Source organism: Streptomyces sp. G45, assembly GCF_049542095.1.
Lineage (GTDB): Bacteria > Actinomycetota > Actinomycetes > Streptomycetales > Streptomycetaceae > Streptomyces.
In genome coordinates this window covers 1,256,567-1,487,252 of sequence record NZ_JBMUZU010000001.1, presented here as the reverse complement: position 1 = coordinate 1,487,252, position 230,686 = coordinate 1,256,567, and the positions used below count along the sequence as shown (strand labels likewise).

The window sequence follows — 230,686 nt, the reverse complement described above, 5'->3', positions numbered from 1 at the left end:
CAGGCCCACGCAGGCGGCGGCCTCGGCGCGGCGGCAGCCCGCCGCGGCGGCCGCGCGCAGCGCCCGCTGGTGGTGGTCGAGGGCGCCGGGCGCGTCGTCCAGGAGCAGCAGCACCGAGCCGATCGTGTTCAGCGCCTCCGGTTCCACCAGGCGGCGGTGGGTGCGGTGGGTGACGCTGAGCGCGTCCAGGGCGTACTTCAGGGCGAGCCGGGGGTCGCCGGTGTCCCGGCACACCAGCGCCAGGGTGTTCAGCGCGCCTTCCGCGGCGTACGTGGTGAGCAGCCTGCCGTCCGCCGCGAGGGCCCGGGACAGCAGGTGCTGCGCCTCCTCCGGCGCGCCGAGCGCGTGCCGTACCGAGCCCAGGCCCCACAGCGCCAGCATCACGGTGTGCTGGTCCTGCGACGCCTCCGCCCGCTCAAGGGCGGCGCTGAAGTGCTGGTGGGCGGCGTCGAGGCGGCCCTGGTCCTGCCGGGCGGCGCCGAGCAGGAACAGCGCCCAGGCCTCGCCCGCGGGCTGGTCGCCCTCGCGGTACAGGGCCAGGGCCCGCTCGGCGTCCCGCGCGGCCACGTCGAGCGCGCCCTGCTCACGGTGCGAGGCGGCGAGCCCGAGGACCGCGCCCGCCTGCTCCATGGGCACCCCGGCCCGCGCGAACAGGGCGTCGGCGCGGGCGCTGTGCCGCAGCGCCTCGCCGTGCCGGGCCAGCTCCCACAGCACGTAGCACAGGCTCCAGTGCATCACCGCGCGCGCGTGGTCGTCGTGTTCGGCGTCGGCGGCCCTGAGGCCCGCGTGCGCCGCCCGCAGCCAGTCGGTGCGCCGCCCGTGCTCCATCAGATGCCCGTGCACGGCCAGCGCCGACTTCCAGGCGAAGGAGCGGGGCCCGTGCCGCACGGCGTGCTGGGCGCAGGCGAGCAGCGCGGGCCGCTCGTCGTCGAGCCAGGCCAGCGCGGCGGCGGTGCCGGTGAAGGCCAGCGGCGCCGTCGGCGAGCCGTCCGGCTCCGGCGGCTTGGCCGCGTACCAGGAGTAGAACGTGCCGTACAGCAGGTGCGCGGCCTGCTCGGCGGTGGCCAGGTACCAGGTGAGCAGGCGGTCGACGGCCGCGCGGCGCGCCTCGGGGCCGTCCTCCTCCTCGGCCCGCTCCCGCGCGAAGAGCCGCACCAGGGCGTGCAGGTGGAAGCGGCCCGGCTGGCGGGTCTGGAGGAGGCTGCGGGTGACGAGCCGGTCGAGGAGGCGGGCCGTGGCGGGCGCGGGGGCGTCGGCGAGGGCGGCGGCGGCCGGGACGGTCAGCTCGGGGCCCGGCACGAGGGCGAGGAGTCTGAGGAGTTCCCGCTCGGGGGCGGGCAGTGAGCGGTAGGACAGGGCGAGGGCGCTGCGGACGCCGGTGTGCTGCTCCTCGCCGAGCGTCAGCTCCTCCAGGCGGTCGGCGCCGCGCAGCCCCCGGACGACCTCGGCGACGGACACGTGTCTGCTGCCGATGAGGTGGGCGGCGACGATCCGCACGGCCAGGGGGAGCAGCCCGCACAGCCGGACGGCCTCGGCCGCCGCGTCCGGCTCGTGGCGCACCCGGTCGGCGCCGATGACGCGGGTCAGCAGCGCCAGCGCCTCCTCCTCGCCGAACGCGGACAGGCCCACGCGGTGGGCGTCGTGGAACGCGGTGAGGCCGCGCAGGTCGTTGCGGCTGGTGACGACGACGAAGCAGGACGGCGAGCCGGGCAGCAGCGGGCGCACCTGTTCGAGTCCGGCCGCGTCGTCGAGGAGGATCAGCATGCGCTTGCCCGCGAGCAGCGAGCGGTACAGCGCGGCCTTCTCGTCGGTGCTCTCCGGCAGGTGCCCGGTGCCGACGCCGAGGGCCCGCAGCAACTGCCCGAGGGCCTCGTCGGCGGTGGTCGGGGGTTCGGGGCTGTGGCCGCGCAGATTGGTGTAGAGCTGCCCGTCGGGGAAGCGGTCGGCGACGCGGTGCATCCAGTGCACGGCGAGCGCGGTCTTGCCGACGCCCGCCATGCCGGACACCGAGGAGATCACCAGGGTCTGCCCCGGGCCCGCGTCGTAGCGGTGCAGCAGGGCGTCCAGCTCCCGCAGGTACTCCGTACGGCCGGTGAAGCTCGCGATGTCGGGCGGTAGTTGGCGGGGGACCGGCGTCGAGGCGGGCGCGGGCGGCGCGGGCTCCGGGGCCGGGGCGGCGGGGCCCGGCAGCAGGGCGGTGTCACCGGTGAGGACCCGCTGGTGCAGCTCCTTGAGCTGGTGGCCCGGCTCGATGCCCACCTCGTCGTCGAGGAGTTGGTAGAAGTCGCGGTAGGCGGCGAGCGCGTCGGCCTGGCGCCCCGCGCGGTACAGGGCCAGCATCAGCTGGCAGCGCAGCCGCTCGCGCAGGGGAACTCCCGCACCAGCGAGGTGAGTTCGGCCAGGGACTCCTCGTAGCGGCCGAGGTCGATGAGCGCGTCGAGGCGGTCCTCGCGGGCGACCAGGCGCAGCTCTTCGAGCCGGTCGGCCTCGGCCAGCGCGAAGCGGCGGTCGCTGACGCCCTCCAGGGCGGGGCCCGTCCACAGGGCGAGCGCCTCGTCGAGCAGCGCGACGACGGCCGCCGCGTCGTTGTCGGCGGCGGCCTTGCGGGCCTGGTCGGTGAGGTGGACGAAGCGCAGCGCGTCGACCTGGTCGTCGCTGACCTGGAGGGTGTAGCTGGTGTTGCTGCGGGCGCCCGCGCTGACCAGGACCTCGAAGCCGGAGGTGGCCCGGCGGCCCGGTTCCAGGATGCGGCGCAGGTGCAGGACGTGGGTGCGCAGGGCGCTGACGGCGCCGTCCGGCGCGTCGCCCTCCCACAGCAGCTCGGCGAGCCGGGACGTGCTCACCGGGCGGCCCCGGGCGAGCGCGAGCACCGCGAGGAGCGCGCGCTGCTGCGGCCCGAGACCGACGTGGCGGCCCTGGACGTCCACGCTGACCGGGCCGAGGAGACGGATCCGCACCGACTCCTTCGGCGCCGGTTCCTCGTCGGGCCCCGAGGTGCGGCTCACTCCATGCCCTCTGCTTCCCTGGTCCAGCGCCCCGCTCTGCCTGTGGCTCTGCTTCCCCTCGCGGTGCGCGCTCAGCCGGGGCCGGTGACGAAGCCCCGGATCACGCCGTCGGTGACGGTGAACTCCCAGGCGGTGTCGATGTCGCCCCAGATGTCGTTGTGGAACCGGGCGGTGAGGGACAGGCCACCGGACGACTCCCGCACGACCTCCATGCGTGCGTGGGAGGAGAACAGCTCCCTCTCCACCCACGCGTGCAGGTCCCGTTTGGTTCCGACGTCGACGACGGTGGCGTCCTTGGCGAGTACGGCCCACAGGGCGTCCCGGTCCTGGCTGTTGACGGCGTCGACGAAGGCGCGTACGGCCGGGTGGGACGGCATGCCACGGGGGGTCATCAGTCGTGCCTCTCCTGGTGGGTGCGGTGCGGCCCGTGCGGGCGGCGCCGCGTCAGCTCTCGGTCACGGCGCGGTGGAGGGCATGGGTGTCCTCGAACAGGTGGTAGCGCGCCACCTGGCCGTCGACGACGGTGAGATGGGCGGCGAACGGCGTGGTCAGCGGCTTTCCGGAGGCTTTGACGGTGTCCCGCAGATGCCCGAGGATCACCCCTTGCTCGCCGTCGACCACGATGTGCGTGACGGTGAACTCCTCCGGCTGCAGGTATTCGTGGAGCGTGGCGAAGAACGCCCTGACGCCGTCCCGGCCCGACCTCGGCCCCGACCACGGCACCTGGGGGAGCCCGGCGCGATCCACTCCACGGTTTCGGAGAACAGCTCGATCGCTCCTTGGAGGTCCCCGCGCGCGAGCCGGTCGAGGTAGGCGTCGATCACACCCCTGGTGGTCTGCGCGGCTTCCGCGGGGGACTGCGTGGACATCTCACCAACTCCTCGTCGCTGGAGGGCCCTCGGCCGTGGAGTCCCAGTCTGGTGCGCCTGTGGCGGCGAGCGTAGGCCAGTCGACGCATTCCCGCCACGGGTTGGCCCGCCCGGGAGCGGCCCGGGCGACCGCACGGGGGAGGAATGGCGGGTTCGCTTCCCTGTAGGTGCCCGGTATCCGACCTTCCGGCGCCCCTAGTGCCCCATACATTCACATATGGCGTGATGTATCGCGTACGGCGTTGGCCACGTCCCGGCGCCGGGACGGTGTGCGGTCCGTCGTACGACATCCGTGGGACACCGGTGCGACATCCGTGTGACCCCGGTACGACGCCCGGGAACCGCCGCGCGGCGGGGGCGCCGCCCGGCGCGCGCGGACGGGGTTTGAGATCAACTGCCGTCGCGCATGACTCACATGGCGTCAAGATTCCGTCATCGGACGGCAATTCCGGGGCGGAGCGCGCGTCAACCGGCCGTCAGGCCGGTGCGGATCACTGGGACACGGCTGTGCGCACCCGGGCGCGGAGCCGTGCCACGACCCCCACAGGAGGAGACCCCCATGCGCCGTCGACTCGCATCCCTGGCCGTGACCGCCGCGGCCCTCACGGTCGGCACCGGCCTCGCCGCCGCCCCGGCCTCCGCCGTCCCCGCGGACAAGGCCCAGGTCCTCAGCCGCTGGACGCAGACGGACGCGGGCAGCTACAACGCCTGGGCCGCGGCCCGCGCCAACCAGGGCGCGTGGAGCGCCTACAAGTTCAACTGGTCCACGGACTACTGCTCCTCGTCCCCGGACAACCCCTTCGGCTTCCCGTTCCAGACGGCCTGCGCCCGGCACGACTTCGGCTACCGCAACTACAAGGAGATGGGCACCTTCCCGGCCAACAAGGCCCGCGTCGACAGCGCTTTCTACGCGGACCTGAAGAGAGTCTGTGCCGCCTACAGCGGCGCGAAGAAGACCGCGTGCGACGCGACGGCCTGGACGTACTACCAGGCCGTCGACAAGTTCGGCAGCGTCGCGCCGCGCGCCGTCCAGGCCGCGGCCTGACGCAGGGGGTGAGGGGGCGGGGCGCCCCCGGCGGGATACGGGTCCCCGAGGGCTCGCGCGCTCTCGGCGGGCCCCCGGCGGGCTTCCGCCCCGGTCGTGGGCGCCCGCCCCTCACCCTTCGGGCCCGAGCGGAAGGCCCGCCTCGTGGGCCAGGATCGCGGCCTGCACGCGGTTGGCCACGCCCAGCTTCGCCAGGACGCGGCTCACATGGGCCTTCACCGTCGCCTCGCTGAGGAACAGCGCGCGCCCCACCTCCGCGTTGGACAGGCCGCGGGCCAGGGCCCGCAGCACCTCCGCCTCGCGCGCGGTGAGCCCGCAGGCGGCGACCCGGCCCCGGGCCGCCTCCGCCCCCGAGGGCTCGCGCTCGGCGAAGTGGCGGATCAGGCGCCGCGTCACGGTCGGCGCGAGCATCGCGTTCCCGGCGGCGACCGCGCCGACGGCCGCGATCAGGTCCCGCGGCGGGGTGTCCTTCAGGAGGAAGCCGACGGCCCCGGCGCGCAGCGCCTCGTGGACGTAGGCGTCCAGGTCGAAGGTGGTCAGCATGACGACCTTCGGCGCGCCCGGCCCCGCCGCCGTGCGGGCGGCGGCGGTCAGCCCGTCCGTGCCGGGCATCCGCACGTCCATCAGGACCACGTCGGGCCGGTGGCGCGCGGCGGCCCGCACGGCCTCGTCGCCGTCCGCGGCCTCGGCGACCACGGTCAGGCCCGGCGCCGACTCGACGATGCGGCGCAGCCCGGCCCGCACCAACCGCTCGTCGTCGGCGATCAGTACGCGGATCACCGCGGCCCCCACTCCACCGCCACGGGCACCCGCGCCCGCACCGTGAACCCGCCGTCCGGGTCCGGCCCCGCCCGCAGCGAGCCGCCCATCAGCTCCAGGCGCTCCCGCAGACCCACCAGGCCGAGGCCGCTCCTCGGCAGCGCCGGGCCCGCCGAACGCCCCTCCGGAGCGGCGGAGTTGCGGACCACCACCTCCAGCGCCCCCGGAAGGTGACGCACCGTCACCTCGACGGACGCCCCGTCGGCGTGCTTGTGCACATTGGTGAGGGACTCCTGGACGACGCGGTGGGCGGCCCGCTCCACGGCGGCGGGCAGCGCCCGTGCCGTGCCCGCCGTGCCCGCCGTGCCCGCCGCGCCCGCCGTGCCCTTTTCGGGCCGTGTGACGCGCAGGCCGAGGGCGCGGGAGGCGTCCAGGAGGCGGTCGAGGTCGGCCAGGCCGGGCGCCGGGGCGCGCGGGTCCGGGGGCGGGGAGTGCGGGGAGCGGAGCACGCCGAGGACCTCCCTGAGGTCGGTGAGGGCGGTACGGCCCGTGGTGCGGATCAGCTCGGCCGTGCGCGCGGTGTCGTCGTCGGGCCCGGCCACCTCGAGGGCCCCGGCGTGCAGCACCATCAGGGTCACCTTGTGGGCCACCACGTCGTGCATCTCCCGTGCGATGCGGGCCCGTTCGGCCGTGCGGGCCTGGTCGGCGCGGGCGGCCTGCTCCCGCGTGAGGGCCGCGTGCTCGCGGGCCAGGGCGGCGTGCGCGCGCTCCAGCTGCTGGGCGTGCTCGGCGAGCGCGGCGAGGACCTGGCGGCGCGCGCCCACCCACAGGCCCACCAGCAGCGGCGTACCGATGAGCACCAGCACGGAGAACGCCCGCTCCGTGGGGGTGATGGCGTCGTCGGGCCCGAGCGGGAAGCCGCCGCCCAGGACGTGGTACAGCGCGGGCACGCCCAGCAGGGCCGCGCCGCCCGCGGCCGTGAACACCGCGACGTGGCCCGTGCGCCGCAGCGTCGTCCCCGCGTAGTAGGAGGCGACGACCCACCCCGGCCAGGACGAGAACAGCAGCGCGCCTACGGCGGTCGCCGCGAACAGGGGCCAGCGGCGCCACCGGGCCACGGCCGCCGTCAGCGCGGACACCACCGCGCACACCATGATCGCGCTGCCCTTGCTCTCGGCCTCGGGCTCCGCCGTGTAGTCGACCAGCGTCACGACCAGCACCGCCGTGCCGAGCACCCATGGCACCACGCCGTCCGCGGCGCGCACGGCCCGCGCGGCGACGCGCCGCCGCCATGGCTCCGCCCGGCCGTAGCGCACGGCCGCCTGGCTGTAGCTGCTCACGCCCCGCAGCCTAGGAGGCGCCCGGGGCCCGCGCATCGGCCGATCGTCGCGGTACGTGCTACCTGAGGATGAGCCGCGGCGGCGACGAGCCGCCGATGCGCCCCGCCCGCCCCGCCCGCCAGCGTGGAGCCCGCCACTCGACGGCACCGGACGCCGCCGGGACGAGAAGGGAGACACGTGTGGTGACGCATGCGCTGAGCAGGCCCTGGCCGAGCGGGCGGCGTGGCGGGGCAGGTGCCGCGCACCGGCGGCCCGGGCGCCCGGGCCCGGCGGCGGTCGTGGCGGCCGCCCTCGCGGTGGGCCTCCTGGCGGGCGCCGCCCCACCCACCGGGCCGCGCCCCGCCAGTGGCACTGCCCCCGAGCAGCTGTACGTCGCGCCCTGGGGCCGCGACTCCTGGCCCGGCACGAAGGCGCGGCCGTTCGCGACCCTGCCGCGCGCCCAGCGCGCCGTCCGCGCACGCACCCCGCACCTCGCGTCGGACCTGGTGGTGAACCTGCGCGGCGGCACCTACCGGCTGCGGGACACCCTGCGCCTGTCGGGCACGGCGGGCGACTCGGGCCGCGACGGCCACCGCGTGACCTACCAGGCGTACGGCTACGGCACCGCCCGCCAGGAGCGTGTCACGCTCAGCGGCGGCCGACGCGTCCTCGGCTGGCGGGCCCCGCGGCGCCCGGGCGGGGCGTGGCGCGCCGACGTCGGTGACCTGACCACCCGTCAACTGTACGTGGACGGGCGGCGCGTACCGCGTGCCGCGCTCGGCGGTGGCCTTCCCGGGCGCGTCCGCACGACCGCGACCGGCTATGTGACCGACAGCCCCGCGCCCCGCGGCTGGCGCAACCCCCGCGACATCGAGTTCGCGTACACGCTGCCGTTCTGGGTGGACGCCCGCTGCGGCGTCGCGGACATCACCGGCGCCCGCGGGCACACCGTGATCACCATGGACCAGCCGTGCTGGCGTCTGGCACGTGCGCTGTACGAGGACGACGGCGAGCCGCTGACGGGGCCCACGGACGTCCTCGCGAGCCCCAGCTTCCTGCGACGGCCCGGCAGTTGGTACCTGGACCGGTCGCGCCCGGGCCACCACGTCCTGCACTACCTGCCGCGGCCGGGGCAGGACCCGCGCCGCACGGAGGTGGTCGCCCCGGTCCTGGAGACCCTGGTGAGCGGCACCGGGCGGCCGGGCGCGCCGCTGCGCGACGTCACGCTGCGCGGGCTGACCTTCGCGCACGCCACCTGGCGGGCGCCCGACGAGCCCGCCGGGTTCGTGTCGGCGTGGGCGCTGTACAAGCGGCCGGGGGTGCGGACCTGGCTGACCGTGCCCGGCAACGTCGCCTTCCGCGGCGCCGACGGCGTACGCGTCGAAGGCAACCGCTTCACCCACCTGGGCGCCCAGGCCCTGGAGCTGTCCCGGGCACCTCCCGCACCACCGTGCGGCACAACGAGTTCACCGACGTGTCCGGCGGCGGGATCGTCCTGGGCCGCCAGGCACCCGACGCCCGCAGCGTCAGCCGCGGCAACCGGGTCACCGACAACCACGTCCACCACGTCGGCGCGGAGTACCGGGGTGCCGCGGGCATCCGCAGCACCGCCACCGACGGCACCGTCCTCGCCCACAACCAGGTCAACGACGTGCCGTACAGCGGCATCCTGGCCGGGCCCGACACCGACGTGCCGGGCGTCTCCCGCCGCACCCGCGTCGTCGGCAACCGCGTGTTCCGCACGAACCGCGTCCTGGGCGACGGCGGCGGCATCTACCTGCGCGGCGAGCAGGGCACCTCGTACGCCGACGGGGCCCTCGTCCAGGGCAACGCGGTGACCGACGCGCGGCGCGGCGGCTTCACCATCGGCCTCTACACGGACGACGCGACCCGGTACGTGACGGCGCGCGACAACGTCGTCCACTCCTATCTGGCGTCGCTCGGCGGCTGCGACGAACCCGGGCGGCCCGTGCGGCACCTGCGCTACGCGGGCAACTTCTGGGACGACGCGGTGCCCGACGGCATCGCCCGCCGCCCCTACCCGGGCGCCTGGCCGACCGCCGCCGACGGCTGCGGCGACCCGAAGGACCTGACGTTCACCGGCGACACCCGCCTCGACCCCGCCGCCCCGGCCCGCGCCTGCGCCGCCCTCCCGGCCTGCGCCGACATCGTGGACCGGGCGGGGCCGAGGCCCCGGCGGCGCCCCTGACGCCGGAGCGGAACCCGCGCGGCCGGATGGCGCTGCCGCGTTCGGGGAACCCGTCAGGGCCGAATCGGCGTGGTCGGGGAGGAGTGGCCGGAAGCCGGGGTACTAGTGCCCGGGACAGCAGTGCCGGGGTGCGCGCGGCCACCGCGCCCCGGCCCGCGCGGACCAGGCCGCGCGGGCCGCACACGACGGACAACGGGAGGAACACCCATGCCGCTCACGTTCCGCAAGTCGTTCCGGATCCTGCCCGGCGTACGGGTGAACATCAACCGCCGGTCGTGGTCGGTCACGGTCGGCGGGCGGCACGGCCCCCGCCACACGTTCGGCTCCGGCGGGCGCCGCACGACCTCCGTCGACCTGCCCGGGCCCTTCGGCTGGCGCTCCGAGCGCCGCCGCTGAGGCCCGGACGGGTCGGCGCTCAGGCCGCCGTGCCGCGCCGCGCGGTCTTCGTGAGGACGAACTCGCGCAGCCTGCCGAGGGTGCGGAAGTGATCGAGGTCGAGGTCGTCGACACCGACCTCGATCCCGTACCGGCCCTCGACGAAGTTCACCAGCTCCAACGCGAACAGGGAGGTGGCGAGACCGAGCGCGAAGTAGTCGTCGTCCAGGCCGAGTTCCCGGCCCAGGCTGCTGGTCAGGAAGGTGCGCAGGTCCCGCGTCACGGCCGCCACGGTGGGCGCCGGTGCCGGATTCGGTGTGTCCATGGGGCGCTCGGCCTCTCGTGGTGTCTGACGGCGGCTCATGCGTGGTCCGGGCCCGCCGGTGCGGCGGCGAGTTCGACGTACGCCTCGACCAGGTGGTCGGCGAGGGACTCCATGTCCGCGGCGGCCACCGACCCCCGGTGCACCACGCCCAGGTGGAGCGCCCCGCCCACGACGTGGGACTCGACCACGACCGGCACCTGCGTGAGCATCGAGTCCGGCAGGGTCACCAGGCTCATCGGCCGGGGCCGCACGTGGGCGCCGCCCAGCCGGGTCAGGCCGTCGTTGCCGCTCGGCACGTGCTCGACCAGCAGGGACGGCTCCCGCAGCGCCCGCACCCGGGCGACCGCCGGGGTCTCGGGGCTGAGGTGGCGCAGGACCCCGTACCCGATGCCGTCGTGGGGCACCGACCGCAGTGTGGCCGCGACCCCGGGCAGCGCGTCCGCGACCGCCGCCCCGGCGGGGACGCGGACATGCGCCGGGAACAGGTGCGTGAACCAGCCCACCGAAGCGGTCCGGTCCCCGGGCCACAGCGCGTTCGGCGCCGTCCCGATGCCCACGGTGCTCAGGAACGCGTCCGGCTCGCCCCGCCACCGCGACCACGCCACGGCGGCCGCCGCGAGCGCCGCGTGCTGGCCCGTCGGACCGCTCTCGGCGAGCCGCGCCGCGACCCGGTCGGCGGCGACGCTGCGGTGGACCAGCCCGGCGGGCGCACCGCCCGGACCGTTCTCGGCGACCGGAGAGGTCGCGGCACCAGCCGTCAACACGCCCTCCCAGTAGGGGAGGTCCCCGGCGACCTCGTCCGATGTGGCCATGGCGCGCAGCAGCCGCGTCCACGCCCGCCAGCCCGCCGGGCGCGGCACGGCCTGACCGGCGAACGCCGCGTTGAGGTCCTCCGTCAGCGGGACGAACGACGTGGAGTCGTACACGAAGTGGTGGATCGCGAGGACGATCACGCCGGGCAGGTCGGCGCCCCGGTCGTAGAACCTGGCCCGCAGCAGCGGCCCCCGGCCCAGGTCGACGTCCGCGAGCAGCTCGCCCAGGTCGGCCTCCAGATACGCGTGCAGCTCGTCCTCGCCCACCGGCGGCAGCCGCCGCGCGTCGACGAACCGGGTGGTTTCCCGCTCGGCGCACTCGATGCGCCAGCCGAGGCTGTTGTGCCGGAACCGGTAGCGCAGCGGCTCCTGCACCTCCACGAGCCGTTCGAACGCCGCGCGCACCGCGTCCGCGCCGATGCCCGGGGCCGTTTCCAGCAGCACCGGCGTGATGAAGTCCCGCGCCCCGTCGGGCGCCGCGGTGAGCAGGGCCCGCACCAGCGGCGCCGGGGGACGGGCTCGTGCGGCACCTCGGGCGCGGGCGGCGGCGGGGCCGCGACGGCTCGGGGCCCGGGGGGCCGGGACGTGGGGGCGGCGGCCCGCGCGGCGACGGTGGCGAGGTCCCGCAGCGTCGGATGGCTCAGCACGTCGTGCGGCGTCAGGGGCAGCCCGGCGCGGGTGGCCCGCGAGGCGATGCCGACGCTCAGCAGCGAGTCGCCGCCGACGCGGAAGAAGTGGTCGCCCGGTGCCACGTGGCCGACGTTGAGGAGGTCGGTCCAGATCCCGGCGAGGACGCGCTCGGCCTCGCGCACGGTGTCGTCGAGGGCGGCGCCGGGGGTGACGGCCGTGGTGACCGCGGCGAGGCCGCTCGCCGCGCTTGGCCCGCCTGTCGTCGCGTACGTCACGCCCGCCGCGTCCGCCGCGTCCGCCGCGTCCGCCGCGTCCGCCGCGTCCGCCGCGTCCGCTGTGCCCGTCACGCCCGCCGCGTGCGCCGCTTCCGTCCCGTCCACGCTCGCCCCCTCCGCCGCCTCCGCCGTCCCCATGGCCCTGGTGCTCGTGCTGGTGGTGCTGGTCGCGCTGGTGGGCGTCGAGGTCACCGCCGCCCGGTCGGGCTTCCCGCTGCCGGTCCTCGGCAGTGCCGCGTGCCGCAGGACACGGCCCGGCACCATGTACTGCGGCAGCGCCCCGGCCACGTACGCCGTCAGCGCCTCCTCGTCCGGCAGCGCGTCGCCCGCCACGTGGGCCACGAGGAGCGGGGCACCGGACGGCTGCCGCTCGGCGACGACCAGCGCCTCGCGGACGCCCGGGCAGGCGAGGAGCGCCCGCTCGACCTCGGCGGGCTCCACGCGATGGCCGCGCAGTTCGAGCTGGTCGTCGGCGCGCCCCTGGAAGTCCAGGGTGCCGTCCGGCCGCAGCCGGGCCAGGTCGCCCGTGCGGTACATCCGGGCTCCGGGCCCCTCCGCGAACGGGTCGGCGACGAACCGGGACGCGGTCAGGCCCGGCCTGCCGTGGTAGCCCCGGCCGACGGGGGCGCCGCCCAGGTACACCTCGCCCCGCTCGCCCCGCGGCACCGGCCGCCCCCGCGCGTCCAGGAGGTAGACGCGGGCGCCCGGCAGGGGCCGCCCGATGTCCGGCAGCCCGCCGCGCCCGGACCCGGCCGCCGCGACCGGGCCGCCGGTCGCGCAGACCGCGCACTCCGTCGGCCCGTACAGGTTGACCACCGTGAACGGCGCCCCCTCGGGCGGGCGCGCCCGCAGCACGTCACCGCCGGTCACCAGGTGCCGCAGGGCCAGGCCCGGCACGTCGGGCAGCTCGGCGAGGGCCGCGTCCGCGAGCGGCGTCGGCAGGCAGGCCACGGTGACGCGGAGCGCGGCCAGCTCCCCGAGCAGCCGCCGCGGGGTCTGGAGCGGATCGCGTACGAAGCACACCGCCGCCCCGTGGTGGAGGGCCGCCATGACGTCGAGCACCGTCATGTCGAAGCCGGGCGCGGCCAGTTGGGCCACACGGTCCCCGGCGCCCAGGCCGGTCGTGTCGCCGTACCAGCGCAGCAGGTTGAGCAGCGCGCGGTGCTCGACCTCGCAGCCGTGGGGGTGGCCGGTGGAGCCGGAGGTGTGGGCGACGTACGCCAGCTGGGCCGGGCCCGCGCGCCCCGGCAGCGGCGGGCCGTCGTCCGCGTCCGCCGCGGCCTCAGCGATCCGTACGACCGGGGGCCCGCCGGGGCCGCCGTCGGTGCCGGGGGCCGTCAGGCCCTCGCCCACGAGCAGGGCGGCGGCGCTGACCCCGGCGAGGATGTCGCGCACGCGCCGCTCGGGCACCGCCGGGTCGAGCGGGGCGAAGGCGGCGCCCGCCTTGTGCGCGGCGAGCCAGCCGACGACCAGCTCGGCGCCGCGCCCGGCAAGCACCGGTACGACGTCGTCCGGCCGCACGCCCAGCTCCACCAGCCGCCGGGCCACCCGGTCCGCGCGCCGGTCGATCTCGCGGAAGGTGTGCTCGCCCGCGCCGTCGACCACGGCGGTTTCGCCGGGCCGCCGCGCGGCGTGCGCCCGGAACGCCTCGCACACCAGAACCGCCTCCGGCGGGGTACCGGACTCCTCGGGCTCCTCGGGCTCCTCGGGGGCCTCGTAGTCCTCGTGGGCCTCCCGGGTCTCGCCGACGAGAATCGACGGCCCGTCACCCGCGCCCCCCGCCCCGAATATCCGTGTGACGTCGGCGAGTTCGGCGAGCGGGCGGTCCGGGTCGCTCATCGCGGCTGCCGCGACCTCCTGGAACAGGGCCACGAGCCGACGCCCCGTGGCCTCCTCGAACAGGTCGACCGCGTACTCCAGATAGCCGTCCATCGGGCCCCCGTCCTGGTCGTACAGGCCGAAGGTCAGGTCGAACTTCGAGGTGCCCGGGGGGATTCCGGCGACCCCGGCGAGGTCGCCGTCCAGGGGCTCGACGGTGAGGCCCGCCAGGTCCAGTTCGGCCGCCGCGGTGTTCTGGTGGGTGTAGCAGACCGTGAACACCGGGTGCCGTGCCGGGTCGCGGTGGCCGCGGTCGGCGACGATCCGCGCGAACGGGACCTCCTCGTGGTCCAGGACGCCGGTGGCGGTGGTCGCGCACCGGGCCACCAGCTCGCGGAAGCTCAGGCGGGGTTCGACGCGCGTGCGGAACGGCAGCAGGTTGTTGAAGTAGCCGAGCAGGTCGTGGGTCGCCGGGTTGTACCGGCCCGTGGTGGCCGCGCCGACCACCACGTCCCGGTGGCCCGCCCACAGGTGCAGGACGGTGTCGACCACCGCGAGCAGCGTCACGAACGTCGTGGTGCTCGCGTCCCGGCTGAACGCGCGCAGCCGCAGCGCGAGTTCGGGGTGGAACGCGAACGTCACCGCGCCGCCGCGATAGGACGGCGTGGCCGGGCGCGGCCGGTCCAGGGGCAGCTCCGGAGCGTCCAGGCCGCGCAGGCACTCCCGCCAGTACGTGAGGCCCCGCTCCAGGCGCCGCGGGGTCAGCCACTGCCGCTGCCAGGCCGCGAAGTCCGCGTACTGGACGGGCAGTTCGGGCAGCGCGACGGCGGCGCCGGTGCGGCGGGCGGTGTAGCGGGCGGACAGGTCGCGGGAGAAGACCGCCGGGGCCCAGCCGTCGAGGACGATGTGGTGCCAGGTGTGCGCCACCACGTGCTCCCGCGCGGCGACCCGGATCACCACCGTGCGGAACAGCGGGCCCCGGGCGAGGTCGAAGGGCGCTGTCGCCTCCGCCGCGAGCACCCGCGCCAGCTCCGCGGCGCGCTCCGCCGCGCCGAGCCCGGCCAGGTCGAGGAACGTCACCTGGGGCCCGGGCACGTCGGCGACCGCGTACGGCCTGCCGTCGTCGTCCGGCAGCCGGGTGCGCAGCACCTCGTGCCGGTCCACGACGTCGGCGACCGCGCCGCGGAACGCGTCGACGTCGAAGTCCCCGACGTAGCGGGTGCTGATGGGGATGTTGTACAGCGGGCTGTTCGGGTGCAGCCGGTCGAGGTACCAGAGCTGCTCCTGGTTGTACGACAGCGGCAGCCGCCCCGGGCGGGGCAGCGGAGTGATCGTCCAGTCGTCCCGCGCCGCCGTCCGCCCGGCGCCCTCGCCGTGCACCTCGTCGGGGCGCGCGGCGCCCGCCCGGGCGGCGTCGACGTGCGCGGCCAGGGCGCGCAGCGTCGGGTACCGGTGCAGGTCGGCGAAGGTGAGCCGCACCCCGAAGCGCCGCTCGGCCTCCCGCAGGACGGTGATGCCCGCGATCGACGTGCCGCCGAGCGCGAAGTAGTTGGAGTCGGGCCCGACCGCGTCCGCCTTGAGGACGTGCCGCCACAGCTGAGCCAATTCCCGCTCTGTGTCCACGTGTTCGACCCCGCGTACGGGTACGTCGGCCCGCCCGCGCCGCGCGGCCGTGCCGCCGGGCGGCACGCACCAGCAGGACACCTCGTCGGCGTCGAAGGGGTAGGTCGGCGCCTCGATGCGGCGCACCGCCGTGTCGGCGTAGTACCGGCCCCAGTCGATCTCCACGCCGAGCGCGTACAGCTCCGCGAGCGCGCGGAGCACGCCCTCGCGGGAGGGCTCGGCGAAGAGGCGCACGACGGGCAGCTCCGGCGCGGCCTCGGCGACCGCCCGCGCGAGCGCCCCGTCCGCGGCCAGCTCGACCAGGACGGCGCCCTCGTCGGCGAGGCTGCGCACGGCGTGCCGCAGCCCGTCCGCGTCGACGTGGCCGGTGACCGCGGCGCCCACCGCGGCCCGCCGGGCCTCCCGCTCGGCCGCCGGGTCCTGGAGGGACCGCACGGCGAGGTTCCCGACGCCGGACCCGACGAGACGGGCCGCCGACAGGCCGAGCGACCGCACGAGGCGGTGGGCGGCGAGCTGCCGGTGCAGCAGCCGCGCACCAGGCGACTCCGACCCGCCTGTGCCTGCCGACCCGCCCGTGCCTGCCGACCCGCCCGTGCCTGCCGGTCCGCCCCCGCCCGCCGCCTCCTCCCCGGCCTCCCGGCCACTCCCGGCCTCCGTGGCTCGGGTCGCCTCCCCGGCCTTCGTGGCTCGGGTCGCCTCCCCGGCCTTCGTGGCTCGGGTCGCCTCCCCGGCCTTCGTGGCTCGGGTCGCTTCCCCGGCCTCCGTACCCCGCCTCGCCTCCCCACCCGTGACCGGCTTCCCGGCGTCCGGTTCCCTCCCGGCGGCGTCCAGTCCGGGAAACGCCGCGCACAGCCCCGTCCAGGTGCCGTCGCCCAGGTCTCCGTCGCCGGACAGCAGCAGGACCAGTGGCGCCTCGGGGGCGGCTCCCGGTCGCCGGGGCGGGCCGTGCGGAGCTGGGCGGCCAGGTCGGGGAGGTCGCGGGCGACCGCGGCCCAGCGGTACGGGTGGTCGTCGCGGCCCCGGTTCAACGCGTGGGCCACGGCGGTCAGGTCGTGGCCGGTGGCGGCGGCGAAGTCGGCGACGCGGCGGGCGTAGGCGGCGAGGGCGCGCGGCGACTTCGCGGACAGCGTCACGAGTTCGGCCCTGCCCGCCGGGGCGGGCGTGTCGGCGGGCGGGGGCGCCTCCTCGACGACGGCGTGGACGTTGGTGCCGGTCAGGCCGAAGGAGCTGAGGCCCGCTCGGCGCCGCCTGCCCGGCGCGGGCCGCCAGTCCGTGGCGTGCGCGTCGACGCGGAACGGGCCGTCGAAGTCGATGAGCGGGTTGGGGGCGGTGAAGTTCGGGTTGGGGTAGCGGACGCCGTGCCGCAGGCCCGCGAGGACCTTGAGGAGCCCGGCGATGCCCGCCGCGTGGTTGAGGTGCCCGATGTTGCCCTTGACGCCGCTGATCCCGAACGGCCCGGCCAGGCCCGTCTCCGCGCAGGCCCGCCGCAGCCCCTCCGCTTCGATGACGTCGCCGAGCCGGGTGCCCGAGCCGTGGCACTCGACGTAGTCGACCGGGCCGGGGCCCGCCTGCCGCCAGGCCGCGACGATCACGTCGGCCTGCCCGCGGGCGCTGGGCGCGCTCAGGCCGCTGGCGCGGGAGCCGTTCTGGTTGACGGCGACACCCCGCACCACGGCGTGCACGTGGTCGCCGTCGGCGAGCGCGTCGGCGAGCCGCTTCAGCAGCACCAGGCCGCCGCCCTCCCCGCCGGTCGAGCCGTCCGCGGCGGCGTCGAAGGGGCGGCACACCGCGTCCGGCGACTCCAGGCCCAGCATCGGCACGTGGTCGTGCGCGGTCAGGAGCACCGAGCACAGGCTGAGCCCGCCCGCGAGCGCCAGGTCCGCCTGCCCGTGGCGCAGCTGGTCCACGGCGACGGCGAGCGCCGTCAGGCTGCTGCTGCACGCGGTGTCGACGACCAGGGCCGGACCGGCGAGGTCGAAGAGGTACGCGATGCGCGCGGCCGCCGCCGACGGGTGCGCCCCGAGGAGCTGCTGCGGATCGTCCCCCTCGTACAGGTCCCGGTAGTCGGGTTCGGGGGCGCTGAGCACCACCGCCGTCGGGGAGCCGCGCAGGTCGCCGGGCGCGTAGCAGGCGTTCTCGATCGCCCGGTGGGCGAGCTGGGCGAGTATGCGCTGGTGCGGGTCCATCAACTCCGCCTCGCGCCGCGACAGTTCGAAGAACCGGTGGTCGAACAGGTCGACGCGGTCCAGATAGCCGAGCTTCAGGTAGGCGGTGTCCGTGGCGGCCCCGGCGTGGTGGACCCGCTCCTTGCCGGGCTCGCGCACGCTGGTGCGGCCGTCGCGCAGGTTCCGGTGCAGGGCGTCCAGGTCGTCGGCGTCGGGCAGGGCCAGGGCCACCCCGACGACGGCGACGGCGTCCGGGCCTGCGGGGCTCGGGTGCGTCATGGTCGGTACCCCTTCATAGTTGGTACCCCTTCTCGGCAGGGGTGGCGCGGGTGGGCCGGTTGGCGATCAGGCGGGCCATCGCCTCGACCGTGGAGTGCTCGAACAGCGCGCTCAGCGGCACCTCGCGCGGGCCGAGCCGGGCCAGCCGGTTGCTCAGCGCGAGCAGTGTCAGGGAGGTCCCGCCGACGTCGAAGAACTTCTCGTGTACGCCGATGTCGTCCCGCCCGAGCAACTCCGTCCAGATCGCGGCGACGGCCCGCTCGGTGGCGGTGCGCGGTCGCACGAGGCCGCGCCGCACGGGAGCTTCGGAGCCCCCTGGCCGGGTGCGATCGCTGGCCCCGGCCCGGTGCTTGAGGCGCAGTCGGCCGTCGCGGGTCCAGCACACCACGTCCCCGGTCCGGTACATGCGGGTGCCGGGCGGGCCGGACGGGCAGGCCACGAACCGCTCCGCCGTGAGCCGGGGCCGGTGGACGTAGCCGCGGGCGAGGCCCGGGCCCGCCAGGTACAGCTCGCCGTCGACGCCGGGCGGCACCGGCCGCAGCCGGTCGTCGAGGACGTGGACGCGCGTGCCGTCCAGCGGCCGTCCCAGCGACAGCGGCCCACCGGGCGAGTCGGGGGAGGGTCGGCGGAGGTGAGGCGGTGGGAGGTGGCGAAGGCGGCGGCCTCCCAGGGCCCGTACACGGGGACGACGGTGGTGTCCGGGCAGGCCCGCAGTACGCGCGCCACCGCGCCCGGCGGCACCGGTTCGCCGCCCGTCAGCACCTCCCGCACCCCGGCGAAGACCTCCGGCCGGGCGTCGGCGATCTCGGCGAACAGGCCCGCCGACAGGCACAGCGCGCTCACCCCGCCCTCGCGGACGGCGGCGGGGTCCAGCCGCCCGGGCGGCGCCACCACGACGGTGCCGCCGTTGAGGAGCGGCACCCACATCTCGTACGCGGACACGGCGGACGTCTGTGCTGTGTGCAGCAGCACCCGCGCGTGGGCGCCGCCCGCCCAGGCCCGGTCGGACGCGAGGCGCACCACGGCGCGGTGGCTGACCCCGGGCGCCCCTGGGGCCCCGGAGGCGTGCAGGACATACGCCAGCCGGTCCGGCCGCCCGGCGTCCGGCAGGTCGCCGTCCGGCGCGGCGGCGACGGCCGCCGTGGTGCCGGGGGAGTCGAGGAGCAGCAAGGGGCAGGCGTTGCCGGGCAGGTGTTCCGCCACGTCGGCGGTGGTCACGAGCAGTGCAGGACGCGCCCGCCGCAGCAGCGCCGCGAGATGCCGCGCCGGGGCGTCGGCGGCCAGCGGCACATAGGCGCCCCCGGCCTTCAGCACCGCGAGCACCGTCTCGACGTACGCCGCCGAGCGCGGCAGCGCCACCGCCACGGCGGACTCCGCGCCGACCCCGCGCCGCACCAGCTCGTGCGCGAGCCGGTTGGTGCGCGCGTGCAGGTCGCCGTACGACAGCGTGTCCGCGCCGCACGCCAGGGCCACGGCGTCCGGGGTGGCGGCGGCCCGGCGCGCGAACAGCGCGGGAACGGTCAGGTTGGGGGCGGGCACGGCGGTGTCGTCGACGTGCCGCTGCAGGTCCCGTTCGGCGGGCGTCCGCGCGTCGAGCGCGGCCAGCCGCAGGTGCGGTCGCGTCACCACCTCCTGTACGAGGAGTACGTACCGCTCCGCGAGGGCTTCGACGGTGGCGCGGTCGAACAGGTCGGTGGCGTACTCGACGAGCCCGGTGAGGCCGCGCGTGCCGCGCCCGGCCGCCTCGTCGCCCTGGTCGCCCTGATCGACCTGAACGAGCAGGTCGAACTTGGCGGTGCCGGTCGTGACCGGCTCCGGGACGGCCGTCAGACCCGGCAGGGCCAGGCCGCCGACGCCCTGCTGCCAGGCGAACGCCACCTGGAACAGCGGGTGCCGGGCGGCGGACCGCTCCGGGTTGACCTCCTCGACGAGCCGTTCGAACGGCACGTCCTGCCGGTCGTACGCGGCCACGGCCTTGCCCCGCACCTGCCGCACGACGTCGTCGAACGACGGGTGGCCCGACAGGTCGGCCCGCAGCACCCAGGTGTTGACGAAGAACCCCACCAGGTCCGTCAGGGCCTCGTCCGTGCGCCCCGCGATGGACGACCCGAGGGTGACGTCGTCGCCGCAGCCCATGAGGTGCAGCAGCACCACCAGGGCGGACTGGAGGACCATCGGCACGGTGGCGCCGTGCGCCCGGGCCAGGTCTTCGACGGCGGCCCGTCCGGCGGGTTCGAGGACGAAGCCGACGGTGTCGCCCCGATGGCTGGCCACACGGGGCCGGGGCCGGTCGAGCGGCAGGCTCAACGCGCGGGGCGCGTCGGCCAGTTCGCGGCGCCAGTAGCGCAGCTGCGCCGCCAGCGGGCTCCCGGTGGCGTCGGCGGTACGGAGGAGGTCGTGCTGCCAGAGGGCGAAGTCGGCGTACTGCACGGGGAGTTCGCCCCAGTCGGGTGGCGCGCCGCCGAGGCGTGCGGTGTAGGCGGCGGCCAGGTCGCGGGTGAGGGGGCGCATGGATTCGCCGTCGGCGGCGATGTGGTGCAGGAGCAGCAGCAGGACGTGTTCGTCGGGGCGGCAGCGCAGCAGGCGGGCCCGCACCGGCAGGTCCGCCGCCAGGTCGAAGCGGCGGCCCACCTCCCGGGACACCTCGGCGGCCACCGCGCCCGGCGCGACCTCCCGCACCGGCACGTCGACGACGACGTCGTCCGCCGCCACGACGACCTGCGCGGCGTCCCCCTCGTCGCCGGTGACGAACAGCGTGCGCAGACTCTCGTGCCGCACCACCACGTCCCGCAGCGCCGCCGCGAGGGCGGCCGCGTCCAGCGGCCCGTACAGCCGTACGGCCAGCGGCAGATGGTACGTCGGCAGCGGCTCCAGCGCGTCCAGGAACCGCAGGCGCCGCTGGGCGGGGGACAGGGGGATGCGCTCGGGCCGCCGCGCCGCCTGCCGCAGGGCCGGGCGGGCGGCCGTGGCGCCGTGCCCGGCCTCCGCGTCCAGGTGGCGTGCCAGGCGCGCGACCGTCGGATGCTCGAACACCGCCCGGACCGGAACCTCCGCGCCGAGCACCGGCCGCGCCCGGTTCACGAGGCGCAGCGCGAGCAGGGAGTGCCCGCCGAGGGCGAAGAAGTCGTCGTGGATGCCGACGCCCGCCGCGCCCTCTCCGTCCGTGCCGCGTCCGAGTACGTCGGCGAACAGCGCGCACAGGGCCCTCTCCCGGGCGGTGCGGGGCTCGCGCGGGGAAGTGGCGGCGGGCGGGGGAGCGGACTGTTCTCGCGGCGCCCGGTCCCGTCCTCGCGGTCCCGGTCGCGCGACCTCGCCGACCAACTGGCCGGGATGGTCCGCGATGTGACGGAGGAGGTGCCGGAACTGGTCGGCGACGTCCCGCACCGCCTCGTGGGTGAGCGTGTTCCGCCGGTGCTGGAGCGTCAGGCGCAGCTGGGGGTCGGCGGAGGCCACGAGGGTCAGCGGGTAGTGCGTGCCGGAGAGCGCGCGGATGCCGGTGACCTCGATGCCCGCCGCCGCGTTCGCCTCGCCGAAGCCGGTCCGGTCCACCGGGTACGACTCGAAGGCGACGAGCGTGTCGAAGAGCACGCTGGTGCCGGTGGCCCGGTGGATCTCGGTCAGCCCGGCGTGGTGGTGGTCGAGCAGCGCGGCCTGCCGGTCCTGGAGGTCGCCGAGAATCCGGGTGACGCTGCTGGTGGTGGGGCAGCGCACCCGCACCGGCAGCGTGTTGATGAACAGGCCGACCATCGCGCCGACCTCGGGCACCACCGCCGGGCGGCCGGACACGGTCGCGCCGAACACCACGTCGTCCCGCCCGGTGAGGCGGCGGAGCAGCAGGGCCCAGGCGCCCTGGACCACGGTGTTCACGGTGACCCCCGTGTCGGCGGCCACGGCCGCGACGCGATGGGCGAGTTCACCGGAGAGGGGCACCTCCACCTCGCCGAAGCCCTCGGCTTCGGGGTCGGCGTCGGTCGCGGCCAGCGCGGGGGCGAGCAGCGTGGGCTCGGTGACGCCCGCCAGTTCCTTGGCCCATGCCTGGGCCGCCGCTTCCTGGTCCTGCCCGGCCAGCCAGGTCAGGAAGTCCCGGTACCGGGGTGCCTTAGGCAGCGCGGCGGCGTTGCCCCGCGCCCCGTACAGCCGTAGCAGGTCCTGGACGAGGATCGGCAGCGACCAGCCGTCGAACAGCAGGTGATGGGCCGTCAGAACCAGTTCGTGGCGCTGCGGGTGGAGCTTGACGAGGGTCATGCGCAGCAGCGGCGCCGCCGCCAGGTCGAAGGGGCGGCGCGCGTCGTCGGCGAGAAGGTCCTCGAAGGCCGCGTCCGCCGTTTCCTCTGCCGTGGTCAGGTCGGCTTCGCGCCACGGCAGGTGGACTCCGTCCGTCACGACTTGTACGAAGCGTCCGTCGTCGGCGGCGACGAAGGCTGCCCGCAGGCTCGCGTGCCGGTCGAGGAGCGCTTGGGCGGCGGCTCGCATGCGTGCGGCTGCGACGGGGCCGTGCAGGTGCAGGGTGAACTGGACGAGGTAGGCGTCGTGTCCGGCGTCGGCGTAGAGGGTGTGGAAGAGCAGGCCGGACTGGAGCGGGGTCAGCGGCCAGACGTCCACGAGCCCCGGGTAGCGGCGCTCCCAGGCCTCGATCTCCTGCTGCCGCACCCGCGCCAGCGGCACGTCGGAGGGGGTGAGCCCGCCCGCGTCGGGGGCGGTGGCGTGGCGGGCGAGGCCGTCGAGCGCGGCGGCCCACAGGTCCACGAGGCGCCGCACCCGGTCGCGGGGCACCGCGCCGGTGGCGTACTCGAACTCGGCGTCCAGGCACGGCCCGTGCGCGCTGTCGACGACCATCGACGTGATCTGCACCTCGGCGAGCGCGGGCATGTCCGCGCCCCACTGGGCGGTGGGCCCGCCCAGCTCCGGGACGCGGGTGAAGCCGAGTCCGCGCAGGTGTTCCGGCGTGTCGGTGGGGAGAAGCGGCCCAGGTAGTTGAAGCCGATCTGGCCGGTGGGGTGGGCGCGCAGGGCGGGGGCGGTGTGCGGGTTGAGTTCGCGCAGCAGGCCGTAGCCGATGCCGTCGTCGGGCACGGAGAGGAGTTGTTCCTTGACGGCCTTGACCGCGCTGCCCGCTGCCGGGCCGCCGTCGAAGGCCTCGTCGAGTACGCAGCCGGACACGTCCAGGCGTATGGGGTGGACGCTGGTGAACCAGCCCACTGTGCGTGACAGATCGGCCCCAGGTGTCACGTTCTCCGCGCGCCCGTGTCCTTCCAGGGTGAGAAGGAGCGAGGACGGGGCGACGCCCTGCTCACGCCGGAGGCGGGCGACGGCGAGGGCGAGGCCGGTGAGGAGCCCGTCGTGGACGCCGCAGCGGAAGGCGGCGGGCAGAGCCGTCAGAAGGGCCTCGGTGACCGACGGGGACAGCCGGAGGCGCACGGTGTCCACAGTGGAGCGCACGTCCACCGCGGGGTCGAAGCGGCGGGCGCCGAGCGCCGGGTCCGGCCCGTCCACGATGGCGAGCCACCGGGGCAGTTCGGCTGTTCTGTGCTGGCTGTGGGCTTCGGTGGTCAGGGCGTGGGTCCAGCGCCGGTAGGAGGTGCCGACCTCGGGCAGGACAGGGGTGCGGCCCGTGCTGAGGGCGCTCCAGGCCGCCGCGAGGTCGGGGAGCAGGATGCGCCAGGACACGCCGTCGACCACCAGGTGGTGCAGCACGATCAGGAGCCGTCCGGGGCCCCCGGCCGGGCCCGGGTCGAACCAGACGAAACGGGCCATCACCCCGGCCGCCGGGTCGAGCCGCCGCGCGGCGGCCGCGCGCTCGGCCACCACCACTCGCTGCCATGCGCCACCCCGAGCCGGGACATCGGTTCCTGTCACCCGGTGCAGCAGTTGGCCCGTGTCCACGGAACCCGGGGGTTCGACCAGCAGTCCTGAGCCGTCCATCGCGAGGCGTGCCCGCAGGACGTCGTGGTGGTCGATGACCGCGTCCAGGGTGGCCAGGAGTCCGGCCCGGTCGATGCCCTCGGGCAACTCGACGACGACGGCCATGGCGAAGTGGTCGGTATCCCCGCCGCGTTCACGCACGAAGCGCGCGACGGGCGGCAGCGGCAGCGTGCCCACACCACCACCGGCGAGTTCGCCCAGGGCCGGGGTGCCTGCTCCCTCGCGCTGCCCGGTGTGCGCGTGCCGGGCCAGTTCCGCCACCGTCCGGTACTGGAAGACCTGCCGCGCACTGACCTCCACCCCCCGCCCCCGGGCCCGCGAGACCACCTGAAGCGAGCGGATGCTGTCTCCGCCCACGGCGAAGAAGTCATCATCGACGCCGACTTGGTCCACGCCCAGCACCTCGGCGTACACGTCCGTGAGGATCCGCTCCTGCGGGGACCGGGGCGCCCGATAGGTGCCGCCAGCGGTTTCCGGCTCGGGCAGCGCGGCCCGGTCCACCTTCCCCTGAGCCGTCAACGGCAACGCGTCCACCAGCACAAACGCCGCCGGGACCATGAACTGCGGCAACCGCTCCGCTACAAACCGCCGCAACTCCCCAGCCGAGACCCCCACATGGAAGTCGATGTCCCCGCCCCCCGCGATACCGCCCTCACCCACCCGCACCACATACGCCACCAACCGCCTGCCCCCCACCCCCTCCCGCGCCACCACCACCGCCTGCGCCACCCCCGGATGCCCGGTCAGGACCGCCTCCACCTCACCCGGCTCGATCCGAAACCCCCGGATCTTCACCTGCTCATCCGCACGCCCCTGAAAGACCAGCCCCCCATCCCCCGTCCACGCCACGACATCCCCCGTGCGGTACATCCGCTCGCCCGCTCCCGCGAACGGACAGGCCACGAACCGCTCCGCACTCAGCCCCGCACGCCCCACATACCCCCGCGCCAGCCGGTCCCCGGCCACATACAACTCCCCGGCCACCCCCACCGGCACCGGCCGCAACACCCCATCCAGCACGAACAGCCGCACCCCGCCCAACGGCCCCCCAACCGGCACCACCGCACCGACCTCACCCGCCTCCCGCACCGGATGCACCGCCACCGCCACCGTCGCCTCCGTCGGCCCATAGGCGTTCACCACCACCACACCCGGACACGCCGTCAGCACCCTCCGCACCGCCCCCGCAGGCACCACATCACCCCCGACCACACCTCACGCACCCCGCGAAACACCTCGGGCCGCTCGTCGGCGACGACCCGGAAGAGCCCCGCCGTCACCAGCAGCCCCGTCACCCGGTGCTCGGCGATGACGGCGGCCAGCGCGGCCAGGTCCAGCGGGTCGGCGGGGGCGACGACGATCGTGCCGCCGCGCAGCAGCGGCACCCACACCTCGTACGTCGACGCGTCGAAGGCCTGCGTGGAGTGCATCAGCACCCGCTCGTGACTGCCACCCGCGAAGCACCGGTCGAGCGCGAACCGCACCACGCCCTGGTGTGTCACCCCCACGCCCTTCGGCGTCCCCGTGGACCCGGAAGTGTGCATCACATAGGCCAGGTCCAGCGGCGACAGAGCAGCCGGGCGGCCCGCGCCCGGCGCACTGCCGTCGCCGCTCCCGGCGGCCCGGTCCCACAGCACCACCCGGTCACCCAGCCATCCGGGCAGCACGCCCCGCGCCTGCGTGTCCGTCACCACGAGGCACGGGTCGGCGTCCCTGAGGACACGCTCGACGCGGGCGCTCGGATACCTGGGGTCGAGGGGCACATAGGCCCCTCCGGCCTTGAGGACACCCAGAAGGACGACGACAAGGTCCACTGAGCGCGGCAGGGCCACTGCCACCAGGGACCCGGGCGCGACACCCCGCCGCGCGAGCGCCCGGGCGAACTGGTCAGCACGCGCGCTGAGTTGACGGTAGGTCAGGGATGTGTCGCCGTGTACGAGGGCGACCGCGCCCGGCGTGGCGGCCGCGTGCCGCTCGAAGAGCGCGGGGACGGTGAGGTCCGGCAGGGGCACGTCCGTGTCGTTGAAGCCCCGCAGGACGGTCTCCCGCTCCTCAGGCTCCAGGACGTCCACGGCGTCGAGCCGCCTCCCCGGCGCGGCGGTCAGCTCCCGTACGAGCCGTACGTAGCGCCGGGCCAGGGCCTCGGCGGTGGTCCGGTCGAACAGGTCGGTGGCGTACTCGACACCGCCCACGACCCCCTCGGGGGTGTCGGCCAGCGTGAACGCGAGGTCGAACTTCGCGGTCTGCGTCGCCACCAGGCGGAACACCGACCGCAGCCCCGGCGCGTCGAAGACCTGACGGTCCGTTGCGTGCCAGCCGAACATCACCTGGAACAACGGGTGGTAGGCCGTGGACCGCTCCGGGTTCAACTCCTCGACCAGCCGCTCGAAGGGCACGTCCTGGTGGTCGTAGGCAGCCACGGCCTTGTCCCGCACCTGCCGCACCACCTCCTCGAACGACGGATCGCCCGACAGGTCCGCCCGCAGCACCCAGGTGTTCACGAAGAACCCCACCAGATCCGTGAGCGCGTCGTCCGTGCGCCCCGCGACGGGCACGCCCAGCGTCACGTCATCGCCGCCGCCCAGGAGGTGGAGCAGCACCAGCAGGGCGGACTGGAGGACCATCGGGGTGGTGGCGCCCTGCGCCCGGGCCAGTTCCTCGACGGAGCTCAGCAGGCCGGGATCGAGTACGAAGCCGACGGTGTCGCCCCGGTGGCTGGCCACGGGCGGCCGGGGCCGGTCCCAAGGGAGCCGGATCGGCTGCGGCACGGCGGCCAACTCCCGCCGCCAGTAGTCCACCTGGGCCGACAGAGGGCCTTCGGCGTCCAGGAGTGCGCGCTGCCAGAGGGCGTAGTCGGCGTACTGGACGGGAAGTTCGCCCCACTGCGGTGGCTCGCCGTCGAGGCGGGCGGTGTAGGCGGTGGTCAGGTCGCGGGCCAGCGGGCGCATCGACTCGCCATCCGCCGCGATGTGGTGCAGGAGCAGCACCAGGACGTGATCCTCGGGCCCCCGGCGCAACAGGCGGGCGCGTACGGGCAGCTCGGCTGACAGGTCGAACCGGTACGCGGCCTCCTCCGCGACAGCGGCCGCCACCGCCTCCGGCGCCACCTCCCGCACCGGCACCTCCAGCCCGACCTCACCCCCCGCCACGACGACCTGCGCCGCGACACCCCGGCCATCGGCCACATACAGCGTGCGCAGACTCTCGTGCCGCACCACGACGTCCCGCACCGCCGCCGCCAGCGCGGACACCTCCAACCGGCCGCCCAACTCCAGCGTGTACACCAGGTTGTACGTCGCCGAAGGACCCTCATACCCGTACAAGAACCACAACCGCTGCTGAGCGAACGACAACGGCACCCGCCCCGGCCGCACCCCCGCACGCCGCAGCGCCGGACGCGCCGGAGCGGACCGGGTGGCGACGTACTCGGCGAGACCCGCCACCGTCGGCGCCTCGAACACCGCCCGGACCGGCAGGTCCACGCCCAGGACCGACCGCACCCGGTTCACCAGGCGCGTGACGAGCAGGGAGTGGCCGCCCAGGTCGAAGAAGCCGTCGTCGACGCCGACGTCCGCGACACCGAGGACATCGGCGAACAGGGCGCACAGCGCCTCCTCCCGGGCCGTGCGCGGGGCCCGGTGCGGTGCCGCCGTCGCGGCGGCGTAGTCGGGCGGGGGCAGCGCGCGGCGGTCCAGCTTGCCGTTCGGGGCGAGCGGCACGTCCGCGAGCAGCGTCACCGCCGACGGGACCAGGGCCGACGGCAGCCGCTCGGCGAGGAAGGCGCGCAGCTCCGCCGGGGTCGGCGGGGCGCCGCCCGCGACGGGCACCGCGTAGCCGACCAGGCGCCGGTCCCCGTCGTGCTCGGCCGTGACCACGACCGCCCGCGCCACCCGGGGATGGGCGCTCAACACGGCCTGCACCTCACCCGGTTCGACCCGCACCCCGCGGATCTGCACCTGGTCGTCGGACCGCCCGTGGAAGACCAGCTGCCCGTCCGGGCCCCGGGTGACGATGTCCCCCGTGCGGTACATGCGGCGGCCCGGCTCCCCGTACGGGCAGGCGACGAAGCGAGCGGCGGTCAGGCCCGGGCGGCCCAGGTAGCCGCGCGCCAGCGAGTCGCCCGCCAGGTACAGCTCGCCCGCCACCCCCGGCGGCACCGGGCGCAGCGCGGCGTCGAGGACGTGGGCGCGGGTGCGGGCGACGGGGCGGCCGATGGGCGGGGTGCGGCCGTCGGCGGCCAGCGGGTCGCTGAACGTCACGATCGCGGTGGTCTCGGTCGGCCCGTAGGCGTTGACCAGGTCCCGGCCGTCGGCCCAGGCCGCGACCAGGTCGGGCGTCGCCGCGTCACCGCCGACGGCGAGGCAGGACACGGTCGGCAGGGAGCCGGGCGGCAGCGCGCCGAGCACCGCGGGCGGCAGGAACAGATGGGTGACGCGGCACGCGGTGACCGTGCCGGTCAGCGGGGCGCCCGGTGCCAGCTCGCGCTGCGGGGCGAGGACGAGGGTCGCGTCGGTGAGCAGCCCCATGCACACCTCGTACACCGACACGTCGAAGCCCGGCGAGGCGAACTGGAGCACCCGGCTCGCCGCCGTGAGCCCGAGCCGCGCCCGCTGCGAGGCGACCAGCGCGGCCACACCGGAGTGGGTGACGGCCACGCCCTTCGGCCGCCCGGTCGACCCCGACGTGTAGATGACGTACGCGGCCCGCGCGACGGACGGCCGTCCGCCCCGCTCCGCGTCCGTCACCGGCCCGCCCGCGAGCCGCGCCCGCTCGGCGACGGCCGCCGGGTCGTCGAGGCGCAGCAACGGCACGCCCACGTCGGGCAGTTCGGGCGCGGTCGTGGCGTCCGTGAGGACGAGCCGGGCACCGGAGTCCGCGAGCAGGTACGCGATCCGGTCGGCCGGATGGGCCGGGTCGAGCGGCAGATAGGTGCCGCCCGCCTTCAGGACGGCGAGCAGCGCCACCACCAGGTCGGCCGACCGGGGCAGCGCCACCGCCACCACCGTCTCGGCGGCCACGCCGCGCCGCAGCAGGGCCCGCGCCAGCCGGTTGGCGCGGCCGTCGACGTCCGCGTACGTCAGTGTGGTGTCGCCGCATTCGAGGGTCACGGCGTCGGGTGTGAGGGCGGCCCGCCGCTCGAACAGGGCGGGCAGGGTGTCGGCGGGGGCGTCGTCGGCGCTGAGGTGGGGGAGGAGCGTGGCGCTCTCGGCGGGGGTGAGGAGGCCGAGGCGGGCGACCGTCGTGCCGGGGGCGTCGACGAGTTGCCGCAGGACGTTGGCGTAGCGCGCGGCGAGGGTCCGGGCGGCGGCGTCGTCGACGAGGTCGCGGCGGTACTGGAGCGCGATCCGCGGTGGCGGCCCGGCGGAGACGGTGACCGTCAGCGGATAGTGGGTGCCGGTCAGCGCGCGCACCCCGGTGACCTCGAAGCCCGCGCCCGCCGGGTCGCCGCCCATCGGGTACCCGCCCACCGGGTCGCCGCTCTCCACGGCGTACGGCTCCGCCGTGACCAGCGTGTCGAACAGGGCGCCCGTGCCCCTCACGGAGTGGAGGTCGGCGAGAGCGCAGTAGTGGCCGTCGAGCCGCTCCCGCTGCTCCCGGACGCCCCGCAGGACGTCCGCGAAGGTGGCCGTGGGGGGCAGGCGCACCCGCACCGGGCGGGCCGTCACGAACAGGCCCACCATCGCGTCGGCCCCGGGCACCTCCCGCGGGCGGCCCGGCACGGTCGCGCCGAACACCACGTCGTCCCGGCCGGTCAGGCCCCCGAGCAGCAGCGCCCAGGCGCCCTGTGCCAGCGTCTCCCACGGGACGGCGAGCGCGGACGCGCGGCGCGCGGGGCCCGCCGGGAGGGGCACCTCGGCCTCGCCGAACCCGGCGGCGCCCGAAGGCCCCGCCCCTGCCGCGCCCGGCGGCGGACCCACGACCGGAGCCAGCAGCGTCGGCTCCGCCACCCCGTCCAGCTCCGCGGCCCACGCCCGCGCCGCCGCCCGCCGGTCCTGCCCCGCGAGCCACACCAGGAAGTCCCGGAACTCCGGCCGCGGCGGCACCGCCGAGACGTCCCCCGAAGCCGCGTACAGCCGGAGCAGATCACGGACCAGCAGAGGCAACGACAGGCCGTCGAACAGGACATGATGGGCCGTCAGTACCAGGGCGTGCCGCCGTGCGCCGAGCCGCGCCAGGGTCATCCGCAGCAGCGGCGGCACCGCCGGGTCGAAAGGGGCGCGCGCCTCGTCGTCGAGGAGCCGCGCCAGCGCCTGCTCGCCGTACGGCACCCCCGTCCCGTGCGTGTCGTCCGACAGGTCGACGGCGTGCCACGGCAGCGCCACCCCCGCCACCACCACCTGCCGCAGGGCCCCGTCGGCACCCGCCGCGAACGCCACGCGCAAGTTGGCGTACCGGTCGAGGAGGGCCTGACCGGCGGCGCGTAGGCGCGCGCCGTCCACCGGCCCGCGCAGACGCAGGACGAACCGCATCTGATAGGTGGCGTGCGGGGCGTCGCCCCACAGCGCGTGGAAGAGCAGGCCCGCCTGGAGCGGCGTCGGCGGCCACACCTCCACGAGGCCCGGATACCGGCGCCGCCACGCCTCGGCCTCCGGCGCGCCCAGGAGTGTCGGGACGGGTTCCGGTTCGCTGGACGACAACGGGATCACCTGGATCTGCTCCTGTTCGGCGCGCCTCCGGAACGCAGCGGACGGATCTGTTCCGGCCCTGCGTTTCCAGGTGCGGCCTGCGGTCGGCGTGCTGTCCTGTGCACCGTCCCGGGAGGCGGGGGAGGGGCGACCCACCTCAACAGGCGTCGAGGTCCCCTACCCCGGGCGGTGCCGGTCGATCCGGTGGGGCAGGCGTCTCGCCGACATGACACTAGCGCGCCCCCGACGCCACGGGGCCGATGTCCGGATGTGACAGGGAATCGTCATTGCGGCCACGTGGGGCCGGAGGTGAGCATGGGGTCATGCCCCTTACGCACCGGGTCGTCATCGCGGTCTTCCCCGACGTCGACCTCCTCGACGTCACCGGCCCGGCCGAGGTCTTCGCGCTCGCCAACCGCGAGAGCGCGGGCCGCACCGGGTACGAGGTCCGCCTCGCCGGACCGGCCGCCGGACCCGTCACCACGTCGGCGGGCGTGCGGCTGCTCACCGACGTGGCGTTCGCCGACGTCGGCGGTCAGGTGGACACGCTGCTCGTGCCCGGGGCGGTCGACATGACCGACGCCGGGCCGCGGGCCCGCATCGACGCGGACGTCGTGGCGTGGGTGCGGGACACCGCCCCGCACGCCCGGCGGGTGGCGTCGGTGTGCGTCGGCGCGCACGTGCTGGCCGCGGCCGGGCTCCTCGACGGCAAGACGGCGACCACCCACTGGTCGACCGCCGACCAGCTCGCCGCCGACCACCCGGACGTGACGGTCGACCCCGACCCGATCTTCGTCCGCACCGACCGGGGGCGGCTGTGGACGGGGGCCGGGATCAGCGCCTGCCTCGACCTGGCCCTCGCCCTGGTCGCCGAGGACCACGGCGAGCAGACCGCGCTCACCGTGGCCCGCCAGCTCGTGGTCTACCTCAAACGGCAGGGCGGCCAGAGCCAGTTCTCCGTGCCGCTGCGCCGCTCCGGCACCACCCGCCGGGACATCGACGAGCTGCGCCTGTGGATCGCCGAGCACCTGGACGGCGACCTGTCCACGGCGGCCCTGGCCGCCCGGATGTGCCTGAGCGAGCGGCAGTTCGCCCGCGTCTTCGCCCAGGAGACCGGCACCAGCCCCGCGAGCTATGTGGAGGCCGCCCGGATCGAGGTCGCCCGGCGGCTCCTGGAGACCACCGACAGCCCGCTGGGCGAGGTCGCGGCGGCCGCCGGGCTCGGCTCCGTCGAGACCCTGCACCGGGCGTTCCGGCGGCAGCTCGCCACCACCCCCGCGGCCTACCGCCGCCGCTTCCGCACCCAGACCGCCTGACCCACCCCCCTTCCACCACCGGCCACCACCGGCTCGCGGGCCGCGTGCGCCCGAACTCCGGCCTGCCCGCGCCTGCCCACGAACTCCCCTCCCGTACGAGGGAGTTCGCCTCACACCCATGCCCCGACGAAGAAAGGCACCCAGATGACCACCACGCCCTCCCGCACCCTCCGCGACGTCGTCGGCCTCGACAGCGAGCCGCCCCGGCTGAGCGAGTCCGCCCTCGTCCTGATCGACTACCAGAACACCTACCTGACCGGCGTCATGGCCCTGGAGGGCGCCGACGCGGCCGTCAAGGCGGGCGCCCGCCTCCTCGCCCGCGCCCGCGCGGCGGGCATCCCGGTCGTGCACATCGTCAACGACGGCGGCGAGAACACCCCGTACGACATCCGCGCGCACATCGGCGCTCTCATCGACGAGGTCGCCCCGGTGGACGGCGAGCCGGTCGTGGTGAAGCAGTTCCCCGACGCCTTCCACGCCACCACGCTGGAGCAGACACTGCGCGACCTCGGCGTGCGGCCCGACGGCCACCTGGTCCTCGCCGGGTTCATGACGCACATGTGCGTGGCCTTCACCGCCCAGGGCGCCTTCCGGCACGGCTACCGTCCCACCGTCGTCGCCGAGACCGCCGCCACCCGGCCGCTGGCCGCCCCGGACGGCACGGTCCTGCCCGCCGCCGACCTCCACGCGGCGGCCCTCACCACGGTCACGGACCTGTTCGGCACGGTCGTCGCGACCGTCGACGCCCTGCGCGACTGAGCGCGTCCGCCGAGGAGTACGTCGGCCGCGGACCGCGTCAGTCGCGTACGGCCGCTGAACGCGTGGCCGGGCGGTGCGGTGTCGTGCCCCGGGTGTCGTCCCCGGGGTGTACCGCCCGGCCGCGATTGTCACCCTGGGCGGATTGGGGGCGGGGCCCGGGATTCCTAGCGTGGAGCGCATGAGACGCAGACTCCCGGCCGTCGCGGCGCTGGCCGCCGCCCTGCTCGGCCCCCTGGCCGCCACGCCCGCCCACGCGGCCCCCGCGCAAGCGCCCCCGCCCCCGGCCTCCGTGACACCGAGGCTGCCCGCGCCCGGCGGCCCCCACCCGGTCGGCCTGACCACCCTGCACCTTCAGGACCAGGGCCGCCCGGACCCCTGGGTGCCCGGCGAGCGAAGGGAGTTGATGGTCTCCCTCTGGTACCCCGCGGCGAAGCCCTCCGGCACCCGCGCGCCCTACATGACCGCCGCCGAGTCCACCGCCTACCTGACGGCCAATGAGATACCGTTGCCACCCGACACGTTGACCACCGTGGTCACCCACTCCACCGTCGACGCCCCACCCGCGCGCACCCGCGCCAAGTTCCCGCTGGTGGTGCTCTCGCCCGGCTTCGGCATGCCGCGCGCCACCCTGACCGGCCTCGCCGAGGAACTCGCCAGCCGCGGCTACGCCGTCGCCGCCGTCGGCCACAACCACGAGGCCGACGGCATCACCTTCCCCGACGGGCACACCACCGGCTGCGCGGTGTGCGACGACCCCGACTACCCGAAGGTGGGGGACGTGCGGGCCGCCGACGTGTCGTTCGTACTCGACGAGCTGACCGGCGCGCGCCCGGCGTGGCGGCACGGCCGCCTCGTCGACGGCGGGCGTGTCGCCATGGTCGGCCACTCCGCCGGAGGGTTCAGCACGATCCCCGCGCTGCTGCGGGACCCGCGCGTCAAGGCGGGCGTCAACATGGACGGCAACTTCCGCTACCCCAACGACAAGCCCGTGCCCCGGCCGGTCCTGATGCTGGGCAAGCCCAGCCACGTACCCGGCGGGCCCGACCCCACCTGGGACCGCACCTGGAAGCAACTCACCGGCTGGAAGCGGTGGTTGAGCGTCGACGGTACCGAACACGGCTCCTTCACCGACACCGCCCCCCTGGGCGGCCAGGTGGGGATACCCGGCCAGGACCTCGACGGCGAGCGCTGCGCCGCGCTCACCCGCGCGTACGTCACCGCGTTCGCCGACCGGCACCTGCGCGGCCGGAGCGCGCCGCTGCTCGACGGCCCGTCGGCGCGCTACCCGGAGGTGCGGTTCCACCAGCCCGCACCGGAACGCGGGGACCAGCCCGTAGCGGAACGCGGGGACCGGCCCGCGCCGGACGCGCGCGAGCCGGTCCCCGGCGGTCTCGTGACCGGTGTCAGACGTTGACGCCGTAGTTGGATGCGATGCCGCGCAGGCCGCTGGCGTAGCCCTGGCCGACGGCGCGGAACTTCCATTCGGTGCCGTGGCGGTAGAGCTCGCCGAAGACCATGGCGGTTTCGGTGGAGGCGTCTTCGGAGAGGTCGTAGCGGGCGATTTCCTGGTTGTCGGCCTGGTTGACGACGCGGATGAACGCGTTGCGGACCTGGCCGAAGGACTGGCCGCGGGTTTCGGCGTCGTGGATGGAGACGGGGAAGACGATTGTGGTGATGGTGGCGGGGACGGTGGCGAGGTTGACCTTGATGGCCTCGTCGTCGCCTTCGCCTTCGCCGGTGAGGTTGTCTCCGGTGTGTTCGACGGAGCCGTCGGGGCTGGTGAGGTTGTTGTAGAAGACGAAGTGCTGGTCGGATGCGACCTTGCCGGTGTCGTCGCAGAGCAGGGCGGAGGCGTCGAGGTCGTAGTCGGTGCCGGTGGTGGTGCGTACGTCCCAGCCCAGGCCGATGAGTACGGCGGTCAGGCCCGGGGCCTCCTTGCTCAGCGAAACGTTGCCGCCCTTGGCCAGGGAAACACCCACTGCTCATCCTCCATCGTCGGTCGCGTCGCGCCCGTCAGCGTGCTGCTCGCGCGCGTGGTCTCCGGCTAGGACGCGTGCGGTTCCCCGGGGGTTGCGCCCGCACCGGGAACGCGCCGACCCGCGGCCGGGGCGCGCGGGGTGTGGCACGAGCCGCCGCACCCTCGACGCGCCGCCCCAGGGGCCGCCCCCAGGCGCGAGGCCACCCCGAGGCATGGCGTCCACCACCACAGTCCCGGCGCCGAGTGTGGTGCCGGAACCCATGGGCGGCGCCCCTCGCTGACCCTATGTTTCCCGCCATGACCAGCGCACTCCCCTCCCTCCCCGGCGCCGTCGACCTGAGCGGGCGCACCGCCCTCGTCACCGGCGGCGGCAGCGGCATCGGCCGGGCCTGCGCCGTCGCGCTCGCGGCGGCGGGCGCGAAGACCCACGTCGTGGACGTCGACGCGGCCGCCGCCGAAGCCGTCGCCGACACCGTCGGCGGCCACGCCCACCACGTCGACCTCGCCGACGCCGACGCCATCGCGCACCTCCCCAGGGACGTCGACGTCCTCGTCAACAGCGCCGGGCTCCAGCACGTCGCGCCCCTCACCGACTTCCCGCCCGAACGGTTCACGCTCATCCAACAGGTCATGGTCACCGCGCCGTTCCTGCTGCTGCGCCAGACCCTTCCGCACATGTACGCGCGCGGCTGGGGCCGCGTCATCAACATCTCCAGCGTCCACGGACTGCGCGCCAGCGCCTTCAAATCCGCGTACGTCGCCGCCAAGCACGCCCTCGAAGGCCTCAGCAAGGTCACCGCCGTGGAGGCCGCCGGGCACGGCGTCACCAGCAACTGCCTCAGCCCCGGCTACGTCCGCACCCCCCTGGTCGAGCGGCAGATCCACGACCAGGCCACCGCCCACGGCATCCCCGACGACGCCGTCCTCGCCGACGTCCTCCTCGCCCGCTCCCCGCTCAAGCGGCTCGCCGAACCCGAGGAGGTCGCCGCGGCCGCCCTGTGGCTGTGCGGCCCCCACTCCGGCCACCTCACGGGCGTCTCCCTGCCCATCGACGGCGGCTGGACCGCGACCTGACCCCCCGTCAACCTCCGAGCAGAACACGGTGATCCCCATGGCGCGTCCCCGCAGCAGCATCGTCAGGATCGTCGGTGCCAGCCTGATCGGCACCACCGTCGAGTGGTACGACTTCTTCCTCTACGGCTCCGCCGCCGCGCTCGTCTTCAACGACCTGTTCTTCCCCACCGCCGACCCCCTCACCGGCACCCTCATCGCCTTCATCACCTACGCCATCGGCTTCCTCGCCCGGCCGCTGGGCGGTGTCGTCTTCGGGCACTTCGGCGACCGGGTGGGCCGCAAGAAGCTCCTCGTGGTCAGCCTCCTGATGATGGGCGGCGCGACCTTCGCCATGGGCCTGCTGCCCACGTACGACGCCGTCGGCGTGGCCGCACCCGTCCTGCTGACCGTGCTGCGCCTGGTGCAGGGCTTCGCGCTCGGCGGCGAGTGGGGCGGCGCCGTCCTCATCGTGTCCGAGCACGGCGGCGCCCGGCACCGCGGCTTCTGGGCGTCCTGGCCGCAGTCCGGCGCGCCCGGCGGCAACCTGCTCGCCACCGGCGTGCTCGCGCTGCTCGCGGCCGTCCAGTCCGACGCCGCCTTCGAAGCCTGGGGCTGGCGCGTGCCCTTCCTGCTGTCCGGCGTCCTGGTGGTGGTCGGCCTGTGGATCCGCGTCTCCGTCACCGAGTCGCCGCTGTTCCTCGAAGCCCGCGCCAAGGCCGAGGCCGCCGCCGCGCGGGGCGCCACGGAGGAGGCGCCCGTCGTGGAGGTGTTCCGCAAGAGCTGGCGCCAGGTGCTCACCGCCGTCGGCACCCGCTTCGGCGAGAACATCTCGTACTACGTCCTCACCTCCTTCGTCCTCGTGTACGTCACCACGCACCTGGACCTGCCCAAGAGCACCGCCCTGAACGCCGTCCTCATCGGCTCCGCCGTGCACTTCGCGGCCATCCCCGCCTGGGGCGCCCTCTCGGACCGGCTCGGGCGGCGCCCGGTGACGCTCATCGGCTCGGTGGGCATGGCGCTGTGGGCGTACGCGTTCTTCGCGCTCGTCGACACCGAGTCGTTCGCCGTCATCACCGTGGCCGTGACCGTGGGGCTGCTCCTGCACGGCGCCATGTACGGGCCGCAGGCCGCGTTCATCTCCGAGATGTTCGACACGAAGGTCCGCTACTCCGGCGCCTCCATGGGCTCCCAGCTCGCGTCCATCGTCGCGGGCGCCCTCGCCCCGATCATCGCCGTGGAACTTCTCAAGGAGTACGACTCGTCCGTCCCCGTCTCGCTGTACCTGTGCCTGGCCGCCGTGGTGACCACGGTGACGGTGGCCCTCGCCCGCGAGACCCGCGGGCGTGACCTGCGCGACACCGACCCGGAGCCCGAGGCGGGCCTGGTCGGCGGCGCGCCCGCGCCCGTACGCTCCGGCGAACCGTCCTGAGCCCGGCGCGCACCACCCCGCGCGCCCCGTCGGAAGGCACCGCCACCATGCCGCCCGCCCACCCCCGCACCGCACCCGACACCGCGGGCGGCACCGCCGCCGCGACACTGCGGGACCTGCTCGGCCTGCTCGCCCGGCAGGCCCCGGCCGAGGACTTCGCCCGCCCCGCCGCCCGCGCCCGCGAGGCCGGGGCGAGCCCCGGGGAACTCGCCCTCGTCGACGAGGCCACAGAGACCGCGCTCGCCGTGCGCCGCACCCTCGACCAGCACCGCCGCCGCGAGGCCGAGCTGTCCGCGCTGTTCGACACCGCGAGCGACCTGGCGGCGCTCACCGACCTCGACGCGGTGCTGCGCGCCATCGTGCGCCGCGCCAGGCTGCTCCTCGGCACCGACGTCGCCTACCTGACCCTCAACGACCCGGCGGCGGGCGACACGTTCATGCGCGTCACCGACGGCTGCACGTCCGCCCGTTTCCAGCAGCTGCGGCTCGGCATGGGCGAGGGCCTCGGCGGCCTGGTCGCGCAGACCGCCCGCCCCTACGCCAGCGCCGACTACCGCGCCGACGGCCGCTTCGAGCACACCGTCACCATCGACACCGCCGTCGGCGAGGAGGGCCTGCGCGGCATCCTCGGCGTGCCGCTGCGCGTCGGCAGCCGCGTCATCGGCGTGCTGTACGCCGCCGACCGCCGCCCCCGCGACTTCGCCCCCGACCAGATCGCGCTGCTCGCCTCCCTCGCCGACCACGCCGCCGTCGCCATCGACAGCGCCCGCCTCCTGGAGGAGACCCGCGCCGCCCTGGTCGAGCTGAACGCCGCCACGGCCACCGCCCGCGCGCAGAGCGCCGCCATGGCCCGCGCCGCCGAGACCCACGACCGGCTCACCGACATCGTGCTGCGCGGCGGCGACGTCGCCGACGTCGCCGCCGAGATCGCCGTGCTCCTCGACGGCGGCCTCGTCGTCCAGGACGCCGACGGCACCGAACTCGCCCGCGTCGGCGCCGACGCGCCCCGCGCCCCCGCGCACGGCGTCACCGCCTCGCGCTCCGGCGGCCGGGCCGTGTCCGTCGACGGCGTCTGGGTCTCCGCCGTACTGGCCGGGCCCGAACTGCTCGGCAGCATCGCGCTCGGCGGCCGCCCCGACCTCACCGACAGCGACCGGCGCCTGTTCGAACGGGCCAGCCTCGACACCGCGCTCCTGCTGCTCCTGCGCCGCTCCGTGGCCGAGGCCGAGGACCGCGTGCGCGGGGAACTCCTCGACGACCTGCTCACCGCCGCCCACGCCACCGACCCGCGCCGCCTGGGCAGCCTCACCCTGCGCGCCCGCCGCCTCGGCGTCGACCTCACCGAGCCGACCTCCGTCCTCGTCCTGCACGGCGAACCGGACCTCCGCACCCGCCTCACCGCCCAGGCCACCCGGCGCGCCCGCGCCCTGCACGGCCTCGCGGGCCCCCTCGGCGGCCATGTCGTGCTGCTCGCCAGGGCCGCCGACCCCGGCCCGCTCGCCGCCGCCCTCGCCGTCGAACTCGGCGACGCGCTCGGCACCCCGGTGACCGTCGGCGCGGCCGGTCCCGCCAGCGGCCCGGACCGCCTGCACGCCGTGCACGCCGAAGCGCTGCGCTGCCTCCAGGCCCTGACCGTCCTCGGCCGCACCGGGCAGGGCGCGAGCCTGCCGGACCTCGGCTTCGTCGGCGTACTCCTCGGCGACCGCGCGGACGTCGCCGGATACGTGGAGCGGGTGCTCGGGCCCGTCCTCGCCTACGACACCGCGCGCGGCACCGACCTCGTCCGCACCCTGGAGGCCTACTTCGACCAGGGCGCGAGCCTGTCCCGCGCCAAGGACGTGCTGCACGTCCACGTCAACACGGTCGTCCAGCGCCTCGACCGCGCCGCCCGCCTCCTCGGCGCCGACTGGAACACGCCCGACCGGGCCCTTGAGCTGCAACTGGCGCTGCGGCTGCACCGGTTGAGCGGTGGCGCCCCCGGGGCCGGGCAGCCCTGACGCCTCGCCTGGCGTCTCACCTGCCGCCTGTGCCGCCGTCGGCGCTCTTGCCGCCCTCGGCGCCCGTGAAGCCGTCGGCGCCCGTGAAGCCCTCGGCCTCCGGCGCGCCGTCCGGCACCAGCACCACCTTGCCCGCCACCGTGCCCGACTCCGCGAGCCGCAGCGCCTCGGCCGTCCGCGACAGCGGGACGCACGCGGCCACCTGCGCCGTCAGGCGGCCCTCGGCGAGCAGTGCGAACACCGCGCCGAGGTCGCCGCGCAGCCGCTCGCGGAACGCGTCCGCGCGGCGCCGCCCGGCCCAGATGTTGTAGAAGTGCGCGCTCCGGGAGTTGGGCAGCGCGTTCCACAGCGCGAGGCGCGCGAACAGCTTCAGGACCGGCGCCTTCGACGACCCCGCCACGTCGCGGGTGGCGGCCGTCCCGTACGACACCAGCGTGCCGCCCGGCGCCAGCAGCCGGAACGACTCCACGACGCCCTCGCCGCCCACGTGGTCGAAGACCGCCCGCACCCCGTCGGGCGCGAGGCCCCGCAGGCGCCCGTACAGGTCCGGGTCGCGGTAGTCCACCGGCGTCACGCCGAGGTCCCGGAGCCGGTCGTGGTGGCGCGGGGACGCCGTGCCGATGACGCGGACGCCCGCGACGCGGGCGAGCTGGACGAGCGCGGAGCCGACGCCGCCGTTGGCGCCGAGCACGACGACGGTGTCGCCCGCCTCGGCCTTGGCGGTGCGGTGCAGCATCTGCCAGGCGGTGACGCCGTTCACGACGAGCGTCTCCGCGTCCACGGAGCGGACGGACTCCGGCACCTCGACGAGATCGGCGGCGGGCACCGCCACGTGGGTGGCCCACGCGCCGGTCTTGGTGAGCGCGGCGAACCGGCGCCCGACGATGCCGGGCGCCACGCCCGCCCCGACGGCGGCGACCCGCCCCACCAGGTCGTACCCCGGCACGAACGGGAACGGCGGCTGGTCGAAGTACTTGCCGCGCCGCATCTGCTGCTCGGCGAAGGACACGCCGGTGGCCTCCATGACGAGCAGCGCCTCGCCAGGGCCGGGGGCGGGTGCCGGGCGTCGCCGGATGCCGAGGCCTTCGGGGGCGACGATGCCGGGGAGGACGATCTCGGTGGCGGTGGCGGTGGCGGTGGCGGTGGCGGTGGCGGTGGCGATCCCGGTGGCGGCGGGGGAGTGGGGGGCGGCCGGGAGCGGAGCCTGACGCATGGCAAGAGCCTCTCATTATGGGGAGTGGTGCATGCTGGAGTTATAACCTCTAACCAAAGCGTGCGCCTCTATCCACAGCCCTGTCAAGCGGCTTCTCACCAGAGTTAGAGTCACTAGCCAAGGTGATGACCACTCAACGAGGTAAGAGGCCCTTGCCATGGCAACTGACAACGCCCCCGCCGCCCCCGCCGCGGCTCCCACCCCCCGCCAGCGCTACCGCGACCAGGTCCGCGCCGAGATCAAGGCGGCCGCCCTGGAGCAGATCCGCGCGGGCGGCGCCCCCGCCCTCAGCCTCAACGCCGTAGCGAAGCAGCTCGGCCTCACCGGCCCCGCCCTGTACAAGTACTTCCGCAAGCGCGACGACCTGCTCACAGAGCTGATCTGCGACGGCTACGACGCCGCGGCCGCCGCCCTGCGCGCCGCCGCCGACCGCGTCGGCGACGCCCCGCCCCGCCGTCAACTCCTCGCCCTCGGCGAGGCGTTCCGCGCCTGGGCCGTCGAGCACCCGCACGTCTACCAGCTCCTGGCCGGTACGCCCTCGCCCGGCTACCAGGCGCCGCCCGAGACCGTCGACCGGGCCCGGGCCGTGCTCGGGCCGCTGCTCGCCGTCCTCGGACAGGGCACCCCCCGCGGGGCGGCGCTGGACCTGCGCGCCGAGATGCGGTTCTGGCTGAACAGCGACCCGGCCGTGGAGCGGTGGGTCAAGGGCTGGGCCCCGGGCGTCGACGCGGCCACCGCGCTCGCGGCCACCGTGACCGCCTGGGCCCGGCTGCACGGCGTGGTGAGCCTGGAGGTGCAGGGCCTGTTCACCGGCATGGGCCACCGTCCGGGCACCCTGCTCACCGCCGAACTCGAAGCGCTCGCCGACCAGCTGGGACTCGCGGGCCCCAAGCGTTGACCGGGGCACGGCGGGCAGGATGAGGTGGCGGCGCCCGACCGCGCCGCCGGGGCACCCGCCCCACCCCGTCAAGGCGTTCACGGCACCAGGGCTTCAAGGAAGGTACGACGATGGCGAACACGGCCCCCGGGCGGCTCACCCTGACCACCGCGACCCGCGACGACTGGAGCGCGGTCACCGCCTGGGCGGCGGACGAGGGCTGGAACCCGGGGCTGCGGGACGCCGAGTCGTTCTTCGCGCAGGACCCCGGCGGGTTCTTCATCGGCCGCGTCGACGGCGAGCCGGTGTCCGCGATCTCCGTGGTCAACTACGACGCCGCGTACGCGTTCCTCGGCTTCTACCTGGTCCGCCCCGACCTGCGCGGCCAGGGCCACGGCATCGCCACCTGGCGCGCCGCGCTCGCGCACGCCGGGGACCGCACCGTGGGCCTGGACGGCGTCCCCGCGCAGCAGCCCAACTACCGCCGCTCGGGCTTCGCGCACCAGCACGACTCCCTGCGCTACGTGGGACCCGCGGGCGACTCCGGCGCGCCCCGGGCACACATCCGTCCGGTCGCCGCACTCGACGCGGCGGCCGTCGCCGCGTACGACGACGCCTGCTACCCGGCCGACCGGCCCCGCTTTCGCGCGCGGTGGCTCACCACGCCCGGCCACCGCGCGCTGGCGAGCGTCACCGACGGGCGCGTCACCGGGTACGGGGTACTGCGCCCGGCCCGCGACGGCGCGCGCGTCGGGCCGCTGTTCGCCGACACCCGCGCGGACGCCGAAGCCCTTCTGGACGCCCTGACCGAGGGTCTCGGCGAGACGCCCGTCGCCGTCGACGTGCCCCAGACGAACGCGGCGGCGGTCGCGCTCGCCGAGGGCCGCGGCATGAAGCCGTCGTTCGCGACGGCCCGGATGTACACCGGCCCGGTACGGGACTTCGCACAGGACCGGGTGTTCGGCATCACCACGCTGGAACTGGGCTGAGCCGGGCGGCGGGTCACGTCACCGTGAGCCGCCGCTTGCTCTCGGCCGTCGAGCTGTTGCCCACGTACACGTCGAACGCGCCCTCCTCGACGCGGAACTCGCCGCGCGGGTCATTGGTCCAGAAGCCCAGGTCCCGCGCGCCGAGCCGGAAGCGGACGACCGTGGACTCGCCCGCGCCGAGCGTCACCCGGCGAAAGCCGCGCAGCTTGCGCACCGGCTGGGTGACACTGGCGACGACGTCGTGGACGTACAGCTGCACGACCTCGTCGCCTTCGCGCCGACCGGTGTTGGACACCGTGACGGACACGCCGACGGTGTCACCGTCGCGCAGCGCGGAGGCCGGGACGCTCGCGCGGCTCAGGCGGGGCTCGCCGATCTCGAAGGCCGTGTAACTCAGGCCGTGGCCGAACGGGAACTGCGGGCCGGGCGGCAGGTCCAGGTACTTGGAGGTGTACTTGTTGTCGGCGGCGTACGGGCGGCCCGTCGACTCGTGGTTGTAGTGGACGGGAATCTGGCCGACGCTCCGCGGGAACGAGACGGGCAGCTTGCCGCCCGGGTTGACCTTCCCGAACAGCACGTCGGCGATGGCGTTCCCGGCCTCCACGCCCGGGTGCCAGGCCTCCAGGACGGCGGGCGCGGAGCCGAGCCAGCCGCCGACGGTCAGGGGCGGCCGCCCACGAGGACCACCACGAACGGCCTGCCGGTCGCCGCGACCGCCTCGATCAGCTCCTCCTGCGCGCCGGGCAGGCCGATGTCGCTGCGCGCCGCCGCCTCGCCGCTCAGCGCCGGGGGCTCGCCCACGACGACGACCGTGACGTCGGCGGCCCGCGCGGCGGCGACCGCCTCCGGGATGCCGCCGGTGTCCTCGCCTTCGGGGGCCACGCCGCGCGCGTACGTCACCTTCGCGCCCGGCACGGCCCGCCGCACCGCGTCGAGGACCGTCACCGACGGGTACTTCTTCGCGGCGGCGGGGACCACCCAGGTGCCGAGCAGGTCGTCGGAGTCCGCGAACGGGCCGACGAGGGCGAGGGAACCCACGGACCTCCGCAGCGGCAGCGCGGCCCCCTCGTTCTTCAGGAGCACCATGGAGCGGGCGGCGGTGGCGCGGGCGGCCTTCCGCGCCGCGGGCGTCGGCCCGTCGACGGCGGCGCCCTCGTCGACGTACGGATCGTCGAACAGGCCGAGGGCGAACTTCAGGCGCAGGATCCGCGCGACGGCGTCGTCCAGGCGGCGCTCGCTGATCTTCCCCGCGCGCAGCAGCGCGGCGCCGTGCTCGCGGAGGTTGGTGCTGACCATCTCCATGTCGACGCCCGCGTTCAGGGCGAGCCGGGCCGCCGCCGCGCCGTCCTCGGCGAAGCCGTGCGCGATCAGCTCCTGTACGCCGGTCCAGTCGCTGACGACGAAGCCGTCGAAGCCCCACTCCTCGCGGAGGATGTCCGTGAGGGTGTGCGGGTTGCCGTGCGCGGGGACGCCGCTGACGGTGTTGAAGGACGCCATGACGGTGGCGGCGCCCGCGTCCAGGGCGGCCTTGAACGGCGGCAGGTACAGGTTGCGCAGGCGGGACTCGGACACGTCGACGGTGTTGTAGTCGCGGCCGCCCTCGGCGCCTCCGTACGCCACGAAGTGCTTGGCGCAGGCGGCGAGGCGGTCCTTCGCGGCGAGGCCCGTCGCGCCGTCCCCCTTGGCGCCGGGGCCGCTGTCGCCGCCGGGGCCGCCGTCGCCGCCGGGGCCGCTGTCACCGCCGTCCCGCTGCGCGCCGTACCCCGTGCCCTGGTAGCCCCTGACCTTGGCGGCGGCGAACTCCGCCGTCAGATACGGGTCTTCGCCGCAGCTCTCGGCCACGCGGCCCCAGCGCGGCTCGTGCGTGACGTCCATCATCGGCGAGAACGTCCAGTGCACGCCGTTGGAGCGGGCCTCCCTCGCGGAGACCTCCGCGTCGGTGCGGGTCACCTCGGGGTCGAAGCTCGCCGCCTGCGCGAGCGGGATCGGGAACGTCGTCCAGAAGCCGTGGATGACGTCCAGGCCGAACAGCAGCGGAACGCCGAGCCGGGACTCCTCGACGGCGATGCGCTGGAGCGCGTTGGTGGTCTTCGCGCCGAAGACCGAGAGCACCGAGCCGAGCCGCCCGGCCCGCGCGGCCTCCTCCACGTCCTTGGTCTCACCGCCGCCCGGCCCCGTGTCCCAGGCCCAGGCGAGCTGCTGGAGCTGCCCCAGCTTCTCTTCGAGAGTCATACGGTGAAGCAGTCGCTCGACCTTGTGGTCAAAGCGGTGGCCATAGCGCGGGTGAGAGGGTCTCGCTTCGGCTACACCCGCTCCAAGGGCGCCACCCGCGACCGCGGCACCGCCCATCGCCGACAGACCGGACAGCAGAGTACGCCTTCGCAGCTCGCGCATGCGTTCGCCTTCTCACGTCAGAGCGGAATCAACGGGGAGAGTGGCCACAAGAATTGAAGCGAAAGTACGTGGCCGATACAGGAGGGTCAAGGGATGCGACAGGGGCAGTCGAGTGGATCGGCGCGCCCGTGGCGTCAGCCTTGACCTCAATAATGATTGAGGTTCTACGGTTCACGGCATGAGCATGGAAACCACGGCGTGGACGCAGATGTACAGCGTCATGAACGCCCAGCAGGAACGCCGCCCCTTCGCCCGCGCCACGGTCCGCCGCATCGCCGCCTTCGCCCGCCCGCACCGCCGCCGCATCACCCAGTTCGTGCTGCTCAGCGTCGTGACCGCGCTGCTCGCCGTGGCGACCCCGGTCCTCGCCGGGCGCGTCGTGGACGCGATCGTCACCGGCGCCGACTCCTCCCTCGTCGTCCGCTACGCCGTGCTCATCGCCGTCATCGCGGTGGCCGAGGCCGGGCTCGGACTGCTCAGCCGCTGGCTGTCGGCGAACCTGGGCGAGAGCCTGATCCTCGACCTGCGCACCGCCGTCTTCGACCACGTCCAGCGCATGCCGGTGGCCTTCTTCACCCGCACCCGCACCGGCGCCCTCGTCAGCCGCCTCAACAACGACGTGATCGGCGCGCAGCGCGCCTTCAGCAACACCCTGTCCGGCGTCGTCTCCAACATCGTCACGCTGCTGCTCACCCTCGGCGTGATGCTCGCCCTGTCCTGGCAGATCACGCTGCTCGCGCTGGTGCTGCTGCCGGTGTTCGTGGTGCCCGCGCGCCGCATGGGCACCCGGATGGCCCGGCTCCAGCGGGAGGCCGCGCAGCACAACGCGGCCATGAGCACCCGTATGACCGAGCGCTTCTCGGCTCCCGGCGCGACGCTCATCAAGCTCTTCGGGCGGCCCGCCGACGAGTCGGAGGAGTTCGCGGCGCGGGCCCGCCGCGTCCGGGACATCGGGGTGCGCACCGCCATGGCGCAGTCGGCGTTCGTCACCGCGCTCACCCTCGTGTCGGCCCTGGCGCTCGCCCTGGTCTACGGCCTCGGCGGGTACTTCGCCCTGGAGGGCTCCCTCGAAGCGGGCGCCGTCGTCGCGCTGGCGCTGCTGCTCACCCGCCTGTACGCGCCGCTGACCGCCCTCGCGGGGGCGCGGGTCGAGGTGATGAGCGCGCTGGTGAGCTTCGAGCGGGTCTTCGAGGTCCTCGACCTGAAGCCGCTGATCGAGGAGAAGCCGGACGCACGCGCGGTCCCGGAGGGCCCGGTCGCCGTCGAGTTCGAGGACGTCCGCTTCGGCTACCCGGCCGCCGACAAGGTCTCCCTCGCCTCCCTCGAGGAGGTCGCCGCGCTCGACGGCCGGGGCGGCGCGGAGGTGCTGCACGGCCTCACGTTCCGGGCCGAGCCCGGCCAGACCGTGGCGCTCGTCGGCTCCTCCGGCGCGGGCAAGTCGACCATCGCGCAACTGCTGCCGCGCCTGTACGACGCCGACGCGGGCACCGTGCGGATCGGCGGCGAGGACGTGCGCGACCTGTCGGCGGACTCGCTGCGCGACACCATCGGCATGGTCACCCAGGACGGGCACCTCTTCCACGAGTCGGTCCGCGCCAACCTGCTGCTCGCCCGGCCCGACGCCACCGAGGACGACCTCTGGGACGTGCTGCGGCGCGCCCGCCTCGACGACCTCGTGCGGTCCCTGCCGGACGGCCTCGACACGGTCGTCGGCGAGCGCGGCTACCGGCTGTCCGGCGGTGAGCGCCAGCGCATGACCATCGCCCGGCTGCTGCTCGCCCGCCAGCGCGTGGTGATCCTCGACGAGGCCACCGCCCACCTGGACAACACCTCGGAGGCGGCCGTGCAGGAGGCCCTCACCGAGGCCCTGTCGGGACGCACCGCGGTGGTGATCGCCCACCGCCTGTCGACCGTGCGCTCCGCCGACCAGATCCTCGTCGTGGAGGAGGGCCGCATCGTGGAGCGCGGCACGCACGACGACCTGCTGGCACGCGACGGCCGGTACGCGGAGCTGTACCGGACGCAGTTCGTCAAGGGCGGCGCGGGCGAGCCGGGCGAGGTCGGGATCGCGGCCTAGCCGGACGGCGCGGGCCGGGGGCCGCGGCGCGCGCCGCCGCTGGCCCCCGGCGCCGGTCCGCCGCACGCCAGGTGATGTGCTCCGCAGGTGACGTGCTCCGCTGGGGGATGTGCTCTGCTTACAGTGGTCGACGCGCAGTACTTCACAAGCAGTGGTGTCGACGGCTGGGGCGGCACCGCCACCCGAGCCTCCGGCCGAGCACCCGAGCCCCGGCCAAGGCAGCCCCCGAGAGGACCCGAGAACCCCCATGAGGCAGAACCCCGCCCGCCGCACCGCCCTCCTCGACGCCGCCATCGAGGTGCTCGCGCGCGAGGGCTCGCGCGGCCTCACGCTGCGCGCGCTCGACGCCGAGGCCGAGGTCCCCAAGGGCACGGCGAGCAACTACTTCACCCACCGCGCCGACCTCCTCGCCCAGGTCATGCGCCGCATCCAGGAGCGCCTCACCCCCGAGGAGTCCGCCCTCGCCGACACGATGCGCGAGCAGCCCTCCACCGAACTCGTCGTCACCCTGCTCAAGCAGCTCGTCGAGCGGATGCGCGCCGACCGCAGTGGCCACCTCGCGCTGCTCGAACTGCGCCTCGAAGCGACCCGCCGCCCCGAACTCCACGCCGAACTCACCCGCTTCATGAGCGACCAGCTCGACGCCAACATCACCTTCCACCTCGACGCGGGCCTCCCCGGCGACCGCACCGGCGTCGTCCTGCTCTACCTCGCCATGCTGGGCCTGATCGTCGACGACCTCACGGTGCCGGACCTCCTCACCCCGTACTCGGTGGACAAGCTCATCGAGGAACTCACGGGACGGGTGCTCCGCTGACCCCGGCGGTCCCCGGGCCTTCGCGACGGGCCGTCGGGGCCGCGCAGTAGGCTGACGTGGTCGGCGCGCACCCCGCTCGGGGGCGCGACCCCTTTCACCCCGGGAGCACCAGCCCATGCTGCGCACCATGTTCAAGTCCAAGATCCACCGCGCCACCGTCACCCAGGCCGACCTGCACTACGTCGGGTCCGTCACCATCGACGCCGAGCTGCTCGACGCCGCCGATCTGCTGCCCGGGGAGCTGGTGCACATCGTGGACGTCACCAACGGGGCTCGGCTGGAGACGTACACCATCGAGGGGGAGCGCGGCAGCGGGGTGATCGGGATCAACGGCGCGGCCGCGCACCTCGTGCACCCCGGGGATAAGGTGATCATCATCAGCTACGCCCAGGTCGACGACGCCGAGGCGCGGGCGCTGCGGCCCCGGGTCGTGCACGTCGACGAGGGCAACCGCGTCGTCGAGCTGGGCGCCGACGCCTCCGCGCCGGTGCCGGGCGACGACGACACGACGCGCGCCCCGCACGCGGTCGCGCGCACCTAGGCCCCGCCCGTCGGGCAGGGCCCCGACGGCGCCCGGAGGGGCGCGGTGAGGAGCGGGCATGAGCGACACCCGGACACCCTTCGACCCCGGCGGCATCGCCGACGACCGGCTGCACGGCGTCCTGCGGGCGCGGGAGGACGGCCACACCGTCGGCCAGATCGTGTACTTCACGCTCACCGAGCCGGAGGCGGCCCTCGTGCCCGTGCACACCGAAGTGCCGCCCGCGCACGAGGGCCGCGGCATCGCGGGCGCCCTCGCCACCGAGCTGTACGCCCTGGCGGCGCGCGAGGGCCTCGCCGTGGTGCCGCTGTGCCCGTACGTCGCCCGCTGGGCGGAGCGGCACCCGGAGCAGGCGCCCGCGCCCTCCGCCGCGCTGGTCGCCGCCGCCCGGGCCAAGGTCGAAGCGGACCCCGCCACGTGGTGACGCTCGCCCTGCTGCACACCTCGGCCGCCCATGTGCCGGTCTTCGACGCGCTGCGCGACGCGGACCACCCCGGGCTCACCCTGCGCCACCTGGTCCGCGCGCACCTGCTCGACCGGGCCCGCGCCCACGGGCCGGACGCCGCCGCCGACGGCGTCCGCGCGGCGCTCGCCGACGCTATGGCCGCGGGCGCCGACGCCGTGCTGTGCACCTGCTCGACCATCGGCGGCGTCGCCGAGTCCCACGCCGCCGACGCCGGGGTGCCGGTGCTGCGCGTCGACCGGCCCATGGCGGCGGCGGCCGTGCGGACGGGCCGCAGGGTCACCGTCGTCGCCACCGTCGCCAGCACCCTGGAGCCGACCACCGCCCTCCTCAAGGAGGAGGCCGCACGCCACACCCGCACGGTCGACGTCACGACGGTCCTGGTGGACGGCGCCTGGGAGCGGTTCGAGGCGGGCGACCAGGAGGGGTATCTGCGCCGGGTCACCGACGCCGTGGACCGCGTCGAGGGCGCCGACGCCATCGTGCTCGCCCAGGGCTCCACCGCGCCCGCCGCCGCCCGCGCCACCACCGCCGTGCCCGTTCTCGCCAGCCCCCGCACGGGCCTGCGCGCCGCCGCCGACCTGTGCCAGCGTCGGCGTACGGAACGCGGCAGGACCTGACACGACCGGCCGCCGCGCGCCCTACAGTTCGGGCATGACCTCATCTGACGACATCGTGATCAGCCCGACCGGCTGGGTCGCCGAACAGGCCCGGCTCTACGAGGAGTCCGACGGCACCAAGGGCACCACCGTCATGGGCGCCCCCTGCCTCCTGCTGGACTACCGCGGCCGCCGCACCGCGCAGTGGCGCCGCACCGTCCTCATCTACGGCCGCGACGGCGACGACTACCTCATCGTCGCCTCCAACGGCGGCGCCCCCACCCACCCCCTGTGGTACCTGAACCTGAGGGACGAGCCGGACGTGCGCCTGCGCGTCGGCGGCGAGCGGTTCCCCGCCCGCGCCGAGACCCTCTCGCCCGAGGAGAAGGCCCGCGTCTGGCCCGGCCTGGTGGAGCTGTTCGCCCCGTACGCCGACTACGCCGAGAAGACCACGCGCGACATCCCGGTCGTACGGCTCAGGCGCACCGACACCGCGGAGCGGGACTAGGCCCGGCGGGCGCGGGCACGCGAAGCGGGAGAGAGTGAAGAGCGGTGGCGACGGCCGACCGGCCCGCCCCACGTCCACGGGAGGACTCCATGACCCACCCCTTCCCCGACCCCGTCCCACCCGGCCCGACCCCGGGCCCCCACCCGGATCCCGCGCCGGGACCCGCGCCCGGCCCCCCGCCGGATCCGGGCCCTCCGCCGCCCCCGCGCCCCGTGCCGGAGCCCCCGCCGTCCCCGGTTCCCAAGCCCCCGGGCCCGGACCCCGTGCCCGAGCCTGACCCGTCGACGGAACCGATGCGCGGGTAGCACCGCACAGCCGCCGGACGGGCTGCCCTCAGCCCGTCCAGCGGCCGCGGGCCTCAGGCCCGCACCTCCGAGCGGTCCCCGCCCCACAGCGTGTGGAACGACCCCTCGCGGTCGGTGCGCCGGTAGGTGTGCGCCCCGAAGAAGTCCCGCTGCCCCTGCGTCAGCGCGGCGGGCAGCCGCTCCGCCCGCAGCGCGTCGTAGTAGGCGAGGGCGGCGGCGAAGCCCGGCGCGGGCACGCCCTGCCGGGTCGCGGCGACCAGCACCGCGCGCCAGTCGTCCTGCGCCGCGCCGATCTCCCGCGCGAAGCCCTCGTCGGCCAGCAGGCTCGGCAGGTCCGCGCGCGCGTCGTACGCCGCGCGGATGCGGTCCAGGAACGCGGCGCGGATGATGCAGCCGCCCCGCCAGATCGCCGCGACCTGGCCGAGGTCCACGTCCCAGCCGTACTCCGCGCTGCCCGCCGCGATCTCGTGGAAGCCCTGCGTGTACGACACGATCTTCGACGCGTACAGGGCCTGCTCCACCTGGTCGGCGAAGCGGGCCGCCTCCGCGTCCGACAGCGGCTTGGCCGTGGGGCCCGCGAGGCCGCGGGAGGCCGCGCGCAGGTCCGTGTGGCCCGACAGGGAGCGGGCGAACACCGCCTCCGCGATGCCCGACACCGGCACACCCAGGTCGAGGGCGATCTGCACGGTCCAGCGGCCGGTGCCCTTCTGCTCGGCTTGGTCCGCCACCACGTCCACGAACGGCTTGCTCGTCGCCGCGTCGACGTGCGCCAGGACCTCGGCGGTGATCTCGATCAGATACGAGTCGAGGCGGCCCCGGTTCCAGGTGCGGAAGATGTCCGCGATCTGCGCGGGGGAGTAGCCCGCCACCTCGCGGAGCAGCTGGTAGGCCTCGGCGATGAGCTGCATGTCGGCGTACTCGATGCCGTTGTGCACCATCTTCACGAAGTGGCCCGCGCCGTCGGGGCCGATGTGCGCCGTACAGGGGCTGCCGTCGGCGGCCTTCGCGGAGATCTTCTCCAGCATCGGGCCGAGCGCGGCGTACGACTCCTTGGAGCCGCCCGGCATGATGCTCGGGCCGTTGAGCGCGCCCTCCTCGCCGCCGGAGACCCCCGCGCCGACGAAGTGGATGCCGCGCTCGCGCAGCTCGCGCTCGCGGCGCCGGGTGTCCGCGAAGTGCGCGTTGCCGCCGTCCACGATCATGTCGCCCGGTTCGAGCAGCGGGGCGAACTCCTGGATGACGGCGTCCGTCGGCTCGCCCGCCTTCACCATGACGACCAGGCGGCGCGGCCGCTCCAGGGCCGCGACGAACTCCTTGGCCGTCTCCGTATAGACGAACGCGCCCTCGTCACCGAACTCGTCGACGAGGGCGCGGGCCTTGGCCGCGGTCCGGTTGTGCACCGCCACCGTGAAGCCGTTGCGGGCGAAGTTCCGGGCGAGGTTGCGGCCCATCACCGCGAGGCCCGTGACGCCGATCTGCGCCGAACTGGTCATGCTTCAGCTCCTGAGTTCCTGGGATATCCGAAATACCGCTTCTGTATCTCTCTGGCATAACGCATGTGACGGTGGTAACGCATCCGCTGGCGGATACCACTGCGCCCCGTAACGTGACGTGGGACACCGTGCCCGAAGGAGGAGCCGCCCGTGCCCCATTTCGACCTGCCGCTGCCGGAACTCCAGCGCTACCGCCCCGCCTCGCCGCCGCCGGAGGACTTCGACGCCTTCTGGGAGAAAACCCTCACCGCCGCCCGCGAGCACGACCTGGACGCGCGCTTCGAGCCCGTCGACGCGCCGCTGGCCTCCGTCGAGGTCTTCGACGTGACGTACGCGGGATTCGGCGGGCACCCGGTCAAGGGCTGGCTGCTGCTCCCGGCGGGGACGAGCGAGCCGGTCCCGGCGGTCGTGGAGTACATAGGGTACGGCGGCGGGCGCGGCCTGCCGCACCAGCGGCTGCTGTGGTCGGCGGCGGGGTTCGCGCACTTCATCATGGACACGCGCGGCCAGGGCAGCGGCGGCTCGGTCGGCGACACCCCGGACCCGGTCGGCGCGGGACCGGCGTACGCGGGCTTCATGACCCGAGGCATCGAGGACCCGCACGACTACTTCTACCGAAGGGTGTTCACCGACGCCGTGCGCGCCGTGGAGGCCGTGCGGGCGCACCCCCTGGTGGACGCGGCCCGGGTCGCGGCCCTCGGCGACAGCCAGGGCGGCGGCATCGCGCTCGCCGTCGGCGGACTGGTCCCCGACCTCGCCGCGATCAGCCCCAACGTGCCGTTCCTGTGCGACTTCCCGCGCGCGGTGACGCTGTCGCCCCGGCCCCCGTACCAGGAGGTCGCCCTCTACCTGAGGGCGCATCGGGGCGCGGAGGAACGGGTGCTGCGTACGCTCTCCTACTTCGACGGCGTGCACTTCGCGGCGCGCGGGCGTGCGCCCGCCCTGTTCTCGGCCGCGCTGGAGGACGAGACCTGCCCGCCTTCGACGGTTTTCGCCGCCCACAACTCCTACGCGGGAGCGGAGCGTTCGATGGAGGTGTACCGCTTCAACGACCACGAAGGCGGCGGTGCATTCCTCCAGGATGTGCAACTCCGGTGGCTTCCGGGGCATTTGAGGAACTGACCTGTTCAGGCCGCGTGTCCCGCCCCCGAGGGCCCGGCTCTTGTCACACCCTTGACCGAACCGCTAACTTGCGGGCTTGTCTTGCGGCTTGACGTGTGACTTCGAGTCCGTCGTGTGTCTGAGGGGGCTTTCATGGCCTTACGAGGCCGGCATCGCCGGTACCAGCCGAGCCGGATCAACCGTGCCTCGCTCACCGTCACCGCGGGCGGAGCGGGCCTCGCCCTGCCGCTGGTGACGGCGGGCACGGGGCACGCGGCGGACGTCGACACCTGGAACAAGGTCGCCGCCTGCGAGTCCACCAACAACTGGCACATCAACACGGGCAACGGCTTCTACGGCGGCCTCCAGTTCACCCAGTCCACGTGGGAGGCCTACGGCGGCACGGCGTACGCGCCGCGCGCCGACCTCGCCACCAAGGACCAGCAGATCGCCATCGCCGAGAAGGTCCTGGACGGCCAGGGCCCCGGCGCCTGGCCCGTGTGCTCGGTGCGGGCGGGCCTCACCCGCGGCGGCGACACCCCCGACATCAGGCCCGCGTCGGCCCCACAGGCGAAGAAGGCCACCACCGAGGCGAAGACGGACGGCGCGCCGAAGCCCCGGAAGGCACCGCGGGCACCGCAGCCGCCGAAGCGCACGGTCAAGGACGTCAAGCCCGAGGTCACCCCGCAGTCCACGGCGGGCACCGCCCGGATGTACACGGTGGTGCACGGCGACACCCTCTCCGGCATCGCCGACCAGCGGCACGTCCGGGGCGGCTGGCCGCAGCTGTACGACGCCAACCGCCGTACGATCGGCGAGGACCCGAACTACATCGTCCCTGGACAGCGCCTGTCGCTGCGCGGCTCCGCCCCGGGCAAGCAGCCCCGCGGCCGCCCGAGCGCAGGACGCCCGTCGAGCGCCCCGACCAGGGCGACAAGGGGCCCGTGCGGCACCGGGACAAGACCCCGGAGAAGAAGCCCGACCGGAAGCCGGAGAAGCGCGAGAAGCAGCGCCCCCCGGTCAAGGAGCACAAACCGGCCAAGCAGCACCGGCCCGCGCCGCAGCGGGACACCGCCCCGGCGGGGCGGCAGAAGGCGCAGGCCCCCACGGCGTCGTCCGGCGCCACGCTGCCCGTCAACGGGTCGATCGGCACGCCCTACCGCGCGTCCGGCAGCTCCTGGTCGAAGGGCTACCACACGGGCGTCGACTTCCCCGTGCCCACCGGCACGTCCGTCAAGGCGGTCACCTCGGGCACCGTCGTCCAGTCCGGCTGGGCGGGCTCCTACGGCTATCAGGTCATCATCCGGCACACCGACGGCCGGTACTCGCAGTACGCCCACCTGTCGGCGCTCTCCGTCAGGTCCGGGCAGAAGGTCGTGCCCGGCCAGCGCATCGGCCGCTCCGGCTCGACGGGCAACAGCACGGGCCCGCACCTGCACTTCGAGATCCGTACGGGTCCGGGGTTCGGCGCGGACATCGACCCGCTCGCGTATCTGCGGGCGCGGGGAGTGCGCGTCTGAACCGGGCGCGCCGACCGCGCCCGTGAACCGAACCGTCCGCGCGGGCGGGGCCGTCGCCGTCAGGCGTGGGCCGCGCCCGCGTCGGCGCGGGGGAACGCCTTCACCACGGGTTGCAGCGGTACGGCGGGCAGCGCGCCCGGCACCAGCCGCGTGTCCGGCACCGAGGGGGCGTCGGGTGCCCCTTGCTCGGGGCGCCGCTCCGGTGCGCCTGGTGGGCCCGGTGCGCCCGGTGGCTCGCTGGCGCGCTCCGCGGCCACCGTGGGGCGCTGCTCCTGCTCGTCGTGCGCGGGCGTGCGCTGCTCGGCGACGCGGGCCGTGGAGGGCAGCGCGGGTGCCGGGGCGTCGTCGGTGACGGCGGCGGCCGTCGCCAGGGAGCCCGGCGCCTCCGTCAGGGAGTCCGGCGCCTCGGTTCCGGCGGCGTCCGTGGCGTCCCGCGGGGCCTGACCGGCGGCCTCGGTGCGGCGCGTGGCGCCGATGCGCTCCGTCGTCAGCAGGATCAGCCCGCCCGCGGCGACCACACCGCACGCCAGGGCGACCGTCGTGCCCGTCGCCCCGTAGCGGAAGGATTCTCCGAACAGGGTCAGGCCGACCGCGGCGGCGATCACCGGGTTCACCACCGTCACCGTGGACAGCGGCGCCGCGAGGCCCGCGCCCCGGTACGACGCCTGGGACAGCAGCAGTCCGCTCACCGCCAGGACCGCGATCACGCCGAGGCTCGGCAGCTGCCGCGCCAGCGGCTCGTGCGCGTCCCAGTCCACCGCGACCGTCTTCGTGAACACCGACGAGATGCCGAACGCGATGCCCGCCGCCGTGGCCAGCAGCACGCTGCGGACGGCCGGGTGCCGGTGCGCGGCGTGCGCGAGCAGCATCAGGGCGACGACGGCGCCGCCGGTGCCGAGCGCCAGGACGATCCGCTCCGCGTCGGCCAGGGACTGCGAGTCGGTGGCCCGCGTCAGCGACAGCATGCCCGCGAGGCCCACCGTCGCCATGATGGCGCCGCGCCAGGCCGTGGCCCCGGCCCTGCGGCGCACGAACACGGCCGCCATCGGCAGCGCGAACACGATCGTCAGGGCGCCCAGCGGCTGGACGAGGCTGAGCGGGCCGTAGGCGAGCGCCACGACGTGCAGCAGGCCGCCGAGGCCGTTCAGGACGACCGCGACCCACCAGGCGCCGCGGCGCAGCGGCGCGTACTGCTGCTCCGCGGCGGTCGCCGCCACCCGCTCCTGGATGATCGCCCCGCCCGCGTAGGCCACGGCGGAGACGAGGGAGAGCAGGACGGACAGCGCGAGCGCGCTCATGAGGCGCTCCGCGGGGAGGGCGGCGGACCGGGGCTGAGGGGGTGCTGTCCCGGTGCGTCCGGTGCGTCCGGTGCGGCGAACGGTCGGCTTCCATGTTCACCACGATGTCGCGCGGAGCGCACCGCGTCGTCGTCCCTGAGCAGTCAATCCGTCCTACTCCCGATGGAGTACGACTTCCCATGTGTCCTCCCCAGGTCTGGTTACCCCTGGGCCGGAACGGCCTGCTGTACTTCCACGATGACAGGTTCCTCGGCAGGCATCGACTGGGACGTCGTCGGCTCGGTCGGCGGTTTCTTCGCACTGCGCACGGAAAGGCCCGAGAACGCGGGTCCCGTGCCGTCCGGGGCATCGGTCCCGGTGCCGCTCGCACGCGTCTACGAACCGGTTCCGGGTCCCCGGGAGAGGAAAGCCGGAATCACCCTCCGTGACGGGCGGGGCGGGTCGCGGGACGATGCGCGGGAGGGGCCGCGGGGCGCGCCGGATCCGCTGGGTTTCCGCGTCGCCAAGGTCGCCGACCGCCTCGGTGCCCCCGAGGTCCGCGTCGGCGTCTCCGTGGCGCACCTCGGGCTCGCCGCCCGGCTGTGGTCCCTGGCGCTCGGCCCGGCCGCCCTGTACGGCCTGGTGCCGGACCTCGACCCGGAGCGGCTGCGCTGGGACCCGGACGGCACCTCGCCGGACGACCTGTGGCTCGACGGGGCCCGGACGTTCCCGGCGGACGCCGCGCGCGTCCGCGAGACCGTCCTGGACGGGCACCTGGCGCCGCTCGCGGCCGCCCTGCGCGCCCGCTACCGGATCTCCCCGGCGCTGCTGCGCGGCAACGCGGGCTCCGCGCTCGCGGGCGCCGCCCGCGAACTCCACGCGTGGGCGGCGCGCACGGGACGCCCCGAGGCGGGGGAGCGGGCCCTGGCGCTGGCCGCCGACCTGTTCGCGACGCCCGGCCTCGCCGCCACCGGGACGCTCGACGGCACCGCGTTCCGCCGCCGCAGCTGCTGCCTGTACTACCGCTGCCCGAACGGCGGCCTGTGCGGCGACTGCTGCTTCGACCGGCCGCCGCAGCGGTCTTCCCCCGCGGCCGCCTCCGGGGCGACCATGAGGGGGTCGGCCGACGACGGGGGGCTCCGCTCGTGAAAGTGGGACTGCTCACCCGCGAGTACCCGCCGGACGTCTACGGCGGCGCGGGCGTCCATGTCGAGTTCCTCTCCCGGGAGTTGCGCGCGCTCACCCAGCTCGACGTGCACTGCTGGGGCACCCAGGGCCCGGAGAGCACCGGTGGCCCCGGCGGCTCCGGCAGCCCGGGCGATCCGGACGGCGCCGACGCGGTCGCGCGCCACCGCGCCTGGAGCGCCCTCGACACCGCCAACGACGCGCTGCGCACGCTGTCGGTCGACCTGTCGATGGCCGCCGCGCTCGCGGGCCGCGACCTGGTGCACTCCCACACCTGGTACGCCAACCTCGCGGGCCACGTCGGCAAGCTGCTGCACGGCATCCCGCACGTGCTGACCTCGCACTCCCTGGAGCCGCTGCGCCCCTGGAAGGCCGAGCAGCTCGGCGGCGGCTACGCCGTGTCGTGCTGGGCCGAGCGCACCGCCGTCGAGGCCGCCGACGCGGTCATCGCCGTATCGGGCGCCATGCGCGCCGACATCCTGAGCTGCTACCCGGCCGTCGACCCCGCCCGCGTCCACGTCGTCCACAACGGCATCGACACCGCCCTGTACGAGCCCGACCCCGGCACCGGCGCCCTGCGCCGCCTCGGCATCGACCCGCGGGACCCGTACGTCCTGTTCGTGGGCCGCATCACGCGCCAGAAGGGCGTGCCCCATCTGCTGCGCGCCGCACGGCAGTTGGACCGCGGCGTCCAGCTCGTGCTGTGCGCGGGCGCCCCCGACACCCCCGAGATCGACCAGGAGTTCCGGGCCCTGTTCGAGGAGCTGAGCCGTGCCCGCGGCGGCGTCCACTGGATCCCGCGCATGCTGCCGCGCCCGGAGGTCGTCCAACTCCTCAGCCACGCCACGGTGTTCGTCTGCCCGTCGGTGTACGAGCCGCTGGGCATCGTCAACCTGGAGGCGATGGCCTGCGGCACGGCCGTGGTCGCCTCCCGGGTCGGCGGCATCCCGGAGGTCGTCGCGGACGGCACCACCGGTCTGCTCGTGCCGTACGACCAGCGGGACCCGGAGCGCTTCGAGCACGACCTCGGGCGGGCCTTGAACCGCCTTGCCACCGACCCCGGCAGGGCCGCGGCGATGGGCACGGCGGGCCGGTGCCGCGCGGAGCGGGAGTTCGGCTGGGACGCGGTGGCACGGCGCACGGTCGAGGTGTACGAGGACGTGCTCAAGGCGACATGAGGACGCATGAGGACGCATGAGGACGTCAGGCGGCATGAGCGCGTACGGCGACATGAGGACGTACTGAGGACGTACTGAAGACCCACACGAGGGCCCGGACAGGGCGGTAGAGGGGGCGGCGATGCGCGGCGGACCTTCGGTGCTCGGAATCGTGCTCGCGGGCGGCGCGGGGAAGCGGCTGCTGCCGCTCACCGCCGACCGGGCGAAACCGGCGGTGACCTTCGGCGGCACGTACCGCCTCGTGGACTTCGTCCTGTCGAACCTCGTCAACGGCGATGTCCTGCGCATCTGCGTGCTCACCCAGTACAAGTCGCACTCGCTCGACCGGCACGTCTCCACCACCTGGCGCATGTCGAGCCTGCTCGGCAACTATGTGACGCCGGTCCCCGCCCAGCAGCGCCTCGGCCCGCGCTGGTACCTGGGCAGCGCGGACGCGATCCTGCAGTCCCTGAACCTGGTCCACGACGAACAGCCCGACCACATCGCGGTGTTCGGCGCCGACCACGTCTACCGCATGGACCCCCGGCAGATGCTGAAGCAGCACATCGAGTCCGGCGCGGGCGTCACGGTCGCCGGGATCCGGGTGCCGCGCGCGGACGCCGCCCAGTTCGGGATCATCACGCCCGCCGGTGACGGCACCCGCGTCGAGCGCTTCCTGGAGAAGCCCGCGGACCCGCCGGGCCTGCCCGGCGCCCCGCACCAGGTGTTCGCGTCGATGGGCAACTACGTCTTCACCACGAAGGTGCTCATCGACGCCCTGCGCACCGACGCCGAGGACGAGGCGTCCGCCCACGACATGGGCGGCTCCATCCTGCCCATGCTCACCGAGCGCGGCCTGGCCCAGGTGTACGACTTCGACGACAACCACGTGCCCGGTGAGACCGCCCGGGACCACGGCTACTGGCGCGACGTCGGCACCCTCGACGCGTACTACGAGGCGCACCTGGACCTGATCTCCGACCAGCCCGTCTTCACCCTCGACAACCGCCGCTGGCCCATCTACACGCACCCCGGCCAGCTGCCGCCCGCGAAGTTCTGCGCGGGCGGCATCGCCAGTGAGTCGATCGTCAGCCCCGGCTGCGTGATCCGGGGCCAGGTGACGCGCTCGGTGCTCTCGCCGGGCGTGACGGTCGCCGAGGGCGCGGTCGTCCAGGGCTCGGTGCTGCACGACAACGTCCGTGTGGGCCGGGGCGCGGTGGTGCGCGGCGCCGTCCTGGACAAGAACGTGGACGTCCCGCCGGGCGCCACGATCGGGGTGAACCCGGAGCGCGACGCGGAGCTGTACACGGTGTCCCAGGGCGGCGTGATCGCCCTGGGCAAGGGGCAGCGGGTGGTGTGCCCGTAGCGCCCTGGGGGGAGCGGTGGCGGGCCGTGCCGCCGGAGGGGGCTCGCGGCACGGCGTGCGGGGAGCGTCGCGGGCCGTGACGGGTTTGGCGGCGGGGCCCGGCGCTACGTAAAGTTGCGCTTTTGAAAGCTTCCGCGGTCACCCCAGGACGAGCCGCGGCACGAGTGCGGTGAGGGACGACAGCGGCGATGACCGTGACAGAGGACAGCCACCAGGCAGCTGCGGGCGCCATCGACACCGCGGCGGACGCCGCCGTGGGCGCCACCGCCGCGGACGGTCCGTTCGGCCCCGGTATCGACCCCGAGCGGCTCGCGATCTGCCTCAGCGTGCTCGACGAGCTGGACAGGCTGGAGGTCGACCACCCCGACGCGATCACCGTGCGCCGCGCCACCGCCGGGATCTACCGGACCGTGAAGCAGCGCCGCCGCCAGGAGCGCAGGGCCGCCAAGACCGCGCACGACAAGGCCGTCACCGAGGCCACGGCCACCGGCTCGGCCCAGCGCATCGACGACGAGACCGAGGGCATCCTGCCGTCGTCGGTCACCGAGGCGGGCAAGATCGCGGGGATACTCCAGCGCCCGCGCTCCTGCTACACCTGCAAGACCCGGTACGTCGAGGTCGACTACTTCTACCACCAGCTCTGTCCGCCGTGCGCCGCCGAGAACCGCGCCAAGCGCGAGGCCCGCGCCGACCTGAGCGGCAAGCGCGCGCTGCTCACCGGCGGCCGCGCCAAGATCGGCATGTACATCGCGCTGCGCCTGCTGCGGGACGGCGCGCACACCACCATCACCACGCGGTTCCCCAAGGACGCCATCCGCCGCTTCAAGGCCATGGAGGACTCGGCGGACTGGCTGCACCGCCTGGAGGTCGTCGGCATCGACCTGCGGGACCCGGCGCAGGCGGTCAGCCTGGCCGAGCAGGTCGCCGAGCAGGGTCCCCTCGACATCCTCATCAACAACGCCACGCAGACCGTGCGCCGCCTGCCCTCGGCGTACGCCGCCCTGGTCGACGGCGAGAGCGCCCCGCTGCCCGCCGGTGAGCTGCCCGCCCACCATGTGATCGGCGCCTTCAACTCCGGCGCCGTGGACGGCTTGGCCGCGCTGCCGGTCGGCGTCAGCGGCCTGGACGCGCAGCAGGTCGCCGACCTCGCCCTGGTCGCGGGCAACGCCAGCGTCGAGCGGCACCGCGACGGCAGCGCCATCGACGCGGGCGGCCTCGTGCCGGACGTGGTGGACACCAACACCTGGGTGCAGACCATCGAGCAGATCTCCCCGGTGGAGCTGCTCGAAACCCAGCTGTGCAACTACACCGCGCCGTTCATCCTGATCAGCAAGTTGCGCGCGGTCATGGCCGACGCCGCGCGGAAGGCCGCGAGCGGGCGCGCGTACGTCGTGAACGTCTCGGCGATGGAGGGCGTCTTCAGCCGCGGCTACAAGGGCGCGGGGCACCCCAACACCAACGCCGCGAAGGCCGCGATGAACATGGTGACGCGGACCAGCGGCCAGGAGATGTTCCAGACCGACAAGATCCTGATGACCTCCGTCGACACCGGCTGGATCACCGACGAGCGCCCGCACTTCGACAAGCTGCGCCTCGCGGAGGAGGGCTTCCACGCCCCGCTCGACCTGGTCGACGGCGCCGCCCGCGTCTACGACCCGATCGTGCGCGGCGAGGCGGGCGAGGACCTGTACGGCGTCTTCCTGAAGGACTACGCGCCCGCGAAGTGGTGATCCGGTCCCGGCGGCCATAAGGCGTGTCCGGAATCACCCCCTTCATCTAGCGCTATCGAGCGGACTCGCGCTCATTTGGTTAACCTGGTGCGCACGGGCGGTTACCGGGCTCCCATCAGAGCCCGTACGCCGCCCCGGGACAGGCGCGCGACAACGGCCGCGATCCCGCCCGGACACGGCGCCACCGCGACCGAGAAGGCAGTGCAACCGGTCCTTTCGTTACGCGACCCCGAGGAGTGCGCGGTGACACCAGATCCGACGAAGCAGGAGAAGCGGCAGGCGGAGAGCGGCGGCGAGCGGGCGGGCCGCCCCCAGAAGCTCCGCCCCCTGGAGGCCTGGGCCAAGGCGGCCCCCATCCGTCTCGCCGGGTACGAGGACGACCTCGCGGAGCCGCACATCCTCCCCGGCGTCGACTGACCCCGACCCCGCCGAGTCGACTGACTCTGACCGGTCGAGTCGACCGACCCCGGCCCCGCTGACCTGGCCCGCCCGCCCCCTGCCGGAGCCCCGGCAGGGGGCTGGCGTTTCCGCACTCTCCCAAAAAAATTCTGCAAAAATACTTTGGGAAACCTCTCGGCGCGATCTACGCTGCCGCCATGGCCCCTGACGAGCAGCCGACCCCGTCCCGCGAGCGCCGCGTCCTCGACCCCGAGCAGGACCCGGGCGCCCTGAAGGCGCTGGTGCACCCCCTGCGCATCCGGCTGCTCGGCCTGCTGCGCAGGGACGGCCCCGCCACCGCGAGCGAGCTGGCCGTGCGCACCGGCGAGTCCTCCGCCTCCACCAGCTACCACCTGCGGGTCCTCGCGAAGTACGCGTTCGTCGCCGAGGCCGAGCACCGCGACGGGCGCGAGCGCCGCTGGCGCGCGGTGCACGCCGTCACCTCCTGGGACAACGCGACGATGGACGCCTCGCCCGCGGGCCGCGTCTTCGCCGAGTCCATGGCGCGGCGCCAGATCGAGCACCTGGCGGAGACCCAGACGCAGTACGAACGGGCCCTGGCCGCCGGTCGCGTCGGCCGCGAGTGGCTGGAGCACAGCGGCATGTCCGACATGCTGTCCCGCCTCACCGCCGAGTCCCTGGCCGAGCTGTGGGAGGCCTTCGAGGCGAAGCTCGCGGAGCTGGAGCAGCGTGACGCGGGGGATCCGCGGGCCGAGCGGGTGGTGGTGTTCGCGGCGACCCTGCCGGTGCTGCCGGACGAGACCACCGAGCCCGACCGCACCCGCGACGCCTCCAGCGCCCCCGGCGCCTCCGACACCCCCGACACCCCCAGAGCCGCGCGGGAGGGCACGTCGTGACCCGGACCCCGCTCGACCCGGGCGCCGCGCGGCGCCGCTATGTCGTCGTCAGCGCCCTCTTCTGGCTCCCCATCGGCCTCAGCATCGCCCCGATGGTGCCCCTGTTCAGCGAGCGCGGCCTGTCCCTCGCGGCCATCGCGGGCTGCGTCGCCGCGCACTCCCTGACGGCCGCCGCCCTCGAACTGCCCACGGGCGGCCTCTCCGACGTGCTGGGCCGCCGCGCCGTCCTCGCCGCGGCCGGTCTCTTCGACGTGGCGGCGCTGCTCCTCGCGGCCCTCGCCACCACGGCCTGGGCCCTCGCGCTCGGCATGGCCCTGAAGGGCGTGGGGCGCGCGCTGTCCAGCGGCCCCGCCGAGGCCTGGTACGTGGACACGGTGCACGCGAGCGCCGGACCCGACGCCGAGCTGCGCACCGGCCTGGCCCGCGGGCACGCCGCCGAGGCCGTGGCGCTCGCGGTGGGCGTCCTGGTCGGCGGCGCGCTGCCCTGGCTCAGCGGGCTCGGCCCCGACCTCGGCGACCGCCTGGGCGACGCCACCTCCGGCCTCGTCCTGCCGCTGTCCCTGCCGATGCTGCTCGGCGTCGCCGTCGAGGTCGGCTTCGTCGCGTACGTCCTGACGGCGCTGCCCGAGCCGCCCCGGCCGCGCGCCACTCTCAGCGGGGTGCTGCGCGGCGTGCCCGGCACCGTCGTGAGCGGCCTGCGCCTGAGCGCCGGTGACGCCCTGGTGCGGCGCGTCATGCTCAGCGCCGCCGCGGCGGGCGGCGCGCTGGTGACGGTCGAACTCCTCACCCCGGCGCGGGCGGTGGACCTCACCGGCGCACCCGAGTCGGGCGCGGTCCTCTTCGCGGGCCTCGCCTGCGCCGGGTACGCCTGCTCGGCCGTCGGCAGCCAACTGGCGCCCCGGGTGGCCCGGTTGGCGGGTGACGGCGAACGCGCCGTGCTCGTCAGCCTCGGCGCGGCCGCGGGCGGCCTGCTGCTGATCGGCGCCACGGCTGCCCTGGCGGGCCCGTACGCCCTGCTCCCGCTGGCCGTCGGCTACGTCCTGATCTACGTGGGCCTGGGCGCCGCGGCACCCAGCGAGAACGAGCTGCTGCACCGCCGCGTCGACAGCGCGGGCCGCGCCACCGCCCTCTCCGTGCAGTCCCTGGCCCTCCAACTGGTCGGCGCCCTCACCGGCCTGGCCGCGGGCAACCTCCCGCCCGGCCCGCCCCGCTGGCTCCTCGGCGGTGCCGTGCTCCTCGCGGGCGCCCTGCTGTGGGCGCGGCGCCCGCCCGCCGCTCGGTCCCGGACCTTGGCGGACGGCGTGACGGAACCGGACCGGGGGTCGCGGAAGTCCGTGGCGTGAACGCGGCCACGCGTGGTCCGGCGGTCAAGGAGCGGAACGCCGCACCGCGCCGGTCGAAGGAGATCCACCCCCGCGAGCCGCCTCGGGCGGGGGAGCGGGCCTCTCCGCGCGGCACCCCGCGCGTTCCCTCTCAGCGGCGGCGTACCAGCGCTCAGCCCGACTTGACGATGACGAAGGCGATGAAGGCCAGGGCGCACAGGAGCACCAGGCAGCCGCAGCAGCCGCCCACGGTGTCGAGGTCGGCCGACCCGCTCGCCGACGGCGGCGGCGCGGGGTCCGCCCGGCCGGAGGTCCCGCCCCAGTCGAACGTCGGCTGCGGCGAGCCGGAGGGCCGGTCGGGCGGCGCGCCGAGCGTAGGGTCGAAGCCCCAGAGCGGGCCTTCCTTGGGGGCCTGGGCGGGCGGGCTGCTCTCCCCGGCGTTGCCCCACATGTCCCGTGTGTGCCGCGTCCAGCCGCGCCCGTCGCGCCACCGCTCGACGCCGTTCTCGTCCCGGAACCACCCGCCCATACTCGCCCCCGTCGTACGGCGTGCCGGTCAACTGCCCGTACCCACAGGGTAGATGAGGGGGTGGGTGGTGGCGAGATCATCGGCAGGTGACCGACGCGGTCGCGTTCAAGCACCGCACCGGCACCCCGTGGAGGGGCCTGCTCGAGGATTTCGGGTCGGGGAAGGGGGCCTACAACCGGCTGTGGATGTGAGCCGCCGATGGCACCGGGGAGTAGGTCTTCACGGCCTTGCTCGCCCAGGTCGGTGCCGAGGGCGATCTCGGCTGGGTCGGAATTCGTTGCCCTGCGTTCCTGCCGCGCTCGATCTCACAGTCCTGCCCTTGCTCACCACCGCGCCCGCCGTCCAAGCCGATGACGCACCCACGGCTCCACCGGCATCGTCTGCGGCGCAGACGCTGCCGGTTCTTGAGGCGATCGACTTTTGCTTCAGCATTGGATTGCGAACGCACAAGCCTCTCAGGTGCTTTGCAAGCCAATATGCTGACGCACTCCCAGCCGTCCCATCCCCGTCTTCGCTGCGGCAGAGCAGCAGGGCTTACCAGGTCAGGTCGGCTCTAGGTAGGAATCACTCGCTCCGATGCGACAGTTCACTCATGCACAGGAGATCAACCTCATGACCGATTTCGGCGGGCATGGATAGCAAATTCCCGGGAAGTGGGAGGGGCTTGTGAACGTCCTGTGGCAGCGTGTCCGCCTCCAGCGGCCGCCTTGGTCGCTGTGACGTCTCTTTTCCGTGGGGGAAGTCATGTCCCGACGTGCCGCGGTCACGTCCGTTCGGCGTGCCCGCAGATCCACGTACAGATCACGTTTCGCGGGGGTAGCCGCGGTGGCCGCCCTCTCGCTCGCCGCGTCGGGAACAGGGGCGCTGGCGGCCCCGGAACCCGGCGCGCAGTCGGTGTGGGGCAAGCCCAAGGAGCCCTTCGACATCCCGCCGGTCAAGGTCGGCGCGACCAAGCCGGTGGCACCGGAAGCCGAGGCCAGGCCGACGCGGGAGCAGGCCGCCTGGCGCGCCCACCAGACGGAGCGTGCCCGCACCGGCAAGACGCCGAAGGCACCGCCGCGTGCCCGTGCCGAGACACCCGCCTACGTGCCGCGAAGAACACCGACGGCAGCTACACCCTCACCAGCCGCAAGTCCGGCGTGAAGGACACCTACGACGAGCACGGCACGCTCACCAAGGTCACCGACAAGAACAAGCACACCATCACTGTCGACCAGCACGACCACGGCGGTGAGCACAAGGGCTTCAAGCTTACCGAGACCCGCTCCGGGCGCTGGGTGGACCTGGTCAAGACCTACGGCGACCAGTGGCAGGCCACCGACCACACCGGCCGCACCGCTGTCTTCGACCTGAACAAGGCCGGAGACCTGGCCAGGACCACCGACACCGAGGGCAAGCCGACCCACTTCGGCTACGACCCCTCACGCCGCCTGACCAAGGTCACCACCCCCGAGGGCCGAGTCACCGTCTTCACCTACGACGCCGCCAACCGCGTCACCTCCATGCTGCGCGCCACCGAGACCGGCGGTGATGGCCACACCGGCCCGACCTATACCTACGCCTACTCCGCCAAGGACCCTTCGGCGGCAGGCACGACGACGGTGACCGACCCCGAGCAGCACGCCACGAAGTACGAGCACGACAAGGACGGCAAGGTCACCAAGGTCACCGACGCGCTCGGCCATGCGCGCTCGCGCACCTACGATGCGAACCACAACGTCGAGACGGCCACTGATGCGATGGGGACCGGAGGCGGCGGGAACGTGACCGTCTACGGGTGGGACGCCCGAAACAACCCGACCTCCGCCAAGTTGCCCACCGGCGCCACCGCCTCCCTGTCCGGGTATCAGACCATCGCGGGTACGGACCTGCCGAAGTCCTTCACCAGCGCGGACGACGAGAAGACCGACTTCACCTACGACAGCGTCGGCAACACCACGTCCGTCGCGGTCACCGGCTCCGGTGGCGGCAAGCGCACCTACGCCTACAACGACGCCACCCCCGACTGCGGCGGCTTCGAAGGCCAGCGATGCAAGGCCACCACGAAGATGAGCGACACCAAGTCGGTTTCCACCGCCTTCCGTTACGACGAGAAGGGCAACCTCGTCAAGGCCACCCCGCCGACCCCGCTCAAGCCCACCACCTACACCTACGACGCGCTGGGCCGACCGGAGACGGTCACCGACGGCCGCGGCGTCAAGACGGCGTACGAGTACGACGAGCGTGACCGCATCACCGAGGTGACCTCGTCGTCGAAGGCCACGGTGACCTACTCCTACGACGGCGACGGCAACCTCACCCAGCGCTCGGACGGCACCGGCACGATCAGGTACGCCTTCGACCCGCTGTCGCGGGAGACGGTCCGCACCCTGCAGAACGGTGCACAGACCAAGCTCACCTACACCCCCGCGGGGAACGTGGAGACGTATGAGGACCCGGCCGGGGTCACCGACTACATCTGGAACAAGGTCAACAAGCTCAAACAGCTCAAGGACCCGGCAGGCCGGACCACTACCTACGAATACGACAACAACGACATCCGTACCAAGACCATCTATCCCGGCGGCACGGAACAGACGGTCATCCTGGACAAGTCCAGCCGCCCGGAGAGGATCAAGGCCACTTCGCACAAGGGCGCCCTGGTCGACCTGTCCTACTCCTACTCCAACGCGGGCAAGGACAGCACGAAGATCCGTACCCGCACCGACGCCGTCACCGACACGACGATCAGCTACACCTACGACAGCGCCGGGCGTTTCTCCTACGCCAAGGAGGAAAGGGGCGACGCGGTCACCTACTCCTGGCAGTACTGCTTCGACCAGGCAGGCAACCTCACCTCCCAAGGCACCGGCAAGGGCTGCCCCAGCGACTCGACGTTCACCGTCAACGACGCCCAGCAGATCACCGCGAAGAACGGCGACAGCACCAACTGGTCCTACGACGCGGGCGGGAACGAGACCGCGGGTGCCTCGACGCCGGAGGGCACCCGCACCGACGAGCGGTACTCCGACTTCAGCCAGCTCACCTCGATCACCGTCGGCGGCAAGACGTACGAGGGCCAGTACGGCTCCACCGACCAAAGCGAACGCATCCGCTTCGGGGACACCTTCTTCCACAACGGCCCGCTCGGCCTGTCGGCCAGGAGCACGGGCGGGGTGGACATGGGATTCAACCGGGAACCCGGGGCACCCTGAACTCCATGACGACCGGGGGCAAGGCGTACTACTACCTCACCGACGCGCTGGGCTCCGTCATCGCGCTCACCGACGAAGCAGGCGTGAAGGTCAACACCTACAGCTACAGCCCCCGCGGCGTCGCACGCGCGGCGACCTCGGAGAAGGTCCCCCAGCCCTACCGCTTCGCCGGCGGCTACCAGGACCCCACGGGCCTGTACCACTTCGCGGCCCGCTACTACGACCCGCACTTGACCCGCTTCACCCAGCCCGACCCCTCCGGCCAGGAGAAGAACCCCTACCTCTACGCCGAAGGCGACCCCGTCAACCGCATCGACCCCAAGGGCACCCTTCCCTTCGGGAAAATCGGAGACGCGCTGGGGAAGCTGCCCAGCTACGCCGGGCAAGTGCAGGACGCCTTCGATCTGTACGGAGCGACCAAGGATCTTGTCTCTGGGGACGCAGTGGGCGCGGCCCGTGGTTTCGCATCCTTCACAGCGGGCTTCACCGTAGGCGCCGCCTGCGAGGCCGCGACAGGACCGGGGACCGGCTTCGTGTCCACCGCGGGTTGCGTGGCCGCTGGTGCCAACACCGGAGCGCTCGTCGAGAAATGGCTGTCCTAGAACAGGATGATCAACGATGCATGAGACCCCTGCGCGTCAAGGTCTTCGACAGGCGATGGTCAAGCTGCTCATCGTCCTGCTGGTCCTCTACCTCGTGTGGTTCGTCATCGCCTACCTCACAGGTGGGTCACTCGGGGCGTCGTTGACCGCGCCACTCATGCTCCTGGCGCCCGGAGCGGGGATAGCGCTCGTCCGCTACAGACAGTTCAAACACCGTTGATCTGAAACTCGTGGGGTACTGGCGGCCTGACAAGGCGGTAACGGAGGTGTTGCATGCGGGATCTAGGCCCACCCCTGGCACGCGGCGTCTACGAGGTCAGCAGTACGACCGACGTGGTGGTGCTCATCGTCCTCGCCCTCGTGATTCTGCTCGGCACGGTGTGGTGGGAACGGCGCCGCCGCAACTAGGTCGTTTCCTGCGGGGCATCGGTCGTTGGTTGATGTGTGTCGCTGGCTGATGGCCAGTGGGGCCACCATCGAGCCTTTGTCGCCGGACCTCTGCCACGGGGACGAAGCGCCCTAGCCCTGAGGGGCGGTGGCCTGGGCGGGTGCGGGTAGTTCTCGGGCGAAGCGGCGGATGGCGTCCGTGAAGGCCTCCGGTGCGTCGAAGTTCGCCAGGTGCCGCGCACGCGGGATCAGTTCGACGCGCGCCGCGTGGTGCGCGCGGGCGAAGTCCCGCTCACCGGAGCGGAAGACCGTGTCCTTCTCGCCGTTCAGGATCAGCACGGGAGCCCGCACGGCGCGCATCGCGCTCGCGTCGAAGCGGCCGAGCACCTCGCCCCAGGCGTCCGGCAGCGTGTGGAAGGCGTACCCGGAGCGGATCGTCGCGCCGACCACCTCGGGCGGGTAGAGGCGGCGCAGCAGCCGGTCGTTCCAGCGGGTGAGACGGTCCTCCCGCACACGGGGGACGAGCCCGGCGACCCAGCGGTAGGGCACCGCCCAGGCGCCGCGCGTCGAGACGCTGGCGCCCGCGAGGACCAGGCCGCGCAGCCGCTCCGGGCAGCGCCGGGCGAACTCCAGCGCCGTGTACCCGCCGAGCGAGTGGCCCACGACCAGTGCCGGGCCGCGGCCCAGTCCGTCCACCGCCGACGCGATGACCTCCGACGCGGCGGCCAGGCTCCACGGCTGCGCGGCACGCGTGCCGTGGCCGGGCAGGTCGACGGCCGTCACCGTGAAGTCCTTCTGGAGGGCCGCCAGTTGCGGGCTCCACTGGCTCGCGCTGAACCGCGTGCCGTGGACGAGCACGATGGGCGGTGCGTCCGCCGTGGTCATGTGGTCCCCCTTCTCCTCGGTGTGCGCGGCCCCGCGATCGGTGATCACCTCGGGGTGACGGTAGCGGGGGCGGTCGGCGCCGCGCGCGGGAGGTGCCCCGGGCCGCTCCTCAGGCCCGCGCCGCTCCCGTGCTCTCCCGCTCGATGAGTTCCGGCAGCGGCACCTGCACCGTCGCCGACGGGCCGTCGTCCAGGAGGCCGAGCAGTTCCCGTGCCGCCGTCCGCCCGAAGGACACCGTGTCGCGGGAGAGTGCCGTGAGCCAGGGGTGGACCATCCGGCACAGCGCCGAGTCCTCCCACGCCACCACCGACACGTCGTCGGGCACGGCGAAGCCGAGGGACGCGGCGGCGGCCACCCCGGCGACGGCCATCACGTCGTTGTCGTACACCAGGGCCGTCGGCGGGGACGCCGAGCCCAGCACGCGGCGGGTCACGGCCGCGCCCTCCGCGTCCGAGTAGTCCGTGGTCACCGAGCGGACGCCGCTCAGGCCGCGCCGCTCGGCCTCCGCGCGCAGCGTGCGGATGCGCCGCTCGGTGTGCGCGAGCCCGGGCAGGCCCGCGATGTGCACGATGCTGCGGTGCCCGAGCGCGTGCAGATGGCCGACGACGGACGCCATCGCGCCCGCGTCGTCGGCCCACACCGTGGACAGTCCGGGGCGCGGCGGCCGGTCCGGGTCGGGTACGCCGCCGGTCACCACGGCGGGCAGCCCCAGCTCCTCCAGGAGCGCGGTGCGCGGGTCGTCGGTGCGCGGGTCGACGACCAGGACCCCGTCGACGCGGTGCTCGGCCCACCAGCGGCGGTAGGCCGCGCACTCGGCGTCGACGTCCTCCACCACCTGGAAGAGCAGCCCCAACTGCCGCTCGGCGAGGACCTCCTGGATGCCGGAGATCAGCTGGAGGAAGAACGAGTCGACGCCTAGCGTCGCCGCGGGCCGCGCCACCACCAGGCCGACCGTCGCCGCGCCCTCGCCGGACAGGGCGCGGGCCGCGGTGCTGGGCCGCCAGCCCAACTGCTCGGCGACGCGCCGCACCCGGTCGCGGGTGACGGCGGAGACGCCGGGCCGGTCGTTGAGCGCGAAGGAGACGGCGCTCTCCGAGACCCCGGCGCGCCGCGCGATGTCCTTCATGGTCGGCCGACGCGCCGGTGACCGCTTGCCTTGCACCCGTTGCCCCTTTCCGCCGCGGGTGGCCCGCGGCGCCCCGGCCGCGGCCGTATGGGGCCGCGGCGCCTCGAACTCGCGGCGGCACCCGTCCGCGGCGTCCTGCCCGCGACCGTACGCACGCCGCGGGCGCCCTGTCTGCGGATCACGCGTCCTCGGCCCGCGCGTCCGTGCCGCGCCCGAGCCGTCCGTGCCCGAGCCGTCCCCGGCCTGAGCTGTCCGCGGCCCGCACGCCTGGGGCCCCGCACGCCTGGGGCCCGCACGCCTGAGGCTCGCGCGCCCGAGGCGCGCCGCCGCGGTCGCGCTTCCCGAGGGGCGCCGCCCACCGCCGTACGCGGCCCTGGCGCGCCGCCGGTCGTCGCGCATCGCCACGGCGCACTCTCCGCCGCCGTACTAAAGCGCTTGAGTCAGCACACCCTAAAGCGCATTAGTCGTTACCGGCAAGGTTTTCAACGAACCTCTCTGACCTGCGTGTTCCCCGAGGGATCGGCCTCGGTCGCGGTGAATCGTCACCAATCCATTGACTTTTCGCCGGAACTCCATGCAGGGTCTGCCTCGGCGCGATTCTCCGCGGTCGCCACCACTGTCGGGTGGCCCATGCCGTCATACGCCGGGCCGAGCAAAGGAGCCGTTCACCGTGCGTCATCACCGGATATCCCGCAGTCCCCGCAGGGCGGTCACCGCTGCCGCCGCCGTCGCTTCCCTGCTCGCCCTGAGCGCCTGCGGCGGCGGTGACGACGGCGGCTCGACCGACGCCTCCGGCAAGGTCGAGGGGAAGATCACCTTCCAGACCTGGAACCTCAAGGCCAACTTCAAGTCGTACTTCGAGGGCCTGATCGACGACTTCGAGAAGAAGTACCCGGGCACCGAGGTGAAGTGGGTCGACCAGCCCGGCGAGGGCTACGCCGACAAGATCAGCGCGGACGCGGCCGGAGGCACCCTGCCCGACGTCGTGAACGTCTCGCCCGACCTGGTGGCGCCGCTCGCCAAGGCGGGCATTGCCCTCGACCTGGACAAGGCCGCGGGCAAGTACGAGAAGGAGTACCTGCCGGGCGCCTGGAAGAGCCACCAGGTCCCGGGCCTTGAGGGCACGTACGCCTTCCCCTGGTACCTGAACACCGGGCCGCTGTTCTACAACAAGAAGCTGTTCAAGGACGCGGGCCTGGACGCGGACAAGCCGCCGAAGACGTACGACGAGCTGTTCGCCGACGCCCTGGAGATCTCCAAGAAGAGCGACGGCGACATCGCCACCCTCGCCAACGTCCCCACCATCGAGGACTTCGGCCGCTACGGCGTGCCCCTGATGAACCAGGAGGGCACCGGCTTCACCTTCAACGACCCCAAGGGCGTCGAACTGCTCACCCAGTACAAGAAGCTGTACGACGCCAAGGCCCTCGACCCGCAGGCGCTCACGGCCACGCCCGAGTCGACCGGCAAGAAGTTCCTCACCGAGGCCGTCGCCATGAACCCGGGCAGCGCGCTCGACCTGGAGAAGTTCAAGAAGGACGCCCCGGGCCTGTACAAGAACATCGGGATCACGCCGCAGATCAGCTCCACCGGCAAGGACAACATGTACGTCATGGGCGTGATGGTGAACAAGCGCACCAAGCAGACGCCCGCCGCCGTCGCCTTCGCGCACTTCGTCACCGACGCGCAGCGGCAGATGTCCTTCGCCAAGAAGGTCGCGATCTTCCCCAGCACCAAGGGCTCGCTCGACGACCCGTACTTCACCAAGCAGGACGGCACCGACGAGACGCGCGTGCGGATCGCCGCCGCCAAGTCCCTGAAGACCGCGGTGAACTACACGCCGGTGCTGTTCAGCGAGCAGATGAAGGTGGCCCTTCGCAACTCCGTCGCCAAGGCGCTCCAGGGCAAGGAGAGCCCCAAGGAAGCGCTTGACAACGCTGTCAAGCAGTGTGACCGGCTGCTCCAGCAGAGCTGATCCGGGCACAGCAGGGAACGTCAGCCATGAAGAGTCCGACTCGTCACGATCCCCCCGCCGCCCCGGTGCGGCCCGCCGGAGCCGCCGCCGCGGCCGACCGGCGGACCGCCGCCGGGGAGGCGGGCACCCGCCGCCGCATCCGGCGCCAACTGCCCACCAGCCCCTGGCTGTTCGCCGCTCCCGGCCTGGTGGTCGTCTGCTGGTTCATCCTCTACCCGTTCGTCTCCACCGTCGCCAACGCCTTCACCGACAAACGGCAGTTGGTCGACGGAAAGTACGTGGGCCTCGCGAACTTCCGCGAGCTGCTGCACGACGACATGTTCTGGATCGGCCTGCGCAACAGCACGCTCTACGTCCTCGTGGTCGTGCCCGCCCTGGTGATCCTGCCGCTGCTGCTGGCGCTGCTCGTGCAGAAGCAGATCCCCGGCATCACGTTCTTCCGGTCCGCCTTCTACACCCCCGTCGTCGCCTCCATCGTCGTCGTCGGCCTGATCTGGGTGTGGATGCTCGACGAACGGGGCCTGGTCAACGCCGTGCTGGAGGCGGTCGGCGCGGACAAGGTCGGCTTCCTCAGCGACCAGTGGCTGCTGCTGTTCTCCGCCATGGCCGTCACGGTCTGGAAGGGCCTCGGCTACTACATGATCATTTACCTGGCGGCGCTCGCCAACGTGCCGCGCGAGCTGCACGAGGCCGCCGCCGTCGACGGCGCGGGGCCCGTCCGCCGCTTCGTCAGCGTCACCGTGCCCGCTGTGCGCTCCACCATGGTCCTGGTCGCCGCGCTGTCCTCGGTCGCCGCGTTCAAGGTGTTCTCCGAGGTGTACCTGATGGCCGGTCCGGCCGGTGGGCCCGCGGGCGAGGACACCACGCTCGTCATGCTGGTCCAGCGCACCGGCACCGGCCTCACCGGCCGCGTCGGCTACGCCTCCGCCATCTCCGTCGTCATCTTCGTCGTCACCGTCGCGCTGATGCTGCTCGTGCTGCGCGCCGACCGGAAGGAGGACCGGTGACCCCCGTCCAGGAAGCCTCCGACACCTCCGGCACCCCCGCGCCGCGCACCGGGAAGTGGCACGTCAGGGACGAGAACGGGCGGCGCATGCGGGTGTGGGAGCTGGCGCTGCGCTACGTCCTGCTGCTCGCCGTGCTCGCCCTGATGATCGGCCCGTTCCTGTGGCAGCTGTCGACGTCCCTGAAGGGCCCGCACGAGAACATCTTCAGCTCGCCGCCGAAGTTCCTGCCCTCCGACCCGACCCTGCGCAACTACGAGCGCGTCGCCGACACCATCCCCGTGTGGGACTACGCCCTCAACTCCCTGAAGGTCGCCGCCGCCAACGTCGTCACCAACTGCGTCGGCGCCGCCCTCGCGGGCTACGCCCTGGCCCGGCTCCGCTACCGCGGCCGCAAGGCGGCCACCCTCGTGTTCATCCTCGCCATGCTGGTGCCCGTCGAGGGCATCATCATCGCCCAGTTCACGACCATGCGGGACCTGGGCCTGAACAACACGCTCATCGGCGTGCTGCTGCCGGGCTGCGTCTCCGCCCTGAACGTCCTGCTGATGCGCAACGCCTTCCTCAACGTCCCGTACGAGATCGAGGAGGCCGCGTTCGTCGACGGGGCCAATGTGTGGCAGCGGTTCTTCCGCATCGCGCTTCCCGCCGTCAAGGGCACCCTCGCCGTCGTCGCCATCTTCGCCTTCATGGGCGCCTGGGACGACTTCCTGTGGCCGCTGATCGTCCTGAGCGACCCCGACAAGTTCACCCTCACCATCGGCCTCAACTATCTGCACGGCACCTTCGCCAACGACGAGCGCCTCGTCGCCGCGGGCACCGTCATCGCCGTACTGCCGCTGATCGTGCTCTTCGCCTGCCTCCAGCGGTACTTCTTCCGCGGCGTCGGCGAGGGCGCCGTCAAGGGCTGACCCGCCCCATCCTCGTACGACCTGACCACCCCCGAGAACCAGGATCCGCCTTGACGTCAGACGACCTGCCCGGCCCGGCCCCCGCCCCCGCCGCGCCCCGCTTCGGCGCCAACTACACCCCCAGCGAAGGGTGGTTCCACCACTGGCTCGACTTCGACCTGGACGCCGTACGCCGTGACCTCGACGGCATCGCGGCGCTCGGCCTCGACCACATCCGGGTCTTCCCGATCTGGCCGTACTTCCAGCCCAACCGCACCCTGATCCGGCCGCGCGCCGTGGAGCAGCTCGTCGCGCTCGCCGACGCCGCCGCCGAACGCGGCCTCGACGTCAACGTGGACGGCCTCCAGGGCCATCTGTCCAGCTTCGACTTCCTGCCCGCCTGGACCCAGACCTGGCACCGGCGCAACCTGTTCACCGACGACGACGTCGTCTCCGGGCAGTGCGACTATCTGCGTACGCTCGCCGCCGCGCTCGCCGACCGGCCCAACTTCATCGGCATGACCATCGGCAACGAGATCAACCAGTTCGCCGCGGGCCCCCACCCCGACCCCGACCGCATCACCCAGGAGCAGGCCGAGGCCTGGCTGCGGCGGGTGCTCGCCGCGTGCGAGGAGGGGGCGCCCGGTCGCCTGCACCTGCACGCCGAGTACGACGCCGCCTGGTACCAGGACGACCAGCCCTTCACTCCCGCCCAGGCCGCGCGGCTCGGCGGCGTCACCGCCGTGCACTCCTGGGTGTTCAACGGCACGGCGCAGCGGCACGGGCGCGACGGGGCCGCGACCCGCTCCCACGCGGCCTACCTCATCGAGCTGTCCAAGGCCTGGGCCCTCGACCCGCACCGGCCGGTGTGGCTCCAGGAGGTCGGCGCGCCCGCCCCGCTCATCCCGGCGGCGGACGCCGCCGCGTTCACCGAGGCCACGGTGGTCGCCGCGCTGGACTGCGCGGACGTGTGGGGCGTGACGTGGTGGTGCTCCCACGACGTGTCGCGGTCGCTCGCGGACTTCCCGGACCTTGAGTACAGCCTGGGACTGCTCACCAACGAGGGGCGGGTGAAGCCCGCGGGGGCCGCGTTGGCGCGGCTCGCCAAGGAGCGGTGGGCGGTGCCCGCCGTGCGCCGTACGGCGCTGGTGGTGGACGTCGGCCCCCGCGCCGAGCGGCGGTCCGTGTGCGCGCCGGGCGGCGACGTCTTCGAGGCGTTCGCGCGGATGACGGGGGAGGGGGGCCGTCCCGCGCTGGTGCTGGCGGAGCGGGTGTCCGACGCGGCGTATCTCGCGGGGCGCGGCATCACGGAGGTGGTGCGCCCGTCCGACGTCCTCTGACCGGTTCCCCCCACCCACCCGCCCTTCCCGGCGCTCCGCGCCTCGTCCTCAAACGCCGGACGGGCTGGAAATAGCCCGTCCGGCGTTTGAGGACGAGGCCGCCAGGCCGATTTTCGGGGGTGCCAGGGGGCTGGCCCCCTGGTTCGGGAAGGGGCGGGTCTGGGGCGCTGCCCGCGAGGGCACCACCGTCAGCCACCCACCCACGTGCGACCTACGGAGACAACCCACATGCACGACAACCGCAAGCTCATAGAAGGCCGACTCAAGCGCGTACTGGACGAGCGGATCAGGCCCGCGGTCTATCCGGAGTCCGTCCCCTGGAGGTCGCCGTCTGGAACGCCCCGGGGGAACCGGTCCCCGTGGCGGAGGGCCTCGCCGCCCCGGCGGAGCCCATCGAGGTGGGCGCCCGCTGGGGCGCCCCCTGGGGCACGAGCTGGTTCCATGTGAAGGGCACGGTCCCGGCCGCCTGGGCGGGCCGCACGGTCGAGGCGATCCTCGACCTCGGCTTCGACGAGAACATGCCGGGCTTCCAGTGCGAGGGCCTGGTGTACCGCCCGGACGGCAGCCCGGTGAAGGGCCTCAACCCGCGCAACCAGTGGGTGCGGATCGCCGACCGGGCCGAGGGCGGCGAGGAGGTCGCGCTGAGCGTCGAGGCGGCCTCCAACCCGGTCATCCTGGACTACCACCCGTTCCTGCCCACGCAGCTCGGCGACAAGGAGACCGCGGGCAGCGAGCCCCAGTACCGCCTGGAGCGCATGGACCTCGCCGTCTTCGACGAGACGGTGTGGGGGCTCGTCATGGACCTGGAGGTGCTGGGCGAGCTGATGCAGGAGCTGCCGGAGGACTCCGGGCGGCGGCACGAGATCCTGCGGGCCGTCGAGCGGGCCCTGGACGCGGTCGACCTCCAGGACGTGAACGGCTCGGCGGGCGCCGCCCGCGACCGGCTCGCGGACGTCCTCGCCGCCCCGGCGCACGCCTCCGCGCACCGCGTCAGCGCCGTCGGCCACGCCCACATCGACTCGGCGTGGCTGTGGCCGCTGCGCGAGACGGTCCGCAAGGTGGCCCGCACCACCTCCAACATGACCGCGCTGCTCGACGAGGAGCCCGACTTTGTCTTCGCCATGTCGCAGGCGCAGCAGTGGGCGTGGATCAAGGAGCACCGGCCCGAGGTGTGGGCGCGGGTGAAGAAGGCGGTGGCCGACGGCCGGTTCGTCCCGGCGGGCGGCATGTGGGTGGAGTCCGACACCAACATGCCCGGCTCGGAGGCGATGGCCCGTCAGTTCGTGCACGGCAAGCGGTTCTTCCTGGAGGAGTTCGGCGTCGAGAACGACGAGGCCTGGCTGCCGGACACCTTCGGGTTCGCGGCGGGCCTGCCGCAGATCATCAAGGCCGCGGGCTCCAAGTGGCTGCTCACACAGAAGATCTCCTGGTCGCAGACCAACAAGTTCCCGCACCACACCTTCCAGTGGGAGGGCATCGACGGCACGCGGATCTTCACGCACTTCCCGCCCGTCGACACCTACAACTGCTCCATGAAGGGCTCCGAGATCGCCCATGCGGCGCGGAACTTCAAGGACAAGGCCGTGGCCCGGCACTCGCTGGCGCCCACCGGCTGGGGCGACGGAGGCGGCGGCACCACCCGCGAGATGGTCGCCAAGGCGGCCCGGATGCGGAACCTGGAGGGCTCGCCCACGGTGGAGTGGGAGACCCCGGCCGCGTTCTTCGAGAAGGCCGAGGCCGAGTACCCGAACCCGCCGGTGTGGGTGGGCGAGCTGTACCTGGAGCTGCACCGCGCCACCCTGACCAGCCAGGCGGGCACCAAGCAGGGCAACCGGCGCAGCGAGCACCTGCTGCGGGAGGCCGAGCTGTGGGCCGCCACGGCCGCCGTGCGGGCCGGATTCCCGTACCCGTACGAGCAGTTGGACCGGATCTGGAAGACGGTGCTGCTGCACCAGTTCCACGACATCCTGCCCGGCTCGTCCATCGCCTGGGTGCACCGTGAGGCCCGCGCCACCTACGCGGCGGTCGCCGAGGAGCTGAACGGCGTCATCGACGCCGCCCAGCGGGCCCTCGCGGGCGAGGGCAGCGCCACGGTCGTGTTCAACTCCGCGCCGCACGCCCGCGCCGGAGTCCCCGCGGGCGGCGCCCAGGCGCCCGTCGCCGAGGGCCAGTCCGCGATCGCGGCCCGCGCCGAGGGCGGCTTCGTCCTCGACAACGGCCTGCTGCGCGTGGAGGTCGACGGGCGCGGGCTCGTGGTCTCCGCGTACGACCTCGTCGCGGGCCGCGAGACCGTGGCGCCCGGCCGGGCGGCCAACCTGCCGCAGCTGCACGCCGACTTCCCCAACATGTGGGACGCCTGGGACGTCGACGAGTTCTACCGCAACACGGTCACCGACCTCACCGACGCCGAGGAGGTCACGCCCGGCGAGGGCGCGTCCGTGCGCGTGGTGCGGCGCTTCGGCGACTCCCGCATGACCCAGGTGCTCACCCTCGCGCCCGGGCAGCGCCGCCTCGACATCGACACCGAGGTCGACTGGCACGAGACGGAGAAGTTCCTGAAGCTGGCCTTCCCGCTGGACGTGCACGCCGAGCGGTACGCCTCCGAGACCCAGTTCGGCCACTTCCACCGGCCCACCCACACCAACACCAGCTGGGAGGCCGCCAAGTTCGAGGCCTGCAACCACCGCTTCGTGCACGTCGAGGAGCCCGGCTGGGGCGTCGCCCTGGTCAATGACTCCACGTACGGCCACGACGTGAGCCGCACGGTCCGCGACTCCGACGCCGGGACCACCACCACGGTCCGCGTGTCGCTGCTGCGCGCGCCGCGCTTCCCCGACCCGGAGACCGACCAGGGCGTGCACCGCTTCCGGCACGCCCTCGCGCCCGGCGCGGACATCCTGGACGCGGTCCGCGAGGGCTACCGCGTCAACCTGCCCGAGCGCCGCGTCACGGGCGCCGCGGCGGACGTCGCCCCGCTGGTCTCGGTCGACAACGACGCCGTGGTCGTCACGGCCGTCAAGCTCGCCGACGACGGCAGCGGCGACGTCGTGGTCCGCTTCCACGAGGCCCGCGGCGGCCGCGCCCGCGCCACGCTGCGCTTCGGCTTCCCCGTGGCGGGCGCCGAGACGACCGACCTCCTGGAGCGGGCCCTCGACCGGGCGCCGGAGCGCGACGGCGACACGGTGACGGTGGCGCTGCGGCCGTTCGAGCTGATGACCCTGCGGCTGCGCCGCGCCTGAGCCGCCTACGCGCCCGCCGGGCCGCCGGTTCCTTCCGCCCCGAGCGAAGTCGCGGAGGGAACCGGGCCCTGCGGGCGCCCCGGGCCGAACGGGAGGCGCGGATGGGTCCGACGGCGGCGTACGACGAGATCGCCGACTGGTACGAGACCGAGTTCCCCGCCGGTCAACAGGCCCGGGGCGGCGACCCGTTGGGGCCCGGCTACCGCGACGGTCACGGGAGCAGGGCGTACGGGGCAAGGTCGGTGCCACCCGCCCCGCCCGCCCCGCCTGTCCTCGCGGTCCGGGACCGCCAGGCGGTCACCGGGCGGGCAGCGACCGAAGGAAGTCCTCCAGCAGCGCGTCGAAGGCCTCGGGACGCTCCATGTTCGGGTAGTGGGCCGTGCCCTCGACCGTCGCCGCGCGGCCGTCGGGCACGGTGCGGGCGAGGCGCTCGACCATCGCGATGTGGTCGGCGGAGTCCAGGTCGCCGACGACGGCGAGGACCGGCACGGCCAGGCCCTCGGCGCGCGCCCAGGTGTCCGTGACGGGAACGGGCAGGACCGGCTGCGTTTCGGTGTGCTTGGCGACGGTGCCCTCCGTCATGTCCCGCAGTCGGCGTACGACGTCCGGGTCGACGTCGGCCATCGTGCGGTGCGGGCCCGGCGCGAACCGCAGGGTCGCCTCCACGAAGGCGGCCGCGTCACCGGCGGCGTACGCCCGGTCCCACTCGGCCAGGAGCGCCCTGACCCAGGGGTCGTGGAACTCGGGCTCGCTGGTGCCCACGCCGCAGACCGCCACGGCCCGTACCAGATCGGGGTGTTCGAGGGCGGTGTCGACCGCGATGCCCCCGCCCATCGACAGGCCGACGAGCACCGCCGGGCCGACATCCAAGTGGCGCAGGAGCGCGGCGAGGTCGTCGGTCTGCCGGAACGGCCTGGTCGCGTTCGCCGACCGGCCGTGGCCGCGGGTGTCCGGCGCGATGACGCGGTACCGCTCGGAGAAGGACGCCACCTGGTCGTCCCACATGCGGTGGTCGAGGAAGCCGCCGTGGAGAAGGACCAGCGGGTCGCCCGCGCCGGTGTCGCGGTAGGCGAGGGCGCCGTCCTCGGTGGGGAAGGCGCGTACGTCGGGTGCTTCGGCCCCGTACGCGGAAGACTCGTGCACAGCGAAGGCATCAGTCATGACACCCAAGGTGTCAAGTTTCCCTTGGGGTGGCAACCTGGGTGTCATGATGGTGCCGTGCCCGAGGAGCCGAACCCCACGCCATCCGGTGAGCCGCCGACCGCGGCCGCCCCCTCGCCGCCGACGAGCTGGCCCACCGGCTCACCGAAGTCTTCGACCTGGTGGGCCCGTTGTACCGGCGCGTACAGCGCAAGGTGGAGCAGTCCGAGCCCATCGAGGGGCTGTCCGTCGGTGTACGGGCCGTCCTCGACCTGCTGCGCAGGCACGGCCCGATGACCGTGCCGCAGATGGGCCGCGCCCAGTCGCTCAGCCGCCAGTTCGTGCAGCGCATGGTGCACGACGCGGCGGCCCGCGGCCTGGTCGAGATCACGGCGAACCCCGCCCACCGCAGGTCCTCGCTGATCCGGCTGACGGGGGACGGGGAGGCGGCCATCTCGGCGGCGGCCGCGCGTGAGCACGCCGTGATGCGGCAGGTGCGCGGCGACCTGACCGACGCCGACGTCACGGCGTGCGTGCGCGTCCTGACGAGCATGCTGGAGCTGTTCGACGACGTGGACGTGAACTGACGGGGCGTGTGTCAAGAGGCATGGCGCCGACGCGAAGCCTCACCCCGTGCGCGCGGGCGTCTCAGAGGCCGATCGTGGCCAGCGCAGGGCGGAACGCGGTCGAGGCGCCGCCGATCGTCTGCGGCGGCGTCCACGAGCTGCCGGGGAACCTGCTCCACCAGATGCGCTCGTCGCCGCTGACGCCCTTCCAGGTCAGGTGGACGGAGCCGGAGGACACGGCGAGTGCGGGGCCGACACTGGTGAGGGCGCCCGGGATGACCTGCGGGGACGTCCAGGAGGCCGAGTTGGGGAACAGCCTGCTCCACCAGATCCGCTCGTCGTTGCCCGCGCCCTTCCACGCCATGTGCAGACCGCCCCCGGGCGGCCCGGCGAGCGCCACCCCGGCGCTGCTGAAGGCGCCCGGCACCGGCTGCGCCCCGGTCCAGTTGTTGGCGCCGGTGTCACCGCCCTGGTAGGTGTTCCAGAAGATCCGCTCGTCGCCGCTGACGCCCTTCCACGCCATGCGTGGCACGCCATACGTGCCGATGTGGTCGACGGCCACGGCGGGCGTGAAGCCGGTGAGGGCACCGGGGACGACCTGCGGCCCCGTCCAGCCCCTGAACTGGCTGTTCCAGAAGACGCGTTCGTCGCCCGCGACGCCCTTCCACACCATGAACACGCCCGCGTACGGGGCGAGGGCCGGACCGACGCTCGTCAGGGCGCCGGGCACTGTCTGCGCCCCGGACCAGGATGACCCGTCGAACCGGTTCCACCAGATGCGCTCGTCGCCCTCGACGCCCTTCCACGTCATGTGCAGCGGCCCGCCGGACGGCCCGGCCAGGGCGACCCCACCGCTGCTCAGCGCGCCGGGCACCGTCTGCGGGCCGGACCAGGTGCCGTCCCCCGCAGCCCGCTCCAGAAGACCCGCTGGTCGCCGCCGAGGCCCCGCCACGCCATGAACGTGCTGCCGTCGCTGACGCCGTCCCGGCCGCGGGCCGGGCGCTCCCGCGCGGCCGCGCCCGGTGCGGCGAGCCCCTGGGCCCCCGCCGCCGCGAGGGCCGCCGCGCCCAGTGCGAGCACATGGCGGCGGGTGGGCAGGGCCCCTGTGCGTGTCTGTCTCATCGTTCCTCCTCGGAGAGGGACTCATGACGGAGCCCGCGCGGACCAGGGCGCGGGCTCGTCGAGTGTGTCCAGAGGAGGGGCGAGGGGCCACAGTGCGTTCCGGTGAGCGGAACGGCCCCCGCGGCGAAGGCTAGATTTCCAGCCGCCCCCGCAGCCACTCCTCGACTTCCCCCACATGCGCCGCCGCCGCGGCCCGCGCCGCCTCCGGGTCCCGTGCGGCCAGGGCGCGGTGGATGCGGGCGTGCTCGCGGCGGGTGCGCTCGAAGGCGCCCTCCTGCTGGTAGCCGCGCCACACGCGGGCCCGGAAGGTGCGCGAGGACAGGCCGTCCAGGATGGCCGCCATGGTGTCGTTGCCCGCGGCCAGGGCGATGGCGCGGTGGAAGGCCAAGTCGTGGGAGAGGATCTCCTCGGGGTCGTCGGTGGCGTTCATCGCGTCCAAATGCCCTTTCACCTCCGCCAGTTGGGCCGGGGTGATGCGGGCTGCCGCCAGGCCCGTCGCGGTGGACTCCAGGACGCGCCGCACTTCGAGCAGCTCCACCAGGCGCGGCCCCCGGGACAGGTCGGCGACCACGCCGAACGTCTCCAGGAGGTCGTCGGCCTCCAGGCGCGTGACGTAGATGCCCGAGCCGTGCCGCGCCTGAAGGACGCCGAGGACGGTCAGGGCGCGGATGGCCTCCCGCATGGAGCTGCGGGAGATGCCGAGCTGCGCGGCCAGGTCCCGCTCGGTGGGCAGCCGCTGGCCCGGCTCAAGCAGGCCCTCGGCGATCATCGCCTTGATCCGCTCGATGGCCCGCTGCGTCACGGTGCCCTTCTGTGCGGTGCCCTTCTGTGCGGGGCCCTTCTGTGCGGGGCCCTTCTGTGCGGGGCCCTTTTGCGCGGGCACGGCGCCCTGCGGGGCCTGGTTCACGTGACGCTCCCTCACTAGCCCTTCATCTGCCCCGCACTTGCCGGGTCCGCGCAGTCTAGCCACCGATGTGGTCGGACCACTGCGACCGGAAAGCGGGAAAACTTGGCAACGAGGGGTGTTGTGTGCGCCAAGTGGTCTGATAAATATTCGCCCATCCACCACCGGGAGCGCGATCCGGTCCCTCTGGAAGTCCCTTGATGAGGAGCCGTCAGATGGTCGGCAGCACTGTGCGGAACACTCCAGGAAGGCCACCCAGGACACGCGGTCCAGACGGGGCACGCGGTCCACGCGGGACACACGGTCCACGCCGGGCGCTCGGGGCCGTCGCCGCGGCGGCCTGCGCCGCGCTCGCCCTCGGCGCCTGCGGCAGCACCAAGGACACCGGCGGCCCGGGCGGCGGGGAGAGGGCCGGGTGGGCGTCGTCCTGCCGCTGCTGACCTCGCCGTTCTGGCAGTCGTACAACGACTACGTGCCGAAGATGGCGAAGGCCGAGGACGTGGACGCCCTGAAGGCCGTCAACTCCAACAGCGACCCCTCGCAGCAGATCACCGACATCAACAACCAGCTCAACCAGGGCGTCAGGGGCCTCGTCGTCGCCCCGCTGGACAGCGCCGCCATCTCCGCCGGGCTCGACCAGGCCGAGCGCAAGGGCGTGCCGGTGGTCGCGGTGGACGTCGCCCCCGAGGAGGGCAAGGTGGCGATGGTGGTGCGCGCCGACAACGCCGCGTACGGGCGGAAGGCCTGCGACTACCTCGGCGAGAAGGTCACCAGCGGCAAGGTCGTGCAGATCATGGGCGACCTCGCCTCCGTCAACGGCCGGGACCGGTCGAAGGCCTTCCGCGACTGCGTCAAGGACAAGTACCCGAAGCTGAAGGTCCTGGAGATCCCCGCCAAGTGGGAGTCGGACACCGCCGCCGCCAAGCTGGACACCCTGCTCACCTCCCACCCAGACATCAAGGGCGTCTACCTCCAGGCGGGCGGCGTCTACCTCGCGCCCACCCTCCAGACCCTGAAGTCCAAGGGGCTGCTGAGGAAGGCGGGCGAGAAGGGGCACATCACCGTCGTCTCCAACGACGGCATCCCGCAGGAGTACGAGGCGATCCGCGAGGGCCGGATCGACGCGACTGTCTCCCAGCCCGCCGACGCCTACGCCAAGTACGGCATGTACTACATCAAGGCCGCGATGAACGGAAAGACGTTCAAGCCGGGCCCCACCGACCACGGCTCGACCATCGTGAGGCTGCCCGGCGGCAACCTGGAGGACCAGCTGCCCGCGCCGCTCGTCACGAGGGCCAACGTGGACGACGCCGAGCTGTGGGGCAACGCGGCCCGATGACGACGCCGACCCCGCCCCCGCCGCCCGGCGCCGCCCCGCTCGTCGAGGCCGCCGGGATCGTCAAGCGCTACGGCCCCACCGTCGCCCTCCGCGACGGCCGTCTGACCGTCCGCGCCGGGGAGTCCCACGCCCTCGTCGGCCGCAATGGCGCGGGCAAGTCCACCCTCGTCTCCCTGCTCACCGGCCTCCAGGCGCCCGACGCGGGCACCATCGCCTTCGACGGCGCGCCCGCGCCGCCCCTCACCGACCGCGACGCCTGGCGCCGCCAGGTCGCCTGCGTCTACCAGAAGCCCACCGTCGTCCCCGAACTGACCGTCGCGGAGAACCTGTTCCTCAACCGGCAGCCCCACAGGCGCGGCGGCCTCATCGACTGGCGTCGGCTCCGCGCCGAGGCCGCCGACGTCCTCGGCACCTGGGGCGTGCGCGTCGACCCGGGCGCCCGCACCGCCGACCTCAAGGTCGAGGACCGCCAGCTGGTGGAGATCGCACGGGCGTTGAGCTTCGGGGCCCGCTTCATCGTGCTCGACGAGCCGACCGCGCAGCTCGACAACCGGGAGATCGAGCGGCTCTTCACCCGCATGCGCGCCCTCCAGGACTCCGGTGTCACCTTCCTGTTCATCTCGCACCACCTGCGGGAGGTGTACGAGGTCTGCCAGGCCGTCACCGTGCTGCGCGACGCCCGCTGGATCACCACCGCGCCCGTGGCCGACCTGCCCCGCGCCGCCCTGGTGGAGGCCATGGCGGGCGAGTCGCTGAGCGAGCGCGCGAACGCGGCCCGGCCAGCGGTGCCCCCGAGGCGCCCGTGCTGCTCGACGTGCGCGGCCTGACCGGCGCGTCGTACACGGACGTCGACCTGACCGTGCGGCGCGGCGAGGTCGTGGGGCTCGCCGGGTCCAGCGCCAGCGGCAAGATCCACCTGGCGGAGTCGCTCACGGGCCTGCACACCCCGACCGGCGGCAGCGCCACGCTCGACGGGCGGCCGCTGCCCTTCGGGGACGTGCCCGCCGCGCTGCGCGCCGGGGTGGGCTGCGTGCCGCGCGACCGGCACGGCGAGGGCCTGGTGTTCACCCTGTCCGTCGGCGACAACGCCACCCTGAGCGTCCTTCACCGGCTCGGCCGCCGCGGCTTCGTCGCCCCCCGGCGCAAGCGCGCCCTCGCCCGGCAGCTCATGGACCGGCTCGACATCCACGCCGAGGGCCCCGACCAGCCGGTCTCCGCCCTGTCCGGCGGCAACGCGCAGAAGGTCGTGATGGCCCGCGCCCTCGCGAGCGACCCGCGGCTGCTCGTCCTCATCAACCCCACCGCGGGCGTCGACGTGAAGTCCAAGCAGTCGCTGCTCGCCCGCGTCGACCGGGCCCGCGACGACGGCACCGCCGTCGTGGTCGTCTCCGACGAACTCGACGACCTGCGCCGCTGCGACCGCGTCCTCGTCCTCCTCCACGGCCGCGTCGTCGCCGAACACCCGGCGGGCTGGCACGACCACGAGCTGATCGCCTCCATCGAAGGGGTGGCCCGTGAGCGACACCGCTGACGTGAGCAACACCGCTGATATCAGCAGCACCGCTGACGTGAGCAGCACCGCTGACGTGAGCAGCACCGCTGCTGTGAGCGACACCGCTGACGTGAGCAACACCCCTGACGTGAGCGGCACCACCGAGACGCCCGCGCCCCCGCTCGCCCCGCCCCGCACCCCCGACCGGCGCGCCGCCAAGGCCGCACTCCTCCGCCGGGCCCGCGAACTCGCCCTCGTACCCGCCCTGGTGCTGCTCCTGGTACTCGGCGCGTTCGTCAACGACGCGTTCCTCACCGAGCGGAACCTGATCTCGGTCCTCGGCGCCTCCGCGGCCCTCGCCATGGTCGTGCTCGCCGAGTCCCTCGTCCTGATCACCGGCAGGTTCGACCTGTCCCTGGAGTCGGTCGTCGGCATCGCGCCCGCCCTGGGCGCGCTGCTCGTGCTGCCCGCCGCGCGGGCCGGGTTCGGCACCGAGCTGCCCGCGGCCCTGGGGCTGCTCGCGATCGTCCTGGTGGGCGCGGTGATCGGCGGCTTCAACGGCGTCCTCGTGGTCAAGCTCAAGCTGAACGCCTTCATCGTCACGCTCGCCATGCTGATCGTGCTGCGTGGCGTCCTCGTCGGCGCCACCGAGGGAAAGACCCTCTTCGGCATGCCGGAGTCGTTCTTCACGCTCGCCACGACCACGTTCCTCACCGTGCCGCTGTCGGTGTGGATCGCGGCGGGCGCGTTCGGCCTCGCCGGTCTGGTGCTCCGGTACCACCGGGTGGGCCGCGCCCTGTACGCCATCGGCGGCAACCCGGAGGCGGCACGGGCCGCCGGGATCCGCGTGGAGCGCGTCATGCTCGGCGTGTACGTCACCGCCGGGACCCTCGCCGCCCTCGGCGGCCTGATGCAGACCGGCTACGTCGGCGCCATCAACGCCAACCAGGGCCAGAACATGATCTTCACGGTGTTCGCGGCGGCCGTCATCGGCGGCATCGGCCTCGACGGCGGCAGGGGCACCATGGTCGGCGCGCTCACCGGCGTCCTGCTGCTCGGCGTCGTACAGAACCTGCTCACCCTCGCCCAGGTGCCGTCCTTCTGGATCCAGGCCATCTACGGCGGGATCATCCTGCTCGCCCTGATGATCGCCCGCGTCACCACGGGCCGCGCACAGGACTGACCCGCCGCGCCTCCCCTCCGCCTCCGGAAAGGTCTCCTGTGACCCCAACTCCCTGCCGCGTCACCGCGGTCGACACCTACGACATACGGTTCCCGACCTCGCGGGAGCTGGCCGGGTCCGACGCGATGAACCCGGACCCCGACTACTCCGCCGCGTACGTGGTGCTGCGCACCGACAGCCCCGACGGACTCGAAGGGCACGGCTTCACCTTCACCATCGGCCGCGGCAACGAAGTGCAGGTCGCCGCCGTGCACGCGCTGCGCCCGCACGTGCTCGGCCGCCCCGTCGACGCGCTGTGCGCCGACCCCGGGAGCCTCCACCGCGACCTGGTCGGCGACAGCCAACTGCGCTGGCTGGGGCCCGAGAAGGGCGTGATGCACATGGCGATCGGCGCCGTCGTCAACGCCGTCTGGGACCTGGCCGCCAAGCGGGCCCGCACACCGCTGTGGCGGCTGCTCGCCGACGCCGACCCCGCGTGGCTGGTCTCCCAGGTCGACTTCCGCTACATCGCCGACGCGCTCACCCCCGCCGACGCCCTGACCCTGCTGCGCGACGGCCGGGCCGGGGCCGCCCGGCGCGCGGAGCTGCTGCGCGAGCGCGGCTACCCCGCGTACACCACCTCGCCCGGCTGGCTCGGCTACGGCGACGAGAAGCTGACCCGGCTCGCCCGCCAGGCCGTCGCCGACGGCTTCACGCAGATCAAGCTGAAGGTCGGCGCGGACCTCGACGACGACGTGCGCCGCTGCCGCGCCGCCCGCGCCGCCGTCGGCCCGCACATCCGGCTCGCCGTCGACGCCAACCAGCGGTGGAACGTCGACGAGGCCGTGCGCTGGACCTGCGCCCTCGCCCCCTTCGACCCCTACTGGGTGGAGGAGCCCACCAGCCCCGACGACGTCCTCGCGCACGCCGCGATCCGCGCCGCCGTCGCCCCCGTGAAGGTGGCGACCGGCGAGCACGTGCAGAACCGCGTGGTGTTCAAGCAGCTGCTCCAGGCCGACGCCATCGACGTCCTCCAGCTCGACGCGGCCCGCGTCGGCGGCGTCAACGAGAACCTGGCGATCCTGCTGCTCGCCGCCCGCTTCGGGGTGCCGGTGTGCCCGCACGCGGGCGGCGTCGGCCTGTGCGAACTCGTCCAGCACCTGTCGATGTTCGACTACGTGGCCCTGTCCGGCACCACCGAGGACCGCGTCATCGAGTACGTCGACCACCTGCACGAGCACTTCGTGGACCCCGTCGTGATCCGCGACGGCCACTACACCGCGCCCACCGCGCCGGGGTTCTCGGCGACCATGCGGCCCGAGTCCCTCGCCCGGTTCACCTACCCCGACGGCACGTTCTGGGCCGCCGACCGCGCCCAGCGGACCGAGCGGCCCGAGCAGCCCGAGCGACCCGAACAGACTGAGCAGACCGAGCACCCCCAGCACCCCCGGCAGGACGGAGCAGCGGCATGACGGACTTCGCGGGACTGACCGCCCTGGTCACCGGGGGCGCCTCCGGCATCGGCCGGGCCACGGCGGGCCTCCTCGCCGCGCGCGGCGCCCGGGTCGCCGTACTCGACCTCGACCCCGCTGGCATCGAGAAGCCCCTGCACGGATACGCCGCCGACGTCACCGACGACGTGGCGGTGCGCGGCGCGGTCGCGGCGGCGGTCGCCGACCTCGGCGGCCTCGACGTCCTCGTGAACAACGCGGGCATCGGCGCCCAGGGCACCGTCGAGGACAACGACGACGACCAGTGGCGCGCGGTGCTCGACGTGAACGTCCTCGGCGTGGTCCGCACCACGCGCGCCGCGCTGCCCGCGCTGCGCCGCTCCGCGCACGCCGCGATCGTCAACACCTGCTCCATCGCCGCCACGGCGGGCCTGCCGCGGCGCGCCCTGTACGCGGCGTCGAAGGGCGCGGTCCTGGCGCTGACCCTCGCCATGGCCGCCGACCACGTCCGCGAGGGCATCCGCGTCACCTGCGTGAACCCCGGCACCGTCGACACGCCCTGGGTCGGCCGCCTCCTGGACGCCGCCCCCGACCCGGCCGCCGAACGCGCCGCCCTCGAAGCCCGGCAGCCCACCGGCCGCCTGGTGCGGGCCGAGGAGGTCGCGGAGGCCATCGCCTACTTGGCGAGCCCGCGCTCCGGCGCCACCACCGGCACCGCGCTCGCCGTGGACGGCGGCATGCAGGGCCTCAGGCCGCGCCCGGTGGACCGGTGAGCGGCACACGCGCCCTCGGGCGCAGCGGGGTGCGCGTCAGCGGCCTCTCCCTCGGCGGCGCGGGCCTCGGCAACCTCTACGCGCCGGTCAGCGACGAGGACGCCGCCCGCGCCGTCGACGCGGCCTGGGACGCGGGCATCCGCTACTTCGACACCGCCCCGCACTACGGGCTCGGCCTGTCCGAGCGCAGGATCGGTGCCGCGCTGCGCGGGCGCCCCCGGGCGGCGTACGCGCTCTCCACCAAGGTCGGCCGCCTCCTCGAACCGGTCGCCGGGCCCGTCGCCGGGGACGACCTCGCGGACGGCGGCTTCGCGGTGCCCGCCGCGTACCGGCGCGTCTGGGACTTCAGCGGCGACGGCGTGCGCCGCTGTCTGGAGGCCAGCCTGACCCGGCTCGGCGTCGACCGCGTCGACGCGGTGTACCTGCACGACCCGGACGACCACGGCGAGCAGGCCTTCCGCGAGGGCTACCCGGCCCTGGAGAAGCTGCGCGCCGAGGGCGTCGTCGGCGCGATCGGCGCGGGCATGAACCAGACCGGGATGCTCACCCGGTTCCTGCGCGACACCGACGTGGACGCGGTGCTGTGCGCGGGCCGGTACACGCTCCTCGACCAGGGGGCGCTCACGGAGCTGCTGCCCGTGGCGCGCGCCCGCGGCGCGGCCGTCGTCATCGGCGGCGTCTTCAACTCGGGGCTGCTCGCCGACCCGAGGGACGGGGCGCGCTTCGACTACCGCAGGGCGCCGCGCCACCTGCTCGACCGGGCCCGCGCCCTGCGCGCCCTCGCCGAGCGGCACGGCACCACGCTCAGGGCCGCCGCGCTCGCCTTCCCCTTCGGCCACCCAGCCGTGGCGAGCGTGCTCGTCGGCATCCACGCGCCCGGCCATGTCACCGACGCGGCACGGCAGTTCGCGTCGCCCGTCCCCGCCGCGTTCTGGCGGGAGGCGCGCGCCAGCGGCCTGCTGCCCGCCGACGTCCCCGTCCCCGGAGAGGAGCCCGCGTGACAGCCGCCCCGCACACCAGGGTCCGCGCCGACCGCGTCGAGGGAGCCCCGGGGGACGCGGCGGAACCGGGAGGCCTGGTGGACGCGCACCACCACGTGTGGGACCTCGCCGTGCGCGACCAGGACTGGATCGCCGGGCCCGCGCTGGCGCCGCTCCGCCGCACCTTCGGCCTCGACGACCTCGCCCCGCACGCCCGCGCGCACGGCGTCACCGCCACGGTCCTCGTGCAGACCGTCACCGCCGCCGCGGAGACCCCGGAGCTCCTGGCGCTCGCCGCGGACAGCGACCTGGTCGCCGGGGTCGTCGGCTGGACCGACCTGACCCGCCCCGACGTCGCCGACGCCCTCGCCGCGCTCACCCGGCTGCCCGGCGGCGAGCGCCTGGTGGGCATCCGCCACCAGGTGCAGGGCGAGCCCGACCCCCAGTGGCTGCTGCGGCCGGACGTGCTGCGGGGCCTGGCCGCCGTCGCGGACGCGGGCCTCGCCTACGACCTGGTGGTGCTGCCCCACCAGCTGCCCGCCTGCGTCACGGCGGCCGCCCGCCTGCCCCAGCTGACCTTCGTCCTCGACCACTTGGGCAAGCCGCCCGTCGCCTCCGGCGCCCTGGAGCCCTGGGCGTCGCGGGTGCGGGCCCTCGCGGCGCTGCCGAACACCGTGGGCAAGCTGTCCGGCCTGGTCACCGAGGCCGACTGGGCGGCGTGGACGGTGGCCGACCTGCGGCCATACGCCGACGTGGCCCTGGAGGCGTTCGGGCCCGGGCGGCTGATGTTCGGCTCGGACTGGCCGGTGTGCGGCCTCGCCGCCCCGTACAGTCAAGTCATCGACACGGCAAGGGAGTTGACCGCGTCGCTGAGTCTCGCCGAGCGCGCGGAGGTGTGCGGCGGGACCGCGCGGGGCGTCTACGGGCTGCGGGAGCCGGGGGCGGCGCCCGGGGATGTTCCGTCCAGCGGAACGCGCCGGTGACGGCCGCCGCCCGAAGCCCTACGTTCGAGGTGTGGGCGCGGTCTTCGGGGAACGCGTCCGGCGCGGAAGACAGGGGGCGCCATGCACTGGTACGGGGACGTGCTCAAGAAGTACGCGGTCTTCGAGGGGCGCGCCCGGCGCGCCGAGTACTGGATGTTCACGCTGATCAGCCTCGTCATCAGCGTGGCGCTGATGTTCGCCGACATGGCGCTCGGCCTTGGCTTCGCCCTTGAGGCGGTCTACGCCGTGGCGGTGCTGCTGCCGGGCCTCGCCGTCGGCGTCCGCCGCCTGCACGACACGGGCCGCGGCGGCTGGTGGCTGCTGCTGTCCCTGGTCCCGCTGGTCGGGTGGATCGTCCTGGTCGTCCTGCTCGCCCAGGACAGCGCGCCGCCCAACCAGTACGGGCCCAACCCCAAGGAGGCGGCGCCCGCCTCGGTGTGGTGAGGCCGCCCGTCACGGGTCGGTCCGGGGCGCGGCCGGGGCGTTCGGCGCGAGCGCCGTCGGCGGCAGGAACTCCCGTACGTATGTGCGCTCCCAGCACCGGCCCGTCGCGCGCAGCTCGGCCCAGGTCGTGAAGCGGTAACGGTACAGCGTGGCGCGCACGTGCGTGGGCGGGGCATCGGGGAACGGGCAGTGGCGCAGCAGCCGCAGCGTGTCCCGGTCGCCGTCCAGGAGCCGCTCCACCAGCGGCCCGAACCAGGAGCGGGCGTAGGCGGGGGAGAGCCCGGCGAACCACATCATCCAGTCGAGCCGCAGATGGTACGGCGCGAACTGCCGCGGCCAGCGCCCGGGATCGCCCGGCTTGCCCTTGAAGCCGTACTCCCGCCAGTCGGAGTCCACCCGCGGCACCGCGTCCGCCGTGCCCTCGATCACCACTTCCTGGCGTACGCGGCTGACGCTGCCGAACGCGCCGTAGGCGTTGACCAGGTGCAGCGGGTCGAAGGAGGTGTTCATGACCTGTCGCCGGGACAGCATGTTGCGCACCGGGCGGTGGCTGAGGCCGAGCACCAGCGCGGTCACGGCGACGACGAGGACCTCGTACCAGAGCGGCGGAGCGGCGAGGTCCGCCGGGGGCCCGGCGGCGTCGCCGAGGAACAGGCGGAAGTCGACGGCGGACAGGGCGAGCGCGATGGTCAGCCAGTTCAGCCAGGAGAAGTTGCCGGACAGCACCAGCCACAGCTGGGTGGCGGCCATCAGGCAGGCCGCGCCCGTCGCCACCGGCTGCGGCGTGAACAGCAGGAACGGCACGGCGAGTTGGGTCACGTGGTTGGCGGCCGCCTCCACGCGGTGCAGCGGGCGCGGCAGACGGTGGAAGTACCAGCTCAGCGGGCCCGGCATCGGCTGCGTCTCGTGGTGGAAGTACAGACAGGTGAGCCTGCGCCAGCAGGCGTCCCCGCGCATCTTGATCAGGCCCGCGCCGAACTCCACGCGGAACAGCACCCACCGCAGCAGGAACAGGACCAGCACGGGCGGCCCGACGTCGTCGCCCGCCAGGAACACGGCGAGGAAGCCCACTTCGAGCAGCAGCGACTCCCAGCCGAACGCGTACCAGGTCTGGCCCACGTTCACGACGGACTGGTACAGCAGCCACGGCACCAGCCACAGCGCCATCGCCGCCCCCAGCGGCAGCCACCCGTCGACGCCCGCCAGGAGCGCCGCCGACACCGCGCAGCCCGTCCACGCGCACCCCGCGAACAGCCGGTCCGAGTAGCGCAGCTGGAACAGGCTCGGCGCCCTCCGGAACGGCACCCGCGCCACGTACGCGGGCACCGGCAGCATCCCCCGCTCCCCGATGAGCGCGCGGAACTGCGCCGCGGCGCCGAGGAACGCGACCAGGTAGACCGCGGCGAGGACCCGCTGGAAGACCAGACGGCTCAGCCAGTAGCCGTCCGCCGTGAACCACTCCACCCCTTCATTGTGACGCTGAGTGAGGCACGGTTCCCGTCGGCGGCCGGGCCGTGCGGGTCCCGTCAGCGGGAGCGCGCCACGAGCCCCGTCTCGTACGCGATGATCACGAGCTGCACCCGGTCGCGGGCGCCCAGCTTGGCGAGCAGCCGCGTCACATACGTCTTCGCGGTGGCGACGCTGATGGACAGGCGCTCGGCGATCTCCGTGTTGGTCAGGCCGCCGCCGACCAGGGCGAGCACCTCGCGCTCCCGGCCGGTGATGCCGCCCACCTCCACGGGCGGCGGTGCCACGGGGCGGCCCGCGAACTCCTTGATGAGCCGCCCGGTGACGCTCGGCGCGATCAGCCCGTCCCCGGCGGCGACGACGCGGACCGCGCCCAGGATGTCGTCCAGGGCCATGTCCTTGACGAGGAACCCGGAGGCGCCCGCGCGCAGCGCCCCGTACACGTAGTCATCGTCGTCGAACGTCGTCAGGACCACCACGCGCGGGGTGCTCCCGGCCGCCGTGATCCGGCCGGTGGCCTCGATGCCGTCCATGCCGGGCATGCGGATGTCCATCACGACGACGTCCGGGGCCAGCTGAGCGGCGAGCCGCACCGCCTCCGCCCCGTCCCCGGCCTCACCGGCCACCTCCAGGCCCTCGGCCTCGGCGATGACCATGCTCAGGGCCGTCCGCACCAGCGGCTGGTCGTCGGCGAGCAGCACCCGCACCGTCATCGCGCACCCGCCGGAACCGGCAGGCGGGCCGCGACCCGGAAGCCGCCGCCGGGGCACGGCCGGGCCGAGAACTCGCCGTGCAGCAGGCTCACCCGCTCCCGCATCCCGACAAGCCCGTACCCCGAGCCCTGGCCGCCCGCCGCGCCCGCGCCCCTGCCGTCGTCGACGACCTCGATGCTCAGCTCCTTGCGGCGCCGCGCCACGGTGACCCGGCAGGACGTGGTGCCCGCGTGCCGCACCACGTTGGTGACGGCCTCCTGGATGATCCGGTACGCCGACACGTCGACCTCCGGCGGCAGCGGCCGGGGCGTGCCCAGCCAGCGCACGTCGACGCGGACCCCGGCCGCCGTGGTCCGCGCGGCGAGCCGGTTGACGTCGGCGAGGCCCAGGCTCGGGTCGAGCGGCGCCGCCTGCGCGGCCTCGCCCGGCTCGGCCTGCCGCAGCGCGCCCAGCATCCGGCGCAGGCCCGACAGGGTGTCGCGGCTCGCCGTCTCCACCGCGCCGAGGGCGTCGCGGGCCAGCTCGGGCCGGGTGTCGATGACCCGCCGCGCGGCCCCGGCCTGGAGGGCGACGATGCCGATGGTGTGCGCCACCATGTCGTGCAGCTCCCGGGCGATCCGCAGCCGCTCGGCGGTCACCGCCTGCGCGGCCGCCTGGACGCGCACCTGCTCGGCGTGCGCGCGGGCCTCGTGCGCCGCCCGGCCGAGCAGCCAGGCGATGACGGCGGTGAGGCCCACGGTCAGCTCGGCGGAGGTGCCGACGACCCAGCCGCTCAGCAGCCGCACCGCGAGGTACCCCGCCAGCGTGCCCAACGCCATCGCGAGCGCCACCGCCCCGGTCCGGCGGGGCCGGGACGAGGCGATGAAGTACACCGCGACGTCCACCGCGAGGAACTGCAGCAGCGGGATCTCGGCCACGCTCAGCGGGTTCGCGCCGATGACGGAGCCGAGCAGCAGCAGCGTGAGCGCCGCCAGCGGGCGCCGCGGCAGCAGGGTGCCGCCGCGCACGGTCACGGCCGTGGCGAGGGCGAGGGCCAGCAGACCGTCCCAGCGCAGCAGGAGGACGCCCGGCAGCACGGACGGCGCCGACTCGCCGGGCAGCCGGATCCGGATCAGGAACGTGAGCGCCGTACCCGCGCACCACGCCAGGGCCGTCCAGGCCCCCGGCGGCAGGCGCTTGAGCACGGGCGGACGCGGTGTCGCGGACATGCCCGACAGCGTAGCCAGATGATCGACAACGGTCATCGGACCAGGGGTGTACACCCAGGTCGACACCGCCGCCCCGCCAAGTGTCAGCCCGGGGCCGATGCCGGACGGGCCCCGCCCGCGGCACCGTTGACGCCATGATCGAAGCCACGGCACTGACGAAGCGGTTCGGCGGCACCACGGCCGTCGAGGACCTCACCTTCACCGTGCGGCCCGGCCGCGTCACCGGGTTCCTCGGGCCGAACGGCGCGGGCAAGTCCACCACGCTGCGCCTGATCCTCGGCCTGAACGACCCGACGTCGGGCGCCGTCACCGTAGGCGGCCGCCCGTTCCGCGACCGGCCGCGCGGCCTGCGCCACGTGGGCGCGCTGCTCGACGCCGGGGACGTGCACGGGGGCCGCACCGCCGTCGCGCACCTCGCGGTGCTGGCCCGCGCCAACCGCGTCCCGCGCCGCCGCGTCGACGCCGTCCTCGCCGACGTGGGCCTCACCGGAGCGGCCCGGCGGCGCGTCGGCGGCTTCTCGCTCGGCATGCGGCAGCGCCTGGGCATCGCCGCCGCGCTCCTCGGCGACCCGCCGGTGCTGCTCTTCGACGAGCCGCTCAACGGGCTCGACCCGGAGGGGGTGCTGTGGGTGCGCGGCCTGTTCCGGCGCCTGGCCGACGAGGGCCGCACCGTGTTCGTCTCCAGCCATCTGATGTCCGAGATGGAACACACCGCCGACGACCTGGTCGTCATCGGCCGCGGGCGGCTCATCGCGGCGGAGCCGGTCAGCGCGTTCGCCGCGCGCGGCACGGGCTCCGGCGTCCGGGTGCGCACCCCGCGCCCGGCCGACCTCGCGCGGCTGCTCACCGCCGAGGGCGCCCGCGTGGAGCGCGACGGGCCGCGCCTGACGGTGACCGGCCTGGACGCCGCCCGGATCGGCGACCTCGCCTGCCGTCACTCGCTGCCGCTGCACGAACTCGCCGCCCGCGAGGCCTCCCTGGAGGACGCCTTCATGGAACTGACCGCCGACAGCGCCGAATTCCTCACCGGAGAAGCCCGATGACCGCGCCGCTCACCCTGCCGCCCCAGGACACCGACGGCCGCGGGACGCCCGCCGAGCCCGCCGCCCGCTTCCGCGACCTGCTCGCCGCCGAGTGGCTCAAGCTGTGGTCGCTGCGCTCCACGCCGTGGACGTACGCGGTCGTGTTCCTCGCCGTCGTGGGCTTCAACGCCGGTACGGCGTACGACACCTACCGCTACTGGACGGGCCGGGACGACCGCAGCAGGGTCGACTTCATCCGGGACGGCATGGCGCTCCAGGAGGCCTTCAACGGCAACGCCGCCACCATCCCCGTGCTCGCGGCCGGAGCCTTCGGCGCGGTCACGGTGACCGCCGAGTACGGCACCGGGCTCATCCGCACCACGTTCGCGGCCGTCCCGGCGCGCCGGTCGGTGATGGCGGCCAAGGCGGCCGTCCTCGCCGCCGTCACCACCGCCCTCGGCGCGCTGATCGCGCTGGCCTCCTTCGTCAGCACGCAGGCCATCCTGTCCGGACGCGGCCTCGGCGTCTCCCTCGACCACCCGGGCGCGGCCCGCGTCGTCGCGGCCTCCGCGCTGCTGCTGCCCGTGGGGGCCCTCACCGGCCTGGCGCTCGGCACGCTGGTGCGGCACATGGGCACGGCCATCGTCCTGAGCGTCGCCACGCTCCTGATCCTGCCCCTGGTCTTCAGCTCCGACCGCCACTGGTCGGCCGTCGTGGCGCACGCGATGCCGTACGAGGCCTGGGAGCGCCTGACCCAGCCGGGCACGCTCCAGACCGCGTACCCGTGGTCCGTGGGCGGGGCGTGGACGGTGTACGGGGTGTGGGCGCTGGGGGCCGTGGTGATCACGGTGATGGGGGTGGGGCGGCGGGATCAGTGAGGGGCGCCCCCCGCCAGACAGCCTGGGCCCGGCGACCGCCGGGCCCTGCTCCGTACGGTGTGCCTCGCCGTGGCGTGTCCCTCGCCGTGCGCGCCGCCGCGCGCCCGACCGGACAAGTCGCGCCCCCGCTCGGACAATAAGGGCAAAGTGCCCGGCGATCTGCGGGAGGACCCCGTGGCGGCAGCGATCCGCACGTACGCGAGCGCCTTCGCGATAGCCCTGGCCCTCGCGGCCACCGGCTGCTCCGGCGGCGATGGCGAGGGCGGCACCGAGGCGCGGGACACGACGGGCGGCGGCCGCGAGCTGTTCCTCCAGCCCGTCGCCGCCCAGGGCCCCGACCCGTTCACCGACTCCACCGCGCGGACCGCCGCGAGCCCCCCGCCCGTCACCCGTTCGCCGCAGCCGCCGCCCTCCGGCTCCGCGTCCCCCACCGACCAGGGCCTGCGCTCCCTTGAGGGCGGCACTCCCGGCCTGTACGGCGGCACGCACCGGCTCAGCAGCTGCGACGTCGGCGCACAGATCCGCCATCTGACCGCCGCCCCCGCCAAGGCCCGCGCCTTCGCCGGGGCCGTCGGCATCGCCCAGGGCGCCGTCCCGGCGTACCTGCGCGGCCTCACCCCCGTCGTGCTGCGCGCGGACACCCGCGTCACCAACCACGGCTACCGCGACGGCCGCGCCACCGCCTTCCAGTCCGTGCTCCAGGCGGGCACCGCCGTCCTCGTCGACGACCGGGGCCTGCCCCGGGTGCGGTGCGCCTGCGGCAACCCGCTGAAGCCACCGGTCGCCTTCCGGCAGACGCCCCGCCACCACGGGCAGCCCTGGACCGGCTTCCGGCCGACCCAGGTGATCGTCGTGGTGCCCGCGCCCCGCCCGATCACGGTCATCACGATCGTCAACGTCGTCAACAACACCTGGATCGAGCGGCGGACCGGCGACGAGCACGCCCGGCACGACCGCCCGGCCCCGCCGCCGCGTCCCACCCCGACGGACTCCACCGACCCCGCGGACCCCACGGACCCCACGGACTCCCTGGACCCGACCGGGCCGACCGACACCGCTAGCCCCACCGGCTCGCCGGACTCTCCCGCCTCCCCGGACTCCCTGACCCCCACCGAACCGACGGACCCCGGTGACACCCAGGACCTCCTCGATCCCACAGACCCCCCAGACCCCACTGACCCCACAGCCCCTTCCGACCCCACCGACCCGACCTTCCCCACCGCCCCCGACGAGCAGCAGCAGCCCGACACCCCCGACGGCCCTGACACCCCCGGCGGCGACACCACACCCCCGACTGCCCCACCCTCCTCCCCGGCACGGACGGCGGCCCCGGCGTCCTCCCGCCGCCGCCCGGCTGCCCCACCCCGCCCCGGTGAGCCGCCGTCCACATGCGGGCGCCCGAGGGTGCGCCTAGCGTTGGCCCATGGACGCGGGCACAGACGGTGTCGAGGCGGCGGTACGGCGCTGCTGCGGCACCTCCGCATCCGGCCCGCGCTGCTTCCTCGACCTGTACGGGCCGGGGCTCGGCATGGGCGGCTTCGACTGGGACCTCGACACGCGCGTGCTGCTCCTGGACGCGGAGGCCCTGGCCCTGTTCGACCTGCGCACTGACGAATTCGACAACCGGCCCGAGAGCCTCGCCACGCGCGTCCCGCCCGTCGAGGCGCACCGCCTGGACAGCCAGGTCTCCCGCGCGCTGAAGGACGGCAGCGTGAACTACGGCGCGTACTTCCGCGTGCGCCGCCGCGACGGCACGCTGCGCTGGACCCACACCCAGGGCCACATCCTGCGCGACGGCACCGGCCGCCCCGTACGCATCGTCGGCATCGTTCGCGACGCCACCCGGGAGCTGAGCGAGCGGACCGCCCACCGCGAGCGCGTCGAGGCCGAGGCCGAGCGGCGGCGCCGCACCAGCATCGTGCGGAACACCACCGCCGCCCTCGCCCACGCCCGCACCGTCGACGACGTCATCGACGTACTGAAGGACACCCACGGCCTCGCCAACCTCGGCGCGTCGAACATCGTGATGGGCCTGGTGGAGTCCGGCCGGATCCGGCTCGTCGCCGAAGGGCCCGTCGGCAGCTATGTGCCCGGCACCCGCGTCACCCGCGTCGACGAGCCGTACCCGATGAGCGAGACCGTGCGCACGCTCACCCCGCGCTTCATCGAGTCGCCCGAGGAGTTCGCGGACTCCTACCCGGTCCTGTGGCCGCACATCGAGCACCTCGGCATCACGGCCGCCGCCTACCTGCCGCTGATCGCGCAGGCCCGGCCCATCGGCGCCCTCGGGCTGCTCTACCAGGACCGGACCGGCTTCACCGAGGAGGAGCGCGACGTCATCGTCGCGCTGGGCAGCAGCATCGCGCAGAGCCTCCAGCGGGCCATGCTGTACGAGCAGGAGAAAGACCTCGCCAAGGGCCTCCAGCAGGCCATGCTGCCGCGCACCATCCCCGGCGTCGCGGGCGCCGACATCGCCGTGCGCTACCGCAGCGCCGCCCTCGGCCGGGACATCGGCGGCGACTGGTACGACGTGATCCCGCTGCCCGGCGGCCGCGTCGGCGCCGTCATCGGCGACGTCCAGGGCCACGACACGCACGCCGCCGCCGTCATGGGCCAGCTGCGCATCGTGCTGCGCGCCTACGCCGCCGAGGGCCACCCGCCGTCCACCGTGATGGCCCGCGCCTCCGGCTTCCTGCACGAGCTGGACACCGACCGCTTCGCCACCTGCCTGTACGCCGAGGCCGACCTGTCCACCGGCGTGGTCCAGCTGGTGCGCGCCGGGCACATCGACCCCCTGCTCCGCCTCACCGACGGCACCTGCCGCCGCGTGCCCGTCGACGGCGGCCTGCCGCTCGGCCTGTCCGCCGAGTTCGGGCGGCTCGACTACCCCGTCACCACCGTCGAACTCGACCCGGACCAGGCCCTGCTGCTGTACACCGACGGGCTCGTCGAGGAGCCCGGCGCCGACCTCGACGACGGCACCCGCGCGCTCGCCGAACTCGTCAGCACCGGCCCGCGCGACCTGGAGGACCTCGCCGAGCTGCTGTGCGGCGCCGACGGCGGGCGCGGCGAGGACGACGCGGCGCTGCTCCTGCTGCGCCGCGTCGTCGTGGACGCCCCGCGCTCCGGCGGCCGCCTCCAGCAGCACGTGGCGTCCGGCGACCCCGAGGCGCTCGTCGAGGCCCGGCACATGATCCGCGCCGCCGTGCGCGCCTGGGGTGCCCGCGACCGCGCCGACGAGATCGAACTCGCCGCCGACGAGCTGATCACCAACGCCCTCACCCACACCGACGGGCCCGCCATCGTCACGCTGCGCGTGGTCAGCGGCGCCGACCGGCGGCTGCGCGTGGACGTCGAGGACTCCTCCAGTGCCCTGCCCCGGCTGCGCGAGGCCACCGACGACGGCGTCTCCGGGCGCGGCCTTCTGCTCGTCGACCGGCTCGCGGACGTGTGGGGCGTGGACTCGCGCGGCAGCGGCAAGTGCGTGTGGTGCGAGTTCATCGTGCCCGCGCGCGGTACGGGAAGGTGAGGCGGCGATGCCCGAACTGCCGGAGGTCGAGGCGCTGCGGTCGTTCCTCGCCGGGGAACTGGCCGGGCACGAGATCGTCCGCGTGCTGCCCGTCGCGGTCAGCGTCCTGAAGACGTACGACCCTCCGGTGACCGCCCTCGAAGGGCGCGCGGTCACGGCGGTCGCCCGGTACGGGAAGTTCCTCGCCGTCGACGCGGACGGGCTGTGGCTCGTCACCCACCTGGCCCGCGCGGGCTGGCTGCGCTGGCAGGACCCGCTGCCCAGCGGCGCGCCCCGGCCCGGCAGGGGCCCGCTGGCGCTGCGGGTGGCCGTCGAGACCGGCGCGGGCTTCGACCTCACCGAGGCCGGTACGCAAAAGCGCCTCGCGGTGTACGTGACCCACGCGCCGCGGGCGCTGCCGGGCATCGCGCGCCTGGGCCCCGACCCGCTGGCCGACGACTTCACCGAGGAGCGCCTGGGCAAGCTGCTCGCCGGTGAACACCGCCAGCTCAAGGGCGCGTTGCGGGACCAGAGCCTGATCGCGGGCATCGGCAACGCCTACAGCGACGAGATCCTGCACGCGGCGCGGATGTCCCCCTTCAAACCCGCCGGGCGCCTCACCGGCGAGGAGACCGCCCGGCTGTACGCCGCCCTGCGCGGCACGCTCGCCGACGCCGTGGAGCGGGCGCGGGGGCTCGCCGCCGCCCGGCTGAAGGCGGAGAAGAAGGCCGGGATGCGGGTGCACGGGCGGGCGGGGGAGGCGTGCCCCGTGTGCGGGGACACCATCCGGGAGGTGTCGTTCGCGGACTCCTCGCTCCAGTACTGCCCGACGTGCCAGACGGGCGGCAAGGTCCTGGCGGACCGCCGCCTGTCGCGCCTGCTGAAGTAGGTGCGGGACGCGCGCGCGCCGCCGTGGCGCGGGGTCACCGGGGGCGGAGCGTGAGGAGCCGGGTGCCCCCCGGGGTGCGGATCTCGAAGTGGGACAGGGCGCGCAGCGGCAGCGCGGCCGTCGCGCTCGTCGTCAGGGCGCGGCCCCGCCACGTCGTCACGGCGGTCTCGGCGCCGTCGGCCCCGACGGCCACCAGCACGCACGTGCGCGGCCCCGCCGCGTCCCGCACGCGCAGGTCGACGTCGGTGCCCCAGGTCCGCCCGCGCGCGGTGAGCGCGGCCGACACCTCCCCGCGGGCGCCGCTCGCGGCGGCCCGCTCGCCCCCGCCCGCCCCGAGCAGCGCCACCGACGGCCCGGCCACGGCCAGCGCCACGCCCGCCGCGACCCCGCCGAGCCACCGCCTGCGCCGCGCCCGCCCGGCCGTGTCGACGAGCCGGTCCAGGAGCCGGGGGTCCGGCGCCGCCGGGAGCGCGGGGGAGGGGCCGCAGGCGCGCAGCAGCCGCACCGGCGGGGCGAGTTCGTCGAGGCGGGCCCGGCAGTCGGGGCACCGGGTCAGATGGTCCTCGAAGCGGAACGCGTCCGCGTGGTCGAGGACGCCGAGCGCGTAGGCGCCGGCGTCGCGATGCCGCTCCAGGGACCCCATGGCGTCGTTCCTTGTCGGTGAGGGTGCTCGTGCCCTCCCGTACGGAATCGGCCGCCGGATCACTCAACGGGCCGCGACGCCGGGCGCGGCCCCGGAGCGGGCTCAGAAGAGCTGGATGGCCAGGTGGCCGAGCGGCAGGCCCAGCTGCCAGGCCGCCGTCCAGACCTTCGGGGCGTCGTCCTCACCGGGGCCGGGGCCGCCGCCGGGCACCGCGTCGAGGTCGGGCGCGAGCAGCTCGGTCTCCTTCAGCCAGCGCCAGGCGGCCTCCGCGAGGGCCAGGTCGGGCGCGGGGCCGCGCGCGGCCACGGCGTCGGCGGTGAGGCCGTCCATGCGCTCGTGCACCCAGTCCTGCCACGCCGTGTCGTGGGCCGTCAGCGTCAGCCAGGTCTCCAGCTGGGACACCACGCGGATGCCGGACAGCTCGCCGCGCGTGTCGGACAGGAAGATCGTCAGGGCGAGCGCGTCGCGCCCGGCCCGGTACTCGAAGGACGTGGGCGGCATCAGGTCGCCGGTCCGCAGCAGCTCGTCCGCGATGTACTCGGCGTACAGCCATGCCATCGGCACCGTCAGCTCGTCGCCGCCCGGGCCGCCGGTGCCGTCCGTGCTCTCGTGCAGCATCACACTCCGCCTTCCTGAGTTCCTGGCTTCCGTGTACGCGTCACCGGCTCTGGTCCCCTGCCCGGAACACGGATGAGGACAGCCGATTACCCAACGGGGGTGCTGAGCAAGGCGCTTTACGGAGCCTTGACCCGTGCCGCGGTTTCACAGCAGGTCGGCGGGGTTGTGTTCTTCGGGTCACATCACGCCGCGTTCTGGGCTGTTCAGGCGATGTGCCCGGCCTTGTCGCTTGACTTGGTGGTTGGTTCGTATGTGGATCGCTTTACGTATTTTCGTCCCATACGGAAAGTCCGGTCGATGACACCGCACACCCGCCCCACCAGGCACTTTCGTCCCACACGGCCCGCTCGCCGGGCCCTGGTCCTCCTCGCCGCCGCGCTCGTCGCGGTCACGTCGGCCTGTGCCGCGCAGGACCCGCCCGGGCCGGACTCCCGGGAGGGCGACGGGAGCCGCGAGCGGACGCCGCGGCGGCCCCCCGCCGCCGGGAAGCCCGCACCCGCGCTGTCCGCCGCGGGCGGCAGCGAGGGCGCGCGCCGCACCTTCACGCTCGCCGCCTCCGGCGACGTGCTGCCGCACACCTCGATCATCCGCAAGGCGCAGGCCGACGCGGGCGGCGACGGCTACGACTTCCGGCCGATGCTGGCGGGCGCCCAGCCCGTCATCGCCAAGGCCGACCTGGCGATCTGCCACATGGAGACGGTGTACGGCCCGCCGGGCGACTACTCCGGCTACCCCTCCTTCAAGTCGCCCCCGCACGTGGCCCGCGCGCTCCGGGCCACCGGCTACGACGCCTGCTCCACGGCCTCCAACCACACCCTCGACGACGGCGCCGACGGTGTCGCGCGCACCCTCGCCGCGCTCGACGGGGCCGGGGTGAAGCACGCCGGTTCGGGCCGCACCGCCGCCGAGGGCCGCGCGCCCGCCTGGCTGCGCGCGGGCGGCGCCAAGGTCGCCCAGCTCGCCTACACCTACGGCACGAACGGCATCCCGCTGCCCGCGGGCAAGCCGTGGACGGTCAACCTCATCGACCGCGAGCGCGTCCTCGCCGACGCGCGGGCCGCCCGGACGGCGGGCGCCGACGTGGTGGTGGTCTCGCTGCACTGGGGCACGGAGTGGCAGGACGCTCCGGATCGCCAACAGCTCACACTCGCGCGCCAGTTGACCGCGGCGCGCACGAAGGGGCGCCCCGACGTCGACCTCATCCTCGGCACCCACGCCCACGTCCCGCAGGCGTACGAGAAGGTCAACGGCACCTGGGTCGTCTACGGCATGGGCGACCAGATCGCGGGCGACATGTTCAACCACTCGGGCGCCCACGACCCGCGCGGCAACCAGGGCACCGTCGGCCGCTTCACGTTCGCCGCGCCCGACCGGCCCGGCGGCCGCTGGGAGGTGACGAAGGCGGAGTTCGTCCCCCACTGGTTCGACACCGACGCGGGCCGGGTCGTCAACCTCAACGCCGCCCTCAAGCGCGGCGCCGACGTCCGGGACGTGCGCGACCGCATCCGCCGGGTCGCGCTCAGCCGGGGCGCCGCCAAGGACGGCCTGGTCATGGGGGAGTGAGGCGGAGGCGGACCCCCGCCGGAGAGCCGAGACCTCCGGAGCCCCCCGGAGACCCGCCGGACCCGCGCCGGATACCGGTCGGATACCCGTCGGATCCGGTCGCGCGCGGGCGTTTTGCCGCCAACCCCGGCCGGGGAGCCGTAGCCGCCCTCGGATCGGGCTATCCATCAGGAGCGGGGCGCCCGCCGGGACCGGAGTGCCCACTGCCGTGCCCGAGGGGGGACCTGCGGTGAGTCTGACGATCAACGTGGCGTTTCTGCTGGCCGTCGTCATCGTCCTGCGCATACGGCGGAACGTGCAGGCCCGCAGCCGGTCCAACCAGATGCTCACGGGGCTCATCGTCCTCGTGTTCGGCGTCCTGGTCGCGGGCACCGGCTTCGGCCGGGAGGTCGCCGACACGGTGGGCGACCTCGCCAAGGCCCTGTCAGAGGTCGCCGTCCCCTGACGCCCGCGCCTGGGTCCTCGCCAGCTCCGAGCGCCGGTAGGAGTAGGCGAAGTACACGACCAGGCCGACCGCGAACCACACGGCGAAGCGGACCCAGGTCTGCCACTCCAGGAACGTGATCAGCCAGATCGAGAAGACCACGCCGATCGCGGGCACCACCGGCATGCCCGGGCAGCGGAACGTGCGCGGCAGGTCGGGGCGCTTGTAGCGCAGCACGATCACCGCGACGCACACCACCACGAAGGCCAGCAGGATGCCGATGTTGGTCAGCTCCGCGGCCTCGCCGATCGGCAGGAAACCGGCGATCGCCGCCGAGGCGAACCCGACGATCCAGGTCACCCGCGTCGGCACGTGCCGCGTCGGATGGGTCTTCGCGAACCACTTGGGCAGCAGCCCGTCCCGGCTCATGGAGAACCACACGCGCGTGCAGCCCAGCATGAAGGTGAACATCACGGTGAGGATGCCGATGATCGCGCCGACCGCGATGACGTCCGCGAGGCCGCCGAGGCCCGCCGCCTTGAACGCCGAGGAGAAGCCGCTCTCCGGGTCGATCTCCTTGTAGTCCTGCATGCCCGTCAGGACCAGGCAGGCGAGCACGTACAGCACCATCGAGATCGCCAGCGAGTACAGGATCGCCTTCGGCATGTGGCGCTGCGCGTCCTTGGACTCCTCGGCGGCGGTGGACATCGCGTCGTACCCGAACACGGCGAAGAACACGGTGGCCGCGCCGGTGAACGCGCCGCTGACGCCGAAGGGGAAGAACGGCTCGTAGTTGCCGGTCTCGACGTGGAAGAAGCCGACGCCGATGACGAGCAGGACGACGAGGACCTTCAGGATCACGACGACCATCTCGAAGCGCGCCGCGTTCCTGATGCCGAGGGTGAGCATGTACGCGATGAACAGGCACAGGACGGCCGCGAACAGGTCGACCTTGTGGCCGTCGCCGGTGCCGGGCGCGCCCAGCATCCAGGTGGGCAGCTCCGCGCCCATCTCGCCCAGCAGGAAGTTGAAGTACCCGGAGATGCCGATCGCGACCACCGCCACGATCGCCGTGTACTCAAGGAGCAGGTCCCAGCCGATGAACCAGCCCGCCAGCTCGCCGAGCACCGCGTAGCCGTAGGTGTACGCCGAGCCCGCCTTCGGGATCAGGCCCGCGAACTCGGCGTAGGAGAAGGCGGCCGCCGCGCTCGCCACGCCCGCGATCAGGAACGAGATGAGGACCGCGGGCCCGGCCTTCTCGTTGGCGACGGTGCCCGCGAGGGTGAAGATCCCGGCGCCGATGATGCCGCCGACGCCGATCGCGGTGAGCTGCCACAGGCCGAGGGTGCGGGTGAGGCGTGTGCCCGCGCCGCCCGCCTCGGTCTCCTCGATGTGCTCGATGGGCTTGCGGCGCAGGACGCCCTGCCCCATCCGTAGTCCGGCCATGGGCCTCACCCTTCGCTGAAGGCGGACGGCTGCTGGCGGATCATGATGGCTCAGGCACGGGGCGGCGCGGAAGACGCCACGCGTCACGCGGGTTACGGCACGACCGTGACGGGCCAGCGGCCCGCCTTGACCAGACGCACCGCCACCGAGCCGACGATGCGGTGGCCCGCCTGCTCGGACGCGCCCACGACCACGGCGTCGGCCTTCAGCTCGTCGGCGGCCGCGACCAGGCCGTTGAAGGCGTCGCCGCGGAAGGTGTGGAACTCCCAGCGCACGTCGAATATGCCCTTCACGCGCTCGGTGGCGTCGCGGATCTCGGCGATCAGGCCCTCGGCGATCTCGTCGGTGGTCTCCGCGACCGGCGCCCCGAGCGCGGCGCCCGCCGCCAGCACCGGCTGGACGTACACCACGGCGAGCAGCGCCCGCTGCCGCCGGGCCAGGCCACCGGCGTAGGCCGCGGCACGGAGCGAGGAATCCGAGCCGTCGACCCCGACGACGATCACCTTGGGGCCGTCGGTGCCCCGTTCGAACTGCTGGGACGGCTGCTGCCTGGGCTCTTCGGTCACCCTCCGAGGCTATCGGAGGTCCCGTTCCGGGACCGGGCGGCCTCATCGCGCCGCGGGAAGCGGTGCCCGGCCCTCTCGGACGGCCCGGTCACCACTGGGCGGACGGCCCGGTCACCACTCGGCGGGCGCGCCGCGCGACGGGCGGCGGTGCTCCGCTCGACGGGCGGCCCGCTCCGCCTCTTCTTAGAGTCGTGACCATGAGTGCCAGCGAACGGGAGCCGGGCGAGGCGGGCCACGGGCGCCCCGGCGGCCTGCGCGTCACCGGCCTGCACCGGGTCCCCGAGGCGTTCGCGGCGTTCTTCGGCGCCCTCGGCCTGTTCTGCGCGGTCCTCGCCGTGATCGCGCCGCTGCGGCGGCTGCTGCGGCCCGTCATCCGCTTCCTGGACCAGCTCACGGTGCCGGTCAGCCCGAACCTCGCCTACGCCGTCTTCCTCTTCCTGCTGGCCGCCGCCATCGCGACCCGCAAGAAGGTCGCCTGGTGGCTCGTCGTGGTCTACCTCGGCCTGCTGCTCGCCTTCGACGTGCTCGGCCTGGCCCTCGGCTACTGGGGCGAGTCGCTGCCGTCCTTCGTCGTCTGCGGCGCGTTCCTGGTCGTGCTGGTCCTGGCGCGCGGCGAGTTCTACGCCGACTCGCGCCGCGGCGCCCTGTGGCGGGCCGTGGCCGTGCTCGCCGCCGGGCTCGGCCTCGCCATCCTGCTCGGCTGGGGGCTCGTCGAGCTGTTCCCGGGCACCCTGCCGCGCGGCGAGCGGCTGCTGTGGGCGGCCAACCGGGTGGGCGGCGGGCTCCTCCACGGCCACGACTACTTCGACGGCTCCCCGCCGCGCCCGCTGTACTTCTTCCTCGGCCTGTTCGGCGCCCTCGCGCTGCTGAACGCCGCCGCGACGCTCTTCAGGTCCCAGCGCATGGAAGCCGCCCTGCACGGCGACGAGGAGCCCCGCATCCGCGCCCTGCTGCGCCGGTACGGCGACCAGGACTCGCTCGGCTACTTCGCCACCCGGCGCGACAAGGCCGTCGTCTTCTCGCCCAGCGGCAAGGCCGCCGTGACCTACCGTGTCGAGGCGGGCGTCTGCCTGGCCAGCGGCGACCCCGTCGGCGACCGCGAGGCCTGGCCGCACGCCATCGCCGCCTGGCTGGACGTGGCCCGCCGCTACGCCTGGCAGCCCGCCGTCATGGGCGCCTCCGAGGACGGGGCGACGGCCTACGCCCGCGCCGGGCTCGGCGCCCTCCAGCTCGGCGACGAGGCCATCCTGCACGTACCCGACTTCGACCTCGACGGCCGCGACATGCGCGTCACCCGGCAGGCCGTCAACCGGGTCCGGCGCACCGGCGCCACCGCCCGCGTCCGCCGCCACGCCACCCTCTCCGACGAGGAGATGGAGGAGATCATCGACAAGGCGGACGCCTGGCGGGACACCGAGACCGAGCGGGGCTTCTCCATGGCCCTGGACCGGCTCGGCGACCCCGAGGACGGCGACTGCCTGCTCGTCGAGGCCCTGGACGCCGACGGCAGGCTTCTCGCGCTGCTCTCCTTCGTGCCCTGGGGCAGGGACGGCGTCTCCCTGGACCTGATGCGCCGGGACCGCACCGCGCCCAACGGCGTCATGGAGTTCATGGTCGCCGAGCTGTGCGCCCTCGCGCCGAAGCTGGGCGTCCGGCGGATCTCCCTGAACTTCGCGGTGTTCCGCTCGGTCTTCGAGGAGGGCGCCCGCATCGGCGCGGGCCCCGTCCTCCGGCTGTGGCGCAGGCTGCTGCTGTTCTTCTCCAAGTGGTGGCAGCTGGAGGCCCTGTACCGCTCCAACGCCAAGTACCACCCCGAGTGGTACCCCCGCTTCATCTGCTACGGCGACACCGGCGCCCTCGCCCGGATCAGCCTCGCCTCCGGCATCGCCGAGGGCTTCGTGTCGGTGCCGTCGCTGCGCACGCTGTGGGGTCGCGGGCACAAGCCGCGGGACGTCACCAAGCCCGCCACCACGGAGGGCCTGCCCCGATCGCCGCGCTCGGCCTCGGCGACGAGGACGCCGCCGCCCGCGACCCCGTCGAGGCGCTGCCCGAGCAGATCCGCATCCGGCACCGCGCCCTGGAGCGGCTGCGCGCCGACGGCGTCGACCCCTACCCGGTCGGCATCCCCCGGCGCACCCACCAACTGGCCGACATCACAGCCGACATGATGGGTGCTCAAGTCACCATCGCGGGCCGCCTGATGCTCGTACGCGACTTCGGCGGGATCGTCTTCGCCGTGCTGCGCGACTGGTCGGGCGACCGCCAGCTCGCCCTCACCCGCGCCCACCCCGACGCCCTGGCCGCGTTCACCCGGGACACCGACATCGGCGACCACCTCACCGCCACCGGCCGCGTCGGCCGCAGCGACAAGGGCGAACTCACCGTCTTCGTCACCTCCTGGCAGCTCACCGGCAAGTGCCTGCGCCCCTTGCCCGACAAGCGCCGCGGCCTGACCGACCCCGAGGCCAAGGTCCGCCGCCGCTACCTCGACCTGGTCGCGAGCCCCGGCGCCCGCGACGTGGTGCGCGCCCGCTCCACCGCCGTCCAGGCGCTGCGCCAGGGCCTGCTCGACCGCGGCTACCTGGAAGTCGAGACGCCGATGCTCCAGCAGATCCACGGCGGCGCCAACGCCCGGCCCTTCACCACCCACATCAACGCCTACGACCTCGACCTCTATCTGCGCATCGCGCCCGAGCTGTACCTGAAACGGCTGTGCGTCGGCGGCCTGGAGAAGGTCTTCGAAATGGGCCGCACCTTCCGCAACGAGGGCGTCTCCTACAAGCACAACCCCGAGTTCACGATGCTGGAGGCCTACCAGGCCTTCGCCGACTACGGCGTGATGCTCGACCTCACCCGCGAACTCATCCAGGGCGCCGCCACCGCCGCGTTCGGCACCCCCGTCGCCCGCAAGGACGGCACCGAGTACGACATCTCGGGCCCCTGGCCGGTCAAGACCGTGTACGGGGCGATCTCCGAGGCCCTCGGCGAGGAGATCGACGCCGACACGCCCCTGGAGCGGCTGCTCCGGCTGTGCGACCGGGCGGACGTCCCGTACACCCCCGACGACAGCCGCGGTGACGTCGTCCTGGAGATGTACGAGCGCCTGGTCGAGGAGCGGACCGAGCTGCCCACCTTCTACAAGGACTTCCCGACCGACGTCTCCCCGCTCACCCGCCAGCACCGCGCCGACCCCCGGCTCGCCGAGCGCTGGGACCTGGTCGCCTTCGGTACCGAACTCGGCACCGCCTACAGCGAGTTGACCGACCCCGTGGAGCAGCGCCGCCGCCTCACCGAGCAGTCCCTGCGCGCCGCCGGGGGAGACCCGGAGGCGATGGAGCTGGACGAGGACTTCCTCGACGCCCTGGAGTACGCGATGCCGCCCACCGGCGGCCTCGGCATCGGCGTCGACCGCCTCGTCATGTTCCTCACCGGCCTGACCATCCGCGAGACGCTGCCGTTCCCGCTGGTCCGTCGTCGCTGACCGGGGCCCGCCCGGCCGGTGTGCGTGGCAGGTGCCCGTGGCGGTGCTCCCATCGGGTGCTTTAGGGCGCCGCTCGGGTGCTTTCGGAACGCCGCGCCAGTGTTGCTGAGGCCCCGGGGCCTTCGGCCATGCGAGGCATTAGTCATGAAAGACGATCACCTGCCTTTGGCGCGCCGTGCCCTGCTGCGCGGGTTCTGCGTCGTCGGCCTCGCCACGGCCACCGGCTGCGCGGGCACCGAGCGCGCGAGCACCCCGGGCCGCACCGCCGCCACCGGCGCGCCCGCGGGCGGCCCCCGGCCGTCCGCGCCCAGAAGCCCTCCGCGTACCGGCTCCAGCCCATGGCCGGATACGGGCCCCCGCGCGCCGCCCCGGCCCGCCCGGCGGTGCGCCGCGCCCCGATCCTGCGCCTTCCGGACCGGTCCCGCTCGATGGTCCTGACCTTCGACGACGGGCCCGACCCCCGCTACACCCCGGCCATCCTGCGCACCCTGCGGCGGCACGGCGTCCGCGCGATGTTCTTCGTGTGCGGCGAGATGGCCGCGGTCCACCCGGACCTGCTGCGCGAGATGGCCGACGACGGGCATGTGATCGGCAACCACACCTGGAGCCACCCGCTGCTGCCCCGCCTCACCCGCTCCGCCATCCGCGACCAGATGGAGCGCACCTGCGCGGTCGTCGACGACACCGTCGGCACCCCGCCGCTGTGGTTCCGCGCCCCGTACGGCGCCTGGAACCGGTCGGCCTTCGAACTGGGCGCCGCACTCGGCATGGAGCCGCTCGCCTGGACCGTCGACACCCTGGACTGGCGCACGCCCGGCACCGCCACCATCGTGCGGCGCGTCCTGGACGGGGCGGGCCCCGGCGTCGTCGTGCTCTCCCACGACGCGGGCGGCGACCGCAGCCAGAGCGTCGATGCCCTCAGGCTCTACCTGCCGGAGCTGCTCGCCGCCGGATACCACCTGACGGTGCCGAGCCGCTACCGGCTCTAGCGCCCGGCCCGGTGGCCCGGTGTGACGCCGCGTCAGCGTACGTCGACCAGGCGGGCGAACACCACGACGTTCCCGTCGTACCCGTTCTGCTTCGAGAAGCCGCCGCCGCAGGTGATGACGCGCAGCTCGGGGGTGCCGCCGTTGCCGTACACGCGGTCGCCGGGGAAGTCGTCCTTCGCGAACACCTCGATGCCGTAGACCTCGAAGACGGCGGTGCGCCGGTCCTGGCGCAGCACCTCGACGCGGTTGCCCTTCTTGAGCGAGCCGAGGCCGTAGAAGACGGCGGGCCCCTGCTGGTTGTCCACGTGCCCGACGACGACGGCCGTGCCCTTCTCACCCGGCGACACGGCGCCGGTGAACCAGCCCGCGAGGTTCGGGTCGTCCGGCGGCGGCGCGTCCACCCAGCCCTCCGCGTCCAGGCCCACCGCCATCACGGGGGCGTCCACCCGGATGGCCTTGATGCGCACGCGGTCGGCGGGGAGAACGCCAGGGGCGCCGGGGCGCCCTTCGCGGCGGCGGGCGCCCGGTCCGCGGCCGCCGCCGACGCGGGCTGCGGCGGGCCCACGTCGAACTCGCCGGAGCCGTTGCGGATCAGCGCGAGACCGGTGAGCAGCACCAGCGCCATCACGCCCCACGGCGCGCGCTTGCGCGGCCGCTCCTCCTCGAACGCGTCGAGGCCCCCGGCCTCTCCGGGGCCCGGCTCCGGCGACCGGTCCGCGACCTTGTCGAACTCGCCGGGAGGCGGACCGGACGGGTGGGACGAAGGCATTCTCTATCCCCTCTCCACGCGGCCTGGCGACCGCGTCCGTTGCGCGTACGAGCGACCGCGTCCTCTGCGCGTACCAGCACGCTAAGCGCGGCGCGCGCGGCGTGCGAAAGGGCGGGCGCGAACGGGTGGTGGCCGCGCCCGGCCTGCGCCATCCGAGTCGCCGCCCACGGGATTTTTCTGACGGTCCGTGACCTGCGGCGATATCCGCCCGCGCGCGGGCGGGTCGGCGTGTTGGCTCACCAGGACGGCGGATCGCCGACATGCGGCTTTCCACAGGGCGTCTGAGGGTCTTTCCGAGAGGCGCTCTCGCCGATCGACCGGGGAAAGAGTGACCCCGGGGTGCCTCTCGCGGAGGACAGACCCATGCGCAATTCCCGTGCACTGGCGGCGCTCGTCGCCGCGGGCGCCGTCGTCGGGCTCGCCGCGCCGACCGCCGCCGCCTGGGCCGGACCCAGCAACATCGTCGCCATGCCCAGCGTGATCGCGCGCGGCGGCCAGCTCACCGTCACCGTCGACAACTGCGAGGCGCCCGGCACCGTCGAGTCGCCCGCGTTCCCGAAGACGAACCTGAAGCCGATCACCCCCGGCACCACGTCGAGCGCGACCGTCACGGTCCACCACAACGCCCACCCGGGCGCCTTCGACATCACCGCCAACTGCAACGGCAAGACGCTCACCAGACCGTCCGCCTTCACCGTCATCCACGGCGGCGTCCGCGGCGGCCTCGGCGGCAGCACCACGTCCGGCGCGACGAGCACCGACATGGCCATCGGCGGGACGCTGGTGGGCCTCGCCCTGGTCGGCGGCGGCGTGTTCTGGCTGCGCCGCAGGGCGGAGAGCAAGGCCTGACGCACGAGGGCCCCCGCCCGCGGGCCCCGGCGCGTCCCCTTCCGCGCCGGGCCCGCGGGCGGTGTCACGGCGTCAGACGTGGTCCCCGTCGGCGCGGCGCCGGGTCCAGTAGTACGCCGTGCCGAGCACCCCGGCGATGAGCACGCCGCCCACCGCGATCTGCTGCGCGTCGAAGCCGCCCGCGCTGCCGCCGACGCCCGCCTTCACGCCCCTGCTGTGGTGCGCGGTGGAACCGGAGCCGCCGGTGGCGATGGTGAGGTCCGTCCTGCCCGACTCCTCGCCGCAGGTGAACGTCACCTCGTACATCGCACCGGGCTTGGCGTCCCAGAACACCATCGCCGTCGCCGACGACTGGCCCTTGGGGATGGTGACGTCGTCGAAGACCCCCGAGGTCACCTTGGTGTTGTGCTCGCAGCCGTCCACGCTCAGCGTGACCTGCCCGCCCGCGGCGATCGTGGACGGGGTGACCCGGAAGCCGAACGACGTGATGTCCTCGTCGCCCGCCACCGCGGCGGACGCCGGGGAGGCCGTCAGGGCCAGGGCGGTGGCGGTGAACAGGGCGGCCGAAGCGACGCGTATCGCGCGCATGATGTTTCCTCCGGGTCCCCGAGGAGCATCAGCGGACCTTCTTCCGCTTGCGCCGGATATGCACCTCGATGTCGTGAACGCTAGGTACGGCGCGGGGGCACCGCGATCGCTGTCGTGCGAACGGGGCACGCGTGTGGGCCGTCCAGGGGAACGCGGCGGTGTGGCGCGGCGGCGCGGGCGGGGGGATGTGGCAGGGCGTCAGGCGGCGCGGACCGGTGGTACGGGCCGGTGCCGCGCGGGCCGGGGGTGCGGTGGCGGCGGAGCGGGTGTGCCGCGCGCGGGGGCGGGGCCGCGCGGGTCACACGCCGTGTGCTCGCGGCACCCGCGTTGACCCGGCGCACACACTCCCCAACGGGCGGCGGGGCGGGGTTTCATGACGCATATGCCGCACGGATGGGTACGACGGGGGACGGCGGGGGCATCCGTGCGGCGCGGGCCACCGGTACTTCCCCTGCGCCGGTGGCCCGGTGAACGGCCGGGCGGGATCTTCGTCCATGCCTCCCGTTCGGGCGGTCCCGGCCCGGCCTTCCCCTCACAGGCCGGGAGGCACCCCGCCCGGCCGCACGCACCGCTCTCCACCGCCCCGTCCTCCCGACGCCCCCGGGCCTCGGCTGCCGTACGCCGCGGCGCCGGTGCACCGCGCGGCGGCGTACCGCGTCGCGGTCGGCGCACCGGCGGGAGCGGTACCGCTGACGGCCCGTCCGGGACGTGGCGGCGAGGACCGCCGCACTCGGCGGCCGCGCACCGCCGCAGCCGGTGCGTGCCGCGGCCCACCGGATGGAGCGCGGAGCCCGCGGAGACCGGCGCGCGCAGCAGGCCGCCGGGCGACAGCGCCCCGCCATCACCCGGGCGTGTCCTGGCTCGGCGCGGGCCCGGCCGAGGCCCTCGGGGCCGGTCCGCTCAGCGCGCTGCGCGTCAGCGGGGGCGCACGGGCTGGTACGTCGTGGGCGCGCTGCTCGCCCTCGCGGGGCTCGCCGCGCCGTTCGCGGTCAGAGGGGGTCGGCGTCAGCGGCGCGCGGAGCGGGCGGGAGCGTCAGTTGGCTGACGGGGCATCGGAGTCCGATGCCTTCGTCTCGGGGGCCGGACGCGCCGCAGCGGGGGCCGGGGGCAGCTCCCGCAGCGTCCGGAGTGGCGAGCAGAGCACCGGCAGGAACGCGCCCGCCAGGCACACCGCGCCCGCCCACACCGCCGCGCGCACGCCCCACACCTCACCGACGGCCCCCGCCAGGACCGCGCCGACGGTGAGCGCCCCCGTCAGCAGGAAACGGAAGGTGGCGTTCATCCGGCCGAGCAGCGCGTCCGGCGTCAGATGCTGGCGCAGGGTGACCCCGAGGACGTTGTCCACGCCGGTCTTCGCCATGGTCACCAGCCAGCCCGCGCCCGCCACCCACAGCCACGGCCCGTCCCCGACGAGCGCCACCGCGAGACCGGCCGGGGCCAGCCAGGGCCCCGCGAGCGCGAGCGCCCGCCCGTGGCCGAAACGGCCCGCCAGGCGGCGCGCGCAGGCCGCGCCGAGGAGGAGGCCGACCCCGCCCGCCGCCCAGTACAGGCCGAGCACCCCGGCCGAGAGCCCCAACTCCCGGGTGAACAGGACCGGCAGCATGGCGTTGACCATCTGCGCGCCGAGGTTGGTCAGCGTGGCGGTGACGGCCAGGGCCCGCAGCTCACGGCGGCCGAAGACATGCCGCAGCCCCTCCGCGACCTGCGCCCGCAGCCGCCGCCGCTCGACCGGTGCCGCCCTGGGCGGCTGCCGCCGGGCGACACCGGTGAGCCCCACGGCGGAGGCCAGATAGGCCAGCGCGCCGCCCGCGACCGCCAGGGGAGCGGTGGCCAGCTGGACCAGGAAGCCGCCCGCGCCGCGCCCGGCGATGTTGGCGCCCGCCATCAGGCTCACGATCGCGGTGTTCGCCGGGACGAGCCGCTCCCGGCCCACCAGGTCGGGCAGCACGCTCTGCGAGCCGACGTCGAAGAATACGGTCGCGCAGCCGTTCAGGAGCACCACCGCGTACAGCTGCGGCAGCGACAGCGCGTCGCACCACCACGCCACCGGCACCGAGGCGAACAGGGCGGCGCGCACGGCGTCGGCCACCACGAGCACCCGGCGCCCCGGCAGCCGGTCCACCCACGCGCCCGCCGGAAGCGAGATCAGCAGGAACGCCGCCGTGGACAGCGCGGCGAGCGCCCCCGCCTGCCCGGGGCTCGCGTCCAGGGTCGTGACGGCGAGGAGCGGGATCGCCACCTGGCCGACGTTGCTGCCGAGATGGCTGAGCGCGCTGGCCGCGAACAGCGTGCGGAAGTCGCGCAGCCGCCAGGGGGAGGGGCCGGTCGGTGAGGTCATGCGCGGTACGGTGCGCCATCCCGGCGGCCCGGCCTACTGATTCAGCCTGGGCTGAATGATCGACTCGGCCTAGCCTCGGCTGCATGATCGAGATCGAGTTCACCCTGGAGGACGTGGCGCGCACCCGCTTCGCGCTCTCCCCGCTGTGGGAGGTCGTGGCGAGCGTACGCGTGCTGCGCGGCGCCGACGAGCAGGGGCTGCACCGCGCCTGGGCGGACCAGGTGCGCCCCCGCCTCGCCGCCGCGGGCGTCGACCTGACCCCGCTGTTCGACCTCGTCCCCGTACCGGAGCGCTCGCCCTGGGCGGGCCGGATCCCCGGGTTCCTGGTGCCGCCGCCCACCACGCCGCTGCCCTCGCTCGCGGTGGAGCTGGCGACGCTGCGGGCCACGCCGCCGCCGCTGCTGTGGACCACGGCCGAGGTGCCGCCCGCCCGCATGGCGGCGCTGCGCGCGGACCCGGCGAGGGAGCTGGGGCGCCTCGCCGACGCCATCGAGGCGTACTGGGAGCTGGCCCTCGCCCCGTACTGGTCACGCGTCCTCACCTTCCTGGAGAGCGACATCCGCTACCGCGCGGGCCGCCTCGTCGAGGGCGGCACCCAGCACCTGTTCGCCGACCTCGACCCCCAGGTCGCCTGGGCCGACGGCATGCTGCACCTGGAGCACCGCACCGCGCGCGGATCCCGGCGCCTCGACGGCCGCGGGCTGCTGCTCGTGCCGTCCGCGTTCGTGTGGCCGCGCGTGTTCTCCGCCCTCAACGAGCCGTGGCAGCCGTCCCTGCGCTATCCGCCGCGGGGGGTCGGCACGCTCTGGCAGTCCCGGCCGGTGCCGGTGCCCGAGGCCCTCGCCGGGGTCGTGGGCCGCTCCCGCGCGAGGCTCCTGGCCGAGCTGTCCGTCCCCGCGTCCACCACCGACCTCGCCCACCGCACCGGCCTCACCCCCGGCGGCGTCTCCCAGCACCTCACCGCCCTGCGCACCGCGGGCCTGGTGAGCGCCCACCGCTCCGGCCGCCAGGTGCTGTACGCGCGCACCCGGGCCGGGCAGACGCTGGTGGAGGCGGCGGGAGCCGGGGCACCGGAGCACACCGGGGAGTTGACGCCCCCGCCGCGGCGGGCGGCGCGCTGACCTCGTACGGCCCTCGTACGACCGGAGACCGCCGACCGGCGGCAGACGGCGTACCACCCCCCCCGTACGACCGGGCGCCACCGCCCGGCGGCGGCCGGAATGATCTCCGTGAGCGGCGGCGTTCACCCGCATATGACGAACGACCAGCGCACCATCACCAACCCCAGCACCCTCCACGACCCCACGCCCTTCGGCTACAGCCACGCCGTCTCGGCGCCGGGCGAACTCGTCTTCATCGGCGGCCAGTACGCCTCCGACGCCACCGGCGCGCCCGTGCCCGGTGACTTCGCCGCCCAGGTCGAGCTGGCCTTCGACCGGCTGCGCTCGGCGCTGGAGGGCGTCGGCCTCGGCTACGCGCACGTGGTCCGCCTCGGCACGTACGTCGTCGACCACGACGCCGACAAGCTCGCGGCCCTCGGCGCGGCCGTGCACGCCCGCTTCGGCGACCGGCTGCCCGCCCAGACCCTGACCGGCGTCGCCTCCCTCGCCCTGCCGGGCATGCTCTTCGAGGTCGACGCGGTGGCGGTGCGCCCGTAGGCGGCGGCCCGCCGGTGCTCAGCGCAGGGTCAGCGGCGTCGGGGACGTGAGGCGGGACAGCTTCCGCGGGTTGCGCACGTAGTAGAGGCCGGTGACGCGGCTGTCCGCGACGCCGAGCACCATGACGCCGTCGAGTTCGCCGTCCACGCGGACGGCGAGCGCCGGGCCGCCGTTGACCGCGATCGGCTCGACGGCGAACCGGCCCGCGACCCTGCCCAGGCCCCCGGCGACCACGCGGACCACCCGGTCGGCGCCCGTGACCGGCCGCAGCGCCGCGTACGCGAGGCCGCCGCCGTCGCTCACCAGGACGACCCCGGGGGCGAGCACCTTCAGCAGGGCCCGGGCGTCCCCGGTCTCGACGGCGCGCCGGAACGACTCCAGGACCGCCCGGCCCTCCGCCGACGACACCGCCCGGCGGGGGCGGCGCGCGTCGACGTGCCGACGGGCGCGGTGGGCGATCTGACGCACGGCCGCGGGGCTCTTGGCGACGGCGGCGGCGATGTCGTCGTACCCGAAGCCGAACGCCTCGCGCAGGACGAAGACGACGCGCTCGGTCGGTGACAGCGTCTCCAGGACGAGCATCAGCGCCATCGACACGCTCTCGGCCAGCTCGACGTCCTCGGCCACGTCCGGCGCGGTGAGCAGCGGCTCGGGCAGCCAGGGACCGACGTACGCCTCGCGGCGGCGCCGCACGGCGCGCAGCCGGTTGAGCGCCTGTCGGGTGGTGATCCGCACCAGGAACGCCCGCTGGTCGCGCACCTGCTCCAGGTCGGCCCTGACCCACCGCAGCCAGGTCTCCTGGAGGACGTCCTCGGCGTCGGCCGCCGAGCCGAGCACCTCGTAGGCGACCGTGAAGAGCAGGCCGCGGTGGGCGAGGAACGCCTCGGTGGCGGGATCGCGCGCGCCGCCGCTCACCTGCCGCTCCCCCTCCTCGGGCGCCGTGTGCTTCTCGTGCGCCATGTGCGTCCCGTACTCCGCGCGCCGCTCGCGCTTCTCGTCCCGCGCGGTCGGCTCCGGTGGCCGACCGCGCTCCTTCGCGTCCACAGCGAGATCGTCGCAGCCCACGCCGGTCAGGCCGAGTGGTCGGCGGCGGCCGCGGTCGGGTCGGCGCGGTGGGCGCGGAGCATCCGCTGGCGCTTGCCGACGCCGCCCGGCAGGCGGTGCAGGCGGTACGAACCGGGCTTGCGCGCCTCGCCCGACAGGTGCCCGGGGATGCCGCTGCACACGATCTCCTTGATGCGCGCGCCCATCCCCGCGCCGATGTGCAGCCACACCGCGACGTCGGACCTGTTGGCGAACTGGTAGACGCCCGCGCCGCGACCCAGGCTGACGCACTGGGCGTACATCAACTGGTGGAGTTCGCCCGGCTGTTCACCGGCGATCCGGCTGAGCACCGTGTCGGCGGCCCGCGCGCCCAGCGGCGTCGCGTTGAGGCAGCTCATCCGCAGCGGCAGGCCGGACGGCGCCGCCGAGTCCCCGGCGGCGACGACGCGCTCGTCGTCCACGCTGGTCAGCGTCTCGTCCGTGAGCAGGCGGCCCACGGCGTCGGTGCTCAGGCCGCTGCGGGCGGCCAGGTCGGGGACGCCGAAGCCGACGGTCCAGACCGTGACCGCGCTCGGCAGCTCACGGCCGTCCGCGAGCCGCACGGCGTCGCGGTTCACCGCCGTCACCTTCGTGCCGGGGCCGTCGACGACCCTCACCCCGAGCCTGGCCAGCTCCTTCGCGACCGAGCGTCGGCCCCGCGTGTGCAGGTACGGGCCGAGCACGCCCCCGCAGACCAGCGTCACCGCCCGGCCGGTCTCCGCCAGTTCGGCGGCGGTCTCGATGCCGGTGGGCCCGGCGCCGACCACCGTCACCGGGGCCGACGCGGGCGTGGCGCCGAGGGCCGCGCGCAGCCGCTGGGCCTCCTCCAGGGTGGCGAGCCGGTGGCCGAACTCGGCCGCCCCGGGCACGTCCGTTTCGGCGCTGCCGCTGCCCACGGCGTAGACCAGGTAGTCGTAGTCCAGCGTGCCGCCGCTCGTGAGCGCCAGGCGGCGCTCGGCCGCGTCGATCCGGGTCGCGGTGTCGACGACCAGGCGGACGCGCCCGGCCAGGACGTCCTCGTAGGCGACGACCGCGTCGTGGGACCCGCCCACCAACTGGTGCAGGCGGACCCGGTGGACGAGGTCGGGGCGCGGGTTGACCAGCGTCACGGTCACGTCGTCGCGCAGCGTCAGCCGGTTCGCGGCCATCACGCCCGCGTAGCCGCCGCCGACCACGACCACATGTGCGTTCCCCGTCATGATGTCTCCTCCGGTTTCGGGTGTGCGGCCTTACGTCACCGCGCTTCCGGCCCCTGTGACAGGGTGTGAACCAGATCACGTCGCCGGTCCGCGTACGGAGTGACACGGGCGCCGGGCGGGACAGACGAGAGGACGGCGTCGTGAGCGGCCGGTGGGCCGACGCCGTCCTCTACCAGGGTGATCTTGTGTGCGATGGCGAACTGAGGAGGGGGAGACGCGTGGGGTGAGGGGGTGCGTCCGCTCAGCCGCCGACGCCTGGGAACAGGGCGGTGAAGGGTTCCGCTGTCGAGGCGATGCCGCGGCTGTAGGGCGCGTCGAAGTCCCAGATGAGGAAGAGCAGGAAGGCGATCAGGGCGGAGAAGAGCCCGGCGAGGACGAGTTCGCGGGCGGTGCGGCGGATCTGGAAGGCGAAGACCAGGCCGACGGTGACGAGGCCGCCGGTGATCAGGCCGAACCAGACCACGGCGGGCATGGTGGCCTCGGCGCTGTCGTCGCGGGCGCTGCGGGCGTCGTCGACGAGGGCGACCTGGTCGACGAGGGGCTGGTAGGCCTGCGCCTCGAAGTCGTTCTTCGGCTCGTAGTCGGTGACGTCGTGGCGCAGCGTGGCGAGCAGTGCCTGGCCGCGGGGGGTGAGTTCGCCGGTGTCGGACATCTCGTCCCACTCGGTGTTCACGACATGGCCGACATACGCCCTTACGTCGCCGCGGATCCGGTCGCGCACCTCAGGGGGGTAGACCCGGACCCGCTCGTACACCTCGTGCAGCGCCTGCGCCTCGGCGCGCGGGTGCTCCGCGGCGGCACCGCGGGCCTCCCAGACCCCGGCGATGGCGAGACCGAGGACGATCGCGTAGACCACGCCGATCATCATCGTCATGTACTCCATCACATCCGGAGTGTCCGATGTGTCATCGTCCGTACTGGTTCGCCGGTGCCGCAGGACGGTGATGAGGAGGACGACGCCGCACGCCGCGGCCATCGCGAGGGCGAGAACAAGCCATTCCGACAAGGGTTCCTCCGGCGGTCAGTGCGGTCGCAGCGCGGCGACGGCGAGCACCGCGGGTGCGGTGATGAGCAGTGTCAGGGAGACGAGGGACGGGCCGCCGCGGGGCGGCCGTTTGCGTGGTGGCGCGTGGTAGGCGGGGTACGACACGGGCTCGGCGGACGGGCCGGGCCGCGGAGGCTTGGGCTTGGGGGTGGGCTTGGGGGTGGGTGCGGGCGGGGGCGCGGGGGTGAGGGACGGCGGGGGCGGCGGCGCGGGCGCGATCAGGGGTGGCGAGGGCGCGGGCGGCGGCGGGGGCGCAGGGGGCCGGGGCGGGGTCGGCTCCGGGGGCGGTGTGGGGGCGGGCGGGGTGGGCTTCGGGGGCTTGCTGGGCTTCGGCGGGGTGGGCTTGGGAGGCGTGGGCTTGGGCGGGGTGGGCTTCGGCGGGGTGGGTTTGGGCGGGGTCGGCTTGGGGGGCGTGGGTTTAGGGGGCGTGGGCTTCGGTGGCGTCGGCTTCGGCGGGGTCGGGGACGGTGAGCACCCGTCACCGCCCGCGACCGACGTCACGCCACCACCGACGGAGGCGGACGCGCAGGCGTCGGCTGACGCCGTGCCCGCTCCCGCCGGGGCGGTCGCGAGCAGGGCCAGTGTGAGCAGCGCGAACGCGCGGGTGACGGGGGCGTACCAGCCCCTGGAGGATGCGGGCACGCGCAGATCATGAGGGTGCGCACCCCCGGCGCGCGGGGAGCCGGGGGTATTTCACCCAAAGGTGTGAGCGGGCGCCTCCGGGTTCGCGCGCTGCGGTGCGCCGTGAGCCCCACGGTTCCCGGAGGGCGCGGGCGCCCTCCGGGACACGGGCTTCCCATGGGGCGCGGGGCACCCACGGGGCGCGGGGCACCCGCCGCGCGCGCTGCTCCCACCGCGCCTCGCGACCCCTGCCGGGCCACCCGGCTCCCGTGGTGCTCCCCAGTGCGCGCGGCGCCCACCCGGCTCCTGCGGCGCCCCCGGCCTCAGGGGGGCGCAAAGAATCTTGCCGTCGCGTTGAACGCACCGGCGCGTCACGCCCGTACCTAGGGCCATGTGTGACGCAAGCGGGCGTCGCGACAGTCGACTCGGACAGCGGGAGTGGGACATGCGGCATCTATCAGGAGGGCCCCTCCGGGCCTCGCGGGGCGCCTCGCTCGTGGTGGCGGGCGCGGCCCTGCTGGCACTGACGACCGCGTGCGGCCAGGACGGCGGGGACGGGAACGAGCAGTCCCCGAAGGGGCAGAGCGTGGGCAACGAGGCCCCGGTCAAGGACGGCAAGGGCGACGGGTACGGCTCGGGCGACGGCTACGGCGCGGACAGCGGAGACGGCGCCGACCGCGCGGACGGCGGCGCCCAGGCCAAGTCGGCCGGACAACTGGCCGTCCGGGAGAGCGAGAAGCTCGGCGAAGTCGTCACGGACAGCGCGGGCTTCACCCTCTACCGGTTCGACAAGGACACCGCCCAGCCGCCCAAGTCGAACTGCGCCGACGCCTGCGCGGCCGCCTGGCCCGTGGTGCCCGCCGAGGGCGCGAAGGCCGCGCCCGGCGTCGACGCGTCGCTCCTCGGAGAGGTCACCCGGCCCGACGGCACCAAGCAACTGACCATCGACGGCTGGCCCATGTACCGGTTCGCGAAGGACACCAAGGCCGGGGACGCCAAGGGGCAGGGCGTGGGCGGCACCTGGTTCGCGGCGGCGCCCGACGGCAAGAAGGCCAGGCCCGCGGGCGCGGCCCCCGGCGTCCGGCCCGCGGACCCCGCGGGGCTCTCGACGCGCAAGGACCCGAGGCTCGGCGAGATCGTCGTCGACCGCCGGGGCATGACGGTCTACCGCTTCACCAAGGACTCCGCCTGGCCGATGAAGTCCGCCTGCACCGGCGCCTGCCTGAAGAAGTGGCCCGTCGTGAAGCCGGTCGCCAAGTCCGCCACCAAGGGGATCCTGACCAAGGGGTTCGTCACCTTCGACCGGCCCGACGGGCTGAAGCAGCAGACCATCGACTGCTGGCCGCTGTACACCTTCGCCGGGGACGAGAAGCCCGGCGACACCAACGGGCAGGGCGTGGGCGGCACCTGGTTCGCCGCCGCCCCGAACGGCAAGCCCGTCGGTGCCCCGAAACAGAACGCCCCGAAATAGAACACCGCGCCCCAGGGCCTCGGGGGCGCGCAGCGAGACCGGTCCGTTCCCGCCGTGCGAAACCGGGGGGAATGGGCCGGTTCTTTGGCCTGCTCGTGGCACTTGCCAGCGGCAGTGACTGAGAACGGATGGCCGTTTTCCGTTTTGACTCGCTCCGTTGGCTGACGATCAGTAGCCTCACCTTCGAACACCGGCCCCCCGCCCGCCCGTGCCCCCGAGCCTTGGAGTGTTGATGGAGCGTCCCGCCTGGGCCTCGCCCGGCATCGACATCACGGTGCCGAGCGTGGCCCGGATCCACGACCGCTACCTGGGGGGCTCGCACAACTTCGAGGCGGACCGTCAGGCCGCGCGCAGGGCGATGGAGTTCCTGCCGGGACTGCCCAAGATCGCCCAGGCGAATCGTGCCTTCATGCGCCGAGCAGTGCGGTTCGCCGTCGCCGAGGGCATCACGCAGTTCATGGACATCGGGTGCGGGATCCCGTCCTTCGGCACGGTCCACGAGACGGCCCGGAGCGCGCACCCCGGGGCGCGCGTCGTCTGCGTGGACCACGACCCGGTGGCCGTCGCGCACACCGCGGCGGTGCTCCACCGTGACGATCGGGCCGTCGCAATCTTCGCGGATCTGCGCAAACCCCGCGACATAGTCGCCAGTTCCGAGACGAAGGCGCTGCTCGACCTAAAGCGGCCGGTCGCCCTTTTCCTGATGGCCATACTCCACTTCATCGAGGACGCGTACGATCCGTACGCGGCGATCGGTGTGCTGCGGGACGCGTCCGCGCCCGGCAGTGTGATCGCGCTGACTCATGTCTCGTACGAAGGGATACCGGTCCCGAGGGAGCAGGCCGAAGGGGCCGTGGGCGTGTACAAGGACATCCGCAATCCATTGATCATACGATCGCGTGCCGAGATCGCGCGGTTCTTCGAGGGATACGACATGGTGGAACCCGGCCTCGTGCCGATGCCGCAGTGGCGGGCCGACACGGAGCTCGCGGAGGAGGACCCCTGGTCGTCCTCCGGGTTGGCCGGCGTGGGACGCAAGCGTTGAGCGCGGAACCGGACGGGCCGGAGGACAGACTGCGCAGGTTCGCCACGATCTGGAGCCGCGCGGTCTTCCCGGTGACCGCCACGTCGCTGACCCGGCCGGAGTTCGAGCGCGAACTGGAGCCGCTCGCCCGGCGGTTGCGGGACGCCCTGGAGGAGCGGGCCTTCCACGCCGCCGAGAGCGAGGCCGTCGGCGCCGCCCTCGTCGCCACGCACTGCACCGAGCCGGAGGCGCTCAGCCGCACCCTGGACGTCGTCGACGCCTACCTCGTCCTGTACTGCGGCGGCGTCGAGCAGAGCCCCGGGGACCGCGAGGAGCTGCGCGCCCGCTGCGCCCGCATCCAGCACGCCGTCGCCGCGGGCTTCGCCCGGGCCCTGCGCGAGCGGACCCTCGCCGAGCAGGAGGCCATATCCCGGGCCGCCCTGGACGCCCGCGGCACCGTCGCCGAGGCCCTGCACGCCAGCGAGGCGCGCTTCCGCGCGGTGTTCCACGGCGCCGCCATCGGCATCGGCATCGCCGACCTGCGGGGCACCGTCCTGGAGGTCAACGACGCCCTGGTGCGCATGTTCGGCGGCCTGGAACACCAGCTTCGCGGTCGCAACGTCGGCGAGTGGACGCACCCCGACGACCCGCCGCACGTCTGGAAGCTCTACGAGGAGCTGGTGCGCGGCGAGCGCGAGCACTACCGCGTGGAGAAGGCCTTCTACCGGCCCGACGGCACCGTCCTGTGGACCAATCTGACGGTGTCGCTGCTGCGCGACGCCGACGGCGTGCCGCAGTACCAGCTCGCCCTGGTCGAGGACACCACCGAGCGCCGCCTGCTCAACCTGCGCCTGCGCTACGAGGCGACGCACGACGCGCTCACCGGACTGCCCAACCGCACCCTGTTCTTCGAGCGCCTGGAGAAGGCCCTCGCCGCGGGCGACGGCGCCCGGTTCGGGCTCTGCTACCTGGACCTGGACGGCTTCAAGACCGTCAACGACAGCCTCGGGCACGCCGCGGGCGACCGGCTGCTCGTGGAGGTCGCCGACCGCCTCCAGGCGTGCGCGACCGCGCCCGGCGAGATGGTCGCGCGGCTCGGCGGCGACGAGTTCGTGGCGCTCACCACCGGGCCCGACACCCAGCGCGAGGTCGACGAGCTGGCCGGGCGCATCATGAACGCCCTCGCCACACCCATCCGCGTCGAGGGCCGCGAGCTGACCGTGCGCGGCTCCATCGGCATCGTCGAGGGCCCGGCGGGCGAGCGCGGCGCGGCCGAGGTGCTGCGCAGCGCCGACATCACCATGTACCGGGCCAAGCACGCGGGCGGCAACCGCTACGAGCTGGCCGACCCGGAGGCCGACGCCCGCGCCATCACCCGGCACGGCCTGACCACGGCGCTGCCGCTGGCCCTGGAGCGCGGCGAGTTCTTCATCGAGTACCAGCCGCTGGTGCACCTCGGCGACGGCAGCGTGCGCGGCGCGGAGGCGCTCGTGCGGTGGCTGCACCCGCAGCACGGCGTGATCAGCCCCGACCGCTTCATCCCGCTCGCCGAGCACACCGGCCTGATCGTGCCGCTCGGCCGCTGGGTCCTGGAGGAGTCCGTGCGCCAGGCCCGCACCTGGGAGGCGCGGCACGCCGACGCGGGCCCGCTGCGCGTGAACGTGAACCTGTCGCCGTGCCAGCTCACCCACCCCGGCCTGGTCGCCGACACCGTGGAGATCCTGGAGCGCACGGGGCTCGCGCCGGGGGCGCTCTGCCTGGAGGTCACCGAGTCCGCGCTGATCGGTGCCGACGACGACCTCCTCAAGCCGCTGCGGCGGCTCGCCGAGATGGGCGTGGACATCGCGCTCGACGACTTCGGCACGGGGTACTCGAACCTGGCGAACCTGCGGCGGCTGCCGGTGAGCGTGCTCAAGCTCGACCGGGCCTTCACCCAGGGCATGCAGCACTTCCCCGTCGACCCGGTCGACCTGAAGATCGTCGAGGGGATCGTCTCGCTGGCGCACAGCCTGGACCTGGCGGTCACGGTGGAAGGCGTGGAGACGGGCGCGCAGGCCGATCAGCTGCGGGAGCTGGGGTGCGACACGGCTCAGGGGTGGTACTACGCGCGGCCGGGGCCGCCGGATCGTTTGCACGAGCTGGCGCTGGCTGACGTTCTCTGACGGGGGCGTCCTGGGCGGTTCTTCGGCCTGCGGCCTCGTCCTCAGCGCCGGACGGGCTCCTTCTTCTCCCGCCCGCCCGCCCCTTCGTCGCGCTGCGCGCTCGTCCTCAAACGCCGGACGGGCTTGAGATGTGGCTGTGCGTGTGTCGTCGTCTGCCGCGCCTATGTCGCGCTGCGCGCTTGTCCTCAAACGCCGGACGGGCTTGAGATCGCGCTCTTGGGTTGCGCGCTCGTCCTCAAGCGCCGGGCGGGCTTGAGATCGCGCTCTTGGGGGTGGTGGCTGGTTCTAGGGCGTGTTCGTGCGGGTCAGGAGCATGCGGTGGAGTTCTCTGGCCGCGCGGGGTGGGGCCACGTCGCTTCGGTGGGCTAGGGCGATGGTGCGGCGCAGGCGGGGGCGGGACAGGGGGGTCATCGTGAGGTCGCTGCCCGCTCGTTCGGCGACCATGCGGGGGACGACCGCGACGCCCAGGCCCGCGCGGACGAAGCCCAGGACCGCGTCCATCTCGCCGCCCTCGACCGCGAACTCCGGCTCGAAGCCCTCCGCCCGGCAGGCGGCCACCGTGAGTTCCCGCAGGTCGTAGCCGTGGCGGAACATCACGAGGCGTTCGCCCTGGAGGTCGGCGACGCGGGCCGTGGTGCCCAGGCCCGGCGCCTGGGGCGAGGACACCACGACCAGGTCCTCCGTCAGCAGCTCCACCGTGGTGAGGGCGGGGGAGGGGCTCGGCAGGGGCAGGACCACGAGCGCCAGGTCCAGGGCGCCGCGCGCCAGATGGCGTACCAGGTCGTGGCTGCCGCCCTCCTCGATGAGGAGCTGGATGCCGGGGTGCTGGTCGTGGAAGGCGCGCAGCACCTGCGGCAGCAGGCCCGTGCACAGGCTCGGCGTGGCCCCGAGGCGCACCCGGCCCCGGCGCAGCTGGGCCAGCTCCTGCACCTCGATGCGGGCGGTGTCGGCGTCCGCCAGGATGCGGCGGGCCAGCGGAAGCAGCGCCTCCCCGGCGTCCGTGAGCGTGATGTTGCCCCGCGCCCGGCTGAACAGCTCCGCGCCCAGCTCCCGCTCCAGGGCCCGCACCTGCTGGGACAGCGACGGCTGCGACACGTGCACCCGCTCGGCGGCCCGCGTGAAGTGCCGCGTCTCGGCGACCGCGACGAAGTACAGCAACTGCTGGAACTGCATGGACGGCACGATACGCCATCGATAGGCACAGCCTATGGAGATGAGCCGCAGCATCTCTTGGACTGATCGGGGGCCCCGGTCGTAGCGTTTCGTGACATGGCTCTGGCAACGCGGACGGACCGGCGGCCGTCACTTCCGCGCACGGTATGGGACTCCACCGTCGGCAAGAAGACCGTGATGGCGGTGAGCGGCATCATCATGCTGCTCTACCTGGTCGCCCACATGATCGGCAACCTCAAGATCTTCTTCGGGCCCGACGACTTCAACCACTACGCGCACTGGCTGCGCACCCTCGGCGGGCCCGTGATGCGCTGGGAGTGGACGCTGTGGGTCATCCGCGTCGTGCTCGTCGCCTCGGTCGTCGCGCACGCCGTGTCCGCGTACCAGCTGAGCAGGCGCGACCTCAGGGCGCGCCCCACCCGGTACGTGCACAGCAAGCCGCGCGCCAGCTACGCGACCCGCACCATGCGCTGGGGCGGGATCATCCTCGGCCTGTTCATCGTCTGGCACATCCTGGACCTGACGACGGGCACCGTGCACCCGGGCGAGTACCAGCACCTGCACCCGTACCAGAACGTCATCGACACCTTCTCCACCTGGTACGGCAACGTCATCTACATCGTCGCCGTCGTCGCCGTCGGCTTCCACGTGCGGCACGGCTTCTGGAGCGCCGCGCAGACCCTCGGCGTGGGCAGCGCCCGCCGCGACCGCGCCCTGAAGACCCTCGCCAACGGCCTCGCGCTGCTGCTGACCGTGGGCTTCGTCTCCGTACCCGTCGGCGTCATGACCGGAGTGGTGAGCTGATCCATGAACACCCGTGACTACCTGGCGTACGAGACCGGGGAGCCGGTCGTCGACACCAAGGCCCCCGAGGGGCCGATCGCCGAGCGCTGGGACACCCGGCGCTTCCAGGCGAAGCTGGTCAACCCCGCCAACCGCCGCAAGCACACCGTGATCGTCGTCGGCACCGGCCTCGCGGGCGGCTCCGCCGGGGCCACGCTCGCCGAACAGGGCTACCACGTCGTGCAGTTCTGCTACCAGGACTCGCCGCGCCGCGCCCACTCCATCGCCGCGCAGGGCGGCATCAACGCCGCGAAGAACTACCGCAACGACGGCGACTCCATCCACCGGCTGTTCTACGACACCGTCAAGGGCGGCGACTTCCGCGCCCGCGAGTCCAATGTGCACCGGCTCGCGCAGATCTCCGTCGAGATCATCGACCAGTGCGTGGCCCAGGGCGTGCCGTTCGCCCGCGAGTACGGCGGGCTGCTCGACACGCGGTCCTTCGGCGGCGTACAGGTGTCGCGCACGTTCTACGCCCGCGGTCAGACGGGGCAGCAGCTGCTGCTCGGCGCCTACCAGGCGCTGAGCCGTCAGATCGCCGCCGGGAACGTCGAGATGCACCCGCGCACCGAGATGCTCGACCTGATCGTCGTCGACGGCCGGGCCCGCGGCATCGTCGCCCGCGACCTGATCACGGGGGAGATCTCCAGCTACTTCGCGGACGCCGTCGTCCTCGCGAGCGGCGGCTACGGCAACGTCTTCTACCTGTCGACGAACGCCATGAACTCCAACGCCACCGCCGTGTGGCGGGCCCACCGGCGCGGCGCCTACTTCGCCAACCCCTGCTTCACCCAGATCCACCCCACCTGCATCCCGCGCACCGGCGACCACCAGTCGAAGCTGACCCTGATGAGCGAGTCGCTGCGCAACGACGGCCGCATCTGGGTGCCCAAGGCCAAGGGCGACACCCGCCCCGCCAACGAGATCCCCGAGGACGAGCGCGACTACTACCTGGAGCGCATCTACCCCTCCTTCGGCAACCTCGTGCCGCGCGACATCGCCTCCCGCGCCGCCAAGAACGTCTGCGACGAGGGCAGGGGGGTCGGCCCCGGCGGCCAGGGCGTATACCTGGACTTCGCCGACGCCATCCGGCGCATGGGCCGCAAGGCGGTGGAGGCCAAGTACGGCAACCTCTTCGACATGTACCAGCGGATCACCGACGAGGATCCGTACCAGGTGCCGATGCGGATCTACCCCGCCGTGCACTACACGATGGGCGGCCTGTGGGTCGACTACGACCTCCAGACCACCGTGCCCGGCCTGTTCGCCATCGGCGAGGCCAACTTCTCCGACCACGGCGCGAACCGGCTCGGCGCCTCCGCCCTGATGCAGGGCCTCGCCGACGGCTACTTCGTCCTGCCGTCCACCATCAACGACTACCTCGCCCGCAACCCGCACCACGACGAGGTGGGCGACGACCACCCCGCCGTGCGCGAGGCGGTCGCCGAGACCGAGGACCGGCTTGCCCGGCTCCTCGCCGTCGACGGCGACCGCACCCCGGACTCCTTCCACCGCGAACTCGGCGAGCTGATGTGGGAGTTCTGCGGCATGGCCCGCACCGACGAGGGGCTGCGCAAGGCCCTGGACCGCATCCCGCAGATCCGCGAGGAGTTCTGGCGCCGCATCAAGGTGCCCGGCACCGGCGAGGAGTTCAACCAGTCCCTGGAGAAGGCCAACCGCGTCGTCGACTACCTGGAGCTCGCCGAGCTGATGTGCCTCGACGCGCTGCACCGCTCCGAGTCCTGCGGCGGCCACTTCCGCGAGGAGTCCCAGACCCCCGACGGCGAGGCCGCCCGCAAGGACGAGGAGTTCTCCTACGCCGCCGCCTGGGAGTTCACCGGCACCGGCACCGCCCCCGTCCTGCACCGCGAAGACCTGGTCTTCGAGTACGTCCACCCCACCCAGCGGAGCTACGCATGAAGCTCACCCTGCGCGTCTGGCGCCAGCGGAACGCCGGTGCCGAAGGCGCCATGTCCACCTACGACGTGGACGGGATCTCGCCGGACATGTCCTTCCTGGAGATGCTCGACACCCTCAACGAGGAACTCATCCTCAAGGGCGAGGACCCCGTCGCCTTCGACCACGACTGCCGCGAGGGCATCTGCGGCGCCTGCTCGCTCGTCATCAACGGCGACGCCCACGGGCCCGAGCGCACCACCACCTGCCAACTGCACATGCGGTCCTTCCAGGACGGCGACACCATCGACATCGAGCCGTGGCGCGCCGCGGCCTTCCCGGTCGTCAAGGACCTGGTCGTCGACCGCTCCGCCTTCGACCGCATCATCCAGGCGGGCGGCTACATCAGCGCCCCCACCGGCTCCGCGCCCGAGGCGCACGCCACGCCCGTGCCGAAGCCGGACGCCGACTACGCCTTCGAGCACGCCGAGTGCATCGGCTGCGGCGCCTGCGTGGCGGCCTGCCCGAACGGCTCGGCGATGCTGTTCACCTCCGCCAAGGTCAACCACCTCAACGTGCTGCCGCAGGGCGCCCCCGAGCGCGAGACCCGGGTCCTCGACATGGTCGCGCAGATGGACTCCGAGGGCTTCGGCGGCTGCACCCTCACCGGCGAGTGCGCCACCGCCTGCCCCAAGGGCATCCCGCTGCCGTCGATCGCCGCGATGAACAAGGAGTGGCTGCGGGCGACCCGCAAGGCGCGGCGGTAGCGGCGGCCTACCGGCGGGGCCGCAGGTCCGCCCCGTACACCGTCGCGTAGTCCGGCACCACCAGCCGCGAGCCGGGGCTCACCGCACGGACCTGGGCGAGGAAGTCGTCCAGGTCCGTGCCGTCCTTCCGCGGCGGCTCGCTCAGCGGCCGCTCGAAGTCGTCCCAGTGCACGGGGACGACCACGTCGGGCCGGTCAAGGGCGTCCAGCAGCCGCGGCACATAGCGGTGCGTGGCCGCGGTCGACGCCACCGCGAGCATCGCGATGTCCGGCGCGAGCCCCCGGAAGGACCGCTCGTCGAAGTCGCTCGCCCCCGTGAACAGCGCCGACGGCGCGCCGTCCGGCGTCACCTTGAAGGCCAGCGTGTCGCCCTCCGGCAGGTCGGATATCGTCCGCGGCGCGGTCGCGGGCGGGGCGGTCAGGGTGCCGGGCGCGAAGTAGGAGTACGCGCCGTTGCGGCTGTGCCGCGAGGCGGCGACCTCCACCACGTACCCGTCGAAGGCGAGCACCTCGCCGCCCTTGACGACGGAGATCCGCCCCGGGTCCACGCCGAGGGAGCGCAGCACGTGGTACGTCGTCTCGGTGCCGATCACCCGCGCGCCCGTCGACTTCGCGAGGTACGGCACGTCGTTGAGGTGGTCCCAGTGGGTGTGCGTGACGCAGATGACCTCCGGGGTGCCCGCGTGGCGGCGCACCAGCGCCTGGTCGGTGCGCAGCCGGGTGGCGGGGTCGAAGGCGCCGGTGAACAGACCGGTGGAGAAGCGGGTGACGTACGGGTCGACCAGCACGGTCGCCGTCTCGCCCCGCCGCTGGAGGTCGACGCGCCAGCCGGAGGTGCCGAGCCAGCGGTACGAGACGCCGTGCGCGGCCCGCCCGCCGGGTGCCGCCGCGCGGTCGGCGGCGGTCGCCGGGACCAGCGGGGTCGACGGGACCAGCGGGGCTGCCGCGCCGAGCGCGGCGCCGCGCAGCAGGGTGCGACGGCCGGGACGGAGGTGTCGTTCGTGAGTGCTCATGGCGGCAGCAGACCAGGCGACGCCCCCCGACGTCCAAGATCAATGACCCGTGCGGTCGATAGGCGATCCCATATAACACCAGGTCAGAGCCTGTGTGCGGGTGCGCCTTCCGCCGTACGAAGATGATCGACCGCCAGCCGGGCCGTGCGGCCGATCGCGGCGTCCACAGTGGCGAGGTCCGCGACCACGGCCCGGCTCCTGGCGAACACCGCCACCGCGTACCGCCCGCCGTCCGGGTAGCGCACGACGCCCACCTCGATGTGCAGCCCCGGCAGCGTGCCGGTCTTCGCCGCGATCCGTACGTCGTCCCCGAACCCCGAGGTGAGCCGGTGCCGGAACACCTGCCGCCCCATCAGCTCCCGCACCCGCGCGCAGGCCCGGGGCGAACCGGCGGCGTCCCGCCACACCAGGTCGAGCAGCCGGGTGACGTCGCGCGGGGTGCTGGCGTTGGCGCGGCGCGGATCGAGGACGCTCAGCGACCGCTTCCGCTCGCCCGGCAGCGCCCGGTACAGCGCCGCGAACTCCTCCTCGTCGCGCGCCCCGACGTCGGCGAGCATCGACGCCAGCGCCTCGCGGGGGCCGCCCACGATCCGGGTGCGGGTGAGCCCCAGCTCCTCGGTGAGCAGCCGCACGGTGTCCAGGCCGACGCGGTCGAGCAGCACGTCGGCCGCCGTGTTGTCGCTGACGGTCAGCGCGAAGTACGCCAGGTCGCGCAGGGAGACCTCCACGTCGTCCGCGCAGCCCGCGGTGCCCCACCCGCCGAGCCGGTGGGCGTCCGTCACCCGCACCCGCTCCCGCGGATCGAGCTGCCCCGCGTCGGCCTGCCGGAAGAACTCCAGCACGAGCAGGATCTTGAAGACGGACGAGATCGCCACGGGCTCGTCGGCGGCGACCGCGACCTCGGGACCCAGGGGGCGCCCCGGCGCTGCTTCCGGCTCCTGCCCCGGCCAGGGCAGGTCGCCGATCGGCACCGCGTGCAGGGCGCCCTGAGCCCCCGCTCGCGCGAAGACCTCCCTGACGCGCTCCGCCACGCGCTCCCCGGCACTCTCCGCCACGTTCTCCTCCACCCGCGCGGCCCCGTGGCCCCGCTCATCGCCTACGCTCACCGCGTGGATCTCCTGCGGCACCTGCGTATTTTCGTCGTCACGGCCGAAGAGCTGCACTTCAGCCGGGCCGCGGAGGTCCTCGGCATGGCGCAGCCGCCGCTCAGCCAGGCCGTGCGCCGCCTGGAGAGGGAACTCGGCGCCGCACTCTTCGACCGTACGCAGCGGCAGGTCAGGCTGACCACGGCCGGTGCCGTCCTGTACGACGAGGCACGGGACCTGCTGGTCCGCGAGGAGCGGCTGCGGTCGCTGGTGCGGCGGGCCGTCGACGGCGATGTCGGCACCCTGCGCGCGGGCGTGCCGGAGGACACCGCGGCGCCCGTCCTGCACGCGCTGCTCGCCGCCTGCGCGGAACAGGCGCCCGGCCTGCGCGTGGACCTCCAGGAGGTCTCCACCCAGGAACAGCTGAGGCTGCTCGCCTCCGGCGGCCTGGACGTGGGCCTGCTGCACCAGCCCGTGGACGCCACCGGCCTGGTCATCGGCCCCGAGGTCACCGTCGGCCTCGGTGTCGTCCTGCCCCGCGCCTCCCCCTGGCCCGGCTGCCCGAGGTCGACCTCGCCGCGCTGTCCGGGCACGACCTGGTCCTGTGCCCGCGCGACGCCGCGCCCGGCTGGTACGACGCCACGCTCGACACCTGCCGCGCCGCGGGGTTCGTACCCGGCCGGGTGCGGCACGCCCGGAACCCGGAGTTCCTGCTCGGGCTCGTCGCCGCGGGACAGGGCGTGGCCTTCGAGCGGGGCACGGCGGCGCGCAAGGAGCCCCGGGTGGCGTGGCGCCCGCTGGCGGGGCGGCCCGTGGCGCAGCGCCTTGCCGTGGCGTGGCCCGAGCGGGGGGCCCACGCGGGCGCCGAGCGGTTCGCGGAGCTGGCGGCGACGGTCCTGACGCGGGACGCGGCGACGGTGACCCCGGTGCCGGGGGCCACTCGGGTGCGGCCGTGGGCGGTGATCTACGACGACTGACTGGCGGGGGTGGGGAAAGCCCGTCCGGCGTTTGAGGACGAGGCGCGAAGCGCCGATGAGGGCGGGGTGCCAGGGGCGGCAGCCCCTGGTTGCGGTGAAGGGGCGGGTCTGGGGCGCCCCGCGAGGGCTAACCCCGCAGCGCACGCCCCAGATACGCCCCCGTCCGGCTCCCCTCCGCCCCGGCGACATCCCGTGGCCGCCCCTCAGCCACCACCCGCCCCCCGGCGGCCCCGCCCCCGGGCCCGAGGTCGACCACCCAGTCCGCCCCGGCGACCACCCGCATGTCGTGCTCGACGACCACGACGGAGCTGCCGCCGTCGACCAGCTCGTGCAGCCGCCCGGTGAGGACGTCCACGTCGGCGGGGTGGAGCCCGGTGGTGGGCTCGTCCAGGAGGTAGAGGGTGTGCCCCCGGCGCACCCGCTGCAACTCGCTGGCCAGCTTGATGCGCTGCGCCTCGCCCCCGGACAGCTCCGTCGCGGGCTGCCCGAGCCGCAGATAGCCGAGCCCGACGTCGAGCAGCGTGCGCAGGCTGCGCAGCACGGCGGGGGTGTCGGCGAAGAAGTCCGCGGCGGCCTCCACCGTCAGGTCCAGGACCCCGGCGATGCTGCGCCCGCCGTACGTGACCTGAAGGGTCTCCGGGTTGTAGCGGGCACCCCCGCAGTCGGGGCACGGGGCGTACGTGGACGGCAGGAACAGCAGCTCCACGCTGACGAACCCCTCGCCCTGGCAGGTCTCGCAACGCCCGCCCGCGACGTTGAAGGAGAACCGGCCGACGCCGTAGCCGCGCGCCCGCGCCTCGTCGGTCGCCGCGAAGACCTTCCGTACGACGTCGAACAGGCCGGTGTAGGTGGCGAGGTTGGAGCGCGGGGTGCGGCCGATGGGCCTCTGGTCCACGCGGACGAGGCGGCCCACGCCCGGAAGGTCCTCGGTGATGGCGTCGACCAGCGTGGACTTGCCGGAGCCGGACACGCCGGTGACGGCGGTGAACGCGCCCAGCGGCAGCTCCACCGTCACGTCCCGCAGGTTGTGCCGGGTGACGGGGCCCACCTTCAGCCAGCCGCGCGGCTCGCGCACCGGCCGCACCGGGCGCGGCGCGCGCCCGAACAGATAGCGGGCCGTCGCCGACTCCTCGACGGCCGCGAGGTCGGCCACCGGCCCGCTGTGCAGCACCCGCCCGCCGTGCTCGCCCGCGTGCGGCCCGACGTCGACGATCCAGTCGGCGTGCCGCACCACGTCCAGGTGGTGCTCGACGACGAAGACGGAGTTCCCGGCCGCCTTGAGCCGGTCGAGGACCGTCAGCAGCGCTTCCGTGTCCGCCGGGTGCAGCCCCGCGGACGGCTCGTCGAGGACGTACACCACGCCGAACAGGCCCGAGCGGAGCTGTGTGGCCAGGCGCAGGCGCTGGAGCTCGCCGGGGGAGAGGGTGGGCGTGGCGCGGTCCGGGGAGAGGTAGCCGAGGCCCAGCTCGGTGATCGTCTCGATGCGGGCCAGGAGGTCGGCGGTCAGCACCCGGGCCGTCTCCGTGCCGCCCGCGCCCTCCAGGCGCCGGGCGAGGTCGGACAGGGGCAGCGCGGACAGCTCCGCGATCGTGCCGCCCGCGAACGTGACCGCCAGCGCCTCCGGGCGCAGCCTGCTGCCGCCGCACGCCGGGCACGGCTCGCTGGTCAGGAACCGCTCCGCCTTGGCGCGCAGCGTCTGGCTCTTGGAGTCGGCGAACGTCTTCATGACGTAGCGCCGGGCGCTCATGTACGTGCCCTGGTACGGGCGTTGGATGCGGCCCGCCTCGCGCACCGGGTGCACCGTCACCACCGGCTGCTCGTCCGTGAACAGGATCCAGTCCCGGTCCCGCTGGGGCAGCTCGCGCCACGGCCGGTCCACGTCGTAGCCGAGCGCGTCGAGCACGTCGCGCAGGTTCTTGCCCTGCCAGGCGCCGGGCCAGGCCGCGATCGCGCCGTCGCGGACGGACCGGGACGGGTCGGGGACGAGCAGGTCCTCGGTGGTGCGGTGCACCCGGCCGAGGCCGTGGCACTCGGGGCAGGCGCCCGCCGCCGTGTTCGGCGAGAACGCGTCGGAATCGAGGCGTTCGGCGCCGTCCGGGTAGTCGCCCGCACGGGAGAACAGCATGCGCAGCGAGTTGGACAGGGTGGTGACCGTGCCGACCGACGAGCGGGACGTGGGGGCCGCCCGGCGCTGCTGGAGCGACACCGCGGGCGGAAGCCCCGTGATCTCGCCGACCTTCGGGGCGCCCACCTGGTGGATCAGGCGGCGCGCGTACGGGGCCACCGACTCGAAGTAGCGCCGCTGCGCCTCCGCGTAGATCGTGCCGAAGGCCAGCGACGACTTCCCGGAGCCGGAGACGCCGGTGAACACCGCGAGGACGTCCCGGGGGACGTCCACGTCCACGCCGCGCAGGTTGTGCTCACGGGCACCCCGGACCCGTACGAAGGGATCGTGGTCGTGGGCGCTGTGCATGGGGCGGGCTCCGTACGCGGCGAGGGGGCAAACCCCACGATTCTAGGCCGGGGCCCGGCGCGCACCTCGGGCGGTCAGACCGGGCCCGGAGCCCCGGCGAGGCCCGCCGCGCGCGCCAGGCGCCGGTAGGAGTCGAGCAGCCCCGCCCGGTCGTACGTGCTCGTGGTCACCAGGACCTCCTGGGCGCCGCTGTCCTTGAGGACCGCCTCCAGTCCGTCCGCCACCTGGTCCTCGGTGCCGTGGAGGTGGCCCTGGAGCCCGGACTCGTAGAGCCGCCGCTCCTTGTCGGTCATCGCGCCCGCCGCCGCGCGCTCCTCGACGCGCTCGGCGGGCGGCAGCGGTGGGAACGTGCCGTGCGTGCGCGAGTACGCCATCGACCAGGCCTCCGGGATCAGCAGGCGGCGGGCGGCCTCCTCGCTGTCCGCGACGGCGACCGTGCCCGCCACGATCACATACGGCTCCTCGGCCCAGGGCGAGGGCCGGAACGCCGCGCGGTAGCCGTCGACGGCCCGCAGCAGCTTCTCGCGCCCCCGCAGGTCCCCGATGACCAGCGGAAGCCCCAGGCGGGCGGCGATGGCGGCGCCCTCGCCGGTGGCCAGGACGTACGCCGGGACGTGCGCGCCGTCGGCCGGGTAGGCCCGCACCCCCGTCTCGGAGGTGCCCCGGAACCAGCCCAGCAGTTCGGTGAGCTGCTCCGCGAAGTCCGCCGCCGCGTGCTTGTCGCGGCCGAGGGCCTTGCGCACGCCGTCCGTGAAGCCGACCGAGCGCCCGAGGCCCATGTCGATCCGCCCCGGGAACAGCGCGTCGAGCACCCCGAACTGCTCGGCCACCACCAGCGGCTTGTGGTTCGGCAGCATCACGCCGCCCGTGCCGACCCGGATGGTGCGCGTGGCCGCCGCGACGGCCGCCGCGAGCACCGTCGGCGCGGACCCGGCGACGCCGGGCACGCCGTGGTGCTCCGACACCCAGAAGCGGTGGTACCCGAGCGCCTCGACCTCGCGCGCCAGGCCGACGGTGTCCCGCAGGGCCGCCGGGACGTCGTGCCCCTCACGGGTGCGGGAGCGGTCGAGGACGGAGAAACGGGTGGACGCGATCAGGCTGCTCACATCAGGTGTCAACGCTCAGGGAGCCTCAGGATTCCCGGCGGGCGCGCGGTCGGCGGGGGCGGGCACGAGGTGCAGCCGGGGCCCGTCGGCGGTGGCCGGGCCGAGGGTGAGGCGGTCCTCGCCGAGGGCGGTGAGCAGCAGCTTCCGGCGCCGTCCCGGCTCGCGGGTGGGGTCCCGCGACCAGTCGCGGGCCAGCGCCTCGTCGTGCGCGGGCAGCTTCGCGGGCTGCGGGGCGTACCAGTCGGGGTGCGCGAGCAGGTCCCACAGCGGCAGCCGCGCCGCGTGCAGCTCGGCCTGGTACGCGGCGTACTCGCGGCGTCCGCCGAGGGCCCGCACCGTGCGCCGCCGCTGCTCGCGGAGCGTGCCCCGCAGCTGGTGGCCGAGCTGCAGCAGCGGGAAGTACAGGTCGCTGAACGCGAGGCGCGCGGCCCGCAGCTCTCCGATGTGCCGGGTGCGGCCCCGCTCCGGCCCGGACGTCAGCGCCGCGTACTCGGTGACCAGCTCGACCAGGCGCGTCGCGACGGTGTCCAGGTGCCCGAGACCGGCCTCGACGGCGGCGCGCCCGAACGGCCCGGCCCCCAGGTGAAGGGCGCGCCCGAGCCGGGCGCAGTGCCGCTCGTCGCGCCCCCAGACGAGGACGGCGCGCAGCTGCGCCAGCTCCGCGGTGAGCGCGGCGAGGCGCGCCGACCGCCAGCGCACGATCACGGCCGGGTCCGCGAGGCGGCGCCGGACCAGTTCCCGCAGCTCCTGGTGCACGGTGGTCACGCGTGCCCTGGTGCGCCCGCACTCCGCGCACGCGTAGGCGGCCCCGTGCGGGTCGGCGTACCAGCCCTCGGCGGGCTCGACCGTCAGCCGGGCGCCGCACAGCGCGCACCACAGCAGCCCGTCGGCGAGGTAGGTGACATCGGGAGCGGTGCCGCTTCTGCGCCGAGGCAGCGCCCTGATCACCTCGGTCACCTGATTGAGCGTCAGTTCCGTGTCTCGTGTCATCGCCGACCGCCACCGTTTCCCACGTTCCTCAGGCTCTTCAGGTGCCCCGCGACGGGGCGTGTCCGTGCTCCAGAAGAGTTCCAAGGCTCCGGAAGAGTCCCGGGGAACGTAGCGACGCGGCCGTGGGACCGGTCCCGCGCCGGGGCCTCCCAGGGGTCAGGGGCGTTCGGCGATCCCCACGAGGAACTTCCCCGCCGTGGGGCGCACGCGGGCGGACCAGCCGAGGGAGGCGAGCCGGTCCGTGAGGGCGGTGGCGTCGTGGAAGACCTTCACCACGCGGTACGCGCTGCCGTCGGCGAGCCTGCGCAGCGCGGCGGGGACGGCCCCGTCCGTGAGGACTTCCTCCCCGGCGGCGCCCCCGGGGCCGTCGTCGACGAACACGGCCCGGCCGCCCGGCGCGAGCGCGGCGGCGACCGCGTCCCAGAACGCGGGCAGCCGCGCGGGCGGCACGTGCGAGAGCCAGAACGCGAAGAACACGGTGTCGTAGCGGCGCGACGGCCGCCAGGAGAACAGGTCGGCCCGCACGAACTCGACGTTCGCGGAGGTCACGCGCTTGCGGGCGACGGCGATCGTCTCCGCCGCCGCGTCGACCGCCGTCACCGACCGGGCCCGCGCGGCGAGCAGCGGCGTCCACTGGCCCGTGCCGCAGGCCAGCTCCAGCACGTCCCCGGCGACGGGCAGGCGGTCGGCGACGGTCAGCAGCTCCTGGATGTCCGCGCGCTCCCGGTAGGGCCGGTCGTACTCGGCCGCCCCCGCCCGGTAGTAGGCCAGCTGTTCCGCGAGGAGCACGTCGTCTTCGCCGCCCATGAGGGGACGGTACCTCCAACTCCCGCACACCGGAACACGGATGAGCGCGCGTCAGCCCAGCGCCGCCTCCAACGCGGCGCGGTGCCCGGCCACCCGGCGGCGGCCCTCCCGTCCGCCCCGGCTCGCCCGTCCGCCCCGGCGTGCGCGCGATGGGCCGCGGGCTGCTTACGCTGATGACGTGACCCCCGACAACGGACGAGCCGAGCGGCCCCTGGCCGTGTTCGATCTGGACGGTACCCTCGCCGACACCGCGCACCGGCAGCGGTTCCTGGAGCGGGCGCCGCGCGACTGGGAGGCGTTCTTCGCGGCGGCCGTGGACGACCCGCCGCTGGCCCGGGGCGTCGCGCTCGCCCGGGAGAGCGCCGCGGAGTGCGAGGTCGTCTACCTCACCGGGCGGCCGGAGCGCTGCCGCGCCGACACCGTCGCCTGGCTGGCCGCGCAGGAACTGCCCGAGGGGCGGATCTGGATGCGCCGCGACCACGACCGGCGGCCCGCCCGCCGCACCAAGCTGGAGATCCTGCGCCGCCTGGCGCGCGACCGCGAGGTCCGGGTGCTCGTGGACGACGACGAGTTGGTGTGCGACGACGCGGAGGCGGCCGGGTTCACCGTGGTCCGGGCCCGCTGGGCACAGGCGTCGGCGGCGCTCAGGGACGCGCAGGAGCGGGAAGGGCGCACGTGAGGCGCACGTGAGGCACACGCGACGTGCGTGCGCCTGAGGGTGGCGCGTGCGTGTGGTGTACGGGGGTGGGGCGCGCGCCGGGGCGGCGGGGCTGGCCGGAGGTTTGACTGGGCGCCCTCCGCGCAGCCGGGCACGGGGCGCCGCGGGCGGGCCCCTGCTGCGGCACGCTGCGGGGGCTACCTCGCTGCGGGCTACCCCGCTGTGGGGACATCGCGGTGGGTGACCCCGGTGCGGGGACGCGGCCGGGCGCGGCACCGCTGCGGGCAGCCGTCGTGTGTAACCGTGCCGTGCGTAACCCCGCTGTCGGCGGACCCCGCCGGGGGCCATGCCGCGGTGGTGCATACCGCGGTGGTCCATGCCGCCGTGTGCACCCCCGCCGCAGGCGACGCGGCCGGGCGCGGCACCGCTGCGGGCAGCCGTCGTGTGCAAGCGTGCCGTGCGCAGTCCCGCTGAGGGCCATCCCCTCGTGCGCGGGCCGCCGCGCGGCGCCCTGCCGCGTGTCTCCCCGCCGTGCGCCGGTCGCCGCGTGTGCCGTCACCGCGTACACAGCACCCCGTAGCCGCTGCCCGGGGGGCTCCCGCAGGTGGCGCCGGTCCTCGCCTGGTGAGACGCGCGGTGCGGGGGCGCGCCGACCCCGGCGGGCCCGGCAGCCGCCGGTGACCCGCCCAGGGCCCCGCGGCCCGAGCCGCGGCCCCAGGCGGAGTCCTCAGGCGGAGTCCTCAGGCGGTGTCCTCCAGGCGGAAGCCGACCTTCAGGCCCACCTGGTAGTGCTTGATCTCGCCGTTCTCGATGTGGCCGCGCACCTGTGTGACCTCGAACCAGTCCAGGCCGCGCAGCGTCTGCGCGGCGCGGGTGATGCCGTTGCGGATGGCCTGGTCGACGCCTTCGTGCGAGGTGCCGACGATCTCGGTGACCCGGTAGGTGTGCTCGGACATGAGGGGACTGCTCCTCTCCGCGGCGGTGCCGGTGCCTCCACGGTAGTGCCGCCGGGCCGCCCTGGCCTGTCGGTCTGCTGTGCACCAGCTCTTCACCAATTCCCCGCAAGCCCCTTGACCTCTGTCAAAGTCCATACCAAAATCCCGCATACCCGTTCGAGCACGTGCTCTTCCCCACGTCGGGCCCTACCCCAGTCAGCCCTGTCCGCAGGCAGAAAGTGACCGACGTGAACGCCCGCCACCGCCGCATCGCCCTCTCCCTCACCCTGACCTTCACCGTCACCGCCCTGCTGCCCGGCTGCGGCGTCCTGCCCGGCGGCGACGACAAGAGCACCGTCACCGTCTGGCTGATGAAGGGCAGCGCGTCGGACGAGTTCATCAAGCGGTTCACGGACGAGTTCGAGAAGGAGCACGGCGACTACGACCTGGACGTCCGCATCCAGGAGTGGACCGGCATCGGCCCCAAGGTCCAGCGCGCCCTGAAGAACGACGACGGGCCCGACGTCATCGAGGTCGGCAACACCCAGGTCGCCCAGTACGTCGACCAGGGCCGCCTGGAGGACCTCACCCTGGAGTCCGCGCGCGACCTCGGCATGGACGACTGGCTGCCGGGCCTCGCGGAGCCCGGCAGCTACAACAACGCGCAGTACGGCATCCCCTGGTACGCCGCCAACCGCGTCGTCATCTACAACAAGGACCTCTTCGCCGACGCCGGGATCAAGCAGCCGCCCAAGACCCGGCAGCAGTGGCTGTCCGCCACCGCCCGGCTCAACAACGGCACCAGCCAGGGCATCTACCTCGCCGGACAGGACTGGTACACGCTGTCCGGGTTCATCTGGGACGAGGGCGGCGACCTCGCCAAGGAGAAGAACGGCACCTGGCGCGGCACCCTCGACACCCCGGCCGCGCTGCGCGGCATGGACTTCTACCGCCAGCTCCAGGCGCTCGGCGACGGCCCCCGGGACGCCGACGAGGAACACCCGCCGCAGGCCGGGGTGTTCGCCAAGGGCGACGTCGCGCAGATCATCGCCGTGCCCGGCACGGCACGCGCCATCGAGGAGGCCAACCCCAAGCTGAAGGGCAAGCTCGGCTACTTCCCCATCCCCGGCAAGAGCGCCGACAAGCCGGGCGCGGTCGTCACCGGCGGCTCCGACCTGGTGATCCGCGAGGGCACCGACGAGCGCAAGGGCGCCGTCGAGGTCGTCAAGGCCCTCGCCGGGGAGAAGTGGCAGAAGGACCTGGCCCGCACCATGGACTACGTCCCGAACAAGGCGAAGCTCGCCGACGCGGTGTCCGGCGAGGCCGGGGTCGCCGCGATGGCGAAGGGAGCCGCCCGCGGCCGGGCGACCCCCAAGTCCCCGCAGTGGGCCGCAGTCGAGGCCGACAACCCGATCAAGACGTACATGTCGAAGGTCCTCGGCGGCGCCGACCCGGCCGCCGCGGCCAAGGCCGCGTCCCGCAGGATCACCGAGGAACTCGACAGCCACTGAGCACCGGCCGACGGGCGGGGCGGCGCGCCCCCGCCCGCCCCGGTCAGGCCGCCGTCGCGAGCGACAGCGCGAACCGACCTCGCGCGTCGGTCCACCAGTGCGTCAACTCAAGCCCCGCCACGGCCAGTTCGCGCCGCACCCCCTCCTCGCGGAACTTCGCGGAGATCTCCGTGCGCAGCTCCTCACCGCGCTCGAAGTCCACCGCCAGGTCCAGGGCCTGCACCTTCACGGTCTGCGCCACGCGCGAGCGCAGCCGCATCTCGATCCACTCGTTGTCCCGGTCCCAGACCGCGACGTGCGCGAACGCGTCGGCCTGGAAGTCCGCGCCGAGCTCGCGGTTGATGACGTGCAGCACGTTCTTGTTGAACGCCGCGGTCACGCCCGCCGCGTCGTCGTACGCCGCCACCAGGACCGCCTCGTCCTTCACCAGGTCCGTGCCGAGCAGCAGCGCGTCGCCCGGCGACAGCATGGCGCGGACCGAGGAGAGGAACGCGGCGCGCTCCTGAGGCAGCAGGTTGCCCACCGTGCCGCCGAGGAACGCCACCAGGCGCGGCCCCTGGGTGCCGGGCAGCGCGAGGCCCCCGGTGAAGTCCGCGATCAGCGCGTGCACGCCGAGCGCGGGCCGGTCGGCGAGCAGCGTGTTCGCCGCGCCCCGCAGCGCGGACTCGCTGACGTCGACCGGGACGTACGTCTCCAGGGAGGTGAGCGCGTCGATGAGGTGCCGGGTCTTGTCGGACGAGCCGGAGCCCAGCTCGATCAGCGTGCGCGCGCCGGTGGCCGCGGCGATCTCCGGGGCGCGCGCCAGCAGGATCTCCCGCTCGGCACGCGTCGGGTAGTACTCGGGCAGGGTGGTGATCTCGTCGAACAGGGCGCTGCCGCGCGCGTCGTAGAACCACTTGGGCGGCAGGGACTTGGGCGTACAGGTCAGGCCGTGCAGGACGTCGGCGCGCAGGGCGGCGTCGGTGGCGTCCTCCGGCAGGGTGCGGGTCAGCAGGAACGGGCTCACTCGGGTGGCTCCTTGAGCGGGGTCAGCAGGATGTCGGAGGGACCGGCGGCGAGCAGGGTGCGGTCGGGCACCTCGCGCCAGCGCGGGTCGTCGTCGTACGGCTCGGAGGCCACGACCGTGCGGCGGCCGGGCCCGGACCGGTACCAGAGGGTGTCGCCCCAGGCCGTCGCCGCGATCGTGGCGCCGTCGGTGAGCAGCAGGTTCAGGCGCGATCCCGGCGCGGCGGCGGCCACGTCCGCGACGGTGTCGGCGAGCGCCTCCGGTGCCGGTGCGCCGCGCCGCAGCCGGTCCTGGACGAGCGCCCACACCAGCGCCGAGTCGCAGCGCGCCTCAAGGCCCAGCAGATCGGCGGGCGGCAGCGCGGCGGCCAGCGGCGCCAGCGAGCCCGGCCAGCCGGACACGGCGCCGTTGTGGCTGAACAGCCAGGGGCCCGCGGCGAACGGCGCCGCCGCGGCCTCCCCGTCCGCGCCCGCCACCGTGGCGTCGCGCACCGCCGCGAGCACCGCCGTGGAGCGCACCACGCGGGCCAGGTCGGCGAACGAGGCGTCGGCCCAGATGGGGCCCGCGCGCCGGTAGCGGGCGGGCACCGGGTCGCCGTCGGCGTACCAGCCCACGCCGAAGCCGTCCGCGTTGACCGTCCCGTACCGCTGCCGCCGCGGTGCCCACGACTGCCGGAACAGGCTGTGCGCGGGCTCCACGAGGAGCGCCCCCAGCGCCTCGGCCGGGCCGAGGAAGGCGAGGTGACGGCACATCAGACCAGCTCCGCCAGCTCGGCGGCCGTGGCGTCGCGGGCCGTGCGGAAGCCGGAGAAGATCTGCCGCCGCACCGGATGGTCCCAGTTGCGGAACGTGCCCCGGCACGCCACCGCGTCGACGGAGAACGCGCCGCCGCGCAGCACCTTGTAGTCGCCGCCGAAGAACACCTCCGAGTACTCGCGGTACGGGAACGCGACGAACCCCGGATAGGGCAGGAAGTCGCTGGCCGTCCACTCCCACACGTCACCCATCAACTGGCGTATCCCGAGCGGCGACTGGCCCCGTGGGAAGCTGCCCGCCGGGGCCGGGCGCAGATGCCGCTGGCCCAGGTTGGCGCGCTCGGGCGTCGGGTCCTCGTCGCCCCACGGGTAGCGCAGCGAGCGGTCCGAGCGCGGGTCGTGCCGGGCGGCCTTCTCCCACTCGGCCTCCGTGGGCAGGCGCCGTCCCGCCCAGCGCGCGTAGGCGTCCGCCTCGAACCAGCTCACGTGCAGCACCGGCTCGTCGGCGGGCACCGGCTCGACGCGGCCGAAGCGGCGGCGCAGCCACTGGTCGCCCTCGCGCCGCCAGAACAGCGGCGCGGCCAGGCGCTGCTCGCGCACCATGGCCCAGCCGCGCTCGTGCCACCAGCGGGGCTCGGTGTACCCGCCGTCGTCGATGAAGCGCTGGTACGCGGCGTTCGTCACCGGCGTCGTGTCCAGGAAGAACGGCGCCACCAGGCGCTGGTGCGCGGGGCGTTCGTTGTCCAGCGCCCACGGTTCGGTGGACGTGCCCATCGTGAACGGGCCGCCGGGCACCAGCACTTCGTCCGGCCCGTCGAACGCCTCGGCGGGAACCGGGTCCGGCGCGGTGAGCGCCGGGGCGCCCGCCCTGAGCTGATGGGTGATCAGCATCGTCTCGTCGTGCTGCTGTTCGTGCTGGGCGATCATCCCGAAGGCGAAGCCCGCGTCGGTCAGCGCCGAGCCGTGGAACGGCGTCCGCTCAAGGACGTCGAGGGCGCGTCCGCGCACCTCGGCGGCGTAGCGGCGCGCCTCGTCGGGCGCGAGCAGCGGAAGGGAGGGACGAGTGGCCCGCGGGTGCTCGAACGCGTCGTACAGCGAGTCGATCTCGGGCCGCAGCGCGTCCCGGCCGCCCACCGCGCGCAGCAGCCACTGCTCCTCCTGGTTGCCGATGTGCGCCAGGTCCCACACCAGCGGAGACATCAACGGCGAGTGCTGCGCGGTCAGTTCGGCTTCGTCAACGCAGGAGGTGAGGTGCGCGGTGCGCTCGCGCGCGGCCAGCAGGGCGGCCAGCGCCCGCTCCCGCAGCGCCTCGGGGTCGGCCGTGGAGCCGGGCACGGGCCCGGTCGTCGATCCGGTCATCGGCGTATCTCCTTCCCGGGGGCCGGTGCACCGTTGACGGGTGGTCCCTCCAGCGGCCCGGCGTCGAGCAGGTCGTCGGCGGGGCAGCGGCCCCGCGCCACATACCGGTCGGCGTACGCCGCGACCGCGGCGACGACCTCCGGGGCGGCGCCGAGCCGGGGCAGCGCGTCGAGCGCGGCGGCGAAGCACACCGCCGCCGCCTCCCGCAGCTCCGGATCGGCGAGGCCGTGGCGCGCCGCGTCCAGCCACAGCGGGCTGTGCGGGGCGGGCGTCGGGCCCGCGCGCTCGGCGAGCGGCTTCACCGTGCGGTACGCCGTCTCCGTGGCCTCCGCGTCGTCGAACAGGGCACAGGTCACCGCGAGCGGCACCACCCAGCCGTCCGTGCCGGACTGCGCGTCGATCATCCGCAGCTCCAGGTGCCCGCGCGGTCTGACCGGCGGGAACAGGGTGGTCAGGTGGTAGTCGAGGTCCGCGCGCGTCGGCGGGCGCGGCTGGCCGCCGCGCACCCAGGACCGGAAGCTCAGGCCCTCGGGCACCAGCCAGGGCGCCCCGTCGCCGTCCGCGGTGCGCACGCACATCACCGGCGCGTCGAGCGCGTGCCGCGCCCAGGCCGCGCGCGGCTCCTGGTCGAGCGCGGGCGCGCCCGACCTGCCGGGGTCGATGCCCGCCCACACCGCCTGCCGCGTCGACCGCCAGCCCGTCGAACGGCCCTCCTGGAAGGGAGAGTTGGCGAACGCGGCGACCAGGACCGGGCCGAGCAGGTGCGCCAGCCGCCAGCGCCGCGCGTAACCGAGCGGCCCCGGCTCCTCGTACCCGGCGTCCAGGCACACCTGCACGGACGCCGTGGAGCACATCATGCGGCGGCCCGCGCGGCCGGTGCGGTCGAACCAGCACTCCATCGCCTCGTAGCGCGGCTCGCGCAGCACCCGCGTCGGGGCGCGCCACGGGTCGGCGCCGAGGCCGGTGAGGGTGAGGCCGAGGGGGGCGAGGGTGTCGTGGACGACGGCCAGATCGGCCGTGACGCCGGACACGCACTCCATGAGCGACGCGGCGGGCAGCGAGCTGAGCTCCAGCTGGCCGCCGGGTTCGACGGTGACCACCGAGTGGAGGGGCTTGGTCCGCAGGGCCGCGCGGGCGGTCTCGACGCGGGCGGACGACAGGGGAAGGTGCGGGGAGCGCCGGTCGTGGACGAGCCATTCGAGCTCGACTCCGGTGCTGGTGGGCGGCCCGTTCTTGAAGCAGATGCCGTGCACCAGGGCCTCGACCTCGGCCTCGGTGACGGTGTCGCCTGGGCGCCCGCGAGGTTCCGTACAGTCTCCCTCGGGCATGTCGGGGATCCTCCTGTTCCGGGCTGCCCGCGCCAGGTGCGCGGGCGCAGCGCTCGTAACACCCAAGACCCTTCGGTTATTTCGCACAAGACGGCGACCGGTGGCCGGTAAATGGTGTTGCGGTGAACAGGGGGCGCGCACGACCATCTCTTCCATGCACCACACGGGGGACATGTTCCAGTATGAGGCGGGGGCGCCGAGCGCGCCCGACGTGGCCGAAACGTTTCGTTATGGCGCGGGAGGGCGGCCGTGAGCACCCGGCTGCGCGGCATCGCGCGGGAGACCGTCGCCATCGTCGCCGCGGGCGGCTACCGGACGCCGGGCGGGCGGCGCGTGCCGCTCGCCGACGCGGTGGCCGCCGCGCGCGCCGGGACGCGGCTCTTCGGCCCCGAGCCCGTCGCCGTGCCGTTCCACGAGACGGCCCCGGCCGCCGCCGACGCCGTCGTCGAGGTCACCGGTGAGTCCAGCCTGGAGGCGGCCCGGCGGCTGACCGCCGCCGCGCCCGACCCGGTGGCCGTGCTGAACTTCGCGTCGGCCCGTAACCCCGGCGGCGGCTTCCTGAACGGCGCCCAGGCCCAGGAGGAGGCGCTGTGCCGCGCCTCCGCCCTGTACGCCTGCCTGACCGAGGCCCGCGGGTTCTACGACCACCACCGCGCCGACCGCGACCCGCTCTACAGCGACCGGGTCATCCACACGCCCGCCGTCCCCGTCTTCCGCGACGACCGCGGGGCGCTCCTCGACGCGCCGTTCGCGACCGGCTTCCTCACCTCGGCGGCGCCGAACGCGGGAGTGGTCCGCCGCCGCAGCCCCGACCGGGCCGTCGCCCTGCCCGCGGCCCTCGCGCGCCGCGCCGCCCGCGTCCTGGAGACCGCGGCGGCCTGCGGCTACGACCGCCTGGTCCTGGGCGCCTGGGGCTGCGGCGTCTTCCAGAACGACCCGGCCCAGGTCGCCGCCGCCTTCCACACCCAACTGCACGGCCGCTTCGCGGGCCGCTTCCGGCACGTCACGTTCGCCGTCCTCGACCGCACGCGGGGCGCGACCACACGGGGGGCCTTCGAGGCGGCGTTCGCGGGGGAGCGGACCTGAGCGGACCTTGAGCGGACCAGGGCGGACCTGAGAGAAGCTGAGCGGACCCGAGCGGACCTGAGCGGTGCCGGGCGACCCGGGTGCCGACCGCCGGGCGGGCGTCAGCCCTCGCCGGACCCGCGCTCGACCTCGTACTGCCCCATGAGTTCGTCGAAGGCGTCGCTCGTGGCGTCCTGGAGGGTGGCGGGGTGCGCGCTGCCGACGAACGCCCGTACGCGGTCGGTGACTTCGGCCGCCTTCGCCGCGCTCGCGTAGATGCCGAGGACCAGCGAGCCGTCCTCGCCCAGGGTGAAGCCCCACGGCACCTCGCACGGCCCCTCGTGGTCCTCCACGGGACACAGCAGCCGCGCCAGCGGCTCCTGGAGCGCGAGCGCGGCGTCCATGTCGGCGCATCCGTGGATGTGGATTTCGTAGAGCTGCACGCCGCCGACGGTAGACGCCGACGGGCCGCGCCGCACGGGGATTTCCCGGGTCACGTGCCAGTAGGGCGTGTCGCGCCGCCCTCCGGGGCGCCCCGCGCGTCGGCGGGCGGCTGGGGCCACTGCTCGTACCAGCGGCGGTCGTCCTCCAACTGCGCCGCCAGGGACAGCAGCAGCGGCTCGCTGCCCGCGGGCCCGAGGAACTGGGCGCCCACGGGCAGGCCGCCCGCGACGCGGCCCGCGGGCACGTTCACACCCGGCCAGCCGAGCACGTTCCACGGCCACGCGTACGGGCACGCGGCGATCATCGCCTGGTCGGTGCGCCAGCCGCTCAGCTCGGCCAGGGCGCCCACGCGCGGCGGCGGCGTCGCCGTGGTGGGCGCGAGCACCACGTCGTACGTGTCGAACACCGCCCCCACGCGGCGGTGCAGCGTCGCCTCCGCGCGCCGCGAGAGCCGCAGCGGGGCGCCGCTCAGCAGCCGCCCGAGGCGCGCGGCCTCCTTGGTGCGCGGGTCCAGGAGCGACGGGTCGGGCACCTCGCGCACCCAGTCCGCGATGCCCGCCGTGGCGCGCGGCACGAAGGCGAGCCCGATCTGGCCGTAGCGCGGATCGGCCTCCTCGACGTCGTGCCCGAGCGCGGCCAGGCGGTTGGCGAGGTCCACGACCTTGTTCCGCACCAGCGGGTGCAGCCGCTTGGGCGTGGCCGTGAACGGCGTGCGCAGCGACAGCGCGACGCGCAGCTTCCCCGGCTCGCGCGTCGCGGCCTCGACGGCGCGGATCGCGGGCGGCTGGTGCGGATCGTCCGCGTGGTTGCCGCTCGCCGCGTCGAGGAGCAGCGCGGCGTCGCCGACCGTGCGGGCCAGCGGTCCGTTGACGGTGATGCCGTTGAACGCCTCCGGCCACGGCCAGGTCGAGATGCGGCCGCGCTGCGGCTTGATGCCCACCAGGTGCGTCCACGCCGCGGGGATGCGCACCGAGCCCGCGCCGTCCGAGCCGAGCGCCGCCGGGACCAGGCCCGCGGCGACCGCCGCCGCCGAGCCGCCGGACGAACCGCCCGGCGTGTGGCCGGTGTTCCAGGGGTTGCGGGTCTCGCCGAACGCGGGGCCCTCCGTGAACGGCCACTGCCCCAGCTCGCAGGTGTTCGTCTTGCCGACGATCACCGCGCCCGCGGCCCGCAGTCTGCGCACCGCCTCCGAGTCCCTGGCCTTCGGCGGGAACTCCCCGGGGCAGCCGAACGCCGTCGGCTCGCCCGCGACGTCCGTGTCGTCCTTCACCGCCAGCGGCACGCCCAGCAGGGGCGCGCGCAGGCCCGCGGCCAACTGGCGGTCGGCGGCGTCCGCTTCGGCCAGCGCCGCCTCCGGACGGACCAGGCGGAACGCGTTCACCAGCGGCTGCGCCGCCTCGATCCTGGCCAGCGTCCGCTCGGTCAACTCCCGTGCCGTCACCTCGCCTTCGGCGAGGGCACGGGCGGTCTCGGCGAGGCCTTCGGCACGATCGACGGTCATGACCGAACGGTAACCTCGCGGCCGCGCCCGAAACGCCGGAGGGCCCACGAAGACGCCGCCACCCGAAACGCGACGCGCGGGGGCGGCGTGGGCCCCCACCCTGGCCACCAGGAGGGACGCCGTGCGCGGCCGTGCCCCGGTGCCTGCCCGGCAGCGCCCCCGCGCCCGCCTGGGTGCGCCCCGGGGAAGTCTGCAAGGATTGTCATCGTCATGGTGCAGATACCCCAGCAGCAACCCGCTCCTGAACCGGCGCCGGACACGTCGGGCCCCGCGACCCCCGCGACCCCCGACGTCCCGCCGCACCGCCCGCCGCAGGATCCCCCAAGGACCCGCCGCCCGTCCCGCACGCCGTACCGACCAGTGCCGACGTGGCCCGCCTCGCGGGGGTCTCCCGCGCGACGGTCAGCTACGTCCTGAACAACACCAGCGCCGTCCGGATCAGCGAGCCCACGCGCCGCCGCGTCCACCAGGCGGCCAAGGAACTCGGCTACGTCCCGCACGCCGCGGCCCGCAGCCTGCGCGCCGGGCACACCCGCATGGTGCTCATGCCCACGCCGCAGATCCCGGTGGGCCCGCTGTTCAGCCGCTTCCTGCTCGAACTCCAGTGGGCGCTGAGCCGGTTCGACTACACGGTCGTGCAGTACGGCAGCCTGGGCCTGCGCGGCGAGGAGGCCGCCCGCGCCTGGGCCGAGCTGCGGCCCGTCGCCGTGCTCGCCCCCGACGCCACCGCGCTCGGCGCCCGCGGCGTCGCCGTCCTGAAGCGCTCCGGCGCCAAGGCCGTGTTCACCCTCGGGCCGCAGCGCGCCGAGGGCGCGCACGCCCTGCTGATGGACCAGCGCCTCGTCGGCCGCAGCGCCGCCGAGCACCTGCTGGCGCGCGGGCGGCGGCGCATCGGCGTCGTCGTCCCGGAGGAGCCGGGCCTCGAACCCTTCTCACGGCCCCGCCTGGACGGCGTGCGCGCCGCCGTGCGCGCCGCGGGCGGCGGCGAGGTCACCGCGCTGCCCCTCGCCTACGGGGAGGACTCCGCCGCCCGCCTCGCCGCGCGCTGGCCGGAACTCGGGCTCGACGGGGTCTTCGCGTACAACGACGAGTACGCGATGCTCCTGATGCGCGCCCTCCAGGACCAGGGAGTACGGGTCCCGGGGGACACCGCGGTGGTCGGCGCCGACGACCTGATGCTCGGCCGCCTGCTGCGCCCGCGGCTGAGCAGCATACGGATCGAGCTGCCCTCGGGCCGGGGCCTGGCCGAGCTGGTGGACCGCGCGGTCCGCGAGCCCGGCACACGACCGGAGGTGCACGACGTCCTCGGCACGAGCGTCGTGCACCGCGACTCCAGCTAGCGCTCCGCGCCCGTCACTGGCCCTGGCCGGACTCCTTGGCCTGCTGCTCGGCCACGGACTTGCGGACCTCGTCCATGTCCAGCTTGCGGGCCTGGCCGATGACGTCGGTGAGCGCGGCCTCCGGCAGTGCGCCCGGCTGCGCGAACACCGCGACCTGGTCGCGGACGATCATCAGCGTCGGGATGGACTGGATGCCGAAGGCGGCCGCCAGCTCCGGCTGGGCCTCCGTGTCGACCTTGCCGAACAGCAGGTCGGGGTTGTCCTCGGCGGCCTTCTCGTAGACGGGCGCGAACTGGCGGCACGGACCGCACCAGGACGCCCAGAAGTCGATCAGGACGAAGTCGTTCTCCGTCATCGTCCGGTCGAAGTTTTCCTTCGTGAGCTCCACGGTCGTGCTGCTCATGATGCGTCCCTCTTCCTGATGTGGGGTGAAGCCGTCGTGCACAACGGCCGCGGCGGCGGCCGTATTCCGCGCGCGTACCCGTGTGGCCACGCCGCACACCTGGCACCAGACTGTCCCTATGACGCGATCCCCGCACGCCCCGGGCACCCCCGAGGGCGACACCAGTCCCACCGCCCCCGCCACCGCGGCCGACACCGAGGCAGTTCCGTACGACGTCGTGGTCATCGGCGCCGGACCCGTCGGCGAGAACGTCGCCGACCGGGTGCGCGCGGCCGGGCTGAGCGCGGCGATCGTGGAGAGCGAGCTGGTCGGCGGCGAGTGCTCGTACTGGGCCTGCATGCCCAGCAAGGCCCTGCTGCGCCCGGTCACGGCCCGCGCCGACGCCCGCCGCGTACCGGGCCTCAGGCAGCTGGTCGAGGGCCCGCTGGACGCGCCCGCGGTCCTCGCGCACCGCGACGACTACGCCTCCCACTGGAAGGACGACGGCCAGGTCGGCTGGCTGGACTCCATCGGCGCCGACCTGTACCGCGGCCTCGGCAGGCTCGCGGGCACCCGCCGGGTCACCGTCACCGCCGCCGACGGCACCGTACGGACGCTCACCGCCCGGCACGCCGTGGCCGTCTGCACCGGCAGCCGCGCCGTCGTCCCCGACCTGCCCGGCGTCGCCGACGCCCGGCCCTGGACCAGCAGGGAGGCCACCAGCGCCGACCACGTGCCCGAGCGGCTCGCCGTGGTCGGCGGTGGTGTCGTCGGCGTGGAGATGGCCACGGCCTGGCAGGCCCTGGGCTCCCGGGTGACGCTCCTGGTGCGCGGCGACGGGCCGCTGCCGAAGATGGAGCCGTTCGCGGGCGAGCTGGTCGCCGACGCGCTGCGCGAGGCGGGCGCCGACGTGCGCACGGGCGCGTCGGTGACCGGGGTGCGCCGCGCGGGCGCCACCGTCACCGTCGAGCTGGACGGCGGCGGCACCGTCGAGGCCGACGAGGTGCTCTTCGCCACCGGGCGCGCCCCGCGCACCGACGACGTCGGCCTGGACACGGTCGGCCTCGAACCCGGCCAGTGGCTGCCCGTCGACGACAGCTGCCGCGTCGAGGGCAGCGACTGGCTGTACGCGGTGGGTGATGTGAACCGCCGGGCGCTCCTGACGCACCAGGGCAAGTACCAGGCGCGCGTCGCGGGCGCCGCGATCGCCGCCCGCGCCCAGGGGGTGCCGCTCCTGGAGAGCGACCGCTGGGGCGCCCACGCGGCGACCGCCGACCACGCGGCCGTCCCGCAGGTCGTCTTCACCGACCCCGAGGCCGCCTCCGCGGGCCTCACCCTCGCCGCCGCCGAGGAGGCGGGCCACCGGGTGCGGGCCGTCGACTACGACCTGGCGAACGTCGCCGGAGCGGGCCTGTACGCCGACGGCTACCGCGGCCGCGCCCGCATGATCGTCGACCTCGACCGCGAGATCCTCCTCGGCGCCACCTTCGTCGGCCCCGGCGTCAGCGAACTCCTCCACTCGGCGACGATCGCCATCGCGGGCGAGGTCCCCATCGACCGCCTGTGGCACGCGGTGCCCGCGTACCCGACGATCAGCGAGGTGTGGCTGCGGTTGCTGGAGACGTATCGGGGCTGAAGTCGGGGCTGAAGGAGGACGGGGAGAGGTTTAGGAATCGGCCGAGGTGGGTGCGGTTGAGAGGCCGTGCCCACCTCGGCCGCGAGAAAGGCACCATTTTCTCGCGGCCGAGGTGGGCACGGCCGTACTGTGCCGTCCTTCTCTGCTTCTTCAAGGGGGTGTACGCGACTATTGGCCTCTCTGGAGAGAGGGAAGCCCCGCACTCGCGGGGACCAAGGACGGCTCAGTACGACCGGCGCACCTGGGCCGGGGCCACCCCCGCTGACGCGGGGAGTTCCTTCTTTCCGTGGCTGATGGGGATGCTAGCAAAGACATCTCCGGATAGGGCCTCGGGGCGCCTGCGAGTCAATTTCGTTGCGATGCAAGGGGATTGCGCTATGGCAGGTGCGGGACTTCTGCGATGCCTGTGTGTGGAGGAGGGTGTCCCGGATGGGCTTCTGTGCCCGCGTTGGAGGGACTTGCACGAGGAGGCGGACTGTCAGGTCTGGGAACGCAAGTTCCCGGGACTTCCGACGGAGGCCTTCCTGGCGCGCTGCTGGATGCGGAAAATCCTGTACAGCACACATTTTGTGACCGATGGAGAGTTCGTCGCATACGCAGAGCTAGTCGCGACTGAGCTGTTCGTGAACGCGATTCAGCACACCGCCAGCGGGAGGGAATCCGGCCGTGTTCTTCTGGCGCTCGCGGTGTCAGGCCGAGGGGTTACCGTGTCTGTGACAGATGAAGGGAAAGCAGACGGCCTTCCCCGGCTGAAGAGCTCAACCGGCGTCTCGGAAGGTGGGAGGGGCCTTTTCTTCATCGACTGGCTTGCCCGTCGAATCGTGATTCACCAGGCCGCTTCAGGAGGCTCCACGGTCGCTGCGGATCTCGTGTCGTCTGACATGCCGTCGGAAGCCATGGGCTGAGCCCACGCGCCCCCGTGTGACAGGGCGCCACCCTCCGCGCGGAGGCCGGTGAGCGACGCGATCAAGCCGTGTCATGGCCGAATGCGTGGCGTGGCGGGATCCCGGGGCGGTGGCCTCGCTGATACTGGTGGCTTCCGGCAGGGTGGTGCGGCGGAGGGTGGGGGCAGGGTGGATCCCGTTTCGTTGGCGATGGTCACGGCGACGCTGGGCGCGGTGGGGTCGGGGATGGCCAACGAGGCCGGGAAGCAGCTCTACGCCCTCGTCGGCGGCCTGTTCGGCGCTGACACCCGCGCCCCGGACCGGTCCGAAGGGCTGACCGCGCTCGCCCCCGACCTGCTGGCCGCGGCCCGGCGGGACCCCGTCGTGGCGGGCCGCCTCGCCGAACTCGGCCGCCTCGCCGAGCAGGCCCTGCGCCGCCCCGAGCCGCACACCGCGCCCCAACCCCCCGCTCCCGTACGGACGTTCGTCGACCGCAAGGAGCCCCTGAAGGCCCTGCACCGCGAGGCGACCCGCAAGCACGACGGTCGGCCGCGCCGGGTCCTGCTGTACGGCCCCGAGGGCATCGGCACCACCGGGCTCGCCGTCCAGTTCGCGGCGGGCGCCCAGGACCGGTTCCCCGACCGGTGCCTGTACGTCGACCTCGCCGGGCTCGACGCGGAGGCCGCCCTGCGCGGGGCGCTGCGCGGACTCGGCGTCGGGGACGCCGACATCCCGCCCGGGCCCGCGGAGCGGGGCGCGCTGTACCAGCACCTGCTCACCGGCCGCCGGATGGTCGTCATCCTCGACCACGCCCGCTCCGCCGCGCAGGTCGGCCCGCTGCTTCCGGCCGCGTCCGGTGTCTTCACGCTCGTCGTCGCCCACCGCCGCCTCGCGGGCCTGGACGCCGAACCGGTCGAGGTCACCCCACTGGCCCGCCGCCACGCCAGGGAACTGCTCACCGCGGCCGCGGGCGAGGCCGCCGTGGAGCGGCTCGGCCCCGCCCTGCCCGCCACCCTGGCCCGGTGCGCGGGATCGCCGTACGCGCTGTGGGCCACGGCGGCCCACCTGACCGCCACCGACGGTGACGGTGACGGACCACGGATCTCCGACCCCACCCCCGGGAGGGACCCCGCGCACCCCGACGACGCCGTCCTCGACGGCCTCTACCGCGACCTCGCCCCCGACCTGGCGCGCCTGTACCGGCGCGCCGCCCTGTGGCCCTGGCCCGCGTTCACCGCGGCGCCCGCCGCCGCGGCCGCCGGGCTCGACGAGCGGGTCGCGGCCGGACTCCTGGAACAGCTCGTGGAGCGCCGCCTCCTCGACCAGGCCGCCCCGGGCCGCTACCGCTACCGGCCCGCCGTGCGCGACCACGCCGAACGCGCGGCGGCCCGCGAGGACCGCGTCGCGGGCTGCGCGCGGGCCGTGGAGGCCACCGTGCAGTGGTACCTGCGGTTCGCCGTGCGGGCCGACCTGGACGCGCTGCCGGAGCGCTGGCACGTCAGCCCCGTCTTCGAGGGGGCCGCCCGGGGCACGTACCCGAGCCGGGGCGAGGCCCTGGCCGCGCTCCTCGACGAGCTGGGCAACCTGGTCCAAGCGGTGCTCGCCGCACGGGACTTCGGCTTCGGCGACACCGCCTGCTCGCTGATGGAAGCGCTGTGGACGGTCCAGCTCAAGGCCGGGCGGCACGAGGAGCTGCTGCCCGCGCTGCGCGCGGCGGCCGAGGTCGCCGACGCGGTCCACCCCGGCACGAGGACCGCCGGGCGCATGCACACCTACCTGGCGTCGGCCCTCATCGAGACCCTGGACTTCGACGAGGCCGAGCGCGAGGCCACCGCGGCCCTGACCGCCGAGCGGCTCGCCGGGCACCTGCGCGGCCAGGCCACGGCGGTCGAGACGCTGGGGCGGGTCAAGCTCGCCCGCTGGGCGTTCCGCGAGGCCGACGACCTGTTCGCCGAGTCGGGCCGCATCGCCGACCGCATCGGGCCCGGCGAGGAGGGCCACGCCGACCTGCCGCGCATCCGCGCCCTGCTCCAGCGCTTCCGGGGCCGCGCCCAGCGCGGCATCGCGCTGCGCGAGCACCTGCCCCTGGACGAGGCCGAGGGACGGCTGTGGGAGGCGGTGCGGTTCTTCGACGGCACCGGAGAGGCGTACAACGCGGCCCGCGCCCGCACCGACCTCGCCGAGCTGTACGTCCTCAGCGGGCGCCGCGAGGCCGCGCTGCCCCTGATCGACTGGGCCCTCGCGGCGCTCACCCAGGAGCGGGCCGACTACCACCTGGCGTATCTGCGGGCCCTGCGCGACGGAACGGTCAGCGGCCCCGGCGGCCGGGCGTGAGGGGCACCGGCCCGGCCGGTGGGCAGGCATCCGGCCCGGGGGGTGGGCAGGGCCCTGGTTCGGCGGGCGTCACGGTGAGCGCGTGCCCGGTGCCGCCCGTCCACACCGTCAGCCCGCCCGCCAGCTCCTCGACGCCCTTGCCGGAGGCGAGCCACGCGTACAGCGCGGACGCGCACGCGGCCGGGTCCGCCGCCGACGGGCCGGACACCAGCCGCAGCACCTGACCCGCGCGGGTGCGCACGGTGCACTCGCCGGGCCCGGTCACGTACGCGGCGAGGCCGCAGTGCGGATGCCGGTCGAGGACGTCCGCCGCCCACGCGGCGGGCGGGCCGAGCCGGGGGTCGTCCGCCGCGCCCGCGCGCCAGATCACGTCGGCGACGGTGAGGTCCCGCGGGTCCAGCGTGTCCTCGTGCACCGCCGTGTGCGCCTCGCCCGCCGCGTCGGGGTCGCGACGCGGGTCCGCCCAGCGGGTGACGGCGACCTCGGCCGCGCCGCGCACCTGGGTGACGACGCGGAGCGGGGCGGTGCGCACGGGCGGCTGGTACGCGGGCAGCGGCAGCGGGTCGAGCAGCGCGGGCCCGGCGGGCTCCGCGAGGCCCATCAGGCGGTAGAACGCCCGCCGCAGCAGCTCGGCGGCGCGCCCCGGCGCGGACGAGGTCAGCTCCGCGGGGCCGGGCAGCGGCTCGTGCCGCGCCAGGGCCGCGTCGAGCTGCGGGCGCAGCGGGCGGTGCGGGTCGAGCCGGGGCGCGGCCCGCACGAACGCGGCGACCGGCGAGTCCGCGCCGAGGCCGCGCTCGTCGGCGGCGCCGAGCAGCACCGGCGTGCCGAGGGCCGCGCTGTAGTACGAGACCGAGCCGAAGTCGCCCAGGGTCAGGTCGGCGGCGACGAGCGCCTGCCGCCAGCCGTGCAGCGGGTCGACGAGGGTCAGCCCCGCCCGGCAGGCCCGGTCGAGCCACATCCGCAGCTGGCCCGGGCCGTGGCCGTGCCAGATGTTGGGGTGCAGGACGGCCGCGAGGCGGTACTCGTCGGCGGGCAGCTCGGCGGTGAGCCGGGGCAGCAGCGAGGGCAGCACGTCGTCGCCGCCGTCGCCGAACAGCGACTCCGGGTTCCAGGTCGAGTTCAGCAGGACGAGCCGCTGGCCCGCACGCACACCGAGCGCGCGCCGGAACCGCTCGCGGTGGGGCCGGGCGGCGAGCAGCCGGTCGAAGCACGGGTCGCCGCCGAGGACCGCGGCCGACGCCGCCTCGGGGCAGGCGGCCCGCAGGCGTTCGAGCTGCTCGGGGTGCGAGAGGACCAAGGCGTCCACGTACGGCACGCCGTCCGCGAGCAGCCACTGGGGCGAGAGCCCGAACACCGGCGCCGGACCGCGCTGCGGCTCGGCTCGGCTCGGCTCGGCTCGGCTCGGCTCGGCTCGGCTCGGCTCGGCTCGGCTCGGCTCGGCTCGGCTCGGCTCGGCTCGGCTCGGCTCGGCTCGGCTCGGCCAGCCTCTTATTGTAGCCAACGCCGTGGGACAGGACGGCCAAGTGCCCTGAAAAGGCCGGGAGTTGGCCGCCGAAGCTGGCCGAGAGCGCCAGCTGGACGGGGGTCCGCAGCGCCTGCTCCCACGGCAGCACCGGCACCTCGACGTCCCGCAGCAGTTCGGCGACCCCCGCCTGGTACGGGGAGGAGCCGGTGCAGGTGGCCAGGAGCTGGACGCGCCAGTCGTCGCGGAACAGCGGCAGCACGTCGAGCAGCCGGGTCGCCGACGTGACGTTGTGGACGATCAGCAGCACCTTGTGGCTGCGCCCCCTCGTCGCCCACCGCTCGGCCCCGTCCCCGACCGGCACGCGGATCCACTCCTCCCGCCCCTTGAGCACCACGCCCCCTCTCGGCTCCCTGCGGTTCCCCGCGGACTCGCAACGATATCCGCGGGCGCCGCCCGGCCGAGGGCGCGGTCGCCGGGCTCAGGACCGGGGCCGCACCGCCGCCGGTGCGCCGCGCAGCTCGGCCAGCTCGTGCTCGTCCTTGCCGCCCCACACGCCGGAGGTCTGACCGGACGCGAGCGCGTACGCCAGGCACTCGCGGGCCACCGGGCAGCGGCGGCAGACGCGTTTGGCCTCCTTCTCGTCCCGCAGGGCCGGGCCGGTGGTGCCCACCGGGAAGAACAGCTCGGGATCCTCGTCGGCACACGCGGCCCTAAGGATCCAGTCCTGTCGCAGCGGTACCTCGTCCATGCGGCGGCGGGTGCCCGGTCGATGGGCGGGGCAAACGGTGTGTGATCCGCTCGTCGGCCGGGCCCGCGCGGACCTGGGGGCTTCCCGTAGGGGGTGCGGCGGCCCGATTCGCCTGAGCCCCGCGCCCGGGGCTAGCCTGGGACCGGCGGCGGCCCCCGAGGGCGCCGCGTGGCGGTGGGGCCCGCCGTACCCGAACCGCGGCACGGTCTGCCGCCAACGGTCCCTGCTTGCGACGGGGCGCGCCCGACGGCGGGCGCGCGGCGAGTGGGAGACGCATGCCGATGACAGGTGACGCACGGCCCGGCGCTGGAGCGGACGGCATCGATCCGGGGCCTGAACCAGGGCCCGGCCTCGACGCGGGCCCGCACACCGGCCGGGGGACCGCCCCGGACGCCGACCCGTACGCCCCGCACACCCCGTACACGGCGTACGCCAAGACCGACAGCACCCCGGATACCGACCCGGACATCGACCCCGACGCCGAGCCCCCCGCGCCCGCACCACCCGGCGCGCCCCCGCGCGGCCAGGGCGCCGTCCTCGCGGTGGTGGCCGTCGGCGGCGGGCTCGGCGCCGCCGCCCGCTACGGGGCCGGGCTGCTCTGGCCGGTGCCCGACGGCGCGTTCCCCTGGACGACCCTCGCGGTGAACGCGGTCGGCTGCGCCGTCATCGGCGCGTTCATGGTGCTGCTCACCGACGCGTGGGCGGCGCCCCGCCTGGTCCGACCGTTCTTCGGCACGGGCGTGCTCGGCGGCTTCACGACCTTCTCGACGTACGCCGTGGACGTCCAGCGCCTGGTGGCCGACGGCCGGATCCGCACCGCCCTGGCCTACCTGGCGCTCACCGTCGTCGCGGCCCTCGGGGCCGTGTGGTGCGCCACGGACGTGACGCGCCGCGCCGTGGCGCGGCTCGGCGGCCGGGAGGGGCGCGCGTGAACTGGCTCCTCGTGGTGGCGGGCGCGATGGTCGGCGCGCCGCTGCGCCATCTGACCGACCGGGCGGTGCGGGCCCGGTACGACACGCTCTTCCCCTGGGGCACGTTCACCGTGAACGCCGTGGGGTCCCTCGTGCTCGGCCTGGTCACCGGCGCCGTCGCCGCGGGCGCCGCGTCGTCGGACACCGCGCTGCTCCTCGGCACGGGCCTGTGCGGGGCGCTGACCACGTACTCGACGTTCTCGTACGAGGCCCTGCGCCTCGCCGAGGCGGGTGCGCGCCGCTCCGCCGTCGCCTATGTGGCCGTGAGCGTGGCGGTCGGGCTCGGCGCGGCGTTCGCGGGGGTCGCCGCCGCCGAGGCCCTGTGGACGTGACGCGCCGCCCGGCCGGGCACCGGCGCCCGGCTCAGCCCGCGAGCGCCGACCGCACCTCCGCCGCCCAGCGCCACGGCGCCGCCGCCCCACCCGGCTGCGAGTTGAAGTACTCCCAGCCCATGACGCCGCCCATCTGCGGGTACTTGGCGACCAGGCTCCGCACGGTGGACTTCAGGCGGGTGACGTCCACATAGCCGCTGCCGCCGTTGGACGGGTCGGTGAGGGTGCCCGCGACCACCTTCGACGCGGGGATCAGGCCTCGTCGCACCACCGCGTCGTAGCTGGACGTCGACGCCATGCTGCCCCAGCCGTTGTAGAACTGGGCGTTGAACCAGGCGATGTCGCCGCCCCGGTCGCGGTACAGGCGCTCGTAGTCGAAGCCGGAGAGGTTGCCGCCGCCGCTGAGCGCGCTGCCGACCGGCGCGAGCGTGATGAGGAAGCCGGGGCCGAAGTCGCGGCGCAGGGCGTCGATGACGCGCTCGATGCCCGCGAGGGACATCCGCTCCTCCACGTCCAGGTCAACGCCGTCGAAGCCGTACTGGCGCAGGAAGTCCCGCAGCAGCGGATAGTACGTGTCGAACTCGGTGTCGAGCCGCGTGAAGCTGCCCGGCGCCGCGCCGCCCACCATCGCCAGCATGTGGACGCCCTTGCCCTGCATCGCCCTCAGGTCGCGCCACATCGGGTCGAACTTGGCGGCGTTCGGCGGGTCGTCGTTCAAGTGCACCGGCTTGTAGGGGCCGTTGACGTCGTTGAGGTGCACGGCGGCGACGATGATGTCCGTCAGGCCGGTGCTGTTGTCGGTCAGGCCGAGCGGCGAGACGTAGGCGCCGTTCGCGTACTGCGTCTGGTAGTAGACGACGACGCGCCGGTTCGCGGCGGCGGGGCGCGCGGCCGCCCGGGCCGTGGCGCCCGCCGTCACCGACAGCGCGAGCGCGCCGAACAGCACGGTGCGCCTTCTCATGCTCGTCCTGATGCTCGTCATGCGGAACTCTCCTCCGTGTGGGGCGAAGGCGTCCGTCGTACACGTCCGTCGTCCGGGCACGCCGCACCAAAAGCGGGCACGGCGCACACGAAAGAGGGACGGCCGACGAATTGCCGGTCGAATCCGCCGCAATTCTGTCCACGGAGATCAGGCACGGCTAGAGCACGGAGGCAACTAATACGCTTTAGTTGGCGCTGGCCTTAGCTGGCGCTGGAGGCGGTGCCGGACGTGGCGCCGCTCGCGCTGCCGGACGAGGCGCTGGACGGAGCGCCGCTCGCGGTGGTGGACGTGGCGCCGCCCGCGGCCGGGCCCGCCGCCACCGAAGCGGTCTCCGGCTCGCCGAGCGGGCCCTTGGCGGCGGGAGGGGCCACTGCACGGGCCGGACCGCCTGCCGCCACGGTCCGGCCCTCGCCCCCGGGCGCGGACCGCAGCCGTCGCAGCAGCCGCAGCAGCCCCGGCACCCGCCTGCGGGCCCAGGCGCGCAGCCGGGCGCGGCGGCGCTGGGCGGCGCGCTTGCGGCGGGTGGCGTGCAGCTCGGCGAAGAGCGCCTCGTGGCGTGCGGCGATCGGCGCGGGGTCGTAGCGGTGGGCGCTGGCCAGGGCGGCGGCGCCCATGGCGCGCCGCAGCGGCGCGTCCTCGATCAGCTCGATCAGGGCCTTGGCGAGCGCGTCCGCGTCCCCGGTCGGCACGAGGCGGCCGTTGTGGCCGTCGCGGATGATCTCGGCGGGCCCCAGCGGACAGTCCGTGCTGACCACCGGCACCCCGCAGCGCATGGCCTCGACCAGCGTCATGCCGAACGACTCGGCGTCGGACGCCGACGCCGCGATGGACGCCTTCGCGAACTCCGGCTCGATCGGCGAACGCACCCCCATCAGCTCGACGTTGCCGCCGAGCCCCAGCGCGTCGATCAGCTCCTGCAGCTCCGGCTTCTTCGCACCGCCGCCGTAGATCCTGAGCGTCCAGTCCGGGTGCAGTGCGGCGACCCGGGCGAACGCCCGTACGAGCAGGTCGAAACGCTTGCCGGGCACCAGGCGTCCGGCCGCCGCGACGACCTTCGCGGTGCCGTCGGACGGCGTCACGTCCGGCGGGGGCACCATGTTCGGCACGTCGAGGACGGTCACGCCCGGCAGCGACATCCTCGCCCGGTACACCTCCGCGTCGGCCCGCGTGGTCGTCACGACGGCGTCCAGGGTCCGGTAGTGGCGGGCGAGTTGGGCGCGCAGCTTCTTGGAGTGCGCGTCGTGGCGCAGGTGCTCCTGCGCGATGCGCAGCGCGCCGCGGGGGCCGAAGCGGGCGAGGTAGACGTTGATGCCGGGCCGCGTTCCAATGATCACGTCGGCGTCGCAGCCGCGCAGATACGCCTCGATACGCGCGTCGTGCAGCCGCGTGTACTGGCGGTGGCGCGCCTCGGCGGAGGGGAACGCGCGGGCGGGCTGCCCGTACAGCGGGTCCGCGGTGTCCGTGCTCGACGCGCGCTCGTCCACCAGGGGGACGAGGGTGACGCGCGGGTCGACGGCGAAGCGCGGCGTCTCGCGGTGCCGCATCAGCGAGACGATCGTGACGTCGTGCCGGTCGGCGAGCGCGGACGCGAGATTGAGAGTGGTGCGGATCGTGCCGCCCACGCCGTAGACGTTGTGCAGCAGGAACACGACCTTCAGGGCCTTCATCGCGGAGCTTTCCCCCTGGGCGGAGCTCGGCCGGTGCGCGCGTCGGTCACTACGCGCGGCGCGGGACGCTGACAGAAACGAAAGGCCACTTTCCCGCGCACGGGTAAGCCGGGATTCCGGCCAAGGTGAAAGGAGGGTAAGAACGCGGGCCGGTGCCGGGGAAGAGCGGCGGTTGGCAGACTAGCCGGATGCCTCACCCCGAGCCGTCACGCAACACGCCGACGCGCGGCACGCCGCCGTACACCGTGCTCCTCGCCGAGGACGACCGGGCGATCCGCCACGCCCTGGACCGCGCGCTCACCCTGGAGGGCTATCGCGTCACCGCCGTCCGCGACGGCGTCGAGGCCCTCGCGGCCGTCCACGCCGAACCGCCCGACCTGCTCGTCCTCGACGTGATGATGCCGGGCGTCGACGGCCTTCAGGTGTGTCGCGTACTGCGCGCCCAGGGCGACCGGACACCCATCCTGATGCTCACCGCCCGCGTGGAGACCGCCGACCGCATCGCCGGACTCGACGCGGGCGCCGACGACTACGTGGCCAAGCCGTTCGAGGTCGAGGAGGTCTTCGCCCGGCTGCGGGCGCTGCTGCGCCGCGCCGACGGCGCGGGCGCCGGGCACCTCCAGGCGGCGGGCGAAACGCCGGACGGCCTCGTCACGGCGGCCGACCTGCGCATCGACCCCGGGGCCCGCCGCGCCTGGCGCGCCGCACGCGAAGTCGACCTGACCCGCACGGAGTTCGACCTGCTCGAACTCCTCGCCCGCAACGCGGGCATCGTCCTCGACCACGCCACCATCTACGACCGCATCTGGGGCTACGACTTCGGCCCCAGCTCCAAGAACCTCGCGGTGTACGTCGGCTATCTGCGCCGCAAGATCGACACGCCCGGCTCGGCGCCGCTCATCCACACCGTACGAGGTGTCGGCTACGTCCTGAGGGAGGCCTGAGTGCCCGCGCGGAGCATCCGCCCCGGCGGCAGCCTCAGCACGACCTTCGCCGCCTCGTTCGCGGCGGTCGCGGTGGCCGTGACCCTCCTGGTGGGCTTCCTCAGCTACGACGCCGCCGCCCGCCTGGTCCGCAAGGACCAGCAGACCCAGTTCAGCGAGGCCATCAAGGAGGTCCGCGACCAGGTGCGGCACCGCCGCATGGGCGCCGAGGACTACGTCGTCATCGGCGCCGACCTCGACGGCGACGGATACGACGACGTCTACCGGCCCTCGCGCTCCGACGCGCAGGTGCTGCGCAGCGACGGCCGGGTCGCCGGGCGCGGCAGGCCGCGGCTGCCCGTGACCGGCCAGGAGCGGGCGCTCGCCGCCGCGCGGCGGCCGGGCGACGTGCTGCGCCGCGACATCGAGATCGGCGAGGGCGACTACCGCATGGCCACGGTGTCCCTCGGCGGCGGCCGGGGCGCGGTCCAGATCGCCCAGCGCTTCAGCGACACCGAGGACCTGCTGCGCACCCTCCAGCGGCGCACCCTGCTGCTGGCCTCGCTGGTGATCCTCGCGGCGGCCGTGTCCGGCTGGTGGCTGGCCCGGCGCATCACCCGGCGCCTGGTGCGGCTCGCCTGGGCCGCCGAGGACGTCGCCGCGACCGGCCGCCTGGACCGGGAGGTGCCGGTTGCCGGGCGCGACGAGGTGGGGCGGCTCGGCCGCTCCTTCGACCGCATGCTGGGCCGCCTCGCGCGGGCCGAGGACGACCAGCGCCGCCTCGTCCAGGACGTCGGCCACGAGCTGCGTACGCCGCTGACCTCGCTGCGCACGAACATCGCGCTCCTGGAGCGGATCGACCGGCTGCCGCCGCCCGCCCGCGCGGACCTGGTGGCCGACCTGGCCGACGAGTCCCGCGAACTCACCGACCTCGTCAACGAACTGGTCTCCCTCGCCGCCGGGCGGCACGAGGACGAACAGCCCGCCGAGGTCGTCCTCGCCGACCTCGCCGAGGAGGCCGCCGCGGTCTCCCGCCGCCGCACCGGCCGCACGATCACCCTCCACGTGACGGACCGGGAGGCCGTGGAGGTCAGGCCCGCCGCCGTGCAGCGGGCGATCACCAACCTGCTGGAGAACGCCGCCAAGTTCGACCGCTCCGCCGCCGCTCCCATCGAACTCGCCGTCTCCGGCACGCGGGTGGAGGTGCGCGACCGCGGCCCCGGCGTCGCCGCCGACGACCTCGACCATGTCTTCGACCGCTTCTACCGGGCCGCCGACGCCCGCAGCCGCCCCGGCTCCGGGCTCGGCCTGTCCATCGTCCGGGACGTGGCCACGGCCCACGGCGGCACGGTCTTCGCCGCTGCGCGCCCCGGCGGCGGCGCGGTGGTGGGCTTCACGGTCGCCCCGCGCCGGACCCGCCCCCGTCGGCGCGGAAGGCCGGGCGGCCGGGCCTGCGCGATCTGCGCTGAGGCGCCGCCGCCAGGGGGCGGGTCCGGCACGAGTGGCGGGCCCGGCGCGGGGCCGGGGCATGCGCGTGCGCCGGTGGGCGTACACCTGTGATGGCGTACGCCCACCGGCGCGCGGTGTGGCGGGTGCCACGGAAGCCGGGTGCGACGGCCTCAGGGGCGGGCTTCCTCGGCGGCGGTGAAGTCCCCCGAGAGCGCGGCCGCCATCCGCAGGTGCGGGGCCGCGTCCGCGTCCCGGCCCTGCCGCTCCAGCACGCGGCCGAGCATCAGCCGGGCGTAGTGCTCCACGGGGTCGAGCTCCAGGACGGTCCGCAGCTCGGCCTCGGCGCGCCGCAGCTGGGCCGAGTGGTAATAGGCGCGGGCCAGCAGCAGCCGCGGGGCGACCTGCTCGGGCACCTCGTCGGCCAGCGGGGCGAGGATCCGCGCCGCCGTCGTGTACTCCTTGGCGTCGAAGAACTGCTGGGCACGCTGCCAGCGCTCCGCGGGCGTTCCGTGCTCGTAGTAGGTGAACTCCACTGTTGCCTCCTTGGTCCGTCACAACCAGAGGAAAATGTTGAATATTCCACCACTGATCGGCGGGGCTGAGGCCGACGGACGCTGGCTGAGGCCGATGGACGCCGGTGGAGACCGGCGGATGCTGACGGAGGGTGTGTGACGGGGCTAGGTTGTGCGACATGAGCAATCTTGATCGCGAGGCGGTGCCCGCCCTGTGCGGCGGCCGCGGGTTCGTCGTCGCGGAACCGGTGCGGGAACTCCTCAGCCCTCGACACGTGAAGCTCGGCGAGGCGACCGAGGTGCGGCGCCTCCTCCCGAACCTGGGGCGCCGCATGGTGGGCGCGTGGTGCTTCGTGGATCACTACGGCCCCGACGACATCGCCGACGAGCCCGGCATGCAGGTGCCGCCGCACCCGCACATGGGCCTGCAGACCGTGAGCTGGCTGCACGAGGGCGAGGTGCTCCACCGGGACAGCACCGGCAGCCTCCAGACCATCCGCCCCCGCGAGCTGGGCCTGATGACCTCGGGCCGGGCCATCTCCCACTCCGAGGAGAGCCCGAAGTCCCACGCCCGCTTCCTGCACGGCGCGCAGCTCTGGGTGGCGCTGCCGGACGCCCACCGCCACACCGAGCCGCACTTCGAGCACCACGCGGACCTGCCGCTCGTCACCGCGGCGGGCCTGAGCGCGAAGCTCATCCTGGGCTCGCTCGACGGCGCCACCTCGCCCGGAACGACGTACACGCCGCTCGTCGGCGCGGACCTGGCCCTCACCGAGGGGGCCGACCTGCGCCTTCCCCTGGAACCGGACTTCGAGTACGCCGTCCTGTCCATGGGCGGCGAGGCCCACGTCGACGGCGTCCCCGTCCTCCCCGGCTCCATGCTCTACCTCGGCTGCGGCCGCACCGAACTCCCCCTGCGCGCCACCTCCGACGCCGCCCTCATGCTCCTGGGCGGCGAGCCCTTCGAGGAGGAGCTGATCATGTGGTGGAACTTCATCGGCCGCACCCAGGCGGACATCGAACAGGCCCGCACGGACTGGATGACGGGGACGCGGTTCGGTGAGGTGAAGGGGTACGACGGGGGGCCGCTCCCGGCGCCAGAGCTGCCGCCGGTGCCGCTGAAGCCCCGGGGTCGCGTGCGCTGACCTGCGAGAATGAGGGTGAGCGGCGGTTCGGGGCAATGGGTGAGCGCGACGGGTGAAGCGGTCGCGGGACCCGTGGAGTGACGGCCTTCGGCCGCCCGCTCGTGACCCTGGCGGTGTCGAGCGCGATTCCAGCCTGTGGGCGGGTGCGGTCGGCTTTAGTCGGACTCTTGCTGACCTAATGCTGACTTTGCTGATGACGCGTCAGGTTCTGTTTCGGTCCCGTTCCGGCTGGTCGCAGGCGTACGGGGCGTGCAGGAGTGTGGCCAGGGCTTGGACTCATGCTGACCCGATGGCGTGAGGCGTTCGAGTGCTCTCAGTGAGAGTTGCCGAGTTGTAGAAGGTCGACAACCTGGCTGGGGTGGGAATGGTCGGCCGGTTCTGCTGCGCGTTGCGGCTATGCCAGCAGACTCTTCGTCTGCTGGTAGTACAGCAGCTGTACCCATGCTGACCAGGCACAACAGCAGTCGGCGCGGCTTTCTGGCGAGGGCTGGTCCGGCAATGGTCCGGATCTTGGTGTGTGCGGCCGTGCGGCGGCGAGGGTGGGCCAGGAATGGAAGTTCTGGGAGCAATCGGGAGGGACGAGCCATCCGATTGCCCCGTGCTGTAGACGAGCGGTGCGCGGATGTCGGATGCGGCTGGCGCCAGCGGATGCGAGCGCAGCCAGTGGGGCTGATCGCACAGTGCGTTCTGACGTGATGTGTGCTTTGGGGCCCGGACTCGGGGCGACTTCTGGTGCACCTGCTGAGGCTGGCGGGTCTGCATCTGTGAGAGGTGGGGGACAGTGCCCGCCCCTGCACTTGTCTGCCTACGGTCGGTGGTCATCGCAGTGTCATCCGGCCGTGTAGAAGTGCGCGGCTGCTCCGCATGGACTCACCCCGGCCCCGCACGTGACCGGTACACGACCGATCGTGTCGTCGTCGGCGCCGTCCTCGGTTCTGGCTGCGGCGAGGGGCACCGTGCTGCGTGTGGCGTGTTGTTCGTCTGCTTCCAGTACACGGCTTCATCGCCGTTTGATCTGAGGTAACGGCTCTGGCTGGGCATGGCCAGTTGGGTGGTAGGGCGTTCTTTGAGCGCGGTTCGCTCAGCCTAGTCGTCGGTGCATCCGCTACGAGATACGAGCCTGCACTGTTCGAACTCGTCTGCCCCATGACGAGCTTGGGTCGACTATGTACGACGCGCTGAAACGATCAGTAAGCTCGTGTTGCTGCTGGTCGGTTCGAGTTGCGGGGGTCAGATGCGGGACCTGCTCTACTTCGCACGGGAGAAACTCCGGCATTTCCACGGCGGCCCGGAGGGCTTCCCAGGAGGCCGCTCCCTCGAGGTGGAGGCGACGGCGTTCGGTGTCGGGGGCCGGGTGGCGGTCGGCGAGTTCGGCTCGGCCGGGTCCAGTAAGTCCGAGGGACCGGACCTGGAAACGGTCATCGCCTACCTTGAAAAGACATGCACGGCGCATACTGCGGTCCCGGCCTCGTGCCGATCCGTCGGAGCCTATGAGTGGGTGGAGTTCTCGGGCGCGTTCCACCGAGGGCCCCGCGTGCGGGACTGGGGTCTGCACGACAAGGGTGTGTACACGTTCACTTCTTACGAGAACCCTTTGTTGTGCCCCCAGTTCACAGGAGAATCCGAGTGTTCGGGCGTCGAGGTGCTGCTGTGTGGTTCCGTGCAGCACGTCATCGGAGAGGACGTCCAACCCCATACCCGGATGGGGTCCGGGTCGGACTGGCTGCACGATATGGCTGCTGAGTTGGTCGCCTTGGAGGACCGTGGGGAGACGACTCTCCCTGAATCCCTCGTGCGCACTCCGCGAGAGATGCAGGAGTACGCGGCCAGAGTGGCTTACGACATGATGGTCTCCTGGCGACAAGGACCCGTCCATGTGCACGGACACGCGCGAGTTCTGTGCAACTTCGAAGCCGTGGACGGGCAGCACCGGTTGATCGTGGCGAGCCCGCTGTACGTCGAGACTGCCCCGCCTCCGAGGGAAGGGGCATTGGCTCCGCAACCCACTCGGCGCCGATGGCCCTGGAGGTTCCGGGTCTACCCGCCGGCGCGTTGATTTGGGGCCCTGGGGGGCCAGCCAGGGCGGTGCGGGATAAGACCGTCCAGGCAGGGGCGAGACGACAGAGAACCCACCGTCGCTTGCTCCGGCAGGGTTCTGCAGGCGGCAGCGGGTTGCGGGGTGGGCAGGTGGCACCTCCGTTGCGAAGACTGTGAAGGCGTGCTGGGGCAGGGCGGTACCAGCCTCAGTGGATGATGGGCGCCCATGCTTACCGATGCGAGGAGTACCCGATGGATCGTGATGTTGCGGATTTGGCTTCGTTTCTGAGCGCTCGCCTCGATGACGACGACGCTGCAGTTCGTGTAGAGGGCCAGGGCGAAGGAGGTATGGCTGCACGCGTTCTGGCTGATGTCGCCGCCAAGCGCGGGGTATTGCGTTTGGTGGAGTGTCAGCAGCGGAACGCCAACGCTGAAGATTTCATGGTTCATGGGCCAGCCATGGTCATGCTGGCCGCGCTCAAACCAGTGCTTCGCCACCTCGCCACTGCGTACGTCGATCACCCAGACTTCGATCCCGAATGGGAGCCGAACGAGGAAGAGTACGAGCCCGATGAACGGTTCAACGCCCGCAGTCGGAACTACTTCGCTTGAGCGCTGTGTCATCACTCGGTCACCGGGTGAGTGGCGACGGGAAGTGGGATCGTCTGGTTCTCGACTGACCCGGAGGCGGCTCTTCGGCTGGTGAGGTCGTCGCCAGGCAGGCAGCCTCAACATGTTCCCGATGACCCAGCACGTTGAGTGCGTCGCGATCCTTGAGCCTGCCGAAAAAGCTGGCTGACCTGCTGATCTGGCGAGTGTACGTGATGTGCGTTGTGTGCGTTACGGGCGATATCTTGACGCATATCTGACGCACGTGGGGCTCTTCTGACGCACGTTTGACGCACGTGCTGACGACCCGTCAGTTGATCATTCATTCGCCTGACAAGCCGTCAGGCATTTGTTCACTCGGTTGATGATTTGCCGGGTGCGGCCTGAGGATCTCTGCCTGTGCTGGCTTTGGGGCCGAGGGCGGACCTCGGTTCGCGGGGGGCTTCATGGTGGCGAGGTACGGCTCAAGATCTGCGCGGCCGGGGTGCGGCGGCGTGGGCAGCTTCGGCGCCGAGGTCGCCTTGGTGAGCTGCTGAAGGTGGGCGTCTGCGAACGCGAGCCACTCCTCGATCTCGGCCCGTTCCTGCCCGGGTGGCAGGAATGCGGCGTGGTCGCGTACTGCTGTGACGAATTCGGTCAGGCGATTGGCTTCGTGCCACGCATCTGCCTGCTTTTCGAGGCGCTCGACGCGATAGGCGTGGGCGTATGCGGCGTGGGCTTTGTGCAGGGCGTTTTCCCGGTTCTGTCGTGCCGCTTCCTGGGCTTGTTCGTCTGTGTGCCGACATTGTTCCGCGGCTTCGCCTCGGCGGTCGACTTCCTGCGCGATTTCGGCGAGTTGGTCTTCCAGGAGGCTGCCGTCGAGGTCGGTCCATTCCCTGCCGCGGTGCGGGGTGCCGCCCCGGAGGATGAAACGCAGTCGGTTGGCGGGGGTGTAGTCGTAGCGGGGGATGCGCATCCATGTGTGCTTCTGGGCGTCGGCGCGTTCCGTGTCGGTGGGGATGTGTTTGCTGTGGTCGTGTTCCTGTAGGACGAGGATGTGGACGGATTCGTCTTGGGCGGTGATGGTGAAATGCGGTGGTGCCTGTCGGCGGTGGCGTGGCGGGGGAGTGTCTGGAGTGGGGCCGAGTGCGGTCGTGTGGCCCTTTGATTCGGCGGCGGTAACAAGGGCTTGGGTGAGGCGTAGAGCTCGGTTGTGTACGGATTTGGTCAGCCCCATGCCCTGGGGGCGTTTTTGGAGGGCTGCGTCCACTGCATGGGGTTTGGTGAGCCTGGCGGGCACGGTGATGGGGGTGAGTTCGGTGAGCCGCCAGGCGGGGATGTCGACGAGCTTGATTTCGTAGCCGCTGCAGGTCTGCTTTCCGCGCAGTTCCTGTGAGCGCGGGATCTTGCCGGACTGGCGTGCGGCGCTGATCCGCGATGCCCAGTTCACTGCGTGCGGGCCGGATTCGTTTGCCTTGACGAGGCGGTTGTTGTTGGCTGTCAGTTCTTCGAGGAGCTGGTCGGTGTAGTTCGGGCGGGCCTTCGGCGTGGTTTGGGGGCGTCGTGTCGCCAGATCCTCCGGCGCCTCAGGTGCTTCGGCGTCGTGGTCCCGTGGGCCGATACCGGTATCGGCGACATACTGTCGTCCCTTATCGGTGAGCTCGGCGTTCCAATACCCACGCCGTTTGGTGACCTTGATAAGTCCTCGGCATTGCAGAGCCTGAGCGCTCACCTTGTACGTACTGTCCGGCCAAAACCCGGAGGGGCATCCTTGACTCACCCAGGAGAGTACGGCGTGCTGTCGCTCGTTCAGTTCCCCGCGCACGCGGCCCTCCCACGGTTGTGCCCCTGCGCTGCCCCGCTCACGATGTCCGTTCCCGTTACGAGAATTCAGGCGGGCTGAAGGACAACGCTTCGTTCAGATGACATCTACGGGTGAGGACCCGTGAGTTCGGCCAGTGTCGGGTACGGTGTCGGCGACCGGGGCCGCTCGCCCGTGGAATGGGCGGGGCGGGCCGGCCTGTCACGGACCCTTCGGCGGTCCTCAGCGCGCGGCTTCGCGCACCTAGACAACTCGTTGCCTTTTAGCGGCCCCAATTGGCAAGTGCGATCATGCTGGTATCCAGCACCGGGAGTGCCCTGGTCTTCCCCAACGAACACCAGGGTTACAGTCTCTGCGTTGCCGCGCAGACCCCACTGTGGGATCGCAAATTCCGTGTCGGAATTTCACGGCCGGTGTCGGATGGAATTCGGATCCGACACCATGCTGAGATTCGCAGGTCGCAGTAGGCAAGAGAGAGTGCGGTCTGTGGGTTGCTGCTTTCTACGCTGGTGCCCACGTTCACTCGTTGGGGGACTCCGTTGCCAGCGGGATGCCGCACTGCAGGCAGCCGTTCGCGTGGTCGTCCCGGCAGACGTAGCCGATAGCACCATCCACGCACCATTCGGCGGCCTCCTCGGACAGCAGGTCGGGCCCGGCATGGAGCAGCCGACGAAGTTCCGTGGTGTCCGCAATGTCGACCGGGCGGTTGGTGAACCACTCGTCGAACCAAGGCTTGTCTCGGTGCACGTGCCAGTGCGCATTCTCCCGGTCGTCGACAGCCGTAGTGAACCGATCGACGATGCGCCCCCAACTCGGTGTTCCGAACCAGCCGTTGTCGGACGCGCAGAAGAATTCGATCAGGGTTCGCAGGCCGAACGTCTTCTCGCGAAGGCAGTACGCTCGCCCCCAAGCGATCGCGTCCTGCGCCATCTCCGCGAGTTCTTCGCGCGGATCAGCCTCGTGCGCCGGGTCGTCAGGATTGTGGCAGGCCAGCCCGAGCTCGAGAACAGACTGCCCGGTCGGTAGAACCCGGGACGGGTTGACGATCGCGAGACCGAGACCGATCCAGTCGACATGGTCGAACGACAGCATCGAGCGCACGAGTCGGGTGGTTGCCGTGTTGATCCGCATCATTGTGCCGTCGTGGAGCGGACTCTTCCCGGCATGCCAGTTCTCGACGGGTGTGTTGCGCCACACCGCGAGCGTGATGCGGGTGGCAGCGAGCCACAGCAGGGCGTCGTCGTCGAGATGCCCGAACCGCTTGGCGCACTCCTGGGCGCCGTAGGTGATCAACTCTTCCGGTTTCGGCCACCTGTGGCTGTCGGGCCCTTCAGGCGCGTACTCGTAGTCGTCGGCGTACTCGTCGAGGATCGCGCTCAACTCGGCAGCGCTGTAAGCCTCGCTGTACTCGGAGCTGTCCGGCTCCTCGACGGTGTACATGTCGTGGTCCCAGGAGACGTACACGTCGCGCCAGAGCACTACGTCATCGCACTCGCCGGCGTTGTCCGTCACAACCGGCCTGATGGTGATCGGGGCAGTACGCCCGTCGGTTCGCTCGCCGTCCTTCTCGGCGGCCCATGCGGTGATGACCCCGAGCGGCTTCGGAAGGAGAGGACCGACCTCGGTGATGCTGAACGGCTCGTCGTCGTCATCGGTGTCGAACCGGCTGTTGACGAACGCGACCGCCTCGGAGGGCGTGCCGACGATGGACTGGCTACCACTCTCGTTGTCAACCACTCGCCACAACGGGCTATTCTTCACGATGCTCTCCGATCGCGGTGACTGCACCCGGGGCGGGTGCGATGCGCCGGGTCGCTCGGCGCTGACTCCAATTATGGGCTGATCAACCCATCTGCAGTCCCGAAGAGGCTTGTCGGCGACAACGTTCGGTACGTTCGCGTGCAACCTGCTTTTCGCGACCGCGGCAACACAGCAGAGTCCCACAGCGGAGGAGGCGAAGATGGCGCTGAACAAGAAGGGTCCCGGCGCATAACCGTTGACCGGATTGAGTACCGCTGGCGGATCCGCAGGAAGCCCTCCTACACGCAGGGCCTCTGCTGGACACCGCTGACCTATGCGGTTGAAGCGGCCAGCGGCAGCCAGCCGGGCACGACCTTGATCATCACCAGCGGTCAGGCCCATCCCAGCAACTGGGTGGGCGTCGAGGTGGAGCCCATTCGTCCGGCTCACGTTGTTGCCAGCATTCGAGAGGCACGGGATCAAGGCTGGGATCCAACCCGGGTCGGTTCTCCTTTCCAGCTCGACCGATCCGCAGGATTCATCGCCCAGTCATGAGACAGAGCGGAGTAGGGCGGCGCCTCTGGCCCGGCATCATGGCCTGGTGACCACATGGATGGGCTGCTACTGGCACGAGGAAGACATCTGGTTCTACTTCGAGGTCGACGCCGAAGGATGGGTGATCCGGCAGGTCGAACTCGAAGGGCCAGAGCTGATCCCAATCGCAGCTGCTTCCCTCGCCGAGTGGCAGCGGGCCCGCGACGCAGGCCGCCTCGGTGATGACGACAGCAGATTCGGGATCACCGCCGAGCTGCCCGTCTCGGAATGGGAAGGCCACGACCCCGAACAACTCACCTTCGAGGGGTTCGAGGACGTCTGGGGCCTTGCCCGTCAGCAGATCGCATCCCGGCCCAGCTGACCTCTCGGCGCCGCACTGGCTTCTTGGCATCATCGCGACATGACCCCGACCCTTCCCCGCACCGTCCGAGCCGTCGACACCGCTCAGCTCCTAGACCTGGCACAGGAGGCCGCCATGCATGGCTTCAGCCAGCGCGGCTCCCGGTCGACTGGCTACGAGAGCACCTCGCCGCAGAAGCGACGCACCACCTGTTCCCGACACTCGTGCAGCGGCTCACGCACCGTCCCGAGGTGCCGCTGCAGTGGAGGTGCCAGCAACTGCTGACCGTCAGCACCGGCGAGCAGATCTGGGTCTCCTCGATGTCCTTCCCGACACCTTCGACAAGATCTCGGAGACCTTGGACGCGGCGTCCAAGAAGGACATCGTCAACCGCATCGAGCAAGCAGTGAAGGTGCGGAAGTGGATGGAACGGACAGCCGCCGGTGCAGGCTCATTAGGTCCGGCGCAGCCGGCCGGGCAGTCTGAGGAAATGACATCGATCTGAGACAGCCGCCTGCCGACACGTCGTGAGACTGGAGGGGAACGTCCAAGCCATAGCGCAGGCGCCTGACATCGAAAGTGAGAACCTACACCCACGAAGGCCGACGCCGTACCCCATGGCGTCGGCCTTCTCATGTGTGGGGCGGGTGGGACAAGGGCCGAGATTCAGAGCCGAGTCGCCGGCCCGCGCCGGGACGGTTTGCGCGGTGCGGGCAGTGCAGGCAGCAGCTCCCACAAAGGCCGGCGACCCCGGGCCCACTGCTCCAGCGGGTGCCGGTCGACCAGGTGCAGGCGCTGCTGGCGGGCCAACTGCTGAGCCGGGGCCGAGACCCGGCCGTTGGTCACCAGCACGACGACGTCGCCCTTGTGCGCGGGCCGTCCGGTGCCGTTGAGGGTTTGCAGATCCGGTGTGCCGACTGCCGATCCGGTCAGTCCGTTGCGTCGGTGCTTGCATTGGATCCCCCAGTAGCGGCCTTGCGGGTCGTGCCCCTTCACGTCGGCGCCGAGGTCACCCCGGCCGCCGCAACGCAGAGCGTCGCGTGACCCGTCGCGTGCCAGCAGATCGCTTATGGCGTGCTCGAAGGCACTGTGGTGCATCGCGTCGATCTGGCCGAGCGAGTGGGTCAGGCCCTCTACACGCAGCTGCGCGGAACGGATCTGGTCGATCCTCCGGTAGCACCACGCGGCCAGCGTCGCGGCGGCCACCAGGCCGAGGACTACCAGGACCCACCAGTGCGCCCACACCCACTCGCCGACCTTGACCAGGACCAGACCGACCACGACCAGCACGCCCAGGGCGACCAGCAGTTCCTCATCGCCGCCGCGGCGCTGGCGGCTCACTGCGCCTCCCCCGACCGCTGGCGCTCTCGCGGCAGGCCCCTGCCATCTTCCCGGTGTCCGGGCACAGCTCCCCCTCACTGTCGCAGATCCCCGCTACACCCTCATGAGAGCACCTGGCACTGACAGCCCGGCCCGTCACGAGATCAACCGGCTGATAACAGTCCCACTGCCTCAACCCGCAGTGATTGTGGACGAGTTGGCTGCGACCGGATTGTCAGTGGGCGCCGCTAACGTCGAATGTTGCGCCGAGGAATACCCGGCCCCGCCCGGGGGTTTGACCACCCCCTTCTCACAGCGAGGACTCCTCACCGTGCCCCGTGTCCGTTCATACGTCCGCAAGGACGGCGTCGTCGTCCGCGCCCACAACCGCAAGGCCCGTCCGCGTACAGCCGCGCCGGTTACCACCCCCCGACGTCGCACTACGGCCCCGCGCCATCGCCCCGTCCGGCACATCCCCGACGGCACCCCGACCGCCTACGTCCGTCCCCACTACCGAGCCGACGGGACCCGCGTACGCGGCCACCGCCGGATCATCACGCCCCTGACCGCCGTCGCGGCGGCCGGCGCAGGCACGACGTTCTTCATCATCCTGCTGGTGCTGATAGCCCTCTCCGGCCACCGCTGATCCCACTCAGGTAGGCCAGCAAACTGGTCCCTGCCATTTCTGACAGGGACCAGTTTGCTGGCCTTCAGTGATCGTCGAAGCGAATCGGGTAGGACACCGTCGGCGAGGGCCGCTTCGGTTCTCCCAGGCCGGAAAGTGCACCGGGTAGACACCCGTCTGGTGCGGCTGGGGACGCCCGGCACCAGTACCCGTGGTCCCACCGTTGGGGAGCAGGGAACCGACGCCACCGGCTGCCGCAGAGCGCGGAGCAGCACCTCACGATCGTCGACCGCGGCTGACCTTGGCCCAGCCTATGCCGGGCCGGAGTGTCCCTGCGCGCGCCGCGAGGTGTTCTCTTCTGGCCGTGGGTCGTTCACCGACGCGCGATTCTTCGGCAACACCGTGTGCTTCGAGAACGCGACCGGCTCCGCGCCCCGAGGGCTGCTGACCGCCATCGGTACTTCCATCCCCGATACGGTGGTCCTGCCCCCCATGGCACCACTCGCTTAGCACGGAGTAGTCCACGTTATGCCTCGTTTGGGAGGCTGGTTCGTCTGTCGATCAGAGCGGCCAGGATGGCCTCCGTGGTGTTCGGGCCTATACGGGCCATGCTCTCTCTGGGGGCGCGGAACTCACCGTGCAGGCTCTGTAGTCATACTGCTCTCGGTATTACCGAGTCGGCGCCGACCGAAGGCCGGTCGTCTCTGGCCACGATCCTTCTAGTTCCGGTCGTCTGACGGTCCCTGGGGTTCGGGGTCGGTGATGATCAAGGGCTTTAAGGTGTGGGCAGCGATGCGCATGCCGTGCAGGGTCCGGTCGAGGGTGCCGCTCCAGACAGGGTCTTCGTGTTCGACGGCGATGTCGCCCGTGTATCCGGCTGCGTAAAGGGTGTCGATGATCTGGTTCCAGTCGAGTTGCCCACGGCCGGGGACGCGGTAGCGCCACCAGCCGACGTCGGTGGGGGAGGTGCGTCCGGCGGTCTTGCCGAAGACGCCGTAGCGGGTGCGAGCCCGCTGGTCGATCTGGATGTCCTTGGCCTGGACGTGGCCGACGATGCCGGCGTCCAGGGCGTGATGGAGAGCGTCGAGGGGGTCAATGCCCAGCCAAGGCAGGTGGGAGGGGTCATAGGTGAGGCCGAAGCCCAGGTCGGCCATCCAGTCCCACAGTTCAGGTGAGTAGGCGAGGTTGGCGGGGTAGCCGTCGGGGTGCCAGCCTTCCATCGGGCAATTCTCAGCCAGCAGTGTCACGCCCCGGTCGGTCGCATACCGGACTAGCGGGGGCAGGTGCTGTTCGGCCTGCTTAAGGTTGTCGGCGATCGGGAGGGTGACGTCGCGGCCTATGAAGGTGGTGACCTTCTGGAGCCCCAGGGTCGCGGCCGTGTCGATGCAGGCCCGCAGGTGCCGGTGAATGAGGTCGCGTTCGGCCCGGTCACTGTGCAGGTTGTTGCCGCAGTAGGTCACTGCGGAGATGGTCAGGCCGTGAGCGTTCATCAGTTCGCGCACGCGGGTGGCGTCGTCGGCGGTGAAGTCGGCTACGGCCAGATGGGCGGCCTGGTGGATGTGTTCGCTGCCGACCGGCCAGGCCGCCACCTCCAGCGACTGGTATCCGGCCTGCGGCGCCCAGGCGGCGATCTGTTCCAGCGACATCTGGCCGAGCGCGGCCGTCAGCAGTCCAAGCCTCATAGTTTTACCTCGCTGTCAGTAGTTCCTGTTCGGGCGCCGGTTGAGCGTTGCGCGACCCACCTCCACGGCACCCCGGACGGGGACGGTCCGGACACGGTCCGGGGCGGCCTGATCACAGAGTGGGGAGCGGTTCGCCGAAGCGGTTCGCCTCCTGGACGCGGCGGAGCCAGTTGTGCCATCGGTCTGTGTCGCGGCTCGTGGGATGATCCGGGCCGCGGTGATGGGTCTGGGTGTGCAGGATCTCTTCGAGGTCTTGGATTGCGTCGCCGAGGACACGGTCATTGCGCGGTTCGACCAGCACCTCGGCCACGTGGCGATATTTGAGGGTCTCCAGAGTGTCAGAGTGATGGACCCCCTGGACCCGTGCGCGGACCTCGGGCAGATCCTGCAGGAGGGGGAGCGCCTGTTCTCCTCGTCCGGCGACGACGAGCGCCTTTACTTGGGAGTGTCGCGCGTCGAGGGTGTCGGGATGGTCTTCGCCCAGCGTAGCGGTTCGGCCGATGATGACGCGGGTGTAGGCGCTCACCGACTCGTCCACACGACCCAGCCGTCCAAGCAACCAGCCGTTCCTGCACTGCGCATGCAGCAGCGTGTTGGAGCTTGATGACCGGGCCAGGCGGGCCTCCAGCGCGCCGAACCCTGCCTCGGCCTCATGCAACCGGCCCTGACCGACTAGAGCCCAGTGCAGCAGCAGCGCCGTCCGTGGGGCAGCAGCGCCTAACACCCGGTGCTCGTCCTCGCCCAGCTCCCGCAGTATCCGCTCGGCCCGCTGATACTGGCCGAGTTCGGACAAGGCCTCGGCCCGGGCACGTCGCGCCTCGAACGCGGCCGGGTGCAGACGGCCCAGGCACCTCAGATGCGGGGAAGCATCGCGGACCAGGTCCAGGGCGGTCCGCTCGTCCCGATCCGCGATCAACGCCTCCGCCAGTGTGGCCGTCCTCCCCAAAACTATCGCCGAACCCGCAATACCGAACGCCCCGGCCGGGCACCTGCGCAGCCGTTCCCGCCACTCGGTGACCGCAGTCCGGGTCTCCTGGCGGTCATCAGGGCTCATCGTCCGCAGGTCACCGCCATGAGCCATCAGCGATTCCGAGTCCGCCACAATGCTGGCCGCAGATGGCCTTTGGGCTGGCGGAGCCAGATAACTGCGAAGGTTACGGCGGGCCTTGGCGATGTGGTTCCACACCTTTTGCTGGATGATGCCCAGGTGCTCGGCGATGTCGCCGGTGGGGATGTCGTCCAGGAGCAAGGCCATTACATTGCTGGTGAGGTGGTCCAACCGTTTGAGCGCAGTCACCACGTCGAGGGCCTGGTCGACCAACTCGGCATGCCCCGGCGCCAGCTCGGCATTCCTCGGAGTGAGTTTGGCGCCATCCTCCATCGGGTCGAGCGTCTCGGGGCGGTGGGAGTTCCAATAGTGGTTCAACGCCACCCGGCAGATCCAGGCCCGCGGTTCGCGGATCCGGCCCCCCGGCCCTTCGCCACCTCTTTCCACAGCTGGACGAAGGCGTGCTGGGCGGCGTCCTCCGCCTCGACCCGGCTGGCATCACGGCGCTCCACATACCGCACCACGGTTTCGAACTCGGTGTTGAAAACGTTCAGGCTGACCAGGAAGTTCGGCTGCATCGCCGCCATCCTGGCCGCCGGGTCAACGCTGCCGGTGGTCGGGGTCGTCCTCCCGGTCGGGTCGTCCCGATCCACCCCATTACTTGTCACAGCTGACCCGGCCGACGGCGAGGTGTTCCGTTGTACCCGGTCCCGTAGTCGCTGGTCCGCTACCTCGACCATCACAGCCAGCAGCGGCGTCCAAGAGGCCAGCACCACCATCACCGTCTCCCCGTCCATGATCCGGCATCCCCTGCCTCGGCCAGCCAGGGCCACCTTGGTGGTGCACCGCACAGTGGCGTGCCGTCACAAGTAAGAGCTCACAAACCATGATCACCCGTAAGGGAGTTGTTGTGACCTGAATCACCTAGGATGAGTGTCCGTGTGAGTATGACGAGGGCTACCCGAAGCGGTGCCCTGGGCCTCACATGAACAGAGGCCGCACAGAGAACCCGTCGGATCTCCAGCCACTCGCGTGCCACGCCGAGAATGCGCTGCTGTGCGCGCCGAAGGGCCGCGTCAACCTTGACACCGGCCACTACCGGGACGCGATCTCGGGCAAGGCGCACTGCGGACGCCCACTGAGCGCCCCTTCCCGGTGCCCCTACCGTGCGCGCCTTGTCGCGGTAGAACGCCCTGGCTACGCAGCGGAGCCGTGAGCATTCGATCTGACCCAACTGCCGTGCTGCATCGACCCTTTGGTCGGCCTGGCCTTTGTACTCCCCAGGTAGCGGACGCTGGCTCTGTACGCGATTCACGTCGCCGCCTCGACACGACCCCGGGCGTTGCACGCCCGTGAGGGGAGGCGATATACGCGACTTCGGAGGCACCCAGCTCCCGGGATCGGGGCAGTCGGCAACGGCACAGCCACGTCCGGCTGCCTCTGCCCGTAGGGGTGCTGGTGAGATCCGTGTCATCCCCGCAGCTGTCCGGGCTGGGGCGGGGTAGGAGACGCGCCCGCCCGGGGCGACCACACCGACGGCCATGCTGCCGTCGCGGGCCTCGGCGACGATCGAGTTCGGGTGGGCGGTGGCCGACTCGTCGCTGTCGGGTGCGGGGGGTGGGCTTGGGGACGGCCGGTCCGTTCAGCCCTGGGACGGATCCGGCGTCGGAGGGTGGCCGATGCGCGCACGTCCGAACACCACACCGGCCGCGATCGAGCCCTGCTCGGCGTGATTGCGTACGGTGCCCATCGCCACGCCGCCATCGCCAGCCGACACCCCACCTGCCTGGTCTCGCTCGGCCAGCAGGGTCCGTAGGCCGATGGCGGCCTGCTCGCGCTCGGCCTCGCCCAGCCCCTCCAGCAGTGCCTCGATCCGGGTCTGCCATGCGGCTTCCTGGCGAATGCGCACCCGCTCGTCGGCTGCCGACTCGGCAGCCTCCAACTCGGCCGCAGTCCGGTCCAAGCGCTCGAGTTCCGCCCGTTCCCCCTGTTCATCACCCCGGCCGAACCAACGCGCCAACGCCTGCCGCAGACCCATCCACGCATCACTGCCCGCCGCTTGCACGACGGCCGCCCCGCCCGCTGCCGCCCCCGGCATGCGCCAGCTCTGGCGTCGACCAACGAGTACGTTCGTGCCTCGAAGGCTGCCCCGGTAGTTGGCTCGCTGCACTGATTCGCCGGATCGGCGAGCTTTGGGTTGCCGACCAAGTCCAACTCGATGTGACGCAATCGCTGTGGAACGCCGAGACAGACTAGGTAAGCAACAGGATTGCGGCCGACTGGGAAGCGAACGTAAGAGAGGGTAGGAGGAGAATGGAAGGTTTCTTTGGCGGCTTGGGTGACGCGCTTGACGAACAGAACTGGCATGCGGCATTGGTCATGGCTCTGACTCTGCCGGACATCTGCGGCAAGGCTGACGCGCCGGGTGGGAGATCGGGCCAGCGCTATGCCGCCTGGTTTGACCGCCATGTTGGGTCACGCTACAAACACCGAATCGGTGCGGGTCGAGAAGAGGTTATCTTCCTCAGTGGTAATGACTGCTACGCGCTGCGTTGTGCTCTGCTCCATGAAGGGTCGACGGATACCAGCACACACTCGGCCCGTGAGGCGCTCAGCCGCTTTCACTTCTGCACGCCAGGGCAGTTCAATAATGGCCTGCACTGTATTCAGATCAATGACGCCCTGGTTCTCATGGTGGACGAATTCGCTAGGGATGTCCTGGACGCCGCCCGCGCATGGTGGGCCTCACTCACCCCTGGCGCACGCCAGGCGGCAGCCGACAGGTCGATCGCGCTGCATGATACGGACAACATCAGCATCTGAACGCCCTCGTAGACGAACTGCATCGTCCGGCTCTGGAAGCGACTGCCACGAGCGTTGGCGACACCACTGAGGAACGCGTTGACGCACCGTCAGGTGGGCGGGCAGTGATCTCGCTCGCAACGGGTATCGACCATTCAGGGAGCGCGCTGAGTACCCCTGCTTGTGAACGCCCCTTGGAGTGCGCCCGGTGGTGCCGCGGCGCCCTGCGGTAGCGCGCTGCCGAGGGGACGTGGTCGGCGCGGCCCCGTGACCCTTCGGGGCGCTCCCGTACGCGCTCCGGGAGTTCTCCAGGCACACGTACGATCGTCTGCGGAGCGGGCTTGTGACGGTGGTGCGGACGGTTCTTGGAGGCATGGTGATACGGGTGCTTCTCGCTGACGACGAGCACTTGGTGCGTGGTGCGCTCGTCGAGCTGCTGAGAGGCGAACGCGGCCTGAGCGTGGTCGCGGACACCGGGGAGGGGTGCCAGGTCCTGCCGCTAGCTGTGGAGCACCGCCCGGACGTGGCCGTCCTCGACGTCAACCTCCCGGACGCCAATGGCATCGAGGTCGCGGCGCTCCTGCACGAGCGGCTCCCGCAGTGCCGCACCCTGCTCCTGACGTCCCTCGGCGAGCCCGCCACCGTGCGGCTCGCCATGGAGCACGAGGTCGGCGGCTATCTGATGAAGGACGCCGCCCCCGGTGAACTGGCCGCCGCGATCCGGAAGGTGGCGTCCGGTCAGCGGGTGATCGCCTCGGAGCTGATGCTGGCGGCCTGGGAGAGCAGCCGGACGCCGCTCACGCCGCGCGAGGCGGAGATCCTCAAGTGGGCCGAGGACGGATACCCCGCGCGGGAGATCGCGGCGGCCATGCGCCTGTCCGTGGGCACCGTGCGCAACTACCTCAGCAGCTGCGTCACGAAACTCGGGGCGCGTAGCCGCCTGGACGCGGTGCGCATCGCCCGGCAAGCGGGGTGGCTCCCGCCCGGGGGCGGTCGGGCCCCGTCACAGGACACACCATCGTGAACTGGAACCAGCCGCAGGAGCCGACGCGGGCCGTGCACCGCCCGCCGAACTCGGCGGCCCGCGCCGCGAGGTTGCCCAGGCCGTGCCCGGGGACGATGTCCACGGGGCCGTCCGGCTCGCTCACGCCGTTGTTCGCGACGGTCAGCACGATGGCCTCGTCGTCGTGCCGCTCCACGGTGATGCCGCACAGGTCGGCCTCGCTGTGCCGCAGGACGTTGGTGACCGCCTCGCTCACCGCGACGGTGAAGAGGTTCTCCACGCCGCCCGCCGGTACGTGCGCCTCGTCGCGCACGGTCACCGCGACGCCCAGGTCACCGAGGGCGGCGCGGGCGGTGTCGAGCTGTTCGCGCAGCGTGCGGTCCCCGAAGCCGTGGGCCATGGACCGCATGTCGGCGAGGACGCCGCGGGTCAGCTTCAGCACCCCGCGCAGTTCGCTCCGCGCGCGCTCGTCCTCGACGCCCAGGTAGCGGTTGACCAGTTCGCCGCGCAGGGCGGCGAACGTGAGCCGCGCGGCCAGCACGTCGTGCAGGTCGCGTCCGATGCGGACGCGCTCGTCCTGCAGGGCGCGGTCGATGGCGGTGGCCTCCGCGTGCCGCATCCAGCTCAGTCGGCAGGCGACCCGCATCAGCGCCGCGACGACGAGCCCGATCACGGCGGTCACGGCGACGGCGACGGCGCTGTCGGCGTACGACAGGCCGCTGTGTCTGCTCGTGGCCGCCTCGGCCGCGAGCACGGCGGCGTACCCCGTGATCCCGGCCCAGCCGCGCAGCACGGCGAGGACCGAGCCCGCGGCGAAGCCGCCCATGCCTCGCCACTCGACGCCGAGGAAGAACAACGGCCCGTACGTCAGGAGCACTTGGAGGACGAGCGACCAGGGCAGGAGCGGACGCTGGAGCCGCTTGGTCAACGGGGCGCTGTGCAGCGTCTGCAGCAGCATCAGCACGCCGAGGAGCACGAACCAGGCCACGGCCGGTGTCCCGCTCTGCGCCTGACCGGTGCTCAGGGGGCCGGATGGGTCCTGCAGGGCGACACCGCACTGCAGCGCACAGACGACGAATGTCGTGGTCCAGGCCATCGAAATGTCTCGTTGCTGTTTACCCATTGTGCCCCCGTGGACAATCGGCAACCGGTCGAGCCCCGCATATTGAATCACAAACGAGTCTCTGTATCTATGTGGGTGGATCTACGCAGCCGCATGGTTTTATAAGGACTTGCATGCCGTGTGCAATGCTTTCGTTTCTTGCTCGTCATCGCGTTGTCACATTGATTTGCGGTGTCCATTCGGGTCGCGCTCGGTGACCTCATCATTTCGCGACAACACGAATGATTTCAGCCAGCGCACCCCACCCGCTCCCGAGCCGGACTCAAGCGGGCCGCTGGAGTGTTGCCCCGTCACATCGGCGCAGTGAGGAACCGAAAGGGGCTCGCACCATGGCGAACGGCGCAGGAGGCAGGCAGTGAACCGGCGCGTGGTGATCACGGGAATGGGGGTGCGTACACCGGGCGGCTCCGGAGCGAAGGAGTTCTGGGAACTGCTGACCGCGGGGCGCACCGCCACCCGTGCCATCACGTTCTTCGACGCGGCACCGTTCCGTTCCCGCATCGCGGGAGAAGCCGACTTCGACGGGGCGGCCGAGGGGTTCACTCCGCGGGAACTGCGGAGAATGGACCGGGCCACGCAATTCGCCGTCGCGTGCACCCGGGACGCGGTCGCCGACAGCGGACTCCACTTTCCCGCGCTCGACCCGCACCGCGTCGGCGTGGTCCTCGGCAGCGCCGTCGCCTCGGCGACGAGCCTGGAACGGGAGTACCTGGTGATGTCCGACGCGGGCCGCGAGTGGCTGGTCGACCCCGCGCACTTGTCGCCGTACATGTTCGACTACCTCAGCCCCGGCGTGATGCCCGCGGAGATCGCCTGGGAGGTGGGGGCCGAGGGGCCCGTCACCATGGTGTCCGACGGCTGCACGTCGGGTCTTGACGCGGTGGGGTACGGCGTGCAGCTCATCCGCGAGGGCGCGGCGGACGCCGTGCTCGCGGGGGCCGCGGACACGCCCGTCTCCCCGATCGTGGTGGCGTGCTTCGACGCGATCAAGGCGACGACGCCGCGCAACGACGAGCCGACGACCGCCTCGCGGCCCTTCGACGGCACCCGCAACGGCTTCGTCCTCGCCGAGGGCGCCGCGATGTTCGTCCTAGAGGAGTACGAGGCGGCGCGGGCCCGCGGGGCGTCGGTGTACGCCGAGGTCGGCGGGTACGCCACGCGCAGCAACGCCTACCACATGACCGGTCTGAAGAAGGACGGCCGGGAGATGGCGGAGGCGATCCGGGCCGCGCTCGACGAGGCGCGCCTCGACCGCACGGCCGTGGACTACGTCAACGCCCACGGCTCGGGCACCAAGCAGAACGACCGCCACGAGACGGCCGCGTTCAAGCGGAGCCTGGGCTCGCACGCCTACGACGTCCCGGTCAGCTCCATCAAGTCGATGGTGGGGCACTCCCTGGGAGCGATCGGCTCCATCGAGATCGCCGCGTCCGCGCTGGCGATCAGGCACGGCGTGGTCCCGCCGACGGCGAACCTGACCACCCGGGACCCCGAGTGCGACCTGGACTACGTGCCGCTCACCGCGCGCGAGCAGCGGGTGGACACGGTCCTGAGCGTGGGCAGCGGCTTCGGCGGCTTCCAGAGCGCGATGGTGCTGCACGACCCGGAGGTGGCACCGGCATGAGCGGGGTGCGCACGGTGGTGACCGGGCTCGGCGTGGTGGCGCCGGGCGGCCTCGGCACCGAGGAGTACTGGAAGGCGCTGCTCTCCGGGGAGAACGGCATCACCCGGCTGAGCCGCTTCGACACGAGCGGCTATCCGGCGACGCTGGCGGGCGAGATCCGGGGCTTCGACGCCGCGGAGCACCTGCCGAGCAGGCTGCTGCCGCAGACCGACGTCTCCACGCGCTATGCCCTGGTCGCCGCCGACTGGGCGCTGGCCGACGCGGGCGTCGGTCCCGAAACGGCCCTCGCCGACTACGACATGGGGGTCGTCACCTCCACCGCGCAGGGCGGATTCGACTTCACCCACCGCGAGTTCCGCAAGCTGTGGCACCAGGGGCCCGCGTATGTGAGCGTGTACGAGTCCTTCGCCTGGTTCTACGCGGTCAACACCGGCCAGATCTCCATCCGCAACGGCATGCGCGGCCCCAGCGCCGCGCTCCTGGGCGAGCAGGCGGGCGGTCTGGACGCGGTGGGGCACGCCCGCCGCACGGTGCGGCGCGGCACTCCTCTGGTGCTGAGCGGCGGCGTGGACTCCGCCTTCGACCCGTGGGGCTGGTCGGCCCAGCTGGCCGGGGGCCGGGTGACCACCCGTGACGACCCCGAGCGGGCCTATCTGCCGTTCGACCGCGAGGCCGCGGGACACGTCCCCGGTGAGGGCGGCGCGATGTTCGTGGTCGAGGACCTGGCCGTGGCGCGCCGCCGGGGCGCCGAGCGGATCCACGGCGAGATCGCCGGGTACGCCGCCACCTTCGACCCGCGGCCCGGCTCCGGACGCCCTCCGGGGCTGCGGCGCGCCATCGACCTGGCCCTGGCCGACGCCGGTCTCACGCCGTCCGACGTGGGGGTGGTGTTCGCGGACGCGGCGGCGCTGCCCGCCCTGGACCGGGCGGAGGCGCGGGCGCTGCGCGAGGTGTTCGGCGAGCGCGGGGTGCCGGTGACCGCGCCCAAGACGCTCACCGGGCGCATGTACGCGGGCGGCGGCCCGGCGGACGTCGCCGCCGCGCTCCTGAGCCTGCGCGACCAGGTGGCCCCGGCCACCGCCCACACGGCCGACGTACCGCGGGAGTACGGCCTGGACCTGGTCCTCGGCGAGCCACGCGCCCTGGACACCGGCGCGGCGCTCGTCCTGGCCCGCGGACGGCACGGCTTCAACGCGGCGGTCGTCCTCACCGCCCTGTGACCCTCACGTCCACCCGAGCCCGTTGAGAACCCCGAGGAGAGAACACCTGCCATGGCACAGATGACCCTGGACACCCTGCGTGACACGCTCGTCGCCTGCGCGGGCGAGGACGACACCATCGACCTGAGCGGCGACATCCTCGACACGCCCTTCGACGACCTGGGCTACGACTCGCTGGCGCTGATGGAGAGCGCGGCCCGCATCGAGCGCGAGTACGGCATCACGCTGCCCGAGGAGGCGGTCGCGGAGGCTGGGACGCCCCGGGAACTGCTCGACCTCGTGAACGGCATCACCGCGGCGGCCGCGTGAGCGCCGGACCTGGAGACCCCATGACCCCTGACACTCCGGTGCACCGCACCGAACACGCCTGGACCGCCGACGCGCCCGCCGACACGCTGTACGCGCTCGTCGCGGACGTCACCCGGTGGCCCGCGATCTTCGAACCCACCGTCCACGTACGGCACATCGAGCGCACGCCGCGCTCGGAGCGCTTCGAGATCTGGGCCGTGGTGAACGACGAGGTCGCCCACTGGACCTCGCGCCGCGTCCTCGACGCGCACCGGCGCTGCGTCACCTTCCGCCAGGACCACAGCAGGCCCCCCGTCACCTCGATGTCCGGCAGCTGGCTGTTCCGGGAGCTGCCCGGTGGCCGCACCGAGGTGGTGCTGCGCCACCGGTTCACCGTGGCGGACGACGACCCGGCGGCGGTCGGCTCCGCGTCGGCGGCGCTCGACCGCAACAGCGCGCGCGAGCTGGCCGCGCTGTGCCGGGTCGCCGAGGCCGGGCCCCGTGTGGAGGACCTGGTGTTCGCGTTCACCGACACCGTGGAGCTGGCCGGGACCGCCGAGGAGGCGTACGCGTTCGTGGCGCGCGCCGACCGGTGGCCCGAGCTGCTGCCGCACGTGGACCGGGTGCGGCTGACCGAGAACCCGCGGCATGTGCAGGACCTGGAGATGGACACCGTCACCGCGGACGGCGACCGGCACACCACCCGGTCGCTGCGGATCTGCCGTCCCGGCGAGTGGATCGCGTACAAGCAGCGGGTCACGCCCCGGCTGCTGAGCGGGCACAGCGGCGAGTGGACCTTCGCCGACGGCCCGTCGGGCGCGGTGGCCACCGCGCGGCACGTCGTGGCGCTCGCGCCCGACGCGGTCACGGAGGTGCTCGGCGCGCACGCCTCGCTCGCCGACGCCCGCGCCCACGTCCGCGCGGCCCTTGGCCGCAACAGCCGGGCCACGCTGGAGCACGCGGCGGCGGTCCGGGCCTGAGACCGGACAGAAGGGGTGGGGCGGACCGTCCAGGTCCGCCCCCACCCCTTGGTGTCGTTGTCAGTGCCGTGCGGCGGCGCCCACGGTGCGGTAGGGCGTGCAGGCGGTCAGGTGCGGCCCCGAGCGCAGCCCGGGCAGCGCCCGCAGCTGTCGGCCGAGGGCGGCGCGTTGCTCGTCGGTGGCGAGGAACTCCTGGTAACTGGCCTCGTCGCGCCAGTCGGCGACCAGGACGACGCTGGTGCCGTCGGTGCTCAGGTGGACCGTCGCGCGCACGAAGCCCGCACGGTGGCGCACCCAGCCCTCGGCGCCCTTGAGGAAGAGGTCGGCCACGGCGCGCTGGGTGTCCGGCCCGTCGACGTGCGTGGTGATGACGGCGGTGAACCCGCCGCCCTGCGGGGTCGCTTCGGTCATCGTGTCTCCTGTGCGGCCTGGGCCGCGGCGCCGAAGGCGGTCACGGCCGCGGGGAACCTGAGCGCGGCGTGGGTCGTCGCCGTGGAGACGTCGCGCCAGGCGCGCTGGGCGGGGTGGGACGCGGACTGCCCCCGGGTGCCGAAGGCGCGGAAGAGGCGGCCCGTCGCGGTCGCGAGCAGCTCGGCCGCCACGGCGCAGTCCCGGGTGGCGCGCGCGGTCGGCAGCGCGCCGTGGTCACCGGTGTCGGCGGCGGTGGCCACCCGCTCCAGGAGCAGCTGGGCGGCGTCGATCTCCGCGCCCGCGCGCACCACCTCCGGCCGCGGCGCGTCCCAGTCGGTCCAGGAGCCGAGCAGCCCGCGGGCGGCGCCGAGGACCGGCGCCGCGAAGGACAGGCCGTTGACCGCCTTGTGCGGGACGCGGTAGCAGGCGCCGCCCCGGGCGCCGCCGCGCAGCAGGTCCTCGTACGGGAACGACAGGTGCGCGGGGACGGCGGCGCGCTCGGCCACGAGCGTGTGGCTGCCGGTGGCGCGCATGCCGACGCTGTCCCAGGTCTCCTCGACGCGGAAGGCGCCGCGCGGCAGGGCGAAGAACCGCAGCACGCCGTCCCCGCCGCGGGGGACCCGGCCGCACACCAGCGCCCAGTCCGCGAAGCCGACGCCGCTCACGTACGGCCAGGTGCCGTCAAGGAGCCAGCCGTCGCCGGTCGCGGTGGCCGATCCGGACGGCACGAGGCCGCCGACGAGCAGTGTGTCGGGGCCCTCGCCCCACAGGGCGCGGCGGCCCTCGTCGGGGAGGAACGCGGCCATGCGCGCCACGCCCGCGCTGAGCGAGGCGATCCACGCCGTCGCGGCACAGCCCTCCCCGAGGACGCGGACGGCATCGAGGACATCGGCGAATCCGCCTTCGTGGCCGCCCCACCGCCGCGGGACGAAGTGGCGCGCGAACCCGGCGGTCAGGACGGCCTTCACGGATTCTGGCGGCAGCCGTCCCTCGGTGTCGGCGCGCGCCGCGTGCGCCGCCGCCACCTGGCGTGCCTCGTCGGCCGCGGCGCGCAACGGGGCGTTCGGCAGGGCGTGTTGGTCCAGCACGGGGGCTCTCCTGGTTCAGGTCGGGAGTTCGACGGACTGCCGGTGGCGGAAGGTGTCGCGCGGGTCCCAGCGGGCCTTGACGCGCTGGAGCCGGGGGTAGTTGTCCTTGTGGTACAGGCGGTGCCAGGACACTCCGGAGGTGTTGGCGTCGGGGTCGTCGACGCCGGTGTCGGGGTAGTTGATGTAGCAGCCGTCGGTGGTGCCGTTCGGCACCGGGACGCCGCCGGTCTCGGCGTACACGGCGCGGTAGCAGCCGCTGGTCCAGGCGATGTTCTCGGCGTCGTCCGCGGGGTCCTGCCACATGCTCTGGTAGAGCAGTTTGACGATGGCGTCCCGTTGGGCGACGGCCGTGTCGGCGGGGCGTACGCGGCCGATGGCGCCGCCGACGACGTTGATCACGACCATCGCCATGGGGTTGTCGACGCGGTCGCTGCTGAGCCAGTCGTGGATGCGCCGGATGTGCGTGGCGGGCGGGCTCTTGCGCAGGTAGGCGGAGTGGTGGTCGCTGCGCACCGCCGGGTCGGTGATCATCGGGGAGCTGGTGCCGAGCCGACGGGTCGCCCGCAGCCACGGAAGCCGGGCGGGCTCGGCCAGTTCGGGCAGCGGGCCGAGTTCGCCCAGACCTCTGGTGGCGGCCTCGGGGGTGACGTCGACGCCTTCGGTGATGGCCTCCACGTACTGCCGGAAGAGCCGTTCCGCGTCGGGGACGGTGGCGTCGATCTGGGTGAGCATGCCGACGCCGCCGCTGGCGCGGTGGGTGAGGCTGAAGGAGCCGCTGAGCGCCGCGTAGGGCGAGTCGGGGGCGCTGTTGGCCTCGTACCAGCCGCCGATGTTCTCCAGGAGGCGCTGGAAGCGGCGGGCGTCCAGGCGGTCCCAGGGCAGGGTGACGGCCTGGACGAGGACTTCCTCCGGGGGACGTACGAGGAGCTTGCCGGGGTCGTTGCCGGTGCGCCCCGGGGTGCGGAACCAGTAGCGGGTGATGACGCCGAAGGAGCCGCCGCCTCCGCCCGCGCACGCCCACCACAGGTCCCGGTGGGGGTCGTCGGGCTCGCGGGTGGCGACGACGCTGCGGACGCGCCGGTCGCCGTCGGCCACGACGACCTCCACGGCGTACAGGTGGTCGACGGTCAGGCCGTGCTGGCGCGAGAGCAGTCCGAAGCCGCCGCCGGAGACGTGGCCGCCGACGCCGACGGAGTAGCACAGGCCGCCGGGGAGGGTGACGCCCCACTCCTTGTAGAGGGCGTCGTACACCTCCATCAAGGTGGCACCGGCCTCCACCGCGAAGGCGCCGCGCGCCTCGTCGAAGGACACCTGCTTCATCAGGGACATGTCGAGGACGAGGTCGACGTCCTTGTGGAACACGAAGTCGGCGAGGCAGTGGCCGCCTCCGCGCACGGTGACGCGCAGGCCCTCGCGCACGGCCTCGTCGACGGCGGCCACGACCTGGTCCGTCGAGCGGACCAGGCGGACCTCGCGGGGACGGCCGGTCCAGCGGCGGTTCACGCCCGTGGTGAGCTCGGCGTAGCGGCTGTCCCCGGGCCGCACCGACACCGGTGCGGCGGACCGCTGGTCGGGGGCGGCCTCGGCGGCGGTGGCCGTGGGTCCGGCGGCCACCGCCGCCGAGGCCAGGCCCGCGGCGCCGAGGACGACTCTTCTGCGGCTGACGTCCCGCTTCATGTGGGTGTCCTTCCTCGCCTCGTCGTGGGTGGGCTTGGTGATGGGTGTACGTCACCCGCCGTCGGCCCGCGCCGACTGCGGGACCGGCGCGAGGGCCGAGGAGTCCCGGCCCGCTACCGCGGCCAGCGGCGCGATCACGATGCCCGCCACGCCGACGGCGGTCGCCAGCCAGAACAGGGAGGTGTACGTGGATCCCTCGACCGTGCCGTTGGTGGTCCCGGCGGTGAGGAAGGCGGCCGTGACCTGGCTGCCGACGACACCGCCGACGGTGCGGGCGATGTTGTTGATGCCGTTGGCCGTGCCGATCCGGGTGGGCGGGGCCAGGGCGCCGATGAGTTTGGGCAGCGCGGCCATGACCACGCCCGTGCCGACGCCGACGAGGGCGTAGAAGACCAGGTGCTGCCACATCGCGGTGTGCGCGGCGGCGAGGAGCGCCGAACCCGCGGCGCACACCGCGAAGCCGATCACGAGCGGCGCCTTGTCGCCCGCGCGCCGGGCCAGCCAGCCCACGCCCATGCTGGCGGGCAGCACGGTGAGCGCGCCCGGCAGCATCAGCAGGCCCGCGACGGTGATGGTGGCGCCGAAGCCGTAGCCGCCCGCCTCCTCGGGGGTCTGGGCGAAGCGCGGCAGCGCCACGTAGAAGACGTAGGAGAGCACGCCGAAGGCGAACGCCGACAGATGGGTGAGCAGCATCGGCCGGTGGGTGAACTCCTTGATGTCGACCAGGGCGTTGCTCCGGCCGGACTCCACCACCGCGAGGACGGCGAGGAAGGCCAGGGCCAGGACGAAGAGCCCGAGCACCCGCCAGGAGGTCCAGCCCCAGCTCGGGCCCTCGGTGAGGGCAAGCAGCAGGGCGACCATGCCGAGGCCGAGCAGCCCGGCCCCGGCGAGGTCCAGGCTCCCGCCCTCGGTGTGCCGACTGTCCGGGACCCACCAGGCGACGAGGGCGAGGCTGATCGCGGCGAGCACCGCGCCGAGCACGAACAGCGCCCGCCAGGACAGGTGGTCGGCGAGCAGCCCGCCGATGACCAGGCCGCCGCCCGCGCCGACGCCGACCACGCCCGAGACCATGCCGGTGCCCAGGTGCAGCCGCTTCGGCGGAAGGGTCTCGCGCAGGATGGCGAAGGCCAGCGGCAGCACGGACAGCGCCGAGCCCTGCACCACCCGGGCGGCGATGAGCTGTCCGATGCTCTGGGCGGCGGCCGCGCCCACGGTGCCGAGGCCGTAGACGACGAGCACCCACAGCAGGACCCGGCGCTTGCCGTACTGGTCGCCCATGCGGCTGATGAGCGGTGTGAGGACCGCGCTCGACAGCAGGAACGCGCTGAGGATCCAGGCCGACCACTCGGGGGTGGTGTCCAGTTCGGTCTGGAGCAGTCCGAGGGCCGGTACCAGGAGGGTCTGCATCAGGGCGTAGCCGAAGACGGCGGTGACCAGGGCGGCGAGGACCCGGCCCGATCCGGCCCGTCCCTCCGCCTCGTGCGCGGGGGCGTCGGTGCGCGTGCTCACGCTTCGTCCCCCTTCCGGTTCGGCAGGTCGCGGCCGTCCCTCTCCTGGCTCAGCAGGCGGAGTTCGGCGGCGATGGTCTCGGCGGGCCGGGCGGCGCTGACGGCCCAGCGGCCGTCGACGACCAGCGTGGGGACGCCGGTGACGCCCACCTGGGCGGCGCGGAGCTGGTCCGCGGCCAGTGCGTCGGCGAACTCGTCGCCGTCCAGGACCGCCTGGGCCCGGGCGGGGTCCAGACCGGCCCCGGCGGCGAGGTCGCGCAGGGCCGCCGGGTCGGCGATGGGCAGCCCTTCGGTCCAGTACGCGGTGTACAGCCGCAGGAGCACCTCGGTGGCCCGGCCCTCCTGTGCGGCGAGGTGGACCAGGCGGTGCGCGGCGACGGTGTTGCCGGGCCGGGCGCGGTCGGGGTGGAAGGGCAGGCCGTCGCCCGCGGCGATGGCACCGATGCGCTCCATCGCGGCCCGCCCGGCCGCGCGGCTGCCGTTGAACTGCGCCAGGTAGTCGTACAGGTCGCCGGAGGGCCGCTCCCCGGCGGGGCGCGGGTCGAGCTGGAAGCCACGCCAGCGCACCCGTACCGCGTGCGGGTCGGGCAGCAGGGAGAGGGCCTTGGTGACGCGTCGCGTGCCGTAGTAGCAGTGCCCGCACACGAAGTCGGACCAGACGTCGAGGTCGATCACATGTGTTTCGGAGGTCTGCGTGGGGGTGGGTCGAGGGGTCGCCATACGGCGACCGTAAACACCATGGCTAACTTTCGGTAAGGGCATACCTGGAGGTAAGCTCAGGACGTGAAGGACGGTTTCCAGCTCGCCGCCGACGAGCCCCTCGACCCCTGTGACGCATTCAACAGCGACTGTCCGGGACGTGAGGTGCTCAACCATCTGACCAGCCGCTGGGGTCTGCTGATCCTGGTCGCCCTGCGCGGCGGTCCGCTGCGCTTCCACGAACTGCGCGACCTCGTCGACGGCATCAGCGAGAAGATGCTGTCGCAGACGCTGCGCACGCTGGTGCGCGACGGACTGCTGTCCCGCGAGGTGCTGCCGTCGGTGCCGCCGAGCGTGCGGTACGCGCTCACGCCGCTGGGCGCCGACGCCGCCGTCCCGCTGGAGTCCATGCTGCGCTGGGTGCGCAACAACGCCCTGACGGTGCTCGCCGCCCAGGAGGCCCACGACCGCGCGGCCGGGTGACCGGGGCGGTCGGCCGGGCCGGGGAGCCGTCATCCCGCCGCGCCCGACTTCTCCAGGGCCTCGGCGCACGCCCGCACGATGGCCAGGCGCTCCTCAGGGGGCACCGCGGCGGCGGAGACCATGACGCCGAGCGTGGTGACGCCCGCGTCGGCGTACTTGGCCATCCGCTCCGCGATGCGCGGCACGGGCCCGATGAGCGCGGTCCGGTCGATGAAGTCCACCGGCAGCGCGGCCCCGGCGCCGTCGCGGTCACCGGCGGCGAGGCGCGCCCTCAGCTCGTCGGCCGCCCGGCCGTGGCCGAGGCGCCGGGCCAGCGCGCAGAAGGTGTTGCTCTCCGCGTCCCCCACCCCCATCAGGTACACGTACTGCCCGCGCAGCGCGTCCGCGGCGGCGGCCGGATCGGGGCCGACGGCCGTGGGCAGGCAGGGCAGCACGTCGAAGTCGGCCAGCGTCCGCCCCGCGCGGGCGCGCCCCTCGGCGAGCGCGGCGACGGCGTCGGCCGCCGCGTCGGGCGAGGCGCACACACCGATCCAGCCGTCGGCGACCTCCCCGGCGAGGCGGAGGCTGCGCGGCCCCACGGCCGCGAGGTAGACGGGCAGGTCCGCGGGCGCCGGGGCGGTGAGCAGCCGCACCGGCTCCGGCTCGCCGATCCGGTAGTAACGCCCCTGGTGCGCGACCGGCTCGCCGGACAGGACGCGGCGTACGACCTCCACGTACTCCCGGGTCCGGGCGAGCGGGCGGTCCATGGCGGTGTCGTACCAGCCGCGCGCGACATCGGGGTTGGAGACGCCGAGGCCGAGCCGGAACCGGCCGCCGCTCAGCGCGGCGAGCGTGGCGGCGGTCAGCGCGGTGAGCCCCGGCGGGCGCGCCGGTATCTGCATCACGCCCGAGACCAGGGCGATGCGCCGGGTCCGCCCGGCGACGAGGCCGAGGAGTGCGGCGGCCTCCGAGCGCAGGCCCTCGGGGGCGAGGGCCGCCGCGTATCCGAGGTCCTCCGCGGTGCGGGCGAGGTCCGCCGCGCCCTGGAGGGTGAGGTTGACGGCGAGGCGCATGGCACGGGCCTTCCGGGGGTCGATACGGGGCGTCGGGTGCGGGGACGGGTGCGGGTGCGGGGGCGGGGTGCCGGGCGGCGGCTCACAGCAGGTGCGAGCCGCCGTCGACGTACACGACCTGCCCGGTGGTGTAGGCCGCGTCGAGGAGGTGCCCGACGGCGCGGGCGACGTCTTCGGGGACGCCCACGCGCCGCAGAGGCGCGTGCTGCCGTACGTAGTCGGCGATGGGCGCGAAGAAGGGGTCGTCGGCCGTCCAGGGGGTCTCGATGAGGCTGGGGGCGACGGCGTTGACGCGCACCTGGGGGCCGACCGCCTTCGCGAGCAGGCGGGTCAGGTGCTCCACGGCCGCCTTGCTCACCGCGTACGGGATCGAGCTGCCCGCAGGCCTGCTGCCCGCGATGGAGGAGACGTTGACGACCGCGCCGTCGCCGGTCGCGGCCAGGTGCGGCATCGCGGCCACGGTGGTCTGCCAGGTGCCGATGACGTTCAGGTCGAGGATGTCGCGCCAGACGTCGGGGGTGGCGGCAGCGAGGTCCTGGTGGGGGATCACCTTGGTGCGGCCCGCGCTGTTGACGAGGACGTCCAGGCGGCCGTACCGCTCGACGACCGCGGCCACCAGCCGCTCGGCCTGGGGCGGGTCGGCGACGTCGGCCCGGACGTAGCACGCGTCCGGCAGCGAGGCGGCCACCTTCTCCCCGGCCTCCACCGAGCGGGAGGAGTTCACGGCGACCCGGTATCCGCTCTCGCCCAGGTGCCGTGCGATCGCCTCCCCGATGCCGGAGGACGAGCCGGTCACCAGCGCGACGGGCGCGTCGGCGCCCATCAGTAGTTCCCCAGGCCGCCGCAGACGTTGAGCGCCTGCGCGGTGACGGCCGCGGCGTCGTCGCTCACCAGGTAGGCGACCATCGCGGCGACCTCGCGCGTCTCCACGTACCGCCCCATCGGGACCCGGGCCGTGATGCGGTCGAAGGTCTCCTGCTCGCTGACGCCCCAGATGCCCGCGTAGTGCGTGCGGACGCGCTCGGCCATCGGGGTCTCCACGAACCCCGGGCACACCGCGTTGACGGTGATGCCGGTGCGCGCCAGCTCAAGGCCGAGGGCCTTGGTGAAGCCGACCACGCCGTGCTTGGACGCGGAGTACGGGGCGGCGTGCACCACGCCCTGCTTGCCGCCCGTGGACGCGATGTTGATGATGCGTCCGCGCTGCCGCTCGCCCATCCCGCCGGTGGTGAGGACTTCCTTCGTCATGAGGAAGACGCTGGTGAGGTTGGTGGCGATGACGTCGTTCCACAGGTCGTCGGGGATCTGCGCGGTGGCGCCGCCGCCGCTGCGGCCCGCGTTGTTGACCAGGATGTCCACCGGCCCGTAGCGCTCGACCACGGCCCGGACGTAGCCGCGGATCTGCGCGGGGTCGCTGACGTCGCACACCAGGCCGTCGACGTCGTGTCCCTGCCCCCGCAGTTCCTTGACGGTGGCGGCGAGCCGCCCCTCGTCGCGGGCGCAGAGGTGGACGCGGGCGCCGAGCCCGGCGAGGCGCTTGGCGATGTCGAGGCCGATGCCGCTGGTCGCTCCGGATACCAGGGCCACCGGCGAGGCGGTCGCGGTCATGAACCCTCCGTGGGATCGGGGCCGTTCGTCTCGTCGGGGCCAAGGCTCCGGGCCCGCGGTGGAGCCGCGCTGGAGAACGCGTGGAGGGCCGGAGGGAGCCGGGTCGCGCGTGCCGCCCTCCACCGGGCCTCGAGCGGCCCGGCCGACGCTGTGCCCCCCGGCAGCCGCGGCAGCGGCCACAGGGAGCCGGAGCGAGTCGGAGGAGAGGTCTTCAGATGAGCGAGCACAGCGCCGTCACGGCCGAGCTCTACGCACGCGTTCAGCACTTCTACGCCCACCAGATGCAGGCCCTGGACGCGGGCCGGTTCGAGGACTACGCGGCGACGTTCACCAAGGACGGCGTCTTCCAGCACTCGCCCGGCGCCGAGCCCGCGGTCGGCAGGGACGGGATCGTCGCCGAACTGATCGCGTTCCACCGGAGGTTCGACGGCGACCCGGTGCGGCGCCGCCACTGGTTCAACCACATCGCCCTGGCGCCGCTGGCGGACGGTTCCCTGCGCTCCACGGTCTACGCGCTGGTGGTGACCGTCCGCCCCGGCGGCAGGCCCGAGATCGCGCCGAGCTGCCTGGTGCACGACGAACTGGTCGTCGAGGAAGGCGCGATCGAGCTGCGGTCGCGGCGCATCGAGCACGACCAGATGTTCTGAGCCGTCGCGCACGACCAGTTTTCTGAGCTGTCGCGCACGAGCAGACGCTCTGACCCGTCGCGCACGACCAGATGTTCTGACCCGTCGCCCCCGGCGCCGCGGGCGCTCAACTCGCGTACCGCCACTGCGCGTCGGCGGGCGACTCCAGCGTGGGGTCGCCGTCGAGAATCGCCTGGTGCAGCCGCTGCAGGCGCGGTGTCGGCTCCACGCCGAGTTCCGCGCGCAGCCGGTCGCGCAGCCGCCGGAACTCCTCGAGGGCCCGCCAGGGGCTGCCCGCGCGGTAGAGCGCGGTCATCAGCTGGGCGCGGAGGTTCTCGTTGAGCGGGTGGCGGGCGCTGAGCATGCGCAGCTCGGCGAGCAGCGAACTGTGCCTGCCCAGGCGCAGATCCGCCTCGATGCGCTGTTCCAGGACGGTCAGCCGGGCCTCCTCCATGCCGATGACCTCCAGTTCGAGGACCGGTCCCGTGGGTACGTCGGCCAGGGCCGCCCCGCGCCACAGCCCCAGGGCGGTGTCGAGCAGCGTGGCCGCGGACGAGGCGTCACCGGCCTCCAGGGCGCGGGCGCCGCGCGCGGCCAGGTCCTGGAACTCGGCGAGGTCGTCGCCGTGGGTGGCCGGTACGAGCCGGTAGCCGCCGTAGGACGTGGACAGCACGTCCTTGGGCGTCAGGCCGGGCTCGTCCGCCAGGGCCTCGGTGATGCGGCGGCGCAGCTGCAGGATGTACGTCTGCAGCGTGGTGGTGGCACTGCGGGGCACCGCGTCCCCCACACCTCCTCGATCAGTGTGTCGACGGGGACGCCGCGGCCGCGGCGCAGCGCCAGCAGCGCCAGGATCTGTCTGGGCTTGCGGGCGGTCGGGACGATGGACGTGCCGTTGTAGTCGATGGCGAGCGGACCAAGGACCCGTGTCCTCACAGGTGTCACCCCGTTCTGCGATCGTCGTGCGGCGAACCGCACTCGGATCCTGGCACTCAGTGCCGGGGCTTTCCCAGGGCGTCCGACACGAGTTGCCCCGTGAAGTCCGCACGGCGGGGCGTGTGTTCTTCACACCCCGCCCCGCCGCCCCCCGCCCTGCCTCAACGCGCCCCGCCGCACCGCGCCCACCGGCCCCGGCGCGTCACGCCCGCTCAAGCGGGCCTCCACGCGCGCAGCCGACGATGAGCGAGACCCATGATGTCCAGGAGGAAATCCGTATGACTGTGGAACGCGCAGGACGGCGGCCGGAGCTCCAGGAAGTCGCCGACGGCGTCTTCGCCTACGTCCAGCCGGACGGCGGCTGGTGCCTCAACAACGCCGGGCTCGTCGTCTCGGACGGAGCCGCGGCCCTGGTGGACACGGCCGCCACCGAGGCCCGCGCGCGGGCGCTGCGGGAGGCGGCCCTGACGGCCGCCGGAGTCCCGCCCCGCGTGGTGGTCAACACGCACTCCCATGGCGACCACACGTTCGGCAACGCCTTCTTCCCCGAGGCGGTCGTGGTGGGGACCGAGGGGACGCGGCGGGAGATGGCCGCGGTCGGGCTCCATCTGACGGGGCTGTGGCCACAGGTGGCCTGGGGTGCCATTGAGGTCGTCCTGCCCACGGTCACCTTCCGGGACCGCATGAGCCTGCACATCGGCTCCGTCCGCGCGGAGCTGCTGCACCCGGGCCCCGGGCACACCGCCCACGACACCGTGGTGTGGCTGCCCGAGCGGCGGGTGCTGTTCACCGGTGACCTGGTCATGTCCGGGGTGACGCCGTTCTGCCCGATGGGTTCGGTGGCCGGTTCCCGGCGGGCGATCGCCGACCTGAGGGCGCTGGGCGCGGAGGTCGTGGTGCCCGGCCACGGCCCCGTCGCGGGCCCCGAGGTCCTCGACGCCGCGGACGCCTATCTCCGCCTCGTCCAGCGGATCGCCCGCGAGGGCCGGGCCGCCGGGGTCAGCCCGCTGGAGGCCGCCCGAAGCGCGGACCTCGGGCCGTACGGCGCGTGGATCGACGCGGAGCGCCTGGTGCCCAATCTGCACCGGGCGTACGCCGAGGAACGCGGCCAGGCCGTCGGGGACGCCGCCGACATGCCCGCGCTCTTCGCCGAGATGGTGGAGTTCCACGGCGGTCTGCCGGTCTGTCACGCCTGAACGACCTCCTCGGCGAGGCCGTCCCAGGCCCGGAAGGAGCCGCGCTGGTACAGCACCGGACGGCGGCGGCGCACCCGCGCCGCCTCCATCCGCCCGACGAGCAGCGTGTGGTCCGCCACCTCCACGGCACGCAGCAGGGAGCACTCGGCGTGCGCGAGGACCCCTTCGTCGAGGACCGGCACCCCGGGCACGGCGGTGCCCGGCAGCCAGCTCAGCCCCGCGAACTTGTCCTGCGCGCGTCCGGCGAACGCGCGGGCCGTGGACTCGCCGTCGTCGGAGAGCAGATGCACGGCGAACGCCCGCCGCGCCAGCAGGGACGGCAGGGTGCGCGAGCGGCGGTCCGCGCACACCAGGAGCAGCGGCGGCTCCGGCGAGACGGCCGAGAACGCGTTGCAGGTGAATCCCTGGGGGCGCCCCTCGGGATCCAGCGTGGTCACCACCGCCACCGCGGTGGGTATCGAGCCGAAGAACCCCCGGAACGCCGCGGGATCCACCCGTGTCATGCCGCCTCCGTACCGGCCGAGGCCCGGCCGGGCTGATCCCGGCCGACGCCCCCCGAGCGTCGCCGCCGATGATGGAGGTGCGGTTGAGAGTCGCTGGTGCCCGGCTGTACACGAGCACGGCGATCGTTCCTGGCGCGCGCATGCGGCTGCGGCGTTCCGCTGCGCCCACGCTCGACGTCGTGAAGACTGAGTGAAGTTCCTGTGAGGCGAGCGGTGTTGCCCCTGGGAACTCTCCATGCGCGACGTGACACAGCACCACCACCGTGCCGTTCCGAAGTAGTCCACGAGACGAGGAATTCGCGTCATGAGCATCGGTATCAGAAGCACCGGCAGCAGAAGCAACAGCTTCAGGAGCATCAGCTTCAGGAGCACCGGCATAAGAGCCCTGCGGTCCGCGGGCGCCGCCGTCATCTCCCTGGCCACTGTCAGTGCCCTCACGCTGACCACGGCTGGCAGCGCGTCGGCCGACACCGGCCCCGCGGACAACGTGGCCGTCGACCTGCCCCTCCCGCCCGGCGCCCTGTCGAGCTTCCCCGCCGCGATCAACGACGACGGGGTGATCGTCGGCCACACGAACGACGCCAACCACCGGATGTCCCCGACCCGTTGGAGCCCGGACCTCACCCCCACGACGCTCCCGCTGCTGCCCGGGGACCCGATGGGCTACGTCCAGGCCGTCAGCGACGACGGCACCGCCGCGGGCTGGTCGGGGAGCCACACGGTGCGCTGGGCGCCCGACGGCACGGTCACCCGGCTGCAGCCGCTGCCCGGTGACACCCTCACCATCTTCCGCGCCCTGAGCCGCACCGGTATCGCGGTGGGGGAGTCCGCGCTCGGCGGGAACTATCGCGCGGTGAAGTGGCGCCCCGACGGCCAGGCCGTCCAGCTCGCTCCGCTCAAGGGCGACACCCTCGCCTTCGCCCTCTCCGTCAACAGCTCGGGCACGGTCGCCGGTGTGTCCTTCTCGGACTACGGCGCCTATCACCCCGTGAAGTGGAAGCCGGACGGCACTCCCGTCCCGCTCGACCCGGCCTCGGCCTACTCCACCGCGTGGGTCGTCGAGATCAACGACGCCGGTACCGTGCTGGCGCGGGGGGCCGTGCCGAGCGGCGGCACGACGGGCCAGTCCCGCTCCGCGACCTGGGCCGCCGACGGCACCGTCACGGACCTGGGCCCGCGCTCCAGCGGCAACGCCATCAACGCTTCGGGCACCGTCGTCGGTCAGACGCTCGGAGAGGACGGCATCGACTACACCGCCACGAAGTGGAGCCCCGACGGCACCGCCACGGCGATCGGCTCCGCGTACGAGTACACGACCGCCGTCGACGTCAACGACGCCGGTGTCTCCGTCGGGCACACCGGAGGCATGGTCCCGTCCGATCTGCACCGCTACGCCCTCCGCTACGAGGCCGACGGAAGCCTGACCGACCTGAACGTGACACCGGACGGCGGCAACTCCTACGCCACCTCCCTCAACACAGCAGGCGTCGCCGTCGGCGTCCGGGTCGCCTTCCCGACACCGGGAAGCCCCACGCGCACCGCGGTGATCTGGCGGCCGTAGCCGGTCCAGGAGGACGTCAACGGGGTCCCGCACGGTCGCCTGGCGCGCGCTTCGGCGCGGTGCGGGCTACGACGGTCACGACGGCCGGGGCCGCTGGCGGTGCCGGGAAGGGCTGAGTGCCAGCAGCGGGCAGGGCTGCTGGCACTCGGCGGTCCGGTCAGGTGCGGGCCGCGGATCGGGGCCCGCGTGCGACTACTTCTCCCAGCCCACCGTTTCCGGGAGCGGGTTGTGGAAGATGGTGGCGCCCACGTTCGCCAGGCCCTTCTTGACGCTGTACGTCGACGGGCCGCTGAAGAGGGGGAGCAGGGCGTACTCCCGCAGGACCTTTCGCTCGACCTTGTTCGCCGCCGCGGCCTGCCGCTTCAGGTCGGGGACGTCCGACGTGGCGCGGATCTCCTTGTCCAGGGCCGGGGAACCGGCCCCGGTGAGGTTGGAGTCGCGGTCCGAGCAGTAGACCTCGCACAGGGAGCGGGCGCCGAAGGGGTCCATGGAGCGGTTGCCCGAGAGGATGACGTCGAACTTCCGCTCGTTGAGGATGCTGGCGAAGTCCGAGTCGGGGGCCTTCTTGACGACGAGGCGGATGCCGACGGGCTTCAGCATCGCGGTGAGGGCACCGGCGGTGGCCTTGCCCAGCGCGTCGTCGCCCAGCAGCGTGTAGCCGATCTCGAGCTTCTTGCCGCCCTTCTCCCGGATCCCGTCGTCGCCGGGCTTCCAGCCCGCCGCGTCCAGCTCCTTCTTCGCCTGGTCGGGGTCGTGCTTGAGGACCGCCGCGACGTTGTCCTCGTACTCCTTCTGGAAGCTGTAGAACAGGGCCGAGCCGGGCAGCGGCTCCTTGTAGTCCAGGCCCTGGAACTGGATCCTCGCGATCTGGTCGCGGTCGACGCTCTCCAGGAACGCCTTGCGCACCGCCTTGTCCCCGAGGACGGACGACTTGGTGTTGAGGCGGAGCGAGTACTCGAACGGGCTGCCGCCGCTGCGGATCTCGGTGCCCTTGAGCCCCTTGACCTGCTTCAGGCTCTCCGCGTCGACCGCGGAGACGTAGTCCAGCTGACCGTTCTTGAAGGCGTTGACCGCCGCGGTCGACTCCAGGTTCACATAGACGCGCTTGTCGAGCTTGCCCTTCTTGCCCCACCACTTCGGGTTGCGGACGAAGGTGATGTTGCCCGAGTGGGTGTCCCACTTGCCGACCGTGTACGGGCCCGCGCCCCACTCGGGGTGCGCCTTCTTCACGTATGCCTTGTTGAAGGTGTCGACCTTGGCCGCCTTGGGGTGCAGGAACGTGGAGAACAGGGTCGGCCAGGAGGGGTAGACGCCCTTGAAGGAGAGGACGGCCTGCTTGTCGTCCTTGCCCCGCGTGACCGAGGTGATCTGCTCGTAGCCCTCCGTGGTGGAGGCCGCGTAGGCCTTGTCGGAACCGTTGTTGGCCTTCCACGTGGCCTTGACCGCGGTCCAGTCGATCGGTGTGCCGTCGTTGAAGGTGGCCTTCTTGTTGAGGGTCAGGACGACCTTCTGGTCGCCGCCCTTGACGGACACCTTCACATCGCTGAGGTAGTCCGGGTTGTACCGCACCTCACCGGTCGGCGTGAAGGTGATCACGTTGGCGTTGTACCAGGCCCACACGCGGGTCGCCGTCAGCGTGGAGTTGACGTTGAACGGGTTGCCCTGGTCGTCGAACGTGCCCGCCGTCGTGTAGGTGCCGCCGTCGTTGAGCTTGTCGTACGCCGTGGGGTTGTAGTCGGCGGCGCCCGAAGCGGAGGACGGGGTGTTCCGCGCGTCCGCACCGGCCGCGCCGTCACCGGACGAGGACTGGCAGGCGGTGGCGGTGACCGAGATGGCGGCTATGAGGGCGGTGGACAGGGCCAGTTTGGCACGCATGGGGGTGGATCCTTGAGTTGGTGGTGTGGCTGGGGAGGAGGGGGACTGTGGTGGGCTTGTTGGCCGCCGTCAGAAGGCGGACCGTACGACGCCTCAGGCGGCGTGGCAGGCGTACTCGTGGCCCGGCTGCCCCGGCACCGGCCTGGGCGCGGGGCGCTCCGTGCGGCAGCGCTCCCGGACGCTGTCGTCGGCGTGGCGGTACAGGGGGCAGCGGTCGATGAACACGCAGCCGCGCGGCAGGTTCGCCGCGCCCGGCTGCTCACCGGTCAGGACGATCCGCTCGCGGCTGCGCTCGCGCTCCGGGTCCGGTACGGGGATCGCCGAGATCAGCGCCCGGGTGTAGGGGTGCTTGGGGTGGGCGAAGAGGGCCTCCGTGTCGCCGGTTTCGACGATGTGGCCCAGGTACATGACCGCGATGCGGTCGCAGATGTAGCGGACCACGGCGAGGTCGTGGGCGACCATGAGGTAGGCGAGGCCCAGTTCGCGCTGGAGTCGGCCCAGCAGGTTGATGACTCCGGCCTGCACGGACACGTCGAGCGCGGAGAGCGGTTCGTCGAGGGCGAGCAGCTTGGGGTCCGTGGCCAGGGCGCGGGCGATGCCGACGCGTTGGCGCTGGCCTCCGGAGAGCGCGGCCGGGAAGCGGTCGCCCAGCGAGGCGTCGAGGCCGACGAGCGTGAGCAGTTCGTGGACGCGGGAGCGGATCGCGTCGCGGTCCCGGCCGAGGACTCGCAGGGGCTCCGCGAGGAGTTCGTACACGGGAAGGCGCGGGTCCAGGGCGCCCATCGGGTCCTGCATGACGATCTGCACGTCGTGCCGCGGGGTGCGCCCGCGTCCACCGGAGCGTGCGGCGTCGACCGGGCCCCTGGTACGGGGGGCCGTCGGCGCCCCGACCTCCCGTCCGGCGATCTCGATGCGGCCGCCCTCCGGCCGCCGGAGCCGCAGGATCTCCATCAGCGTCGTCGTCTTGCCGCTGCCGGACTCGCCGACCAGGCCCAGCGTCTCACCGGCGCGCAACTCGAAGCTGACCTGGTTGACCGCGTGCAGCGTGCCGACGCGGCGCTTGACGAACGCGCCCTTGGTGACGGGGAAGGTCTTGACGAGGTCCTCGACGCGCAGCACCACGTCACCGCTCCCGGCGCCCACCGGGCCCGCCTCCCGGGCGGCGGGCGCGGCCGGGTCGAGGGCGGCGACACCACCGGCGGGGTCCAGCGTCCCCTCGGCGATCTCGGCGGCGCGCAGGCAGGCCACGTCGCCGTGACCGGTGACGGGGCGCAGCTCGGGCTCCTCGGAGCCGCACGCGTCGAGCGCGACGGCGCACCGGCTCGCGAAGGGGCAGCCCTCCGGCAGCGCCGACAGGGCGGGCGGCTCGCCGCCGATGGGGACGAGGGGGCGGCGCGCCCCGCCGTCCACGGTCGGCACCGCGGCCAGGAGCCGCGCGGTGTACGGCATCGTCGGGCGGCGGAACAGCGTGTGCACGTCCGTCTTCTCCACGAAGCGCCCCGCGTACATGACGGCGACGTCGTCCGCGTGACCGGCCACCACACCGAGGTCGTGGGTGATCAGGACGAGCCCGGCGCCGGTCTCCCGCTGCGCGAGGCGCAGGACGTCGAGGATCTGCGCCTGCACGGTGACGTCGAGCGCGGTGGTGGGCTCGTCGGCCACCAGGACGCTCGGCCGGTTGGCGATGGCCAGGGCGATGACCACGCGCTGGCGCATGCCGCCGGAGAACTCGTGGGGGAAGGCCGAGGCCCGGTTGCGGGGGTCGGGGATGCCGACGAGGTCGAGCAGTTCGACGGCCTGCTCCCAGGCGGCCTTCCTGGACAGGTCCTGGTGGACCCGCAGCGCGTCGGACAGCAGCCTGCCCACGGAGAAGATGGGGGTGAGCGCGGACAGGGGGTCCTGGAAGACCATGCCGATGGTGTTGCCCCGTACCCGGGACAGGGCCCGGTCGTCGAGGCCCACCAGGTCCTGGCCGTCGAGGATGACCTGGCCGCGCAGGTCGGCGGTGGGCGGCAGCAGGCCCATGACGCCCATCGCGGTGGCCGACTTGCCGGAGCCGGACTCGCCGACGATGCCGAGGGTGCGGCCCGGCAGCAGGTCGAAGCTGACGCCGCGCACCGCTTCGACGGGCCCGGCCTCCGAGGGGAAGGAGATGCGCAGGTCCCGCACGGAGAGCACGGGGGTGGCGCCGGTGGGGGCGGCCCCGTCGCGCAGGGGGGTGGTGAGGGTCATCGTCGGCCTCCCGCAGCGCCGGTCACAGAGGTGGGGTCGAGTGCGTCGCGCAGCCCGTCGCCGATGAAGGTCATCGACACGGTGAGCAGGACGAGGAGGCCCGCGGGGAAGGCGAAGAGCCAGGGGGCGCTGGTCACGGTGGCCGCGCCGTCGGCGAGCATCGTGCCGAGGGAGACGTCCGGGGTCTGCACGCCGAAGCCGAGGAACGACAGCGCGGTCTCGCTGAGCACGGTCGCCACGACGCCGAGCGTCAGGTTGACGATGAGCAGGGAGCCGAGGTGGGGGATGATGTGGCGCACGATGATGCGCAGCGGGCCCACGCCCATGAACTCCGCCGCCGTCACATAGTCCCGTTCGCGCAGCGAGGTCGACACGGACCAGACGACCCGGGCGGTGGACATCCAGCCGAACACGGTCAGCACGAGGATGAGGGCACGCCAGTCACCGGCCAGGCGGTTGGAGACCAGGGCGAGGATGAGGAACGAGGGGACGATCAGCAGGAAGTGGATGACGGCGAGCGTCAGCCGCTCCACCCGGCCGCCGAAGTACGCGGCGCTCGCCCCGATGACCGCGGCGACCACGATCGTCAGGACGGACACGCTCACGGCGATCACCAGCGAGCGCCGCAGCCCGTGCACGGCGCTGGCGTAGATGTCGTTGCCGCCCTGGTTGGTGCCGAACCAGTGCACGTCGCTCGGCGGCTGGGTGAGGGCGGTGAAGTCGGCGTCGGTGTGGTCGTACGCCGTGAACAGGCCGCCGAAGACGCTGAACAGCACGAGCAGCGCGAAGATCACGACGCCGGTGACGGCGAGGCGGTTGCGCAGGAAGCGCCGCAGGTAGAGCCGCCCGCGGCCGAGGCCGCCGGGTGCTTCGACGGTGTGGGTCGCCTCGGCGTGGGGTGCCTCGACGCGGGCTGCCTCAGGGTGAGTTGCCCCGGTGTGGGTGGCCTCCGCCATGTCAGCTCACCCGCACTCTCGGGTCGAGGAAGACCGTGGCGATGTCCGCGAGGATCGCGCCGATCGCGGTGAGCACCGCGGCGAACGCGGCCGTCGCGACCGTGCCGTGTACATCGTTCTTGGCGATGGTCTGGATGACATAGCGGCCCATGCCGTTCCAGCCGAAGACCGTCTCCGTGATGATGGCTCCGGTGAAGACGGCGGGCACGCTGAACGCCACGGAGGCCGCCGTCGGGATCAGCGAGGCGCGCAGCGCGTGCCTGCGGACGGCCTGGGCGCGGGTGAGGCCGGTGGCCTGGGCCGTGCGCACGAAGTCGGCGTTGATCGTGTCGAGCAGCAGCGAACGCTGCGTCAGGTGGTAGCCCACGTAGCCCATCAGCGTCAGCGTGAGCGTCGGCAGGATCAGATGGAGGGCGCGGTCACCGATCGTCGGAAGGAATCCTTCCACGTTGGGTGAGCTCTCCCCGGCGACGTAGAGGAAGTCGAGCCCGGCGTGCTGGTTGAGCCAGATGGCGACGAACACCACGGCGAGCGCGGCCACGGACGCCGGGACGTTGAACAGGGCGATGGACAGGGCCTGCGAGATCCGGTCGGCCGCGCCGTACTGGCGTGCGGCGGTGTGGACGGCGAGCGCGACACCGATCACGACGGACAGGACGGTCGCCGTGATGACCAGCTCGGCGCTGATGAGCGCGCGGTAGCCGACCTCGCCGTTGACGGAGACACCGGTGGGCGAGGTGCCCCAGTCGAAGTGGAGGACCACCGAGGTGAGCCAGTGCCACCACCGCTCGACCAGCGGCACTCCGGGGTCGAGGTTGTACGGGGCGAGGGCCCGGGAGATCTGCTCCTCGCTGGGCGCGGGCCGCAGCTCCCGGTAGTTCGATCGCGGGTCGAGGAACCAACTGGCCAGGAAGTACGTGGCGTTGGTCGCCACCACGATCATCAACAGCCAGCCGCCCGCCTTGCGCGTCACATAGCGCACGGTGCGGACCGCCTCCTCACCGCACAGGTGGGACGCGCCGGGGCGGCGCCGGAGGAACAGGTCGAGTACATGTGCGGTGGAGCTTTCTCTGGACGTGCGGCTGAACGTCCCCCGAGGGGACGAAGATCAGCTTCGCCCCGCGTCCGCCGTCCGCGCCAGGTTCCGGCCCCTAGCGCCATGAGGTCGCAATGTTGCCGTAAGGACTGCAATGTCGCCGTAGCAAAACGATCACTTGAAAGGGGCGAATCGCCACAAGGGCGGCATGGGTGCGGCCGTGAGAGAGGTGACGTGCCCCTACGGGCGGGAACCGGCGCGTGTCCGGGCTGGTTCCCGCCCGTGCCCGGTGGGGGCTCAGTCGGCCAGGGCCGCGAGGGTGGCGTTCAGGTCCGTGGCCGTGGGCCGGTTGTGGGGGAGCCTGGCGAGGATCGCGGCCATGCCGCAGGTGTTGGTGAGGGCGGAGAAGACCAGGCCGCCCGCGACGCCCGCGGACAGCCAGCGGGCCGCGCCCCACCGCTGCCCGGCGAGCAGGCCGGTCAGGACGAGGGACCCGGCGGCGAGGCGGACCTGGCGGTCCATGGCCCAGGGGGCGCGGGCGTCGGCGGGGCGGTGCACGTCGTGGCCGAGCCGCGTCCAGGCGGCGGTGCCGCCGGTGAGGGTGGCCGCGTCGACGTCGTGCTCGGCCAGGCGCTGGCAGGCCGTCGCGGAGCGGGCGCCGGAGGCGCACACGACGAGGAGGTCACCGCGGTCGGCGGCGGCCCTCAGGGCGGGCAGCGCCGTGTCGAGGTGGTCGAGGGGGATGTTGTGGGCGCCGGGCAGGTGGCCGGAGGCGTACTCGCCGGGGCTGCGTACGTCGATGACGGTCAGGTCGCGCAGGCGGGCGGCGGCCTCGTCGGCGGTGAGGGCGGTGGTGTGGGCGGTGGTGTGGTGGGCCATGGGGACTTTCCTTCGCTGGGTTGGGGGCGCCCCTTCGGTACGATACCCATGGGGGTATCGAGAAGGAGTGTGGATCGTGGAGCTCGCGATGGCGGCTGAGGAACTGAAGACGGTGGTCAACCGGCTGCGCCGGGCACAGGGCCAGATCGCCGGGGTGATCAGGATGATCGAGGAGGGGCGGGACTGCGAGGACGTGGTCACGCAACTCGCGGCGGCGTCCCGGGCGTTGGACAGGGCGGGCTTCGCGATCATCGCCACCGGCCTGCAGCACTGCCTGACCGACGGGGACATGGCCGACTCCGGTGACCGCGAGCAGATGCGTGCGCGTCTGGAGAAGCTGTTCCTTTCGTTGGCGTGAGCCGGGGTGGATGGGCCGCGCCCCGGTAGGGGGCTGGGGGGCTCGGCCGCGGTGCCGGGGCGGGTCCTGACCGTGGTGCCGGGGCGGGCGGTCTCCCTCCCGGCCCGTCAGGTGACGGCGTCCCCGAGCATGAGGGCCGCCACCGCCAGCAGGACGACGGCGAAGGCGCGCTGGAGGAAGGTGCCGGTGACCTTCGCGGCCAGGCGCTTGCCGTCCCAGGCGCCGAGGATCGCGGCGCCGGTGAAGGGGGCGACGACCGCCCAGTCGACGCCCGCGGTGGTGGCGCCCCGGGTGGCCAGGGAGGCCAGCGAGTTCGTCGAGATGACCAGCAGGCTGGTGCCGACGGCGGCCCGCATCTCGAACGCCAGCACGGTGACCAGTGCCGGGACGGCGAGGAAGCCCCCGCCGACCCCGAGCAGCCCGGTCAGCGCCCCCAGGCCCGCGCCGGTGCCGACGGCCTTGGCGGGCCGCACCCCGCTGGCCGCCGGGTCGCTTGGCGCCGCGCCGCTGGCGGCTGAGCGGGTGGAGGCCGGGCTGGCGGTGGCCGGGCTTGGCCGCAGCATCCTGGCGGCGGCGAAGGCGGCGACCACCGCGAACGCGGCGGTCAGCACCGGCTGGGGCAGACGGCTGGCGGCGGCCCCGGCCGCGGCGGCGGGCAGGAGCCCGGCCGCGGCGAACAGGGCCCCGGCCTTCCAGCGGACGCCACCGGTACGGGCGTGGGCGTACAGGGCGGTGAGCGAGGTGGCGGTGACGATGATCAGGCTGGCGGTGGTCGCGGCGGCCGGGGTGAAGCCGAGCAGGTAGATCAGGGCGGGCACCGCCAGGACGCTGCCGCCCCCGCCGAGCGCGCCGAGCGCGAGTCCGACCACGGCCCCGGCGACCAGGGCGAGCATCAGGGCACTCACGCCGCGACACCGTCCAGTCGGCCCGTACCGCCCGGATCGCCGCCCGCGCCGGGCGCGTGCCCGTGCGCGTACGGCAGGACAGTCACGCCGCCACGGGTCCGCCGACCCGTCTGCTGATGTGCCTGTCGATGGGTGCGCTGGTGTGCCCGCGGAGAGGCGGGGCGGTCGAATCCGAGGCCGGGGCCGGAACCGGGGGTGGGGCCGGGGTGGGGGAGCGGGAGCATGGAGCGGGAACGCTTTCGTACGGCGGGTGGTGCGGAGGGCGGCGGCTCAGTCGGTGCTCTGGGGCCGGGGGCGGGTGACGGTCAGGCCCGCCTCGACGGCGGCGTCGAAGCCGTCGTCGACGGCGACCACGTCGCGGCCGACCGCGTCGAGCAGGGACGCGGCGATCGCCGCGCGCATCCCGCCCGCGCAGTGCACCCAGACCGTCCCGGCGGGTACGTCGCCGACGCGGCCGGGCAGCTCGTGGACCGGGATGTGGAACGAGCCCTCGACGTGACCGCCCGCGCGCTCGGAGTCCCGGCGCACGTCCAGCACCACCACGCGCTCCCCGCGCTCACGGACGGCGGCGAGGTCGGCGAACCGGGCACGGGGGAAGGAGGCGAGCCGTCCGCCGTCCCGCACCCAGTCGGCCGGGGCGCCGGTGGCGGCGGCGGCCGGGCGGTCGATGCCCACCCGCGCGAGTTCCCGCTGGGCGTCGGAGATCCGCTCCGGGGTGTCGGCGAGCAGGGTGACGGGCTTGCCCCACGGGATCAGCCAGGCCAGATACGTGGCGAGCTGGCCCTCGCCCTCGAAGTTGAGCGAGCCCGCCACGTGCCCCTCGGCGAAGGCCACGCGGCTGCGCAGGTCCACCACCCACTCACCCGCGGCCAGCCGTGAGGCGATCTCCTCGGCGTCCGCGCGGCGGGGCGGCGTGAGGTCGACCGGTGCGGGGCCCGCGGCGTTGGCGGGGCCCATGTGCGCGTAGTACGCGGGGACGTCGTCGAGCCCGGCGAGCGTCCGGGCGACGAAGGTGTCCACGTCCAGGGTCAGCGCCTCGTTGACCTCGCGCTCCCTGCCGATCGTGGTCGCGTCCCCCGCGGCCTGGGACGAGGAGCAGAAGCTGCCGAACCCGTGGGTCGGCAGCACCGGAACCTCGTCGTCCAGCTCGTCGGCGAGGCGGTGGGCGGAGGCGTGCTGGGCGCGGGCCAGCTGCTCGGTCAGCCGCGGCTCGACCAGGTCGGGACGGCCCACGGTGCCGATGAGCAGCGAACCGCCGGTGAACGCCGCCACGCCGCGCCCGTTCTCGGTCAGGGCGTACGACGTGTGGTGCGGGGTGTGCCCGGGGGTGGCGATGGCGCGCAGCTCCAGGCCCTCGTCGACCGTCACGGTGTCCCCGTCGGCGACCGGGGTGCGGGCGAACGACACGTGCGCCCCGGCCGGCACCAGGTACCGGGCCCCGGTGACGCGGGCCAGCTCCAGGCCGCCGGTGACGTAGTCGTTGTGCACGTGCGTCTCGGCCACGAAGGCGATGCGCACCCCGCGCCGGGCCGCCGCGGCGATGACCTGGTCGATGTCCCGCGGCGGGTCGACGACCACGGCGGCCCGGCGCCCACCGGCCAGATAGCTGCGGTTCCCCAGGCCCTCGAGCTCCAGGGTGTCCACGAAGAACACGGTCAGTACTCCTCTCCGACGATTTACCCGGGGGTATCTGTCATCGACTGTAACACCTATACCCAGGGGGGTATTCCTGAGGGGGAGCGCCCCTTCTGGCGGGTGCCCGGCGGGGCGTGGGGGAAGTGGGTGCCCCGTCGGTGACTCGCCGGAAGGCGGAGGCGTCGACGGTGTGGCCGCGGAAGTCGGCGGCTGTCGTGCGGAGCCCGACGGTGCCGTTGAGGGTGCGGTTGTCTGCCCGGCGGTTCGATGCCTGGCAGCTGGTTCGGCCTTGACTTCGAGCTCACTCCAGCTGCCAGCATCGGGCGACGACGGAGGAGGAGTGCCGATGGAGACCCGTCAGCTGGGCAGTTCGGGGCCGGTCGTGTCCCGGTTCGCGTTCGGGGCCATGACGTTCGGTGGCGACACGGACGAGGCGGCGGCCCACGACATGCTCGATGTGTACGTCAACGCGGGCGGCACGCTGATCGATACGGCCGACAACTACGGGAGCGGCGCGTCGGAGCGCGTCGTCGGCCGATGGCTGAGTGCCCGGCCCGGCGTGCGGGAGCGCGTCCTGCTCGCGACCAAGGGCCGCTTCGGGTACCCCGGCGCGAGCCTGACGCCGACGTACCTGCGCACCGCGATCGACGCCAGCCTCGCCCGGCTCGGCGTCGAGCAGGTCGACCTCTATCAGCTGCACGGTCCGGACGACGAGCACCGGGTCGACGAGATCGCCGAGTTCCTCGCCGAGATCGTCACCGCGGGCAAGGCCCGCCACGTCGGGGTGAGCAACTTCGCCGGGTGGCAGGTGGCCAAGCTCGCGCGGCTGCTGGCGGAGCGGGGCGGACCCCGCTGGTCTCCCAGCAGATCCAGTACAACCTGCTGGCCCGGGCGGTCGAGTGGGAGGTCATCCCGGCCGGTGTGGACGCGGGCCTGGGCACGCTGCTGTACGGCCCGCTGGCCCAGGGGTGGCTCACCGGCAAGTACCAGCGCGACCAGCGGCCAGGGGCCGACACACGGGTCGCCCGAGCCGGGGAGCACACGAGTGAGGCGTGGCACCGGCGGAACACCGAAGAGGTGTGGTCGGTCATCGAGGTGCTCCGCGACGTCGCGCACGCGCACGGCGTGACACCTGGCCAGGCGGCCCTGGCCTGGGTCGCCGACCGCCCGGGCGTCACCGCGCCGATCGTTGGCGCGCGTACCACGGCGCAGTTGCGCGAGTCGCTCGCCGCGGCCACGCTGCGCCTTGACGAGAAGGCGTCTGCCCGACTCACCGAAGTCAGCGCGCCGCCGACGCCGAACTACCCGTACCAGATGATCGAACGCATCGCGGGCTGGCACGGCTGATACGGCGATCGCCGTGCGGAGCGCGCCCCGCGGCTGACACCGCGGTCACGTGCGGGGGCGGCGTCCGCCCTTGCCCCCTTGGCCTCGGGGGCGCGGGCCTGGTGGTGAGTCAAGTGAGCTGCTGGGCAGGCGAGGTGAGGGGGAGAGGGGCGGGCCAGGCTCGGGCGTCCACCGTCAGGAAGGGTTCGGTGACCACGGCTGTCGGGGTCGTGCCGGTGAACTCCATGACGTCCCGGTGCAGATGGGACTGGTCGCAGTAGCCGATGTCCGCCGCGACGCGGGCCGTGGCGGACCCGGCGAGCAGGCGGTGCACCGCGTGGTCGAAGCGGACCAGCTTCGCGGCGCGCTTGGGTGGGATGCCGATGTGGGTGGTGAACCGGGTCCACAGCCGCTTGCGGCTCCAGCCGAGTTCGGACGTGAGGCGGTCGACGCGGACGAGGCCCCTGCTGCGGACGATGCGCTGCCAGGCCCAGGCCACCGCCGGGTCCGCCGGGGAGCGCGCGGCGATCCGGCGGGCGAGGAGCGCGTCCGTGAACGCGAAGCGGTCCTCCCAGGAGGGGGTCTGGGCCAGGCGCTCACGGGCCAGGAAGGCCTCCCGGCCCCACAGGTCGTCCAGGGACACCACGGTTGTGGCCAGGTCGGTCGGCGAGGCACCCAGGACCGCGCCCGCGACGGCGGGGGACAGGCGCACCTGTACGCACACGATGTCCTCGCCCCACGCCCGTACCCCGCCTCCGTAGCCGAATCCGGGCCCGGCGACGAGGCTTCCGTGGTGGTGCCGCCCGGTGCCGTCGGCCACGGTGGACGTGCCCGGCCCGAACTCCAGGATCAGCATCACCGCCGGGTGCGGCACCATCCGCAGGCCGCCGACGAGCGTCCCCGGGACCCGGAACCCCGCCATGTCGACGCCGGGCATCCGGCTGGGCCGCCGCGGACGGGCGACGTCCCAGGCGGCGGGGTCGTCACGTTCACTCGGCGCGGGCCCCATCGTTCCATGCTAGGCGCGGGCCCAGGGGAAACATTCGTCCAAGCCGTGGGCGCACCGGGCGCGCCACCGTGGGGCCATGGACCTCTCCGACAAGCACACCCCGGTCACCCATGACGACCCAGCCCCCGGCGGCGCGATGCTCCCGCTGGCCCACGGCGACCTCTACGTACGCCAGGACGGCGCGCCTGGCGCCCCCGTGCTGCTGCTCATCCACGGCTCCGCCACGTCGAGCCGCTCCTGGGACGCGCTGGTTCCGCTGCTGGCCGCGACCCGCCGCGTGGTCCGGGTTGATCTGCCCGGGCACGGGCGTTCGCCCGAACCGGTCGGCCGCGGCTACGGGACCGCCGAGCAGGCCCGCACGGTCGCCGCGGCCCTGGACCGGCTCGGCATCGGGCCCGTCACCGCCGTCGGCCACTCCAGCGGCGGCTATGTCGCGACCGCTCTCGCCGAGGAACGGCCCACGCTGGTGGCCGGGTTGGTGCTCATCAACACCGGGCCCAGCATGGACGCCTTCACCGCACCGGACTCCGCGGGCGCGATCGACCCCGCGCGGTGGCCGCCGAGCGACGAGGAGCTACGGCAGTTCGCGAGCACCGGCTTCCGGGAGGGCTTCCCCGTGCCGCGGGAACTCGTCGACGAGCTGCGCGGCATGCCCTTCCGCGCGGTCGCCGCCGCGATGAGGGGGGCCACCGCCTATCTGACCGAGCGGGCGCTACCGGAGCGCCTGAAGGACCTCGGCAAGCCACTGAGGGTGATCTTCGGTGACCGGGACCGCCGGTGGCGGCCCTCGTCGGCGGCCGACTACCGCGTCGTGCCCGGCGCCGAGGTCACCCTGCTCGCCGGTGCCGGGCACACCCCCATCCTGGAGGAGCCGGGGCGCACCGCCGCGCTCGTCCTGGCCAGCACCTGCTGAGGGGGGGCGCGCCGTGGGCGGACCTGCTCACGGCTGCGGTACGAGGTCCCGTTCCTCCAGCGCGGCCGCCGCCCCCGTGGTGTGGCCCGACGCGTGGCTCTTGGCCAGTGCCCGGTTCAGATGGCGCCGGGCGGCGTCCCGGTCGCCGCGCAGGCGTGCGGCGAGCCCCAGGCCGATCTCGGCGTGGATCTCGCCGCGGGTGTAGGCCCGTTCGGCCGACACGGTCAGCGCGCGCTCGTACAGCTCCGTGGCCCGCCGGGCGTGGCCGCCCGCCAGGGCGGTCCTGCCGAGGCAGGTCAGCGCCTCGACGACCTCGGTCCACAGCCCGAGTTCCTCCGCAGCCAGGAGGGCCGCGCGGTGCAGCCGCTCCGTGCGCGCGCGGTCCCCGTCGCGTTCGGCGGCGAGCGCCAGCGCCCGGGTGGCGCGCAGCTGGCCCCAGCGGTCACCGACCTCGTGGAACAGCGCGGCGCCCAGCTCCGCCCGGGCCGCGTCCCCGTGCCCGGCGAGTTCGACGAGCGCCGCGGCCTCGCCCCAGCGGTCCCGGGCGGCGCGCGCACCGGCGAGGCTCGCCGCCACCCACCGCCGCCCCTCGCCGGTGCGTCCGTGGCCGGTCAGACCCGTGCCGACGAACCACCGCAGCCGGGCCCGCAGCACCGGATCGTCGACCCCGGCCGCCGGGTCGGCGCCCGCCGGTCCGGCCGGGAGCGGGGGCGCGCCGGTCGATGACGTGCGCAGCTCGACGCCGGTCAGCCAGGCCCGCGCCGCGCTCCGCTCCGAGGGGGCCGCGGCGCCGTCGGCGGCCAGCGCCGCCTGGAGCGACCGGCGGGCCTCGGTGAGCCGCCCGCGCAGGAACCAGTACCAGGTGAGCGCGTTCACCAGGCGCAGCGCGTACTCGGCGGCGCCCTCGGCGACCGCGAGGTCCAGGGCGCGGCGCAGGTTGACGGTCTCGGCGTCCAGGCGCTCCAGGCAGCGCCGCTGCTCCGGGCCGCGCAGCCGCTCGCTCTCCCGCTCGGCGAACTCGGTGGAGCAGCGTACGAAACGGGCGCGGACGGCGGCCTCCTCGCCCGCCTCCGCGAGCCGTTCGGCGCAGTACGCGGCGACCGATTCGAGCAGCCGGAACCGGTTCGCCTCGCGGACCACGAGGGAGCGGTCGACCAGGCGGGACAGCACGTCGGCGACCCGGTCGGCGGGCAGGGCCGGGGCGGCTGTCTGGTCCGGGGCGGCGGGCCGGGCCGGGGCGGCCGCCGGGTCGTTGTCGGCGGCCGGGTCGAGGTCGGCGCAGACCGCTTCGGCGGACGGCAGGGTGCAGCCGTCGGCGTGCACGGCCAGGCGCCGCAGCACGGTCCGCTCGTCCGCGGTCAGCAGCCGCCAGCTCCAGTCGAGCATGGCGCGCAGCGTCCGCTGCCGGGCCGGAAGGCCGCGCCCGCGCACGTCGGGCGGGGAGAGCTGGGCGCGCAGGCAGTCGGCCAGCTCGTCGGGGCTGAGCGTGCGCAGCCGGGGCGCCACGAGTTCCAGGGCGAGCGGAATGCCGTCGAGGCGGCGGCAGATGGCGGTCACGGCCGCCGCGTTGTCCGCGTCGAGGGCGAAGCCGGGCACCGCTGCCGCCGCCCGCGCCACGAACAGCTCGACGGCGCTCGACCGGGCGACCGCCTCGGGGTCCGCCCCGGCGGCCGTGCGCTCGGGCAGCGCGAGCGGCGGCACCGGGTGCACCACCTCGCCGGGGATGCCGAGCGGCTCCTGGCTGGTGACCAGCAGGTGCCCCGCGGGCACCGCCGACAGCACCGCCCCGGCGAGCACGGCGACCGGCTCGACCAAGTGCTCGCAGTTGTCGAGGAGGACCAGCAGGCGCTTGCCGGACACCGCCCGGCACAGCCAGCCCACCAGGTCGTCCAGGTCCGGCTCCGTCGCCGCGGTGTCGCACAGGCCGAGCGTCGTGATGACCCGCTCGGCGATGTCGTCGGGGCCCGATGCGGCCCCCAGACCCGCCAGTTCGACCAGCCACACCCCGTCGTCGAAATGCTCGGCCAGGTCGCGCGCCGCGGCGAGCGCGAGGCGTGTCTTGCCGACCCCGCCGAGACCGGTGAGCGTGACCAGACGGGAGCGCGCGCCCGGGCTCAGCCGCGCCCGCACCTGCTCGACCGCTTCCTGACGGCCCATCAGTGGGGTGTGCGGTGCGGGCAGGTTGGTGCGGAGCGACAGGGACGCGACGGCGGGCGTGGCGAGTCGGGGCTCCTGGCGCAGGATCGCCTCGTGCAGGGCGGCGACCGAGGGCCCCGGCGACACCCCCAGCTCCTCGGCGAGTTGGCGCCGCAGCTCCTGGTAGCTCCGCAGCGCCTCGCCCTGCCGTCCCGACCGGTACAGCGCCCGCATATGGGCCATGCGCAGCCGCTCGCGCAGCGGATGCCGCGCCACCAGATCGCCCAACTCGGCTGCCAGCGCCGTGTGGTGACCGAGGGTCAGCCGGACCTCGGCCCGCTCCTCGACGACCGCGAGCCGCAGCTCCTCCAGGCGGTCGATCTCACCGCGGGCGAACAGGAACCCGGCCACGTCGGCGTAGGCGGGGCCCCGCCACAGCGCGAGCGCGTCGGCGAACAGGCCCTCCCGCACCGCCGGTTCCTCCTCGGCGCGGGCCCGCTCGGCCAGCTCCTGGAACCGCGCGGCGTCCACCGCGCCGTCCGCGAACAGCAGCCGGTAGCCCGCGGGTTCGCGCACCACCTGCTCCCGGCCCACGGCGCGGCGCAGCTGGGAGACCTTCGTCTGGAGCGTGTTGACCGAACCGCCCGGCGGGTCGCCCGCCCACAGGTCGTCGATCAGGCGGTCCGCGGGCACCGGCCCGCCGCCGTGGACCAGCAGATCCGCCAGCAGGGCGCGCACCTTCGCTTCGGGGACCCGGACCGGCCGCCCCTCGGCGTCCCACACGGCCAACGGGCCGAGCACCCCGTAACGCATGGTCACAGTCTACGGCCGAGCGACCCTCAGGATTCCGTGCGCGGCGGTCGCCAGAGTGACGGGGCGCGTACGCGGACCCGACCAGTTCCCGAACCCGACCACGTTCCGGAACCCGACCACGTACGCGATCCCGACCACGTTCCCGAACTCGACACACAGGGAGTGCCATGAGCACAACGACCGCAGGCAGGGCCGGGGCCCGGGAGTGGGGCGGCCTCGCCGTCCTGTCGCTGCCGACCGTGCTGCTCGGCCTCGATGTCACCGTGCTGTACCTCGCCCTGCCCTCCCTCGCGGAGGACCTGCGCCCGAGCGGCACCGAAGAGCTGTGGATCATGGACGCGTACGGCTTCCTGATCGCCGGTTTCCTGATCACCATGGGCACGCTCGGCGACCGGATCGGCCGCCGCAGGCTGCTGATGGTCGGTGCCGCCGCGTTCGGCGCCGTCTCCGTGGTCGCCGCGTACTCCAGCAGCGCCGAGATGCTGATCGCCGCGCGCGCGGCGCTCGGTGTCGCCGGTGCCACGCTGATGCCGTCCACCTTGGCCCTGATCAGCACGATGTTCACGGACCAGCGGCAGCGCTCGCTGGCCATCGGCGTCTGGGCGACGAGCTTCGCGCTCGGCATGGCGCTCGGCCCGGTGGTCGGCGGCGCGCTCCTCGATCACTTCTGGTGGGGCTCGGCGTTCCTGGTCGCCGTGCCGGTGGCGCTCGTGCTGCTGGTGGCGGCGCCGCTGCTGATCCCCGAGTACCGGGCGCCGCGCGGCGGCCGGTTCGACCTGCTCAGCGTCGCCCTGTCGCTGACGGCGATCCTGCCGGTGATCTACGCGGTGAAGCGGTTCGCCAAGGACGGCCCGGACGTCCCCACGCTCGCGGCCACGGTGGTCGGCGTGGCCTTCGCGGCGCTGTTCGTGTGGCGCCAGGGCCGTCTCGCCAGCCCGCTGCTCGACGTACGGCTCTTCGCCGACCGCACGTTCAGCGCCGCGCTGAGCGTGCTGCTCGTCGGCCTGGTCGGCGTCGGCGGCTCGATGCTGCTGATCACCCAGCAGCTCCAGCTCGTGGAGGAACTGCCGCCCGTCGAAGCGGGCCTGTGGATGGGGCCGCCCGCGTTGATGATGTTCGCGGCCGCGATCGGGGCGCCGCTGGTCGCGCGCCGCGTGTCGCCCGCCGTCGTGGTGGCCGCGACCCTGGCGCTGTCGACGGTCGGCTATCTGCTGCTCACGCGGGTGGACGCCGAGGGCGGTGTCGCCCTGGTGGTGACCGGCTTCGGCCTGGTCTATCTGGGCCTCGGGGCGATCGCCGCCCTCGGCACGGACCTGGTGGTGGGCGCCGCGCCGCCGCAGAAGGCCGGTTCGGCGTCGGCGATGTCGGAGACCGTGCAGGAGCTGGGCCTCGCGCTGGGCGTGGCGGTCCTGGGCAGCCTGGCCACCGCCGTCTACCGCGACCGCGTCGACGGCGTGATCCCCGCCGGTACGCCCCCCGAGGTGGCCGGCGCGGTGGGCGACAGCCTCGCGGGCGCCGTCTCGCACGCGCACCGGATGCCCGCCGGGTGGCTCGACCAGGCGAAGGCGGCGGCCACCTCCGGGTTGCACACGGCGATGCTCGTCGCCGCCGGGTGCACGCTGGTGCTGTCGTTCCTGTCGGCGGTGGTGCTGCGGCACGTCGGCGTCATCGGCGGCGGCCCGGATGAGAAGGGCGGCACGGACGACGGGGGCGGTGCTGGCGGCGGGCGCGGTGACGAGCCGGAAGCGGACACGGCGGACGCCCCGGTGGTGCCCGCCGGGCCGGAGCGCTGACCGCGGCGACACCTCGCGCCCGCCCCCTGCCTCCCGTCGTACGCCGTCCGACGACCGGAGGCCCGGCGGGGCGGATCATCCGGACCCGCGGCGGATGGTCCGCACGGCGAGCACGGGGTCGAGGGGTTCCACGAGCCGGTCGACCGCGACCGACACCAGAGGCGCCGGGGCGTCGCCCGTCAGCAACGCGTCCACGTACGCGAGTCCCTGGGCCGGGGACAGCGCGGGCAGCCGCTCCCGCAGGGCGCGGGCGGCACGGACGCGCCCGTGGGCGGCGGCGGTCGCGCGGATCTCGTCGTGGAGGTCGTCCACCGCGGTGCGGACCGGCAGCCCCCGGACGCGGGCCCGGTAGTCGTCCTCCCACTCCCCGCTGATCCAGGAGAGCACCCCGATGCTGTGCAGCCCGCCGTCGACGCGGTCGACCAGGTACGGCCCGTTGCCGCCCAGCATCGACGCGGGGTTCCCGGTGCGCGCGTGGTCCTCCGTCTGCCAGGACACGACCCACACCAGCTCGTGCTCCTCGACGTCCACGACCACCATGCGCCCCGCGCCCGGTCCATCGACGGGGGCCTTCGGGTACGCGCGGTCGAGTTCGTCCTGGACGAGGCGGGCCGCGGCTTCACGGTCGGTCACGCGGACAGCGTCTCGTACGGTCCGCGCGGCGGCGAGCCGTTTTCCGCGCCCCGCGCCCCGATGCCGTCTCAGGGGGCCGTGGGCGTGCCCGGCAGGAGCAGGTCGGAGATCTCGCCGATGACGTCGTCGGCGCGGGACGTCAGATAGAAGTGGTTGCCGGGGAAGACCCGCAGCGAGAACGGGCCCTTGGTGTGGTCGCGCCAGCTGTCGGCCTCGTCCAGGGTGGTCAGCGGGTCGTCGTCGCCCACGAAGGCGTGGACCGGGCAGGTGACGTGGGGCAGGCCCGCCGGGCGGTAGGTCTCGATGGCCTGGTAGTCGGCCCGCAGCGTCGGCAGGAACAGGCGGCGCACCTCGGGGTCGGCGAACGCGGCCGGATCGGTGCCGCCGAGCTTCTGCACCGAGGCGAGGAAGTCGTCGTCGCCCTGCTGGTGGACGGTCTCGCCGCGGAAGTGCGACGGGGCCCGCCGCCCGGAGACGATCAGCCCGGCGAGCGGTCGGCCCAGCTCCCGCTCCACCAGCCGGGCCACCTCGAAGGCGACCGCCGCGCCCATGCTGTGGCCGAAGAACCACGTCCGGCCCGGGTCGTCGAGCGGCAGCTCGGGGAAGACGCGCGCGGCCAGGGCCTCGACGTCGTTGACGGCCGGTTCCGTGTGCCGGTCCTGGCGCCCCGGGTACTGGACGGCGAGGACCTCGATCTTCCCGGCGAGCGCCCGGGACACGGGGAAGTAGTAGGTGGCCGCCCCGCCCGCGTGCGGGAAGCAGATCATCCTGGGTGCCGACCGCTGCCCCTGCGGGTCTCCCGTAGGGGCCGACGGGTGGAACGCGCGGATCCAAGTGGAGGAGGCGCGGGGCGACGCGGCAGACGGTGCCGACGGGGCGGGCGATGTGGCAGACATCGATCAGTCCTTGCGTGGGTCCGGGGTCCGGGTTAGGGGTCCGGCCGACCGGTGACGGTGCCGCCGCCCGGCGCTCATCGTCCGAGCGCGGCCCGACGCGCCGCAACCCTTATGACCTCCTATCCCGCCGGGTGTTCCGCGGCGCGGCACGGCGGTCCGCGCACCGGGGGCGGGCGGTCACGGGGTAGGGGCACGTTAGGGGGGTTCAGGGGTTGGGGGTGCCGTTTTGTCCTGCGTAGCGTTCCCCGCAAGCGTGCGTCGTGGTGATCGACGCCTTTGGACTCGGGGTGGCTTTGGTGGGCGATCAGGAGAAACTTCTTGACTACCTCAAGCGCGCGACCACGGATCTGCGTGCCGCCCGCCGACGCATCGCCGACCTGGAGCAGCGCGAGCGGGAGCCGATCGCCATCGTGGGCATGGCGTGCCGCTATCCGGGCGGTGTGACGTCGCCCGAGGGGCTGTGGCGGCTGGTCGACGAGGGCGTCGACGCGGTCAGCCCCTTCCCGGGCGACCGCGGCTGGCCCGTGGACGACCTCTACGACCCCGAGCCGGGCAAGCCCGGCAAGAGCGCCGCCCGCGAGGGCGGGTTCCTCTACGACGCGGGCGACTTCGACGCCGGGCTCTTCGGCATCAGCCCCCGCGAGGCCCTGGAGACCGACCCGCAGCAGCGCCTGCTGCTCGAAGTGTCGTGGGAGGTCCTGGAGCGCGCCGGGATCGACCCCACCGCCCTGAAGGGCACCTCCACCGGCGTGTTCGCCGGGATCATGTACCACGACTACGCGGGCGGCAGCAACGGCGGCAGCCTCGTCTCGGGCCGCATCGCCTACACGCTGGGCCTTGAGGGGCCCGCCGTCACCATGGACACCGCCTGCTCCTCGTCCCTGGTCGCCCTGCACACGGCGATCCGGTCACTGCGCTCCGGGGACTGCACGCTCGCCCTCGCGGGCGGCGTGACGGTGATGTCCACCCCCGAGATGTTCGTCTACTTCAGCGAGCAGCGCGGCATGGCGGCGGACGGCCGCTGCAAGTCCTTCGGCGCCGCCGCCGACGGCATCGGCTGCTCCGAGGGAGCCGGAATGCTCCTGCTGGAGCGCCTGTCCGACGCCCGCCGCAACGGCCACCAGGTCCTCGCCGTCATCCGGGGCACGGCCGTCAACCAGGACGGCGCCAGCAACGGCCTCACCGCGCCCAACGGCCCCGCCCAGCGCCGCGTCATCCAACAGGCCCTGAAGAGCGCCGGGTTGACCACGGCCGACGTCGACTTCGTCGAGGCGCACGGCACGGGCACCCGGCTCGGCGACCCCATCGAGGCGCAGGCCCTGCTCGCCACGTACGGTCAGAAGCGGCCCGCGGACCGGCCGCTGTGGCTCGGCTCGATCAAGTCCAACATCGGGCACACGCAGGCCGCCGCCGGTGTCGCGGGCATCATCAAGGTCGTGGAGGCGATGCGCCACGGCGTCATGCCGCGCACCCTGCACGCCGAGGAGCCGACGCCGCAGGTGGACTGGGAGGCGGGCGAGGTCCGTCTGCTCACCGAGCCCCGCCCCTGGCCCGGCGACGGCGGCCCGCGCCGCGGAGCGGTGTCCTCCTTCGGCATCAGCGGCACCAACGCCCACGTCATCCTCGAAGAGGCCCCGCCCGCCGAGGACGAAACCCCCGTCGAGCGGCGCGAACTGCCGGTCGCCCCCCTGGTCCTTTCGGCGAAGACCCCCACGGCCCTGGACGCCCAGATCAAGCAGTACGCGTCCGTCGAGAGCGACCCGCTGGACGTGGCGTACTCGGCCGCGACCGGCCGCGCCGCCCTGGAGCACCGGGCCGTGGTCGTCGGCACCGAGACCGTCACCGGCTCCGTCGCTGACGGCAAGGTCGCGTTCCTCTTCACGGGCCAGGGCAGTCAGCGCCTGGGCATGGGCCGTGAGTTGTACGAGCACTTCCCCGTGTTCGCGGCGGCTTTTGACGAGGTGTGTGCTGAGCTGGATGTGCGTGAGGTCATGTGGGGTGATGAGGACGCCCTGAACCGGACGGAGTTCACGCAGCCCGCGATCTTCGCGCTTGAGGTGGCGTTGTTCCGGCTGGTGGAGAGCTGGGGCGTGGCACCGGACTTCGTGGCTGGGCACTCGATTGGTGAGTTGGCTGCCGCGCATGTGGCGGGGGTGCTCAGCTTGGCGGATGCGTCGCGGTTGATCGCGGCGCGGGAAGCTGATGCAGGCCCTGCCGGAAGGCGGGGCGATGGTGGCGATCCAAGCGACCGAGGACGAGGTCACCCCGCTGCTGAGCGCAGACGTCAGTATCGCCGCCGTCAACACGCCTACCTCGGTGGTGGTTTCGGGTGCGGAGGACGCTGTTGAGGCAGTCGTCCAGCACTTCGGGGATCGTAAGAAGACGCGTCTGAAGGTGTCGCACGCCTTCCACTCGCCGTTGATGGACCCGATGTTGGAGGACTTCCGGAAGGTCGCGGAGTCGGTCACCTACCATCAGCCGTCGATCCGGTTCGTCAAGGACGTCGCGAACGCCGACTACTGGGTCCGGCACGTCCGCGACGCTGTGCGGTTCGCCGATGACGTACAGAACTTGTACGAGGACGGGGTGACGCGTTTCCTGGAGATCGGGCCCGACGGCGTCCTGACCGGCATGGTCGGGCAGGTGGTGTCGGAGGAGGTCGTCTCCGGTGCCACCCTGCGGCGGGACCGGTCGGAGGTCGAGGGGGTGTTCGCCGGTGTGGGGCGGCTGTACACGGCCGGTGTCCCCGTGGACTGGCGGGCCGTCCTCGACGGGCGCGGGGCGCGACGCGTGGACGTGCCGACGTACCCCTTCCAGCACGAGCGGTACTGGCTGATCGAGCAGCCGAGGACCCCGCCGGTGCCGACGCGGTCGAGCACCCCCTGCTGACGTCGATGGTCGACCTGCCGGACGGCGGCGGGGCCGTGTTCACCGGGCGGCTCAGCGGTGACGCCGGGCCCTGGGCCGAGGGCGACGCGCTCGGTGCCGTGGTGGTGCCGGGGGAGGCGCTTCTGGAACTGGCCCTGTTCGCCGCCGAGTTGACTGGACGGGGCGGGGTCGAGGAGTTCGACGTCCACGCGCCGCTGGTCGTGGCGGACGCCGAGGACGCCGTGACGCTGCGCGTGCTGGTCGACGCGGACGGGGCCGTCAGCGCCTACGCGCGCCGCGACGGCCAGGACGGAGACGAGGGGGACTGGGTCAAGCACGCCACGGGCACGCTGGCCGCGGAAGGCGCCTTCGACGGCGTGACCTGGGCCCGCGACGACGAGACGTACGCCCTGTTCCTCGACGCGGCCGCGCGCGCCGCCGGACCGCGCCCCGACGGCGAGCAGCGGCTCACGCACCACTGGCGCGGAGCGTCCGTGCGCCTCGACGACGAGGGGCGGCCGGTGCTGGCGGCGGAGGCCGTCGACACCCGGGCCGTCACCCTGGAGGAGACGCGCGCCCGCTCCGGCGGCCGTGACGCGCTCTACCACGTCGAGTGGGTCGAGCCGTCAGGGCCCGCCCACGCCGAGGCCGTGCCGCACGTGGTCCACGTGTGCCCGCCCCTGGACGAGGCCGCGCCGGACGGCTTCCGCGCGCTCACGGCACGGCTGCTGCCCGTCCTCCAGCAGTGGGTGACCGACGAACGGCAGGCGTCCGCCAAGCTCGTGGTCGTCACGCGCGGCGCCGTCGACGGCCGTGACCTCGGGCACGCCGCCGTGTGGGGCCTGGTGCGGGCCGCGGAGTCGGAGCACCCGGGTCGGTTCGTCCTGGTGGACCTCGACGCGGACGCGGACGTCGCCGACGCCGCGCTGCCCGAGGAGGCGCTGCGCCTGGGCGAGCCCGAACTCGCCGTACGCGACGGGGTGATACGCGTGCCGAGGCTGGCCCGCGCCACCGCCGCGGACAGCGGCGGCACCCCGACCTGGGCGCCCACGGCACCGTCCTCATCACCGGCGGCCTGAACGGCCTCGGCGCCCTCACCGCCCGCCACCTGGCCGCCGCGCACGGCGCGAAGCGGCTGCTCCTCACCAGCCGCCGCGGCATGGACACGCCGGGCGCCGCCGACCTCGTCGCCGAGCTGACCGGCTCGGGCACCGAGGTGGAGGTCATCGCCTGCGACGTCACCGACCGCGACGCGCTCGCGGCACTGCTCGCCGACCGGCCGTTGACCGGCGTCGTGCACGCCGCCGGTGTCCTCGACGACGGGCTCATCGGCGCGCTGACGCCCGAGCGGCTCGACGCGGTCATGAAGCCGAAGGTGGACGCCGCCTGGCACCTGCACGAGCTGACCCGCGACCACGAGCTGACGGCGTTCGTGATCTACTCGTCCGTCGCGGGCACCCTCGGCGGCGCCGGACAGGCCAACTACGCCGCCGCGAACGCCTGGTTGGACGCCTTCGCCCGGCACCGCACCGCCCAGGGCCTGCCCGCCCTCACGCTGGGCTGGGGCCCGTGGGTGCAGGTCGGCGGCATGGCCGACCGGCTTGACGACGCCGAGCTTGAGCGGCTGCGCCGCACCGGCATGCCGCCGCTGACCCCGGAGGAGGGCCTGGCGCTCCTCGACGCGGCGGCGCTGCCCGGGCGGCCCGCGATGAGCCTCCCGGTGCGGTTCGACGCCGGGGCGATGCGCGCCCAGGCCGAGGCGGGCACGCTGCCCGCCGTGTTCGGCGGCCTGGTCCGCGGCCGGGCCCGCCGCGCCGCCTCCGGCCGGGCCGCGTGGGAGCGGCTCGCCACGCTTCCGGAAGCCGAACGGGAGCCGTTCCTCCTCGAGTTGGTGCGCGGACACGTCGCCCGCGTCCTCGGGCACGGCGGCACCGACGCGGTCCCGCCGGAGCGCGCCCTCAACGAACTCGGCCTCACCTCGCTGGGCGCCGTCGAACTGCGCAACGCCCTCAACGCCGACACCGGGCTCTCGCTGCCCCCGACGCTGGCCTTCGACCACCCGACGTGCCGCGCCATCGCCGCGCTCCTGTACGACGGGCTGCGACCGGAGGACACCGACCGGGCCGCGCCGCTGCTCGCCGAACTCGGCCGCATCGAGGCCGCACTCACCGCGCTGGTGGCGGCCGACGACGCCGCCCACGCCAAGGTCACGGCCCGCCTCGAAGCCGTGTCGCGGCGGGCCCTCGACGCCCGCGGCACCACCACCGAGGAACCCGCCGACGACCTCGTACCCGACTCCGACGACGAGCTGTTCGAGGTGCTGAACAAGGAGCTGGGCCTGTCCTGATGTCCTGACGGAACCTCACCCCTCCCGCGCCCCCGAGGAATCCCGCCCCGTGCGGAACCCGCCGCCCCGGACCCCGGCCCGGACCCCGACCCCACGGACCCCCGCCTCCGCTGTGACCTTCCACGGATAGGTAGATGACGATGTCGAAGGACTCCAACGACGACCGGCTCCGCGAGTACCTGCGGCTCGCCACGGGCGAGCTGCAGCAGACCCGGCGTCGGCTGCGCGAGGCGGAGGCCCGGGACCGGGAACCGATCGCGATCGTGGGCATGGCCTGCCGCTTCCCCGGCGGCGCCACCTCACCGGAGGGCCTGTGGGACCTGGTCGCCGACGGCCGGGACACCGTGGGGGACTTCCCCGCCGACCGGGGCTGGGACCTGGACCGGCTGTACGACCCGGACGGCACCGGCGAGCACACCAGCTACGTCAAGCGGGGCAGCTTCCTGGAAGGCGCGGGCGACTTCGACCCGGAGTTCTTCGGCATCAGCCCCCTTGAGGCGCTCGCCATGGACCCGCAGCAGCGCGTCCTCCTGGAGACCTCCTGGGAGGCCGTGGAGCACGCCGGGATCGACCCCACGACGCTCAAGGGCAGCGCCACCGGCATGTACGCCGGGCTCGTCTACCACGACTACCCGAGCAGCAGCGTCACCGGAGCACTGGTCTCCGGCCGCGTCGCCTACACCATGGGACTCGAAGGGCCCGCGGTGACCGTGGACACCGCCTGCTCGTCGTCCCTCGTCGCCCTCGACCTGGCGGTCAAGGCGCTGCGCGGCCGGGACTGCTCGCTGGCGCTCGCGGGCGGCGTGACGGTCATGTCGACGCCGGTCACCTTCGTGGAGTTCAGCCGCCAGCGCGGCCTGTCGGTGGACGGTCGCTGCAAGGCGTTCGCCGCCGCGGCCGACGGCACCGGCTGGGGCGAGGGCGTGGGCGTCCTCGTCCTGGAGCGCCTGTCCGACGCCCGCCGCAACGGCCACCGGGTCCTCGCCGTCATCCGCGGCACCGCCGTCAACCAGGACGGCGCCAGCAACGGCCTCACCGCCCCCAACGGCCCCTCCCAGCGCCGCGTGATCCAGCAGGCGCTGACCAACGCCGCCCTCTCGGCCGCCGACGTCGACGCGGTCGAGGCCCACGGCACGGGCACCACCCTCGGCGACCCCATCGAAGCGCAGGCGCTGCTCGCCACGTACGGCCAGGAGCGCCCGGCGGACCGGCCGCTGTGGCTCGGCTCCATCAAGTCCAACATCGGGCACACCCAGGCCGCCGCCGGGGTCGCGGGCGTCATCGAGATGGTGCAGGCCATGCGCCACGGCACGCTGCCCCGCACGCTCCACGTGGACGAGCCCACCCCGCAGGTCGACTGGACGGCGGGCAACGTCCGCCTCCTCACCGAGTCCCGCCCCTGGCCCGAGGGCGAGGGGCCCCGCCGCGCGGCCGTCTCGTCGTTCGGCGCCAGTGGCACCAACGCCCACGTCATCCTCGAAGCCGCCCCGCCCGTCGAGGACGGCGCCGAGCCCGAGGAGCGCCGCGACCTCCCCGCCGCGCCGATCGTCGTGTCGGCCCGGACCCCCGAGGCCCTGCACGCCCAGATCGAACAGTTCGCCGCCGTCAAGGAGGACGCCCTCGACGTGGCGTTCACGGCGGCGACCGGCCGGACGGCCTTCGAACACCGCGCGGTCCTCGTCGGCTCCGAAACCGTCACCGACGTCGTCGGAGACGGCAAGGTCGCGTTCCTGTTCACCGGCCAGGGCAGTCAGCGCCTGGGCATGGGCCGTGAGTTGTACGAGCACTTCCCGGTGTTCGCGGCGGCTTTTGATGAGGTGTGTGCTGAGCTGGATGTGCGTGAGGTCATGTGGGGTGATGAGGACGCCCTGAACCGGACGGAGTTCACGCAGCCCGCGATCTTCGCTCTCGAAGTCGCCCTGTTCCGGCTGGTGGAGAGCTGGGGTGTGACGCCGGACTTCGTCGCCGGGCACTCGATCGGTGAGTTGGCTGCCGCGCATGTCGCGGGGGTGCTCAGCTTGTCGGATGCGTCGCGGTTGATCGCGGCGCGGGGGAAGTTGATGCAGGCCCTGCCGGAGGGCGGGGCGATGGTGGCCCTTCAGGCGACTGAGGATGAGGTCGTGCCGCTGCTCACGGACCAGGTGAGCATTGCCGCCGTCAACACGCCTACCTCGGTGGTGGTTTCGGGTGCGGAGGACGCTGTTGAGGCGATCGTTGAGCACTTCGGGGATCGTAGAAGACCCGGTTGAAGGTGTCGCACGCCTTCCATTCGCCGTTGATGGACCCGATGCTGGAGGACTTCCGGAAGGTCGCCGAGTCCGTCACCTACCACCAGCCGTCGATCCGGTTCGTCAAGGACGTGGCGAACGCGGAGTACTGGGTGCGGCATGTGCGCGAGGCCGTGCGGTTCGCTGATGACGTACAGCGTCTGTACGACGACGGGGTGACGCGTTTCCTGGAGATCGGGCCCGACGGCGTCCTCAGCGGCATGGTCGACGGAGGCGTCGCCGCGGCCGGGCTGCGGCGGGAGCGGCCCGAGACGGCGACGCTGCTGGCGGCCGTGGGGAAGCTGTACGCGGCCGGGGTCCCCGTCGACTGGACGGCGGTGCTCGGCGGGCGCGGCGCCCGGATCGTGGAGCTGCCCACCTACCCGTTCCAGCGCAAGCGGTACTGGCTGACCGACGAGACCGCCCACGCCGACCCCGGCGTCCATGGGGCTCGGCGCGGCCCGGCACCCGCTGCTCGGTGCCACGGTCATGGTGGCCGACTCCGACAAGCTGGTGCTCACCGGGCGCCTGTCGGTCGCCGCGCAGCCCTGGCTCGCCGATCACGCGGTGGGCGAGGCCGTCGTCTTCCCCGGCACCGGCTTCGTGGAACTCGCGGTGCGGGCGGGTGACGAGGTCGGACGCGGACGCGTCGAGGAGCTGACCGTCGAGGCGCCGCTGGCCCTGCCCGAGCGCGGCGGCATCGCCGTACAGGTCGTGGTCGAGGCCGAGGACGCGTCCGGCGGCCGCCCCGTGGCGGTGTACGCCCGCGACGAGCAGGCGCTGGACGCGCCGTGGACGCGGCACGCGGCGGGCCTGCTCACCGCGACCGGCGCGACCGGCGTGACGGGCGAGGCCGAGCTGACCCAGTGGCCGCCGGTCGGTGCCGAGCCGGTCGGCCTCGACGACTTCTACGACCGCCTCGGTGCCGCGGGCCTGACCTGCGGTCCGGCGTTCCGGGGGCTGCGGGCCGCCTGGCGGCGCGGCGACGACGTGTACGCCGAGGTCAGCCTCCCCGAGAACGTGGAGTCGGGGGCCTTCGGGCTGCACCCGGCCGCCTTCGACGCGGCGGTGCGGGCCTTCGCGCTGTCCCAGGCATCCGGCGACGAGGTGACCGCGCTGCCCTCCACCTGGCGGGGCGTGGAACTGCACGCGTCCGGCGCCGGTGCGCTGCGGGTGCGGGTCACCCGCGCCCAGGACAGTGGCGTCGCCCTGACGCTGGCCGACGCGACGGGCGAACCCGTCGCCACCGTCGAGGGCCTGGCGCTGCGCCCGCTCTCGGCGCAGGCCACCACCCACACCAACTCGCTCTACCGCATCGCGTGGACCGCGGTGGCGGCGCCCGACACGGCCCCCGAGGTGCCGACTGACGTGGAGGTGCTCCGCGTCGACGCCGCCGACGCGCGGGCCGCCGTGCACCAGGTGCTGGCCGCGCTGCAGTCGACGGCCGCGCGCCTCGCCGTGGTGACGCGCGGCGCGGTGTCGGTGGCGGGGGAGGACGTCACCGACCTGGCGGGCGCCGCCGTGTGGGGTCTGGTGCGCAGCGCCCAGTCGGAGGACCCGGGGCGGGTCGTGCTGGTGGACCTGCCCGACGCCGACGCGGATGGTGCCGAGGGCGTGGCGCGGGCCTTGGCGACCGGTGAGCCGCAGGTCGCCCTGCGGGACGGCACCGCCCACGTTCCCCGCCTTGCCCGGTTCACGGTCACAGGCACGGACACGGACGCGGAGTCCGAGCCGTCGACCGTGTTCGGTGACAGCGTGCTGGTGACGGGTGCGTCCGGTGCGCTCGGCGGGCTGGTCGCCCGCCACCTGGTCACCGCTCACGGCGTGCGGGAGCTGCTGCTGGTGAGCCGTCGTGGCGCGGACGCGCCCGGTGCCGCCGACCTGGTGGGCGAACTCACCGCTCTGGGTGCCCGGGTGGAGCTGGCGGCGTGCGATGTCGCCGACCGTGACGCGCTGGCGGCGCTGCTCGCCGGTCGGCGGCTGACCGGTGTCGTGCACGCCGCCGGTGTCCTCGACGACGGCGTGATCGGTTCGCTGACCCCCGAGCGGGTGGACCGCGTGCTGCGGCCGAAGGCCGACGCGGCGCTGCACCTGCACGAGCTGACGCGCGCCATGGACCTGACCGCCTTCGTCCTCTTCTCGTCCGCCGCCGGAGTCCTGGGCGTGGGCGGCCAGGGCAACTACGCGGCCGCCAACGCCTTCCTCGACGGCCTCGCCGCGCACCGCCGCGCCCACGGCCTCGCCGCCCAGTCCCTGGCCTGGGGCCCGTGGAGCCAGGCCGCCGGAATGGCGGGCGCCCTCGACGAGGCCGACCGGACCCGCATGGAGCGCAGCGGCATCCTGCCGCTGACCAACCGCGACGGCCTCGCCCTGCTCGACGCCGCCGCACGCAGCGCCGAACCCGCCCCGATCCCCCTGAAGCTGAACCTGGCGGCGGTCCGCGCCAGCGGCTCCGTACCGGACGTGCTGCGCGGCCTGGTCCCCGTCGTCACCCGCGGCACCGCCCGCACCCGTACCGACGCGGACGGCATCCGGCGCCGCCTCGCGGGGCTCGCCGCCGACCAGCGCCTCGACCTGCTGCTGACCCTGGTCCGCGCGCAGACGGCCGCCGCGCTCGGCCACTCCGGGCCCGAGGCCATCGGCCCTGACAAGGCGTTCCGCGACCTGGGCGTCGACTCGCTGGGCGCGATGGAACTGCGCAACGGACTGGGCCGGGCCACCGGCCTGGCCCTCCCGGCGACGCTCGTGTTCGACTACCCGACGCCCGCCGACCTCGCCCGCCACCTCCTCGCCGAGACCGCCGAGACCGCCGCGTCCGCCGAGTCCGAGGGCGCCGAGCAGGCCGCCGGGGCGGCCCGGGGCAGGCAGGTCGTGGCCGCGGTCGACGACGACCCGATCGCGATCGTCGGCATGGCGTGCCGCTACCCAGGCGGCGCGGCCTCGCCCGAGGAGCTGTGGCGGCTCGTCGAAGGGGAGACCGACGCCGTGTCCGGCTTCCCCGTCGACCGGGGCTGGGCCGTGGAGCGGCTCTACGACCCCACCGGCACCCGGCCCGACACTAGCTACGTCAACCAGGGCGGGTTCCTGCATGAGGCCGCCGCGTTCGACCCCGGGTTCTTCGGCATCGCGCCCAACGAGGCCCTGGTCATGGACCCCCAGCAGCGCCTCCTCCTGGAGACCTCCTGGGAGGTCCTGGAGCGCGCCGGGATCGACCCGACGACGCTGAAGGGCACCCCCACCGGTGTCTTCACCGGCATGACCTACCACGACTACAGCCGCAACAGCGCCACCGGCGCCATCGCCTCCGGCCGGGTGTCGTACACCCTCGGCCTCGAAGGCCCCGCGGTCACCCTGGACACGGCCTGCTCGTCGTCCCTCGTCGCACTGCACCAGGCGATCCAGGCGCTGCGGTCGGGGGAGTGCACGCTCGCCTTCGCCGGTGGCATCGCCGTGATGGCGACGCCGGAGAACTTCGTCGAGTTCAGCGAGCAGCGCGGCCTCGCCGCCGACGGCCGCTGCAAGGCGTACGCGGCCGCCGCCGACGGCACCAGCTGGGGTGAGGGCGTCGGCATACTGCTCGTGGAGCGCCTGTCCGACGCCCGCCGCAACGGCCACCCGGTGCTCGCCGTGGTGCGGGGCACGGCCGTCAACCAGGACGGCGCCAGCAACGGCCTCACCGCGCCCAACGGGCCCGCCCAGCAGCGCGTCATCCGGCAGGCCCTCGCCAACGCCCGCCTGTCCGCCGACGAGGTCGACGTCGTCGAGGGCCACGGCACGGGCACCACCCTCGGCGACCCCATCGAGGCGCAGGCCCTCCTCGCCACGTACGGCCAGGACCGGCCCGCGGAGCAGCCGCTGTGGCTGGGCTCCATCAAGTCGAACATCGGGCACACCCAGGCCGCCGCCGGTGTCGCGGGCATCATCAAACTCGTCCAGGCGATGCGCCACGGCCTGATGCCGCGCACCCTGCACGTGGACGAGCCGACGCCGCAGGTGGACTGGGAGGCGGGCGAGGTCCGCCTGCTCACCGAGGCCCGGCAGTGGCCGCGCGGCGAGCGTCCGCGCCGGGCCGCCGTGTCGTCGTTCGGCATCAGCGGCACCAACGCCCACGTCATCCTCGAAGAGGCCCCGCAGCTCGACGACGCACCCGTGGAGCGCCGGGAGCTGCCCGTCGTGCCGCTGGTGGTGTCCGCGCGCACCAGCACCGCCCTCCAGGCGCAGACCGAGCGGTTCCTCGCCCTCGACGCGGACCCGCTGGACGTGGCGTACTCGGCCGCGACCGGCCGGGCCGCCCTGGAGCACCGCGCCGTGCGCGTCGGCTCCGAGACCGTCGTCGGCTCGGTCACCGAGGGCAAGGTCGCGTTCCTGTTCACCGGCCAGGGCAGCCAACAGCCCGGCATGGGGCGCGAGTTGTACGAGCACTTCCCGGTGTTCGCGGCGGCCCTCGACGCGGTGTGCGCGGCGACCGGGCTGCCCCTGAAGGACGTCATGTGGGGCGACGAACAGGCCCTGAACCGCACCGAGTTCACCCAGCCCGCCGTCTTCGCCTTCGAAGTCGCCCTGTTCCGCCTCGTGGAATCCTGGGGCGTCCGGCCGGACCTGCTGGCCGGGCACTCCATCGGCGAGCTGGCCGCCGCGCACG

At 73.8% G+C, this 230,686-nt stretch carries 173 protein-coding genes and 20 pseudogenes (2 of these 193 cut by a window edge); 105 read left to right on the top strand and 88 right to left on the bottom strand.

Annotation, left to right across the window (positions count from 1 at the left end; translation table 11 throughout):
• The 4 genes and pseudogenes from ACOBQU_RS05990 to ACOBQU_RS05975 all read right to left on the bottom strand — a co-directional run.
• A pseudogene (locus ACOBQU_RS05990) lies at positions 1-2,705 on the bottom strand (BTAD domain-containing putative transcriptional regulator); it reaches 270 nt to the left of the window's first position.
• A gap of 36 nt (positions 2,706-2,741) precedes the next feature.
• A pseudogene (locus tag ACOBQU_RS05985) lies at positions 2,742-2,927 on the bottom strand (winged helix-turn-helix domain-containing protein); the annotation flags it as partial.
• A 149-nt stretch (positions 2,928-3,076) separates the two neighbouring features.
• Positions 3,077-3,397 (bottom strand): nuclear transport factor 2 family protein, encoded by a 321-nt coding sequence (locus ACOBQU_RS05980; RefSeq protein WP_423624848.1) that lies wholly within the window; start codon positions 3,395-3,397, stop codon positions 3,077-3,079.
• A gap of 52 nt (positions 3,398-3,449) precedes the next feature.
• Complete coding sequence (locus ACOBQU_RS05975; protein ID WP_423624847.1) at positions 3,450-3,752, bottom strand: nuclear transport factor 2 family protein; 303 nt, start codon at positions 3,750-3,752, stop codon at positions 3,450-3,452.
• 681 nt (positions 3,753-4,433) lie between these two features.
• Between ACOBQU_RS05975 and ACOBQU_RS05970 the strand changes: the two genes are divergently transcribed.
• Positions 4,434-4,919: a phospholipase gene (locus ACOBQU_RS05970; RefSeq protein WP_423624846.1), complete on the top strand. Its 486-nt coding sequence runs from the start codon at positions 4,434-4,436 to the stop codon at positions 4,917-4,919.
• Positions 4,920-5,030: 111 nt separating this feature from the next.
• Here the strand turns inward: ACOBQU_RS05970 and ACOBQU_RS05965 are convergent, their stop codons facing one another.
• Positions 5,031-5,699 (bottom strand): response regulator, encoded by a 669-nt coding sequence (locus tag ACOBQU_RS05965; RefSeq protein WP_423624845.1) that lies wholly within the window; start codon positions 5,697-5,699, stop codon positions 5,031-5,033.
• Complete coding sequence (locus tag ACOBQU_RS05960; protein WP_423624844.1) at positions 5,696-7,018, bottom strand: sensor histidine kinase; 1,323 nt, start codon at positions 7,016-7,018, stop codon at positions 5,696-5,698. The genes ACOBQU_RS05965 and ACOBQU_RS05960 overlap by 4 nt, the downstream gene beginning before the upstream one ends.
• Before the next feature lie 179 nt (positions 7,019-7,197).
• On the opposite strand from ACOBQU_RS05960, the gene ACOBQU_RS05955 reads away from it, so the two are divergent.
• The 3 genes from ACOBQU_RS05955 (at position 7,198) to ACOBQU_RS05945 (ending at position 9,602) form a co-directional block, all read left to right on the top strand.
• Positions 7,198-8,835 carry a hypothetical protein gene (locus ACOBQU_RS05955; RefSeq protein WP_423624843.1) on the top strand — a complete coding sequence of 546 codons (1,638 nt, stop codon included), beginning with the start codon at positions 7,198-7,200 and terminating at the stop codon, positions 8,833-8,835.
• On the top strand, positions 8,730-9,206 hold the full coding sequence (locus ACOBQU_RS05950; RefSeq protein ID WP_423624842.1) for a hypothetical protein: 477 nt from the start codon (positions 8,730-8,732) through the stop codon (positions 9,204-9,206). The genes ACOBQU_RS05955 and ACOBQU_RS05950 overlap by 106 nt, the downstream gene beginning before the upstream one ends.
• A 207-nt stretch (positions 9,207-9,413) precedes the next feature.
• Positions 9,414-9,602, top strand: coding sequence for a DUF4236 domain-containing protein (locus ACOBQU_RS05945; RefSeq protein WP_423624841.1), 189 nt, complete (start codon positions 9,414-9,416; stop codon positions 9,600-9,602).
• Positions 9,603-9,621: 19 nt separating this feature from the next.
• Here the strand turns inward: ACOBQU_RS05945 and ACOBQU_RS05940 are convergent, their stop codons facing one another.
• From ACOBQU_RS05940 to ACOBQU_RS05910, 7 genes and pseudogenes are all read right to left on the bottom strand, one after another.
• Positions 9,622-9,906, bottom strand: a complete 285-nt coding sequence (locus ACOBQU_RS05940) for an acyl carrier protein (RefSeq protein ID WP_423624840.1) — start codon at positions 9,904-9,906, stop codon at positions 9,622-9,624.
• A gap of 35 nt (positions 9,907-9,941) precedes the next feature.
• Positions 9,942-11,123 carry a condensation domain-containing protein gene (locus tag ACOBQU_RS05935; RefSeq protein ID WP_423634284.1) on the bottom strand — a complete coding sequence of 394 codons (1,182 nt, stop codon included), beginning with the start codon at positions 11,121-11,123 and terminating at the stop codon, positions 9,942-9,944.
• Between the two features lie 218 nt (positions 11,124-11,341).
• Positions 11,342-15,064 (bottom strand): annotated as a pseudogene (locus ACOBQU_RS05930) (amino acid adenylation domain-containing protein); the annotation flags it as partial.
• A gap of 953 nt (positions 15,065-16,017) precedes the next feature.
• Positions 16,018-17,508 (bottom strand): annotated as a pseudogene (locus ACOBQU_RS05925) (beta-ketoacyl synthase N-terminal-like domain-containing protein); the annotation flags it as partial.
• Positions 17,509-17,521: 13 nt separating this feature from the next.
• Positions 17,522-17,740: a phosphopantetheine-binding protein gene (locus ACOBQU_RS05920; protein WP_423634282.1), complete on the bottom strand. Its 219-nt coding sequence runs from the start codon at positions 17,738-17,740 to the stop codon at positions 17,522-17,524.
• A gap of 440 nt (positions 17,741-18,180) precedes the next feature.
• Positions 18,181-22,110: pseudogene (locus ACOBQU_RS05915) on the bottom strand (condensation domain-containing protein); the annotation flags it as partial.
• A pseudogene (locus ACOBQU_RS05910) lies at positions 22,092-29,977 on the bottom strand (amino acid adenylation domain-containing protein). The pseudogenes ACOBQU_RS05910 and ACOBQU_RS05915, both read right to left, overlap by 19 nt.
• Before the next feature lie 401 nt (positions 29,978-30,378).
• Here ACOBQU_RS05910 and ACOBQU_RS05905 point away from each other — a divergent pair.
• The 3 genes from ACOBQU_RS05905 to ACOBQU_RS05895 all read left to right on the top strand — a co-directional run bounded on the left by ACOBQU_RS05905 (position 30,379) and on the right by ACOBQU_RS05895 (position 33,544).
• Positions 30,379-31,371 carry a GlxA family transcriptional regulator gene (locus tag ACOBQU_RS05905; protein ID WP_423624839.1) on the top strand — a complete coding sequence of 331 codons (993 nt, stop codon included), beginning with the start codon at positions 30,379-30,381 and terminating at the stop codon, positions 31,369-31,371.
• A gap of 144 nt (positions 31,372-31,515) precedes the next feature.
• A complete protein-coding gene (locus tag ACOBQU_RS05900; protein ID WP_423624838.1) occupies positions 31,516-32,130 on the top strand; it encodes an isochorismatase family protein in 615 nt (204 codons plus the stop codon).
• A gap of 178 nt (positions 32,131-32,308) precedes the next feature.
• Positions 32,309-33,544, top strand: coding sequence for an alpha/beta hydrolase family protein (locus ACOBQU_RS05895; RefSeq protein ID WP_423624837.1), 1,236 nt, complete (start codon positions 32,309-32,311; stop codon positions 33,542-33,544).
• Here ACOBQU_RS05895 and ACOBQU_RS05890 read toward each other — a convergent pair.
• The gene (locus ACOBQU_RS05890) at positions 33,534-34,109 is read right to left on the bottom strand and encodes a TerD family protein (protein WP_423624836.1); all 576 of its coding nucleotides are present in this window, start codon (positions 34,107-34,109) and stop codon (positions 33,534-33,536) included. The two genes, ACOBQU_RS05895 and ACOBQU_RS05890, sit on opposite strands and share 11 nt — an antisense overlap.
• A 296-nt stretch (positions 34,110-34,405) precedes the next feature.
• On the opposite strand from ACOBQU_RS05890, the gene ACOBQU_RS05885 reads away from it, so the two are divergent.
• From ACOBQU_RS05885 to ACOBQU_RS05875, 3 genes are read left to right on the top strand one after another with little or no spacing between them, the layout of a single operon-like run.
• Positions 34,406-35,182, top strand: coding sequence for a 3-hydroxybutyrate dehydrogenase (locus tag ACOBQU_RS05885; RefSeq protein ID WP_423624835.1), 777 nt, complete (start codon positions 34,406-34,408; stop codon positions 35,180-35,182).
• Between the two features lie 37 nt (positions 35,183-35,219).
• Positions 35,220-36,590, top strand: a complete 1,371-nt coding sequence (locus ACOBQU_RS05880) for an MFS transporter (RefSeq protein WP_423624834.1) — start codon at positions 35,220-35,222, stop codon at positions 36,588-36,590.
• A 47-nt stretch (positions 36,591-36,637) separates the two neighbouring features.
• On the top strand, positions 36,638-38,587 hold the full coding sequence (locus ACOBQU_RS05875) for a helix-turn-helix domain-containing protein (RefSeq protein WP_423624833.1): 1,950 nt from the start codon (positions 36,638-36,640) through the stop codon (positions 38,585-38,587).
• Positions 38,588-38,603: 16 nt separating this feature from the next.
• Here ACOBQU_RS05875 and ACOBQU_RS05870 read toward each other — a convergent pair whose 3' ends face one another.
• The gene (locus ACOBQU_RS05870; RefSeq protein WP_423624832.1) at positions 38,604-39,800 is read right to left on the bottom strand and encodes a medium chain dehydrogenase/reductase family protein; all 1,197 of its coding nucleotides are present in this window, start codon (positions 39,798-39,800) and stop codon (positions 38,604-38,606) included.
• A 157-nt stretch (positions 39,801-39,957) separates the two neighbouring features.
• Here ACOBQU_RS05870 and ACOBQU_RS05865 point away from each other — a divergent pair, with 157 nt between their 5' ends.
• Positions 39,958-40,698 (top strand): TetR/AcrR family transcriptional regulator, encoded by a 741-nt coding sequence (locus ACOBQU_RS05865; protein ID WP_423624831.1) that lies wholly within the window; start codon positions 39,958-39,960, stop codon positions 40,696-40,698.
• Between the two features lie 110 nt (positions 40,699-40,808).
• On the top strand, positions 40,809-41,666 hold the full coding sequence (locus ACOBQU_RS05860; protein ID WP_423624830.1) for a GNAT family N-acetyltransferase: 858 nt from the start codon (positions 40,809-40,811) through the stop codon (positions 41,664-41,666).
• 13 nt (positions 41,667-41,679) lie between these two features.
• Here ACOBQU_RS05860 and ACOBQU_RS05855 read toward each other — a convergent pair.
• Positions 41,680-43,898, bottom strand: a pseudogene (locus ACOBQU_RS05855) (glycoside hydrolase family 3 N-terminal domain-containing protein).
• A gap of 3 nt (positions 43,899-43,901) precedes the next feature.
• Between ACOBQU_RS05855 and ACOBQU_RS05850 the strand changes: the two are divergent.
• The 7 genes from ACOBQU_RS05850 (at position 43,902) to ACOBQU_RS05820 (ending at position 49,065) form a co-directional block, all read left to right on the top strand.
• Entirely contained in the window at positions 43,902-44,117 is a 216-nt protein-coding gene (locus ACOBQU_RS05850) for a hypothetical protein (RefSeq protein ID WP_423624829.1), read from the top strand.
• Between the two features lie 127 nt (positions 44,118-44,244).
• Positions 44,245-46,137, top strand: coding sequence for an ABC transporter ATP-binding protein (locus ACOBQU_RS05845; RefSeq protein ID WP_423634280.1), 1,893 nt, complete (start codon positions 44,245-44,247; stop codon positions 46,135-46,137).
• Positions 46,138-46,384: 247 nt separating this feature from the next.
• The gene (locus ACOBQU_RS05840; protein WP_423624828.1) at positions 46,385-46,954 is read left to right on the top strand and encodes a TetR/AcrR family transcriptional regulator; all 570 of its coding nucleotides are present in this window, start codon (positions 46,385-46,387) and stop codon (positions 46,952-46,954) included.
• A 115-nt stretch (positions 46,955-47,069) separates the two neighbouring features.
• Complete coding sequence (gene panD / locus ACOBQU_RS05835; protein ID WP_423624827.1) at positions 47,070-47,495, top strand: aspartate 1-decarboxylase; 426 nt, start codon at positions 47,070-47,072, stop codon at positions 47,493-47,495.
• A gap of 58 nt (positions 47,496-47,553) precedes the next feature.
• On the top strand, positions 47,554-47,919 hold the full coding sequence (locus tag ACOBQU_RS05830) for a GNAT family N-acetyltransferase (RefSeq protein WP_423624826.1): 366 nt from the start codon (positions 47,554-47,556) through the stop codon (positions 47,917-47,919).
• The gene (locus ACOBQU_RS05825) at positions 47,916-48,578 is read left to right on the top strand and encodes an aspartate/glutamate racemase family protein (RefSeq protein ID WP_423634278.1); all 663 of its coding nucleotides are present in this window, start codon (positions 47,916-47,918) and stop codon (positions 48,576-48,578) included. Before ACOBQU_RS05830 ends, ACOBQU_RS05825 begins: the two co-directional genes overlap by 4 nt.
• Positions 48,579-48,612: 34 nt before the next feature.
• A complete protein-coding gene (locus ACOBQU_RS05820; protein ID WP_423624825.1) occupies positions 48,613-49,065 on the top strand; it encodes a nitroreductase family deazaflavin-dependent oxidoreductase in 453 nt (150 codons plus the stop codon).
• A gap of 358 nt (positions 49,066-49,423) precedes the next feature.
• Here the strand turns inward: ACOBQU_RS05820 and gndA are convergent, their stop codons facing one another.
• A complete protein-coding gene (gene gndA, locus ACOBQU_RS05815) occupies positions 49,424-50,863 on the bottom strand; it encodes an NADP-dependent phosphogluconate dehydrogenase (protein WP_423624824.1) in 1,440 nt (479 codons plus the stop codon).
• 150 nt (positions 50,864-51,013) lie between these two features.
• Between gndA and ACOBQU_RS05810 the strand changes: the two genes are divergently transcribed.
• On the top strand, positions 51,014-51,985 hold the full coding sequence (locus ACOBQU_RS05810) for an acetylxylan esterase (protein WP_423624823.1): 972 nt from the start codon (positions 51,014-51,016) through the stop codon (positions 51,983-51,985).
• Positions 51,986-52,117: 132 nt separating this feature from the next.
• Positions 52,118-53,484: pseudogene (locus ACOBQU_RS05805) on the top strand (transglycosylase family protein).
• 59 nt (positions 53,485-53,543) lie between these two features.
• Here ACOBQU_RS05805 and ACOBQU_RS05800 read toward each other — a convergent pair.
• Positions 53,544-54,782, bottom strand: a complete 1,239-nt coding sequence (locus ACOBQU_RS05800) for a DMT family transporter (RefSeq protein WP_423624822.1) — start codon at positions 54,780-54,782, stop codon at positions 53,544-53,546.
• 237 nt (positions 54,783-55,019) lie between these two features.
• Between ACOBQU_RS05800 and ACOBQU_RS05795 the strand changes: the two genes are divergently transcribed.
• The 7 genes from ACOBQU_RS05795 (at position 55,020) to ACOBQU_RS05765 (ending at position 62,837) form a co-directional block, all read left to right on the top strand.
• Positions 55,020-55,910, top strand: coding sequence for a (2Fe-2S)-binding protein (locus tag ACOBQU_RS05795; RefSeq protein WP_423624821.1), 891 nt, complete (start codon positions 55,020-55,022; stop codon positions 55,908-55,910).
• Positions 55,907-57,124 (top strand): glycogen synthase, encoded by a 1,218-nt coding sequence (glgA, locus tag ACOBQU_RS05790; protein ID WP_423624820.1) that lies wholly within the window; start codon positions 55,907-55,909, stop codon positions 57,122-57,124. Before ACOBQU_RS05795 ends, glgA begins: the two co-directional genes overlap by 4 nt.
• Positions 57,125-57,245: 121 nt before the next feature.
• Positions 57,246-58,469, top strand: coding sequence for a glucose-1-phosphate adenylyltransferase (gene glgC / locus ACOBQU_RS05785; RefSeq protein ID WP_423624819.1), 1,224 nt, complete (start codon positions 57,246-57,248; stop codon positions 58,467-58,469).
• A 188-nt stretch (positions 58,470-58,657) separates the two neighbouring features.
• Entirely contained in the window at positions 58,658-60,199 is a 1,542-nt protein-coding gene (locus ACOBQU_RS05780) for an SDR family NAD(P)-dependent oxidoreductase (protein WP_423624818.1), read from the top strand.
• A 243-nt stretch (positions 60,200-60,442) separates the two neighbouring features.
• Positions 60,443-60,616, top strand: coding sequence for a hypothetical protein (locus ACOBQU_RS05775; RefSeq protein ID WP_423624817.1), 174 nt, complete (start codon positions 60,443-60,445; stop codon positions 60,614-60,616).
• A gap of 179 nt (positions 60,617-60,795) precedes the next feature.
• Entirely contained in the window at positions 60,796-61,494 is a 699-nt protein-coding gene (locus ACOBQU_RS05770) for an ArsR/SmtB family transcription factor (protein ID WP_423624816.1), read from the top strand.
• On the top strand, positions 61,491-62,837 hold the full coding sequence (locus ACOBQU_RS05765) for an MFS transporter (RefSeq protein WP_423624815.1): 1,347 nt from the start codon (positions 61,491-61,493) through the stop codon (positions 62,835-62,837). Before ACOBQU_RS05770 ends, ACOBQU_RS05765 begins: the two co-directional genes overlap by 4 nt.
• A gap of 151 nt (positions 62,838-62,988) precedes the next feature.
• Here ACOBQU_RS05765 and ACOBQU_RS05760 read toward each other — a convergent pair whose 3' ends face one another.
• Complete coding sequence (locus tag ACOBQU_RS05760) at positions 62,989-63,345, bottom strand: hypothetical protein (RefSeq protein WP_423624814.1); 357 nt, start codon at positions 63,343-63,345, stop codon at positions 62,989-62,991.
• A 77-nt stretch (positions 63,346-63,422) separates the two neighbouring features.
• Here ACOBQU_RS05760 and ACOBQU_RS05755 point away from each other — a divergent pair.
• The 5 genes and pseudogenes from ACOBQU_RS05755 to ACOBQU_RS05735 form a co-directional block, all read left to right on the top strand.
• Positions 63,423-63,536, top strand: a pseudogene (locus ACOBQU_RS05755) (IS5/IS1182 family transposase); the annotation flags it as partial.
• Positions 63,537-64,170: 634 nt separating this feature from the next.
• Positions 64,171-64,488, top strand: coding sequence for a hypothetical protein (locus tag ACOBQU_RS05750; RefSeq protein ID WP_423635014.1), 318 nt, complete (start codon positions 64,171-64,173; stop codon positions 64,486-64,488).
• A pseudogene (locus ACOBQU_RS05745) lies at positions 64,440-67,141 on the top strand (RHS repeat-associated core domain-containing protein); the annotation flags it as partial. The gene ACOBQU_RS05750 and the pseudogene ACOBQU_RS05745, both read left to right, overlap by 49 nt.
• A 55-nt stretch (positions 67,142-67,196) precedes the next feature.
• Complete coding sequence (locus ACOBQU_RS05740; RefSeq protein WP_423624813.1) at positions 67,197-67,361, top strand: hypothetical protein; 165 nt, start codon at positions 67,197-67,199, stop codon at positions 67,359-67,361.
• Between the two features lie 53 nt (positions 67,362-67,414).
• On the top strand, positions 67,415-67,549 hold the full coding sequence (locus ACOBQU_RS05735; protein ID WP_423624812.1) for a hypothetical protein: 135 nt from the start codon (positions 67,415-67,417) through the stop codon (positions 67,547-67,549).
• Positions 67,550-67,660: 111 nt separating this feature from the next.
• On the opposite strand, the gene ACOBQU_RS05730 is transcribed toward ACOBQU_RS05735, so the two are convergent.
• Both ACOBQU_RS05730 and ACOBQU_RS05725 read right to left on the bottom strand, forming a co-directional pair.
• Entirely contained in the window at positions 67,661-68,413 is a 753-nt protein-coding gene (locus tag ACOBQU_RS05730) for an alpha/beta fold hydrolase (protein ID WP_423624811.1), read from the bottom strand.
• A 109-nt stretch (positions 68,414-68,522) separates the two neighbouring features.
• Positions 68,523-69,575 (bottom strand): LacI family DNA-binding transcriptional regulator, encoded by a 1,053-nt coding sequence (locus tag ACOBQU_RS05725; protein WP_423624810.1) that lies wholly within the window; start codon positions 69,573-69,575, stop codon positions 68,523-68,525.
• A gap of 634 nt (positions 69,576-70,209) precedes the next feature.
• Between ACOBQU_RS05725 and ACOBQU_RS05720 the strand changes: the two genes are divergently transcribed.
• The 5 genes and pseudogenes from ACOBQU_RS05720 to ACOBQU_RS05700 all read left to right on the top strand — a co-directional run bounded on the left by ACOBQU_RS05720 (position 70,210) and on the right by ACOBQU_RS05700 (position 77,987).
• Positions 70,210-71,514: an extracellular solute-binding protein gene (locus ACOBQU_RS05720; protein WP_423624809.1), complete on the top strand. Its 1,305-nt coding sequence runs from the start codon at positions 70,210-70,212 to the stop codon at positions 71,512-71,514.
• A 26-nt stretch (positions 71,515-71,540) separates the two neighbouring features.
• Entirely contained in the window at positions 71,541-72,521 is a 981-nt protein-coding gene (locus ACOBQU_RS05715; RefSeq protein ID WP_423624808.1) for a carbohydrate ABC transporter permease, read from the top strand.
• Between the two features lie 86 nt (positions 72,522-72,607).
• On the top strand, positions 72,608-73,429 hold the full coding sequence (locus tag ACOBQU_RS05710; RefSeq protein WP_423634276.1) for a carbohydrate ABC transporter permease: 822 nt from the start codon (positions 72,608-72,610) through the stop codon (positions 73,427-73,429).
• A gap of 50 nt (positions 73,430-73,479) precedes the next feature.
• Positions 73,480-74,748, top strand: a complete 1,269-nt coding sequence (locus tag ACOBQU_RS05705) for a glycoside hydrolase 5 family protein (RefSeq protein ID WP_423624807.1) — start codon at positions 73,480-73,482, stop codon at positions 74,746-74,748.
• A 228-nt stretch (positions 74,749-74,976) separates the two neighbouring features.
• A pseudogene (locus ACOBQU_RS05700) lies at positions 74,977-77,987 on the top strand (alpha-mannosidase).
• Positions 77,988-78,284: 297 nt separating this feature from the next.
• Here ACOBQU_RS05700 and ACOBQU_RS05695 read toward each other — a convergent pair.
• On the bottom strand, positions 78,285-79,148 hold the full coding sequence (locus tag ACOBQU_RS05695) for an alpha/beta fold hydrolase (RefSeq protein WP_423624806.1): 864 nt from the start codon (positions 79,146-79,148) through the stop codon (positions 78,285-78,287).
• A gap of 128 nt (positions 79,149-79,276) precedes the next feature.
• Here ACOBQU_RS05695 and ACOBQU_RS05690 point away from each other — a divergent pair, with 128 nt between their 5' ends.
• Entirely contained in the window at positions 79,277-79,714 is a 438-nt protein-coding gene (locus ACOBQU_RS05690) for a MarR family winged helix-turn-helix transcriptional regulator (RefSeq protein WP_423634274.1), read from the top strand.
• 61 nt (positions 79,715-79,775) lie between these two features.
• Here the strand turns inward: ACOBQU_RS05690 and ACOBQU_RS05685 are convergent, their stop codons facing one another.
• The 3 genes from ACOBQU_RS05685 to ACOBQU_RS05675 form a co-directional block, all read right to left on the bottom strand.
• Positions 79,776-80,567, bottom strand: a complete 792-nt coding sequence (locus ACOBQU_RS05685; RefSeq protein ID WP_423624805.1) for a hypothetical protein — start codon at positions 80,565-80,567, stop codon at positions 79,776-79,778.
• Positions 80,552-80,815, bottom strand: coding sequence for a hypothetical protein (locus ACOBQU_RS05680; protein ID WP_423624804.1), 264 nt, complete (start codon positions 80,813-80,815; stop codon positions 80,552-80,554). The genes ACOBQU_RS05685 and ACOBQU_RS05680 overlap by 16 nt, the downstream gene beginning before the upstream one ends.
• Positions 80,816-80,945: 130 nt before the next feature.
• Positions 80,946-81,617, bottom strand: coding sequence for a FadR/GntR family transcriptional regulator (locus ACOBQU_RS05675; RefSeq protein WP_423634272.1), 672 nt, complete (start codon positions 81,615-81,617; stop codon positions 80,946-80,948).
• 317 nt (positions 81,618-81,934) lie between these two features.
• Between ACOBQU_RS05675 and ACOBQU_RS05670 the strand changes: the two are divergent.
• The 8 genes and pseudogenes from ACOBQU_RS05670 to ACOBQU_RS05635 all read left to right on the top strand — a co-directional run bounded on the left by ACOBQU_RS05670 (position 81,935) and on the right by ACOBQU_RS05635 (position 90,343).
• Positions 81,935-83,058: pseudogene (locus tag ACOBQU_RS05670) on the top strand (sugar ABC transporter substrate-binding protein).
• Positions 83,055-84,589, top strand: a pseudogene (locus ACOBQU_RS05665) (sugar ABC transporter ATP-binding protein). Before ACOBQU_RS05670 ends, ACOBQU_RS05665 begins: the two co-directional pseudogenes overlap by 4 nt.
• Positions 84,590-84,698: 109 nt before the next feature.
• Positions 84,699-85,733: an ABC transporter permease gene (locus tag ACOBQU_RS05660; RefSeq protein WP_423634270.1), complete on the top strand. Its 1,035-nt coding sequence runs from the start codon at positions 84,699-84,701 to the stop codon at positions 85,731-85,733.
• Between the two features lie 38 nt (positions 85,734-85,771).
• On the top strand, positions 85,772-87,184 hold the full coding sequence (locus ACOBQU_RS05655) for an enolase C-terminal domain-like protein (protein WP_423624803.1): 1,413 nt from the start codon (positions 85,772-85,774) through the stop codon (positions 87,182-87,184).
• Positions 87,181-87,936, top strand: a complete 756-nt coding sequence (locus tag ACOBQU_RS05650) for an SDR family NAD(P)-dependent oxidoreductase (protein ID WP_423624802.1) — start codon at positions 87,181-87,183, stop codon at positions 87,934-87,936. The genes ACOBQU_RS05655 and ACOBQU_RS05650 overlap by 4 nt, the downstream gene beginning before the upstream one ends.
• On the top strand, positions 87,933-88,937 hold the full coding sequence (locus ACOBQU_RS05645; protein WP_423624801.1) for an aldo/keto reductase: 1,005 nt from the start codon (positions 87,933-87,935) through the stop codon (positions 88,935-88,937). The genes ACOBQU_RS05650 and ACOBQU_RS05645 overlap by 4 nt, the downstream gene beginning before the upstream one ends.
• 77 nt (positions 88,938-89,014) lie before the next feature.
• Positions 89,015-89,899: an amidohydrolase family protein gene (locus ACOBQU_RS05640; RefSeq protein ID WP_423634268.1), complete on the top strand. Its 885-nt coding sequence runs from the start codon at positions 89,015-89,017 to the stop codon at positions 89,897-89,899.
• An 81-nt stretch (positions 89,900-89,980) separates the two neighbouring features.
• Complete coding sequence (locus ACOBQU_RS05635) at positions 89,981-90,343, top strand: DUF805 domain-containing protein (protein ID WP_423624800.1); 363 nt, start codon at positions 89,981-89,983, stop codon at positions 90,341-90,343.
• A gap of 9 nt (positions 90,344-90,352) precedes the next feature.
• Here the strand turns inward: ACOBQU_RS05635 and ACOBQU_RS05630 are convergent, their stop codons facing one another.
• The 3 genes from ACOBQU_RS05630 to ACOBQU_RS05620 form a co-directional block, all read right to left on the bottom strand.
• A complete protein-coding gene (locus ACOBQU_RS05630; protein WP_423624799.1) occupies positions 90,353-91,807 on the bottom strand; it encodes a lipase maturation factor family protein in 1,455 nt (484 codons plus the stop codon).
• Positions 91,808-91,869: 62 nt separating this feature from the next.
• The gene (locus ACOBQU_RS05625) at positions 91,870-92,523 is read right to left on the bottom strand and encodes a response regulator (RefSeq protein WP_423624798.1); all 654 of its coding nucleotides are present in this window, start codon (positions 92,521-92,523) and stop codon (positions 91,870-91,872) included.
• On the bottom strand, positions 92,520-93,731 hold the full coding sequence (locus tag ACOBQU_RS05620; RefSeq protein ID WP_423624797.1) for a sensor histidine kinase: 1,212 nt from the start codon (positions 93,729-93,731) through the stop codon (positions 92,520-92,522). The genes ACOBQU_RS05625 and ACOBQU_RS05620 overlap by 4 nt, the downstream gene beginning before the upstream one ends.
• A gap of 134 nt (positions 93,732-93,865) precedes the next feature.
• On the opposite strand from ACOBQU_RS05620, the gene ACOBQU_RS05615 reads away from it, so the two are divergent.
• From ACOBQU_RS05615 to ACOBQU_RS05595, 5 genes are all read left to right on the top strand, one after another.
• Complete coding sequence (locus ACOBQU_RS05615; protein WP_423624796.1) at positions 93,866-94,774, top strand: ABC transporter ATP-binding protein; 909 nt, start codon at positions 93,866-93,868, stop codon at positions 94,772-94,774.
• Entirely contained in the window at positions 94,771-95,631 is an 861-nt protein-coding gene (locus ACOBQU_RS05610; protein WP_423624795.1) for an ABC transporter permease, read from the top strand. The genes ACOBQU_RS05615 and ACOBQU_RS05610 overlap by 4 nt, the downstream gene beginning before the upstream one ends.
• Positions 95,632-95,805: 174 nt before the next feature.
• Entirely contained in the window at positions 95,806-97,242 is a 1,437-nt protein-coding gene (locus ACOBQU_RS05605) for a DUF6777 domain-containing protein (RefSeq protein ID WP_423624794.1), read from the top strand.
• Entirely contained in the window at positions 97,139-99,160 is a 2,022-nt protein-coding gene (locus tag ACOBQU_RS05600; RefSeq protein ID WP_423634266.1) for a SpoIIE family protein phosphatase, read from the top strand. Before ACOBQU_RS05605 ends, ACOBQU_RS05600 begins: the two co-directional genes overlap by 104 nt.
• A gap of 7 nt (positions 99,161-99,167) precedes the next feature.
• Complete coding sequence (locus ACOBQU_RS05595) at positions 99,168-100,028, top strand: Fpg/Nei family DNA glycosylase (RefSeq protein ID WP_423624793.1); 861 nt, start codon at positions 99,168-99,170, stop codon at positions 100,026-100,028.
• Positions 100,029-100,062: 34 nt separating this feature from the next.
• On the opposite strand, the gene ACOBQU_RS05590 is transcribed toward ACOBQU_RS05595, so the two are convergent.
• Together ACOBQU_RS05590 and ACOBQU_RS05585 are read right to left on the bottom strand one after the other, a co-directional pair.
• Complete coding sequence (locus ACOBQU_RS05590; protein WP_423624792.1) at positions 100,063-100,671, bottom strand: anti-sigma factor family protein; 609 nt, start codon at positions 100,669-100,671, stop codon at positions 100,063-100,065.
• A gap of 102 nt (positions 100,672-100,773) precedes the next feature.
• The gene (locus tag ACOBQU_RS05585) at positions 100,774-101,289 is read right to left on the bottom strand and encodes a hypothetical protein (RefSeq protein WP_423624791.1); all 516 of its coding nucleotides are present in this window, start codon (positions 101,287-101,289) and stop codon (positions 100,774-100,776) included.
• Positions 101,290-101,586: 297 nt separating this feature from the next.
• Between ACOBQU_RS05585 and ACOBQU_RS05580 the strand changes: the two genes are divergently transcribed.
• Together ACOBQU_RS05580 and ACOBQU_RS05575 are read left to right on the top strand one after the other, a co-directional pair.
• A complete protein-coding gene (locus ACOBQU_RS05580; RefSeq protein ID WP_423624790.1) occupies positions 101,587-102,852 on the top strand; it encodes a CapA family protein in 1,266 nt (421 codons plus the stop codon).
• Between the two features lie 229 nt (positions 102,853-103,081).
• Positions 103,082-103,297 carry a hypothetical protein gene (locus ACOBQU_RS05575; protein WP_423624789.1) on the top strand — a complete coding sequence of 72 codons (216 nt, stop codon included), beginning with the start codon at positions 103,082-103,084 and terminating at the stop codon, positions 103,295-103,297.
• Here ACOBQU_RS05575 and ACOBQU_RS05570 read toward each other — a convergent pair.
• Together ACOBQU_RS05570 and ACOBQU_RS05565 are read right to left on the bottom strand one after the other, a co-directional pair.
• Complete coding sequence (locus ACOBQU_RS05570) at positions 103,277-104,722, bottom strand: amino acid permease (RefSeq protein ID WP_423624788.1); 1,446 nt, start codon at positions 104,720-104,722, stop codon at positions 103,277-103,279. The two genes, ACOBQU_RS05575 and ACOBQU_RS05570, sit on opposite strands and share 21 nt — an antisense overlap.
• Positions 104,723-104,814: 92 nt before the next feature.
• On the bottom strand, positions 104,815-105,288 hold the full coding sequence (locus ACOBQU_RS05565) for a universal stress protein (protein WP_423624787.1): 474 nt from the start codon (positions 105,286-105,288) through the stop codon (positions 104,815-104,817).
• Between the two features lie 197 nt (positions 105,289-105,485).
• Here ACOBQU_RS05565 and lysX point away from each other — a divergent pair.
• Positions 105,486-108,769: pseudogene (gene lysX / locus ACOBQU_RS05560) on the top strand (bifunctional lysylphosphatidylglycerol synthetase/lysine--tRNA ligase LysX).
• 144 nt (positions 108,770-108,913) lie between these two features.
• Positions 108,914-109,758: pseudogene (locus ACOBQU_RS05555) on the top strand (polysaccharide deacetylase family protein).
• Positions 109,759-109,790: 32 nt separating this feature from the next.
• Here ACOBQU_RS05555 and ACOBQU_RS05550 read toward each other — a convergent pair.
• Positions 109,791-110,383 (bottom strand): annotated as a pseudogene (locus tag ACOBQU_RS05550) (class F sortase).
• A gap of 507 nt (positions 110,384-110,890) precedes the next feature.
• Between ACOBQU_RS05550 and ACOBQU_RS05545 the strand changes: the two are divergent.
• Positions 110,891-111,376 (top strand): hypothetical protein, encoded by a 486-nt coding sequence (locus tag ACOBQU_RS05545; RefSeq protein WP_423624786.1) that lies wholly within the window; start codon positions 110,891-110,893, stop codon positions 111,374-111,376.
• Between the two features lie 72 nt (positions 111,377-111,448).
• On the opposite strand, the gene ACOBQU_RS05540 is transcribed toward ACOBQU_RS05545, so the two are convergent.
• Positions 111,449-111,964, bottom strand: a complete 516-nt coding sequence (locus ACOBQU_RS05540; RefSeq protein ID WP_423624785.1) for a hypothetical protein — start codon at positions 111,962-111,964, stop codon at positions 111,449-111,451.
• Positions 111,965-112,997: 1,033 nt separating this feature from the next.
• Positions 112,998-114,302 carry an MFS transporter gene (locus ACOBQU_RS05535; protein WP_423624784.1) on the bottom strand — a complete coding sequence of 435 codons (1,305 nt, stop codon included), beginning with the start codon at positions 114,300-114,302 and terminating at the stop codon, positions 112,998-113,000.
• 83 nt (positions 114,303-114,385) lie between these two features.
• On the opposite strand from ACOBQU_RS05535, the gene ACOBQU_RS05530 reads away from it, so the two are divergent.
• Positions 114,386-115,423, top strand: a complete 1,038-nt coding sequence (locus tag ACOBQU_RS05530) for an ArsR/SmtB family transcription factor (RefSeq protein ID WP_423624783.1) — start codon at positions 114,386-114,388, stop codon at positions 115,421-115,423.
• A 132-nt stretch (positions 115,424-115,555) separates the two neighbouring features.
• Positions 115,556-115,960, top strand: a complete 405-nt coding sequence (locus tag ACOBQU_RS05525) for a RidA family protein (protein WP_423624782.1) — start codon at positions 115,556-115,558, stop codon at positions 115,958-115,960.
• 18 nt (positions 115,961-115,978) lie between these two features.
• On the opposite strand, the gene ACOBQU_RS05520 is transcribed toward ACOBQU_RS05525, so the two are convergent.
• The 4 genes from ACOBQU_RS05520 to ACOBQU_RS05505 form a co-directional block, all read right to left on the bottom strand.
• On the bottom strand, positions 115,979-116,920 hold the full coding sequence (locus ACOBQU_RS05520; RefSeq protein ID WP_423634264.1) for an RNA polymerase sigma-70 factor: 942 nt from the start codon (positions 116,918-116,920) through the stop codon (positions 115,979-115,981).
• Between the two features lie 110 nt (positions 116,921-117,030).
• Positions 117,031-118,242: an NAD(P)/FAD-dependent oxidoreductase gene (locus ACOBQU_RS05515; protein WP_423624781.1), complete on the bottom strand. Its 1,212-nt coding sequence runs from the start codon at positions 118,240-118,242 to the stop codon at positions 117,031-117,033.
• A 241-nt stretch (positions 118,243-118,483) separates the two neighbouring features.
• Positions 118,484-119,248: a hypothetical protein gene (locus ACOBQU_RS05510; protein WP_423624780.1), complete on the bottom strand. Its 765-nt coding sequence runs from the start codon at positions 119,246-119,248 to the stop codon at positions 118,484-118,486.
• Positions 119,249-119,263: 15 nt separating this feature from the next.
• The gene (locus ACOBQU_RS05505) at positions 119,264-119,929 is read right to left on the bottom strand and encodes a hypothetical protein (protein ID WP_423624779.1); all 666 of its coding nucleotides are present in this window, start codon (positions 119,927-119,929) and stop codon (positions 119,264-119,266) included.
• A 424-nt stretch (positions 119,930-120,353) separates the two neighbouring features.
• Here ACOBQU_RS05505 and ACOBQU_RS05500 point away from each other — a divergent pair, with 424 nt between their 5' ends.
• From ACOBQU_RS05500 to ACOBQU_RS05490, 3 genes are all read left to right on the top strand, one after another.
• Positions 120,354-121,379 carry an SCO0930 family lipoprotein gene (locus tag ACOBQU_RS05500; protein WP_423624778.1) on the top strand — a complete coding sequence of 342 codons (1,026 nt, stop codon included), beginning with the start codon at positions 120,354-120,356 and terminating at the stop codon, positions 121,377-121,379.
• Positions 121,380-121,611: 232 nt separating this feature from the next.
• Entirely contained in the window at positions 121,612-122,424 is an 813-nt protein-coding gene (locus tag ACOBQU_RS05495; RefSeq protein ID WP_423624777.1) for an SAM-dependent methyltransferase, read from the top strand.
• Entirely contained in the window at positions 122,421-124,565 is a 2,145-nt protein-coding gene (locus ACOBQU_RS05490) for a putative bifunctional diguanylate cyclase/phosphodiesterase (protein WP_423624776.1), read from the top strand. Before ACOBQU_RS05495 ends, ACOBQU_RS05490 begins: the two co-directional genes overlap by 4 nt.
• A gap of 285 nt (positions 124,566-124,850) precedes the next feature.
• On the opposite strand, the gene ACOBQU_RS05485 is transcribed toward ACOBQU_RS05490, so the two are convergent.
• Positions 124,851-125,738: a LysR family transcriptional regulator gene (locus tag ACOBQU_RS05485; protein ID WP_423624775.1), complete on the bottom strand. Its 888-nt coding sequence runs from the start codon at positions 125,736-125,738 to the stop codon at positions 124,851-124,853.
• 96 nt (positions 125,739-125,834) lie between these two features.
• Between ACOBQU_RS05485 and ACOBQU_RS05480 the strand changes: the two genes are divergently transcribed.
• From ACOBQU_RS05480 to ACOBQU_RS05470, 3 genes are read left to right on the top strand one after another with little or no spacing between them, the layout of a single operon-like run.
• Complete coding sequence (locus ACOBQU_RS05480) at positions 125,835-126,542, top strand: succinate dehydrogenase (RefSeq protein WP_423624774.1); 708 nt, start codon at positions 125,835-125,837, stop codon at positions 126,540-126,542.
• Positions 126,543-126,545: 3 nt separating this feature from the next.
• On the top strand, positions 126,546-128,501 hold the full coding sequence (locus ACOBQU_RS05475) for a fumarate reductase/succinate dehydrogenase flavoprotein subunit (protein WP_423624773.1): 1,956 nt from the start codon (positions 126,546-126,548) through the stop codon (positions 128,499-128,501).
• Entirely contained in the window at positions 128,498-129,244 is a 747-nt protein-coding gene (locus ACOBQU_RS05470) for a succinate dehydrogenase/fumarate reductase iron-sulfur subunit (RefSeq protein WP_423624772.1), read from the top strand. The genes ACOBQU_RS05475 and ACOBQU_RS05470 overlap by 4 nt, the downstream gene beginning before the upstream one ends.
• Before the next feature lie 7 nt (positions 129,245-129,251).
• On the opposite strand, the gene ACOBQU_RS05465 is transcribed toward ACOBQU_RS05470, so the two are convergent.
• On the bottom strand, positions 129,252-130,256 hold the full coding sequence (locus ACOBQU_RS05465) for an MBL fold metallo-hydrolase (protein WP_423624771.1): 1,005 nt from the start codon (positions 130,254-130,256) through the stop codon (positions 129,252-129,254).
• A gap of 83 nt (positions 130,257-130,339) precedes the next feature.
• Positions 130,340-131,287: a serine hydrolase gene (locus ACOBQU_RS05460; RefSeq protein WP_423634262.1), complete on the bottom strand. Its 948-nt coding sequence runs from the start codon at positions 131,285-131,287 to the stop codon at positions 130,340-130,342.
• 87 nt (positions 131,288-131,374) lie between these two features.
• Between ACOBQU_RS05460 and ACOBQU_RS05455 the strand changes: the two are divergent.
• Positions 131,375-132,318 (top strand): annotated as a pseudogene (locus ACOBQU_RS05455) (LysR family transcriptional regulator).
• Positions 132,319-132,445: 127 nt separating this feature from the next.
• On the opposite strand, the gene ACOBQU_RS05450 reads toward ACOBQU_RS05455, so the two are convergent.
• The 4 genes from ACOBQU_RS05450 to ACOBQU_RS05435 all read right to left on the bottom strand — a co-directional run bounded on the left by ACOBQU_RS05450 (position 132,446) and on the right by ACOBQU_RS05435 (position 137,694).
• Positions 132,446-134,791, bottom strand: a complete 2,346-nt coding sequence (locus tag ACOBQU_RS05450; RefSeq protein WP_423624770.1) for an ATP-binding cassette domain-containing protein — start codon at positions 134,789-134,791, stop codon at positions 132,446-132,448.
• Positions 134,792-134,865: 74 nt separating this feature from the next.
• Positions 134,866-135,897 (bottom strand): LLM class flavin-dependent oxidoreductase, encoded by a 1,032-nt coding sequence (locus tag ACOBQU_RS05445; RefSeq protein WP_423624769.1) that lies wholly within the window; start codon positions 135,895-135,897, stop codon positions 134,866-134,868.
• A gap of 15 nt (positions 135,898-135,912) precedes the next feature.
• Positions 135,913-136,887: a hypothetical protein gene (locus tag ACOBQU_RS05440; protein WP_423624768.1), complete on the bottom strand. Its 975-nt coding sequence runs from the start codon at positions 136,885-136,887 to the stop codon at positions 135,913-135,915.
• A gap of 156 nt (positions 136,888-137,043) precedes the next feature.
• On the bottom strand, positions 137,044-137,694 hold the full coding sequence (locus tag ACOBQU_RS05435; RefSeq protein WP_423624767.1) for a class I SAM-dependent methyltransferase: 651 nt from the start codon (positions 137,692-137,694) through the stop codon (positions 137,044-137,046).
• Positions 137,695-137,872: 178 nt separating this feature from the next.
• Here ACOBQU_RS05435 and ACOBQU_RS05430 point away from each other — a divergent pair, with 178 nt between their 5' ends.
• A complete protein-coding gene (locus tag ACOBQU_RS05430) occupies positions 137,873-138,373 on the top strand; it encodes an LNS2 domain-containing protein (RefSeq protein ID WP_423624766.1) in 501 nt (166 codons plus the stop codon).
• A gap of 719 nt (positions 138,374-139,092) precedes the next feature.
• On the opposite strand, the gene ACOBQU_RS05425 is transcribed toward ACOBQU_RS05430, so the two are convergent.
• Complete coding sequence (locus ACOBQU_RS05425) at positions 139,093-139,308, bottom strand: dodecin (protein ID WP_423624765.1); 216 nt, start codon at positions 139,306-139,308, stop codon at positions 139,093-139,095.
• Positions 139,309-139,526: 218 nt separating this feature from the next.
• Between ACOBQU_RS05425 and ACOBQU_RS05420 the strand changes: the two genes are divergently transcribed.
• On the top strand, positions 139,527-140,798 hold the full coding sequence (locus tag ACOBQU_RS05420; protein WP_423624764.1) for an extracellular solute-binding protein: 1,272 nt from the start codon (positions 139,527-139,529) through the stop codon (positions 140,796-140,798).
• Between the two features lie 43 nt (positions 140,799-140,841).
• Here the strand turns inward: ACOBQU_RS05420 and egtD are convergent, their stop codons facing one another.
• From egtD to egtA, 4 genes are read right to left on the bottom strand one after another with little or no spacing between them, the layout of a single operon-like run.
• Positions 140,842-141,804 carry an L-histidine N(alpha)-methyltransferase gene (gene egtD, locus ACOBQU_RS05415; RefSeq protein WP_423624763.1) on the bottom strand — a complete coding sequence of 321 codons (963 nt, stop codon included), beginning with the start codon at positions 141,802-141,804 and terminating at the stop codon, positions 140,842-140,844.
• A complete protein-coding gene (gene egtC, locus ACOBQU_RS05410) occupies positions 141,801-142,556 on the bottom strand; it encodes an ergothioneine biosynthesis protein EgtC (protein ID WP_423624762.1) in 756 nt (251 codons plus the stop codon). The genes egtD and egtC overlap by 4 nt, the downstream gene beginning before the upstream one ends.
• Positions 142,556-143,917, bottom strand: a complete 1,362-nt coding sequence (gene egtB, locus ACOBQU_RS05405; RefSeq protein ID WP_423624761.1) for an ergothioneine biosynthesis protein EgtB — start codon at positions 143,915-143,917, stop codon at positions 142,556-142,558. The genes egtC and egtB overlap by 1 nt, the downstream gene beginning before the upstream one ends.
• Positions 143,914-145,245 carry an ergothioneine biosynthesis glutamate--cysteine ligase EgtA gene (gene egtA / locus ACOBQU_RS05400; protein ID WP_423624760.1) on the bottom strand — a complete coding sequence of 444 codons (1,332 nt, stop codon included), beginning with the start codon at positions 145,243-145,245 and terminating at the stop codon, positions 143,914-143,916. Before egtA ends, egtB begins: the two co-directional genes overlap by 4 nt.
• A 249-nt stretch (positions 145,246-145,494) precedes the next feature.
• Between egtA and ACOBQU_RS05395 the strand changes: the two genes are divergently transcribed.
• Complete coding sequence (locus ACOBQU_RS05395) at positions 145,495-146,331, top strand: TIGR02452 family protein (RefSeq protein ID WP_423624759.1); 837 nt, start codon at positions 145,495-145,497, stop codon at positions 146,329-146,331.
• Positions 146,332-146,432: 101 nt separating this feature from the next.
• Here the strand turns inward: ACOBQU_RS05395 and ACOBQU_RS05390 are convergent, their stop codons facing one another.
• The gene (locus ACOBQU_RS05390) at positions 146,433-146,753 is read right to left on the bottom strand and encodes a hypothetical protein (protein WP_423624758.1); all 321 of its coding nucleotides are present in this window, start codon (positions 146,751-146,753) and stop codon (positions 146,433-146,435) included.
• Between the two features lie 50 nt (positions 146,754-146,803).
• Positions 146,804-148,255 (bottom strand): amidase, encoded by a 1,452-nt coding sequence (locus tag ACOBQU_RS05385; protein WP_423624757.1) that lies wholly within the window; start codon positions 148,253-148,255, stop codon positions 146,804-146,806.
• Between the two features lie 368 nt (positions 148,256-148,623).
• On the opposite strand from ACOBQU_RS05385, the gene ACOBQU_RS05380 reads away from it, so the two are divergent.
• Complete coding sequence (locus ACOBQU_RS05380) at positions 148,624-149,595, top strand: LacI family DNA-binding transcriptional regulator (RefSeq protein ID WP_423624756.1); 972 nt, start codon at positions 148,624-148,626, stop codon at positions 149,593-149,595.
• 13 nt (positions 149,596-149,608) lie between these two features.
• Here ACOBQU_RS05380 and trxA read toward each other — a convergent pair whose 3' ends face one another.
• A complete protein-coding gene (trxA, locus tag ACOBQU_RS05375) occupies positions 149,609-149,998 on the bottom strand; it encodes a thioredoxin (protein WP_423624755.1) in 390 nt (129 codons plus the stop codon).
• Positions 149,999-150,116: 118 nt separating this feature from the next.
• On the opposite strand from trxA, the gene ACOBQU_RS05370 reads away from it, so the two are divergent.
• From ACOBQU_RS05370 to ACOBQU_RS05360, 3 genes are all read left to right on the top strand, one after another.
• Positions 150,117-151,613, top strand: coding sequence for a dihydrolipoyl dehydrogenase family protein (locus tag ACOBQU_RS05370; protein WP_423624754.1), 1,497 nt, complete (start codon positions 150,117-150,119; stop codon positions 151,611-151,613).
• A gap of 410 nt (positions 151,614-152,023) precedes the next feature.
• The gene (locus ACOBQU_RS05365; protein WP_423624753.1) at positions 152,024-152,518 is read left to right on the top strand and encodes an ATP-binding protein; all 495 of its coding nucleotides are present in this window, start codon (positions 152,024-152,026) and stop codon (positions 152,516-152,518) included.
• 168 nt (positions 152,519-152,686) lie between these two features.
• Entirely contained in the window at positions 152,687-154,831 is a 2,145-nt protein-coding gene (locus ACOBQU_RS05360) for a tetratricopeptide repeat protein (RefSeq protein WP_423624752.1), read from the top strand.
• Here ACOBQU_RS05360 and ACOBQU_RS05355 read toward each other — a convergent pair.
• Together ACOBQU_RS05355 and ACOBQU_RS05350 are read right to left on the bottom strand one after the other, a co-directional pair.
• Positions 154,806-156,185 (bottom strand): hypothetical protein, encoded by a 1,380-nt coding sequence (locus tag ACOBQU_RS05355; protein ID WP_423624751.1) that lies wholly within the window; start codon positions 156,183-156,185, stop codon positions 154,806-154,808. The two genes, ACOBQU_RS05360 and ACOBQU_RS05355, sit on opposite strands and share 26 nt — an antisense overlap.
• Positions 156,186-156,774: 589 nt before the next feature.
• Positions 156,775-157,044, bottom strand: coding sequence for a WhiB family transcriptional regulator (locus tag ACOBQU_RS05350; RefSeq protein ID WP_423624750.1), 270 nt, complete (start codon positions 157,042-157,044; stop codon positions 156,775-156,777).
• 467 nt (positions 157,045-157,511) lie between these two features.
• Between ACOBQU_RS05350 and crcB (ACOBQU_RS05345) the strand changes: the two genes are divergently transcribed.
• Entirely contained in the window at positions 157,512-157,976 is a 465-nt protein-coding gene (gene crcB / locus ACOBQU_RS05345; protein WP_423634260.1) for a fluoride efflux transporter CrcB, read from the top strand.
• Complete coding sequence (crcB, locus tag ACOBQU_RS05340; RefSeq protein ID WP_423624749.1) at positions 157,973-158,347, top strand: fluoride efflux transporter CrcB; 375 nt, start codon at positions 157,973-157,975, stop codon at positions 158,345-158,347. The genes crcB (ACOBQU_RS05345) and crcB (ACOBQU_RS05340) overlap by 4 nt, the downstream gene beginning before the upstream one ends.
• 31 nt (positions 158,348-158,378) lie before the next feature.
• On the opposite strand, the gene ACOBQU_RS05335 is transcribed toward crcB (ACOBQU_RS05340), so the two are convergent.
• Positions 158,379-159,329, bottom strand: coding sequence for a glycosyl hydrolase family 18 protein (locus ACOBQU_RS05335; RefSeq protein ID WP_423624748.1), 951 nt, complete (start codon positions 159,327-159,329; stop codon positions 158,379-158,381).
• A gap of 200 nt (positions 159,330-159,529) precedes the next feature.
• The gene (locus ACOBQU_RS05330) at positions 159,530-160,996 is read right to left on the bottom strand and encodes a glycosyltransferase family 4 protein (protein WP_423624747.1); all 1,467 of its coding nucleotides are present in this window, start codon (positions 160,994-160,996) and stop codon (positions 159,530-159,532) included.
• Positions 160,997-161,184: 188 nt separating this feature from the next.
• Here ACOBQU_RS05330 and ACOBQU_RS05325 point away from each other — a divergent pair, with 188 nt between their 5' ends.
• Together ACOBQU_RS05325 and ACOBQU_RS05320 are read left to right on the top strand one after the other, a co-directional pair.
• A complete protein-coding gene (locus ACOBQU_RS05325; protein ID WP_423624746.1) occupies positions 161,185-161,940 on the top strand; it encodes a response regulator transcription factor in 756 nt (251 codons plus the stop codon).
• Entirely contained in the window at positions 161,941-163,479 is a 1,539-nt protein-coding gene (locus ACOBQU_RS05320) for a HAMP domain-containing sensor histidine kinase (RefSeq protein WP_423624745.1), read from the top strand.
• 59 nt (positions 163,480-163,538) lie between these two features.
• On the opposite strand, the gene ACOBQU_RS05315 is transcribed toward ACOBQU_RS05320, so the two are convergent.
• On the bottom strand, positions 163,539-163,901 hold the full coding sequence (locus tag ACOBQU_RS05315; protein ID WP_423624744.1) for a tetratricopeptide repeat protein: 363 nt from the start codon (positions 163,899-163,901) through the stop codon (positions 163,539-163,541).
• A 158-nt stretch (positions 163,902-164,059) separates the two neighbouring features.
• Here ACOBQU_RS05315 and ACOBQU_RS05310 point away from each other — a divergent pair, with 158 nt between their 5' ends.
• The 3 genes from ACOBQU_RS05310 (at position 164,060) to ACOBQU_RS05300 (ending at position 167,674) form a co-directional block, all read left to right on the top strand.
• A complete protein-coding gene (locus ACOBQU_RS05310) occupies positions 164,060-165,025 on the top strand; it encodes a pirin family protein (RefSeq protein WP_423624743.1) in 966 nt (321 codons plus the stop codon).
• Between the two features lie 1,234 nt (positions 165,026-166,259).
• The gene (locus tag ACOBQU_RS05305) at positions 166,260-167,081 is read left to right on the top strand and encodes an SAVMC3_10250 family protein (protein ID WP_423624742.1); all 822 of its coding nucleotides are present in this window, start codon (positions 166,260-166,262) and stop codon (positions 167,079-167,081) included.
• 233 nt (positions 167,082-167,314) lie between these two features.
• Entirely contained in the window at positions 167,315-167,674 is a 360-nt protein-coding gene (locus ACOBQU_RS05300) for a DUF6221 family protein (RefSeq protein ID WP_423624741.1), read from the top strand.
• Between the two features lie 319 nt (positions 167,675-167,993).
• Here the strand turns inward: ACOBQU_RS05300 and ACOBQU_RS05295 are convergent, their stop codons facing one another.
• Both ACOBQU_RS05295 and ACOBQU_RS05290 read right to left on the bottom strand, forming a co-directional pair.
• Positions 167,994-169,382, bottom strand: coding sequence for a hypothetical protein (locus ACOBQU_RS05295; protein WP_423624740.1), 1,389 nt, complete (start codon positions 169,380-169,382; stop codon positions 167,994-167,996).
• A 609-nt stretch (positions 169,383-169,991) separates the two neighbouring features.
• Complete coding sequence (locus tag ACOBQU_RS05290; protein ID WP_423624739.1) at positions 169,992-171,209, bottom strand: hypothetical protein; 1,218 nt, start codon at positions 171,207-171,209, stop codon at positions 169,992-169,994.
• Between the two features lie 162 nt (positions 171,210-171,371).
• Between ACOBQU_RS05290 and ACOBQU_RS05285 the strand changes: the two genes are divergently transcribed.
• From ACOBQU_RS05285 to ACOBQU_RS05275, 3 genes and pseudogenes are all read left to right on the top strand, one after another.
• Positions 171,372-171,767 (top strand): hypothetical protein, encoded by a 396-nt coding sequence (locus ACOBQU_RS05285; protein WP_423624738.1) that lies wholly within the window; start codon positions 171,372-171,374, stop codon positions 171,765-171,767.
• A gap of 46 nt (positions 171,768-171,813) precedes the next feature.
• On the top strand, positions 171,814-172,128 hold the full coding sequence (locus ACOBQU_RS05280) for a hypothetical protein (RefSeq protein WP_423624737.1): 315 nt from the start codon (positions 171,814-171,816) through the stop codon (positions 172,126-172,128).
• A gap of 39 nt (positions 172,129-172,167) precedes the next feature.
• A pseudogene (locus ACOBQU_RS05275) lies at positions 172,168-172,612 on the top strand (hypothetical protein).
• A gap of 161 nt (positions 172,613-172,773) precedes the next feature.
• On the opposite strand, the gene ACOBQU_RS05270 reads toward ACOBQU_RS05275, so the two are convergent.
• Entirely contained in the window at positions 172,774-173,448 is a 675-nt protein-coding gene (locus ACOBQU_RS05270; RefSeq protein ID WP_423624736.1) for a restriction endonuclease, read from the bottom strand.
• A 310-nt stretch (positions 173,449-173,758) separates the two neighbouring features.
• On the opposite strand from ACOBQU_RS05270, the gene ACOBQU_RS05265 reads away from it, so the two are divergent.
• Entirely contained in the window at positions 173,759-174,073 is a 315-nt protein-coding gene (locus tag ACOBQU_RS05265) for a hypothetical protein (protein WP_423624735.1), read from the top strand.
• Between the two features lie 698 nt (positions 174,074-174,771).
• Here ACOBQU_RS05265 and ACOBQU_RS05260 read toward each other — a convergent pair.
• From ACOBQU_RS05260 to ACOBQU_RS05245, 4 genes are all read right to left on the bottom strand, one after another.
• Positions 174,772-175,734 carry a sugar phosphate isomerase/epimerase family protein gene (locus ACOBQU_RS05260; protein ID WP_423624734.1) on the bottom strand — a complete coding sequence of 321 codons (963 nt, stop codon included), beginning with the start codon at positions 175,732-175,734 and terminating at the stop codon, positions 174,772-174,774.
• Between the two features lie 112 nt (positions 175,735-175,846).
• Positions 175,847-177,166 carry a tetratricopeptide repeat protein gene (locus ACOBQU_RS05255; RefSeq protein WP_423624733.1) on the bottom strand — a complete coding sequence of 440 codons (1,320 nt, stop codon included), beginning with the start codon at positions 177,164-177,166 and terminating at the stop codon, positions 175,847-175,849.
• The gene (locus tag ACOBQU_RS05250) at positions 177,157-177,579 is read right to left on the bottom strand and encodes a hypothetical protein (RefSeq protein WP_423624732.1); all 423 of its coding nucleotides are present in this window, start codon (positions 177,577-177,579) and stop codon (positions 177,157-177,159) included. The genes ACOBQU_RS05255 and ACOBQU_RS05250 overlap by 10 nt, the downstream gene beginning before the upstream one ends.
• 845 nt (positions 177,580-178,424) lie before the next feature.
• Complete coding sequence (locus tag ACOBQU_RS05245; protein ID WP_423624731.1) at positions 178,425-178,820, bottom strand: hypothetical protein; 396 nt, start codon at positions 178,818-178,820, stop codon at positions 178,425-178,427.
• Positions 178,821-179,095: 275 nt separating this feature from the next.
• On the opposite strand from ACOBQU_RS05245, the gene ACOBQU_RS05240 reads away from it, so the two are divergent.
• Together ACOBQU_RS05240 and ACOBQU_RS05235 are read left to right on the top strand one after the other, a co-directional pair.
• Positions 179,096-179,605, top strand: coding sequence for a hypothetical protein (locus ACOBQU_RS05240; protein ID WP_423624730.1), 510 nt, complete (start codon positions 179,096-179,098; stop codon positions 179,603-179,605).
• Positions 179,606-179,960: 355 nt separating this feature from the next.
• The gene (locus tag ACOBQU_RS05235; RefSeq protein WP_423634259.1) at positions 179,961-180,608 is read left to right on the top strand and encodes a response regulator transcription factor; all 648 of its coding nucleotides are present in this window, start codon (positions 179,961-179,963) and stop codon (positions 180,606-180,608) included.
• Here ACOBQU_RS05235 and ACOBQU_RS05230 read toward each other — a convergent pair.
• On the bottom strand, positions 180,499-181,575 hold the full coding sequence (locus ACOBQU_RS05230) for a sensor histidine kinase (protein WP_423624729.1): 1,077 nt from the start codon (positions 181,573-181,575) through the stop codon (positions 180,499-180,501). The two genes, ACOBQU_RS05235 and ACOBQU_RS05230, sit on opposite strands and share 110 nt — an antisense overlap.
• Positions 181,576-182,065: 490 nt before the next feature.
• Between ACOBQU_RS05230 and ACOBQU_RS05225 the strand changes: the two genes are divergently transcribed.
• The 4 genes from ACOBQU_RS05225 to ACOBQU_RS05210 are packed head-to-tail and all read left to right on the top strand — an operon-like array spanning position 182,066 to position 185,822.
• Positions 182,066-183,334, top strand: coding sequence for a beta-ketoacyl-[acyl-carrier-protein] synthase family protein (locus tag ACOBQU_RS05225; RefSeq protein ID WP_423624728.1), 1,269 nt, complete (start codon positions 182,066-182,068; stop codon positions 183,332-183,334).
• Complete coding sequence (locus ACOBQU_RS05220) at positions 183,331-184,554, top strand: ketosynthase chain-length factor (protein WP_423624727.1); 1,224 nt, start codon at positions 183,331-183,333, stop codon at positions 184,552-184,554. Before ACOBQU_RS05225 ends, ACOBQU_RS05220 begins: the two co-directional genes overlap by 4 nt.
• A gap of 51 nt (positions 184,555-184,605) precedes the next feature.
• Positions 184,606-184,863 carry an acyl carrier protein gene (locus ACOBQU_RS05215; RefSeq protein WP_423624726.1) on the top strand — a complete coding sequence of 86 codons (258 nt, stop codon included), beginning with the start codon at positions 184,606-184,608 and terminating at the stop codon, positions 184,861-184,863.
• 20 nt (positions 184,864-184,883) lie between these two features.
• A complete protein-coding gene (locus ACOBQU_RS05210) occupies positions 184,884-185,822 on the top strand; it encodes an aromatase/cyclase (protein ID WP_423624725.1) in 939 nt (312 codons plus the stop codon).
• 60 nt (positions 185,823-185,882) lie between these two features.
• Here ACOBQU_RS05210 and ACOBQU_RS05205 read toward each other — a convergent pair whose 3' ends face one another.
• Genes ACOBQU_RS05205 through ACOBQU_RS05185 form a run of 5 tightly spaced genes read right to left on the bottom strand, consistent with a single transcriptional unit; the run spans position 185,883 to position 191,226 of the window.
• Positions 185,883-186,233, bottom strand: a complete 351-nt coding sequence (locus ACOBQU_RS05205) for an antibiotic biosynthesis monooxygenase family protein (RefSeq protein WP_423624724.1) — start codon at positions 186,231-186,233, stop codon at positions 185,883-185,885.
• A complete protein-coding gene (locus ACOBQU_RS05200; protein ID WP_423624723.1) occupies positions 186,230-187,321 on the bottom strand; it encodes an acyl-CoA dehydrogenase family protein in 1,092 nt (363 codons plus the stop codon). The genes ACOBQU_RS05205 and ACOBQU_RS05200 overlap by 4 nt, the downstream gene beginning before the upstream one ends.
• A 15-nt stretch (positions 187,322-187,336) precedes the next feature.
• On the bottom strand, positions 187,337-188,998 hold the full coding sequence (locus tag ACOBQU_RS05195) for an FAD-binding oxidoreductase (RefSeq protein WP_423624722.1): 1,662 nt from the start codon (positions 188,996-188,998) through the stop codon (positions 187,337-187,339).
• Positions 188,999-189,049: 51 nt separating this feature from the next.
• Entirely contained in the window at positions 189,050-190,507 is a 1,458-nt protein-coding gene (locus tag ACOBQU_RS05190) for an MFS transporter (RefSeq protein WP_423624721.1), read from the bottom strand.
• Positions 190,504-191,226, bottom strand: coding sequence for a DsbA family oxidoreductase (locus ACOBQU_RS05185; protein ID WP_423624720.1), 723 nt, complete (start codon positions 191,224-191,226; stop codon positions 190,504-190,506). The genes ACOBQU_RS05190 and ACOBQU_RS05185 overlap by 4 nt, the downstream gene beginning before the upstream one ends.
• Before the next feature lie 63 nt (positions 191,227-191,289).
• Between ACOBQU_RS05185 and ACOBQU_RS05180 the strand changes: the two genes are divergently transcribed.
• The gene (locus ACOBQU_RS05180; protein WP_423624719.1) at positions 191,290-191,688 is read left to right on the top strand and encodes a winged helix-turn-helix transcriptional regulator; all 399 of its coding nucleotides are present in this window, start codon (positions 191,290-191,292) and stop codon (positions 191,686-191,688) included.
• A gap of 29 nt (positions 191,689-191,717) precedes the next feature.
• On the opposite strand, the gene ACOBQU_RS05175 is transcribed toward ACOBQU_RS05180, so the two are convergent.
• The 3 genes from ACOBQU_RS05175 to ACOBQU_RS05165 all read right to left on the bottom strand — a co-directional run bounded on the left by ACOBQU_RS05175 (position 191,718) and on the right by ACOBQU_RS05165 (position 194,348).
• A complete protein-coding gene (locus ACOBQU_RS05175) occupies positions 191,718-192,740 on the bottom strand; it encodes an LLM class flavin-dependent oxidoreductase (RefSeq protein ID WP_423624718.1) in 1,023 nt (340 codons plus the stop codon).
• A gap of 82 nt (positions 192,741-192,822) precedes the next feature.
• The gene (locus tag ACOBQU_RS05170; protein ID WP_423624717.1) at positions 192,823-193,563 is read right to left on the bottom strand and encodes an SDR family NAD(P)-dependent oxidoreductase; all 741 of its coding nucleotides are present in this window, start codon (positions 193,561-193,563) and stop codon (positions 192,823-192,825) included.
• Positions 193,563-194,348, bottom strand: a complete 786-nt coding sequence (locus tag ACOBQU_RS05165; protein ID WP_423624716.1) for an SDR family NAD(P)-dependent oxidoreductase — start codon at positions 194,346-194,348, stop codon at positions 193,563-193,565. The genes ACOBQU_RS05170 and ACOBQU_RS05165 overlap by 1 nt, the downstream gene beginning before the upstream one ends.
• A 215-nt stretch (positions 194,349-194,563) precedes the next feature.
• Here ACOBQU_RS05165 and ACOBQU_RS05160 point away from each other — a divergent pair, with 215 nt between their 5' ends.
• Positions 194,564-194,995, top strand: coding sequence for a nuclear transport factor 2 family protein (locus ACOBQU_RS05160; protein ID WP_423624715.1), 432 nt, complete (start codon positions 194,564-194,566; stop codon positions 194,993-194,995).
• 106 nt (positions 194,996-195,101) lie between these two features.
• Here ACOBQU_RS05160 and ACOBQU_RS05155 read toward each other — a convergent pair.
• A pseudogene (locus ACOBQU_RS05155) lies at positions 195,102-195,907 on the bottom strand (AfsR/SARP family transcriptional regulator).
• A gap of 278 nt (positions 195,908-196,185) precedes the next feature.
• On the opposite strand from ACOBQU_RS05155, the gene ACOBQU_RS05150 reads away from it, so the two are divergent.
• Positions 196,186-197,103 carry an MBL fold metallo-hydrolase gene (locus ACOBQU_RS05150; protein ID WP_423624714.1) on the top strand — a complete coding sequence of 306 codons (918 nt, stop codon included), beginning with the start codon at positions 196,186-196,188 and terminating at the stop codon, positions 197,101-197,103.
• On the opposite strand, the gene ACOBQU_RS05145 is transcribed toward ACOBQU_RS05150, so the two are convergent.
• Entirely contained in the window at positions 197,094-197,606 is a 513-nt protein-coding gene (locus ACOBQU_RS05145) for a flavin reductase family protein (RefSeq protein WP_423624713.1), read from the bottom strand. The two genes, ACOBQU_RS05150 and ACOBQU_RS05145, sit on opposite strands and share 10 nt — an antisense overlap.
• A gap of 304 nt (positions 197,607-197,910) precedes the next feature.
• Here ACOBQU_RS05145 and ACOBQU_RS05140 point away from each other — a divergent pair, with 304 nt between their 5' ends.
• Positions 197,911-199,167, top strand: coding sequence for a hypothetical protein (locus ACOBQU_RS05140; RefSeq protein ID WP_423624712.1), 1,257 nt, complete (start codon positions 197,911-197,913; stop codon positions 199,165-199,167).
• Between the two features lie 192 nt (positions 199,168-199,359).
• Here the strand turns inward: ACOBQU_RS05140 and ACOBQU_RS05135 are convergent, their stop codons facing one another.
• The 5 genes from ACOBQU_RS05135 to ACOBQU_RS05115 all read right to left on the bottom strand — a co-directional run bounded on the left by ACOBQU_RS05135 (position 199,360) and on the right by ACOBQU_RS05115 (position 206,145).
• The gene (locus ACOBQU_RS05135; RefSeq protein WP_423624711.1) at positions 199,360-201,042 is read right to left on the bottom strand and encodes an ABC transporter family substrate-binding protein; all 1,683 of its coding nucleotides are present in this window, start codon (positions 201,040-201,042) and stop codon (positions 199,360-199,362) included.
• Positions 201,043-201,135: 93 nt separating this feature from the next.
• Positions 201,136-203,274 carry a dipeptide ABC transporter ATP-binding protein gene (locus ACOBQU_RS05130; RefSeq protein WP_423624710.1) on the bottom strand — a complete coding sequence of 713 codons (2,139 nt, stop codon included), beginning with the start codon at positions 203,272-203,274 and terminating at the stop codon, positions 201,136-201,138.
• Positions 203,271-204,230: an ABC transporter permease gene (locus ACOBQU_RS05125; protein WP_423624709.1), complete on the bottom strand. Its 960-nt coding sequence runs from the start codon at positions 204,228-204,230 to the stop codon at positions 203,271-203,273. The genes ACOBQU_RS05130 and ACOBQU_RS05125 overlap by 4 nt, the downstream gene beginning before the upstream one ends.
• 1 nt (position 204,231) lies before the next feature.
• Positions 204,232-205,173, bottom strand: coding sequence for an ABC transporter permease (locus tag ACOBQU_RS05120; protein ID WP_423634258.1), 942 nt, complete (start codon positions 205,171-205,173; stop codon positions 204,232-204,234).
• Between the two features lie 390 nt (positions 205,174-205,563).
• Positions 205,564-206,145 carry a rhodanese-like domain-containing protein gene (locus tag ACOBQU_RS05115; protein ID WP_423624708.1) on the bottom strand — a complete coding sequence of 194 codons (582 nt, stop codon included), beginning with the start codon at positions 206,143-206,145 and terminating at the stop codon, positions 205,564-205,566.
• A 76-nt stretch (positions 206,146-206,221) separates the two neighbouring features.
• On the opposite strand from ACOBQU_RS05115, the gene ACOBQU_RS05110 reads away from it, so the two are divergent.
• Entirely contained in the window at positions 206,222-206,503 is a 282-nt protein-coding gene (locus ACOBQU_RS05110) for a metal-sensitive transcriptional regulator (RefSeq protein WP_423624707.1), read from the top strand.
• A gap of 107 nt (positions 206,504-206,610) precedes the next feature.
• On the opposite strand, the gene ACOBQU_RS05105 is transcribed toward ACOBQU_RS05110, so the two are convergent.
• Positions 206,611-207,408 (bottom strand): sulfite exporter TauE/SafE family protein, encoded by a 798-nt coding sequence (locus tag ACOBQU_RS05105; protein WP_423624706.1) that lies wholly within the window; start codon positions 207,406-207,408, stop codon positions 206,611-206,613.
• A gap of 270 nt (positions 207,409-207,678) precedes the next feature.
• Positions 207,679-209,061: an MBL fold metallo-hydrolase gene (locus ACOBQU_RS05100; RefSeq protein WP_423624705.1), complete on the bottom strand. Its 1,383-nt coding sequence runs from the start codon at positions 209,059-209,061 to the stop codon at positions 207,679-207,681.
• 328 nt (positions 209,062-209,389) lie between these two features.
• Between ACOBQU_RS05100 and ACOBQU_RS05095 the strand changes: the two are divergent.
• Together ACOBQU_RS05095 and ACOBQU_RS05090 are read left to right on the top strand one after the other, a co-directional pair.
• Positions 209,390-209,803: pseudogene (locus tag ACOBQU_RS05095) on the top strand (aldo/keto reductase); the annotation flags it as partial.
• Between the two features lie 41 nt (positions 209,804-209,844).
• A complete protein-coding gene (locus ACOBQU_RS05090) occupies positions 209,845-210,390 on the top strand; it encodes an aldo/keto reductase (protein WP_423624704.1) in 546 nt (181 codons plus the stop codon).
• A gap of 109 nt (positions 210,391-210,499) precedes the next feature.
• On the opposite strand, the gene ACOBQU_RS05085 is transcribed toward ACOBQU_RS05090, so the two are convergent.
• The gene (locus ACOBQU_RS05085) at positions 210,500-211,378 is read right to left on the bottom strand and encodes a helix-turn-helix domain-containing protein (RefSeq protein ID WP_423624703.1); all 879 of its coding nucleotides are present in this window, start codon (positions 211,376-211,378) and stop codon (positions 210,500-210,502) included.
• Between the two features lie 76 nt (positions 211,379-211,454).
• On the opposite strand from ACOBQU_RS05085, the gene ACOBQU_RS05080 reads away from it, so the two are divergent.
• Positions 211,455-212,291, top strand: a complete 837-nt coding sequence (locus ACOBQU_RS05080) for an alpha/beta fold hydrolase (protein WP_423624702.1) — start codon at positions 211,455-211,457, stop codon at positions 212,289-212,291.
• Between the two features lie 27 nt (positions 212,292-212,318).
• Here ACOBQU_RS05080 and ACOBQU_RS05075 read toward each other — a convergent pair whose 3' ends face one another.
• Positions 212,319-215,240, bottom strand: a complete 2,922-nt coding sequence (locus ACOBQU_RS05075) for a BTAD domain-containing putative transcriptional regulator (protein WP_423624701.1) — start codon at positions 215,238-215,240, stop codon at positions 212,319-212,321.
• Positions 215,241-215,407: 167 nt separating this feature from the next.
• Here ACOBQU_RS05075 and ACOBQU_RS05070 point away from each other — a divergent pair, with 167 nt between their 5' ends.
• On the top strand, positions 215,408-217,033 hold the full coding sequence (locus tag ACOBQU_RS05070) for an MFS transporter (RefSeq protein ID WP_423624700.1): 1,626 nt from the start codon (positions 215,408-215,410) through the stop codon (positions 217,031-217,033).
• Between the two features lie 75 nt (positions 217,034-217,108).
• Here the strand turns inward: ACOBQU_RS05070 and ACOBQU_RS05065 are convergent, their stop codons facing one another.
• Both ACOBQU_RS05065 and ACOBQU_RS05060 read right to left on the bottom strand, forming a co-directional pair.
• Entirely contained in the window at positions 217,109-217,666 is a 558-nt protein-coding gene (locus tag ACOBQU_RS05065; RefSeq protein ID WP_423624699.1) for a YrhB domain-containing protein, read from the bottom strand.
• A gap of 68 nt (positions 217,667-217,734) precedes the next feature.
• On the bottom strand, positions 217,735-218,562 hold the full coding sequence (locus tag ACOBQU_RS05060; protein ID WP_423624698.1) for a thioesterase II family protein: 828 nt from the start codon (positions 218,560-218,562) through the stop codon (positions 217,735-217,737).
• Between the two features lie 296 nt (positions 218,563-218,858).
• Between ACOBQU_RS05060 and ACOBQU_RS05055 the strand changes: the two genes are divergently transcribed.
• From ACOBQU_RS05055 to ACOBQU_RS05030, 6 genes are all read left to right on the top strand, one after another.
• The gene (locus ACOBQU_RS05055) at positions 218,859-220,910 is read left to right on the top strand and encodes a type I polyketide synthase (RefSeq protein WP_423624697.1); all 2,052 of its coding nucleotides are present in this window, start codon (positions 218,859-218,861) and stop codon (positions 220,908-220,910) included.
• Positions 220,792-221,451, top strand: coding sequence for an acyltransferase domain-containing protein (locus ACOBQU_RS05050; protein WP_423624696.1), 660 nt, complete (start codon positions 220,792-220,794; stop codon positions 221,449-221,451). Before ACOBQU_RS05055 ends, ACOBQU_RS05050 begins: the two co-directional genes overlap by 119 nt.
• 5 nt (positions 221,452-221,456) lie before the next feature.
• Positions 221,457-222,509 (top strand): SpnB-like Rossmann fold domain-containing protein, encoded by a 1,053-nt coding sequence (locus tag ACOBQU_RS05045; protein ID WP_423624695.1) that lies wholly within the window; start codon positions 221,457-221,459, stop codon positions 222,507-222,509.
• Positions 222,470-223,777, top strand: coding sequence for a type I polyketide synthase (locus ACOBQU_RS05040; protein ID WP_423634256.1), 1,308 nt, complete (start codon positions 222,470-222,472; stop codon positions 223,775-223,777). The genes ACOBQU_RS05045 and ACOBQU_RS05040 overlap by 40 nt, the downstream gene beginning before the upstream one ends.
• 134 nt (positions 223,778-223,911) lie before the next feature.
• Positions 223,912-226,026, top strand: a complete 2,115-nt coding sequence (locus ACOBQU_RS05035) for a type I polyketide synthase (protein ID WP_423624694.1) — start codon at positions 223,912-223,914, stop codon at positions 226,024-226,026.
• 462 nt (positions 226,027-226,488) lie between these two features.
• Positions 226,489-230,686: the 5' portion of an SDR family NAD(P)-dependent oxidoreductase gene (locus ACOBQU_RS05030; RefSeq protein WP_423624693.1), read on the top strand. It continues 3,260 nt past the right edge of the window; the window shows 4,198 of its 7,458 coding nt (coding positions 1-4,198); its start codon is at positions 226,489-226,491; the stop codon falls past the right edge of the window.

Excerpts from the sequence above, each read along its gene's own strand:
- ACOBQU_RS05730 (WP_423624811.1), bottom strand. The coding sequence starts at position 68,413 with ATGACCACGGCGGACGCACCGCCCATCGTGCTCGTCCACGGCACGCGG.
- ACOBQU_RS05715 (WP_423624808.1), top strand. The coding sequence starts at position 71,541 with ATGAAGAGTCCGACTCGTCACGATCCCCCCGCCGCCCCGGTGCGGCCC.
- glgC (WP_423624819.1), top strand. The coding sequence starts at position 57,246 with ATGCGCGGCGGACCTTCGGTGCTCGGAATCGTGCTCGCGGGCGGCGCG.
- ACOBQU_RS05625 (WP_423624798.1), bottom strand. The coding sequence starts at position 92,523 with ATGACGGTGCGGGTGCTGCTCGCCGACGACCAGCCGCTGGTGCGGACG.
- ACOBQU_RS05305 (WP_423624742.1), top strand. The coding sequence starts at position 166,260 with ATGCGGGACCTGCTCTACTTCGCACGGGAGAAACTCCGGCATTTCCAC.
- ACOBQU_RS05900 (WP_423624838.1), top strand. The coding sequence starts at position 31,516 with ATGACCACCACGCCCTCCCGCACCCTCCGCGACGTCGTCGGCCTCGAC.
- ACOBQU_RS05125 (WP_423624709.1), bottom strand. The coding sequence starts at position 204,230 with ATGGCGGAGGCCACCCACACCGGGGCAACTCACCCTGAGGCAGCCCGC.
- ACOBQU_RS05475 (WP_423624773.1), top strand. The coding sequence starts at position 126,546 with ATGAACACCCGTGACTACCTGGCGTACGAGACCGGGGAGCCGGTCGTC.
- ACOBQU_RS05585 (WP_423624791.1), bottom strand. The coding sequence starts at position 101,289 with ATGCTGCACGAGAGCACGGACGGCACCGGCGGCCCGGGCGGCGACGAG.
- ACOBQU_RS05310 (WP_423624743.1), top strand. The coding sequence starts at position 164,060 with ATGAGCAATCTTGATCGCGAGGCGGTGCCCGCCCTGTGCGGCGGCCGC.
- ACOBQU_RS05170 (WP_423624717.1), bottom strand. The coding sequence starts at position 193,563 with ATGGGCGCCGACGCGCCCGTCGCGCTGGTGACCGGCTCGTCCTCCGGC.
- ACOBQU_RS05185 (WP_423624720.1), bottom strand. The coding sequence starts at position 191,226 with ATGGCGACCCCTCGACCCACCCCCACGCAGACCTCCGAAACACATGTG.
- ACOBQU_RS05130 (WP_423624710.1), bottom strand. The coding sequence starts at position 203,274 with ATGACCCTCACCACCCCCCTGCGCGACGGGGCCGCCCCCACCGGCGCC.
- egtA (WP_423624760.1), bottom strand. The coding sequence starts at position 145,245 with ATGCCCGAGGGAGACTGTACGGAACCTCGCGGGCGCCCAGGCGACACC.
- ACOBQU_RS05905 (WP_423624839.1), top strand. The coding sequence starts at position 30,379 with ATGCCCCTTACGCACCGGGTCGTCATCGCGGTCTTCCCCGACGTCGAC.
- ACOBQU_RS05780 (WP_423624818.1), top strand. The coding sequence starts at position 58,658 with ATGACCGTGACAGAGGACAGCCACCAGGCAGCTGCGGGCGCCATCGAC.
- ACOBQU_RS05240 (WP_423624730.1), top strand. The coding sequence starts at position 179,096 with ATGGAAGGTTTCTTTGGCGGCTTGGGTGACGCGCTTGACGAACAGAAC.
- ACOBQU_RS05050 (WP_423624696.1), top strand. The coding sequence starts at position 220,792 with ATGGTGGCGATCCAAGCGACCGAGGACGAGGTCACCCCGCTGCTGAGC.
- ACOBQU_RS05620 (WP_423624797.1), bottom strand. The coding sequence starts at position 93,731 with ATGTCCGCGACACCGCGTCCGCCCGTGCTCAAGCGCCTGCCGCCGGGG.
- ACOBQU_RS05530 (WP_423624783.1), top strand. The coding sequence starts at position 114,386 with ATGATCGAGATCGAGTTCACCCTGGAGGACGTGGCGCGCACCCGCTTC.
- ACOBQU_RS05980 (WP_423624848.1), bottom strand. The coding sequence starts at position 3,397 with ATGACCCCCCGTGGCATGCCGTCCCACCCGGCCGTACGCGCCTTCGTC.
- ACOBQU_RS05480 (WP_423624774.1), top strand. The coding sequence starts at position 125,835 with ATGGCTCTGGCAACGCGGACGGACCGGCGGCCGTCACTTCCGCGCACG.
- ACOBQU_RS05525 (WP_423624782.1), top strand. The coding sequence starts at position 115,556 with ATGACGAACGACCAGCGCACCATCACCAACCCCAGCACCCTCCACGAC.
- ACOBQU_RS05450 (WP_423624770.1), bottom strand. The coding sequence starts at position 134,791 with ATGCACAGCGCCCACGACCACGATCCCTTCGTACGGGTCCGGGGTGCC.
- ACOBQU_RS05875 (WP_423624833.1), top strand. The coding sequence starts at position 36,638 with ATGCCGCCCGCCCACCCCCGCACCGCACCCGACACCGCGGGCGGCACC.
- ACOBQU_RS05845 (WP_423634280.1), top strand. The coding sequence starts at position 44,245 with ATGGAAACCACGGCGTGGACGCAGATGTACAGCGTCATGAACGCCCAG.
- ACOBQU_RS05545 (WP_423624786.1), top strand. The coding sequence starts at position 110,891 with ATGCGCAATTCCCGTGCACTGGCGGCGCTCGTCGCCGCGGGCGCCGTC.
- ACOBQU_RS05635 (WP_423624800.1), top strand. The coding sequence starts at position 89,981 with ATGCACTGGTACGGGGACGTGCTCAAGAAGTACGCGGTCTTCGAGGGG.
- ACOBQU_RS05830 (WP_423624826.1), top strand. The coding sequence starts at position 47,554 with ATGAGCGACACCCGGACACCCTTCGACCCCGGCGGCATCGCCGACGAC.
- ACOBQU_RS05175 (WP_423624718.1), bottom strand. The coding sequence starts at position 192,740 with ATGCGCCTCGCCGTCAACCTCACCCTCCAGGGCGCGGCGGACCTCGCC.
- ACOBQU_RS05885 (WP_423624835.1), top strand. The coding sequence starts at position 34,406 with ATGACCAGCGCACTCCCCTCCCTCCCCGGCGCCGTCGACCTGAGCGGG.
- ACOBQU_RS05220 (WP_423624727.1), top strand. The coding sequence starts at position 183,331 with ATGAGCGGGGTGCGCACGGTGGTGACCGGGCTCGGCGTGGTGGCGCCG.
- panD (WP_423624827.1), top strand. The coding sequence starts at position 47,070 with ATGCTGCGCACCATGTTCAAGTCCAAGATCCACCGCGCCACCGTCACC.
- ACOBQU_RS05680 (WP_423624804.1), bottom strand. The coding sequence starts at position 80,815 with ATGAGACAGACACGCACAGGGGCCCTGCCCACCCGCCGCCATGTGCTC.
- ACOBQU_RS05115 (WP_423624708.1), bottom strand. The coding sequence starts at position 206,145 with ATGGCCCACCACACCACCGCCCACACCACCGCCCTCACCGCCGACGAG.
- ACOBQU_RS05260 (WP_423624734.1), bottom strand. The coding sequence starts at position 175,734 with ATGAGGCTTGGACTGCTGACGGCCGCGCTCGGCCAGATGTCGCTGGAA.
- ACOBQU_RS05150 (WP_423624714.1), top strand. The coding sequence starts at position 196,186 with ATGACTGTGGAACGCGCAGGACGGCGGCCGGAGCTCCAGGAAGTCGCC.
- ACOBQU_RS05795 (WP_423624821.1), top strand. The coding sequence starts at position 55,020 with ATGACAGGTTCCTCGGCAGGCATCGACTGGGACGTCGTCGGCTCGGTC.
- ACOBQU_RS05135 (WP_423624711.1), bottom strand. The coding sequence starts at position 201,042 with ATGCGTGCCAAACTGGCCCTGTCCACCGCCCTCATAGCCGCCATCTCG.
- ACOBQU_RS05140 (WP_423624712.1), top strand. The coding sequence starts at position 197,911 with ATGAGCATCGGTATCAGAAGCACCGGCAGCAGAAGCAACAGCTTCAGG.
- ACOBQU_RS05940 (WP_423624840.1), bottom strand. The coding sequence starts at position 9,906 with ATGGACACACCGAATCCGGCACCGGCGCCCACCGTGGCGGCCGTGACG.
- ACOBQU_RS05075 (WP_423624701.1), bottom strand. The coding sequence starts at position 215,240 with ATGCGTTACGGGGTGCTCGGCCCGTTGGCCGTGTGGGACGCCGAGGGG.
- ACOBQU_RS05580 (WP_423624790.1), top strand. The coding sequence starts at position 101,587 with ATGACACCGCACACCCGCCCCACCAGGCACTTTCGTCCCACACGGCCC.
- ACOBQU_RS05535 (WP_423624784.1), bottom strand. The coding sequence starts at position 114,302 with ATGACCTCACCGACCGGCCCCTCCCCCTGGCGGCTGCGCGACTTCCGC.
- ACOBQU_RS05145 (WP_423624713.1), bottom strand. The coding sequence starts at position 197,606 with ATGACACGGGTGGATCCCGCGGCGTTCCGGGGGTTCTTCGGCTCGATA.
- ACOBQU_RS05895 (WP_423624837.1), top strand. The coding sequence starts at position 32,309 with ATGAGACGCAGACTCCCGGCCGTCGCGGCGCTGGCCGCCGCCCTGCTC.
- ACOBQU_RS05880 (WP_423624834.1), top strand. The coding sequence starts at position 35,220 with ATGGCGCGTCCCCGCAGCAGCATCGTCAGGATCGTCGGTGCCAGCCTG.
- ACOBQU_RS05710 (WP_423634276.1), top strand. The coding sequence starts at position 72,608 with ATGCGGGTGTGGGAGCTGGCGCTGCGCTACGTCCTGCTGCTCGCCGTG.
- ACOBQU_RS05070 (WP_423624700.1), top strand. The coding sequence starts at position 215,408 with ATGAGCACAACGACCGCAGGCAGGGCCGGGGCCCGGGAGTGGGGCGGC.
- ACOBQU_RS05250 (WP_423624732.1), bottom strand. The coding sequence starts at position 177,579 with ATGGACGGGGAGACGGTGATGGTGGTGCTGGCCTCTTGGACGCCGCTG.
- ACOBQU_RS05205 (WP_423624724.1), bottom strand. The coding sequence starts at position 186,233 with ATGACCGAAGCGACCCCGCAGGGCGGCGGGTTCACCGCCGTCATCACC.
- ACOBQU_RS05245 (WP_423624731.1), bottom strand. The coding sequence starts at position 178,820 with ATGGGTCTGCGGCAGGCGTTGGCGCGTTGGTTCGGCCGGGGTGATGAA.
- ACOBQU_RS05045 (WP_423624695.1), top strand. The coding sequence starts at position 221,457 with ATGGTCGACCTGCCGGACGGCGGCGGGGCCGTGTTCACCGGGCGGCTC.
- ACOBQU_RS05160 (WP_423624715.1), top strand. The coding sequence starts at position 194,564 with ATGAGCGAGCACAGCGCCGTCACGGCCGAGCTCTACGCACGCGTTCAG.
- ACOBQU_RS05385 (WP_423624757.1), bottom strand. The coding sequence starts at position 148,255 with ATGACCGTCGATCGTGCCGAAGGCCTCGCCGAGACCGCCCGTGCCCTC.
- ACOBQU_RS05615 (WP_423624796.1), top strand. The coding sequence starts at position 93,866 with ATGATCGAAGCCACGGCACTGACGAAGCGGTTCGGCGGCACCACGGCC.
- ACOBQU_RS05870 (WP_423624832.1), bottom strand. The coding sequence starts at position 39,800 with ATGCGTCAGGCTCCGCTCCCGGCCGCCCCCCACTCCCCCGCCGCCACC.
- ACOBQU_RS05330 (WP_423624747.1), bottom strand. The coding sequence starts at position 160,996 with ATGAAGGCCCTGAAGGTCGTGTTCCTGCTGCACAACGTCTACGGCGTG.
- ACOBQU_RS05195 (WP_423624722.1), bottom strand. The coding sequence starts at position 188,998 with ATGAAGCGGGACGTCAGCCGCAGAAGAGTCGTCCTCGGCGCCGCGGGC.
- ACOBQU_RS05595 (WP_423624793.1), top strand. The coding sequence starts at position 99,168 with ATGCCCGAACTGCCGGAGGTCGAGGCGCTGCGGTCGTTCCTCGCCGGG.
- ACOBQU_RS05350 (WP_423624750.1), bottom strand. The coding sequence starts at position 157,044 with ATGGACGAGGTACCGCTGCGACAGGACTGGATCCTTAGGGCCGCGTGT.
- ACOBQU_RS05540 (WP_423624785.1), bottom strand. The coding sequence starts at position 111,964 with ATGCGCGCGATACGCGTCGCTTCGGCCGCCCTGTTCACCGCCACCGCC.
- ACOBQU_RS05770 (WP_423624816.1), top strand. The coding sequence starts at position 60,796 with ATGGCCCCTGACGAGCAGCCGACCCCGTCCCGCGAGCGCCGCGTCCTC.
- ACOBQU_RS05215 (WP_423624726.1), top strand. The coding sequence starts at position 184,606 with ATGGCACAGATGACCCTGGACACCCTGCGTGACACGCTCGTCGCCTGC.
- ACOBQU_RS05300 (WP_423624741.1), top strand. The coding sequence starts at position 167,315 with ATGGATCGTGATGTTGCGGATTTGGCTTCGTTTCTGAGCGCTCGCCTC.
- ACOBQU_RS05520 (WP_423634264.1), bottom strand. The coding sequence starts at position 116,920 with ATGGCGCACGAGAAGCACACGGCGCCCGAGGAGGGGGAGCGGCAGGTG.
- egtB (WP_423624761.1), bottom strand. The coding sequence starts at position 143,917 with ATGACCGGATCGACGACCGGGCCCGTGCCCGGCTCCACGGCCGACCCC.
- gndA (WP_423624824.1), bottom strand. The coding sequence starts at position 50,863 with ATGACCAGTTCGGCGCAGATCGGCGTCACGGGCCTCGCGGTGATGGGC.
- ACOBQU_RS05515 (WP_423624781.1), bottom strand. The coding sequence starts at position 118,242 with ATGACGGGGAACGCACATGTGGTCGTGGTCGGCGGCGGCTACGCGGGC.
- ACOBQU_RS05970 (WP_423624846.1), top strand. The coding sequence starts at position 4,434 with ATGCGCCGTCGACTCGCATCCCTGGCCGTGACCGCCGCGGCCCTCACG.
- ACOBQU_RS05500 (WP_423624778.1), top strand. The coding sequence starts at position 120,354 with ATGCGGCATCTATCAGGAGGGCCCCTCCGGGCCTCGCGGGGCGCCTCG.
- ACOBQU_RS05165 (WP_423624716.1), bottom strand. The coding sequence starts at position 194,348 with ATGACCGCGACCGCCTCGCCGGTGGCCCTGGTATCCGGAGCGACCAGC.
- ACOBQU_RS05695 (WP_423624806.1), bottom strand. The coding sequence starts at position 79,148 with ATGACTGATGCCTTCGCTGTGCACGAGTCTTCCGCGTACGGGGCCGAA.
- ACOBQU_RS05120 (WP_423634258.1), bottom strand. The coding sequence starts at position 205,173 with ATGATCGTGGTGGCGACCAACGCCACGTACTTCCTGGCCAGTTGGTTC.
- ACOBQU_RS05435 (WP_423624767.1), bottom strand. The coding sequence starts at position 137,694 with ATGGGCGGCGAAGACGACGTGCTCCTCGCGGAACAGCTGGCCTACTAC.
- ACOBQU_RS05650 (WP_423624802.1), top strand. The coding sequence starts at position 87,181 with ATGACGGACTTCGCGGGACTGACCGCCCTGGTCACCGGGGGCGCCTCC.
- ACOBQU_RS05570 (WP_423624788.1), bottom strand. The coding sequence starts at position 104,722 with ATGGCCGGACTACGGATGGGGCAGGGCGTCCTGCGCCGCAAGCCCATC.
- ACOBQU_RS05860 (WP_423624830.1), top strand. The coding sequence starts at position 40,809 with ATGGCGAACACGGCCCCCGGGCGGCTCACCCTGACCACCGCGACCCGC.
- ACOBQU_RS05590 (WP_423624792.1), bottom strand. The coding sequence starts at position 100,671 with ATGGGGTCCCTGGAGCGGCATCGCGACGCCGGCGCCTACGCGCTCGGC.
- ACOBQU_RS05440 (WP_423624768.1), bottom strand. The coding sequence starts at position 136,887 with ATGACACGAGACACGGAACTGACGCTCAATCAGGTGACCGAGGTGATC.
- trxA (WP_423624755.1), bottom strand. The coding sequence starts at position 149,998 with ATGAGCAGCACGACCGTGGAGCTCACGAAGGAAAACTTCGACCGGACG.
- ACOBQU_RS05820 (WP_423624825.1), top strand. The coding sequence starts at position 48,613 with ATGACCTCATCTGACGACATCGTGATCAGCCCGACCGGCTGGGTCGCC.
- ACOBQU_RS05080 (WP_423624702.1), top strand. The coding sequence starts at position 211,455 with ATGGACCTCTCCGACAAGCACACCCCGGTCACCCATGACGACCCAGCC.
- ACOBQU_RS05800 (WP_423624822.1), bottom strand. The coding sequence starts at position 54,782 with ATGAGCGCGCTCGCGCTGTCCGTCCTGCTCTCCCTCGTCTCCGCCGTG.
- ACOBQU_RS05470 (WP_423624772.1), top strand. The coding sequence starts at position 128,498 with ATGAAGCTCACCCTGCGCGTCTGGCGCCAGCGGAACGCCGGTGCCGAA.
- ACOBQU_RS05335 (WP_423624748.1), bottom strand. The coding sequence starts at position 159,329 with ATGACGAGCATCAGGACGAGCATGAGAAGGCGCACCGTGCTGTTCGGC.
- ACOBQU_RS05610 (WP_423624795.1), top strand. The coding sequence starts at position 94,771 with ATGACCGCGCCGCTCACCCTGCCGCCCCAGGACACCGACGGCCGCGGG.
- ACOBQU_RS05370 (WP_423624754.1), top strand. The coding sequence starts at position 150,117 with ATGACGCGATCCCCGCACGCCCCGGGCACCCCCGAGGGCGACACCAGT.
- ACOBQU_RS05085 (WP_423624703.1), bottom strand. The coding sequence starts at position 211,378 with ATGGGGCCCGCGCCGAGTGAACGTGACGACCCCGCCGCCTGGGACGTC.
- ACOBQU_RS05735 (WP_423624812.1), top strand. The coding sequence starts at position 67,415 with ATGCGGGATCTAGGCCCACCCCTGGCACGCGGCGTCTACGAGGTCAGC.
- ACOBQU_RS05485 (WP_423624775.1), bottom strand. The coding sequence starts at position 125,738 with ATGCAGTTCCAGCAGTTGCTGTACTTCGTCGCGGTCGCCGAGACGCGG.
- ACOBQU_RS05060 (WP_423624698.1), bottom strand. The coding sequence starts at position 218,562 with ATGTCTGCCACATCGCCCGCCCCGTCGGCACCGTCTGCCGCGTCGCCC.
- ACOBQU_RS05210 (WP_423624725.1), top strand. The coding sequence starts at position 184,884 with ATGACCCCTGACACTCCGGTGCACCGCACCGAACACGCCTGGACCGCC.
- ACOBQU_RS05425 (WP_423624765.1), bottom strand. The coding sequence starts at position 139,308 with ATGTCCGAGCACACCTACCGGGTCACCGAGATCGTCGGCACCTCGCAC.
- ACOBQU_RS05760 (WP_423624814.1), bottom strand. The coding sequence starts at position 63,345 with ATGGGCGGGTGGTTCCGGGACGAGAACGGCGTCGAGCGGTGGCGCGAC.
- ACOBQU_RS05945 (WP_423624841.1), top strand. The coding sequence starts at position 9,414 with ATGCCGCTCACGTTCCGCAAGTCGTTCCGGATCCTGCCCGGCGTACGG.
- ACOBQU_RS05325 (WP_423624746.1), top strand. The coding sequence starts at position 161,185 with ATGCCTCACCCCGAGCCGTCACGCAACACGCCGACGCGCGGCACGCCG.
- ACOBQU_RS05035 (WP_423624694.1), top strand. The coding sequence starts at position 223,912 with ATGACGATGTCGAAGGACTCCAACGACGACCGGCTCCGCGAGTACCTG.
- ACOBQU_RS05865 (WP_423624831.1), top strand. The coding sequence starts at position 39,958 with ATGGCAACTGACAACGCCCCCGCCGCCCCCGCCGCGGCTCCCACCCCC.
- egtC (WP_423624762.1), bottom strand. The coding sequence starts at position 142,556 with ATGTGCCGTCACCTCGCCTTCCTCGGCCCGGCCGAGGCGCTGGGGGCG.
- ACOBQU_RS05740 (WP_423624813.1), top strand. The coding sequence starts at position 67,197 with ATGGTCAAGCTGCTCATCGTCCTGCTGGTCCTCTACCTCGTGTGGTTC.
- ACOBQU_RS05495 (WP_423624777.1), top strand. The coding sequence starts at position 121,612 with ATGGAGCGTCCCGCCTGGGCCTCGCCCGGCATCGACATCACGGTGCCG.
- ACOBQU_RS05840 (WP_423624828.1), top strand. The coding sequence starts at position 46,385 with ATGAGGCAGAACCCCGCCCGCCGCACCGCCCTCCTCGACGCCGCCATC.
- ACOBQU_RS05465 (WP_423624771.1), bottom strand. The coding sequence starts at position 130,256 with ATGAGCACTCACGAACGACACCTCCGTCCCGGCCGTCGCACCCTGCTG.